This window comes from Pseudomonas sp. Pdm06 (assembly GCF_014851795.1).
Classification (GTDB): domain Bacteria; phylum Pseudomonadota; class Gammaproteobacteria; order Pseudomonadales; family Pseudomonadaceae; genus Aquipseudomonas; species Aquipseudomonas fluorescens_AA.
In genome coordinates, this window is record NZ_JACVAH010000003.1 from 57,672 (window position 1) to 288,357 (window position 230,686).

General features: G+C 61.1%; 175 protein-coding genes and 6 pseudogenes (2 of these 181 only partly in view). 73 read left to right on the forward strand and 108 right to left on the reverse strand.

The genetic code is table 11. The features are described from left to right. Positions 1–195 carry the 5' portion of a hypothetical protein gene (locus tag IB266_RS31070; protein WP_412548292.1) on the reverse strand. The gene continues 138 nt to the left of window position 1, outside the view, so 195 of the gene's 333 nt are visible here — the first part of the coding sequence; the start codon lies at positions 193–195; the stop codon falls past the left edge of the window. A gap of 201 nt (positions 196–396) precedes the next feature. On the opposite strand from IB266_RS31070, the gene IB266_RS05980 reads away from it, so the two are divergent. The 3 genes from IB266_RS05980 (at position 397) to IB266_RS05990 (ending at position 3,584) form a co-directional block, all read left to right on the forward strand. Then, a complete protein-coding gene (locus IB266_RS05980; protein ID WP_192260540.1) occupies positions 397–1,476 on the forward strand; it encodes a catalase family peroxidase in 1,080 nt (359 codons plus the stop codon). Further along, a complete protein-coding gene (locus IB266_RS05985; RefSeq protein ID WP_060742991.1) occupies positions 1,473–2,051 on the forward strand; it encodes a cytochrome b in 579 nt (192 codons plus the stop codon). The genes IB266_RS05980 and IB266_RS05985 overlap by 4 nt, the downstream gene beginning before the upstream one ends. A 414-nt stretch (positions 2,052–2,465) precedes the next feature. Then, positions 2,466–3,584 (forward strand): PQQ-dependent sugar dehydrogenase, encoded by a 1,119-nt coding sequence (locus IB266_RS05990; protein ID WP_192260541.1) that lies wholly within the window; start codon positions 2,466–2,468, stop codon positions 3,582–3,584. Between the two features lie 785 nt (positions 3,585–4,369). On the opposite strand, the gene IB266_RS05995 is transcribed toward IB266_RS05990, so the two are convergent. Together IB266_RS05995 and IB266_RS06000 are read right to left on the reverse strand one after the other, a co-directional pair. Further along, positions 4,370–5,641 carry a hypothetical protein gene (locus IB266_RS05995; RefSeq protein ID WP_192260542.1) on the reverse strand — a complete coding sequence of 424 codons (1,272 nt, stop codon included), beginning with the start codon at positions 5,639–5,641 and terminating at the stop codon, positions 4,370–4,372. 164 nt (positions 5,642–5,805) lie between these two features. Beyond that, positions 5,806–6,507, reverse strand: coding sequence for a hypothetical protein (locus IB266_RS06000; RefSeq protein ID WP_192260809.1), 702 nt, complete (start codon positions 6,505–6,507; stop codon positions 5,806–5,808). A 165-nt stretch (positions 6,508–6,672) separates the two neighbouring features. Here IB266_RS06000 and IB266_RS06005 point away from each other — a divergent pair, with 165 nt between their 5' ends. Both IB266_RS06005 and IB266_RS06010 read left to right on the forward strand, forming a co-directional pair. Next, positions 6,673–9,081 (forward strand): efflux RND transporter permease subunit, encoded by a 2,409-nt coding sequence (locus IB266_RS06005; protein WP_192260543.1) that lies wholly within the window; start codon positions 6,673–6,675, stop codon positions 9,079–9,081. Then, entirely contained in the window at positions 9,082–9,660 is a 579-nt protein-coding gene (locus tag IB266_RS06010; RefSeq protein ID WP_192260544.1) for an NADPH-dependent FMN reductase, read from the forward strand. A gap of 89 nt (positions 9,661–9,749) precedes the next feature. On the opposite strand, the gene IB266_RS06015 is transcribed toward IB266_RS06010, so the two are convergent. From IB266_RS06015 to IB266_RS06030, 4 genes are all read right to left on the reverse strand, one after another. After that, positions 9,750–11,099, reverse strand: coding sequence for an MFS transporter (locus IB266_RS06015; RefSeq protein WP_192260545.1), 1,350 nt, complete (start codon positions 11,097–11,099; stop codon positions 9,750–9,752). After that, a complete protein-coding gene (locus IB266_RS06020; protein ID WP_192260546.1) occupies positions 11,089–28,902 on the reverse strand; it encodes a non-ribosomal peptide synthase/polyketide synthase in 17,814 nt (5,937 codons plus the stop codon). The genes IB266_RS06015 and IB266_RS06020 overlap by 11 nt, the downstream gene beginning before the upstream one ends. Then, on the reverse strand, positions 28,899–38,462 hold the full coding sequence (locus IB266_RS06025) for a non-ribosomal peptide synthetase (protein WP_192260547.1): 9,564 nt from the start codon (positions 38,460–38,462) through the stop codon (positions 28,899–28,901). The genes IB266_RS06020 and IB266_RS06025 overlap by 4 nt, the downstream gene beginning before the upstream one ends. Positions 38,463–39,038: 576 nt before the next feature. Then, complete coding sequence (locus IB266_RS06030) at positions 39,039–39,761, reverse strand: hypothetical protein (protein WP_192260548.1); 723 nt, start codon at positions 39,759–39,761, stop codon at positions 39,039–39,041. A 280-nt stretch (positions 39,762–40,041) separates the two neighbouring features. Here IB266_RS06030 and IB266_RS06035 point away from each other — a divergent pair, with 280 nt between their 5' ends. From IB266_RS06035 to IB266_RS06050, 4 genes are all read left to right on the forward strand, one after another. Further along, the gene (locus tag IB266_RS06035) at positions 40,042–40,497 is read left to right on the forward strand and encodes a hypothetical protein (protein ID WP_318646578.1); all 456 of its coding nucleotides are present in this window, start codon (positions 40,042–40,044) and stop codon (positions 40,495–40,497) included. Positions 40,498–41,108: 611 nt separating this feature from the next. Then, entirely contained in the window at positions 41,109–43,109 is a 2,001-nt protein-coding gene (locus IB266_RS06040; RefSeq protein WP_318646579.1) for an ATP-binding cassette domain-containing protein, read from the forward strand. A 3-nt stretch (positions 43,110–43,112) separates the two neighbouring features. After that, entirely contained in the window at positions 43,113–44,174 is a 1,062-nt protein-coding gene (locus tag IB266_RS06045; protein ID WP_192260550.1) for a glycine betaine ABC transporter substrate-binding protein, read from the forward strand. Next, a complete protein-coding gene (locus tag IB266_RS06050) occupies positions 44,171–45,091 on the forward strand; it encodes a homocysteine S-methyltransferase family protein (protein ID WP_192260551.1) in 921 nt (306 codons plus the stop codon). The genes IB266_RS06045 and IB266_RS06050 overlap by 4 nt, the downstream gene beginning before the upstream one ends. A gap of 228 nt (positions 45,092–45,319) precedes the next feature. Here IB266_RS06050 and IB266_RS06055 read toward each other — a convergent pair whose 3' ends face one another. The 6 genes from IB266_RS06055 to IB266_RS06080 all read right to left on the reverse strand — a co-directional run bounded on the left by IB266_RS06055 (position 45,320) and on the right by IB266_RS06080 (position 51,076). Continuing rightward, a complete protein-coding gene (locus tag IB266_RS06055; protein ID WP_192260552.1) occupies positions 45,320–46,642 on the reverse strand; it encodes a purine-cytosine permease family protein in 1,323 nt (440 codons plus the stop codon). A gap of 111 nt (positions 46,643–46,753) precedes the next feature. Next, positions 46,754–47,728 carry a biotin-dependent carboxyltransferase family protein gene (locus IB266_RS06060; RefSeq protein WP_192260553.1) on the reverse strand — a complete coding sequence of 325 codons (975 nt, stop codon included), beginning with the start codon at positions 47,726–47,728 and terminating at the stop codon, positions 46,754–46,756. After that, positions 47,725–48,597, reverse strand: coding sequence for a 5-oxoprolinase subunit B family protein (locus IB266_RS06065; protein WP_192260554.1), 873 nt, complete (start codon positions 48,595–48,597; stop codon positions 47,725–47,727). The genes IB266_RS06060 and IB266_RS06065 overlap by 4 nt, the downstream gene beginning before the upstream one ends. Further along, complete coding sequence (locus IB266_RS06070) at positions 48,594–49,967, reverse strand: acetyl-CoA carboxylase biotin carboxylase subunit (protein WP_192260555.1); 1,374 nt, start codon at positions 49,965–49,967, stop codon at positions 48,594–48,596. The genes IB266_RS06065 and IB266_RS06070 overlap by 4 nt, the downstream gene beginning before the upstream one ends. 10 nt (positions 49,968–49,977) lie before the next feature. Beyond that, positions 49,978–50,223 carry an acetyl-CoA carboxylase gene (locus IB266_RS06075; protein ID WP_192260556.1) on the reverse strand — a complete coding sequence of 82 codons (246 nt, stop codon included), beginning with the start codon at positions 50,221–50,223 and terminating at the stop codon, positions 49,978–49,980. Between the two features lie 94 nt (positions 50,224–50,317). Then, positions 50,318–51,076: a 5-oxoprolinase subunit PxpA gene (locus tag IB266_RS06080; protein ID WP_192260557.1), complete on the reverse strand. Its 759-nt coding sequence runs from the start codon at positions 51,074–51,076 to the stop codon at positions 50,318–50,320. Positions 51,077–51,201: 125 nt separating this feature from the next. On the opposite strand from IB266_RS06080, the gene IB266_RS06085 reads away from it, so the two are divergent. After that, positions 51,202–52,119 carry a LysR family transcriptional regulator gene (locus IB266_RS06085; RefSeq protein ID WP_123416380.1) on the forward strand — a complete coding sequence of 306 codons (918 nt, stop codon included), beginning with the start codon at positions 51,202–51,204 and terminating at the stop codon, positions 52,117–52,119. Positions 52,120–52,338: 219 nt separating this feature from the next. Here the strand turns inward: IB266_RS06085 and IB266_RS06090 are convergent, their stop codons facing one another. The 12 genes from IB266_RS06090 to IB266_RS06145 form a co-directional block, all read right to left on the reverse strand. Continuing rightward, positions 52,339–53,073, reverse strand: coding sequence for a UTRA domain-containing protein (locus IB266_RS06090; RefSeq protein WP_192260558.1), 735 nt, complete (start codon positions 53,071–53,073; stop codon positions 52,339–52,341). A 186-nt stretch (positions 53,074–53,259) separates the two neighbouring features. Beyond that, entirely contained in the window at positions 53,260–53,838 is a 579-nt protein-coding gene (gene pnuC / locus IB266_RS06095; RefSeq protein ID WP_192260559.1) for a nicotinamide riboside transporter PnuC, read from the reverse strand. 12 nt (positions 53,839–53,850) lie between these two features. Continuing rightward, positions 53,851–54,690: a 5'-nucleotidase, lipoprotein e(P4) family gene (locus IB266_RS06100; protein WP_192260560.1), complete on the reverse strand. Its 840-nt coding sequence runs from the start codon at positions 54,688–54,690 to the stop codon at positions 53,851–53,853. A gap of 12 nt (positions 54,691–54,702) precedes the next feature. Beyond that, on the reverse strand, positions 54,703–56,850 hold the full coding sequence (locus IB266_RS06105; protein ID WP_192260561.1) for a TonB-dependent siderophore receptor: 2,148 nt from the start codon (positions 56,848–56,850) through the stop codon (positions 54,703–54,705). 127 nt (positions 56,851–56,977) lie between these two features. Then, a complete protein-coding gene (locus IB266_RS06110) occupies positions 56,978–57,850 on the reverse strand; it encodes a sulfurtransferase (RefSeq protein ID WP_192260562.1) in 873 nt (290 codons plus the stop codon). Continuing rightward, a complete protein-coding gene (locus IB266_RS06115; protein ID WP_192260563.1) occupies positions 57,847–58,959 on the reverse strand; it encodes a phosphotransferase enzyme family protein in 1,113 nt (370 codons plus the stop codon). The genes IB266_RS06110 and IB266_RS06115 overlap by 4 nt, the downstream gene beginning before the upstream one ends. Next, entirely contained in the window at positions 58,956–59,876 is a 921-nt protein-coding gene (locus IB266_RS06120) for an ABC transporter substrate-binding protein (protein ID WP_192260564.1), read from the reverse strand. The genes IB266_RS06115 and IB266_RS06120 overlap by 4 nt, the downstream gene beginning before the upstream one ends. Before the next feature lie 40 nt (positions 59,877–59,916). Then, positions 59,917–60,099, reverse strand: coding sequence for a hypothetical protein (locus tag IB266_RS06125; protein WP_192260565.1), 183 nt, complete (start codon positions 60,097–60,099; stop codon positions 59,917–59,919). Between the two features lie 182 nt (positions 60,100–60,281). Further along, positions 60,282–61,115, reverse strand: a complete 834-nt coding sequence (locus IB266_RS06130; RefSeq protein ID WP_192260566.1) for a CmcJ/NvfI family oxidoreductase — start codon at positions 61,113–61,115, stop codon at positions 60,282–60,284. Positions 61,116–61,130: 15 nt separating this feature from the next. After that, the gene (locus tag IB266_RS06135) at positions 61,131–61,859 is read right to left on the reverse strand and encodes an SDR family NAD(P)-dependent oxidoreductase (RefSeq protein WP_192260567.1); all 729 of its coding nucleotides are present in this window, start codon (positions 61,857–61,859) and stop codon (positions 61,131–61,133) included. Positions 61,860–62,036: 177 nt separating this feature from the next. Next, entirely contained in the window at positions 62,037–62,738 is a 702-nt protein-coding gene (locus tag IB266_RS06140; RefSeq protein ID WP_192260568.1) for a hypothetical protein, read from the reverse strand. Positions 62,739–62,985: 247 nt separating this feature from the next. Continuing rightward, positions 62,986–64,170 carry an aldo/keto reductase gene (locus IB266_RS06145; RefSeq protein WP_192260569.1) on the reverse strand — a complete coding sequence of 395 codons (1,185 nt, stop codon included), beginning with the start codon at positions 64,168–64,170 and terminating at the stop codon, positions 62,986–62,988. 188 nt (positions 64,171–64,358) lie between these two features. Between IB266_RS06145 and IB266_RS06150 the strand changes: the two genes are divergently transcribed. Continuing rightward, entirely contained in the window at positions 64,359–65,324 is a 966-nt protein-coding gene (locus tag IB266_RS06150) for an AraC family transcriptional regulator (protein ID WP_192260570.1), read from the forward strand. Between the two features lie 234 nt (positions 65,325–65,558). Here IB266_RS06150 and IB266_RS06155 read toward each other — a convergent pair whose 3' ends face one another. From IB266_RS06155 to IB266_RS06205, 11 genes are all read right to left on the reverse strand, one after another. Further along, positions 65,559–66,632, reverse strand: coding sequence for a polyamine ABC transporter substrate-binding protein (locus tag IB266_RS06155; RefSeq protein WP_192260571.1), 1,074 nt, complete (start codon positions 66,630–66,632; stop codon positions 65,559–65,561). Positions 66,633–66,676: 44 nt separating this feature from the next. Continuing rightward, positions 66,677–67,018: a cupin domain-containing protein gene (locus IB266_RS06160; RefSeq protein WP_047738985.1), complete on the reverse strand. Its 342-nt coding sequence runs from the start codon at positions 67,016–67,018 to the stop codon at positions 66,677–66,679. Beyond that, entirely contained in the window at positions 67,015–68,439 is a 1,425-nt protein-coding gene (locus tag IB266_RS06165) for an NAD(P)/FAD-dependent oxidoreductase (protein ID WP_192260572.1), read from the reverse strand. Before IB266_RS06165 ends, IB266_RS06160 begins: the two co-directional genes overlap by 4 nt. A 57-nt stretch (positions 68,440–68,496) precedes the next feature. Then, positions 68,497–69,297 carry an AraC family transcriptional regulator gene (locus tag IB266_RS06170; protein ID WP_192260573.1) on the reverse strand — a complete coding sequence of 267 codons (801 nt, stop codon included), beginning with the start codon at positions 69,295–69,297 and terminating at the stop codon, positions 68,497–68,499. 231 nt (positions 69,298–69,528) lie between these two features. After that, a complete protein-coding gene (locus tag IB266_RS06175; protein WP_192260574.1) occupies positions 69,529–70,335 on the reverse strand; it encodes an ABC transporter ATP-binding protein in 807 nt (268 codons plus the stop codon). A gap of 29 nt (positions 70,336–70,364) precedes the next feature. Beyond that, entirely contained in the window at positions 70,365–71,060 is a 696-nt protein-coding gene (locus tag IB266_RS06180; protein WP_192260575.1) for an ABC transporter permease, read from the reverse strand. Beyond that, on the reverse strand, positions 71,060–71,773 hold the full coding sequence (locus IB266_RS06185; RefSeq protein ID WP_192260576.1) for an ABC transporter permease: 714 nt from the start codon (positions 71,771–71,773) through the stop codon (positions 71,060–71,062). The genes IB266_RS06180 and IB266_RS06185 overlap by 1 nt, the downstream gene beginning before the upstream one ends. Next, positions 71,770–72,936 carry an NAD(P)/FAD-dependent oxidoreductase gene (locus tag IB266_RS06190; RefSeq protein ID WP_192260577.1) on the reverse strand — a complete coding sequence of 389 codons (1,167 nt, stop codon included), beginning with the start codon at positions 72,934–72,936 and terminating at the stop codon, positions 71,770–71,772. The genes IB266_RS06185 and IB266_RS06190 overlap by 4 nt, the downstream gene beginning before the upstream one ends. Then, positions 72,929–74,461, reverse strand: coding sequence for an FAD/NAD(P)-binding oxidoreductase (locus tag IB266_RS06195; RefSeq protein WP_192260578.1), 1,533 nt, complete (start codon positions 74,459–74,461; stop codon positions 72,929–72,931). Before IB266_RS06195 ends, IB266_RS06190 begins: the two co-directional genes overlap by 8 nt. Continuing rightward, positions 74,461–74,760 carry a (2Fe-2S)-binding protein gene (locus IB266_RS06200; protein WP_192260579.1) on the reverse strand — a complete coding sequence of 100 codons (300 nt, stop codon included), beginning with the start codon at positions 74,758–74,760 and terminating at the stop codon, positions 74,461–74,463. The genes IB266_RS06195 and IB266_RS06200 overlap by 1 nt, the downstream gene beginning before the upstream one ends. 90 nt (positions 74,761–74,850) lie before the next feature. Then, complete coding sequence (locus tag IB266_RS06205; protein ID WP_192260580.1) at positions 74,851–75,696, reverse strand: transporter substrate-binding domain-containing protein; 846 nt, start codon at positions 75,694–75,696, stop codon at positions 74,851–74,853. Between the two features lie 157 nt (positions 75,697–75,853). Here IB266_RS06205 and IB266_RS06210 point away from each other — a divergent pair, with 157 nt between their 5' ends. After that, on the forward strand, positions 75,854–76,768 hold the full coding sequence (locus IB266_RS06210; RefSeq protein WP_081015451.1) for a LysR family transcriptional regulator: 915 nt from the start codon (positions 75,854–75,856) through the stop codon (positions 76,766–76,768). Positions 76,769–77,111: 343 nt separating this feature from the next. On the opposite strand, the gene IB266_RS06215 is transcribed toward IB266_RS06210, so the two are convergent. The 4 genes from IB266_RS06215 to IB266_RS06230 all read right to left on the reverse strand — a co-directional run bounded on the left by IB266_RS06215 (position 77,112) and on the right by IB266_RS06230 (position 81,386). Further along, on the reverse strand, positions 77,112–77,684 hold the full coding sequence (locus IB266_RS06215) for an NADAR family protein (RefSeq protein WP_192260581.1): 573 nt from the start codon (positions 77,682–77,684) through the stop codon (positions 77,112–77,114). 222 nt (positions 77,685–77,906) lie between these two features. Further along, positions 77,907–79,598, reverse strand: a complete 1,692-nt coding sequence (locus IB266_RS06220; RefSeq protein ID WP_192260582.1) for a thiamine pyrophosphate-binding protein — start codon at positions 79,596–79,598, stop codon at positions 77,907–77,909. A gap of 120 nt (positions 79,599–79,718) precedes the next feature. After that, complete coding sequence (locus IB266_RS06225) at positions 79,719–80,723, reverse strand: aldo/keto reductase (RefSeq protein ID WP_192260583.1); 1,005 nt, start codon at positions 80,721–80,723, stop codon at positions 79,719–79,721. 102 nt (positions 80,724–80,825) lie between these two features. Further along, a complete protein-coding gene (locus tag IB266_RS06230) occupies positions 80,826–81,386 on the reverse strand; it encodes a PaaI family thioesterase (protein ID WP_192260584.1) in 561 nt (186 codons plus the stop codon). A gap of 59 nt (positions 81,387–81,445) precedes the next feature. Between IB266_RS06230 and IB266_RS06235 the strand changes: the two genes are divergently transcribed. Continuing rightward, the gene (locus tag IB266_RS06235; protein ID WP_060742910.1) at positions 81,446–81,901 is read left to right on the forward strand and encodes a MarR family winged helix-turn-helix transcriptional regulator; all 456 of its coding nucleotides are present in this window, start codon (positions 81,446–81,448) and stop codon (positions 81,899–81,901) included. Between the two features lie 93 nt (positions 81,902–81,994). On the opposite strand, the gene IB266_RS06240 is transcribed toward IB266_RS06235, so the two are convergent. The 12 genes from IB266_RS06240 to argH all read right to left on the reverse strand — a co-directional run bounded on the left by IB266_RS06240 (position 81,995) and on the right by argH (position 95,206). Beyond that, on the reverse strand, positions 81,995–83,503 hold the full coding sequence (locus IB266_RS06240; RefSeq protein WP_192260585.1) for an amino acid ABC transporter permease/ATP-binding protein: 1,509 nt from the start codon (positions 83,501–83,503) through the stop codon (positions 81,995–81,997). Positions 83,504–83,609: 106 nt separating this feature from the next. Then, positions 83,610–84,416, reverse strand: coding sequence for an ABC transporter substrate-binding protein (locus IB266_RS06245; RefSeq protein ID WP_412548290.1), 807 nt, complete (start codon positions 84,414–84,416; stop codon positions 83,610–83,612). Between the two features lie 76 nt (positions 84,417–84,492). Then, complete coding sequence (locus tag IB266_RS06250; RefSeq protein ID WP_192260586.1) at positions 84,493–85,545, reverse strand: isopenicillin N synthase family dioxygenase; 1,053 nt, start codon at positions 85,543–85,545, stop codon at positions 84,493–84,495. A 14-nt stretch (positions 85,546–85,559) separates the two neighbouring features. Next, positions 85,560–86,411: a sugar phosphate isomerase/epimerase family protein gene (locus IB266_RS06255; protein ID WP_092142267.1), complete on the reverse strand. Its 852-nt coding sequence runs from the start codon at positions 86,409–86,411 to the stop codon at positions 85,560–85,562. Between the two features lie 319 nt (positions 86,412–86,730). Beyond that, positions 86,731–87,909, reverse strand: coding sequence for an MFS transporter (locus tag IB266_RS06260; RefSeq protein ID WP_192260587.1), 1,179 nt, complete (start codon positions 87,907–87,909; stop codon positions 86,731–86,733). 69 nt (positions 87,910–87,978) lie between these two features. After that, positions 87,979–89,328: an MmgE/PrpD family protein gene (locus IB266_RS06265; RefSeq protein ID WP_192260588.1), complete on the reverse strand. Its 1,350-nt coding sequence runs from the start codon at positions 89,326–89,328 to the stop codon at positions 87,979–87,981. After that, positions 89,328–90,212, reverse strand: coding sequence for a polysaccharide deacetylase family protein (locus IB266_RS06270; protein ID WP_192260589.1), 885 nt, complete (start codon positions 90,210–90,212; stop codon positions 89,328–89,330). The genes IB266_RS06265 and IB266_RS06270 overlap by 1 nt, the downstream gene beginning before the upstream one ends. Beyond that, the gene (locus tag IB266_RS06275; protein WP_192260590.1) at positions 90,205–91,047 is read right to left on the reverse strand and encodes a polysaccharide deacetylase family protein; all 843 of its coding nucleotides are present in this window, start codon (positions 91,045–91,047) and stop codon (positions 90,205–90,207) included. Before IB266_RS06275 ends, IB266_RS06270 begins: the two co-directional genes overlap by 8 nt. A 141-nt stretch (positions 91,048–91,188) precedes the next feature. Further along, positions 91,189–92,013, reverse strand: a complete 825-nt coding sequence (locus tag IB266_RS06280; protein WP_060742902.1) for an ABC transporter substrate-binding protein — start codon at positions 92,011–92,013, stop codon at positions 91,189–91,191. A 39-nt stretch (positions 92,014–92,052) separates the two neighbouring features. Then, the gene (locus IB266_RS06285; RefSeq protein ID WP_008001408.1) at positions 92,053–92,817 is read right to left on the reverse strand and encodes an amino acid ABC transporter ATP-binding protein; all 765 of its coding nucleotides are present in this window, start codon (positions 92,815–92,817) and stop codon (positions 92,053–92,055) included. Positions 92,818–92,827: 10 nt separating this feature from the next. Further along, the gene (locus IB266_RS06290; protein WP_092325990.1) at positions 92,828–93,706 is read right to left on the reverse strand and encodes an amino acid ABC transporter permease; all 879 of its coding nucleotides are present in this window, start codon (positions 93,704–93,706) and stop codon (positions 92,828–92,830) included. Positions 93,707–93,778: 72 nt separating this feature from the next. Beyond that, positions 93,779–95,206 carry an argininosuccinate lyase gene (argH, locus tag IB266_RS06295; protein ID WP_192260591.1) on the reverse strand — a complete coding sequence of 476 codons (1,428 nt, stop codon included), beginning with the start codon at positions 95,204–95,206 and terminating at the stop codon, positions 93,779–93,781. Positions 95,207–95,500: 294 nt separating this feature from the next. On the opposite strand from argH, the gene IB266_RS06300 reads away from it, so the two are divergent. Beyond that, positions 95,501–96,466, forward strand: coding sequence for a LysR family transcriptional regulator (locus tag IB266_RS06300; RefSeq protein ID WP_192260592.1), 966 nt, complete (start codon positions 95,501–95,503; stop codon positions 96,464–96,466). 252 nt (positions 96,467–96,718) lie between these two features. On the opposite strand, the gene IB266_RS06305 is transcribed toward IB266_RS06300, so the two are convergent. After that, positions 96,719–97,495 carry an IclR family transcriptional regulator gene (locus IB266_RS06305; RefSeq protein ID WP_060742898.1) on the reverse strand — a complete coding sequence of 259 codons (777 nt, stop codon included), beginning with the start codon at positions 97,493–97,495 and terminating at the stop codon, positions 96,719–96,721. Positions 97,496–97,659: 164 nt separating this feature from the next. On the opposite strand from IB266_RS06305, the gene IB266_RS06310 reads away from it, so the two are divergent. From IB266_RS06310 to IB266_RS06330, 5 genes and pseudogenes are all read left to right on the forward strand, one after another. Next, a complete protein-coding gene (locus IB266_RS06310) occupies positions 97,660–98,418 on the forward strand; it encodes an ABC transporter substrate-binding protein (protein WP_092254690.1) in 759 nt (252 codons plus the stop codon). Between the two features lie 61 nt (positions 98,419–98,479). After that, positions 98,480–99,136: an amino acid ABC transporter permease gene (locus tag IB266_RS06315; RefSeq protein WP_192260593.1), complete on the forward strand. Its 657-nt coding sequence runs from the start codon at positions 98,480–98,482 to the stop codon at positions 99,134–99,136. Next, the gene (locus IB266_RS06320; protein WP_060742895.1) at positions 99,133–99,879 is read left to right on the forward strand and encodes an amino acid ABC transporter ATP-binding protein; all 747 of its coding nucleotides are present in this window, start codon (positions 99,133–99,135) and stop codon (positions 99,877–99,879) included. The genes IB266_RS06315 and IB266_RS06320 overlap by 4 nt, the downstream gene beginning before the upstream one ends. Then, positions 99,876–101,165, forward strand: a complete 1,290-nt coding sequence (locus IB266_RS06325; RefSeq protein WP_192260594.1) for an NAD(P)/FAD-dependent oxidoreductase — start codon at positions 99,876–99,878, stop codon at positions 101,163–101,165. The genes IB266_RS06320 and IB266_RS06325 overlap by 4 nt, the downstream gene beginning before the upstream one ends. Before the next feature lie 121 nt (positions 101,166–101,286). Continuing rightward, a pseudogene (locus IB266_RS06330) lies at positions 101,287–101,493 on the forward strand (response regulator); the annotation flags it as partial. A gap of 149 nt (positions 101,494–101,642) precedes the next feature. Here the strand turns inward: IB266_RS06330 and IB266_RS06335 are convergent. Together IB266_RS06335 and IB266_RS06345 are read right to left on the reverse strand one after the other, a co-directional pair. Then, on the reverse strand, positions 101,643–102,635 hold the full coding sequence (locus IB266_RS06335) for a hypothetical protein (protein ID WP_192260595.1): 993 nt from the start codon (positions 102,633–102,635) through the stop codon (positions 101,643–101,645). 221 nt (positions 102,636–102,856) lie between these two features. Then, positions 102,857–103,750 carry a LysR family transcriptional regulator gene (locus IB266_RS06345; protein ID WP_192260596.1) on the reverse strand — a complete coding sequence of 298 codons (894 nt, stop codon included), beginning with the start codon at positions 103,748–103,750 and terminating at the stop codon, positions 102,857–102,859. A 94-nt stretch (positions 103,751–103,844) separates the two neighbouring features. Between IB266_RS06345 and IB266_RS06350 the strand changes: the two genes are divergently transcribed. After that, positions 103,845–105,011 (forward strand): MFS transporter, encoded by a 1,167-nt coding sequence (locus IB266_RS06350; protein WP_192260597.1) that lies wholly within the window; start codon positions 103,845–103,847, stop codon positions 105,009–105,011. 115 nt (positions 105,012–105,126) lie between these two features. On the opposite strand, the gene IB266_RS06355 is transcribed toward IB266_RS06350, so the two are convergent. The 6 genes from IB266_RS06355 to IB266_RS06380 form a co-directional block, all read right to left on the reverse strand. Then, positions 105,127–105,861: an SDR family NAD(P)-dependent oxidoreductase gene (locus IB266_RS06355; protein WP_192260598.1), complete on the reverse strand. Its 735-nt coding sequence runs from the start codon at positions 105,859–105,861 to the stop codon at positions 105,127–105,129. Positions 105,862–105,934: 73 nt separating this feature from the next. Then, positions 105,935–106,753, reverse strand: a complete 819-nt coding sequence (locus tag IB266_RS06360) for an ABC transporter permease (RefSeq protein ID WP_192260599.1) — start codon at positions 106,751–106,753, stop codon at positions 105,935–105,937. A 12-nt stretch (positions 106,754–106,765) separates the two neighbouring features. Then, positions 106,766–107,947 carry an ABC transporter permease gene (locus IB266_RS06365; protein ID WP_318646583.1) on the reverse strand — a complete coding sequence of 394 codons (1,182 nt, stop codon included), beginning with the start codon at positions 107,945–107,947 and terminating at the stop codon, positions 106,766–106,768. Between the two features lie 142 nt (positions 107,948–108,089). Next, a complete protein-coding gene (locus tag IB266_RS06370; protein WP_192260601.1) occupies positions 108,090–109,142 on the reverse strand; it encodes an ABC transporter substrate-binding protein in 1,053 nt (350 codons plus the stop codon). A gap of 151 nt (positions 109,143–109,293) precedes the next feature. Then, a complete protein-coding gene (locus tag IB266_RS06375; protein ID WP_192260602.1) occupies positions 109,294–110,400 on the reverse strand; it encodes an ABC transporter ATP-binding protein in 1,107 nt (368 codons plus the stop codon). Further along, a complete protein-coding gene (locus IB266_RS06380; RefSeq protein ID WP_192260603.1) occupies positions 110,400–111,791 on the reverse strand; it encodes an aminotransferase in 1,392 nt (463 codons plus the stop codon). Before IB266_RS06380 ends, IB266_RS06375 begins: the two co-directional genes overlap by 1 nt. 187 nt (positions 111,792–111,978) lie before the next feature. On the opposite strand from IB266_RS06380, the gene IB266_RS06385 reads away from it, so the two are divergent. From IB266_RS06385 to IB266_RS06400, 4 genes are all read left to right on the forward strand, one after another. Then, positions 111,979–112,863 (forward strand): transketolase, encoded by an 885-nt coding sequence (locus tag IB266_RS06385; protein ID WP_192260604.1) that lies wholly within the window; start codon positions 111,979–111,981, stop codon positions 112,861–112,863. Continuing rightward, the gene (locus IB266_RS06390) at positions 112,860–113,870 is read left to right on the forward strand and encodes a transketolase family protein (RefSeq protein ID WP_192260605.1); all 1,011 of its coding nucleotides are present in this window, start codon (positions 112,860–112,862) and stop codon (positions 113,868–113,870) included. The genes IB266_RS06385 and IB266_RS06390 overlap by 4 nt, the downstream gene beginning before the upstream one ends. Further along, a complete protein-coding gene (locus IB266_RS06395; RefSeq protein WP_192260606.1) occupies positions 113,860–115,143 on the forward strand; it encodes an aspartate aminotransferase family protein in 1,284 nt (427 codons plus the stop codon). The genes IB266_RS06390 and IB266_RS06395 overlap by 11 nt, the downstream gene beginning before the upstream one ends. A 161-nt stretch (positions 115,144–115,304) precedes the next feature. After that, positions 115,305–115,979, forward strand: coding sequence for a GntR family transcriptional regulator (locus tag IB266_RS06400; protein WP_192260607.1), 675 nt, complete (start codon positions 115,305–115,307; stop codon positions 115,977–115,979). 164 nt (positions 115,980–116,143) lie between these two features. Here the strand turns inward: IB266_RS06400 and IB266_RS06405 are convergent, their stop codons facing one another. Next, complete coding sequence (locus IB266_RS06405) at positions 116,144–116,941, reverse strand: AraC family transcriptional regulator (protein ID WP_192260608.1); 798 nt, start codon at positions 116,939–116,941, stop codon at positions 116,144–116,146. A gap of 146 nt (positions 116,942–117,087) precedes the next feature. Here IB266_RS06405 and IB266_RS06410 point away from each other — a divergent pair, with 146 nt between their 5' ends. Genes IB266_RS06410 through IB266_RS06420 form a run of 3 tightly spaced genes read left to right on the forward strand, consistent with a single transcriptional unit; the run spans position 117,088 to position 120,161 of the window. After that, the gene (locus IB266_RS06410) at positions 117,088–117,276 is read left to right on the forward strand and encodes a DUF1656 domain-containing protein (RefSeq protein WP_192260609.1); all 189 of its coding nucleotides are present in this window, start codon (positions 117,088–117,090) and stop codon (positions 117,274–117,276) included. A 12-nt stretch (positions 117,277–117,288) separates the two neighbouring features. After that, a complete protein-coding gene (locus tag IB266_RS06415; RefSeq protein ID WP_192260610.1) occupies positions 117,289–118,197 on the forward strand; it encodes an HlyD family secretion protein in 909 nt (302 codons plus the stop codon). Further along, the gene (locus tag IB266_RS06420; protein ID WP_192260611.1) at positions 118,197–120,161 is read left to right on the forward strand and encodes an FUSC family protein; all 1,965 of its coding nucleotides are present in this window, start codon (positions 118,197–118,199) and stop codon (positions 120,159–120,161) included. Before IB266_RS06415 ends, IB266_RS06420 begins: the two co-directional genes overlap by 1 nt. A 17-nt stretch (positions 120,162–120,178) precedes the next feature. Here IB266_RS06420 and IB266_RS06425 read toward each other — a convergent pair whose 3' ends face one another. Further along, positions 120,179–121,426 carry an MFS transporter gene (locus IB266_RS06425; protein ID WP_192260612.1) on the reverse strand — a complete coding sequence of 416 codons (1,248 nt, stop codon included), beginning with the start codon at positions 121,424–121,426 and terminating at the stop codon, positions 120,179–120,181. A gap of 61 nt (positions 121,427–121,487) precedes the next feature. Here IB266_RS06425 and IB266_RS06430 point away from each other — a divergent pair, with 61 nt between their 5' ends. Beyond that, positions 121,488–122,504, forward strand: coding sequence for an AraC family transcriptional regulator (locus tag IB266_RS06430; RefSeq protein ID WP_192260613.1), 1,017 nt, complete (start codon positions 121,488–121,490; stop codon positions 122,502–122,504). A 57-nt stretch (positions 122,505–122,561) separates the two neighbouring features. Here the strand turns inward: IB266_RS06430 and IB266_RS06435 are convergent, their stop codons facing one another. After that, positions 122,562–124,217 (reverse strand): N,N-dimethylformamidase beta subunit family domain-containing protein, encoded by a 1,656-nt coding sequence (locus IB266_RS06435; RefSeq protein WP_192260614.1) that lies wholly within the window; start codon positions 124,215–124,217, stop codon positions 122,562–122,564. Positions 124,218–124,247: 30 nt separating this feature from the next. Further along, a complete protein-coding gene (locus IB266_RS06440) occupies positions 124,248–125,546 on the reverse strand; it encodes an MFS transporter (RefSeq protein ID WP_103307791.1) in 1,299 nt (432 codons plus the stop codon). A 446-nt stretch (positions 125,547–125,992) separates the two neighbouring features. Here IB266_RS06440 and treS point away from each other — a divergent pair, with 446 nt between their 5' ends. Further along, complete coding sequence (gene treS / locus IB266_RS06445) at positions 125,993–128,059, forward strand: maltose alpha-D-glucosyltransferase (RefSeq protein ID WP_192260615.1); 2,067 nt, start codon at positions 125,993–125,995, stop codon at positions 128,057–128,059. 357 nt (positions 128,060–128,416) lie between these two features. Here the strand turns inward: treS and IB266_RS06450 are convergent, their stop codons facing one another. Beyond that, on the reverse strand, positions 128,417–129,187 hold the full coding sequence (locus IB266_RS06450; RefSeq protein ID WP_192260616.1) for an alpha/beta fold hydrolase: 771 nt from the start codon (positions 129,185–129,187) through the stop codon (positions 128,417–128,419). A gap of 420 nt (positions 129,188–129,607) precedes the next feature. Beyond that, entirely contained in the window at positions 129,608–131,290 is a 1,683-nt protein-coding gene (locus tag IB266_RS06455; protein ID WP_192260617.1) for a diguanylate cyclase, read from the reverse strand. Positions 131,291–131,486: 196 nt separating this feature from the next. Here IB266_RS06455 and IB266_RS06460 point away from each other — a divergent pair, with 196 nt between their 5' ends. Next, positions 131,487–132,269, forward strand: coding sequence for an EAL domain-containing protein (locus IB266_RS06460; RefSeq protein ID WP_192260813.1), 783 nt, complete (start codon positions 131,487–131,489; stop codon positions 132,267–132,269). Positions 132,270–132,539: 270 nt separating this feature from the next. Here IB266_RS06460 and IB266_RS06465 read toward each other — a convergent pair whose 3' ends face one another. Then, positions 132,540–133,436 carry a LysR family transcriptional regulator gene (locus IB266_RS06465; protein ID WP_192260618.1) on the reverse strand — a complete coding sequence of 299 codons (897 nt, stop codon included), beginning with the start codon at positions 133,434–133,436 and terminating at the stop codon, positions 132,540–132,542. Positions 133,437–133,667: 231 nt separating this feature from the next. Between IB266_RS06465 and IB266_RS06470 the strand changes: the two genes are divergently transcribed. Then, a complete protein-coding gene (locus IB266_RS06470) occupies positions 133,668–134,294 on the forward strand; it encodes a hydrolase (RefSeq protein ID WP_092168841.1) in 627 nt (208 codons plus the stop codon). 98 nt (positions 134,295–134,392) lie between these two features. On the opposite strand, the gene IB266_RS06475 is transcribed toward IB266_RS06470, so the two are convergent. Genes IB266_RS06475 through IB266_RS06485 form a run of 3 tightly spaced genes read right to left on the reverse strand, consistent with a single transcriptional unit; the run spans position 134,393 to position 138,437 of the window. Next, entirely contained in the window at positions 134,393–136,003 is a 1,611-nt protein-coding gene (locus IB266_RS06475; RefSeq protein WP_192260619.1) for an arylsulfatase, read from the reverse strand. A gap of 29 nt (positions 136,004–136,032) precedes the next feature. Beyond that, positions 136,033–136,848: an ABC transporter ATP-binding protein gene (locus tag IB266_RS06480; RefSeq protein WP_060742880.1), complete on the reverse strand. Its 816-nt coding sequence runs from the start codon at positions 136,846–136,848 to the stop codon at positions 136,033–136,035. Beyond that, positions 136,845–138,437, reverse strand: coding sequence for an ABC transporter permease (locus tag IB266_RS06485; RefSeq protein WP_192260620.1), 1,593 nt, complete (start codon positions 138,435–138,437; stop codon positions 136,845–136,847). Before IB266_RS06485 ends, IB266_RS06480 begins: the two co-directional genes overlap by 4 nt. Positions 138,438–138,725: 288 nt before the next feature. Here IB266_RS06485 and IB266_RS06490 point away from each other — a divergent pair, with 288 nt between their 5' ends. Continuing rightward, positions 138,726–139,727, forward strand: a complete 1,002-nt coding sequence (locus IB266_RS06490) for an ABC transporter substrate-binding protein (RefSeq protein ID WP_192260621.1) — start codon at positions 138,726–138,728, stop codon at positions 139,725–139,727. A gap of 116 nt (positions 139,728–139,843) precedes the next feature. Here the strand turns inward: IB266_RS06490 and IB266_RS06495 are convergent, their stop codons facing one another. After that, positions 139,844–140,764: a LysR family transcriptional regulator gene (locus tag IB266_RS06495; protein ID WP_060742877.1), complete on the reverse strand. Its 921-nt coding sequence runs from the start codon at positions 140,762–140,764 to the stop codon at positions 139,844–139,846. Between the two features lie 181 nt (positions 140,765–140,945). Between IB266_RS06495 and IB266_RS06500 the strand changes: the two genes are divergently transcribed. Continuing rightward, a complete protein-coding gene (locus IB266_RS06500) occupies positions 140,946–141,851 on the forward strand; it encodes a TauD/TfdA dioxygenase family protein (protein WP_192260622.1) in 906 nt (301 codons plus the stop codon). A 72-nt stretch (positions 141,852–141,923) separates the two neighbouring features. Here the strand turns inward: IB266_RS06500 and IB266_RS06505 are convergent, their stop codons facing one another. Then, positions 141,924–143,531 (reverse strand): alkaline phosphatase family protein, encoded by a 1,608-nt coding sequence (locus IB266_RS06505; RefSeq protein WP_192260623.1) that lies wholly within the window; start codon positions 143,529–143,531, stop codon positions 141,924–141,926. Positions 143,532–143,721: 190 nt separating this feature from the next. Further along, on the reverse strand, positions 143,722–144,666 hold the full coding sequence (locus IB266_RS06510) for a LysR family transcriptional regulator (RefSeq protein ID WP_192260624.1): 945 nt from the start codon (positions 144,664–144,666) through the stop codon (positions 143,722–143,724). Between the two features lie 155 nt (positions 144,667–144,821). Between IB266_RS06510 and IB266_RS06515 the strand changes: the two genes are divergently transcribed. The 6 genes and pseudogenes from IB266_RS06515 to IB266_RS06540 form a co-directional block, all read left to right on the forward strand. Then, positions 144,822–147,161, forward strand: coding sequence for a TonB-dependent receptor (locus IB266_RS06515; RefSeq protein ID WP_192260625.1), 2,340 nt, complete (start codon positions 144,822–144,824; stop codon positions 147,159–147,161). 327 nt (positions 147,162–147,488) lie between these two features. Further along, entirely contained in the window at positions 147,489–148,298 is an 810-nt protein-coding gene (locus IB266_RS06520; RefSeq protein WP_192260626.1) for an energy transducer TonB, read from the forward strand. A gap of 52 nt (positions 148,299–148,350) precedes the next feature. Then, complete coding sequence (locus IB266_RS06525) at positions 148,351–149,070, forward strand: MotA/TolQ/ExbB proton channel family protein (protein ID WP_225613441.1); 720 nt, start codon at positions 148,351–148,353, stop codon at positions 149,068–149,070. A gap of 1 nt (position 149,071) precedes the next feature. Next, a complete protein-coding gene (locus tag IB266_RS06530; protein ID WP_192260627.1) occupies positions 149,072–149,473 on the forward strand; it encodes an ExbD/TolR family protein in 402 nt (133 codons plus the stop codon). Positions 149,474–149,603: 130 nt separating this feature from the next. Then, positions 149,604–150,233: a LysE family translocator gene (locus IB266_RS06535; RefSeq protein ID WP_192260628.1), complete on the forward strand. Its 630-nt coding sequence runs from the start codon at positions 149,604–149,606 to the stop codon at positions 150,231–150,233. Positions 150,234–150,273: 40 nt separating this feature from the next. Then, positions 150,274–150,480 (forward strand): annotated as a pseudogene (locus tag IB266_RS06540) (DUF2867 domain-containing protein); the annotation flags it as partial. 6 nt (positions 150,481–150,486) lie between these two features. Here the strand turns inward: IB266_RS06540 and IB266_RS06545 are convergent. The 3 genes from IB266_RS06545 to IB266_RS06555 form a co-directional block, all read right to left on the reverse strand. Continuing rightward, entirely contained in the window at positions 150,487–151,941 is a 1,455-nt protein-coding gene (locus IB266_RS06545; protein ID WP_192260629.1) for an amino acid permease, read from the reverse strand. Positions 151,942–152,116: 175 nt separating this feature from the next. Beyond that, positions 152,117–153,172 carry an ornithine cyclodeaminase gene (locus IB266_RS06550; RefSeq protein ID WP_192260630.1) on the reverse strand — a complete coding sequence of 352 codons (1,056 nt, stop codon included), beginning with the start codon at positions 153,170–153,172 and terminating at the stop codon, positions 152,117–152,119. 50 nt (positions 153,173–153,222) lie between these two features. Then, positions 153,223–154,257, reverse strand: a complete 1,035-nt coding sequence (locus IB266_RS06555) for a histone deacetylase family protein (RefSeq protein ID WP_060742859.1) — start codon at positions 154,255–154,257, stop codon at positions 153,223–153,225. A gap of 119 nt (positions 154,258–154,376) precedes the next feature. Here IB266_RS06555 and IB266_RS06560 point away from each other — a divergent pair, with 119 nt between their 5' ends. From IB266_RS06560 to IB266_RS31085, 5 genes and pseudogenes are all read left to right on the forward strand, one after another. Next, a complete protein-coding gene (locus IB266_RS06560) occupies positions 154,377–154,877 on the forward strand; it encodes an Lrp/AsnC family transcriptional regulator (RefSeq protein ID WP_092168820.1) in 501 nt (166 codons plus the stop codon). A gap of 488 nt (positions 154,878–155,365) precedes the next feature. Beyond that, the gene (locus IB266_RS06565; protein ID WP_192260631.1) at positions 155,366–156,466 is read left to right on the forward strand and encodes an ABC transporter substrate-binding protein; all 1,101 of its coding nucleotides are present in this window, start codon (positions 155,366–155,368) and stop codon (positions 156,464–156,466) included. Positions 156,467–157,752: 1,286 nt separating this feature from the next. Then, positions 157,753–158,805 (forward strand): annotated as a pseudogene (locus tag IB266_RS31075) (sensor histidine kinase); the annotation flags it as partial. A 210-nt stretch (positions 158,806–159,015) separates the two neighbouring features. Further along, a pseudogene (locus tag IB266_RS31080) lies at positions 159,016–159,351 on the forward strand (response regulator transcription factor); the annotation flags it as partial. 519 nt (positions 159,352–159,870) lie between these two features. Then, positions 159,871–160,212 (forward strand): annotated as a pseudogene (locus IB266_RS31085) (ATP-binding protein); the annotation flags it as partial. Between the two features lie 36 nt (positions 160,213–160,248). On the opposite strand, the gene IB266_RS06575 reads toward IB266_RS31085, so the two are convergent. Further along, a complete protein-coding gene (locus IB266_RS06575; RefSeq protein WP_192260633.1) occupies positions 160,249–160,758 on the reverse strand; it encodes an Lrp/AsnC family transcriptional regulator in 510 nt (169 codons plus the stop codon). 197 nt (positions 160,759–160,955) lie between these two features. On the opposite strand from IB266_RS06575, the gene IB266_RS06580 reads away from it, so the two are divergent. The 4 genes from IB266_RS06580 to mdeB all read left to right on the forward strand — a co-directional run bounded on the left by IB266_RS06580 (position 160,956) and on the right by mdeB (position 165,729). Further along, positions 160,956–161,972 (forward strand): 1-aminocyclopropane-1-carboxylate deaminase, encoded by a 1,017-nt coding sequence (locus IB266_RS06580; protein ID WP_060742854.1) that lies wholly within the window; start codon positions 160,956–160,958, stop codon positions 161,970–161,972. 137 nt (positions 161,973–162,109) lie between these two features. Beyond that, positions 162,110–162,568: a transketolase gene (locus tag IB266_RS06585; protein WP_192260634.1), complete on the forward strand. Its 459-nt coding sequence runs from the start codon at positions 162,110–162,112 to the stop codon at positions 162,566–162,568. Positions 162,569–162,613: 45 nt separating this feature from the next. Continuing rightward, positions 162,614–163,036, forward strand: a complete 423-nt coding sequence (locus IB266_RS06590; protein WP_192260635.1) for a hypothetical protein — start codon at positions 162,614–162,616, stop codon at positions 163,034–163,036. Further along, positions 163,033–165,729, forward strand: coding sequence for an alpha-ketoglutarate dehydrogenase (gene mdeB, locus IB266_RS06595; protein ID WP_192260636.1), 2,697 nt, complete (start codon positions 163,033–163,035; stop codon positions 165,727–165,729). Before IB266_RS06590 ends, mdeB begins: the two co-directional genes overlap by 4 nt. A gap of 386 nt (positions 165,730–166,115) precedes the next feature. Here mdeB and IB266_RS06600 read toward each other — a convergent pair whose 3' ends face one another. From IB266_RS06600 to IB266_RS06630, 7 genes are all read right to left on the reverse strand, one after another. Beyond that, positions 166,116–167,270 (reverse strand): M20 family metallopeptidase, encoded by a 1,155-nt coding sequence (locus tag IB266_RS06600; protein ID WP_192260637.1) that lies wholly within the window; start codon positions 167,268–167,270, stop codon positions 166,116–166,118. Next, complete coding sequence (locus IB266_RS06605; RefSeq protein ID WP_192260638.1) at positions 167,267–168,691, reverse strand: M20 family metallopeptidase; 1,425 nt, start codon at positions 168,689–168,691, stop codon at positions 167,267–167,269. Before IB266_RS06605 ends, IB266_RS06600 begins: the two co-directional genes overlap by 4 nt. Then, positions 168,688–169,677, reverse strand: coding sequence for an ABC transporter ATP-binding protein (locus tag IB266_RS06610; protein WP_192260639.1), 990 nt, complete (start codon positions 169,675–169,677; stop codon positions 168,688–168,690). The genes IB266_RS06605 and IB266_RS06610 overlap by 4 nt, the downstream gene beginning before the upstream one ends. Continuing rightward, on the reverse strand, positions 169,674–170,690 hold the full coding sequence (locus tag IB266_RS06615; protein WP_192260640.1) for an ABC transporter ATP-binding protein: 1,017 nt from the start codon (positions 170,688–170,690) through the stop codon (positions 169,674–169,676). The genes IB266_RS06610 and IB266_RS06615 overlap by 4 nt, the downstream gene beginning before the upstream one ends. Positions 170,691–170,737: 47 nt before the next feature. Next, positions 170,738–171,640, reverse strand: coding sequence for an ABC transporter permease (locus IB266_RS06620; RefSeq protein ID WP_192260641.1), 903 nt, complete (start codon positions 171,638–171,640; stop codon positions 170,738–170,740). 9 nt (positions 171,641–171,649) lie between these two features. Next, positions 171,650–172,567, reverse strand: a complete 918-nt coding sequence (locus tag IB266_RS06625; RefSeq protein WP_092165408.1) for an ABC transporter permease — start codon at positions 172,565–172,567, stop codon at positions 171,650–171,652. Between the two features lie 105 nt (positions 172,568–172,672). Then, positions 172,673–174,193, reverse strand: coding sequence for an ABC transporter substrate-binding protein (locus IB266_RS06630; RefSeq protein WP_192260642.1), 1,521 nt, complete (start codon positions 174,191–174,193; stop codon positions 172,673–172,675). Between the two features lie 186 nt (positions 174,194–174,379). On the opposite strand from IB266_RS06630, the gene IB266_RS06635 reads away from it, so the two are divergent. Then, complete coding sequence (locus IB266_RS06635) at positions 174,380–175,294, forward strand: LysR substrate-binding domain-containing protein (RefSeq protein WP_192260643.1); 915 nt, start codon at positions 174,380–174,382, stop codon at positions 175,292–175,294. Positions 175,295–175,348: 54 nt separating this feature from the next. Here the strand turns inward: IB266_RS06635 and IB266_RS06640 are convergent, their stop codons facing one another. The 5 genes from IB266_RS06640 to IB266_RS06660 all read right to left on the reverse strand — a co-directional run bounded on the left by IB266_RS06640 (position 175,349) and on the right by IB266_RS06660 (position 181,305). Then, on the reverse strand, positions 175,349–178,258 hold the full coding sequence (locus IB266_RS06640; protein WP_192260644.1) for a DUF4132 domain-containing protein: 2,910 nt from the start codon (positions 178,256–178,258) through the stop codon (positions 175,349–175,351). Positions 178,259–178,288: 30 nt separating this feature from the next. Then, positions 178,289–178,729, reverse strand: coding sequence for a hypothetical protein (locus IB266_RS06645; protein ID WP_192260645.1), 441 nt, complete (start codon positions 178,727–178,729; stop codon positions 178,289–178,291). Between the two features lie 170 nt (positions 178,730–178,899). After that, complete coding sequence (locus IB266_RS06650) at positions 178,900–179,175, reverse strand: hypothetical protein (RefSeq protein ID WP_060742842.1); 276 nt, start codon at positions 179,173–179,175, stop codon at positions 178,900–178,902. A gap of 443 nt (positions 179,176–179,618) precedes the next feature. After that, the gene (locus IB266_RS06655) at positions 179,619–180,359 is read right to left on the reverse strand and encodes an NADPH-dependent F420 reductase (RefSeq protein ID WP_318646586.1); all 741 of its coding nucleotides are present in this window, start codon (positions 180,357–180,359) and stop codon (positions 179,619–179,621) included. A gap of 187 nt (positions 180,360–180,546) precedes the next feature. Next, on the reverse strand, positions 180,547–181,305 hold the full coding sequence (locus tag IB266_RS06660; protein ID WP_192260647.1) for an SDR family oxidoreductase: 759 nt from the start codon (positions 181,303–181,305) through the stop codon (positions 180,547–180,549). 122 nt (positions 181,306–181,427) lie between these two features. Between IB266_RS06660 and IB266_RS06665 the strand changes: the two genes are divergently transcribed. The 4 genes from IB266_RS06665 (at position 181,428) to IB266_RS06680 (ending at position 184,672) form a co-directional block, all read left to right on the forward strand. Continuing rightward, positions 181,428–182,000 carry a TetR/AcrR family transcriptional regulator gene (locus IB266_RS06665; RefSeq protein WP_192260648.1) on the forward strand — a complete coding sequence of 191 codons (573 nt, stop codon included), beginning with the start codon at positions 181,428–181,430 and terminating at the stop codon, positions 181,998–182,000. A gap of 75 nt (positions 182,001–182,075) precedes the next feature. Then, entirely contained in the window at positions 182,076–182,981 is a 906-nt protein-coding gene (gene gcvA / locus IB266_RS06670; RefSeq protein WP_192260649.1) for a transcriptional regulator GcvA, read from the forward strand. 68 nt (positions 182,982–183,049) lie between these two features. Further along, the gene (locus tag IB266_RS06675; RefSeq protein WP_192260650.1) at positions 183,050–183,877 is read left to right on the forward strand and encodes a DMT family transporter; all 828 of its coding nucleotides are present in this window, start codon (positions 183,050–183,052) and stop codon (positions 183,875–183,877) included. Positions 183,878–183,910: 33 nt separating this feature from the next. Next, positions 183,911–184,672 carry an SDR family oxidoreductase gene (locus tag IB266_RS06680; RefSeq protein WP_192260651.1) on the forward strand — a complete coding sequence of 254 codons (762 nt, stop codon included), beginning with the start codon at positions 183,911–183,913 and terminating at the stop codon, positions 184,670–184,672. A 105-nt stretch (positions 184,673–184,777) separates the two neighbouring features. On the opposite strand, the gene dctA is transcribed toward IB266_RS06680, so the two are convergent. Then, on the reverse strand, positions 184,778–186,085 hold the full coding sequence (gene dctA, locus IB266_RS06685; RefSeq protein WP_192260652.1) for a C4-dicarboxylate transporter DctA: 1,308 nt from the start codon (positions 186,083–186,085) through the stop codon (positions 184,778–184,780). A gap of 102 nt (positions 186,086–186,187) precedes the next feature. Beyond that, positions 186,188–187,357 carry a mandelate racemase/muconate lactonizing enzyme family protein gene (locus IB266_RS06690; RefSeq protein WP_192260653.1) on the reverse strand — a complete coding sequence of 390 codons (1,170 nt, stop codon included), beginning with the start codon at positions 187,355–187,357 and terminating at the stop codon, positions 186,188–186,190. Between the two features lie 99 nt (positions 187,358–187,456). Between IB266_RS06690 and IB266_RS06695 the strand changes: the two genes are divergently transcribed. Further along, positions 187,457–188,338, forward strand: coding sequence for a LysR family transcriptional regulator (locus IB266_RS06695; RefSeq protein ID WP_192260654.1), 882 nt, complete (start codon positions 187,457–187,459; stop codon positions 188,336–188,338). Positions 188,339–188,412: 74 nt separating this feature from the next. Here the strand turns inward: IB266_RS06695 and IB266_RS06700 are convergent, their stop codons facing one another. From IB266_RS06700 to IB266_RS06740, 9 genes are all read right to left on the reverse strand, one after another. After that, the gene (locus IB266_RS06700; RefSeq protein ID WP_192260655.1) at positions 188,413–189,390 is read right to left on the reverse strand and encodes an aliphatic sulfonate ABC transporter substrate-binding protein; all 978 of its coding nucleotides are present in this window, start codon (positions 189,388–189,390) and stop codon (positions 188,413–188,415) included. Positions 189,391–189,534: 144 nt separating this feature from the next. Further along, positions 189,535–191,667 carry a TonB-dependent receptor gene (locus IB266_RS06705; RefSeq protein ID WP_192260656.1) on the reverse strand — a complete coding sequence of 711 codons (2,133 nt, stop codon included), beginning with the start codon at positions 191,665–191,667 and terminating at the stop codon, positions 189,535–189,537. A gap of 413 nt (positions 191,668–192,080) precedes the next feature. Then, entirely contained in the window at positions 192,081–193,040 is a 960-nt protein-coding gene (locus IB266_RS06710; protein ID WP_192260657.1) for a D-isomer specific 2-hydroxyacid dehydrogenase family protein, read from the reverse strand. Then, the gene (locus tag IB266_RS06715; RefSeq protein WP_192260658.1) at positions 193,037–194,224 is read right to left on the reverse strand and encodes an acyl-CoA dehydrogenase family protein; all 1,188 of its coding nucleotides are present in this window, start codon (positions 194,222–194,224) and stop codon (positions 193,037–193,039) included. Before IB266_RS06715 ends, IB266_RS06710 begins: the two co-directional genes overlap by 4 nt. A gap of 79 nt (positions 194,225–194,303) precedes the next feature. Continuing rightward, positions 194,304–195,314 carry an ABC transporter substrate-binding protein gene (locus IB266_RS06720; protein WP_192260815.1) on the reverse strand — a complete coding sequence of 337 codons (1,011 nt, stop codon included), beginning with the start codon at positions 195,312–195,314 and terminating at the stop codon, positions 194,304–194,306. A gap of 14 nt (positions 195,315–195,328) precedes the next feature. After that, a complete protein-coding gene (locus IB266_RS06725) occupies positions 195,329–196,678 on the reverse strand; it encodes an LLM class flavin-dependent oxidoreductase (RefSeq protein ID WP_192260659.1) in 1,350 nt (449 codons plus the stop codon). 12 nt (positions 196,679–196,690) lie between these two features. Next, positions 196,691–197,644 (reverse strand): ABC transporter substrate-binding protein, encoded by a 954-nt coding sequence (locus IB266_RS06730; protein ID WP_103308119.1) that lies wholly within the window; start codon positions 197,642–197,644, stop codon positions 196,691–196,693. A gap of 95 nt (positions 197,645–197,739) precedes the next feature. Then, the gene (locus IB266_RS06735; RefSeq protein ID WP_192260660.1) at positions 197,740–199,323 is read right to left on the reverse strand and encodes a rhodanese-related sulfurtransferase; all 1,584 of its coding nucleotides are present in this window, start codon (positions 199,321–199,323) and stop codon (positions 197,740–197,742) included. Next, positions 199,320–199,928: a cysteine dioxygenase gene (locus tag IB266_RS06740; RefSeq protein ID WP_103308121.1), complete on the reverse strand. Its 609-nt coding sequence runs from the start codon at positions 199,926–199,928 to the stop codon at positions 199,320–199,322. The genes IB266_RS06735 and IB266_RS06740 overlap by 4 nt, the downstream gene beginning before the upstream one ends. A 240-nt stretch (positions 199,929–200,168) precedes the next feature. Between IB266_RS06740 and IB266_RS06745 the strand changes: the two genes are divergently transcribed. Further along, complete coding sequence (locus tag IB266_RS06745; protein ID WP_192260661.1) at positions 200,169–201,074, forward strand: LysR family transcriptional regulator; 906 nt, start codon at positions 200,169–200,171, stop codon at positions 201,072–201,074. A gap of 127 nt (positions 201,075–201,201) precedes the next feature. Continuing rightward, positions 201,202–201,996: a class II aldolase/adducin family protein gene (locus tag IB266_RS06750; protein WP_103308123.1), complete on the forward strand. Its 795-nt coding sequence runs from the start codon at positions 201,202–201,204 to the stop codon at positions 201,994–201,996. 225 nt (positions 201,997–202,221) lie between these two features. Here the strand turns inward: IB266_RS06750 and IB266_RS06755 are convergent, their stop codons facing one another. After that, positions 202,222–203,310 carry an LLM class flavin-dependent oxidoreductase gene (locus IB266_RS06755; protein ID WP_192260662.1) on the reverse strand — a complete coding sequence of 363 codons (1,089 nt, stop codon included), beginning with the start codon at positions 203,308–203,310 and terminating at the stop codon, positions 202,222–202,224. A 362-nt stretch (positions 203,311–203,672) separates the two neighbouring features. On the opposite strand from IB266_RS06755, the gene IB266_RS06760 reads away from it, so the two are divergent. Genes IB266_RS06760 through IB266_RS06770 form a run of 3 tightly spaced genes read left to right on the forward strand, consistent with a single transcriptional unit; the run spans position 203,673 to position 206,398 of the window. Then, positions 203,673–204,545 carry an ABC transporter permease gene (locus IB266_RS06760; protein WP_192260663.1) on the forward strand — a complete coding sequence of 291 codons (873 nt, stop codon included), beginning with the start codon at positions 203,673–203,675 and terminating at the stop codon, positions 204,543–204,545. 1 nt (position 204,546) lies between these two features. Continuing rightward, a complete protein-coding gene (locus tag IB266_RS06765; RefSeq protein ID WP_192260664.1) occupies positions 204,547–205,335 on the forward strand; it encodes an ABC transporter ATP-binding protein in 789 nt (262 codons plus the stop codon). A gap of 37 nt (positions 205,336–205,372) precedes the next feature. After that, on the forward strand, positions 205,373–206,398 hold the full coding sequence (locus IB266_RS06770; protein ID WP_192260665.1) for an ABC transporter substrate-binding protein: 1,026 nt from the start codon (positions 205,373–205,375) through the stop codon (positions 206,396–206,398). A 119-nt stretch (positions 206,399–206,517) separates the two neighbouring features. On the opposite strand, the gene IB266_RS06775 is transcribed toward IB266_RS06770, so the two are convergent. The 3 genes from IB266_RS06775 to IB266_RS06785 form a co-directional block, all read right to left on the reverse strand. Next, complete coding sequence (locus tag IB266_RS06775; RefSeq protein ID WP_060742818.1) at positions 206,518–207,444, reverse strand: sugar ABC transporter substrate-binding protein; 927 nt, start codon at positions 207,442–207,444, stop codon at positions 206,518–206,520. Positions 207,445–207,524: 80 nt separating this feature from the next. After that, a complete protein-coding gene (locus tag IB266_RS06780; protein WP_192260666.1) occupies positions 207,525–208,316 on the reverse strand; it encodes a TIM barrel protein in 792 nt (263 codons plus the stop codon). Next, positions 208,313–209,335, reverse strand: coding sequence for a Gfo/Idh/MocA family oxidoreductase (locus IB266_RS06785; RefSeq protein ID WP_103308129.1), 1,023 nt, complete (start codon positions 209,333–209,335; stop codon positions 208,313–208,315). Before IB266_RS06785 ends, IB266_RS06780 begins: the two co-directional genes overlap by 4 nt. A 184-nt stretch (positions 209,336–209,519) precedes the next feature. On the opposite strand from IB266_RS06785, the gene IB266_RS06790 reads away from it, so the two are divergent. After that, the gene (locus IB266_RS06790; protein ID WP_192260667.1) at positions 209,520–211,511 is read left to right on the forward strand and encodes a sigma-54-dependent Fis family transcriptional regulator; all 1,992 of its coding nucleotides are present in this window, start codon (positions 209,520–209,522) and stop codon (positions 211,509–211,511) included. A 75-nt stretch (positions 211,512–211,586) separates the two neighbouring features. Here the strand turns inward: IB266_RS06790 and IB266_RS06795 are convergent, their stop codons facing one another. Next, entirely contained in the window at positions 211,587–212,837 is a 1,251-nt protein-coding gene (locus IB266_RS06795; RefSeq protein WP_192260668.1) for an MFS transporter, read from the reverse strand. A 445-nt stretch (positions 212,838–213,282) separates the two neighbouring features. Between IB266_RS06795 and IB266_RS06800 the strand changes: the two genes are divergently transcribed. The 4 genes from IB266_RS06800 to IB266_RS06815 all read left to right on the forward strand — a co-directional run bounded on the left by IB266_RS06800 (position 213,283) and on the right by IB266_RS06815 (position 217,372). Continuing rightward, the gene (locus tag IB266_RS06800) at positions 213,283–214,302 is read left to right on the forward strand and encodes a substrate-binding domain-containing protein (protein ID WP_192260816.1); all 1,020 of its coding nucleotides are present in this window, start codon (positions 213,283–213,285) and stop codon (positions 214,300–214,302) included. Between the two features lie 155 nt (positions 214,303–214,457). Next, complete coding sequence (locus IB266_RS06805) at positions 214,458–214,883, forward strand: YciI family protein (protein WP_092165420.1); 426 nt, start codon at positions 214,458–214,460, stop codon at positions 214,881–214,883. Between the two features lie 23 nt (positions 214,884–214,906). Beyond that, complete coding sequence (locus tag IB266_RS06810; protein WP_192260669.1) at positions 214,907–215,314, forward strand: VOC family protein; 408 nt, start codon at positions 214,907–214,909, stop codon at positions 215,312–215,314. 315 nt (positions 215,315–215,629) lie between these two features. Then, positions 215,630–217,372 carry an OPT family oligopeptide transporter gene (locus IB266_RS06815; protein WP_192260670.1) on the forward strand — a complete coding sequence of 581 codons (1,743 nt, stop codon included), beginning with the start codon at positions 215,630–215,632 and terminating at the stop codon, positions 217,370–217,372. 81 nt (positions 217,373–217,453) lie between these two features. On the opposite strand, the gene IB266_RS06820 is transcribed toward IB266_RS06815, so the two are convergent. Beyond that, positions 217,454–218,611 carry an alpha/beta hydrolase family protein gene (locus IB266_RS06820; RefSeq protein ID WP_060742810.1) on the reverse strand — a complete coding sequence of 386 codons (1,158 nt, stop codon included), beginning with the start codon at positions 218,609–218,611 and terminating at the stop codon, positions 217,454–217,456. A 1,342-nt stretch (positions 218,612–219,953) separates the two neighbouring features. On the opposite strand from IB266_RS06820, the pseudogene IB266_RS31090 reads away from it, so the two are divergent. Both IB266_RS31090 and IB266_RS31095 read left to right on the forward strand, forming a co-directional pair. After that, positions 219,954–220,115 (forward strand): annotated as a pseudogene (locus tag IB266_RS31090) (HAMP domain-containing protein); the annotation flags it as partial. A gap of 57 nt (positions 220,116–220,172) precedes the next feature. Further along, positions 220,173–220,973, forward strand: coding sequence for a methyl-accepting chemotaxis protein (locus IB266_RS31095; RefSeq protein WP_412548293.1), 801 nt, complete (start codon positions 220,173–220,175; stop codon positions 220,971–220,973). Between the two features lie 24 nt (positions 220,974–220,997). On the opposite strand, the gene IB266_RS06830 is transcribed toward IB266_RS31095, so the two are convergent. Further along, positions 220,998–221,909, reverse strand: a complete 912-nt coding sequence (locus IB266_RS06830; protein ID WP_053178948.1) for a LysR family transcriptional regulator — start codon at positions 221,907–221,909, stop codon at positions 220,998–221,000. A 325-nt stretch (positions 221,910–222,234) separates the two neighbouring features. Here IB266_RS06830 and IB266_RS06835 point away from each other — a divergent pair, with 325 nt between their 5' ends. From IB266_RS06835 to IB266_RS06865, 7 genes are all read left to right on the forward strand, one after another. Beyond that, positions 222,235–223,173 (forward strand): VOC family protein, encoded by a 939-nt coding sequence (locus tag IB266_RS06835; protein WP_060742808.1) that lies wholly within the window; start codon positions 222,235–222,237, stop codon positions 223,171–223,173. Positions 223,174–223,188: 15 nt separating this feature from the next. Beyond that, positions 223,189–223,542, forward strand: coding sequence for a Rieske (2Fe-2S) protein (locus IB266_RS06840; RefSeq protein ID WP_103308162.1), 354 nt, complete (start codon positions 223,189–223,191; stop codon positions 223,540–223,542). Between the two features lie 187 nt (positions 223,543–223,729). Then, entirely contained in the window at positions 223,730–224,854 is a 1,125-nt protein-coding gene (locus IB266_RS06845) for an FAD-dependent oxidoreductase (protein ID WP_060742807.1), read from the forward strand. A 129-nt stretch (positions 224,855–224,983) separates the two neighbouring features. Continuing rightward, complete coding sequence (locus IB266_RS06850) at positions 224,984–226,663, forward strand: DUF1302 domain-containing protein (protein WP_192260672.1); 1,680 nt, start codon at positions 224,984–224,986, stop codon at positions 226,661–226,663. A gap of 12 nt (positions 226,664–226,675) precedes the next feature. Continuing rightward, positions 226,676–228,040, forward strand: a complete 1,365-nt coding sequence (locus IB266_RS06855) for a DUF1329 domain-containing protein (protein ID WP_060742805.1) — start codon at positions 226,676–226,678, stop codon at positions 228,038–228,040. 69 nt (positions 228,041–228,109) lie between these two features. Beyond that, on the forward strand, positions 228,110–229,213 hold the full coding sequence (locus IB266_RS06860) for a YCF48-related protein (RefSeq protein ID WP_192260673.1): 1,104 nt from the start codon (positions 228,110–228,112) through the stop codon (positions 229,211–229,213). 4 nt (positions 229,214–229,217) lie between these two features. Further along, a protein-coding gene (locus IB266_RS06865) for an efflux RND transporter permease subunit (protein WP_192260674.1) crosses the window boundary here: on the forward strand, positions 229,218–230,686 show its 5' portion. The gene runs 1,063 nt beyond the window's last position; the window shows 1,469 of its 2,532 coding nt (coding positions 1–1,469); the start codon lies at positions 229,218–229,220; its stop codon lies beyond the right edge, outside the window.

Sequence of the window (230,686 nt, forward strand, 5' to 3'; positions counted from 1 at the left end):
CGCCAGCGCTTGGAAGGCATGACTGACACCCGGCATATGCCGCAGTATATCTTGCCCATTAAGCGCCAAGATTATCTCCGGCCAGCGTACTTCCAGGTCGGCACGGTAGAAATCAAAGAAGCCGGCACCCCGTTGAGGGGGCAGACAAAACGCGTCGCAGAGCATCACTCTGGAGCCCGGATGCAGATTCACCATCACCTCGCTGTGCAGTTTTGCTTGGGGGAATAGGATCGTCGCCACTTGTACTGCTTCTTCGCCGCGCGGCCGGCGGCAACGTAACGTTGCTGGTCGGTGCGTATAGAAGTCTTCAGCGCCGTAGCGACTTCGCACAAGGTTTTGAGTAAAGCGTTAAATTCGTTACAGAACTCTCCACCCCGCACTCCGGAAGAAATTTCGATGAACGAGCGACATCCTCACTCCAATAAGTCTTTTCTAGGGCCGCTCGTACTGATCGCGGCGGTGGTTGTCGCCGTCGGCGCCGCGTTCGCATACACAGCCGGTTGGTTGACACCCGCGCGCCTCACGCCGACCAAGATCGTCGAGGTGCTGGCGCCGCCCGCCGGACCGGCTCTCGGTTTCCGCCGCGCCCATGCCAAGGGTATCTGCTTCACCGGTACCTTCGAGGCCAACGGCGCGGGCAGCGATTTGTCCAAGGCACAGATGTTCGCCGCCGGCACCTATCCCGTGACCGGCCGCTTCAATCTCGCCTCGCCCGACCTCAAAGCGCCCGATGGCACGGCGCGCGTGCGCTCCCTGAGCCTGCGCATCCGAACGCCCGACGGCCAGGAGTGGCGCTCCGCGATGATCAATGCGCCGTTCTTCCCGGTCGCGACGCCGCAGGCTTTCTACGATTTGCAGGTGGCTTCCGCCGACAAGAGCCATCCGGATGCGTTGAAGAACTTCGCCACTGCGCACCCCGAGATCGGCGCGTTTAGCCAGTGGGCTGGCAGCGCGCCGTTCACCAGCTCGTACGCCGAAGACCGCTACAACGGCATCAACAGCTTCGTCTTCACTAACGCGCAGGGCCAAGACCAAGCCGTGCGCTGGTCCTTTAAGCCGGCCGCCATACCTGTGCCGGTCTCGAGCGACGAACTCAAGAAGCGCGAGCCCGATTTCCTGCTGGCCGACATCACCGAGCGCGTCGCGAAGGCTACGCAGCGCTGGGCTATGACGGTCATGGTCGCCGGCCCGGGCGACCCGACCTCCGACCCGAGCAAGGCTTGGCCGGAAGATCGCCGCAGCGTCGGCGTCGGCACCCTGTCGGTGACGAAGATTGAGCCCGAGGCCGATGGCTCATGCCGCGACATCAACTTCGATCCCACCGTGCTGCCGGCTGGCATGCGCACATCCGACGACCCTTTCCCCGCCGCACGTTCGGCCGCTTATTCGGTCTCGTACAACCGCCGGACCGCCGAAGAAAAAGACTATCCGCGCACCCCGTCCATCACCACCACCACCGCCGGAGCCAAGCCATGAGCCAAGTCAACCAGCAATTCGCGCCGTTGCAGCGGGCGCTTCATTGGGGCATGGCGATCTGCATCCTCGCGATGCTGTTCATCGGCGTCGGCATGGTCTCGACGATCACGCCCGCGTACTTGATGCTGGTCTCGATCCACAAGCCGTTGGGTATTGCGATCCTCGTGCTCGCGGTGCTGCGTCTGATCGTCCGCTGGCGCCTTGGTGCGCCGCCGTTGCCGCGTGACATGCCCGAGCCGATGAAGCTCGCCGCCAAACTCTCGCATGTCGCGTTCTATGTGCTGATGCTCGCGATGCCCTTGCTTGGTTGGGCCATGTTGTCGGCGGCGGACTACCCGGTGCTCGTCGCCGGGCTGCATCTGCCCGCCATCGTGTCGCCCGACGCCGGCCTGCACAGCCGGCTGTGGAACGCTCATAAGTTCCTCTCGTTCTGCTTCTTCGCGCTGATCCTGCTGCACCTCGGGGCCGCTCTGTTCCACGCGCTGGTGCGACGCGACGGCGTGTTCGAGGCCATGGCGCCATTCCCGGTACATCCGTCGGTCGACGGCAGGGTCGTGACCAAGTGCGCTGACTGACGCAGGCTCCGTTACCACGGGCGCGGTGGCGCACGCGTTCTCGGTGGGGCGAGATGAAATACCTCAGTAGGCGTGTAGTGTGGGACCACGACCTGCAGTGACCGTCGAGCTGGGAGGCTGGCACGAAGTGACGCTGACCCTCGCCGGATCACCGAGCTTCATAGAGACGTTCGTCGCCAAGTTCAGCGAGCCGCCGACTTGAGGCGCCGTGCCTAAACACCTGGCGTCGAAGCCTCCCGCCATTGGCGTTCGGACGCAGGGGGGCGTCTTCACGATGCAGAAACTTCGGCGCATTAACGGGATCGCAAAAGCAGAGAAATATCTGGATGCACATGCGTAGCGCACAGATTTACTAATTTATATCTTTCTTCGTAGGGTGTGCTAGCGGCTGTCAAATCAACCATTGGAACAGACATGAATCTGAAACTTGAGTGGGTTCTGGTCCCAGCATTTCTTGCCATGGGTTTTGCTGCCAGCGCGCTGGCCGCCGAGGTGCGGGCTGAGCGGGTGGCAACCGGATTAGAGAATCCCTGGGCAGTGGCCTTTCTGCCGGCACATCGCTACTTGGTGACAGAACGGCCGGGACGGCTTCGGGTGGTTGGTGCCGATGGGAGCATCGGCCCGCCGGTTGAGGGGCTGCCGGCGATCGCGGCAGGCGGGCAGGGCGGGCTGCTGGATGTGGTGACCGACAGTGCTTTCGACGTGAATCGCATGGTCTACTTCTGCTTTTCCGAACCGGCTGCTGGTGGCGCGGGCAATAGCACGGCAGTGGCACGCGCGACGCTGTCGAGCAACATGGTGCGTCTCGACAACCTGCAGGTGATTTTCAGTCAGCGACCGAAAGTGAGCAGCTCCGCGCATTTCGGCTGCCGCATCGTCGAGGCGAAGGACGGGACGCTTTTCGTCACGTTGGGGGAGCGTTACAGCCGGAAGGAGGATGCGCAGGAGCTCGATAACCACTTGGGCAAAGTGGTGCGCATCCAGAAGGACGGCGTGGTGCCGACCGACAACCCTTTCGTCGGCCGCCCCGGTGCCTTGCCAGAGATCTGGAGCTATGGCCATCGCAATAGCCAGGGCGCTACGCTCGGTCCGGACGGCCGCCTCTGGATGAACGATCACGGTCCGCAGGGCGGCGACGAGATCAACGTTCCGCTGGCGGGTCGCAACTACGGTTGGCCGGTCATAACCTACGGCGAAAACTATGGCGGCGGGAAGATTGGCGACGGCCTGACCGCCAAGGACGGCATGGAGCAGCCGCTGCATTATTGGGTGCCCTCGATCGCGCCGTCCGGCATGGCCTTCCTGACTAGCGACCGTTATGGGCCGGCATGGAAGGGCAATCTCTTCGTCGGTTCGCTCAAGTTCGGTTACCTCGACCGTATCGAACTGAAAGACGGTAAGGTCGTGGCCGAGCACAAGTTGCTGGAGGACGGGCATGCCCGCGTTCGGGATGTCAGGCAGGGCCCTGACGGCCTGCTCTACGTGCTCACCGACGAACAGGATGGCAAACTGCTGCGTCTTCAGCCGCGCTGAGCCCCATCAGGGTAGGCATTGCGCAGCTGCAGCGTCGGCAAGCCGCGACGCCTGCCCGCAACCTCTTCGACGGCTTGCGCTCGTCGCCTCCCAAGGAGGAGCTCGGCGATACCAAGCTGATCGTCGAGAACGATACCAGCCAGGTCGGTTCTGTGGGGAAATGTGTTTCAGGATCTCGACACCAGCGCTGGAAACAGAAGCGAGAAGCCCATTCAGGGTAACAAAGAGGCCGTCAACTCGACAGTTTCACAGAGAGAAAGTCGTACGTAATGGTCATGCGCCCTGCCAGTATTGCCAATCGGCCCCCGAACTCTATTAAACAACGACGCGGCGACAATACGAGACACCTGACCAAAAACTGAATGCCCCCATAAAAGCCACCGTGTCCTTGACAACATCCGCGTGACTTGTAATCCAAGGGGTTGCTCGGGCCGGAAAACACGCATGTCAGTGCTTTTTCACCGATGCTGCTTTCTCCGGATTTACAAGCGCTACTGAAAAAAGACGAAGATTGGCTCAGAGCACTGACTTTTCATTCATGGTTGGCTCTTGATCCTCCCAAAGAACAAGTCCAGAATTAAGTCTTTTCCTGCTCGGGCAAGAAAAGAAACCCCTTAGATTTCAATGGGTCGGACGCCAGATACGAGTCTCGTTTCCCGCTCCAAGATTCAGAAAAAAGCCACTCAGATGAGTGGCTTTTTTTTTTGCCTGAGAAGTGCCTGCGCTCATGTCGACAGGCTGCTTTCGGCCGAAAGCTGTCTTGGCCGCTACGCGTCGTCTTCGCATCAAGACCGTTTGTGATTGATCAGCGAGAAGACCGCGGCCTGCCAATCCTTGTCGTGCTGTTTGTAGTAGGTCAGTAGCAGCGAGAGGTGCGAGTTGAAGACCTTGTGGAGGCTAGCCTCGCGTAGCTGTTCCGCTGGGGGACGGTGCAGCCAGAATCCACATGGGAAGGTGAAGCGAAAGTCCCAGGCGTGCTCGGGATCTGTGAGACGTAAGCCATCTAGCTTGTAGGCCCGGCTGAATCGCAAGGTATTGACGATGCCCGAGTGAAGGAAGCCTGTCAGGCAGACCACCACGGCATCGATATTGGTCATTAGCGACAGATTGGGGATGACCGAGTTGGGTAGCTGGGGGCTGTTACCCGCAGCCCTGGAAGCTCTGATTAGGCCATAGGGCCCGTGCAGACTTTCCATGACATCAGCGTATTCATCCGGATCGTTGCAGCAAAGTAATACGACGTTCATGTCATTGTCACGGCGCAGCAACTGGCAATTCGCGTCTCCAAGAAAACGACCGATAGTAGGGGCAAGGGTAGCTTTCATTTCGATACCGACGTCGTAGAGCTGCTGTTTGATCGGCTCTGGCAAGAAGTATTTCGCGCCTCCTTCGTCGTCTGTAGAGAAGGCCTTGGAGAACGCTTTCACTTCGACGTTGAAGCGAATGCCCTCGGCTTGGAACGTGAAGTCGAAATTCTTATCCGGGCCGGTGCTCGAACGGCCCGGATTCGGAACATGGTTTGCGAACCCCTCTGGATGGATTTTCCTGAAATACTCCGCTGCTCCCAGTTCCGATATCTGCGCGAGAAACTCCTCAATATTGTCCGCGCGAAGCAGACCTGCTAGGCCATCAGCTATTTCCTGAGATGTCTTGTTTGGGTGCTTTTGATATTCGATGGCTGTGGCTAGGAGCGCACAGTACTGATCGAGGATCTCACCTTGAACGACATCCAGACGTTCCTGCAGAGCAAGGCGAATGACCCAGGCGGCGGCGTCACGACTTCCCGGCGCAGGGTCGACGGCTGGATCGTAGGGGATGAAGTTTTCCTTGTTGAGCTGCCACACCAGATCGGAGACTAGTTGCCTATCGCGCTTGCGATTGGCTGCCGCGTCGCGGAGGAGGGCGCCGAAGCGCAGGGGGGATGTGTCGGGATAGTGCGTGGCACACCAGCGGAGCGCTTCGCTAAGGGAAAATGACTGGATTCCAGATGCTTTCCAATAACTCAGCATTTCCTTGAGGTGATTTTCTGTAGGTGCAACAGCAGATTTACTATCCATTGTATCTCCTCCTTGGATAACACACGCATTGTGTCAGCAGGGGGAATAGTTCAACCAGTGGGCGCGAGCTTTCCTGGAGAGCGGAAGGAGCGCAAAAGGTCCCACGGCCTCGTCCTTGTCTCTGACGCAACCGTCATGCATTGGAGCCAGTAATAGGCGGGGGACTATTTAAGATATTCCATGCGTCGTTTGGCCTTGTAACAGTCATTGGTATCGATAGCCTTCTGGTAATACTCCAAGCGGCGCGCACGATTGCTGTCGCCCTGTAGACGGTAGATTTCAGCTTGATAATCACGACCGTTGCCCCATTGCATGGCGAAGCCCACAGGTTCCTCAGGCTTGCATTCAAGCCGGACAACTGGCTGTGGAAAATACTTTTCGTAGAGTGGAATGCTGGTTTCTATGGCCTGCAAGGCTTTTTGGTACTCGGGCGTATCGGTAAACGCCAAGCACCAGGAGGCAATTTCAAGTGCTGGCGGAGCGAAGCCTTGGGCGAGGCTTCGTTCGAACAAGGGGCAAGCTTTCTCTTTGATCACTTCGCTCGGAGACAGCATCGCGTAAATCAATCCGAGACGATATTGGGCTACGGGATGATCAAGGGCCGCTGCTTGTTCAAGCAAAGTAAAGGCAGGTTTGAGTAGCGCGCCTCCTTCTTCGGCTAGGGTTAGGGAGCGCTGCCTCTCCTCTTCGCTTGTTGTTGGGGTATCAGCTGTCACTGCTTCGAGCTTGTTATTCGCTTGTAGTAGGTACGGGACCGCTTCTTGGTAAAGACTCTCGGCACGAGGATCTATATGCAGTGTGCTGGCCAAGCTTAACTGTGGCAACAGACAAGTTAATAGGGTGTAGCTCCAACGATGTAGGTACACAGATTGGCCTTCTTGCATCAGCTGTTGGGGGATGGTCTAGACAAACTGCCTGGCGTTTTTTGGCCGGCCGCCGGCTAGTATCGGCCGGTTCGGTTTAAAAATTAGCTCCGCTGTCTGACCGACAGCAAGATTTCTGCATAGGCCGGCGGGCGATCGCACGGAGTGATGGGACGGTTATCAAGTACGCACTCTGCCGAACACTCGCCTGCACTTGCATCGCCTGCCTTTGATCCTGCTTCCGGGACCCTGGTCGAGCGATTGTTGTTCAATCATCGCAGCATCGTCTTGGGCATCTGCGTGCTGCTCAGCCTGGTGCTCGGCTATCAGGCGTTGAGTCTGAAGCTCAATGCCGCCTTTGAAAAAATGATCCCGACGGATCACCCCTATGTGCAGAACTATCTGCAAAACCGCAGTCAGTTGGGGGAGGGCGGTAACACATTGCGGATTGCGATCGAGGCCAGACAGGGCAGCATTTTCAGTGCCGAGTACTTGGAAACGGTCAAGAAGATCAACGATGAAGTGTTTTTGCTCCCCGGTGTCGACCGCTCCTACATGAAGTCCTTGTGGACGCCGGCCACGCGCTGGATCGGCGTGACCGAGGAGGGTTTCGATGGCGGTCATGTCATCCCGGACGATTACGATGGGTCAGCCAGCAGCCTGGAACAGGTGCAGCAGAACATCGAACGGTCGGGCGAGGTGGGGCGGCTCGTGGCCTCCAATTTCAAGTCCAGCATCGTGCTCCTGCCGCTTCAGGAAAGCGCCTCGGATGACGGTACCCCACTGGATTACAACGCACTGTCAAACCGACTCGAACAGATTCGGACCAAGTACGAAAACCAGAACATCCAGATTCACATCACCGGTTTCGCCAAGGTCGTGGGGGACTTGATGGACGGCATGCGGCAGATGCAGCTGTTCTTCGCCGCGACCTTGGTGATCTGCGGGCTCGTGTTGTTCTGGTACACCCGTTGTGTGCGTAGCACGGTGCTGGTGCTGCTGTGCTCGATCATCGCGGTGGTCTGGTTGCTGGGTTTGCTGCCGACACTGGGGTTCGACCTGGATCCGTATTCCATCCTGGTTCCGTTCCTGGTGTTTGCCATCGGCTTGAGCCATGGCGCCCAAAAAATGAACGGCATCATGCAAGACATCGGACGCGGTGCCGACAAGCTGGTAGCGGCGCGCTTTACCTTTCGCCGGCTGTTTTTAACCGGGTTGATGGCGCTGGTGGCGGACGCCGTGGGCTTTGCAGTGTTGATGATCATCAAGATCCCGGTGATCCAGGACTTGGCCGTTACCGCGACGGTCGGTGTACTGACGCTGATTTTTACCAACCTGATCCTGCTGCCGATCCTGTTGTCATACACCGGCGTGAGCAACGTGGCGGCGCAACGGGAAGCGGCCAACGACCGGTTTTCCAAGTTGGACGCTCATCACGCCCGGCATCCGCTCTGGGCTTTCCTGGATCGCTTCACCGAACGCAAATGGGCCAGCGGCGCAATCTTCATCGGCGTGGTGCTGGGTGCGCTGGGCTTTGCCATCAGTCTTCACGTCAAGATTGGCGACTTGAATCCTGGAGCACCGGAGTTGCGTCCTGAGTCGCGCTACAACACCGACAACCGCTTCATGGTCAGCAACTTCTCCGCCAGCAGCGACAAGTACGTGGTGATGGTCAAGACCCCGCAGTACTTTTGCGCCAATTACCAGACGTTGGTAACGGTGGATGCACTGGAGGCGCAGTTGCAACAGTTGCCGGGCGTGGTGTCCACCACCTCCCTGGCGGCACTGAGCAAACAGGCCGCGGCCGGGATGAACGAGGGCAGCATGACTTGGTACGAGATACCGCGTAACCAGGGGCTATTGAACGCGATCATCACTCGTGCACCGCGGGAGTTGTTCAACCAGAACTGCGATCTGCTGACCGTGTATGTCTACTTGACGGACCACAAGGCCGATACGCTCACCCGCGTGGTGCAGACGGTCGAACAGTTCGCGGCAAGCCATGACAGCGATCAGATTCAGTTCCTGAACGCGGCGGGTAATGCCGGTATCGAGGCGGCCACCAACATCGTCGTGAAACGTTCGAATGTGCAGATGTTGTTCATGGTGTACGCAGCGGTCATTGCCCTGTGTTTCATCACCTTCAGGTCCTGGCGAGCCGTGGTCTGTACGGTGTTGCCGTTGATGCTCACGTCCGTGCTGTGCGAAGCCTTGATGGTGGGGCTCAACATTGGTGTAAAAGTGGCGACCCTGCCAGTGATCGCCTTGGGGGTGGGAATCGGTGTGGATTACGCGCTCTACATCCTCAGCGTGACGCTTGCCAACCTGCGCAATGGTTCCAGCCTGTCGGATGCCTATTACCTGGCGCTGTTATCCACCGGCAAGGTGGTGGTGATGAGCGGGATTACCTTGGGGGTGGCCGTGACCACTTGGGTACTGTCGCCGATCAAGTTCCAGGCCGACATGGGCATTTTGCTGGGCTTCATGTTCGTCTGGAACATGGTGGGGGCGCTGATCCTGGTGCCTGCGCTCGCGCATTTTCTCCTCAAGCCCAAGCCACAGACCGTGAGTATTTAAATGACCACAACGATAAACCTCCTGGGCTTGTCCGGCAGTTTGCGCCAAGAGTCGGCCCATACGGCGATCCTGCGTACGGTGGCCGAACGATTGCCTGAATATGTGCAGTTGACGCTCCACGAATTGAACAATGTCCCGCCGTATAACGAGGATGACGATGGCGCCCATCCACCACCGGCCGTGATTGCCTTGCGCGCTGCTGTGGCGGCGGCCGATGGGTTAGTGATCGGCTCGCCGGAATACAACCACGGTATGTCCGGCGTGTTGAAAAATGCGCTGGACTGGTTGTCCCGTCCTCATGGGAAATCGGTACTGCAGGGCTGCCCGGTATTGAGTTTCACTGCCTCGCCGGCGTTCACGGGTGGGGTGCGCGCGCATCAACAGCTCAATGAAACGCTCTGGGCGATCCAGGCGCTGCAGGTCGTTTATCCGCAGATCGTGATCGGTAACGTGACCGGCAAAATAGATCAGGGGCAGCTACGGGACGAATCAGCCCGGGCTTTTTTATTGGATGGAGTTGGCGTGTTGATCACGCAGATCGCTAACGCACCTATGAGGGGACGTTCACGTTGCTCTTGATGCCCGCTGGAAGCGAGTCCGGACTTAGGGGGATGGTCAGTGCCCAGACCTCCGAGGGGCTGTGGCGGTGGGAGGGCTCAGGGGGTTAATCAAGGAGCTGGAGCCTGCCCACTGGACATGTCGGCCGCTGCCTTTTTGATTGGCTGAGCAGTGGGTGCCGCGCCCGGCTGCAGGCGCCGCAAGGGGCCGAAGGCCAGCCCCAGGCTGGCCAGCAGCACATACAACAGGCCTGCCGCGGCAAACAGCAGGCTCAGGCCACCCCCCTTGCCCGTTCCCAACAGCGGCGCCAGTCTGGCTTGCCACTCTCCGGTTTTGCTCATCCATGTGATCGCCCAGCCGTCGGCCAATGCGCCGGCGCCCAGGGCACCAATGGGCATTGCCAGCAGGCAAACCATTTGCCGGGCCGACAAGACTCGGCCGAGGGCGTCGGCGGGCAGGCTGCGTTGCCAGAAACTTTGGTCGCTGCTGGTGCTCAGGGAAAAACAGCCGAACGCGACGAAGGCGGCCACATACAGCACCACCGGCGAAGCGCTGGCGCCGATAGTCAGGACGGCGGCGCCGAGCAGCAGGTCGGCCAGCAATACAGTGCGGATCAGCCGCACCGGCGGCCGGGCCACCACCCACAGCGAGCCGCCGAGCATGCCCAGGCCACCGCAGGTCATCAGTGTGCCCAGTACCAGCACCGAGTGGCGCTCCAGTACCAGTGGCGACAACAGCGCCGAGGCCAGGCCGAGCATCAAGTGCTCCAGCCCGAGGTAGGCCAGCAACGCCCACAGCGCCGGACGCCCGCGCAGCACGGCTAGGACCACCGACGATCCGCCTTCGGCGCCGACGCGGACCTGGCCGGTGCCGCGCACGGCGCTGACGAACAGGCCGATCCAGACAAGGACGGTGGCGCATAACAGCACGGCGCCAAGGTCCAGCAACAGCACCCCTGCCACCCCGACGCTGCCGAGCAGCAGCGCCGCCAGGGTGGGGGCGATCAGTTGCGGCAAGCCCACCATCAATTGCATCAGGCCATTGGCCCGGCCGATCGCCTGGGGGCTGCGCAGAAGTCGCGGGATGGCTGCCTGACACACCAGCATGCGCACCACCAGGGTGCTGGAGTTCACCGCGGCGAAAGCGTACACCTGCCAGCGGTCCAGGGCGTTGGATTCGAAAAGCCACCAGAGCGCCAGCGCCGCCGCGCCGCTACAGGCTTCCACGCCCAACAGCAAGGCACGCGCTTCACAGCGGTCCACCAGCCACCCGGCCAGCGGCGCCAGCAGCAGTCCGGGCAAGGCTGACAGGGCGATGACCCAGGCGTAGTCGGTGACGCTGCCGTGTTGCTGCAGCAACCAGATCCCCAGGCTGAATGCCGCCAGGGCCGAGCCCAGGGTGGACGCGACCTGGGCGCCCCAGGCCCACAGCCAGGGGCGTAGCGAAGGTTCAATCGCCATGGTTTGGCAGTGCCTCGATCACGGGCCAATGGTGGCGCAGCAAACCGGCGAGGGCCGGCGCCGCGCGAGACTTGAGAATCGACAAATGATTGCAATCCTCGAGAACGTGCCGCCTGCAATTGGGCGCGAACGCCTCCCAGTGTCGCGCCGGGTCCTCCGGTTCGGCGCTGTGCTGGCCAGCCTCGACCAGTACCACGGGCCCTGGGTAGGGCGGTATTGGCTGGTACTGCGTCGCCAGGTTGGCCTGGAACACCCGCAGTGGCCCGCGCAACGCCTCGGCTCGGGCCTGCGCCGGCATCAGCCCGACCGCTTGCATGCTCGCCAGCAGTTGAGCGCATTGCTCGTCGACTTCGAGGCTGGCGAGGCGGTCGATGTCCAGGCCCAGGTCGCGTCCGGCATCCATTTCCAGCAAGCCGACGTAACGGGCCAGGGCGTGGCGCGCGTCGTTGACCAGACGCGGGCCGGGCGCGCGACTGTCGAGCAACACCACGGGCGCCACCAACGCGCCCTCGGCCAGCAACTGACGGGCCACTTCGAACGCCAGCCAGCCGCCGAACGAATGGCCGAGCAGGTAATACGGGCCATCCGGCTGCTGTCTGCGGATCTCCTTCACATAGGCGCTGGCGGCCGCCGGCACCGTCCCGTGGGGCTCGCAGCGCCCGTCGGAGCCGCGGGCCTGCAGGCCGATCACGTTCAAGCGCCCATCCAACTGCTGGATCAGCGGCACGAAGCTGGCGACGTTGGCCCCGGCACCGGGGATCATGAACAGGCAAGGCGCCTGCGCCGCGCCGGTCTGCAAGACAAAGCCGATACGGCCGCCGCGCGGTTCGTCGACATCCCGTTCGGCCTGGCTCAAGGCCTGCTCCAGCGCTTGGGCCAGGTGTTGCAGCGGCTCGGGGTCACGCATGATCGACCAGTGATCACCCTCGATGCGTTGCTCCACCAGATCGTTGCCCAGCAGAGCCTGCCAATCGGCCCCAAGCCCGTTCGGGCTGGACAACCCCGGCACAGGCGAAGTCGCGCTGAACAAGTGCACCGGCAGGCCCAGGGGCGCCGGCCGGTAGCGGACCATGGCGTTGCGCAGGGTCAGGTTGAGGCGGGCGCGACGGTCCAGTGCCTGGCGGTCAAAGCCGCCGGGCAGCCAGCCGCGTTCCTGGGCCGTGGTGATCAGTGCATCAAGGTCAAGGCCTGCATGCCAGGCGTCCCCCGGTTCCTGGCCGGCCCCATTGCGCCAGTGCTGCGTCAGATAAGCGAGCAGTTGCTGGCGCAGTGCGTCATCGTCCAAGTCCAGGGTCAGCGGCGCGGCGCGCAGTGCGCCCGGCTGGCTGCTGTCGATCAGGCCAACGAACGCCACCGGACAATCCTCGCCTCGCAGTTGACGTGCCATTTCATAGGCCAGCAGGCCGCCCGCCGACCAACCGGCGAGCCAGTATGGGCCCTGGGGTTGGACCTTGCGCAGCAGCGCGATGTAACGGCTGGCGAGTGTCTCGTTGCAGATGCCTTGCTCCAGTTCGGCGGCGGCTTGCACCGCGTATATTCCCAGCGCCGGGTCCAGGTAGCGGGCCAGGCGAGCGTAGGGCAGCGCCTCGCCGGTGCCTTCGTGGATGAAGAACAGCGGGGCCCGTTGGTCCGTGCCGACGCGGATGCACAGTAGCGCCTGCTGGTCGACGGCCTGGGCATCCAGGGGCCGCACTTCACGAGCCAGTGCCGCCAGGTCCGCGGCATTGAACAAGTCGCCCACGGACACGCCCAGGCCTTGTTCGCGCAGGGCGTCGAGCATTTGCACCAGCAGCAGCGAATGCCCGCCGAGGGCAAAGAAATTGTCCTCGCGACCCACCTGCTCGACCCCCAGCAACCGTGCCCAGAGTTGTGCCAGCAGGTTTTCCGTGGCGCCTTGGGGCGCAGCGTAGGGACGCTGTTGCAGGGCTTGCCGGTCAGGGGCGGGCAAGGCGCCGCGGTCGACCTTGCCATTGGCGGTCAACGGCCATCGTTCCAGTTGCACATAGGCGCCGGGCACCATGTGTGCTGGCAACTGTTCGGCCAATGCCAGCCGCAGCGACGCAGGCTCCAACTGGCGGCCCGGTTCGGCGAGCAGATAGGCGACCAGCCGCGGATCACCGGGTTCGTCCTGGCGTGCCAGGACCCGTGCCGAACGCACGTCGTCCAGCGCCGTGAGGCGTGCTTCGATCTCCCCCAACTCGATGCGGAAGCCGCGCACCTTGACCTGCTGGTCGTTGCGTCCCAGGTAGTACAGGGTGCCGTCGCTGCTCCAACGCGCCAAATCGCCGGTTCTGTAGAGATGTTCGCCCTCGCCACCGGCAAAACGCGCCGGCAGGAATCGCTCGGCGTCCAGCGCTGGACGGTTGAGATAGCCGCGGGCCAGGCCCGGCCCGGCGACGTGGAGTTCGCCCACCACGCCGCGGGGCACCAGTTCGCCCCGCTCATCGAGCAGATAGACCCGCAGGTCGGGGATCGGCCGGCCGATGGGGGCCAGCCCGGCGTGGCAGTGGGCGGCATCGATGGGCTGGTAGGTCACATGCACCGTAGTCTCGGTGATGCCGTACATGTTCACCAATTGCGTGCCTTGGCTGTCCGGGCGCTCGAACCAAGGCCGTAGCGCCGCGCCATCGAGGGCCTCGCCGCCGAAGATGATGCAGCGCAGGCGATGGGGTTCGGCGCGGGTCTGCTTCATCCAGGCGTAGAAGGCGCTGGGCGTCTGGTTGAGTACGGTGACGCCGGTTTCCACCAGCAGCCGGTAGAAGTCTTCGGGGCTGCGCGAGGTCAGGTAAGGCACCACCACCAGCCGGCCGCCATGCAGCAGCGCGCCCCAGAGCTCCCAGACCGAGAAGTCGAAGGCGTAGGAGTGGAACAGCGTCCAGACGTCTCGCTCATCGAAGCCGAACCACGCATCGGTGGCGCTGAACAGCCGCAACACCGAGCGGTGCTCGATCATCACGCCCTTAGGCATGCCGGTCGAGCCGGAGGTGTAGATGATGTAGGCCAGATCGCGGTCGCTGGCGTGCGGATCGGCTGCCGGATCGCTGCAGGGCAGGTCGCGCCAGCTGCCGCGATCCGGGTCCAGGGAAAGGACTTCGCAGCCGGCCGGTACGTGCAGTTCAACCGGCAGATCAGCCAGGGTCAACAGCACCCGCGGCTGGCTGTCGTCCAGCATGAAGTTCAGGCGCTGGGCCGGGTAGACCGGATCCAGCGGCACATAAGCGCCGCCGGCCTTGAGGGTCGCGAGAATGGCCATGGGCATGTCGAGGCTGCGTTCGACATGGATTGCCACGCGGCTGTCCGCGCCGACCCCCAGCCCACGCAAGCGATGGGCCAGGCGATTGGCGCGCTCGTTGAGCGCTCGATAACTGAGCCATTGTTCACCGTACTCCACCGCAACGGCGTCCGGACGGCGGACTGCCTGGGCCTCGAAACGCTGGTGCAGACGCTCGCCATTGGTCGTGGGGAGCGCCACGGCGGGGTTGAAGCCATGGAGCAGTTGCTCGCGTTCGGTTTGGCTGAGCAGGTCGATGTCGGCGACCGATTGACGGTCGTCCGCGACCATCGCCCGTAGCACCGAGAGCAGCGCCTGCCAGTGGCGAGCCACGGTATCGGCGTCAAACAACGCGGTGGCGTAGTTGAAGCCGCCTTCGATCATGCCGTCCACCTCGTGCACATCCAGCGCCAGATCGAACTTGGCCGTGGTCACCGGCGCACCGACGCTTTCCAGATGCAAGCCGTTGCCCAGGTCCAGTTCGCCCGCCGGGGCGTTCTGCCAGGCCAGCATCAGTTGGAACACGGCGTTGTAGGCTTGGGAACGTGGCGGATTGAGCGCCTCGATGACTTGTTCGAACGGCAGGTCCTGGTGTTCCTGGGCGGTCAGCGCCAGGTCCTTGACCCGGGCCAGCAGGGTGTCCACCGTCGGGGCGTCGTCCACTTCGATGCACAGCGCCTGGAAGTTCACGAAGAAGCCGATCAGCGGCTCCAACTCGACCCGGTTACGGTTGGCCACCGGCGAGCCGATGACCACCTGGTCCTGGCCCGAGAACCGGCTGACCACCACCGCCCAGGCCGTCAGCACGGTCATGTAGAGCGTGGTGCCGTGGCGCTGGCCGAGGGCCTTGAGGCCGTGGGTCAGCTCAGCGTCGATGCGCACCGGCAGGCTGGCGCCGGCGTAGTCCAGCCGCGCCGGCCGCGGCCGGTCGGTGGGCAGGACGACGCAGGTCGGTGCGTCCTGCAGGTGGCGGGTCCAGTAGGCGCGCTGGCGTTGCAGTTCGTCGCCTTGCAACCATTGGCGCTGCCAGAGGCTGTAATCACCGTATTGGCGGTCCAGGGCCGGCAGTGGATCGACCCGCCCCTGGCTGAACGCTTGATACAGGCGGGAGAACTCGTCGGTGAGGATGCCCATGGACCAGCCGTCCGAAACCAGGTGGTGCAGCGTGACGAGGACGACGTGGTCGTCGTGGTCCAGACGCAGCAGGCTGGCGCGGATCGGCCATTGGCGCGTGAGGTCGAACGGCCGAGCGGCTTCCTCGGCGCAGATCGATTGCCAGTCCGGCGCGCCGGAGGCGCTCAGGTCCAGGGTCGTCAGGGCCAGCGCCCGGGGCAAATCGATCACTTGGCGCGCCTGTCCCGCCACACTGACGAAGCGGGTACGCAGGCTTTCATGGCGCGCGACGATGCGGTCCAGCGACCTGCGCAGCGCGCCGATATCCAAGTGCCCGCGCAAACGCAGGCCCGCGGGCATGTTGAAGGCCGCGGTGGAATCCGGATTGAGCTGCTGGATCAGCCAGAGGTTCTGCTGAGCGAACGACAGCGGCAGCGGCTGGCTGCGGTCACTGACCTGCAGCGGCCCAAGGCGGCTGCGCCCGGCGTTGCCCAGGGCGGCGGCGAGCGCGTGCAGGCGCGGCTGGGCGAAGACCGCCGAGAGCGGCATTTCCAGGCCCAGTCGATGGCGCACCTTGGCCAGCAAGCGCAACGCCAGCAACGAGTGCCCACCCAGGGCGAAAAAATCATCTTCACGACCCACTGCCTCGACCCCGAGCAGTTCGCTCCAGATCGCTGCCAGGGTGGTTTCCAGTTCGCCCTGGGGTGCGCTGTATTGACCCTGGGCGAACGCATCGGCGGGAGGTGCCGGCAAGCGCTGACGGTCGACCTTGCCGTTGGCAGTGATCGGCAGTGCCGGCAGTTGGACGAAGGCACTGGGCAGCATGTACTCGGGCAGGCGCTCGCTCAGTTGGCTACGCAGGGTCAGCGGCGAGAGAGTCTCGCTGGCGCTGTAATAGGCCACCAAGCGCGCCTGACCGCTGTCGCCCGGCAGAACAATCACCACCGATTCGCGCAGGCCGGGCAACTGATCGAGGCGACTTTCCACTTCGGCCAGTTCGACCCGGTAACCGCGGATCTTGACTTGGGAATCGTTGCGCCCCAGGTACTGCAGGGTGCCCTCGGCGGTCCAGCGTGCGAGGTCGCCGGTCTTGTACAGGCGCGCGCCGGGGGTGGTGTCGAAAGGGTGCTCGATGAAGCGCTCGGCGCTCAGCTGCGCCCGGTTCAGGTAACCCTGGGCCAGGGCCACGCCGGCGACATGTAGTTCGCCGGCCGCGCCCTGGGGTACCCATTGGCCGCTGCCGTCCAACAGGCACACCTGGGTATTGGCGATCGGCCGGCCGATCACCGGCAGGTCCGGCCAGAGCGCAGGATCACCGGACAGGGTGTGGGTGCAAATCACGTGGGTTTCGGTGGGGCCATAGTGGTTGTGCAGACGGGCCTGGGGATGAGCTTCGAACAGCGCGCGCAGGGCGCCGTTGATGCGCAGCGCTTCGCCGGCGACGATCACGTCCCGCAGCATCGGCAACGCCAGTGGCGCCTCGGCCCAACCGTCGGCCAGGGTCGCCAGGGCGATGTAGGGCAGGAACAGCCGCTCGATCCGCGCCTGCGCCAGCCATTGGGGCAGGCCGGCGAGGTCCAGGCGCTGGGGCTCGTCCAGCAGCACCAGGGTGCCCCCGGTGCCCAAGGTGGAGAAGATTTCCTGGAACGCCACGTCGAAGCCCTGCGCGGCGAATTGCAGGGTCCGCGCCGGACCGGGCAGCGCCTGGGCGGCCTGCCAGGCCAACAGGTTGCTCAAGGCCAGGTGGCCCATGGCAACGCCCTTGGGCGTTCCGGTGGAGCCGGAGGTGTACATTACGTAGGCTAGGTCATCTGGCCGCGGCGGCGCCAGTTCCGGCAGGACGGACGCCGGACCCACGGTGGCCGCCAGGCGAACCGACAGCGCCGGGCAGCGCTCGCCGAGCTTCAGGGCTTCGACGCGCTGGGCATCCCAGAGCAGCAGGCAGGGTTGGCAATCGTCGACGATAGCCTGCCGGCGGGCGATGGGCTGGCTGGGATCCAGGGGCACATAGGCTGCGCCGGTCTTGAGCGTGGCCAACAGGGCCAAAACCATCTCCAGGCTGCGGGGCAGGTGGATGGCGATCCGTTGGCCCGGGCCTGCGCCCAGTTCTAACAACTGCGCGGCGAGATGATTGGCCTGGCGATCAAGTTCGCCATAGCTCAAACCGCGTCCATGTAGCTCCACGGCAAGGGCCTCGGGCTGCTGCCGTGCTTGCCGTTCGAACGGCCGATGCACCCAGCCTGCTTCGGGGAACGGCGTCGGGACCGGATTGAGCTGGTGCCACAGGCGCTCGCTTTCCCGGTCGTCCACCAGCGACAGCCGCGCCACCGGCTGGCGGTCGTCCAGGCAGAGTTGGCGCAGCACATTGGCCAGGTAGTCCCAATGCCGTTGCACACTGGCGGGATCGAACAATGCGGTGGCGTAGTTCAGTCCTCCGATGATGCGTCCATCGGCTTCGTACAGCTCCAGGGACAGATCGAACGGCGCGGTGATTTGCTCGCCGGCGACACTGGTCAGGCTCAGGCCATCGAGGTCCAAGGCTCCGCGCGGCGCGTTCTGCCAGGCGAACATGAGTTGGAACACGGGGCTGTGGGCCAAGGTGCGCGGCGGATTGAGCGCTTCCACCACGTGCTCGAACGGCACGTCCTGGTGCGCCTGGGCCCCCAAGGCGTGCTCGCGGACCTGGGCCAGCAATTGGCCGACATCCGGTTCCCCGCCCAGGTCGATGCACAGCGCCTGGGTGTTGACGAAAAAGCCGATCAGAGGCTCGACTTCAGCGCGGGTGCGGTTGGCCACGGGTGTCCCGATCACCACCTGCTCCTGGCCGGCCAGGCGCCCGACCACCACGGCCCAGGCGGCCAACAGGGTCATGTACAGCGAGGTGCCGTGGCGCCGGCCCAGTTCCTTGAGCGCGGCGCTGGTGGATTCATCGAGGGCGACCGTCAGGCGCGCGCCACTGAAGTCCTGGCGTGGCGGCCGCGGCCGGTCGCTGGGCAGGTCGATGCGTGCTGGTGCGTCACGCAGGTGCGCGAGCCAGTAGGCCAACTGTTCGGCACCGCGCTCGCCGGCCAGCCACTGGCGTTGCCAGGCGGCATAGTCGGCGTACTGGATCGCCAGGGCCGGCAGCGGGTCCGGCGTGCCCCGGCGAAAGGCCTTATAGAGGGCCGACAGTTCGTCCACCAGCACGCCGATGGACCAGCCGTCGGCGATGATGTGGTGCAACGTCAGGTGCAGCACATGGCGCTGGTCCTGCAGTCGCACCAGTAGAGCCCGCAGCAAGGGCCCTTCGCTCAGGTTGAACGGTTGCGCCGCTTCGGTGGCCAGGGCCGCCCGCAGGCCGGCGTCGTCGTTGGCTTCCAGGGTCAGGCGCGAGGATCCCCAGCGCGACTCTGGCTCGATGACCTGCCGGACTTCGCCGTCCTGTTCAACGAACCGGGTGCGCAGCACCCCATGGCGCTCGACGATCCGGGTCAGGGCCTGGTCCAGGGCGGCTTCGTCGAGTTCGCCATCCAGGGCCAGGGCGCCGCTGATGTGGTAGGCGGCGCTCGCCTGGGCGTCCAGGCGGCTGATGAACCACAGCCGCTGCTGGGCGAACGACAGCGGCCGTTCGGCAGTGTCCGGCAGTACCGGGATCGCCGTCAGGGCAGAGCGCGCCGCACCCGCCATCAGCGGGGCCAGGGCTGCAACGGTCGGGGTCGTGTACAGGGTCGCCAGGGGCAATTCCAGGCCCAGGCGCTGGCGTACCCGCGAGACCCATTGCACCGCCAGCAGTGAATGGCCGCCCAATTCGAAGAAATTGTCGTGCCGGCCGACCCGGGCGACCCCCAGCAGGTCGCGCCAGATGGCGGCCATGAGGGTTTCCTGCTCACCCCGCGGAGCTTCGTAGGCCTGACTGCTCCAGGCCTCCTCGCCGGGCAGTGGCAGGGCACCGCGGTCGAGTTTGCCGTTGGGTGTCAGCGGCAGGGCGTCCAGCGGCATGATGACCGCCGGCACCATATAGCCCGGCAGCCGGTTCGCCAGGGCGTCGCGCAGGGCCGCCGGCGCCAACGGCCCGTGGCCAGGACTGGCCACGGCGTAAGCCACCAGCGCCGGCTCGCGGCCATTGCGCGGGACTGCCAGGACTGTCGCCGCGGCCACTTGCGGCAGGGCCAACAGGGCGCTTTCGATCTCCCCCAGTTCGATGCGGAAGCCGCGGATTTTGACCTGGAAGTCATTGCGCCCCAGGTAGTGGAGCTGGCCGTGGACGTCCCAGAAACCCAAGTCGCCGGTGCGGTACAGCCGCGCCCCGGGCTGGTCGCTGAAGGGGTCGGCGAGGAAGCGTTCACGGGTCAGGTCGGCTCGCCGGTGGTAGCCGCGTCCAACGCCTGCACCGCCGATGTACAGCTCCCCCGGAACGCCTACGGGTAACCGCTGCATGGCGTCATCGAGGACATGCACCTGGGTGTTGTCGATGGGCCGGCCGATGTGCGGGACGAAGCCCACTCCGCGGTCCATCGCAGCCCAGGTCGAGTAGACCGTGGTCTCGGTCGGGCCATAGAGGTTGTTGACCTGATGCACGCGGCTCTGCTCGAACAGGCGCTGCACCAGGATCCGGGGCAGCGCCTCGCCAGCCAGGTTGACGCTTTCCAACGAGTCCCCCAGGGCTTCTGCGCGCAACAGCGCATCGAGGGCCGAGGGCACCGTATTGAGCAGGCTCAGCTCCGGACGCTGGTCGAGCAGGGCGAGGGCATCGTCCACCAGCTCCAGGGTGCCGCCGCAGGACAGCGGCGCGAAGCATTCGAATACCGACAGATCGAAGTTGATCGAGGTGCTGAACAGGCTCTGGCTCAGCACTTGCGGGGTGAAACTGCCCAGGGCCCAGTCGAGGAAATTGCGCGCGTTGCGGTGTTCGATCATTACCCCCTTGGGTTGTCCGGTGGAGCCGGAGGTGTAGATCATGTAGGCCAGATGCTGGCCCTCCAGCCCCAGGGCCAGCGGCGCGTCGCTGGTCGCGGTTTCGCTGCCGCGCAGCACTTCATCGACGTTCACGCGGTGGCAATCGTCGGCCAGCGCCAGTTCCAACGGCGCGTCGGCCAGGGTCAGCACCGCCAGCGGGGCGCTGTCGTCGAGCATGTAGGCCAGGCGCTGCGCCGGATAGGCCGGGTCCAGCGGCACGTAGGCACCGCCGGCCTTGAGTACGGCGAGCAGGGCGACGATCAGTTCCGGAGTGCGGCGCAGATGGATGCCGACCCGCGCGTCAGGTCCGACGCCCAGCGCTTGCAGGCGCCGCGCCAGGTGATTGGCCTGGCGGTCGAGCTCAGCGTAGCTGAGTCGGCGGCCCTTGCAGTGCACTGCCAGGGCCTGCGGGGTCTGCCGGGCCTGGGCTTCGAAGCGCTCGTGGAGCAGGGCACGCTGGGGCTGGGGACGCGCCGTGGCGTTGAACCGGGCCAGTTGCGCGAGTTCCGCTGGCGGCAGCACATCCAGGGTCCGGGCCAGACGATGCGGGCTACTGCCCAGGGCTAGCACCAGGCTGGCGAGGGCTTGTTCCAGAAACCCCAAGGCCCGTTGCGCACCCACCGAGCCGGCAATCTGCGCGGTGATGCCAAAGCCCTGACCGAGGTCGTCCACCGAGAAGGTGAAGGGGTAATTTGTGCGCTCGGCGGTGCCCAGCACCTGCATGCCAGCGACGCTCTGGTGGGGCATGTCTTCCAGGCTGTAGCGAAAATTCAGCAACGCGCAAAACAGCGGCGTCCCTGCCGGCACGCCACTGCAGCGCTGGGCCAGCGTCAACGGCGCGTGCTCATGCTCAAGCAGGTCCAGCAGCGCCTGATGGGTGCGCTGCAGGCTGTCGATTACCGAGGTCTGCGCGAAGCCGATGCGCAGCGGCAGGGTGTTGATGAACACTCCCAAGGCCTGGTCCGCTCCCTCGATCCCCTGCAGACGACCCAGCAACACGGTGCCGAACACCACGTCGGCGCGGCCCGTGGCCTTGCCCAATACCAACGCCATGGCCAGGTGGAACAGGCTGGCGACGTTCACCTGGTGGTGGCGCGCCGTTTGCCGCAGGGCCAGCGCCAGCGTCGGGTCGAGGACGCCCCGGGCTTCGTCCAGGGCACCGGTATTCTGCACGTCCAGCAGGCCGAACGGCGCGGTGGGTTCGCTGACGTCCGCCAGCATGGCTTCGAAAAACCGTTGTTGGCGGGCGCTGTCCTGGTCGTGCCGGGCGTGGGCAACAAAGGCCCGGAACGGCACCGGCTCGCGCAGTTGCGCGGCGCGACCCTGCTGGATCAGCACGATTTCCTCGACCATCCGCTCCAAGGTGGTGTGGTCCAGCACCAGGTGATGGTGCAGCACTTGCAACAGCCAGCGTTGCCCGGCGACGTCGAAGGCCTTGACGACCCGCAGCAGCGGCGCCTGGCGGATATCCAGGCGGCGCTGCCGTGGATTGGTGTGCGCCTGCAACTGGGCGAGGGCGTCGGCCTCGGTGATAGGCAGCACCTCGATGGGCAGCGGCGCGTCACGCCAGACCACCTGCACCGGCTGTTCCAGACCTTCCCAGGCCAGGGCGGTACGCAGGATGTCGTGGCGGGCGATCACCTGTTGCAGCGCCTGGCAAAAACCGTCCAAGCCGGCTTCGTCGTCGAAGGCCAGGGTGGTGTGCAACAGGTAGGTGTCACCTTCTTCCTGCAGCAGGTAGTGGAAGAACAAACCTTCTTGCAAAGGCGCCAGGGGATAGATGTCCTGCACGTTGGCGGCGCCACCTTCGACCTGGGCAACAATGGCGTCGATCTGCGCCTGGGTCAGCTCCACCAAGGGCAGCAGCTCAGGGACGATACGGCTGCAGCCGGGAGGTATCGTCGCCTGCAGCGATGCCAGCTCAAGACTCGGGACCGTCGAGCGCTGTGCCAGGCAGTCGGCCAGCGCGGCGACACTGGGGGCGCCGAACAGCGTGCGTACATCCAGCGGCCAGCCCTGTACCCGCAGCTGTTCCACCAGTTGCACCGCCAGCAACGAATGCCCGCCGAGGGCAAAGAAGTTGTCCTGCCGACCGACCCGCGGCACTCCGAGGACCTCGGCCCACAGTTCGGCGAGGCGGGTTTCCACTGGCCCTTGGGGCGCTTCGTAGCAGTGCAGGGCGAAATGCTGTTCGTCGGGCTCGGGCAGGGCGTGGCGGTCGAGCTTGCCGTTGGCGGTCAGTGCGAAACCTTCCACCTGGATGAAAGCCGCCGGCAGCATGTAGTCCGGCAGCACGGCTGCCAGGCGGGCGCGCAGGGCATTGGGCTCGTGCGACTCGGTGGCGCTGAAGTAGGCCAGCAGGCGCTGCTGGGCATCGGCCAGCACCAGCGCCTCGCCGATCCCCGGCAGGGCCTTGAGCTGGGCTTCGATTTCCCCCAACTCGATGCGAAAGCCACGGATCTTCACCTGGAAATCATTGCGGCCCAGGAACAGCAGCACGCCGTCGGCGCGCCAGCGCACCAGGTCGCCGGTGCGGTACAACCGTGCCCCGGGCGCCTGGCTGAAGGGGTTGGCGACGAAGCGTTCTTCGCTCAGTCGGGGTTGGTTCAGGTACCCCAGGGCCAAGCCATGACCACCGACGTAGAGCTCGCCGGCCACCCCAATCGGCACTGGACGGCGCTGTTCATCCAGCACATAGACCTGGGTGTTGCCCACGGGCCGGCCGATGGGAATGTCACCGGCCAACGCGTCCTCGAGGGTGATGGCGTGGGTGGTGGTGAAGGTGGTGTTTTCCGTCGGCCCGTAGCCGTTGAGCAAGTGCTGGGGTGGCGAATGGCGCAGGACCTTTTCGATGCGCCGCGGATCGAGCACATCGCCGCCGACCATCAGGTAGCGCAGCGCGCCGAAGGCCGGTGCCAGGGCCTCGGCGTACTGATGGAACAGCCCGGCGGTGAGCCAGAGCACGCTGACTTCGTGGTGCAGCAGATGCTCGTTGAAGCGGGCCGCGTCCAGCAGTGTTTCCCTGGGGCAGACCACCAGGCAGCCGCCGTTGAGCAGCGCGCCCCAGATCTCCAGGGTACTGGCGTCGAAGGCCGGATTGGCGGCGAGAGCGAAGCGGTCCTGGGCGGTGAACTCGGCGAAGCCGTTGTTGCGCACCAGCCGGGTAATGGCACGGTGCGGCACTTGCACGCCCTTGGGCGTTCCGGTGGAGCCGGAGGTGTACATGATATAGGCCGGTGCTTCGCTCGACACTGTCACAGGTTGACGCGGCGGGGTGGGGTCGTCCGCGGTCGCAAGGCGATCCCAAGGGCACAAGATCTGGTAGCCGGTACCTTGCACCGGCGCGTCCGGGTTTTCACAGAGCAGCCAGGCGCTGGCACAGTCGTCCAGCAACGCGCGTTGACGCTGCAGCGGGGTGGCGGTGTCGATGGGCACGTAGGTCGCGCCGTTTTTCAGGATCGCCAGGACCGCCGTGACCAAGCGCGAGCCGCGCGCAAGGCTCAGGGCGACCCGGGCGCCCGGGGTGACGCCGTGCTCGGCCAACCAGTGCGCGAGCTGCTCGGCCTGTTGGTCGAGCTGACGGTAACTGAGCAAGTGGTCACCGTCCTGCACCGCGGTGGCGTCGGGCCGGCGCTGGGCCTGGGCCTCGAACAGACGGTGCAGGGGCTCGTCGGCAGGGTAATCGCGGGTGGTTTCATTGAATCCGTGGAGCACCTGTCGACGTTCGTCCGCGCCGAGGATCGACAGCGCCTGGAGCGGCAACTGGTCGTTCTCGGCCATCGCCTGCAACGTGGCGCACAGCGCCTGCCAGTGACGCTCCACGGTGCCGGGGTCGAACAGCGCCGTGGCGTAGGTCAGCCGACCGCCGATCGCACCATCGCGTTCATACAGGTTCAGGGTCAGGTCGAACTTGGCGCTGTCCTCACCGGTGGACAGCGGGGTCACTTCCAGGTCGCCCAGGGCCAGGCTCGGCTGCGGAGCATTCTGCCAGGCCAGCATGACCTGGAAGATCGGACTGTGAGCCAACGAACGCGACGGGTTCAAGGCTTCCACCAACTGCTCGAAAGCCAGCTCCTGATGGGCCTGGGCATCCAGCGCGGTGCGCCGTACCTGGGCCAGCAGCTCGCCGACCTGGCTGACCCGGTCGAGGCGCACCCGCAACGCCTGGGTGTTGACGAAGAAGCCGATCAGCGGCTCGACCTCGGCACGGGTGCGATTCGCCAGCACCGAGCCGATGACCAGGTCATCCTGACCCGACAACCGGCCAAGGACCACCGACCAGGCGGCCAGCACGGTCATGAACAACGTCGTGCCGTGGCGTTCGTTCAAGTGCTTGAGGGACCGCACCAGTGCGGCGTCGATGCTCAGCTCCAGGCTGGCTCCGGTGAAGTCCTGTCGGGCCGGGCGCGGCCGGTCCAGGGCCAGGTTCAACGAAGGGGGCGCGTCGGCCAGTTGGGTGCGCCAGTAGTTCAGTTGCTCAGCGATGCGTTGCGCCTGGCGTGGGGAGCGTTGCCACAGGGCGTAGTCGGCGTACTGGATGGCCAGCGGTGGCAACGGATCGGCTTGCCCCCGGCTGAAAGCCCGGTACAGCTCGCTCAACTCTCGGGTCAGCACGCCCAGGGACCAGGCGTCGCCGACAATGTGGTGCAAGGTCACCAGCAGGACGTGCTCCTGCTCGGCCAGGCGCAACAGGCGGGTGCGAAACAGCGGGCCGCCAGCCAGATCGAAAGGCGCCTGGGCTTCAGCGGTGTAATGGGCCTGCAACTGGGCTGGCGACTGATCCCTCAGGTCGTGGCATGGCATCAGCAGCGAATGCCCAGGATCCACTACCTGACACGGCTCGCCACCGTCGGACACAAAACGGCTGCGCAAGGCTTCGTGCCGCTCGACGATGCGCGCCAGCGCGGCGCCCAGGGCCGCTTCATTCAGCTCGCCGCACAGCCGCAGGCCTCCGGCCATGTGGTAGGCCGCGCTGGCCTGGGCATCCAGGTGGGCGATGAACCACAGGCGTTGTTGGGCAAACGACAACGGCAGCCGCGCCGGCCGTGGACCGGCCGGGATCGGCGCCGCGCCGTGGAGCCCGGCCGCGCCCAGGGCTTCGATGGCCCGTGCCTGGCGTTGCAGCGTCGGGTGATCGAACACACTGGCCAAGGGCAGTTCGACGCGCAATTGCTGACGCAGTTGGGAAACCAATTGCACCGCCAGCAGAGAGTGGCCACCGGCTTGGAAAAAGTGCTCGTCGCGGCCGATCCGTGGCCGGCCCAACAGGCGCCCCCAGATCGTCGCCAGTTGGTTTTCCAGCGGCCCCAGGGGCGCTTCGAAGTGTCCGCTGGCGGCCTGTTCCGGTGCCGGCAGCGCGCTGCGATCGAGCTTGCCGTTGGGCGTCAGTGGCAGGACGGGCAGGGCCACGTAGGCGCTGGGTTGCATGTACTCGGGCAGTACCGCCGCCAGGGCGTCGCGCAGTATCGCCTCGTCAGGCGCCGCTTCCGGCTGGGCCACCCAATACGCCACCAGCCGCGCATCGCCGCTCGGCTCCTGACGAGCCACGACCACCGCGTGCTGCACCCCCGGAACACGCGCCAGGGCGCTTTCGATCTCGCCCAGTTCGATACGATAGCCGCGCACCTTGACCTGGAAGTCGTTGCGCCCCAGGTAGAGCAGTTGCCCATCCCCGGTCCAGCGACCAAGGTCGCCGGTGCGGTACATCCGCGCGCCGGGCTGGGCTGCGAAGGGGTCCGGGAGGAAACGCTCCTCGGTCAGCGCCGGCCGGTTCAGGTAACCCCGAGCGACACCGGCGCCGCCGATGTACAACTCGCCCACCACGCCACGGGGCACCAGTTGCCGGTGCCCATCGAGCAGGTAGACCTGGGTGTTGTCCAGCGGCCGACCGATACCCGGCACAAAGCCTTCGGCGCGGTCCATCGAGACCCAGGTCGAATAGGTGGTGGTTTCCGATGGTCCATACAGGTTGCACAGGCGCTGCACGTCACTGTGGTCGAAGATCCTTTGCACCAGGCCCTGCTTGAGTGGTTCGCCGGCCAGGTTGACCACCCGCGTCGAGGCCGGGATCGCCGCGGCCCCCACCAGCGCATCGAGCGCCGAGGGCACGCTGTTGATCAGGGTGACTGGCACCGGACGGTCGAGCAGGGCCAGGGCATTGGTGGCCAGGTGCAGGGTCGCACCGGCGGCCAAGGGCACGAAATACTCGAAGACCGCCAGGTCGAAGTTGATCGAGGTGGCGAACAGACTGTCTCGCAGGCTTTCGGCATTGAAGGTGCGCAGCGCCCAGTGCAACAGGTTGCAAGCATTGCGGTGCTCGATCATCACGCCCTTGGGCAGGCCGGTGGAACCCGACGTATAGATCACGTAGGCCAGGTGCGCGCCAGTCAGGCCCAGGCGCGCCGGGTCCGGGTTGTCGGCCGGCTGCTCGGCCAGACGGGCCTGGGTCTGCGGATCGTCCAGGCACAGGGCGGTACAACCCGCCGGTGCCGTCACGCTGGCTTGCAGTGCGGTGGTCGTCAGCAACGCCTGGGGCGCGCTGTCTTCGAGCATGTGCGACAGCCGCTCGCGCGGGTACGCCGGGTCCAGCGGCACATAGGCCGCGCCGGCCTTGAGGATGCCGAGCAGGGCGACCAGCAGATGCGGGCCACGCTCCAGGCAGATCGCTACCCGGCTGTCCGGCTGCACGCCGGCGCCCAGCAACAGGTGGGCAAGGCGATTGGCCTGGGCGTTGAGCGCTCCATAGGTCAACGGACTGGCGCCATCGGCCGCGTCGAAACGCGCGGCGATGGCCTGGGGCTGGCGTTCGGCCTGGCGTTCCAGTGCCAGGTGCAACAGGTCCCGTTCGGGCAGCGGCCGGGCAGTCGCGTTGAACGTGTGCAGCAGTTGCTCACGCTCCGCCTCCGGGAGTATCGAAAGATGGCAGGCCAGGCGCTGGGGTGTACCTTCCAGTGCGTCGAGCAGGTTATCCAGGGCCGTTTGCAGCCAGCCAAGCACCGGGGCCGCGCCCACCAGGGGATCGATTTGCAGGCTCAGCGAAAACCCATCGCCCAGGTCGTCGACCGACAGGTTGAAGGGATAGTTGGTGCGTTCCTCACCGCCCAGAACCTGCATGCCATCGAGCACCGGGGCAGGCCCCTGGGCCGTGCTGTGCCGGTAGTTGAGCAGCGCCGAGAACAGCGCCGTGCCGTTGGGCAGCGCGCTGCAGCGTTGGGCCAGGCCCAAGGGCGCGTGCTCATGGGCGATCAACCGGCTGAGTAACCCGTGGGTGTCGCGCAGCGCCTGCCTCACCGGCACCGCCAGGCGCACCCGCAACGGCAACGTATTGATGAACAGGCCCATGGCGGTGGCTGCTTCGGCGGCGCCCAGCAGGCGACCGAACATCACCGTGCCGAACACCACATCGTCACGGCCGCTGGTCTTGCCCAGCACCAGGGCCCAGGCCAGATGGAACAGGCTGGCGCTGCTGACTTCCAGGCGGCGCGACAGTTCGCGGATGCGCCGGCTCAGATCCAGCGCCAGCGGCGCTTCCAGGGTCTGCACCTGGCTGCCGTCGCCGCGCACATCGAGCAGCCCGCAGGGCGCGGTGGGCTCGTCGATATCGCCAAGCAGCTCGGTGAAGAATGCCGCGTGTTGCGCTTCGCTCAGGCCCTGGCGGGCGCGCACCACGAAATCACGGAACGGGCGTGGCGGTTGCAAGTCGGCCAGGCGGCCCTGCTGGATCGCCGCGACCTCGCTCACCAGCCGCTCCAGCGATGTATGGTCCATCACCGCATGGTGGTGCAGCAGTTGCAGCAGCCAGCGACCGTTTGCCGGATCCGCTGCAGCCACCGCGCGCATCAGGGGTGCCTGGCGCAGGTCCAACCGATGCTCCCTGGGATCGGTCCAGGCGCGCAACGCGGTGGCCACGTCGCCCGCGGGCGGGCTGAACAGTTCCAGCGTCAGCGGGGCCTGACGCCACACCACCTGGACCGGCGCATCGAGACCTTCCCAGGCCAGCGCGGTGCGCAGGATGTCGTGGCGGGCGATGGCCTGGTTGAGGGCATCCATGAAGCGACGCAGGCGCGGTTCGTCATCGAAGCCCAGTAGCACGTGCAGCAGGTAGGTATCGCCGCGCTCCTGGAGCAGGTGGTGGAAGAGGATGCCGGCCTGCAGGGGCACCAGCGGGTAGATGTCCTGGATATTGGCGGCACCGCCCGGAACGCTGGCGGCAATGCCCTCGATCTGAGCCGCCTCGAGCTGGCAAAGGTCGAGCAGCGCCGGGGTGATGGCGGTGGTGCCCGCCGGCAGTCCGCTGGCGCCGGCGGGCTGCGCCGCGGGCTGGCGCAGGGCTTCGATCAGCGCCGGCTTGTGGCTGCGCAGGAGGGCGATCAGCTCCTGGTCGGCCAGCACTTCATCGTCGGCCACCACCGAGAGTTGGTCGCCGCGCAACGACAGGGTCACGCCGCGGTGTTTGAGCAGAGCCAGCAATTGATCCGCAGTCACAGGAGCAGTTCCTTCAATGGAGTAGTGGCCGCGGCCAGACCGGCAAGGGTCGGTGCGGTGAACAATTGGCTGATGTCGACCCGCAGGTGGTGCTGGCGCATGCGCTCCACCAGCCCCATGGCAATCAGCGAGTGGCCGCCGAGGGCGAAGAAATTGTCGTGCCGGCTGACCCGCTCGACGTTCAGCAGCTCGCACCAGATGGCCGCCAGGGCTATCTCGATGTCGCCTTGGGGGGCTTCGTAACGGGTTTGCACGTACGCCTGGGCGTCGGGTTCGGGCAGGGCATTGCGGTCGAGCTTGCCGTTGGAAGTCAACGGCAGGCTATCGAGGCGCACATAGGCGCTGGGCAGCATCGACTCGGGCAAGCGTTCGCCCAGGGCCGTCCGCGCCTGTGCCGGCGTCGGTGGCGCGTCGCCCAGCAGGTACGCGATCAGTCGGGCCACGCCATGGCGATCGGGACGACCGACCACCACCGCTTGCCGAACACCGGGCAGCGCCAACAGATGGCTTTCGATTTCCCCCAGCTCGATGCGGTGCCCATGGATCTTCACCTGGAAGTCGGTGCGGCCAAGGTAGCTGAGGCTGCCATCAAGCTCCCAGCGACCGAGGTCGCCGGTGCGGTACAGCCGCGCGCCGGGCTGGGTCGAAAATGGGTCGGCGATGAACCGCTCCCGGGTTAGCGCCTCGCGCTGCCAGTAGCCACGGGCCACGCCTCGGCCGCCAATGTGGATTTCACCCACCACCCCCAGCGGCGCGCGTCGACCGTGATGATCGAGCACGTGCACCTGAGTGTTGGGCAGGGGCTGGCCAAGGCTGGGCAGCGGATGCTGATCCAGCCAGGCGCTGGTGGTGTCGACCGTGCATTCGGTCGGGCCGTAGACGTTCAGCACCCGCACGCCGGGCTCGTCGGCCAGTTGCTGCCAGAGCTCTGCGGGGACGGCCTCGCCGCCGAGCAGCAGGCGGCGGGGCAACGGCTGGGGCAGGGCCAGCGTCTGGCGATGCTTGAGCAGCGCTTGCAACTGGGTCGGGGTGCAGTCGAATAGGGTTACCTGCCGGCTCTGCAGGTAATCGAGCAGGGCCGCCGCGTCCAGGCGCACGCGTTTTGGAATCAACACCAGGCAGTGGCCGCTCAGCCACTGACACAACTGCTGGACCGAGGCGTCGAAGGCCACCGAGGCGTTGAGCGAGCAGCGCGTACCGGCCGGCAGGTCAGCCAGGCGCTGGTGCAACCCGGCCCAGAGGTTGAGCACCGAGTGGTGCTCGACCATGACGCCCTTGGGCTGGCCGGTGGAGCCTGAGGTATAGATCAGATAGGCGAGGTCGCTGGACTGGGTGCCGATGTCCGGATCGTCGGTTGCGGCCTGCTGCCAGGCGGCACCAACGGCATCCAGGCAGATCAGCGGCCCGGCGTCGAATGTCGGCAGCCCCTCGCGCACTCGCTCCTGGGTGAGCAGCGCCGCCGGAGCGCTGTCTTGCAGCATGAAGGCCAGCCGCGGAGCCGGATAATCAGGGTCCAGCGGCACATAGGCGCAGCCGGCTTTCCACACCGCCAGCAAGGCGATCGCCAGGTGCGCTTCGCGGTCCAGGCACACCGCGACCCGTTGCCCGGGCCGTACGCCCTGGTCCAGCAGGTGATGGGCCAGGCGGTTGGCCTGTTCGTCGAGCTGTCGAAAGCTCAGTTGGCGATGCTCGTCGATCAGCGCAAGGGCGTCGGGGCGGCGGGAGGCCTGCTCGGCGAAGCGCCCGTGCAGGGTGCCGTCGGGCGCTGACACGGACAGCACTGGGTTGAGGCGATTCAACCGTGCCTGCTCGGCGGCGGGTAATACGTCCAATGACTGGATGTGCCCATCGTCGGTCTGTTCCAGCGCTTCCACCAGGGCGTGCAGGGCCGTCAGCATGAAGCCCAGCAGCCGTTCCGGCGCATGGTCGGGGTGGGTCTGGGCGGTCAGCGAAAAACCTTCGCCCAGATCGTCCACCGCCAGGTTGAAGGGGTAATGGGTTCGCTCCTCGCTGTGCAGCAGGGTCATGCCGGGCATGGCCTGGTGCACATTGGCCTGGCCGGCATGGCTGTAGCGGTAATTGAACAAGGCACTGAACAATGCCGTCCCCGGCGCTACCGCGCTGCAACGCTGGGCCAGGGCCAGCGGGGTCTGCTCGTGGCAGAGCAGACCGTTGAGGGTGTCCTGGACCTGCCGCAGGATGGCGTGGACGCCGCCGTCCAGGCGCACCCGCAGTGGAAGGGTGTTGATGAACAGGCCCAAGGTCCGGTCGGCGTGGGCGCCGGCCTGCAGGCGGCCGAACAGTACCGTGCCAAAGACCACATCGTCGCGCCCACTCAGGCGCCCCAGCACCAGGGCCCAGGCCAGGTGGCAGACACTCGCCGGGCTCACCCCGTGGGCCTCGGCCTGGCGACGCAGGCGGCGCGCCAGCTCCGGTGCCAGCGGCTGCTGGTGTTCCAGGGCCTGCCAGCGGGGATCGGTTTGCAGGTCAAGGTCGAAGGGCAGGGTGGGTTCATCCAGATCGCCCAACTGCTCGCTGAAAAAAGCGCGGGCGGCGGCCACCGCTTCTGGTCGCCGGGCCTGGGCCACCAAGGCTCGGGTGCCGGTGGGCGGCGGCAGGTCCGCAGGGCGCCCGCCCTCGATCAGGGCGATCTCTTCGATCATCAATTCCAGGGAGGTGTGATCGACCACCACGTGGTGATGCAACAGCAGCAACAGCCAGCGTTCCTGCGCCGGGTCAAAGGCCACCCGGGCCTCGATCAGCGGGGCCTGTCGCAGGTCGAGGCGGTAGTGGCGCGGGTCGGCACTGGCCTGCAACCGCGCCGCGACGTCGTCAGCCTCCAGCGCCAAGCGCCGAGGCGTGAACGCGACCTGCCGCAGCACCACCTGCACGGGTTCCTCCAGGTCCTCCCAGAGCACCAGGGTGCGCAGCGCGTCGTGCCGGCCGATGACCTGGCCCAACGCCGCGCAGAAACGTTGCAGGCGCGCCTCGTCGGTGAAGGCCAGCAGGCTGCGCAGCACATATCGATCGCCCTCGCGCTGGGCGCGGTGGTGATAGAGCATGCCCTCCTGCAAGGGGCCCAATGGATAAATGTCCTGGATATTGCCGGCGCCGCCGGGCACTCGCGCCGCGATCAGGTCGATCTGTGCCTGGGGAAGGGTCACCAGATCCAGCATCTGCGGGGTGATGCGGGCGCACGGGGTCGGGATGGCGCTTACGTTTGGTGCCGGCGCCGGAACGCTGGCCAGGTTTTCCAGGCGCAGGGCCTGGGCGGCCAGTGTCGAGCGTTCGAACACGCTGCGTATGTCCAGGTCCCAGCCATTGCGGCGCAACTGTTCGAGTAATTGCACCGCCAGCAACGAATGCCCGCCAAGGCTGAAGAAGTCGTCGTCACGGCTGATTTCCGAGACGCCCAGCACCTGGGTCCAGATGGCCGCCAGCCGCCGTTCGGTGTCCCCTTGCGGCACCTGTCTGACGGCACTGCTGGCCTGTGCCTCGGGCAGCGGCAGGGCCTGGCGATCAAGTTTGCCGTTGGGTGTCAGTGGCAGCTGCTGCAGGGCGACGCAGGCGCTGGGCAGCATATAGTCCGGCAAGCGGCTTTCCAGATAGGCGCGTACTTCAGCCAAGTCCGGAACGGGCGTGGTCGAGTCCTGCGCTATCAGATAGGCCACCAACCGCGGATCACCGGCAGGGCCGGGCTGCGCCAGCACCACCGCTTCGCGCACCGCCGGCATGCCCAGCAACTGCGTTTCGATCTCCCCGAGTTCGATGCGGAACCCGCGTACCTTGACCTGGAAATCGTTGCGTCCCAGGTAATCCAGCGAACCATCGGCCCGCCAGCGCCCCAGGTCACCGGTGCGGTACATGCGCGCTTGGGGATCGTCGACGAAGGGGTCGGACAAAAAGCGTTCTTGGGTCAGCTCGGCACGATTGAGATAACCCCGCGCCACGCCTGCTCCGCCGATGTAGATCTCACCGGCCACGCCCAACGGCACCGGCTGGCGATGACGGTCGAGCAGGTAGACACGGGTGTTGTCCAGGGGCCGGCCGATGCCGGGCTGGTAGCCCCCGGCACGGTCCATCGACAGCCAGGTGGAATAGGTGGTGGTTTCCGTTGGCCCATAGAGATTGCAGACCCGTTGCGTCGCACTGCGGGCGAACAATTGTTCCACCAGTCGCGGCTTGAGCGGTTCGCCCGCCAGGTTGATCACCCGGGTGCTGTCGGGGACGGCGCCGACCCTGACCAGTTCTTCCACCGCCGAGGGTACGCTGTTGATCAGCGACACCGGGCAGGGGCGGGCCACCAACGCCAGGGCGTTCTCCACCAGGTGCAGGGTCGCGCCGGCGGCGAGAGGGACGAAGCATTCGAAGACCGCCAGGTCGAAGTTGATCGAAGTGGCGAACAGGCTGTGGCGCCATTCCTCGGCGTCGAAGCTGCGTAGCGCCCAATGCAGCAGGTTGCAGGCGTTGCGGTGCTCGATCATCACGCCCTTGGGTAGGCCGGTGGAGCCCGAGGTGTAGATGACGTAGGCCAGGTGCGCTGGGCCCAGGTCCGCAACCCTGGGGTTTTCCGTGGGCAGGGTCGCCAACCGGTCCCGCAACTGCGCTGCATCCAGGCGCCAGCATTCGACCGCCGTGGCCGGTAACCCACTGGCCACGGCCTGGCTGCTCAGGACCAGCAGGGGGGCGCAGTCTTCGAGCATGTGCGCAAGACGCGCCGGCGGGTAGTTGGGGTCCAGCGGTACGTACGCCGCGCCGGCCTTCAAGGTGGCGAGCAGGGCGACCAACAGGTCTGGACCACGTTGCAGGCTGATCGCTACCCGGTCATCGGGGCGCACCCCGGCCATCAGCAGGGCGTGGGCCAACTGGTTCGCCTGCTGGTTAAGCTGGGCATAGCTGAGCTGGGCTCCCGCAGGCGTTTCGAACTGCGCCGCCACGGCGTCGGGATGCAGTGCCGCCTGCCGCTCGAAGGGCTGGTGCAGCAGGGTGTCCCGTGGATGCGCCTGCCGTGTGGCGTTGAACCCTTCCAGCAGTTGCTGGCGTTGCTCCAGAGGTAGGATGTCCAAGGCACAGGCACGGGTGGCCGGTGCGGTTTCCAGGGTCTGTGCAACCACCTCCAGGGCCCGAATCATTTGCGCAAGGACCGCGTCGACGCAGACTGAACGATGGACCTGTCCGGTCAGGGCAAAGCCTTCGCCGAGGTCATCGATGGACAGGCAGAACGGGTAGTTGCTGCGCTCCTCGCTGCCCAGCAGGCGCACCCCGGGCAGGTCGAACTCTGGGCGGGCCGAGCGTTGTGCCTGGCTGTGGCGAAAATTCAGCAGCGCTGAGAACAACGCTGCCTGGGTGGGCAGTGCAGTGCAACGTTGGGCCAGGGCCAGCGGCGCGTGTTCATGGGCGAGCAGTTCGGTCAGTCGTCCATGGGTCTGGCGCAAGGCGCTATACAGGGGCATGTCGAGGTCGATGCGCAGGGGCAGGGTATTGATGAACAGCCCCAGGGCCTGCTCCACCTGCTGGCCGGCACTGAAGCGACCGAACAGCACCGTGCCGAAGACCACGTCGTCGCGGCCGCTGGCCTTGCCCACCACCATGGCCCAGGCCAGGTGGAACAGGCTGGCGACGCCCACCGCCTGGGTCTTGGCCAGTTGCCGCAGGCGGTGGGCCAGGGCGGGGTCGAGTGAGCGTTGGGCCTCGCGGTTGTCGCGGCCGGAGCCCTGGATGTCGTGCAGCGCGTAGGGCAGGGTCGGCTCGTCGAGCGTGCCGAGCAGCCGCTGGAAATAGGCCTCGGCGCTGGCCTGGCGCCGGTGCTCGCGGGCCTGGGCGACGAACCGGCGAAACGCCACGGTCGGAGGCAGCGGATGCCCGGGATCTTGCATCAAGGTGCGGACTTCGCCGAACAACAGCGCCAGGGTGGCGTGGTCGATGGCCAGGTGGTGGTGGACCAACTGCAACTGCCATTGGCCGCTGGGCATGTCGAAGCGCACGTAGGCCTGGGCCAGGGGCGCGCGGCGGATGTCCAGGGGCTGTTCGGCGAAGGCGTCGCATGCCGCCAGCCAGACCACCGGCAGGGGCGCCTCGCGCCAGACCACTTGCACCGGCTCGTCCAGGCCTTCCCAGAGCACGGCGCTGCGCAGGATGTCATGGCGGGCGATCACCTGATCGAAGGCGGCGATGAAGGCGTCCAGCAGTGGGCGGCTGTCGAAAGCCAGTGTCGCGCGTAACAGGTAGGCGTCGTCGGTCGGTTGCAGCAGGTGCTGGAACAGCAAGCCTTCCTGCAGGGGCGCCAGGGGGTAGATGTCCTGCACGTTGGCGGCGCCGCCTTCCACCGCCGTCACGATCAGGTCGATCTGAGGCTGTGGCAGGTTGAGCAACGGCAGCATGGCCGGGGTGATGCGCTTGCAGTCCGGCGCTATGGCGGATGCCTCAGGCAGTGCCTGTGATTTGGCCGGACCCAGCGGCTTCTCCAGCAGCAATGCGAGATTGAGCAGGTTCGCCGCGCTGAACAAGGTCCCTACGTCCAACTGCCAGCCTTCGGCCCGCAACTGCTCGACCATCTGCACCGCCAGCAACGAATGCCCGCCGAGGGCAAAGAAGTTGTCCTGCCGACCGACCCGCGGCACTCCGAGGACCTCGGCCCACAGTTCGGCGAGTCGGGTTTCCACTGGCCCTTGGGGCGCTTCGTAGCAGTGCAGGGCGAAATGCTGTTCGTCGGGCTCGGGCAGGGCGTGGCGGTCGAGCTTGCCGTTGGCGGTCAGCGCGAAACCGTCCACCTGGACGAAAGCCGCCGGCAGCATGTAGTCCGGCAGCACGGCTGCCAGGCGGGCGCGCAGGGCGTTGGGTTCTTGTGCCTCGGTGGCGCTGAAGTAGGCCAGCAGGCGCTGCTGGGCATCGGCCAGCACCAGCGCCTCGCTTATTCCCGGCAGGGCCTTGAGCTGGGCTTCGATTTCCCCCAACTCGATGCGAAAGCCACGGATCTTCACTTGGAAATCATTGCGGCCCAGAAACAGCAGCACGCCGTCGGCGCGCCAGCGCACCAGGTCGCCAGTGCGGTACAAACGTGCCCCGGGTGCCTGGCTGAAGGGGTTGGCGACGAAGCGTTCTTCGCTCAGTCGGGGTTGGTTCAGGTACCCCAGGGCGAGCCCATCACCACCGACGTAGAGCTCGCCGACCACCCCAATCGGCACTGGACGGCGCTGTTCATCCAGCACGTAGACCTGGGTGTTGCCCACGGGCCGGCCGATGGGAATGTCACCGGCCAACGCATCCTCGAGGGTGATGGCGTGAGTGGTGGTGAAGGTGGTGTTTTCCGTCGGCCCGTAGCCGTTGAGCAAGTGCTGGGGTGGCGAATGGCGCAGGACCTTTTCGATACGCCGCGGATCGAGCACGTCGCCGCCGACCATCAGGTAGCGCAGCGCGCCGAAGGCCGGCGCCAGGGCCTCGGCGTACTGATGGAACAGCCCGGCGGTGAGCCAGAGCACGCTGACTTCGTGGTGCAGCAGGTGCTCGTTGAAGCGGGTCGCGTCCAGCAGGGTTTCACTGGGGCAGACCACCAGGCAGCCGCCGTTGAGCAGCGCGCCCCAGATCTCCAAGGTACTGGCGTCGAAGGCCGGATTGGCGGCGAGAGCGAAGCGGTCCTGGGCGGTGAACTCGGCGAAGCCGTTGTTGCGCACCAGCCGGGTGATGGCGCGGTGCGGCACCTGCACACCCTTGGGCGTTCCGGTGGAACCGGAGGTGTACATGACGTAGGCGACATCGCCGGCCTCGCGGGCCGGGTGGGATTCAGCCAATACATGGTCTGGCGCTGCAACGTCAATGAAGCGGACGTTTTCCAGTGCGGGCCGATCGTCACCCGACACCAGCAGCCAGGCGCTGCCACAGTCCACCAGTACCCGCGCCTGATGGGCCGTCGGGGCCTCCCGGTCGATGGGTACGTAGCATGCGCCGCGCTTGAGGATCGCCAGGATCGACACGATCAACGCCGCGCCCCGGGCCAGGCACAGCGCCACCGCATCACCGGCGCCAATCCCATAGGCCGCCAAATGCCCAGCCAGGCGCTCGGCCCGTTGGTCGAGCTGGCGATAGCTCAGGGTCTGCGCGCCGTCCAGCAGCGCACACGCATCGGGGCGCCGTTGCACCTGCCCGGCGAAGAGCGCCGGCAGCGGTTCATCGGCCGGGTAGTCACGGCTGCTGGCATTGAAATCGTCAAGGATCTGCTGCCGTTCGGCTGTGTCCAGCAGCACCCAGTCGCCCAGGGCCCGGGTTGGCTCGGCGAGGACCTGATCGGTCAAGCACTCCAGGCGCCGCAGGTGCGTGGCCATCTGCTCGGCACTGAACAGTCGCGGGTCGTAGTTGAATTCCAGGAAGGGTTCGACCTGGGCTTCGTAATGCCGCAGATAGATCGCCAGCGGATAGCGCTCATAACCGTTGTGCCAGGTACGCAGAGCGCAGCGGGCCGAGGCAAGGTTGACGTCGCCGGGGTACTGTTCGACCGACAGCATCAGCTCGAACAACTGGCCGGGGTGGCCGGCGCGAGCCCGCAACTCACGATGCAGACTTTGCAGGGGGTAGCGCTGGTGACGGTAGCTGCGCAGGGTCTGGCTAGCTACCTTTTGCACGGTCTCGACGAAGCTGGCGGCGGGGTCGACCTCGACCGTCAGCGGCAGCACCGAGGAGAACATGCCCACGGTCCGTTTCTGCAGGGGATTGCTGCGGTTGTGCACCGGAAGGCCGATGACCAGCCGCTCACGCTGGTCGGTCACCCGGCTGAAGTAACCGGCCAGCAATGCGCTCAGACAATGGCTCAACGTCGCGCCCTGGGTTCTTGCCCACTGGGTCATGAGGGCCAGGCGCTGGTGGCCCAGGGTCCAGATCGCCTGGGCACTGGGCTGCGGCTCGCTGGTGCTGGCCGGATCACGGGACGGCGAAGCACTCTGGAACAACGGTTCCGGCAGTGCCGGGAACTGCTCCAGCCAGAAATCCCGCGCCTTGGCATGGCGCGCCGAATCGAGGTAATCGCGGTCGCTGGCGACAAAGCTGCGATAGCCCTGAGCCAACACCGGGTCCAGTTGGAGTGGCTCGCCGACGAGCAGTTGGTTATAGGCGGCGCTGACAGCCTGGCCGACCAGGCCCACCGAAGTGCCGTCGCTGATCAGGTGGTGGTAACGGCTGTTCCACAGCGCATGGGTGTCGGACAGTTGAAACCATTCCATGCCCCACAGAGGTTGCCCGCGGAGCGAGAACGGCGTGCGATTCAATTGCTCGATGGCGGCCATGGCCCGGCCTTCGGACTCACCGCGCCAATCGTGGAAGGTGAACGGCGTCTGCAAGTGCTCGGCAACCTGCTGCTGCACCTGCCCGTCGCGGTCGCTGATTATCAGCCGCAACGCATCGAATTGGGCCACCACGGCTCGCAGCGCCGCGGCGAACAGGGCGTGGTCCACCGTGCCGTGGATTTCCACGGTTACGCCGATGTTGTAGGAGGGCGTGTCGGGCGATAGCAGTTGGTCGAGCCAGACGGATTGTTGCGTGGAACTCAACGAAATGCATCGCGGTTCAATCATGACACCTCCTTGTGCAGGGGTCGTGCCCCTGGGTCGACGCGGCAAGGCTTGTGGCCTTCGCGATACGGACCGGTCCTGTTTAGAAAAACAACGGCAGACAAGCCTCGACGCCGCCCTTCGGCCGGGTATGGCCGCGCTGGAAAGGTTTTCCGGCGCCTTTCGATGGGGTGGGACGGGCTCGGTGCGCATTTAAAATAGCAGCGCTTTTGCAGATGGGAAGCATTTTTTAATAGTTGTACGATGTCATATCGGAATCATTTCCCGCCCCGCCGCGGGCTAGAGCTGCCGCGCAGGCTTGAGCCCGTGCGTTGCCTGCTCGCTCACCGGGGGGCGGTCCCGCCCCTTGCAGGCGGGAGACATGGAGGCATGAGCGTAGGGGCGAGCGATAGGATGGAACGGCGAACGGTGCAGGCGCAGGAGATCGTACATCACTTGCCGAACCAGGCTGTCCCCGCGCAACGTTGCTTGTTTGGTAAGCGTCCGGCCAACATTTGAGTTCAGCTAACTCAAGGTGATAGGCAATGAAAAAACCACACTTGGCCTGACAGCTACATGGATAGTCTGCGCATCATTTAGTCAAACCGTCACGTCGACCTTATTGGCGCCTACGGTCATCTGGGTGACGGTTTCATGCGTCATCCGCTCGCCCTTGCTCCACAACTGGGAGGAGAAGAAGCCGTTCAGGGTCTCAGCGTTTGGGGTTGTCCCTTTTTTAAGGAATAGGGCACCCAGATCGATGGTGTTGGCGAAGTTGTCCTTGTTCAGAATGTACCCACCCGTAAAGTTGCCACCCCACGTAGCGTCGGCGGCCACCAGGGCGATGGAGGCGTCGCGGTAGCTGCTCGCTGCCGATTTCAACTCACTGGAAGCATTCAGCCGCTCGTTCAACCGATCCATGTCGGAAGCGCTGAGCTGGCTTGAACTGTTGAGAACCTTGAGGCTGCCATCCGCTTCGATGGTGAAGCCAAATTTCTTCTTGGCGAGATCCGGATCGGTGTGAGCCAACGCTGATTGGAACTCTTCGAAAGAGAGTTTCAGCGATTGATGGGCGCTTTTGTGCCCCTCGGCAATTTGCGGGTAATCCGGCGACTGGGTGCGCGCGATCATGCTCTCGATCGATGCCGTTTCCGGGCTCGGTTCGGGGGCTTCATTGATTGGATGGTAAATCGCCGCCGGATTGATGTTGACCGTGGTTTTCAGCAAGTCTTCACTGAGGGTTTTGGTGGTCAATGGCTGGCTGGTTTGGCTCAGCTGAGCGGCTGATGGCCGGATAAATACGGAATTGATAGAAAGGGTCATGTCGTCATTCCTTGAACGTCTGAAGTTAGCAGGGTATCGACGGCCTATGAAAAAACATGAGGGTGGGGGGCATTCATAGGGACCTGTCCGATCCCGAGGAAATGGGAACAACCTTAGAGCGATATGATGCTTTCCTGAACATCCAGCGCTAGGGTTATCAATCAGCAAGTGGAACAAACTAATGGCTTGGTAGTCTTCAAGAGTGCCCCTTGGCAACGGACGGTTCTTACATGGGGGCGGTCCGAAACGTTGGAGTATTTTTTTCCATAGGAGGTTTCGCGTGCCCTGGAAGTCAAATCTTGTAGTGCTCGCCTTGTCTGCCGTTGTCTTTTCGGCGCAGGCTCAATCCGATCGTCAAGTGGTCGAGGACATGGTGACTCGCTCGGCCAATGTCTGCCCAGGCCACAGCGCCGAGCGCACCACGCCCACGGTGAAGGCGGTGCCTGTCGGCGCGTTGCGGGTCATGCTTGATCGCGGCTTGGTGATGTGTCCCGATCGTCGTCTCGATGCCAACGCGCCGGCTGTATTCTATGGTCGAGTTGGCGTATTCCAATGGAACCCCGAGGTGCCTGCAAGCTCGGAGGTGATCGCCAAGCAGATCGACGCCATGACCCGCAAGGACGAGTACCCATCGGACACCTTGGTTTGGGATGCCAAGGGGATACCACTTGAGCAGCGCACTGTGCCGGCTTTCGAACCCAAGCCAGGGGCTGCTGTGCTGTACCAGGTACGGTAAGTCCTTTCGACGAGGCGCGTGGAGGTAAGGGGCAGGTTGGTTTTGGATTTCAATAGGTCGGACACTAGATACGAGTCTCGTTTCCCGCTCCAAGATTCAAAAAAGCCACTCAGATGAGTGGCTTTTTTTGTGCCTGAGGAATGCATCTCCGCATAACTTTTCGCGAGTTTGTCAAAGCGCGTAACGATGCGGCCGTTCTCCTTCAGCCAAATCCCAGGTTGCGTCGGGAAGTTCGTACCGTTTGGCCATCGTGGTCTCCTGCCTTTGATTATTTGTGACTCTAGATCAGAGGCAGATAGACCGGGAAAAGCAGGCCTAAGCTAATTCTAAAAAGATATTTATTTTTGTTTTTTAAGATCGATTAGCTTTATTCAGCAAGAGGCGCTGTGCCGCACGCGCAGCGTTTTTTTGCTTCAGGCTAACCGTGTTCGGGTCATGGCCTGGGGCTCAGCCAATTTCCTATTCTGGGGCGAGCACCTTGATCGCCTCCCAGGGTACGCTTGCCCGGAGCTCCTGTGACGCTTATTCAAACCTCTTTGGCAACTGCCTGGATCGATTCATCTCAACGGCCTGCGCAACCCGCCAGCGATCAAGCAAATGAGGGCGATGTTGTGCTCGAACTGCGAGACGTCACCAAAGCCTATTTGCGCAAAGGTTCTCCAGTGCTGCCGGCCGTGAGCGATGTCAGCTTGAAGGTGCGTCGCGGGGAGGTTCTGTGCCTGATGGGGACATCCGGAAGTGGCAAGTCTACGTTGCTGCGGCATATCAATCGCCTGATCGAACCCACGAGTGGCGAGGTCTTGATCGAAGGGCAGGCCATAAGCGGTTTGAGCCACAAGGCATTGCGCGAATTGAGATCGCAGCGCATCGGGATGGTGTTTCAACATTTCGGCCTGTTGCCTCACCGTACGGTGCTGGACAACGTAGCGTTGCCCCTCGAGCTGCGGGGCGAACCCGAGTTGGTTCGTCATTCGGCGGCAACCCTGCAGTTGCAGGCGGTAGGCCTGGAGGGTTGGGGCGAGCATTATCCCCATGAGCTGTCCGGTGGCATGCAGCAACGGGTTGGCCTGGCGCGGGCATTGGTGACAGATCCGGACATTCTGCTGATGGACGAGCCATTCAGTGCGCTGGACCCGACCATCCGACGAGATCTGCAAAGTCATTTTTTGGCCTTGGTGCGTGAGCGCGGCATCAGTACATTGCTGGTCACCCACGACCCGGCGGAAGCCGTACGTCTTGCTGACAGAATTGCGGTTCTGCGTCGCGGCCGCCTGGTGCAGTTGGGCACTCCCAAACAGTTGATCGAGCAGCCGGTTGACGCCGACGTTGGGGACTTTTTCCGGGATTTCACCCCGACCCCTTCACCGTTGCGCAGCGTCGACAGCGTTCCCCTCCAAGCCCCCGAATCTACTCCTCGCGAGCAGTCCGCCAGCCCCGGCTCGCGTGGCTGGCAAGCCCTGCTGCTGGGGCCGGCAGCGCTGGCTGCGCAGGGCAAGGGCGGTCTTTTCTGGCTTGGTTTCGCTGCTGAGCTTGCAGCGCTGGCGGTTGCTGGCCAAGGCATTGTCAGTCAGTCATGGCTAGCGATTCTGGCGGCTGTGAGTGTGTTCGCGGCCAGTCGCTTTACTGCGTTCTCGTTGAGCCGCCAGCCTGTGCGGCGCAACGTATCGGGTTGGGGGCTGCCGTTGGTTGTGCTGCTGGTCAGTCAGGCATTGGTGATCTGGCGGGTGTTTACGCCTGACACTACCCACGTGCTGTTGCAGTTCCCGGCCAATCGCCAGGCGCTGCTGCTGGCGGCACAGAGCATTGATGAATTCATCGGCTGGTCGCAGGTGACGTTCGAGAGCGCCTTCGTTGGCGTGATCGTTGCCGTTCGTACTGTCATTGAAGGTGTCGAGAACCTGTTGGGCTGGTTGCCCTGGCCAGTTTCGGCAGTGGCCCTGGTGTTTCTGGCGTGGCGTTCGGCCGGCTTGGCGCTGGCGCTGAGCAGCAGCGCTGCCTTGTTGTACATCGGGGTGTTCGGTTTTTGGGAGCGAACCATCGCGACGTTGGCGCTGGTCGGCTCGTCGGTGTTGATTGCCCTGGCCATCGGTGTACCAACCGGCATTCTGCTGGCGAAGCGCCCGCTTGTACGGCGCCTGATCACACCCTTGCTGGATGTCATGCAGACCCTGCCGACGTTTGTGTACTTGATTCCTGCCGTAGCGTTCTTCTCTGTCGGCAAGACTCCGGCCGTGATCGCGACCGTGATTTTTGCCCTGGCACCGATGATTCGCCTGACGTCGCTGGGAATCCAGGAAGTCCCGAAGGATGCCGTCGAAGCGGCGGTTGCCCATGGGGCCAGCCCTTGGCAAACCCTGATCAAGGTGCAACTGCCCCTGGCTCGCCGCTCGCTATTGCTGGGGATCAATCAAACCATCGTCATGAGCCTGTCTATGGTCGTGGTCGCCGCCCTGATCGGTGCTGGCGGTCTGGGTTATGACGTCATGACGGCGTTGCGCAACATCAAGGGGGGCGAGGGGGTTCTGGCGGGTGTGGCGATCGTCCTGTGCGCACTGATCCCTGATCGAATCATTCAATCGAGCTTGCGCAAGCAAGATCATTTGCACAACTGAACAATGAGGCTAATCGTGAAGAAACACCTATTCCGCAACCTGGGCGCTGCTGCGCTGCTGGCCTCGGTGATCCTTCCTGCCGCCGTCGTGGCCAAGGACAAGATAGTCATCGGCGAGCAGAACTGGACAGGGGCTATCGCCATTCAGCATATCCTCGGCGAGGTGATTAATACTCGCCTGGATGGCGATGTGTCGTATCTGGCAGGGGATGTCGCAGTACTGTTCAGTGCCGCGGCGAAAGGCGATGGCTCGGTGGATGTGCTGACGGACATCTGGCTGCCCAATCAATCGGCCGCTTGGGCCAAGTACGTGACTGGCGGCACCCGGTCATTGGTGCCGAACACCCATCCGTATGCGGGTGAACAAGGGTTTTACATTCCCGGTTATCTGCAGGATAAGTACGGGGTCAAATCCATCTATGATCTGAAAAAACCGGAAGTGGCCAAGCTCTTCGAACCACTGGGCGGCGGCAAGGCTGAACTGCTGGTAGGGCCGGCGGGCTGGGAGTCGACTTACATCGGCCAGATCAAGGCCAAGGATTACGGGTTTGCCGATAAATTCGAGTCGGTGTCCACCGAAGCCTCGGTGACCTACGCCAAACTCGCCTCGGCTTACAAGGCGCAACGTGGCGTGGTGTTCTATGCCTACACCCCGGACTGGATCTTTTCGGCCTTTGACCTGCGTCGCCTGGAAGAGCCGGCATTCGACGGTTACGCCCAGGACAACAAAAAAGATGACCCGCTTTACAAGGCTGATGGTTGCTGGAAATTCATCAGTCCGACCGTCGACCCGGACTGGCTGAACAAGAGTCAGATCACCTGCGCCTTCCCGGATGCCAAGGTGCATGTCCTGGCGTCCACTGCCTTGCAGAAACGCGCACCTAAAATTGCCGAGTTCCTGCGCAATGTTGCTATCGATCCGGCGCAACTCAATGACCTGATCCTGAAGATCGAAAAGGAAAAACAGCCGGCTGACGTCGCGGCAAAGGCGTGGGTACAGGCGAACAGCGCCATCGTCGATCAATGGCTCGCCGCCTCGGCGCCGAAAGTGAGCGCGATCCAATGAGCCAGGCGTCCTTGCGTTTGCTCGATGGCGGCATGGGCCGCGAATTGCAGCGTATCGGGGCACCGTTTCGCCAGCCGGAATGGTCGGCCCTCGCGTTGATCGAGGCGCCTGACTATGTGCTGCAGGCTCATCAGGCATTTATTGAGGCCGGTGCGCGAATCGTCACCACTAACAGCTACGCGGTGGTGCCGTTTCACATCGGCGATGAGCGCTTTGCCGAGCAGGGCCGTGCGCTGGCCGAACGGGCCGGACGCCTGGCTCGTCAGGCGGCGGCCGGCAGCACCGAGCCGGTCACGGTGGCCGGCTCCCTGCCTCCCGCCCTGGGGTCGTATCGACCTGACTTGTTTGATCATCAACGTTCGGTCGTGATCCATCGCGAGCTCATCGCCGGATTGCAGGCGCACGTTGATGTGTGGCTGGCGGAAACCCAGAGTTCCATCGCTGAAGTCCGGGCAGTCGTCGAGGCGCTTGGCGCAGAATCGAAACCGCTTTGGCTGTCGTTCACGCTGCTTGATGAAGCCGGCGAGCCACCGCGATTGCGTTCCTCGGAGTCAGTCGCCCAGGCGGTACACGTAGCGGTCGAATTGGGGGCGAGGGCGGTGCTGTTCAATTGCAGCCAGCCGGAAGTCATGGCGGCGGCGCTGGCGGTGGCGCGGGATGTCCTTCTGCGCCTCGATCAAAGCATCGAGCTGGGGGTTTACGCAAACGCGTTTCCGCCTGTCAGCACAGGGGCAAAGGCCAACAGCACGCTGCTGGAGATTCGCCGCGACCTGGGCCCTGAATCCTACCTGCACTGGTCCAGAACCTGGGTAGCGGCGGGTGCCAGTATTGTCGGTGGATGCTGCGGTATCGGGCCTGAACATATTGCGCAGTTGCATGAGCATCTGCTGCCAAACGAAGAGGTTGTCGGTGCATGATTTTCGCCAAGACCTGGTGGTTGAAAGCCCGACACCGATGCCCTGGCTGATCGGCGTAGAACAGAATAGAGTCACCGGCAGAGAGCAGAAGCAATCATCGTTGACGCTGATTTCCAGCACGCCCTGCGACACTGTGCGGTGGACCCATCAGCGAATTCGTAATGAGCTTCCCATTGCCTGCTCTACCTTGTGAGAGCAGGCGGGTAAGGGATGAGTGACTGCAAAACTCTACTCTGCCAACCGTATCCGCAACCGGCTTCGATGGGACAAGCCTGCTTGCAAGGCAAACGCAACTATCACGGTAGATGGCGCGGAAAAGCTGCTCAGGCCGCCGCCGGAAAACATCAACGCAAGACCCAATGCGGTGGCGCCAAACCAGGCCGTCAAGCCCACCGGGTTAAACGCGACCACCCGTTCGAGCGCTGCCACGTCACTGCGTCCGTAGACAATCTGCGCCAACGCCACACCCACCCAGGCCACCACGAAAATCCCCTGATAGGCCAACGCCTTGAGGATGTAGGCAAACACGTCCGCGAGCATCAAACCGTAGACGATCACTCCCACTGCCACTGCCCACATCAGGTACGAACCGCGAAGACCAAATCGACCAAAGAACGCCTGCATGTTCAGGGTCGCCAAGTAATAGTTGGCGGTGTTGATCCGGGTTTGCGTGGCCCAGACAAACAGCAATCCCCACAGGCCCATCAACTGCAAAATCGCCATCACCACCGAGACTTCGTTCAGCGCGCCTTCGTGGGGAATGCTGCTGACCAGGTAAATGCCCGCCGCGCCGTTGAGCAGAAACGTCACCGCGTAGAACGGCATGCCGAAGTTCCAGCGACCGTGGTACTCGGCGTCTTCAGGCTTGCCGAAGCGCGCATAGTCGAAGGTGAACAGCATCAACACCCAGACGCCCATGTAGGCGACAAAACAATCCCACCAGCCGAATGCACTAGGCGTTGCCGGGCCGAAATCCAGCCATTGCGGCTGGTAGCCATAACGGCTGATCGATAGCCCCACCGCCACCAGCAAGCCACCGAGGTACACCGGCAGCAATACGCCGTTGAGCTTGTCCAGCCAGTGCTGCACGCTGCCCAGGATCATTGGCACGCTGTAGAGCACTACGGCCAATGCCGCCAGCGGATAGACCAGTTCCGGGTACAGGTGATTGAGCGCGACGGCGATCACCGAACCTTCGAACACCGCGTAATAGATCGCGGTCGAGAAGAAAATCAACGTCGCCAGGCTCGCTCCGGTGCTGCCGAACAACAGCCGTGAAAACAACGCCACCGACAAACCGCTGCGAACCGCAAAGCGGCTTAGCACGCTGTTGACCAGTCCATAACTGATCACCGACAGGACCATGCCGATCAGCGCATTGCGCGCACCGAACGACAACGCCAATGAAGCCCCCACCACGATGTAAAACATTGCACTGCATACCGCCCACCAGGCCATGGTCAGGGACAGTCGACCCATGCGCGCTTCGGTGGGAACAGGATGATGCGCCGGGTCTTGCCCGGTTTGACTCGATTGCGATAAAGCAGCCATATGCGTGAACTCCAAAACCAATCAAAGGTTGAAGCGCGGGCAGCCGTCACCGCACCGAAGTGCGGCGTTGGCGTACCGTTTGGCATGGCCCGCGCTAGACGGCGGGCAGAGTCAGGAAGGGAACAGCTTGCTCAGGTAGCTGAGTTTTTTCTTATAGGAACGTCGCGCTTGCAGCGCCTCTTCGAGGGTTACCGCGACAAAGCGGGCCTTCTGGTTGGGTTGCATCTGGCCGATCAAATCGAGGTCGGCGCTGATCACCGTGCCAATCATCGCGTAGCCGCCACCGGACACCGCATCACGGTGCAGCACGATGGGTTCGAGCCCGGCGGGCACCTGGATCGAGCCGATCGGGTAGCAACTGTCGACGATGTTCGACGGATCGGAACCGGCGCCGAACGGCTGCTCCCGGGGCTGAAAGCTCAGCGCGCTGCCGCCCTTGAAGCGATAGCCGATGCGGTCGGCTTCCGAACCGACCGTCCACGGCTCGGCGAAAAAGCTCTTCGCCGCCGATTCGCTCAAGCGGTGGTAGTACAAACCGGGCACCACCCGCAGGGTGATATCGCCACCCAATGATTGCCGTAACACCATGGGCAAACTGGCCCCGGCGCGGCTCTTGCCACTGGCGATGCCTATCGGCAATTCGTCGCCTGCAATCAGGCGTCGCCCCTGAAAGCCGCCGAGCGCGCCGAGCGTATAGGTGGAGCGACTGCCGAGCACCACCGGCACATCAATGCCGCCGGCTACCGCCACATAAGCGCGGGCACCCGCCTTGGGAAAGTCAAAGCGCAGCACTTGCCCGGCCTTCACGGTGAACGCAGTGTCGTGGTGCATTTCCACGCCATCGACCCGTGGCGTCATGTGCGCGCCGCTGACCGCCACCAATGCATCCTGCTGAAACTCCAACTCAGGCCCGAGCAGCGTGCATTCCAGCGCCGCCAGACCTGCCGGGTTGCCGACCAATTGATTGGCCGCGCTCAAGGCGTATTGATCAAGCGCGCCGGACGGTGGAATGCCCAAGTGGTAATACCCTTCGCGGCCCAGGTCTTGTACCGAAGTGGCGAGGCCGGGTTTGAGGACCTTGATCATGCCAACACCTCCTGCAACGACTTGGGGTAGCCAACGGGATCGGCGAGGAACGCGTCCAGCGAGAACTCCACCGGCCGAATCCGCAGATCAAAGCAACCGGCTTCCACGTCGGCCACCGCGTGGTCGTAGGCTTCACGGTCCATCGGTTTGAACTGCACGATGTCGCCTGGACGGAAAAACACCATGTGTTCTTTCAGGTACGCGAGGTTCTGTTGCGGGTCGTAGATCGGCGCGGGGGTGACGCCAAACATCTGATAACCGCCGGCGCCACGCACCGAGTAAATGCAACCAAAGCAACCGCCGTGACCAAGGGTCAATTTCGGTGTGTCGGTGCGCGGGCGCAGGTACTTGGGCACCTGCAACTGGCGCTCGCGCTCGACCATCTGGAACATGAACGGCAGCCCGGCAACGAAGCCAACCATCGAGACAAACCACGGCGCGCCACTGTGGGCCGCGATGAATGCATCGACGTCGGCCAGACCGTTGATTCGTGCGGCGTATTCCAGGTCGGTGGCGCTCGGATCTTGATGGCGGTCGCGAAAACGCATCAGGGTTTCGTGGGTCCAGGGATCGTTGTAGAGCACCGGAATCTCGATAATCCGCGTCTGCAACGTGCGCTCGGCAACGGCCCCGGCCTCGGCGATTTTTACCGCTTCGAGCAAGGTGTGAGGGGCGATGCGATCCGGGTCGAAACGAATCTGGAATGACGCGTTGGCCAGGCAGATATCGAGCACGCCATCCAGCGCCAGCTGTTCCACGGCGCGGGTGACGGCCAAGCCTTTGAAGAACGCGTCCAGGGACATGCTGTCGCTGACTTCGGCAAACAAATGCTCATCGGCGCCAAAGCTGTAGCGGATGGGAGTACTCATGCTTCACCTCCGCTGCGGCGCTCGGCCAGCCAGGTTTCCAGCGTGCCGGTGTGAAAGTCGGCGCTGTGCAGCCACGGTTGTTCCAGCAATTCACCGTGCAACGCCAAGGTGTTGGCCATGCCGGTGAGCGTGGTGTGCGCCACCGCCATTCGCGCTCGGGCCAGGGCTTCGGTGCGATCCGCACCGTGAATGATCAGTTTGGCCAGCAGCGAGTCATAGTACGGCGGCACACGGTAGCCTTGATACAGGTGCGTATCGACGCGAATGCCCGCGCCGTTCGGCCAGATCAGTTCCTCGACCAGGCCTGGACTCGGGAAGAAATCCCGCGCCGGGTCTTCCGCGTTCAGGCGCATTTGCAGGGCGGCGCCGTTGAGTCGGATGTCACTTTGCTTGAAGCCCAGCGGCTCGCCGCCAGCGATGCGCAACATGGCCTGGACCAGGTCGATGCCGGTGATCAGTTCGCTGACCGGGTGCTCCACCTGAATCCGCGTGTTCATCTCGATAAAGAAGAACTCGCCAGTGGTGTCGTCGTACAGGTATTCCAGGGTGCCGGCGCCCTTGTAGCCCAACGATTCGGTCAGGCGCACGGCGCTTTCGCAGAGGTTTTCCCGTTGCTGTTGGCTGAGGACTGGCGACGGCGCTTCTTCGAAGATTTTCTGCCGGCGCCGTTGCAACGAACACTCGCGCTCAAACAAATGCACCGCGTGCCGACCGTCGCCCAACACCTGCACTTCAATATGCCGAGCCCGGCTGATAAATCGCTCGAGATACACCGCGCCATTACCAAACGCCGCTTGGGCTTCGCGCTGGGAGCGGGGAAATTCTTCGCTCAGTTGCTCGGCGTTTTCCGCCAGTCGAATACCGCGCCCGCCACCACCGGCCGAAGCTTTGATCAACAACGGGAAGCCAACGGATTGAGCAGCCTGCAGCGCCGACTCGACGTCGAACAGTTCACCCGGCGAACCCGGCACCACCGGCACGCCAGCGGCTTGTGCGGTACGCCGTGCCTCGGCTTTATCGCCCATGCGCCGGATCGTCTCCGCGCTCGGGCCGACGAATATGGCGCCGGCAGCCACCACCGCTTCGGCGAAATCGGCGTTCTCCGACAGAAAGCCGTAGCCGGGATGCACCGCGTTGGCGCCCGTGGCTTTCAAGGCGCCGAGCAAGGCCTCGACGTTCAGGTAACTTTTGTCGGCACGGGCCGGGCCAAGAATGTGCACCTCATCGGCCATGCGCGCGGCCTGGGAATCGACGTCCGCCTCGCTGCACGCAGCAACGGTGGGAATGCCCAGTTCTTTGGCGGCGCGAATAATCCGCACGGCGATCTCGCCACGGTTGGCGACCAGCAGTTTATGAATGGCTTGGGTCATGATCGCCCCCTCACTCGTCGTCGAGTGTTGCGACGATTTGACCCGGCTCCACCGGATCACCGTCTTCTACCAAAAAGGCACTGAGGCGACCAGCCGTCCCGGCGGTCAGTTCGGAGAACTGCTTCATGACCTCGATCAGGCCAATGACCGTGTCGGCGCTGACCTGCGCGCCGACCTCGACGAAGTTCGCCGATTCCGGGGTGGCTTTGCGGTAGAAGGTCCCCGGCAATGGGGTGATTACAGTGTGTTCAGCCATGTCTGTTCCTCTTGGAATAATTGTAGAAAGGCAGGCAAAAAGTGAATCGGTGGGCAAACCCTGGCGTCTGTGGGCCAGGTGTTTTCGTTCGGTCTCAGCGCGGTGCTCGGACCTCTATGCCTGCGCCATCAAGTGCATGACGCGTGGCTTCGACCAACGCCAGGGCACCCGGCGTGTCGCTGTGCAAACAGATGGAATCGAATTCAATCGCCAGGTCTTCGCCCTCGACGGTGCGCACCACGCCTTGTTGGCAAGCACGCAGCACCCGCTCGGCGACGTGGGCCGGGTCGTAAGCCCGCACGTTGCGGGTGAAGACGATGGAGCCGCTGAGGTCGTATTCGCGATCGGCGTAGAACTCGCGGATTACCGGTTGGCCGAGTTCCGTGGCAACCCGCCAGATCACCGAATCGGGCATGCAATACAACAGCAACTCCGGCTCCAGGCGCTGGAGGTTTTCCACCAGCAAACGGGCGGCCTCTTCGTCTCGGGCCAGGTGCATGTAGAGCGCGCCGTGGGGTTTGATGTGTTGCAGGGCCACGCCTTGAACCCGGGCGAGTTCACGCAGGGCGCCCAACTGATAGAGCATGTCGTCGACCAGTTCCTGGGCCGGCGCATTGATGTGTCGACGGCCAAAACCAACCAGGTCGCGAAACCCCGGATGCGCGCCGATAGCCACGCCCAGGCGCCTGGCCTGCTCGACGGTGCGGCGCATGGTGCCTGGGTCGCCGGCATGAAAACCGGTGGCGATGTTGGCCGAACTGATAAAGCCCATCAGCTCATTGTCGACGCCATCGCCGATGGTCCAGGGGCCAAAGCCTTCGCCCATGTCCGAGTTGAAGTCTACTGCCTGCATGACGCTTGCTCCCGACGCTTGTGACTTCGTGAGGGCCAAGTTAGATTCCTCCCAACCCCTTGGGAAGATCTATTATCAGATAGGTCATCTTCTGAAAAACAGATACGTCGTCGCCTGGAGTGCTCATGTCCCTGACCCTGCGCCAAGTCCGCTATTTCGTCGCCACCGCCGAGATCGGGCAAATCTCTCAAGCCGCGATTCATCTGAATATTTCCCAGTCGGCGGTGACCACGGCGATCAAGGAACTGGAGGGCATCCTTGGCACGCTGTTGTTCCAGCGCTCGGCCCAGGGCATGAGCCTGACTGACGCCGGGCGGCACTTTTTGAACCGGGCCTACGTGATTTTGCGTAGCGTCGATGACGCGTTGAATAGCCCGTTGCCGGACATCCGCGCCAGCGGCGTGTTGCGCTTGGCGGCGAGCTACACAGTGATCGGTTATTTCCTCCCGCACCATTTGCAGCGCCTGGAACACTGGCATCCGGACGTGGCCATTGAAGTCCATGAACAGGAACGGCAAGCGATTGAGCAAGGCTTGTTGGAAGGTCGGTTTGATATGGCCGTGGTGCTCACCGCCAACCTCACGCACCCGGACATCGTTTCAGAGATTCTCTTCAACTCCGAACGGCGGTTATGGCTGCCCAGCCGCCATCCGTTGTGCGAACGCTCGGCGGTCAGCCTCGCCGACGTCGCGAAAGAACCCTACATCCTGCTGACCGTCGACGAAGCCGAACAAAGCGCCATGCGCTACTGGGAACATGCGCATCAACAGCCAAACGTGCGGGTGCGTACCAGTTCAGTCGAAGCGGTGCGCAGCATGGTCGCCAATGGCAGCGGCGTGGCAATCCTCTCGGACTTGGTGCACCGCCCCTGGTCACTGGAAGGAAAACGCATCGAAACCCTGACAGTCACCGACGAGGTGACGCCGATGAGTGTCGGACTGGCGTGGCATCGCGAGCGCGAATTCAGCCCGGCGATGCAGGCGTTTCGTAACTATTTCCACGATGCATTTTTGGCGCCACAACAGCTGTCTGCGCGACGCTGAAAACGGCGAAAACCATGCCCTCTTTTTGTGGATTTACGATGATGAACAGCTTGCCCTTGTCGTCAATGCTCACTACCAGCGGGTCTTTCTGTTCCGCCGGTGCCCCAACACGCCAATAGACAGGGTTCTCGCGGCTGCCGGGCGCCCGAAGTGATTTCAATAGTCGCTCGCCTCAACGCCATGTACGCGGGACTTGTCGGCGGCGTCTGTGCCGAGGTCTCAGGGAGTTCCCGGATACCGCGTCTCCATCACGATCGACAGCGCATCCGGGCGCCAGAATTCCTGGTCGAACTCCACCGGCTGGTTATCTTCGCCAAAGTTCAAGCGCTCCAGGTATACGCTGGTGGAACCCGGTGACAGTTGTAGCAACTCGGCCTGTTCTTCATTCACCGTGCCGATATGCATCTCCAATTCGCAGCGTGATTGCACGCGCCCAAACCGTTCGCGCAGTAGTTGTGTCAGCGAGGTGTTCAAGTCGACCTCCAGCAGGCCTGGGCACCAACTGGCGAGCAAGGCGTTGAACTCCAGCAGCACCGGGCGACGGTCGATCCAGCGGCGGCGTTGCAGGAAAAACACTGGTTCGTCCGCCGAGGCCAAACCCATGCGCTTGGCCAGCCACGGGCCTGCCGGGCGCAGTTCGGCATGCAGGCATTCGGTGCGGGGTATGCGGCCCTGGGCACGGACGTAATCCATGAAACCGCTGATGCGCGTCGGGTCGTAGCGGATGCGCTGGGGGCTGACAAACCAGCCCCGGCGATTTTCCCGATACACCAGGCCCTCGGCCTCCAGTTGCTGCAGGGCCTGGCGCAAAGTGACGCGAGTGCAGCCGAAGCGCTCGATCATTTCCCGCTCGGAGGGGAATTTTTCGTCGGCCTGGGGGACACCGGCGGCGATGTCGTTGGCGATCTGTTCGCGGATGCGCTGGTAATGCGGGGAAATCGGGTCGAAAGGCATCCTGGGGTTCCGTGTGCAGGCATGACATGAGGGTGACTCTACCGTTCCTGCTGGCGCAGGTCACCTGTCCCAGGCAGGCTTCAGGCAACGCGGGGAATGAGGCGCCATGGGCCGAGCCCGGCCGATGGTCGCCATCGGTCTTGAGGCGCGAGCGCAATGAAAACACGCTTGCAAGCCAACCCTCGGCTATAGGTGATGCTGTTGTTTCTGCAGCAGGAAATCTCGGCGCCAGGCCCGCAAACCATAGGCCGCCAGCAGCACAAAACCGGCGTAGAGGGCGGCGGTCAATTGCAGGTCTTTATACAGGAACAGACCCACGTAGGCCGCGTCCAGCACCATCCATAACCACCAACTGGCCATGTATTTGCGCGCCGCCCACAGGCTGGCCACCAGGCTGAACGCGGTGAGCAGCGAATCCAGCCAGGGCAGGGCGGCATCGGTGAAATGATGCATCACCGCGCCGAGGGCAACGGCGCCGACCGCGCCCGCGAGCAAGTGTCGCCATGCCTCGTTGGGTGGCAGGCGCTCCACCCGCACCTTGCCAGCCTCGACGCGCCCAGTGCTCCAGCGCCACCAGCCATAGCCTTGGAGTACGGCGAAGACCAGTTGCAGGAGCATGTCCGAATACAGCTTCACGTCGAAGAAGATCCAGGCGTACAGCAACACCGCGATCACACTGACCGGCCAGCACCAGCGCACCCGTTGTGCAGTGAGCCAGACCCCGGCGATGTTGAAGAACACGGCGACGATTTCCAGTGGCGACATAGGGTTCTCTTATCACTGATTTTCTAGATGCAGCGCCTGTTGCTTGAGTTGACGCTTGCGTTCAAAGGGCAGTTTTTCCTGGTCGCCATAGGGGGCGCTGTACCAGTTGCCATAGGTCGGGTTGGGCAACAGGAACCAGCGTTGGCCCAGCCACGCCAGGTAGGGGGCGGCGGCCTTGCGTTGGTCGGCCAGGGTGTTGTGCTCGGCCTGCACGAAGTCACCGAAGGAGTCGCCGGCCAGCATCAGCACACGGGCGTGGCTGGCGACCCATTGGCGGCGGCAGTTCTTGCCGTAGCCGGCCTGTTCGCAGTGACCGGTCGGGGTGCTGGCGGCCAGCACCTGTTCGTTGCGCTCTACCGGGAAGCCGCGCAGGCGCAGGTTGTTGACTGTCGCCTGGACCTGGCTGTGTTCACGGTTGGTGATGTAGTAGACGGTGATGCCTTTCTTATCAGCCGCCTGCAGGAACTCCACGGCGCCGGGGAGCGCCTGGGCCTTGGCCTGGTCGACCCAGGTGTTCCAGCGATCGTAGGAGTAGACCTGGTTGTTGAGGATGTCCCGGGCATTGAGCGGTACGTTGTCCAGCACGGTTTCGTCGATATCCACCACCACCGCCGGCGGCAGGCCGGTGAGGTTGCGCGGCGCAAAGGGCAGGGCGTCCCAGGTCGGGTCGGCCAGGGCCGCGTCCAGTTGACGCGTAGCGCTGGCGAATACCTGGCGGTAAATCAGTTCGTGCTCAATGGAGGTCTGGGTCCACAGCACCGCGTCCAGTTGATCGTTGGCGGGCGGTTGCTGCTGGCAGCCCACCAGGGCGGTGGAGAGCAGGCATACAGTGGAAATAATCAAATTACGCATGGACAGTCAGCCTCAAAAATTGACGGTGGCGGACAATCGCGCCGTGCGCGGCGCACCCAGGAACAGGTAGCCGTCGCCTGCGGATTCACCCACATCTCGCCAGTAACGTTTGTCGAACAGGTTGTCGACAGTCAGTCGCAGCACAGTATCGTAATCGCCAACCTTGGTGGTGTAGCGACTGCCCACATCGAACACCGCGTAATCGTCGACTTTCACCGTGGCCTGGCGGTTGGCGTATTTACTCGCGCTGTATTGCACTCCGCCGAGCAAGGCCAGGCCGGGGATGCCGGGAATGCTGTAGTCGCCGTGCAAGCTGGCACGCAGCTTGGGCACGTTGATCGCCTGGTGGCCGTCGTAGTCATCGGTGCCGCTGCCACTGACCCGGGCGCGGATCGCCGCGACGCTCGCCGAGAGTTGCAGGTCGGAGGTCACGTGGCCGTTGGCCGACAGTTCAATCCCTACATTCTTTTGTGTGCCTTGCTGCACGAAAGTGGTGGTGCCGTCGTCGTTCGGTCGGTTGTATTGCAAATCCTGGCTGATCTGGAACAACGCGGCAGTCAGGCTCAGGCGCTGGAAGTCACGCTTGATCCCGACTTCCAACTGGCGTGACGTGGTGGGCGGCAGTACCTCTTCGGCGTTGCTGCTGAACCACGCAGCTTCACCGCCCAGGGACAAACCTTTGCTGTAGCTGGCATACAGCGACGTGTCCGGGCGCGGCTTGTAGATCAGCGCCACCTGGGGCAGGAACACGCTGCGTTGGGTGTGCCGGGTGGTGGCGCCGGCCTGGTTGTAAGTCTCTTCATCGAGGCGTACCTGGCGCCCGCCGAGGATTGTTTGCCACTGCTCGTTGAAGCTGATGCGGTCGCTGGCGAACAGGCCGTACTGGCGGCTGTCGAGGCGCCGGTAGGTATGGCCAAGCGGGCCGTCGTAGGGTTCCAGCACCGGTGACGGCTCATAGATATTGCCCTCGCCGATGTACTCGTTGACCGAGGTGCGCCGGTCCACCAGGCGACGGAACGCAGTGGTGCCGAAGGTCAGGTCATGCTTGAGGAAACCGGTGTCGAACTGGCCATTGAACGCAGCCTGAGCTTCTTCGTTGCGGCGGGTGTCGTCGGGGCTGCGGTAGTCGGCGATGTCATAGTCACCCTCGGCGCTGAAGTGGTTGGGCACAGCGGTATTGGCGCAACTGGCGGCACCATAGCAACCCCAGGCGAAGGTGCTGTAGTCGTCGATCACTACGCGACTGCGGGACGCACTGAAGCTGGCCTTCCAGGCGTCGTTGAAGCGGTATTCGAACAGCCCGTCGAGGTTCAGGGAGCGGATGCCCACCGGGTTCGACCAGCTCTGGTACGCCAGCAGGTCCTTGGGCGAAACGTGATGCGGCACCTCGGTGCCGCCGAGCAATTGATAGCCCGGCACCGAGCGTTGCTCGCGGTCCTGGTACTCGGCGTTGAGTTGCAACAGGGCGTTGGGGCTGATGTTCCAGTCCAGCGCCAAGGAGGCGAAATCGCGCTTGCCGTCGGCGTGGTCGACGTAGGAGCGAATGTCTTCATGGGCCAGGTTGACGCGCACACCCACCTGCTGTTCGGTGCCGAGCCAGCCGCCGACATCGGTGGCCAGGTAGCGCTCGCCCTGTTCGTTGGTAGACACCGTCACCGAGCGCACATTTTCCGGGCGCTTGCTCACGTAGTTGACCAGTCCGCCGGGCTCGGAGACGCCACTCTGCAAGCCAGACAGGCCTTTGAGCACTTCCACCTGTTGCTTGTTTTCCAGCGCCACGTTCTGTTCGCCGGTGATGGTGCGGCCGTTGATCTTGTAGCTGCTGGCCGGATTGAGGGCGAAGCCGCGGATCACGAAATTCTCGTAGTAGCCGACCGGCGCATAGCTGTCGCCGACCGAGGCGTCATTCTTCAGCACCTCACTGAGCAGGCGTGCCTGCTGGTCTTTCAGGCGCGCTTCGGTGATCACCGCGACGGAGGCCGGGGTGTCCAGCAACGGCGCGTTATCGAAACCGGCCACGGCGGCTTTTTTTGCCTGATAGTCATTGGTTTCCTGGCCGACGACGGTGACGGTGTCCAGCGTCGCCTCCTGGGCATGGGCCGCCGCAGCGGCGAGGGTGATGCTCAGGGCGAGCAGCGTGTGACGGTAAGGTGTAGCCATATAAAGAGCGCTCCAGAGGTCTGCCGGCCATTGCCGTACGCTTTTATCGGGCGCAAAGAGGCCCAGCGCTGCGCAACGGACGGGTTGCCAGTTCGTGATGAAAAAGCCGAATTCGCCGAAAGTGGCGTCAGGCCGGAGCTGCTCCGGTAGTCATTGGTAAACGTGCGTCGGCGGCCCATTCCTGCAAGGAACCGTCGTAGATCGCGATGTCCTGGCGACCCAGCAGGGTCAGAGCCAACGCGTTGGCAGCCGCGGAGATACCGCCGCCGCAATACAGGATCAGTGGGCCTTCGCTGTGCAGCAGCGTGGGGCCAATCGCCAGGGCCAGGGCATCCTTGGGCAGGTAGCGGCCGTGAGCGTCGAACAGGTGGCGCGCCGGCAGGTTGCGACTGCCGGGGATATGCCCGCGTCGGGCGTAGCGGGTGGCGGCGGTGCCCTCGAAAAGGGCCGCGCCGAGGGCGCAGATCAGTTGTCCCGGTGCGTTGCCAGCGACGATTGCCTCTACGCCGCTGCGGTCGATCCACAGCTCTGGACGCGGGTTGATTGACCAGTTTTGCACAGGCGTTATCGGCTTGGCAGGGCCACTGTATTCTGGCAGACCGGCTTCACGCCAGGCGTTGAAACCGCCATCCAGCACCCTGGCGTCGATACCTGTCCCACGCAGCATCCACCACAACCGTGCGGCCCAGAAACCGTCGGCGCGGTCATAGATAACCACGGTTTTTCCTTCGCCTGCGCCAAGGTTTGCCAGGGCGTTCACCAGTGCCTCGGGACGCGGCAAGGCAAAGCTGAAACCGGCCTGGGTGTCCGCCAGTTCAGTCAATAGGTCGGCATGCCGCGAGCCCGGGATGTGTGCCTGGAACCATCCGTCGTAACCGCTATCGACGCGGTAGTCGCCATCGAACTCGGGTGACGGCAGCACTACCGTGGCGTCCAGCACCACTAATCCAGGGGCGTCCAGATGCGCCTGCAGCCATTGGCTATCGACCAGAATACTCATACGGCTTTACGCCGGATATGGCCGAGCAGACGTTGCCCTTGCGGTCCGGCGAACCAGCGCAAATGGCCCAGCAGATACGCGTAGTACGCTACGTCTGCACTGGCGGTGGAGCCCACCACATTCTGGTAATACGCCACTTCGGACAGCGCAAAATCTACATGCACCAACGGCAGCAAGGCGCTGAGGGTATGTAAATCTTTCGCGCTCAGCGGGCGCACCTGGTGATAACCGGTGAGCAGGGCATCGACGCTGTCGAGATCGGCGCGAGCCGCACCGCCAGTGTCCAGTTCCAGCCAGGGCACGGCGTTGCGTTCGATGGCAGTTGCCAGGTCGAAGAGGGCGAAGGTGCGGTCGGCCAGGCCGAAATCCAGCACGCTCGAAACGCTGCCATCAGCACTCCATAACAGGTTGGAGGCGTGCCAGTCGTTGTGGGTCCACAGCGGTGGTTGTTCACGTAACAACGGGTGCAACGCGTTGTGCCACGGCAACAACAGTTCGCTGAGTTGGGCTCGCCAATCCTTGCCTGCCAGGTAAGGGCTGGCGATATGGGCGATGGCCTCCAGGGGGGCAGACTGTTCGATCAGCCGCGCGTTTGCCAGAAGCACGTGGGTCCGGCGTTGGGGCGCGTCGTAGTGTTCGGCGGCCTGATGCAAGCGGGCCAACGCCTGGCCGGCGGCGAAGGCATGCTGAAGATTCTGGAACGGCGACCACGACAGCGCATCGCGGTACAGATCCAGGCCCTCGGCGACGTGGTGCACTTCATAGGTCCACTCTCCTTGCACCGTGGCCGTCGCGCCATGTCGATTCGGTACTACCGCCGCCACTGGCGCGTCCTGGCGATGCAAGTGGGCGATCAGTTGGTGTTCTTCTTGCAGCCACGCGGCTTGGCGCACCCGTTGGTGATGTCGTTTGACGAACAGCGTCCCATTGCGGGTGGTGATCAGCCCCGCGGCGGAAAACGGCCTTGGGCTGTGCCAATGCAGGCTATGCAGCGGACCCAGTTGCGGGTACTCCCGCAGCAGGTGTTCGATGTCGGTTTCGTGCAGGGCCGGCCAGTCGGCGACGACCGGCTCCAGCCCCAGGCCGTGAGCGGTGCGTTGGGGGTTCATGCGCTCACCTCGGGCAGATAAGCGTTGCTGGTTGCGCCTTGCCACACCTGCGGATTGTCGAGCACCGCATGCTCGTGCAGCCACTCGGCGTAGGGTGCCAGCAGCGCCTGGCGTTGCTCGCCCCAGCGGCCTTCATGCAGCCAGGTCGGGGCGATTTTATGCAGTGACGCACTCAGCAGTTCGGTCGGGAAGTACGGCGTGGTGTGTTCGTAGGCGGTGAGGGCAATCGACGGATCCTGAGCCACGGCCAGGTAACCGCGGGCGGTGGCCGCGAGGAAGTCACGCACCACTTCAGGTTTGTCGGCCAGGGTGCGTTCATGGGTGCCGAGCAGGTAGCTGTGATAGGCCGGTGCGCCGATGTCGTCCACCCGCAACACCACGCGCCGCGTCGCTTCGATGGGGCTGTGCATCAAAGCTTCCCAGGCCCAGTAACCACCAAAACTGGCGTCGGCGATACCTTCGGCGAGTTGCTCGGGGCGCAGTTCGCGCACACCGCTGTTCACCAGGATCACAGCGTCGAAGTCGCCTCCGTCGCGGCTCACCAAGTGGCGCACCATGGCCAGGCCACGAGGTGTCGGGTTGAGGGCCAGGCGCTTGCCGACCAGATCCCGGGGGCGGCGGATGCCGGAGTCAGTGAGGGTCTGGATCGATTCCAGGCCTGCATGGTTGATCGCCGCGATACCCTGCAACGGCTGGCCCAGCCCCCGACGTACCAGCAGGCGGTTGCTGGGAAATACGCCAAAGTCCGCTGCGCCGGCCAACAGGTGCTGCAAGGTATCGCCGCGGTAGGGGTCGTGCACCACCAATTCCACATCCAGGCCCAGCTCTTCATACCAGCCGCGCTCCCGCGCCAGGTACAAACCCGCCGAATTCGGCCAGGGATGGAAGTACTCGAGCATTACCTTTACCGACACCATCGCTTGCCACTCCCGTCCAACGTCTTTTGATGGAAGCGATTTATAAGGGAGTGATCTGGTATATACCAATATCCTTTATTGCTATGGATATAACCGCGCCGGGCGACCTGAAATTGACTTCACTGACAGTGTTGTTGTCGCCGGCGCTGAAATTTCCCGGCAGGTAGCCCATTTTGGCGGTGGCCCCCGAAGCTTCGGTAATGTGCGGTGCGGTGCGGGCCATGGGCTGTCACACGTCTTCGCGTCGTTCATCGCTGACGGTGCGAATCGAGCCTTCCAGGCGCATTTCGGCGGGGATCGCGTCGTGGCGATCAGCGGCTTGCGTAATCATTTTGTTCACCCAGCACGGATCGCAGGCTTGGTCGGTAGCCAAGCCTGCGATCCGTTGCTGGGTGAAGCCTTGATTTACGTGTCGAAGAACACCAGTGCGCGTAATTCGATACTGCGGCGCGGCGGCGCATCCTCTGGCGTCGTCGGGTCATCAAAGGCGGTGTGGGCGCTCAGCCGGGCCACATCCTGGCGCGAATCATGGATTTTCAGCAGCAAGACTTCATCGGGCCGTAACTGCGAATAGTAATACCAGCGGTGGGCCGGGTTGGCCTTGACCGAAAACGTCTCGCCGACCTTGTCGCGGTACACCAGGTCGCTGGGCAGCAGATCGCTATCGGCCATGCTGCGCGCATCGCACAAGGCAAGGGGCGTGCTCAGCACTGGCGCACCGATGGGGCGCCAGACGTTGATGATCGCAAAGCGCTTGAGCAGGCGCTGTTCGGCTTCCTCTGCCGGCAGGTGGTCGCGGACGCGGCGGATAGCCGAGCGCTCGGTCTGGTCGTTGTGTACGTAGCGCACCGGTTCACGCAGGCCACGGGCTTCCCGGCCGGGGTCATCGACGCGGATCGTATGGTCGAAGATCACCACCTTCACGGCACCGGTCTGCTGTTTGAGCAGGGCTTCGGTTTCCGGGTAGTAATACAGGCGCGCTTGTTCGTCGTCTTCAAGGTTCGCAACGGCGCTGGTGTGATCGACTTTTTCGAAACCCTGGCGGTTGAGATTCGCCGGCTCGTCGAGTAACCGTGCGTTGTGGATGGTCACCTGAGTCGGGTCCAACACGCCGCTGCGTTGGGCCACGCCGTCGGGCGGTGGGTAGGTGTAGTTCACTGGACGCCCTCCGGTGTCCTGCAGGTAATTCAGCACGCTGCGCACGGAGACGGGGGCGAGTTGAGTCTGATCGGTTCCCATAAAAACACCTCCAGGTCAGAACGGTTCCTTGAATGGCCTCAGGTCCAATTCCTGGGTCCAGGCGCTGCGCGGTTGGGTATGCAGGTACCAATAAGCGTCGGCGATATCGTCGAGTTTCAATGAACCGTCTTCACCCAGCTTGGCAAGGTAATCCGGCGCACGGCTCTTGATTCGCTCGCCATCAATGGAGCCGTCGATGACCACATGGGCGACGTGCACGTTCTTCGGGCCGAATTCACGGGCAAAGGACTGCGCCACCGAACGCAGTCCCGCCTTGCCAGCTGCGAATGCGGTATACGGCGGTTTGCCCCGCCACGATGCGGTCGCGCCGGTAAACAGAAGGCTGCCGCCGCCATTGGCGAGCAGCGCCCGGGTCGCCTCGCGAGCGAACAGAAACCCACCCAGGGTGGATGCGCGCCAGGTTTGCTCGAACAGTTCTGCGCTCAACTCAAGCGACGGTGCGGATACCGAATTGCCCACATTGAAAATTGCCGCTTTGAGCGTGCCGAGCTGATTCACCCGCGTAATCGCCTCGAGCACCTGGGTCTCGATTCCTGAGTCGGCCACAACTGCATCCGCTTTGCCCCCGGTTGCTTCGATATCCGCGACCACTGCCTGCAACTTGTCCAGGCTCCTGCCGCTAACCACCACGCGGTAACCCTCGCGGGCGAATCGTCGCGCCAATGCTGCGCCCAATCCCGCGACCGCGCCGACCCCGGCAACCCACACCACTGAGTCAGCCATTCGCAACACCCTCCAAGAGATACGTAGCTAGCAATCTAACCGTCGCCGAGCACGAGGAATAAGAATTTCGACAGCTAAGGTTATGCTCGATAGCAATCGCGCTAGGGCGCTTTACGCAACAACGTTGCAACCAACGGCGTACCAGCATCCCCACCGTTTGCTCGGTCGCCGCAGGTGCTATTTCCAGTCAGCTCTAACTTCTAACAACGACCTCGAGAAGGTATAAAGAAGAATTGCGGCGAGAGAGGCGGCTGCTATCAGCGTAAGCCACATGATGACCAGCAGGGTGAATGTGACGCTGTTGTTTAACTCTCGAAAAATGCCGAAGGCGAAAGCTGTGTACCAAGACACCCCCGAAACTGCACCGGATGCGAGAAACAAGGTAGCTCTCCTGCGGGAGACTCCAAAGAGCAGCGGCCGACTCATGTCGCGTAGTACCTCTGGCAACACAAACGCGTGGATGATTATTCCATTGATGGTCAGGACGCTCACCACAATGACCTTCGCCCAAAGTTTAGGGTTTTCAAACTTTTCCGGCGACTCCATCGCGTAAAGGGCAAGGAAACCAAGGCCTGAGAGCCACAGGAGGCATAGTCCGAGAGTGACTGCGCCGCTGATGAAGTGAAAAGTGCGTCCGATTTCAACGGGGAGGCTACCCTTGCGCATCCAGCGCAAGATCCAGAGATCTAGCATCGTCGCCCCGCCGAGACCGAAGCACATACCAAGCAGGTGTAAGCCTACAAGGAATGTCAGCACTTTTAGCTGTGGGAGTGGATCAGGCAACGGAACGCTAAGGGCAAGTGTGTCCGCGAGTAAGTGACCACTGCTGGAGAATGCAAGTAGGCCGCCGAAAATCAGGAGTGACGTTCGTCTGTTCATTATTACGACCTTAGGCTAGCGTTCTTATTTGAACGCGTGCACAGTTTATTTGCTGAAGAATAAGGTCCTTGAATTCTCAACGTTATGGATACAAGTGGTTGCCGCGATTAGACGTTCAAGCTCGCTTCGGTAAAGTTCTAGTGCTTCGCTGCTGCAACCAAGAGGAGGCGTTTTAAACCCGCCTCGGGTTGAATGAGGCTAGCGACGATAGCGTCACATCAGCAGGTAGCACGGGCGCAGGCCCTGATCAGGAAGGAACCGGTGCCTGAGCATCGATCAAACCCTGGCTCTTCAGCTCCTCCCAAAAGGCTGCTGGGATACCGACCTTCATTGCTTGCACATTGGAAACTATCTGTCCCGGCGAGCGGGCACCTGGAATGATCGCAGACACTTGCGGATGTGCTGCCGCGAACTGCAGGGCGGCAGTATGAATGTCGATGCCATGTTTTCTGGCAACCGCCATGATTCGCGCGCGCTTTTCCACCGCTCCGGTAGGCAGATCCGGGCTGAAGTTATAGCGGCTGCGCCCTCCCAGAAATCCATCGTTCAGTGGTGTTCCAACCACAGCGCTGGTGCCTTTGCTGCTCAACGCCGGAAAGGTGTTGCGCAACGCCTCGCTGTGGTCAAGGAGGGAATACTGGCAGGCCAGCAACACGATGTCGGGAGTCGGGTCATAACCGGCTACTGCCTGAACCACGGCATTTGGCGTATTGACTCCGAAGCCCCATGCCTTGATGAGACCCTCATCACGCATCTTTTCAAGCTCGACCATCGCCCCTGAGCGCGCAATTCGATACGCCGCTTCCCAACCACCTTCCAGTTCGGTGTTATCTGGCGAGATGTCATGGATAAAGACGATATCGATACGCGGCAGCCCCAGCCGCTGCAGGCTGTCTTCCACGGAACGACGCGCGCCTGCCGCGGTGTAGTCATATCGGTAGTTGAAGGGCGCCGGCGACTTCCAGATAGCATGGTCCGCGCGCTGGCCACCAGCGGCCGTCAATACGCGACCGACCTTGGTGGACACCACATAGTCGTCTGGATTCTTGCCGCGCAGGAAGCGGCCTAGACGATATTCACTCAGGCCAAACCCGTAGAACGGCGAGGTGTCGTAAAGCCTTACACCTGCCTCCCAAGCAGCCTGCAGAACCGAGCTCGCCTGCTCGTCGCTGATCGGCGCAAAGATATTGCCGATCTGCGTCCCACCCATACCAAAGCGTTGAGGCGTCATGTATCGCATTGCATGCGAGGGTAAATTGACGGGCAGGTCTGCGCGCACGATCCGTCCTTCGGTACGCATCACGCTTCCTGGCTCCGTCAGCGAAGAGGGCACCGGGGCAGGAGCCAGCGAACTTGCGACACCCGATGCTGGCAGCAAAGCGGCTGCAACAGTACCCACTGCCGAATAAGTAAGAAAATCTCGTCTGTCCATCCAACTTTCCTTTCGCGACCAAGGTTTCACGGGATCATCGAAGCCGGTTCACGGACTAGAAGTTAGAGCAACGAGGGTTGGCCGAGTGACCCTAATTCGCCATATCTTTTGCACAATCCTGCCGATGCTCTTGTGCTGGACACGCACTCTCAGCAGACTCGAACATTCCGTAAATTGGGGGGCATGTGATGACGAGCGGTTCCTTCTCGCAGTTCGGTTTCAGCCGTGTGCATTCCCTGACCTTGCGCGACCCCGTGCAGCCCACCGAACGCTCCCAGGCGCTCAAACGGCTTATCGAAAAAGTCACCCTGCAAATTGGCTTGAACGAGGTTTGCACGACGTCGATTCCAGGCTTGAGCTTTTATCGAGTGGCCGAGCTAGGTACGCCCACGTACTGCATCTATGAACCTTGCGTGGCCATTATCCTGCAGGGCGCGAAGGAGATTTCGTTCGGCGAGCAAGCCTGTGAGTTCGGGCAAGGGACGTTTTTCGTCACATCGGTCGATATCCCCACACTGGCTCGCGTGACCGCGGCTAACGAGCAAACCCCCTATTTATCCGTTGTGTTGAAGCTCGATTTTTCCATGCTCAATGAGGTGATCCTGACCCTCGAGCCGCCAAAGCAGGAAATGGCTGCTGAGGCGCGGGGCTTCGTATCCGGTGTGGCGACGAGCGAGATGCTCGATGCGTTCGTTCGACTGGCCACGCTGATCGAACGGCCACTTGAAGCAGGCTTGATGTCAGGCCTTATCAAGCGGGAGATATACGGCAGGCTGCTGCTCAGTGAAGCGGGGCATTTGTTGCGCAGCGTCACTCGCGATGGTTACCGGGATAGCGGCATCGTGAGAGCCGTTGAATGGCTGAAATATCACTACGATAAACCGTTGCAGGTGGCCGACCTCGCCGAACGATCCGGCATGGCCAGCTCCACGCTGCATCACCGCTTTCGCAAGCTGACAGGCACGAGCCCCATTCAGTATCAAAAATCGCTACGGCTGCAAGCCGCGCGCAGCCTTATGTTGACCGAGCACATAGACGTGAACACCGCCGCGTTGCGAGTAGGCTATGAAAGCGTCGCCCAATTCAGCCGCGAATATGCCCGGCGTTTCGGAGCCCCTCCCTCGAGAGACATCAAGCGCGCACGGGAAAAATGAAAGGAGCCTGGAGGTGACTGCCCTCCGGGCCCTTTGTCTTACAGGTTGATCGGGTACTGAGTGACCATCGCGCAACTGCGTTCTAATTCTGAGAATCTTTATGGCGTTCCTTGAACTCGATGGGCGGACATCGGCGTGTCCGCCGTCGTGAGGAGCCGATCAGGTTGGCTTCAGGGGCAAATGACTAGGATATGTCGCCGATGATCCGGGTGCCTGCTTCATCGGCGACAGGTTTCATTGCCCGCTTTTAATCCGGCTCCAGACCCGCGTGCGCAGCCGGTCGTTCTCTAATGGCATTGCCTCCAGCACAAAGAGTTTTTTCATCACGCTGTCAGGCGGGTACACCATCGGGTCGTTGAGGATGGCCTTGTCGACCAGCCCCTCGGCGGCGGTGTTGCCGTTGGCATAGTGCACATGATTGCTGATGCCAGCCATTACCTTGGGGTCCAGCAGGTAGTTGAGAAATTCGTAGCCGGCGCCTTCATTCGGCGCATCGGCGGGCATGGCGACCATGTCGAACCACATCGGTGAGCCTTCCTTGGGTATGGCGTAAGCAATCTGCTGGCCGTTTCCGGCCTCATTGGCGCGCGCTGCGGCCTGCATCACATCGCCGGAAAATCCTACGACCAGACACACGTCACCCGTCGCAAGGTCACTGGTGTACTTGGAGTTGTGGAAGTAACTCACATAGGGGCGCACCTTGAGTAGCAGGGCCTGCGCCTTCTCGTAGTCGGCCTTGTCCTTGCTGTGATGCGGCAGGCCAAGGTAGTTCAAGGCGATGGGAAGGATCTCGGGACCATTGTCGAGCATCGCCACGCCGCATCGGGCGAGTTTCTTCATGTTTTCCGGCTTGAACACGATGTCCCACGAGTCTATCGGTACATCGCCCAGGACCGCCTTGACCTTGGCCACGTTATAGCCGATGCCGGTGCTGCCCCACAGGTAGGGGAAACCGTAGCGGTTGCCGGGATCATTGGCCTCCAGAACCTTCATCAGCGTCGGGTTGAGGTTGTGCCAGTTCGGGAGTTTGCTGCGGTCCAGCGGTTTGAGTGCGCCGGCCGTGATCTGCCGGGCCATGAAGTGGTTGGACGGAAACACCACGTCATACCCTGAATGGCCGGCCATCAGTTTGGCGTCGAGCACCTCGTTGCTGTCGTACAGGTCATATTGAGTCTGGTGCCCGGTCTGGGTGGTAAAGTTTTGCAGGGTATCTGGAGCGATGTAGCTGCTCCAGTTGTAGATCCTGACGGTGTCTGCTGCCTGAGCGGTAGACGCGATCAACAGTAACGGAACGATCGACTTCAACATGCGAGACCTCAACCTTTGTTCTAGGCGTTATGGATGAAGGCAGTTCAGAAAATCAGCACGTAGCTCTTGCGAACGGTTTCTTGTACATCCCAGATTCCCGTCGTGTTCGCAGGGAACATCAACGCGTCGCCGGCCTGGATATGTAGGGTCTCGCCACCGTCCGGGGTGAAGGTGCAACGCCCCTGAATGAAATGGCAGAACTCCTGTTGCACGATCTGGCGCCGCCAGCGGCCGGGGGTGCATTCCCACACGCCGGCCTCGACGCCGTCGTCGCGTTCGACGCATGCCGTGGCAACCTGTGAAAGCGGCTCGCCCAGCGGTACACCAACAGCGCCAGGCTCACCGAGCGGCAAACGGGCGGTGTCGCGAAAATGATCGATCTTCATGCAAACGGCTCCTTGGACTTCATCAGACGTTCCATGCAACCGGCCAGGCCTTCAGCCATCCGGCGACGCCAGCGTGGCGCATGGCGGTTGGCCAATACCTGATCCTCGTGAACGAAGCTCTGGATAATGGCGTTGTAACCCAGCCAGCGCAGAGGCTCGGGCTCCCATCGTGGCAACGAGGCCAGGGGTCGATCATCCAGCACCCAGGGCTGGCGAGTCAGTTCGTTGTCCTGGCCAAGAATCAACGCCGCCACGGTTCGGCCGCCCAGATTGCTGGCGCCTACACCTTCACCCCCGTAGCCACCCGCCAGCGCGATCCGCTGGCGACGGTCGGCGAGCATGTGCGGGTGAAAGGACCGGGCAACCCCCAGATTGCCGCCCCAGGCATGGGTCAGGCGCACATTGCGCAAGATCGGAAAGAGTTCACTAAACAGGTGTTGCCGCAATGCTCGTTCGGCCTGAGTGAGGTTGAAGTCACTGCGCAGGCGACCGCCAAAGCGATACCCACCGCGGGCGCCAAACACCAGGCGATCGTCTCGGCTGCGCTGACCGTAGGTGACTTGTCGGCTGTTTTCGCTGAAAGCCTGGCCACGGGTCAGGCCGATTTCGGCCCATACATCGGCCGGCAGCGGCTCTGTCGCGACGATCAGGCTTTGCGCGGCCAGTTGATGTTTGTTCAACGGGGGCAGGGTGCTGGCATAACCTTCGACCGCCGGCACCACCCAATCGGCGCTCACCCGACCGTGCTCGGTTCGGACCTGGCCTGGCTTCCAGTCGAGCACCGGGCTTTGCTCGTAAATGCGTACACCCATCCGTTCGACGGCTTCGGCCAGGCCCCGTACCAACCGTGCAGGCTGGATGGTCGCGCAGTGAGGTGAGTACAGGGCGCCGTACGCCTGGGCCACATTTAACTGTTCACGCAAAGCCTGAGGGCTCAACCAGCGGTAGTCGTCTTCACCCAGGCCTTGCGCACGGACAGCATCGAGCTGTTCGCGCAGGCGCCGTTCTTGCTCGGGATAACGCGCCGCGCAGTACAGCACGCCACCTTTGCGCAGCTCGCAATCGATGCCTTCGAGGTGGCACACCCGCGCTACCTCGTCGGGGATTGCATGCAGCAGTTGGTAGCCCGCGTGGCGTTGCGCGGCAGGTAAAGGGCCCAGGAGTCGGTCTTCGCCCAGCAGGTTGCCCATCAACCAGCCGCCATTGCGGCCGGAGGCGCCGAAGCCGGCAATCTGTGCTTCAACGATGACGATGTTCAGGTGCGGTGCTTGCTGTTTAAGGTAATAGGCCGCCCAGAGGCCACTGTAACCGGCGCCGATAATCACAACGTCTGCTTGCAGATCCTGATACAACGCCGGGCGCGGCATCAGCGCCTCGCCGAGTTGCTCCATCCACAAACTCACACCACCCCAGCCAGACATCCCATGCTCCATCGGTTGATTGCCGACAGAGATTAATGCGCTGCGACGGGTGCTGTGTTATCTGCGGGTACGCGCGCAATTGGCTTTCAACCACGCCTTGGGTGTGCTGCCGGTATGACTACGGAAGGCCTTGTAGAACGCCGAGGTGGAATTGAATCCGGCACTCGCCGCAAGGGCATCGATGGGCGCGTTTTCACCGTGATGGATCAGGCGCTCAAGCAGGTAGGCCAACCGTGCTTGGGTCACGTAGCGATAGAAGCTTTGTCCCAGCACTTGATTCAGCAGGTAAGACAGCTGATTGCGACTGTACCCGGTGGCGCTGGCAATCCGTGCAAGGTCCAGATCCGGGTCGAGGAAGGGCTGCTGGCGCGTAAAATAGTCGGCCAAGTCTCGCGCCATGAACGTCAGCTGACGCGCCGAGAGCCCCAGTTTACTGATGGCGGGCGCGTGGCGCCCAGTCTGGGGCTCGCTGTCGCGCACCAGTGAGGCATATTCGTTTATACGAAGGATCAGGCCATCACATACCGTGATGGCTTCACTGGTGCGAAAAACCACCCGCTCGCCACTGCCTTTCAGCGCTGTCTGGTACTGGATGAATGCGGTACAGCCATCTGCACGGATGCGGTCGTTGTGTTCAAGATACTCATCGGGATGACGCGGCAACGTGCTGGTGATGTAAGCGCGCAACTCGGTCAGGCCCATGCTGCGGTTCTGGAAGAAATCGTTGTACTGCACTTGCGGGTGATACATCGCGAGAATCGCCTCCAAGTCGCGGCGTTTCCACGCCATGTGGTAACGCAGCACCACTTCGAGGGTCAACGTTGTCTGTTCGGCGGTATCTGGCGGAAAGAGAGGCATTGGCTGACCGGCGTGACGACTGGGGCTGGCGCCAGTCTAGCCCTGCAGTGGCTCACCGAACAAATACAGTGGCCTCATACCTGAGCTCGCCAACGGTATATCTACTTTCCGAACGTTACTCGTTATGGTGAGCGGATCGTGTGGTGATTTTTGTCATGTTTCCCTCACGCCCCCCGCACACCAGGCAGTCTCGCTGGGCGACTGCCTGGCACGAATACGTCATCTACTTAATCAATGAGCTGCGCTTTCGTTGAAGCGGCGAACAAACTGATCGAACCGTTCACTGACCCCTCCTGCAAAAAGTTGCTGGGGCTGCCCTTGGGCTTCGATGCGCCCTTGGTCAAGGAACAGAATCCGATTAGAAACATCGCGGGCAAAAGCCATCTCGTGCGTGACGATCAACATTGTTCGACCTTCAGTCGCGAGATCGCGCATGACCTTGAGCACCTCACCCACCAGTTCCGGGTCCAAAGCTGACGTCGGTTCATCGAACAGCAGCACGCGAGGCTTCATCACCAGAGCGCGTGCAATGGCCGCTCGTTGCTGCTGCCCACCCGATAGCTGTGCTGGGTATGCATCGGCTCGATGTGTCAGGCCAACGCGCTCCAGAATCGACAGCGCTTCGTCACGGACCTCAGCCTTTTTTCGTCCTTGGACATGAACAGGGGCTTCCATCAGATTTTCCAGAACGGTCATATGACTCCACAAGCAGAAGTTCTGGAAGACCATGGCGACCTGGGTTCTTAAACGGTCCACTTGTTTGCGGTCAGCAATATGGGCGTCCGAAGCGCCTTGTTTCAGCCTTACGCGCTCTCCAAAAACATCAAGTGATCCTGCGGAGGGAAGCTCCAGCAAATTAAGGCAGCGCAGGAACGTCGACTTACCCGATCCAGAGGCTCCAAGAATCGAAACCACTTCGCCTTCGCGAGCAGTAAAATCGATACCTTTCAACACTTCGATTTCACCATAACTTTTACGCAGCCCCTGAGTCGCGATAGCAGTGGCGCGAGCCGATGACTCGTTAACAGCAACAGACATTAAATGCTCCTTCCCAGCGCTCGGCAGGGTTAATTGCGGCGATAGGCAAGATGTTTATTGAGCCGGCTCTCGATGACCGAAAACGCCAGACTGATGAGGAAGGTCAGCGTCAGATAGAGCGCTCCCGTGACGGCGAACACTTCCATGACGCGGTAGGAGGAGGAGATCAGCTTGTAAGCAATCCCGGTCACCTCTGTCAGAGTGATGATGCTCGCGAGCGATGTGGCCTTGAGCATGAGAATCACCTCACTGCCGTAAACCGCAAGCCCTTGGCGAACCGCGATTGGCCATATGACCCTGCGCCGCAGCAACAGCCCGGACATCCCACAGGACCGGCCAGCTTCGATCTCTCCAAGGGGAACAGCCTGCAATGCCCCACGGATGATCTCTGCTGTATATGCCGAAGTGTTGAGCGCCAGCGCCAAAACCGCACACCAATAGGGTTCACGCAAAAAAGGCCAGAGAAACGACTGACGCAAACCAGGAATCTGACCTAACCCGTAATAGATCAAAAAGATCTGCACTAACAACGGGGTTCCTCGGAATAGTTCGATGTGGGCATTGCCTATCCACCGAAACAGCCGAAAGCTGCTCCCTGCCGCAGCCGCCACCAGGATCGACAACGCAAAGCCCACTGCAAGCGCCATTGCCGAAAGCTGAAGAGTCAGCGGTAAGCCTGTCAGTAACTGCTGAAATACATCCGTTAGAAAATTCCAATCCATCATCAACGACTCCACGGTCTGGCAAGACGTTTTTCCGTGCGGCTCAGCAGTGATCCAGTTAAACGGCCAATGATGAAGAACATCGCAGCTGCCACGCCGTAAAACAGCAACGGTTCACGTGTTGACCCAGCAGCAGTAATTGATTGGCGAAGTAACTCGGTCAGACCAATTACGGATAGCAGGGCGGTCTCCTTCAATACCGACTGCCAGACGTTCCCCAATGCAGGCAATGCGAAACGCAAAGCTTGAGGGGCGATGATTCGGCGCAGCAGCAAGAAGTCGGACATACCACACGACAACCCCGCTTCGATCTGTCCGCGATCAAGTCGAAGAAAACCTGCACGATAAGCTTCGGTCTGATAAGCGCCGGATACTATTCCCACCGCCAATACGCCGATGGCAAATGCCGGTAGGGAGAAAAAGCCAGGGAACCCACTCATGTTCATGACTTTGGTGAACGCTACGCTGCCGCCAAAATAAAAGAGGTAAACGATGAGGATCTCCGGGATGCCGCGAAAAACTGTCGTATAAAACGTACCCGCAGCACGCAGAATCCTGTTTCTCGAAAGTTTCAATGCAGCACCGATGACCCCTAGCAAACTGCCGAGGGCGAATCCGCTAACAGCAGCCGCTAGGGTGATGCTAGCGGCAGTCAGTAATGGCAAACCCCACCCATGGGGGCCGAACCCAATCAATTCAAAAATACTCAGCGTCATTGTTTTTGGCCTTGTAGTTGCGCAGAGGGAGAAGAGGTAAATCGTGTCGTGCTGAAAGGTTCGATCAGCGGGTGGACTGAACCGCGGATCAACGAATGAGCTACGGTTTCACCTACAGCCGGTGCTAATTGGAAACCGTGCCCGCAGAAACCAAACACGTGCCATAGCCCTTTGTGCGTGGCACTCGGCCCTATGTAGGGGACGCCGTCCGGCGTTGCTCCTTCGAGCCCTGTCCAGGTGCGAAGCACAGGCACACCTGCCAATACAGGAAAGGCCTCAAGCGTCGCGGCGGCGCTGGATGCCATGCGATCCATGACGGTGAAGGACGTCCCGTCGTCCAGGCAGGGCTTGCCAGATATGCCGCCACCGATGACCAATGACCCCACCGCGCTTTGCTTGAATGACAGTGGTCGATCAATGCCTATCACCACGGGTTCGATAAATGGCTTTACCCGAGCAGTCACCATCATGCTGAGCGCCAACACCCTCATGGGAAGCTCGTCCCCCAATGACGCCGCAACTTGCGAACCCCAAGCCCCTGCGCAGTTGATAACCCAATTGGCCTCAATGAGTCCTCGTTCGGTTCGCGCCGCCCAGCGCCCACTGGAATATTGATCGAGCGCCTTGACTGCACATCTCTCATGGATCACCACCCCGGCTGTTTCCGCCGCTCGCCGGAACGCCTGTGAAGCGCTGGCAGGATTGGCATGACCATCACCCCGGGAAATGAGACCGCCCAATGCGGAGTCGGCTAAGCCAGGAAGCATCTGATGCAGTTCATGAGCGTCTATGAACTCTTCGCTGGTGTAGCCCCGACGCATCATTTTTTGATGCCGGTCACGCACCCATTTCATCTCCGCATCGTCGAGCGCAAGAGCAATCTGGGAAGAGCCGAGTTGCACCTCGCAGGCTAGTGCTTGCTCATGCCCAACGATGCTTCCGAGATCCTTCCACATCTCCATGGCACGAATGGAAAGCGGGTATTCCCGAACATCTCTCATCAAAAGGCGAAGTCCGCCCGCGTTGACACCTGAAGCATGGCGACCCGGTAAGCCCTTATCTATGAGGGTCACTTTCCAACCCGACCGGGCAAGGAACAAACCAATTGAGCACCCTTGCAGTCCACCACCGATGATCAAAACGTCATCTGTTCGCTTATTCATGGGCGTGCACCTCAACTCCGTCGACAGGCTTATCTTCCAAGGAGACGATTTGCGCTAGATCGGGATCCAGACCTGTGAGATTTGCCAGTGCGACAAGGGGCAGAGGGCGCAGAGGGGGACGAGCCCTGAAAGGGCTTGGGGAGGCAGTACCGGAATCTTCAGCCAGGAGGCGGGCGACGGTCACTGCGCAACTACGTCCCTGGCATGGCCCCATCCCACAACGCATGATGCCCCGCAGATGGTTCATGTCAGTAGCACCGTTATGAATCGCTGACCGAATATCACCGGCGGTCAACTCTTCACAGCGGCAGACTATCGTGGAGTCTTCAGGAAGTTGCGCGGCGATACCGCGAGGAAAGGCTTTATCAATGAATGGGCGAGCGGAGAGTGTCCGAGCAACGTGAGAAGCTCCTTTAACCAGCTCACTTCTTAGGCTTACTCCAAGAAGCTCGGCCACGATGCAGGCAGCAACCTGTCGTCCATGGGCGATTGCCGCGTCGGCTCCGCCAATGCGTCGAGCATCACCGGAAATCCAGATGGCACAGGGACGTTCCGTCAGCGAAGGGCCCGCAGCTAACTCTGCTCGACCATCTTCAGTCGTTTTAGGTTTCCAGCTCGTGTCATCGTGTAGCCATTCCATCGCCAGCCCAGCGCAGTGGGCAACGTCGATCGCGGGTACGATGCCGTCGTGTACCACCAAAAGATCACAAGGCAGTTCAATAGTGCGCCCGGCGACAGACAGGCTGACCGATTCAACTTTGTCACGTCCGTAGGCCGTGAGATCAGATACCCCTGTGCGCATGGTGATACCAGCGAGCTTGAGGCGAGAGAGCCATACAAACCCTTTGGTGAGAGGAGCCATGGCACTGAGTTTGATCGAGCCAACCGCAGCGAGCTTGTCGCGTATCGTGTCGGTACGACCAATCAAACTAGGTCTGACGCCAAGCCTGCGCAGTTGCTCGGCCAACAGCAAAATGAGTGGGCCAGTTCCGACCAATACCACTCGGCCATCTGGCTGTAACCGCCCAGCCTTGAGCAATGTTTGTACGGCGCCTGCTGTCATTACGCCTGGCAAGGTCCAACCTGGAAACGGCATCGGGCGTTCCATGGCGCCATTGGCTACGACTACTTGTCGCGCCCGCAGATACCCGGCAGAGTTACCGCGTAGCCATCCTACAGTTGCCTCCGCGCGAAGCTCCCACACCGTTGTTTCGGGACGGTAATCGATGGCAGCTACGGAGCGGAACTCCTCTATCAACGCTTGTCCTGCGAGATAGGTCGGACCCAAGGCATTCAGCAGCTTGTCAGTCGATGGGCGGGCGAGAAGATTGGATTCGAGAGCGCGAAAAATCTGCCCTCCAGGCGTTGGCTGCATGTCGAGCACAATGACCTTCAGGCCAGCTTTAGCGACTCCGATTGCAGCGGACATTCCCGCTGGACCTGAGCCGATAACAATGACATCCGCATCTAGAGCACGAGGGTTGTCTGCTGCTGGAGCACGAGACTCTTGCGATAAATCAGGCATCACACCCCCCACTCAATTGATGCCACACCTTGTTGGGTGGTGACTCTCATGCCGTCTTCAACGATCTGGAGACAGGCCTGCCGGTTGCCAATGCCGTTGACCTCGACCAGACAGTCGAAACAGTGACCGATCATGCAATAGGGCAGTCGAGCTGAACCTGTGACAGGGGTGGTGCGAAATGCCGATATCTCAGCCCTCAACAAACACGCCGCAAGCGTTTCGCCTGTGCGAGCGGTGATCGCCTGGTCATTAAAATAAATGGTGATTGTTGCCTCGACGGCACCCACGGGGATAAACATGCCTGTACCTGCCAGGATGAAATTGTGAAATTGCGTTTGATGGGCAAGCGGCTGAAAACCTCTCCCGTTTGCCGAGAGAGGTTTTCTGGATCAGTCTTTTGTCGAGATGTCCGTGCCGAACCATTTCTCAGTCAGCGCTTTGTTGGTGCCGTCGCTGTTGACTGCGGTGATGGCGGCATCAAATGCCTGACGAAGGGCTTCGTCGCCTTGTCGCAGCGCTATGTTGGTCGTCCCTTGGCCCAAGACGCCGCCAGCGAAGGTCGGCCCGGTAGAAACCAATACGCCTTTGTTCACCTCTATGACGGGCTTAAAGGTCGTGACGTTCGCTACGCCGATATCCAGACGGCCATTAGCCAAATCCAACGCGAGTTGTTCAAATGTTGGGTAATCACGAATGTCCAAACCTTTGAAATACTCTCGTACAAAATTCGACGCAGTCGACCCGGTCTGGACACCGATTACCTTGCCTTTGAATTTGGCTTTTAGCGCATCAATCGCAGCTTGTGCGCTGGCTGGCGAGTCAGTCAGATCGTAGCTATTACCCGCATCTGCCAGGCCTTTCAGCTCATTGTCTGAGGTCGTGAGAAAGCCATTAGGTGCTTTGGCGTACGATTTAGAAAACGCGATGACCTTTTTGCGTTCGGCAGTAACGCCCATCGAAGCGATGATCGCGTCATATTTACCAACTGTCAGGCCAGGAATAATTCCGTTCCATTCTTGGCTGACGATGGTGCACTTGACCTTCATTCGTTCGCATAACACGTGGGTCAGCTCGATCTCGTAACCGGTCAGCGAGCCATCGGCATTCGTATAATTCCAAGGAGGGTAGGCGCCCTCTGTTGCAACTTTGATTTCGCTTGGCAAAGCCTGAGCACTGGCTATACCTACAAACATTGGCATTAGCGCCAAAGCGAGCCACGCACGGTTTTTCAACATTTCCATCTCCCTGCTTTATTCAGGTTATTAAAAGGGCAGATAGCGAAAGGATTTAAATCAATTACTAGTCGTTGTGGATTCACTATACCCACGGATCAGGAGGTGCTACAGACGTCATCTAGTTGACCTGAGCGAAAGCTGAACTTATGCTTGAGTGATGAGCAGATCACTTATTCCTTCACTGAATTGGCTTCGTGTCTTTGAGGCCGCTGCTAGACATCAAAGCTTCTCGAAGGCCGGGCAAGAGTTGAGCATGACGGGGGCTGCGGTAAGCCAGCAGGTTCAGTCATTAGAGGCCAGTCTTGGCCGTCCTTTGTTCGAGCGCTCGGCGAACCGAATTCTGCTCACACCAGAAGGCAGGGATTTTCTTCCCACCGTACAACTCTCCATCAGTGCAATGGAAAGCAAGGCGGCGGCGCTCTTTTCCCCTCAACGTATTCAACGTGTGTCGTTGCAGGCCAGCCATCTGATGTCGATGAGCTGGCTTCCTCAAGTGCTTGCGGACTTTGAGCAGGGTAACCCCGGTATTCGGGTCGAACTCTGGATGGAAGGTGCGCAACAACGGAACATGGAACCTGATCTAGCGATAAAATTCGGTGAGGATCCTGATTTAGTGCGTCATCCTGGCCGTCTGATGGGACTTTCCTACGTAGCCATGTGCCGCAAAGCCGACGTGCCTGGGCTGACATCACTGGAAGCCCTGCTGAAATATCGGCTGCTGGAAATGGTGCCGCATTCAATGGGATGGATGGGGCTGCTCAATCACAATTTTGGCCCAATGCGTGCTCACAGTCTGAAGTTGGAGCCCGTAGATACGACCCCTCTAGCCTTCATGATGGTGAGCCAAGGACTAGGACTCGCTATTGGTCCCGTTCCAGTTTGTCTGCCTTTAGCGGATTCGCTTGGGTTAGAGATATGCCCGCTCATTCCCGTGACTCCCGGACCAGGGAATTACTATCTTGAGCATCCCGCAAATCAACCTCGCAGCGCCGCAGTACTGAGGTTGGAGCAAGCGCTCCATGAAGCAGCCCAGCGCTCGATGAAGATGTTGACCGTCGTAGCAGCAGAGTGAGCATGGCTCACCTGGATGCATGGCCACTGTCCGCTCCTGGCCGGAGGCTGCCAAAGCCCGAGGCGTACGGTTTGGTCCAAAGCCTTCACTGACTTCGACGCAGATAGTTGGATGTGGGCCTGGAACAACCCCATGGTGCCTAATGCGCTTCGTGAAAAAGCACTGCCGCTCAAGTAACTGCAGATTCTCTCGGGCGCTGAATGCTTTGGCGCGGAAGAGGCGATCACCCTCGAAGGTGAGGACACTGCTTGGGAGCTGGCCGCTGTCGCGGTGCACCACCTGAACGCACTGGGCTGCTATCGAGCGCCAACGTCACCTGATGGACCAACTATTTTTCTGGCCATCACTCACCTTGGGGCTGGCATACCAGTCCCGTCCCGTCCCGCACCTGCATCAGCGCAAATCCCAGCAGATTCAAGCCTTTCCACAGATTCGGATTGTTCGCATCCGCGCTGTCCTGTGCGAGCCCTATTCCCCAGATGTTATCAACCGGGCTGGCTTCGACAATAACCCGCGAACCGGTTTGTAGAAGATATTCGTTCAACTGCGGATTCTGAGAGAACTTGGCCTGGTTCGCTCGAACGACGATGTCGTATCGGTGTTGCAGCCAAACCTTATCATTGAATCCGCGCACGTTGCGGCCAAGTGCTTTGGCGGCATTTGGAGTCGGAGCGTGGAGCACCTGCGCACGAATTTCCTGATCGTCGAACAAGGCCGCTTTCTCGGCCATCATGAAGTGTTCGGCTGTCGGGTAATGCTGCCCCTCGACAATGAACCCGGCTTCGAACCATTGGCTGAAGCACGAAGCCGTGACGACAGTTTTACTGCGCTGGTGCCCCCAGAAAAACGTGAAGCTCAGACACTCTCCAGAGTTGAAACGGGCGCACAGTTGTTTCAGATGTTCAGAGTCGTTCAATTACATATCCTCGCTAACTGAAGATCGAAGCTACAGCTATTGTGCTGACCGAGGCAACCACGAAGCTTGGTAGATCGAACGTCCACAGATTGGGGAGTAATTGCATCTCTTCAATCTAATCAAGATCAACCGATGCCAAACACTTTGCGAACTTTGGCTTGCTTACCGATGCTTTGGGCCACATCAGCCAGTGCAACTCAGTATTCGAAAGGCCCGCTAGCTTCAAGCCATGATCGGTAATTCAATGAGGTTGGGGCGGCCTGAGCGAATGCCATCCTCGACCGCTTCAGCAATATCCCTGGCGCGCTCGACCCTGCGAGAAGCAACCCCCAGGGAGGAGGCGAGGGCCTGGAAGTCGATGGCCGGGTCCCGGATGTCCATGCCGATGAACTGGTTCGTACCGGCACTTCGGTAGTGCGCCTGGTTACGCGCGTAGTTTTTCAGGATGTTGTATTCGCCATTGTTCATGACCACAAAGGTGACGGGCAAACGCTCGTGTGCCGCTGTCCAAAGCGCTTGGGGTGAATACATCGCCGAGCCATCGCCGACCAGGCAGACCACCGGGGTGCGGTCCAGGCCAAGGGATGTTCCGACAGCCGCCGGCATGCCCCAGCCGAGGATGGCGCTCCGCGTAAACAGGTACTGGCGGGCCGAATGAGAATCCAGGCACGCACGTACATGAGCGATGGTGACCGGCGCTTCATCGACAATCCACACATCAGGGCCGATTGCCCGGACAGCTTCATGGGCCGCAACGAAAGGCGTGGTCACGGGCGTATTGAATTCGCGCTTCGCGCGCTCGGCCACTTCGATTCGGCGGGTACTGCGCTCGTGCGCAGCGACATTTCGCAGCGTCGCGATTGCCTGGCTGTGTGGGGCCAGTGCCTGATCCAATAACGGCAGCAACAACTGCAAGGACAGCTTGATGTCGCCTATCAATCCCAGTGCCGTTCCATGCACTCTGCCCAGTTGGTGGCCATCGCCGGTCAATTGAATGAGACGGCAATGAGGGGGAATCGCCGGGCCTTGCGAGTATTGGTAACTGATCAGCGAATGGCCGCCGAGAAGCAAGACCGCATCGAAGTCAGCGAGCGTTTCGCGGATATCGGCAGCTTTGGGCGACAAGGCTCCACGCCATTGAGGATGAGCGGTGGGGAAGGGGATATGCCCGGGCCAGGATGGCCCGAAGACCGGCGCGCCGAGTGCTTCGGCGAGTCTCACCGCTTCCACTTGGGCATTCGACTGGAAGACCTCCTCCCCGACGATAATCGCCAGGCGGCCGGGGGTAACCGTCGATAAGGCGTCAGCCAACGGGTCAATCGCCGCGGTCACCGCACCTCGTTCGATTCGCGACGGCTGGCCAGCATCGGCATCGGTGTGCTGCTCCATCACGTTGATCGGCAGCGAAAGGAAAACCGGGCCGGTCGGCCCCGTGCGGCAGTCCTGAAGAGCGCGACGCAGCAGCATCGGGATATGTTCGGGATGGTGGATTTCTTCCGCCCATTTGACGGTCGGTCGGGCCAGGCTGACCAGATCACCATGAAGCAACGGGTCGGTCACGCCATGGCGGGTATCCTGTTGGCCCGCGGTGATCACCAGCGGCGTGTTCGCCATCTTCGCGTTCAGGATGGCGCCCATCGCATTGCCAAGGCCTCCTGCTGTATGGAGGTTGACGAAACCGGGGCGGCCGGATGCCTGGGCATAACCGTCGGCCATCGCCACGACGGAGGCCTCCTGGAGGCCGAGCACGTAGTGAATGTCGCAGACGCCCGAGAGCGCATCGAGCAACGGCAGCTCCGTTGTTCCCGGGTTGCCGAAGACATGGCCAACGCCTTCGCTGCGCAGTACTTCTACGAGCAGGTCCGCGCCGCGTTGCCCACGGATGCTGGACGAGACACAGGGAGTTGAAGGCATGGGGCGAAACCTCACTCAGTTGGAAGAAATACTTTACCCCGCTTTTGTGGCTATCGGATTGCCAAATGTGAGCGAGCAGGCTCGTTCTTCTTATCGCCGGCTTGTATCAGCCTCCCACGTTCAAGCCACGATCTGCGCTGCTGCGCGAGCCCAAGGGGTCGCTGTCCTTGCTGGCATCGAAGCAGACAAGCTGCTGACGGTGTCGAGCCGATGAATCTGCTCGGCTGACAGTTCAACCGACAGGGCGGCGAGGTTGTCGGCCAACTGCTCGACCGAGCGCGGGCCGGTGATGGGCAACGACCCGTGCGTGCCGGACCAGGCGATGGCAATCTGGCCGGGGCTGACGCCCAGTTCGTTGGCGATGGCGATAACCGTGTCGAGGACCTGTGTACGCTGCTCGCTGTTCTCTGCCTGGAACACCTTGCCACCGAGGCCCTCGGCGCGTCCTTTCTCGCCCTTGCGGTATTTACCGGTCAGCATGCCTCCGCCGAGTGGCGACCAAGTGACGATACCCAATCCCAACGCATGCGAAGCCGGGAACAGATCAGCCTCGGGCTCGCGGTGGACCAAACTATGCTCGAATTGCGCCGCAGCGATCGGCACCGAGTGGGTGAGTTCGGCGAGGGTGACGGCACGCGATAACCGCCAAGCAGGGAAATTGGAGAGGCCGGCATAAAGAATCTTGCCCGCGCGGGCGAGATCCTCGAACCCACGGACGATTTCTTCGGTGGGCGTGACATCATCCGGCCAATGCGCCCAGTAGAGATCGATGCGATCGGTTCCGAGGCGCTTCAGGCTTGCCTCTACCGAGGCCACCATGGCTTTACGACTATTGCCGGTGACGAGGCGATCAGCATTGGGCTGTGCGCCTCGGGTGTACTTGGTCGCCAGGACGAAACTCTCGCGTCGGCCCTTCAGAAGGGTCCCGAGCAGTTCCTCGGATTGTCCGAACTGGTAGATATCCGCCCCATCGATGAAGTTGCCGCCGGCCTCCGCGTACGCATTAAAGATTGCCGTGCTGACATCGGGATCCGCGCCGTAGCCCCAGCCTGTGCCAAAGTTGCCTGTCCCGAGCACGACCTGGGACACACTCAGTCCTGTTTTGCCGAAGGATGCATATTTCATGTTTTCACCATTGATCAAGTCGGGAAGATATTGTCAGACAGTGTCGGCGCAAAGGCCTGGGCGTCGCGTGTTTCGCGGGTAACGGGTGCGCCAGGATCGGTCTCAGCCTTGGCCATGAGAGGTCCCCTGTGTGGCTGCGGGATGATCGAAGATCAGGCAGGTGGTCGTCGCATGCGCATACAGTTTGCCGTCGGGGCCAATGATCCGGCCCTCGGCCGTAGCCACTGTACGCCCCGCATGGATGACCTTGCCCTCGGCACGCACCAACGGGACCTGGTCGTTCAGGGGGCGCACCATGTTGACCTTCAGCTCCAGCGTGGTATAGCCCTTGCCGGCGGGCAAGGTCGAGTGCACGGCGCAACCTACTGCCGAGTCGAGCAGCGTAGCGAACCATCCGCCGTGTACGGTGCCCAGTGGGTTGTAGTGCCTGCGCTGTGGGCGACCTTGAAAGACGGCAATGCCGGGCTCCATGTGAATCGGCACGAAATCGAGCGTGTCGCCGATGGGTGGGGGAGGCAGTTCTCCAGCAAAGATCGCTTCGAACACTTCCATGCCTGTTCGACCGGCGATCTGATCCTGCGGCGCGGTATCGGCGACCAGCAAGCGCGCACGAACCGATTTTTCCTCCGCGTTCCAGTGAGCAACGACCTGATCGACTTCCATCGGCATTTCCTTCTCTCCAGACAATTGCATATGCAAATATTGCAGGTACAATATACCCCATGAAAAATACTATCAAGCCACAGGGCTGCACCAATCTGAAGCTCCGCCAGCTCAATCGCATGGTGACGCGTCATTACGACCGCTACGTCGCCGAGTCCGGCCTGAAGAACACGCAGTACGCACTGTTGTCGCATGTCGTCAGGCTGGGGCCTATTCGGCCGAGTGACCTGGCCAGGCAAATGCAGATGGATAATTCGACCCTGACTCGAAACATGCAGTCCCTGACCACTCAGGGGTGGCTGGAGATTGGTGCAGGAGGCGATGCCCGCAGTCGCCTTGTCGAAGCGACCGAGGCAGGACGCGTAAAGCAAGCCGAAGGCCAGCGGGCCTGGAAGGAGGCACAGCGCGCGCTCAATGGTCTACTCGGCGTGGAGCGCGTGGCTGTATTGCACGAATTGCTCGATGCATGCATTGCGAGCCTTGATGACGATCTTGATGAATCCCCATCAGAATGACTCGCCAGCCGCTTCGCAACGCATAACGTGGATGGGAACCAGCGTGCTTGACGGATATCCCACCGCGAGTGTCAGCACCCAGTCACACCGCGTTCAAACCCTCATGAATTTTCTGATTCTCTCGCCGCACTGATCAGCTCGGATCATCCCAGGCGCCGCATCCAGTTTGACCAGGCCGTCCTCCATGAAAACCACCCTGTCGGAAATTGACATGGCGAAGTCCATTTCATGGGTCACGATCAACATGGTCATGCCTTCTTTTGCCAGGTCGCTGATCACCTTGAGCACATCGCCGACCAGTTCCGGGTCAAGGGCTGAAGTAGGCTCATCGAACAGCATGATGTGGGGATCCATTGCCAATGCGCGGGCGATTGCCACGCGTTGTTGCTGACCGCCTGACAACTGATGCGGATACTTTTGCGCGTGGGCCAGCAGCCCGACCTTGTCCAGCAGGGCGTAGGCGCGCTGCTCGCTGATGGACTTGTCGCGGCCGTGATAGCGCGGCGCGAGGGTGACGTTGTCGAGAATGGTGCGATGGGGAAACAGGTTGAAGCTCTGGAACACCATGCCGATGCGCTGCACCCCATGGCGTACTTGTTGCGTGTTGGTGTTGTCACCGGCGTGGATATAACTTTCGCCGAATAGAATGATCTCGCCCTGGTCGATGCTTTCCAAGGCGTTGACGGTGCGAATCAGCGAAGTTTTTCCCGAGCCCGACGGACCGATAATGGAAATCACCTGACCCACGTTGACATCAAGGTTGATGCCCTTGAGTACGGCGTGCTGGCCGTAGCGCTTGTGAATGTTGACCAGTTGCAGGGCGGGTGCCGAGCCAGGTCCCGGCGCTGTACGAGCGTTTGCCGGAGAGGGAGCCGCCGGTGACGCGCGTAGACGCCGCAGGCTGATGTCATCCAGCGTTTGTGGTTTGCGGTTGTTGAGTTCCAGGTGTTGCTCCAGCCAATGAAACAGCCAGCCGAGCACGGTCACGATCAGCACGTAATACACCGCCACAGCCGACAGGGTTTCCATGACCAGGAAGTTTTGCGCGTAAAGGCGCTGGCCCACGGTCAACAGCTCGGTCAAGGAAATCACCGAGACCAGCGAGGTCAGTTTCACCACGGTGATGTATTCGTTGATCAGTGTCGGCAGGGAAATGCGGAACGCCTGTGGGATCACGATCAGGCGCTGTAGACCGATCAGGCCGATGCCCAGTGCACGGCCGGCTTCTTTCTGGCCCTTGGCAACGGATATCAAGCCGCCACGATGAATTTCCGCCATGTACGCCGCCTCGGTGACCACCAGTGCCAGCAGGCCGGAATAGAACGGGTTGGACAGTACGCCACGGGTGACCGGGAACATCTGCGGCAGGTTATAGACGAACACCACCAGCACGAGCAGCGGCACGCTGCGAAAGAACCAGATATAAACCGACGCCGGCACGCTGATCCAACGCGTGGCCGAAAGCTTGGCCGAGGCCAGCAGGAAGCCCAGCAGCATGCCGATGAACCAGGCCAGCGTGCTGAGTTCCACCACCGTAATGCAGGCTTTCCAGAAGTCCGAGACCGAAAACAGAGAAAAAAAGTAGGGCCATTCAAATTGCATGTGTACCTCCAACTGCTGGCGTCGACGGAGGCTTCACCTATGCCAGGCAGTCAAGCGAACGCCGCCGACTGTGGGAGCGGCCTCGCTCCCACAGGGCTGCACTGAGTCAGTTAGTCGGTTCTTCCAGGTTGTATTTCTTCAACAGGGCGGCGTATTCACCCGACGCTTTCGTCGCATCAAAGGCCTTGAGCAGCGCCTGATAGAGCGCGTCGTTGTCCTTTTTGACGTAGATACCCAGTGTCTGTTGATAGATCGAGTGCTCGGTGCTGATCACCACCCGGCCTTTGGTGCGTTCTGCGATCATGCCGGCGGCGCCGTCGATCTCCACCTGAGCCTGCACGTTGCCGGAGAGCAGCGCCTGGGTCACTTCAGGTGCGGACGGGAATTCGCTGACCATGATCGCGCCCTTGTTGTTCGGGACGCAGTAATCGGTCGAGAGTTTGTTGAATTGCGTCACCCAAGTGGTGCCTTTTTCCAGGCCGACTTTCAGGCCGCAGAGGTCTTCCGGTACTTTCGGTTTCAGCGGGCTGTCCTTCAGCACCATGATCGCTGCGCCGGTCTTGGCGTATGCGATGGTTTGCGCTTGAGTCTGCCGTTGGGGCGTGATGTACATGCCCGAGATGATCGCGTCATAGTGACCGGCGTTCAGGCTCAGCAGCAGGTTGGAAAATTTGGTGTCAACGAAGTCAGCCTTGAGGTCCAGATGTTTGGCGAGTAATCGCGCCAGTTCGGGGTCGGAGCCGACGACATTTTTTTGTTCGTCGTATGATTCGAAGGGCGGATAGGTGATTTCCATGCCGACCTTGAGGGCGCCGGGTGTCACCGTCGTGGCTGCATGGGCTCCTGCCGCACCGAGGAGCGCGAAGGCCAGCAGGGACAAGCGGACAGCGATATTCATTGGATTGCGCATCATCGGTGACTCCACGTCGAAAAAGTAGGATTGGACTGGTTTTGAAACAGGGCTGTTTTGGAACGGGTCGGGGGGGGCATCAGGACGCTTCCTGCGTCTGGTTCTTCAAGTGACCGAAGCTCGATGGCTTGCGTGCGCGCTCATACAGCTTGAGTTCGCCCCGTTCGACTTTGCGGCGCAGGTATTGATAGGTTTGCAACGCTTGGCCAAACATATGCTCACCGATGGTGATTTCCTCGTAATCCTTACCGCCCTCAAGAAACTGCGGCAGTGGCTTGATTTGCGTATGGAAGTCGCACGCATAGAAGAGTGGGAACGAGTAGCGCTCTTCGCTGACGGTTCGCACTCGGTGAGCCGTAGCGACGAATGTGCCTGCGGTCATGACCTCCAGCATGTCGCCGATGTTGACCACAAACGTACCGTCCATGGGCGGCGCATCAATCCATTGCCCCTGATCGTTCATCACCTCGAGGCCTGGCTTGTCGGCAAGCAAAATGGTGAAGCATTCGTAGTCGGTATGCGCACCAATGCCGGGCGCGTCTTGAGCCGCCAGGTCAAATGGGTAGTGGATCAGGCGCAGTTTCGACGGTGGGCGAGTCACCATTGCCTCGAAATAGTCCTCCTCCAGGCCCAAAGCGAGCGCGAAACCCTTGAACAAGCGACGACCTAATGCAAACACCGCGGCATAGTAGGCTTCGACGGCGGGACGGAAACCCGGCAGGTCTGGCCACTCGTTGGCCCCGATCAATGGCGTGCCGGCAATGACCAGCGGATCGTCTTCGCTCACTTCGAAACCAATATCGAAAGCCTCCTTGTGATCCGGTTTGCCTTTGGCATAGACCTCTTCACCTTCAGGCACAAAACCCTTGTGGCTGCGTGAAGTCCCGATGTAGTGCTGCATTTTGTACTCAAGCGATTGTGCGAACAGGTCCTTCGCCGCTTGACGCAAGCCGTCGATCAGTGACGACTCGATGCCGTGGTTCTTGATGTACAGGAAACCGACTGCGCGGGCGGCGTTACCCAGTTCTTCGGCCACTGCCTGGCGCTGGGTGATGTCGTCGCTGTACAGCCCGGCGATATCCACCACCGGAATGCGATTGAAGTTGGCGGTCGTGGGCGTTTTATCAGGCATGAGGGGGGCGCTCCTTATCGGGTTGAGGTGCAGGCGAAACGCCGAAAATGCTCGCGCTCGGTGTTTGCCATCCACACGTTCAGCGACCACAGATCAGCCACCGGCACGTTGGTGAAGGGCAGGTGATGCAGATAGCCGTCGGCGCCGAACTCCGGTGTCAGCGTGCTGACCTGATACCCGCGTTTTTCCTGGGATCGCCAGATGGCCTCCCAATGTTGCTGATGGAAGGCAAGCGCTTGGCTGTACTCGGGGGCGGCGGGGTGGGGAACTTGCGGTCCCTGGTCATAGCCGACTCGGGCCTGGATATGGTGAACACGTTCGACGAAGGCACTGAGGTCGTCTTCCGGATCGTTGAGCAGGCGCTCACAGGTGACGACCCAATGACTGATGTCGCTGGTGAAGCGCAGGTCCGGCAGTTGACGAATCAACTCGAGGGTGACCCAGGGGTTGAATAACGAGCGCGCGCGATGGGTCTCGAAGGCGCACACCTGGCCATGCTTGCGCGCGACGTCCATCGCGCGGCCAAAGAAGTCGACTTGCTGTGCCAGTGGCCAGCGGTCGTTGCCAGCCAGCAGGTTGACGAAGCGCGGCGCCAACTCAGCCGCCCAACCGAGTTTCTTGTCGAGGTCCAGAAGGTGTTCGTCGACGGTTGCCGACTGTTCCGGCAGAACGTCGTAGGCGCTGAAGACGGTGCTGATATAGCTGACTTTGTTGATGCGTAGAAAGGCTGCGAACTCGGCACGTTCGCTGGCGGTCATGGGCAGGCGGGCTTCCATGCCATCGAACCCGGCTTCAAGCAACTCATCGAGCGCTTGTGCCTTGCTCGCGGTGTAGCCCCACAACGTTCGGAATATTTCCAGCTTCATCGATCTGCTCCAAAGGTTCCTTCGCATGATTGACACGGCGACGTTGCGGCGCTAACCGAAACGCACAACGAACGGCAGTGACAATCAGAAAAGGCAATCTTCGGGCCGCATCTCTATGGAAAGGCTCCTTTGTTGCCGTCAATAGTAGGGAGGGGTGGTTGGCGGAAAGAATAGGGAAGCGCAAAAAGATAGTTCAGAGATTTCTAAACTATTGATCACTGGCCGCGGCCCTGATCGTCAGTCATGGATCCGGTGCTCCGGACCTGGCGCGTTGATCACGCCGCCGAGCCGTTTTGCAGCAAGGATGCCGCTCCATGAATCACTTTCGCACCACCGCCACCCGGCGCCCGCTCATGAAACACAGTAGCCCACCCACCGCAGTCAAGGCGCTCAAGGCATAGAACATCGTTGGTGCCGGGGTTTGTATCAGCAGGTACCCGCAGATCACCGGGCTCAGGGCGCCGCCGAGGGCGGCCAGGTTTTGGGCGCCGTAGTAGCTGCCGCGCAGTTCTTCCGGGGCCAGGGTATCGACGAAGAGAAATTCGGCCGGGTAGATGATCATTTCACCGAGCGTGAAAATGAACATCGCCACCCACCAACTCAGCATGTCGTCCGCCAGGCTGAAGCCGATCAGGCCAAGAATGAACAGGCTGGTGCCCGCAGCGATCCAGTAGCGCAGCTTCTCGCGATCGAGGAACCGGCCGATCTGGTATTGCAGCAGGATTACAGTGATGGCGTTGCAGGCGAGCAGGGCGGCCATGATCTCCAGTGCACGCTTGGCGTCGTGGGTGACCAGCAGGTATTGCGACAGATACAGCGTGAAGCGTCCGTGCACCACGGTGCTGAGCAGGCAGCCGCAGGTGAACATGATCAGGGTGCGGTCGTTTTTCAGGGTCTTCAGCGTCTTGAGAAAACTGGGCGGCGGACCCATGGCCGCTGTCGGCGTCCCATCGCCGGGGATTCCCATCATCAGAAAGATGCTGAAGAACGCGATGCCTGCTGCGATCAGGAATGGCGCGATCGGGTAGACCCCCGCAATCACCACGCCGAGCATGGGGCCGGTGGCGTAGCCGATGTTGGTCAGGGTGTAGCGCAGGGAAAACGCTTTGGCGCGCTGGCCGATGGGCAGGTTTTCACTGAGGATCGCTTTGGAGCCGATCAGAAACAGGGCCGACGCGGTCTCGGTGATCACCACGGTCAGGGTGGTCAGGTAGAGGTTTTCGGCAAAGGTCAGCAGTACGAAACCCACGGCGCTGGAGAGCATCGCCAGGATCAGCAACCGGCGCTTTTCCAGGCGATCGATGATGTAGCCGCCGTACAGGGCCAGCAGGGTGGCGATGAACACCGCGATGCCCAGCAGTAAGCCGACATCTTGTTGATTGAGGCCCAGCTTGTTGCTCAGGAACAGCGTGAGCAAAGGGCTGGTGATGGCGCGGCTGACCACGATGGTCAGCGAAGCGATCATCAAGCGCCGAATAACGAGCGAGTAAGTGGCCACGGGGGGCAAATGTCCTTATTCAGATTGTTGGCGTACACCGCGATGACGCCCGAGCCGTCAATACCATGATCAACCCAGCCACCGTTCCAGCGTACGTATCGATCCCAGGTCTTCCATGCGTCGCAATTGCTTCAGTAGTTCCGCAGCCCGTTCCTGCGGCATGACCCGCGTCGTCAAACTGAAGAACTTCTCATCCAGGGCCTCATCGGCAAGTGGATTGCCCGGCGCTCCCAAGGGCACTTCTACGCACAGGCTTGCCTGCCGGCCGTCCACGGTCCGCAGCGTCACCACAGGCTCGCCATCCTCATCCAGTCGCGGGTCCACTTCAAGATGGATGCGCGACATGCACTGAATCACCAGCGGATCGTTGCGTTGCCGATCGTCATACGCGTGCAGTCGGCAATGCCCATGCACCCACCGCGCGGCGAGGGCATACGGCAGGCTCATTTGCGCGCCTGCGAGGTGGGTGACATCCCGGCCGCCACACATGCCATGAAGAAAACCGCTCAGCCCGACGTGCACGTTTTCGACCTGGTCGACGGGTACCTTCAACTGCTCCAACAGCTGGCCGAGGGCATCGATGGCCGAATGGGTGCCACGACAGGAGGCATGGGGTTTGATCGAGCAGCGGGCGAGCTTCCAGTTCACGCCGAGCTCTGCATCCAGCGCTTCGGGCCTTGAAGTCGCTGGGGCGAGGGTGTTCAGAAAGCCGCCCCAGACGTCATCGAATAGCTGCGTCGGCCCGCTGATGCCTTGCTGGGTGAACCGCGCAGCCAACAGACCCCCTTCTGCGGCGCGCCCGCTGTGCAGTTTCTTGCTGTGCGAGCCGTCGTGAATGAAGGCCCACAGGCCACCGCTGAAGCTGCCGGCAATGCCCAGTGCCGCCAGGGTTTGCCGCGTATCCAGACCCAGGATGCGCGCACTGGCGGCGGCTGCGCCGAACACCCCACAGGTCGCGGTGGAGTGCCAACCGGCGCCATTGTGGGCGCTATAGCCGCCGCAGGCTTCGAGCACTCGACGGCCAACCTCATAGCCGATCACGACGGCGCTGATGAATTCACGACCACTCACGGGCCGTGCGCGCAGCGAAACCGCCGCCATCGCCGCTGGCAGCACGACGGCCCCGGAGTGATCGCAACCACCGGTATCGTCCAGCTCCAGCGCATGGGCGGCGATGCCGTTCAGCAGCGCTGCCGGGCCCGCGCAGACCTGCAGATCGGTTCCCCAAACCGGTACCTCGCCCGCTTCACTGGCGAACACCTTGTGTGCCTGTTTGGCGATATCGCTCGCGGCGCCGGCCAACGTTGCGCCGAACGTATCGAGAATGTGCCGCTTGGCTTGGGCTACCAACGCAGGCGATAGATCTTCAAACCGCAGATCGACACAGAATTGCGCCAACCGTTGCAAACGTTCGCTCATCAGACGTAATCCCGATAATGGCGCTCGTACACCGATGCGGGATGATCCTCAGCCGCCGGCGCCGCGCTGTTTGCCCACCATTGCGCGACCTCGGCGCCAGTGGCGATCCACACGTCATCGTGCTGTTGAATGCCCTCGATCAGCTCGCGCAACAGGCCTATCCGTCCCGGCGTGGCGATGATTTCCGGGTGCAGGCGAAGCATGTAGCACAGGCCGAATCGGTGAAACCCGGCGAAATCCATTTGCAGATTGCCCAGGGTGTGGCTGTAGGAGGCGATTCGTGATTGTGCCGGTGGCACCGCCGGGCTCAAGTTGAAGGCGAAGTAAGGCTCGTCTTCCAGCTCATAATGCAGCGGCACTTCAATGACCCCGGGTGCAGTCGGGTGAGCGAATGGCAAGTCGTCGCCGCGCCATGACGAGGACCAGCGGATGCCTTGGTCCTTCAATGCGCCGATGAATCCCGGCGCACCATTGCCCGCCGGGATTCGAAAGCCGACTGGGCGCTTGCCGGTCAACCTGGCCAGGGTCTCGCAGCCCCTGGCGACATCTTCGCCCTGGGCGACCAGGTCTAGCGCGTCGTAATCTTGATGACGGTAGCCGGCGCAGGCGATCTCATGACCATCGCCCTGGATCGCCTGGATGAGTGCCGGGTTTTCCTCGGCAACGATGCCGGGAACGAACCAACTGCTGGAGACCCCGAGTTCCTTGAACAGGCCGAGCAAGCGTGCCACGCCGCGTTGGGTACCGTAGCGCCATACCGACAAGGTTTTGTCACGCCCGGCAACTTCCGGGGCTTGCGTGAGGATGCCGTGGATGTCGTTGTAATCGACGGTCAGTACCACAGCGCAGCGATAGCCTTCCGGCCAGATTGGGGAGTCAGCCATGGCGATGCTCCTTTAACCAGAAGTGGGCGACGTCGCGGCAGGTGGCGAACCACACGTCATCGCGCCGACGCATGTGTTCGAAAAGCTTTTCCAGCAGCAGGATGCGCCCCGGCTTACCGATGATTTTCGGGTGAAAGAGGGTGGTCAGGCACAACCCTTCGTCCATCGCGCCATCATATTCGCGGCACCAGTTGTCCAGGGTCAGCGCGTAACTGGCCGTACGGTCCAATCCGGAAGGAAAGTTCGGCGCGCGGGTATAGGCGAGGGACGCGTAATCGTCCATTTCCCATCGGCCTGGGATTTCCACCAGCGGCGTATCGAAACCCGGTACGTCCACCAGGTACGGTCGGTCGTCGCCGCGCATGCTGCTGGAATAGGTCACGCCGGCTTCCACCAGCATGGCCGGGGTTTCGGCGCGCCAGTCGCCGGACGGCGTGCGAAAGCCTTCTGCGCGGATATGCAGGTGTTTCCAGAACACCTCGCGGGAGATCTGCATCACCTCTTTTTGCCGATCCAGTGTCAGGGCATAAAAGGATTCGTGTTTGTAGCCGTGATAAGCGACTTCATGCCCGCGCTCGACAATCGCCTGGCATTGTCTCGGCCAGTTCTCCACGACCCAGGCGGGGACGAAGAATGTCGTCGGGATCCGGAACTCGTCGAGCAGATCGAGCAGGCGTGGCAGTGCCCGGTAAGGGCCATAGCCGCCGAACCCGAAGTACTCGGGTTTGCGCCAGATCGAGCCGTTGAGCATGGCATCACCGGTCGGGCCATCGAGGTCGAAGGCAAGGGCCAGGCAAGCCTTGTGCGGCGCGGGCCAGGTGGGTGAGGAGGGCATCGGTAGTGCTCCATCTTTAGTCGTAGACACCAGACCCTTTGTGGCGGGGCTTGCTCGCGATGGCGTCGAGTGAGGCAACATTGATGTTGGATCACTCACAAGCAAGCCCGCTGCCACATCGGAATCAAATGGCCTGTGGGATCACTTTCCGGCGTTGATGGTCACGGTTTTGATCGCCCCCAGTTCAAGGTCCCATTTCTTCAGGATCGCCTGGTAGCTGCCGTCATCGATCATGCTTTGCAGCGCGACCTTCACCGCTTCACTGAGCTCAGGTTTCTTCTTGCTCACGCCCATGCCGGTGTACTGCTCGGAGATCGGCAGGCCCACGGTCTTGTACATGTCCTTTTCCTGGGTCTTGAGGTAAGGCAGGGTTTCGCTGCCCTGCATGGCTGCATCGATGCGGCTCTGGCGCAGTTGCGCCCGGGCATCGGCGGAGCCTTCGGTGCCGACCACGTTGATCGCCGGCTTGCCGGCGGCCTCACAGTTGGCCTTGCTCCACTCGGCGATTTCCGCCGGAAAGGTGGTGCGGCGGCTGGTGCCGACTTTCTTGCCGCACAGGTCGAGGATCTCGTTGGTGTCCTTGTTTTTCTGCAAGGTGTAGAACTGCGGACCGCTGGTGAAGTAGTCGATGAAGGTTACGCTGGCCTGACGTTCGACGGTGTCGGTCATGCCCGACAGCACCATGTCCACGCGGTCGGTAGTCAGGGCGTTGATCATTTGCTCGAAGCCGGTTTCCTGCCATTTGATCTTCACACCCAGGCGCTCGGCCAGGGCATTGCCCAGGTCATAGTCAAAGCCGGTGAGGGTGTTGGTGGCCGGGTCCTTGAAATCCATCGGCGGGTAGTTCGGCATGATCGCCACGACGATTTCGCCCTTGGCTTTGATGCTGGCCGGCAATTCGGCCGCGAAAGTGAAGCCGGATGCCATGACGCCTGCGAGTACTGCGGGGATAAAGAAGTTCTTCATGGTCGTTCTCTTATGAGTGTTGTGAGCGTCAACGGACGCTTAGGTTCGAACGGCAGAAATGAAGCTTTGGGTGCGAGGGTTTTGCGGACTTATTAGTATTTCTTCGGGGCTTCCAGCCTCCACGATCTGCCCGCCATCCATGAACACCATGCGATTGGAAACTTCGCGAGCGAAGCCCAGCTCATGGGTGACGACGATCATGGTCATGCCGGTCTGCGCAAGATCGCGCATTACCGACAGCACCTCACCGACCAGTTCCGGGTCGAGTGCCGAAGTGGGTTCATCGAACAGCATCAGCTTGGGGCGCATGGCCAATGCACGAGCGATGGCCACGCGTTGCTGCTGGCCGCCGGAAAGCTCGATCGGGTAGCTGTTGCGCTTGTCCGCCAGGCCGACACGGGCGAGCAACTCCAGGGCCTCTTCATTCGCCTCTTTGGGGGAGCGCTTGAGCACCTGGCACGGCCCTTCGATGATGTTCTGCAACACAGTCATGTGCGGGAACAGGTTGAACCGTTGAAACACCATGCCGGTGGACAGCCGCTGGCGGGCGATCTGGGTTTCGTTGAGTTCGTGCAGCTTGTTGCCGACGATCCGGTAGCCCACCAGTTCGCCGTCGACCCACAGGCCGCCCTTGTCGATTTTTTCCAACTGGTTGACGCAGCGCAGCAAGGTGCTTTTTCCCGAGCCGGACGGGCCGATGATGCACAGCACTTCGCCTTGCTCGACTTCGATGTTGATGTCCTTGAGCGCGTGGAACTGGTCGTAATATTTATTCAGGCTCACGGCCTTGACGATGCTTCTCATGTGGAACTCCTCAAGAGCGCTTGCCGGCGCCGCGGGCGAAACGACGCTCCAGGCGACTCTGACCAAAGGACAGGACGGTGACGGTGGCCAGGTACCAGATGCCGGCGACGATCAGCAGCTCCATCACGCGGGCGTTGGCGTAGTAGATGTTCTGGGCGTTGTAGAGCAATTCCGAGTATTGGATGACGCTCGCCAGCGAGGTCATCTTCACCATGCCGATGAACTCGTTGCCTACCGGCGGAATAATGATCCGCATGGCCTGGGGCAGGATGATCCGGCGCAGCGCTTGCAGGCGTGGCATGCCGATCGATTTGGCAGCCTCGTATTGCCCGGTGTCCACCGAGAGCAGGCCGGCGCGCACCACTTCGGCGGTGTAGGCGCCCTGGTTGATGCTCAAGCCCAGCAAGGCCGCCGCGAACGGGGTCATCAGGCTCACGGTGTCCATTTCGAACAGGCCGGGAATGCCGATGGTGGGGAAGATCAGCGCCAGGTTGAACCACAGGAGCAGTTGCAGGATCAGCGGCGTGCCGCGAAACAGCCAGGTATAGGTCACGGCCACATAGCGCAGGATCGGGTTGGCCGACATGCGCATGATCGCAGTGATCACGCCGAACACGATGCCCAACGCCATGGCCAATACGGCCATGACGATGGTGTTGAGCAAGCCCCACATGATCGCTTCGGAGGTCAGGAACTGGCCGATGTACGACCATTCGATCTTGCCTTCGGCGAAGGCGCGCACCAGGCCAATAAGGGCGATGACGATCAGCGTTGCGAAGAAGATCCGCCCGTAGTAGCGCCGGGGCACATGATCGTACTGGGTAATGTCAAACTGGTTTTCCGCCAGCTTGCGCTCCGCCTGGAGTCGTTCTGCCTGTGTCTGGCTCATGTTGTTTCTCCGTACTCGGTTTCGGCGCTATCGCTGTGGGAGCAAGCTCGCTCCCACAGTTCGGTGTGTTGCTCAGAGGCGAAAGCCCTGATAGTCCTCGGTCCATTGCTGCTGGGTGGCGAGGGCGGTTTTCAAGCGTCCGATCTGTTCGCGTACCTGTTGTGGCGCGGTCCCGCCCCAGCCATTGCGTGCAGCGATGGCGGCTTCGAGGGTCAGGCTTTCGCGTACCTCTGGGGTGAGGCGCGGGTCGATTTCCGCCAGCAGAGCGGGGGAGGCCTCCCACAGTTCGATGTCGTGTTTCTCGCACGCCTGGACCAACGCACCGGTGATTTCGTGAGCTTCCTTGAACGGCACGCCGCGCACCGCCAGCCAATCGGCAACTTCGGTGGCGAGGGTGAAGCCCAGCGGTGCCTGGCGGCGCAATTCCTCAACATTGACTTTCATGGTCGCCACCATTCCCGCCATGGCGGGCAGTACCAGTAGCAGCGTGTCGACGCTGTCGAGCACACCGTTCTTGTCTTCGCTCAAGTCACGGTTGTAGGACAGTGGCAAGGATTTAAGCGTGGAGAGCAGGCCGGTCAGGTTGCCGATCAGGCGACCGGCCTTGCCTCGCGCCAGTTCGGCGATGTCCGGATTCTTCTTCTGCGGCATGATCGAGCTGCCGGTGGCGTAGGCATCGTCCAGTGCGACCCAGCGAAATTGCCGCGACGACCACAGGCAGAACTCTTCGGCAAGGCGCGAGATATTGATGCCGAGCATGCTGGCGATGAACAGAAACTCGGCGACGTAATCGCGGCTGGCCACGGCGTCGATGGAGTTTTCGCAAACGCCGCTGTAGCCCATTTCCTTTGCCGACTGCTGAGGTAGGCGAGCGATCGCCGAGCCCGCCATGGCCGCCGCACCGAGTGGTGACAGCGACGTCCGTGCGTCCCAGTCCACCAACCGCTGTACGTCGCGTAGCATCGACTGGGCGTGGGCCAGCAGGTGGTGAGCGAACACGATCGGTTGCGCCTGCTGCAGATGGGTGAAGCCGGGGCAGATGCTTTCGATGTGTTGCTCGGCCTGTTCCACCAGCGCCTGCTGCAGGCCCAACACTTCAACGGCCACGGTGCGTACGTGGTCACGCAGGAACAGCCGCAGGTCATTGGCGGTCTGGTCGTTGCGCGAACGGCCGGCACGCAGCTTGCCACCCAGGGCGCCAAGCCGTTCGGTCAGCAGCCGCTCGATGAACGTGTGGACGTCTTCATCATCCAGGGTCGGGGCGATGCTCCCGGCGCGATAGTCCGCGCCGATGCGTTCCAGGGCGTCGAGCATGGTCTGGGATTCTTGTTCGGTCAGCAGTCCGGCGCGCTGCAATTCCCGGGCATGGGCCTTGGAGCCGGCGAGGTCGTACGGGGTGAGCCGGAAGTAGCGCTCAGGGCAACGGGACAGGGCCGCCAAGGCTTCGGAAGGGCCGCATTTGAAGCGAGCACCCCAGAGTCGGTCGGTGGTTTGAGACATTGTTGTTTTCCTCGTCGGTTACGCGAACTGAAACGGGTACTCCGGGCCACGGCGTCGCTACGAAATCAGCGAGCGAAGTCAGGCCAGAGCAGTTTTCAAGAGGGCAGTTGCATCGGTGAAAGAGCTGATCGAACTGTCAGCTTTTGATGTTTCGCGACCAGCGTTTTGGCGCTGATGTTCGGAATTTATTGTCAGTTGCCAAGCTTGGTTTTCTGTGTTCATTATTATTGGGCCAGCTTGTTTTTGTTGTTGGGCACAGGTTGTTGAATAGAGCGCCAGAGGTAAATAAGCATTATGGAAACCCCACTTTCCAATTCCGGAAACCCGCCGCCAAGACCCCCGCAAAGGGCACCGTTGGCCCTCAGCGGGCTGGATTTCAAATTGCTCAAAGTGTTCAAGGCCGTGGTCGAGGCGGGAGGCTTTAGTGCCGCACAGAATGAGCTGAATGTGGGGCTGGCAGCCATCAGCAAACAGATTTCCGACTTGGAAATCCGTATCGGTATGCGCCTTTGCACACGCGGGCGCGAGGGCTTTCATCTGACGGAAGAAGGGCGTCTGGTGTATCAGGCGTCGATAGACTTATTTGCCTCGGTCGACAACTTTCGAGATCGCCTTAGTTCCGCGCAAAACGAACTTGTTGGTGACCTTGGTGTGGGGGTTATTGATAATACTATCTCGGATGATAATTCCCCGTTAGTTGCTGCGCTCAGAAAGATTAATGAGCAGTCGCCCAAGGTTCGGTTTCAACTTCAGGCTTCGCAACTCGATGAAGTCGAAAGAGGTGTCGTCGAAGGACGGTTGGTGGCAGGGATCGTACCGATTTATCAAAAACGCGAAGAGTTCGATTACTACGAGCTCTATGAAGAACGTTCGCAGGTCTATTGCGCACTCGGCCATCCGCTGTTCTCCATGGCGGACGCGGACATGGGAGAAAATGTGCTCAAGGAGCATGAGTGCGTCAACCATCGCTACGCGATTCATCGCGACAAACTGAAATTTGCACACTACGACAGCTTCTCCGCCTCGGCCACCCAGGTGGAAGCCGTGGCGTTGCTGATCAAGACGGGGCGTTTCCTCGGGTTTCTGCCTCAGCATTACGCCGCGTCGATGGTGGCGCGGGGAGAGTTGCGCGCAGTGTGCCCGGACCTGATCAACATCGTCACGCCGTTCAGTCTGATACTGCGTCACAACACTGTGCGCAGCCCCTTGGTAAAGGCTTTTGCCCAGGCGCTGGGGGTGGATCTGAAGGCTCCGGTTTGATGTTTATGTGGTAGTCACCCACGAACCTTGGCGGCAACCGGAGTGATAGGTAAGTTGCACCATCAAACCGTTGGCGCTGTTCTCGTTCAAACACCGCGACCTGTTCCGGCGTGTTCCGTTGGAAAGGCACCTAGTTGAACTATCCCAGGGTTCAATCACCCCCTCCAGTATGCGCAGTGCCACCCTCTAAGTGACGGTGGTAATAATTGGAGTTGTGCAAGGGAAACGGTGGCTGTCCATGGGGTCAATCTGCTAAAGGGTTCGTATTGACGAGCGAATCGCCCGTGCACATTCGATCACCGCGGGCGCCAGCTTGCGCTCGGCTTCCTCCAGGCTCCAGCGACTCGTTGGCACCACCACATGCACGGCTGCGACCGGCAGGCCCTGGCTGCCAATGATCGGCGCGGCAATGGACATGTCGCCAAGAAACAACTCTTCCTTGTTCGTGGCGTAGCCCCTGCGCCGTGTGGCCTCGATCTGCTCGATGATGTCGTCGATCGCGGTCAGGGTGTACTGGGTATGGCGTTTGCGCTCGCTGGCTTGCAGTGCGGCAACGAGTTCGTCGTCGGGCAGGGCGCTCAGGAAGGCCCGTCCGGAACCGGTGCAGTACATCGGGATCCGGCTGCCGATGGGCATGTGGATAGGGATGAATTTCGGCGCCACGAAGCGTGCCACGTACACCATGTCCAGCCCGTCGGGTTCGGTCAGGTTGGTCGTCTCCCCGGTAGCCTGTGCCAACTCGGCAAGGAACGGGTTGGCCACGTCCACCAGTGTGTCGGCGGCCAAGTAGTTGTAGCCGATCTCCATGACCTTCGGGGTCAACTGGAAGCGCTTGGTCTGCGGGTGCTTGCGCACATAACCCAGCTCTTCGAGGGTATGGATCATGCGTTGGGCCGAGCTTTTGTTGATATCTGCAGCTTGGGCGATATCCGCCAGGTTCATCGTGCGCCGGGCTGCGTTGAACGCCCGCAGCACCGCCAGGCCTTTTTCCAATGACTGATTGAACAGCGGATGGGGGTTATCGCTCATGGAGAGTCCTTATATTCTGCGCTTTGAATATCGATATTCGATACTTATAAATCTCTTTACGATTTTTGTAAATCGCTTTACAGTCATTTTGAGCCTCCTGCCATCCATATGGGGCAACCCTTACCGGACTTAAGACAATAAAAGCGTCCAATGGGAGATACGCCATGCTTACTCGCTTTCGTGCACTCACGTTCGTTGTTGCCCTGGCTGCTGGCATCGCTTCAGCCAACGCCGTCGCCGAGCCCGTCTACAAGGTCGGTGCAACCGCAACGGGGATTCCTTTCACCTTTCTCGACGTCAAGAGCCAGAGTATCCAGGGCATGATGATCGACGCCGCGCAGGCGGTGGCCAAGGCTGGCGGCTTCGAGGTGGAGATCCAGCAGACCACCTTCGCTTCGCTGATCCCATCACTGACTTCAAACAAGATCGACCTGATTTCTGCCGCCATGCTCCGGACGCCGGCGCGGGAAAAGGTGGTGCAGTATTCCGATCCGGTCTTCACCTATGGCGAGGGTCTGATCGTCAAGGCCGACGACCCGACCGCGTACACCCGCATGGAGGATTTTGCCGGCGAGGTTGTCGGCGCCCAGGTCGGCACCGTGTTCATCGATGAGCTGAACAAGCGTGGTGTCTTCAAAGAAGTCCGTGGCTATGACTCGATCCCCGATCTGATGCGCGACCTGGCCCTCGGCCGTATCAAGGCGGGTTTCGCCGATCGCCCGATCGTCGCCTACCAATTGGCCCAGGGCACCCAGAACAAGGTGCACCTGGTACAGAGCTATCAGCCAGTGGTGATGGGGGACGTTTGCCTGATCGTGCGCAAGGGCGACAACGCAACACTGGAGCAGGTCAACAAAGGCATCGCTGCGATCAAGGCTGATGGTTCCCTCGAGCGGATCATCGAGAAGTGGAAACTCAACTGATGGTTTTGTCGACCGCCTGCGGTAGCGGGCGGGTCCACTCATTGTTCCGTGGGTAGCTTTTATGATTTTCCAGAATGCGTTGGACTTCCTCCCTATCTTGCTCAAAGGAGCGGTGGTCACTCTTCAAGTGACGGCCGGGTCGTTTGTACTCAGCTCGCTGATCGGCCTGCTCCTGGCCCTGATGATGGTCTCGAAAATACGTGCGGTCGCGTTGTTCGCCATCAGTGTGGTGAACATCATCCGGGGGCTGCCGATCATTGTGCAGCTGTTTTATATCTATTTCGTCCTGCCGGAATTCGGCATTCAACTGACTGCGATGCAGGCCGGCGTCATTGGCCTGGGAATCGCTTATTCGGCCTATCAGGCGGAGAACTTCCGGGCCGGTATCCAGGCGATCCAGCAAGGGCAGATCGAGGCGGCGGAATCCTTGGGTATGCGCGGTGCGATGGTGATGCGACGCGTGGTGCTGCCCCAGGCATTTCGCATCGCCTTGCCGCCTTACGGCAACACCCTGGTCATGATGCTCAAGGACTCGTCGCTGGTCTCCACCATCACCGTGGCCGAGATGACTCGCGCGGGGCAACTGATCGCCTCTTCGACCTTCGAAAACATGACGGTCTACACCCTGGTGGCATTGCTCTACCTGGCGATGAGCCTGCCGCTGTCCTTTGCGCTGCGCCGTCTGGAAGCACGCTTCAGCACCCGGAGAACGTCATGATCGAGATCAAGGGCATTCACAAGCGTTACGGCAGCGTGCCGGTCCTCGAAGGCATCGATTTGCAGGTCAAGAGCGGTGAAGTGGTGTGCCTGATTGGCCCTTCGGGGTCGGGGAAGTCCACGTTGCTGCGCTGTATCAATGGCTTGGAAAGTTATGACCAGGGCGAGGTCCTGGTCGGCGATGAACGTGTCGACCGCAATGCCAGGAACATCCACGACATTCGCACTCGGGTGGCGATGGTCTTTCAGCGCTTCAATCTGTTCCCGCACCGCACGGCCCTGGAAAATGTTATGGAAGGGCCGATCTACGTAAAGAAGGAGAACCCTCAGGCGGCGCGCAAGAATGCCGAGGCGCTGATGGAAAAGGTCGGCTTGTCCCATCGGATGAATGCCTACCCGGACGAACTGTCCGGGGGGCAGCAGCAACGTGTCGCCATCGCCCGGGCGTTGGCGATGAACCCCCAGGCGATCCTCTTCGACGAACCGACCTCGGCGCTCGATCCGGAGTTGGTCGGCGAAGTGTTGGCGGTGATGCGCAATCTGGCCAATGAGGGCATGACCATGATCGTGGTGACCCACGAAATGGCCTTCGCTCGAGACGTCGCCGACAAGGTCTGTTTTCTTCACAGTGGCAAGATCGTCGAGTCAGGACCTGCCGGGGAAGTACTGAGTACGCCGACGCATCCTCGCACACAGGACTTTCTTCGCCGACTGCTCAATCACAGCGGGGAGGTGCCGGCATGAATGCACCTTTCGCCCCGCAACTGCCGGCCTCGCTCTGGGCCGCGACTGCCACACCGGCGGTGCAAACGCCGGCCTTGGCCGAAGACAAGCAAGTGGATGTGGCCATCGTGGGGGCTGGCTATACCGGTCTGGTGACGGCTTTACGATTGGCCGAAGCGGGTGTCAGCGTCTGTGTGCTGGATACCGGGGAGCCAGGCTGGGGGGCCTCGGGGCGCAACGGCGGGCAGGTGATTCCTGGGCTGAAGTTCGACCCGGATCAATTGCTCGCCAAGTTCGGCCCGGCCCGTGCCGAAGCGATGATCGAGGCGGCCGGGTCAGCCGCTGACGAAGTGTTTGCGCTGATTCGCCAGTACGGGATCGAGTGTGATGCCACCCGCAAAGGCTGGATTCAACCGGCCTGTTCAACGACTGCGATGAAGACCATCGAGCAGCGCGCCGCGCAATGGCAACGCCGGGGCGTCAAGGTGGAGCTGTTGGACCGGGCCGCGGTCAGCCAACGTATCGGTACCGAGAATTACCTGGGGGGGTGGGTCGATCCACGGGCCGGCAGCTTGCACCCATTGAGTTACGCCCGTGGCCTGGCGAAGGCCGCAGTGGGGCAGGGCGCAATGATCCACGGCCACAGCCGCGTCACGGGGCTGCAGCGGCAGCGATCAGGCTGGCTGTTGTCCACTGCGCAAGGATTCAAGGTCAGTGCGCAACGGGTGTTATTGGCCACCGATGGCTATACCGACGACCTGTGGCCCGGGTTGCGCCAGACCGTCGTCGCGGCCAACAGCTTCATCATCGCGACCCGTCCGCTCCCGCCGGCGATCCGCAAGACCATCCTGCCCGGTGGCGAGGTCTGTTCGGACTCACGCCGTTTGCTGCTCTACTTCAAGCAAGATGCCCAGGGGCGTTTGCTTCTGGGAGGGCGGGGGCCGTTTTCGGAGCCTTCCCGGCAGCGTGACTGGGCGCACCTGGAGCGTTCGCTGGGGGCGTTGTTTCCGCAAGTGGCGGAGGTGCCTGTCGAGTACCGCTGGAGTGGTCGGGTCGCCCTGACGCAAAGCTTTCTTCCGCATGTGCATGATCCGGCACCGGGGCTGTCAGTCTTGCTCGGCTACAACGGCCGCGGCATCGCCCTGTCCACGGCGTTAGGCAAGCATCTGGCCGCGAAGCTCTCAGGGGCGACGCAGGACTTCCCATTCCCGGCCATGCCACTGCGGCGAATTCCGTTTCATGCGTTGCAGCGGCTTTATCTTGCTGCCGGGATCAGCTATTACCGGGTATTGGATGCCTTGTTTTGAGCGTTTATTGAAGAAACTGCAGGCACCGGTTGGGCGTTGTCAGTGGAGTCGTATCGGCCCAAGGCGAGCGACTCTCTGGCCAACTTTCCATTCAGTCACGCCTTCAAAGCGGAATCGAAGGATTCGACGCGCTGCTCCAGGGAACTCGGACCTGTCCACTGACACCCTCAGTTTTGCGTTAGAGGACGAGGGCTTCATGGTCGTAAAAGCCAGCAATGGTCAAAAAGGGCTCGAAGTGCTGGAAAGAGAACGTCCAGCCTTGATTATCACTGACTTCATGATGCCGGTCATGGATGGTCTTGAAGAGGCTCCTGGTTGCAGAGTGATACAGCGTCGAGCCGCCTAGCCATAAGACGGCCGACATGCAGCTCATGAAATCGTTTGCGCAGGGATAGGTTGCAGTGGAGTTCACGGTCGTCAGGGGCTTGAGACAGCCCCTGTTGACCATCGGCGCTATGCTGGGGCCCCCTCGAACGTTCAGTCTTCCAAGTCCGCAGCGAGTTCGTCCTCTCCGCGGATTGTCTCCATAAGAGACTTCCAGAGACCGGTGGACGATGACGGGTCAACGATTCCCAACTTGTTGCTGATGGCTTCGAAGGTTTCCATGGTCATGTCGTCGCCCGAGTAATGCTTTTTGAGCCCACGGTTCAACTGACGCCGCATATCCGTCGAGACTTCGGTGTACTCATTGAAGTCTGGTTTGGTGGCCCGTCTTGCGTCCATGGTTCGTGAGTAGATGGTGTCGCCGTTCAGCATGACCCTGAACCAGATGGATTCCGCCAGGTGTTTCCAGCCGTATGCCAGCTTGGCTTCGACTTTCAACATCATTTTCTCCATTCGGTAGTCATGCAGGACGCTTTCGAGAATCAGCTGTTCCGAGTTTTGGTACGTGGTTGCAGCGACGATGTTGCCCGCAATGTCTTTGCCAAGCAGCCCATGACCTACCAGATGGCACCAGTCGTACCGAATCGCTGAATGTCCCTTGTTGAAGGTGAGCACCCCGCCCTTGCGAGCGTACTGCGTTGCGGATAGTTCCTCGCCCACTTCTTCCAATGTCGCAGCTTTCATTTTTTTAGTGTGTATGCGTTTGCCGACGAAGCCATGCATCAGATCGTGCATCTGCGGTTGTTTCTTGCCCTCGTAGGGCACAAGCCAAGCCCAGGAACCTTGCAGCAGCACGAAGTTCATCAGCCCGTGATTGACGGCTCGAATCCTGCGTTTGGTGATTTTTCCGGATGAGGCATTCTTGTAGTTGGAAAAACGTCCGTAGGTCGGGGCGCCGCCCGCCTTGGGGATGACACGCACGATCGACCGGTCATCTTTCAGCAAGATTTCTTCGTACGGATCGATAGGCGAGCCATCGCTAAGCTCCCGGGTTCCGTACCTTGCCTGCACGGTCCAGCGATTACCTTTCAAGTCGCGAATGTAGTAGGTACCGTCTCGGCAATAGACTGAGTACTCGTTGGACATGGGAACCTCTTCCATCTGCCGTGGTGCTATAGCCAGGACTCGACGCCACCATGACGTGAACACGTCCCGCTGTGCCGACTGGAAACCACGAATGCACCGCCTTTGCTTACCTGTAACCAGGTTTCGGTGATCCACGGTCACAATGAGGCTAGCAGACTTTTTTGCGTTGAAATTCCCAAGTTTCCTATTTAGTCATACGTCTCGCCCGGTGACGCCACCGCTCACATCCGGTGATGCTCCAGCAGGAAATCCACGAACACCCGCACCCGCGCCGGCATTGCCGAGCCCCCTACGAACACCACGTGAATCGGTTCTCGGTCGCCTGGGTTCCAGGCTTCCAATAGCGGTATCAGGTCACCGCGCTGCAGGTCCTCGCTCACGCTGAACTCGCCGATACGGGCAATTCCGGCACCCACTCGTGCGAGTTGTGCCAGCGCTTCACCACTGCTGCATTCGATGTTGCCGCTGACCTTCAGGGAAAACTCCCTTGCGTCGCGGATGAACGGCCAGTTGGGTTCGGCACGCCGGAAGTTGAAGCGTAGGCAATTGTGTCGTAGCAGGTCTTCCGGCTCCTGGGGGATGCCGTGGCGCTGCAGGTACTCGGGCGATGCCACCACGACCTGGCCGGTGTCGCCGATCCTGCGCGCGGTCAGCGGGCTGTCCGGCAGATGGCCGAAGCGTACCGCCACGTCGGCCTGGCCGCCGAGAATGTCGACGACTTCATCGCCGAGGGTGAGATCGACGACGATGTTCGGGTAGCGAGCGCTGAATGCTGCCACCAAAGGAACGATGGCCAGCCGCCCATGGCCAAGGGCGGCACTGACCCGCAAACGGCCCCTGGGTACGCCCTGGTCGGCGATCGCTTCTTCGACCTCATCCATGTCGGCCAGGATACGCCGGGCGCCGCGCAGGAAAGCCTCGCCCTCGGCGGTGAAGGTGATCGCTCGGGTGGTGCGTAACAGCAGGCGGGTACCCAGGCGTTGCTCGGCACGCGCGATGATCCGGCTGACCGCCGAGGGTGTCAGCCCCAATGCACGCGCGGCGGCTGACAGGCTGCCTTCCTGCGCCACGGTGGCGAACACGCTCATTTCACCTGATCTGCCGTTGAAGTCCATTTGTGCCTCTTACGCAAAGGTGATTGCCAAAAATGCTATCTACCGCCTGAAAAGACAGGATCGTAGCATTCGCAGCATAGATGAGGAGCCTTCCATGCGTATCAATCCACCACTTGTTGCACTCGCCATCGGTGCCTTTGGCATCGGCGTTACCGAGTTCGCCCCCATGGGCATGTTACCGGGCATCGCTGCGGATCTCGGTGTTTCCATTCCTGCCGCCGGACTGTTGGTCAGTGCTTATGCCCTGGGCGTACTGCTCGGCGCGCCGTTGATGACCCTGACCACCGGCAGGATCCCCCGGCGCTATCTGCTGATCGGGCTCATGGCGATTTTCACCCTGGGTAATCTGATGTCAGCCCTGGCGACCGATTACTACAGCCTCATGGTCGCCAGGGTGGTGACCTCACTGAACCACGGTGCCTTCTTTGGCGTTGGCTCCATCGTCGCCGCCAGCGTGGTTGCCCCGGAGAAACGTGCCGGGGCGGTTGCGGCAATGTTCATGGGCCTGACCCTGGCGACCATCGGCGGAGTGCCGCTGGCCACCTGGTTTGGCGAACTGTTCGGCTGGCGCACGGCATTCTGGGGTATCACCGGCCTCGGCGGGCTGACCATGGCCGCGTTGTGGTTCGCCTTGCCTAACTTGAAAATGCCGCAAGGCGTCGGTGTGCTGGCTGAAATTCGGGTACTGGGCCGTGGCCCGGTGCTGGGGGCGTTGGCCCTGACTGTCGTCGGCTCGGGTGCAATGTTTACCGTCTTCACTTACATCGCACCGATCCTCAGCAACGAGACCCACGGGTCCACCGCTTACATCACCTCCATGCTGGTGTTGTTCGGTGTGGGGTTGACGCTGGGCAACATGTGGGGTGGCAAGGCCGCCGACCGCTCGATAGACCGCACCCTGATCGCTTCGCTGAGCGTGCTGATTCTCGTCTTGCTGGCGTTCACCGTCCTGATGCGTTGGCCACTGCCGGCCGCCGTGGCCATCCTGATATGGGGGATCGCCAGCTTCGCCCTGGTGCCGCCGCTACAGATGCGCGTCATGGAAGCCGCCAAGGACGCGCCCAATCTGGCCTCGGCAGTGAACATCGGTGCCTTCAACCTCGGCAACGCGATAGGTGCGGCGCTGGGCGGAGCGGTGATCAATGCCGGGCTGGGTTATCCGGCGATTTCCCTGGCCGGCGCGGCCATGGCGGGTCTGGGGCTGTTGATGGTGCTGGCTTTTGCCTGGCGTTCCAGAGCGGCTGCAACGGCGGTTGCGTGACGATGATGTGAAGGGGCTGTCAGTCGCCATCGTCTTGCGAGCCTGCTTGGCCATCGTGGGGCCAAACAGCGACGGTCTAACATCGACCGTCACTCAGGATGGACGGTGGAAACGATCAGGATTCAGGCGTGAGCAAGCCGGCTGTTTCACCGCCATCGACCGTGAGGGTCGTACCGTTGACGTAGCTTGCGCCCGGTGAAAGCAACCAGCAGATGGCCTCCGCGACTTCCCTGGCGGACGCCAGGCGTCCTTCTGGAATCCTGGCGGTCAGCGCCGCTAGCCGGGCTTCGTCATTGACGATTTTATCCATCATGCGCGTGGCGATCTGTCCGGGGCAGACAGCGTTGAAACGCACCTGCCCACCGTACTCCAGGGCCAGCGCCTGGGTCAGGCCGAGGAGGGCGGCCTTGCTCGCGCAGTAGGTGGCGAGCCCTTGCTCTCCGGTCTTTCCAGCGATGGAGGAGACGTTCACGACAGCGCCCCGGCCTGCGATCAGACCCGGCAACGCGTGTTTGGTATAGAAAAAGGCCGAGCGGGTATTGACGGCGAACAACGTATCCCACTCCTGTTGGGTGGTTTCGATAAACGCTTTGCGCCCCGACATGCCTGCGTTGTTGACCAGCCCCGCCAGTTTGCCGTTGCCCAATTGCAGCGCTATTGCTACGACGTTGCGGCACTCGTCTTCATTCGATACGTCGCCCGCGACGAAGGTGCAGTTGGGCAGGCTTGCGGCCCGCTGGGTGCCTGCCGACTGGTCGCGCCCGGTGAACACCACCGGATGGCCGAGGCTGACCAGTTTTTCCACGGTTGCGGCGCCGATGCCTTGGGTTCCGCCTGTGACGATGTACATGGATGTTGCTCCTGAAGGTATTGCCGGCTCATGTCATGCCGGCTGCTGTGAAAGCGTTCGTGGCCGCTGGATATCAGGCTACCGATTGATTCAGTGTTCTGCTTGAGCGCATCGAGAGCCAGGTCGTGGTCAGCAGGCCTGCGAGGCCCACGACCAGCAGGAACGATGACATCGCGACAATCGATGGATCGATGGTGTCACGGATGCCGTCGAACATTTGTCGTGGCAGCGTGCGCTGGCCGGGGCCGCCGATGAACAGCACGACGACGATTTCGTCGAACGACGTCATGAATGCAAACAGCGCCCCCGAGATCACCCCTGGTGCAATGATCGGCAGGCCGACATTGATGAACGCGCGCACGGGCGATGCCCCTGACATTGCCGCGGCCCTGAGCAGACTCATGTCCAGGCCTTGCAGGCTGGCGGCAACGTTGATCAGGACGAAGGGGGTCGCCAATACGGTATGGGCCAGGATCATCCCGGTCAGAGTGCCTGTCAGGCCCAACTGTCCAAACAGAAAATACATGCCCAGCCCGGAAATCACCGGTGGAATGATCATTGGCGAAATCAGCAGCGCCAATACGTTGGTGGCGCCGGGTAGGTTGCGTCGGGCGAATGCCAGCGCCGCAAGTGTCCCCAGCAACGTGGCCAGCAGCGTCGCGGCACAACCGACCAACAGACTGTTGCGCAACGCCTGAAGCCAGGGGCCGGCACTGAAGACCTTCTCATACCAGCGCAAGGATAGCCCCGGCAGGGGATAGGACAGGAATGTGCCGCTGCTGAACGATATAGGCACCACGGCCAGTAAAGGCGCGATCATGAATACGATCATGACGATCCCGAACAGGCGCATCAGATTACGGCCAACGAAACACAAGGTGAAATGATTCATAGGTTTCCCCAATTATTTGAGTCCGGCGATCTGGCGGATGCCCACCAACCGTGCAGCGACCAGGTAGATCGCCATGACGCAGAGGATCAGCACCAGGCCCAGTGCCGAGGCCATGCCCCAGTTGACTGTGGTGTTGGTGTAGAAGGCGATGAAATAGCCGAGCATCTGCTCCCGTGCGCTGCCTACCAGAGTAGGCGTGACGTAGTAGCCAGCCGCGACGATGAATGTCAGCAGCGTGCCGGAGCCGATACCTGTGAGCGTCATGGGCAGGTACACGTGCAGGAAGCCGCGAACCGGATGAGCGCCGAGGGATTGCGAGGCGCGCATGTAGTGGACCGGAATGCCTTTCATGACGCTGTACAACGGCAGCACGGTGAAGGGCAGCAGGATATGGACCATGACGATGTAGACCCCCAGGGCATCGAAGATCATTGGCAACGGTTGCTCGATCAGCCCCAGTTTCAGCAGAAGGGTGTTGACGATACCTTTCTCTTGCAGCACCACGATCCAGGCTGTGGTCCGCGCCAGTAGCGACGTCCAGAAGGGCAACATCACCGCCAGGATCAACAGCATCTGAAAGGGGCGGGAAGCTTTTACCAGCAACACGGCGAAGGGAAAGCCCAGCAGCAGGCACAAGACGGAGACGACAAAGGCAATCTTCAACGTCTTGAAGGTAAGGTCCAGATAGACCCGTTTGTCCGGGGCCACGCGCTGGATGCCGTGGGCCGTTCGCTCAAGATCAAGGGCGCTGAGCAGGTAATAGGACGTGTAGGCCGGTGACGCCCGTTCGAACGCCTGCCAAAGCTCTGGCGTGGACCAGCGTGGGTCGATGGCGGTCAGGCGCGCACGCGATGATTCACCGCTGACGGGTTGCTGTTTGGCGGGCCACTGGTAACGGCGGGCAGTGGCTGTGATCAGGAAACGGTAACCACTGTTTTCGTAGTTCATGCGCCGTGCCGCTTCACCCATGACGCCCATATTCTCGACGTGGATAAAGTCCTGCTCGATCGCTTCGAACACCGCATCGCCCGGCAGGCCTTGAGCATCGCTGGGGGTTTGCTGCTCCAGTGCCTGGACCGTGCGAGGGAAGGCCTGGATCAGCTCCGGGTTACTGACGGCGCGATACAGCATCATGCCGATGGGAAGAACGAAGAAGACAGCGGTGTAGATCAACAGGGGTAACAACAGCAGCACAGAGACGAGACGTTTTTGTCTGCTCGACTTCTGATGAGCGCTTGCTAGTGAATCCAGCGCAGGGGCGGACATATCGACTGACCTCGGAATTCATGTCAGCGGCTTCGCGCGAACGAAGCCGCCATTCAGGCAAGGGCTGGACTTACTTCGCCGCCCAGTTGGTAAAGCGCGCCATCAGGTCTTCCTCGTAGTTGACCCAGAACGGTGTGTCGAGCAGAAGGGCGTTTTCCAGGTTGGCGGGGGCCGTGGGCAGGTTGCTCAGCGTCTGCTTGTCCAGTGCGGCCTGGGCCTTGCTGTTGACGATGCCGTAGGGAATGGCTTGGGTGAAGGCGCCCTGGGCTTTGGGGCTGAGCATGTAGTCGAGTAGTGCGTAGCTGCCGGCAAGGTTCGGCGTGCCCTTGATGATGGTCCAGTAATCCATGCTGTAGAGCTGCTGGTTCCAGATCAGTGGAAAATGCGCGCCCTGTTGGTTGGCGATGGCGATGCGACCGTTGTAGGCGGCTGTGACCGCAATGCTGCCTGAGGACAACCACTCAAGGGGTTGAGCGCCGGTTTCCCACCATTGGATGTACGGCTTGATTTCATCCAGCTTGGCGAAGGCCCGATCCTGTCCGGCCTTGGTCGCCAGTACCGTGTAGACATCGGCAGGCTTGACGCCGTCGGCCATGAGGGCGATTTCCAGGGTCATGCGTGCCTGTTTGCGCAGGCCGCGCTTGCCGGGCCATTTCTTCACGTTCCAGAAATCGGCCCAGGTTTTCGGACCCTCGTTGGCGAATTTCTTGTTGTCATAGGTCATGACTTCCGACCAGACGATGGCGCCGACCCCGCACGGAGCGAACTTGTCTGTCGGGATGTCGGCGGCGCTGCTCAGCTTGCTGTGATCGAGGGGCTCCAGCAGGCCTTGCTCGCAGGCCAGGGTCATTTCGTTCTCGTCCATCTGGACCACGTCCCAGGTGGGGTTGCCAGCCTGGACCATGGCTTTCTGCTTGGCGATGCCGCCGTCGTAGGTGTCTTGCACCACCGGCTTGCCGCTGAGTGCGGCGTAGGGCTTGAAGTAGGCCTTGTCGAAGGCTTCCTGGGTGGCGCCCCCAAAGCCGACGACGGTCAGGTCACGGGCCAGGGCCGCGTGGCTGGCAAGTAGGGTGGTGGCGCAAATCGAACAGACCAGTGCGGTGCGACGGAATATCGAGGACATGTTGGTCCCTCCTGCTGTTTGAGGATGTAAAAGGAAGCAAAGGTTCACAAACGGGCAGTGACGAACTAAACGGTGCTAGGGATGGTGTGCATGGTTGCCTCTCGGATCGTTATTGTTGTCGAGACTTATCGTTGTCGGGTGCAGCGGTGGGTCAGCTCAGTTCGAATAGATGGGCGTCGTCGGTACTCCAGTCAAAGCCGGTCGCCTGGCCGGGTCGCAGCTGTTTGAAAAACGCGTTGTTGGCGACTTTCACAATCAGCGCTTGCTGATGGCCAAGGCGCAGATGCACCCGCAGATGGTCTCCGAGGTAGATGCTGTCGATCACCGTGGCCTGCCAGGGCATGCTGGTCACCGGGCCCAGGCGGATGTTCTCCGGACGGATGACCAATTCAACCCGTTCGGGCCGTAGGCCCTTGAGCGCTTTAGCGGAGCCGGTGACGTGCAGGCCGTTTTCAAGGGTCACTTCACAGGTCTGCCCGTCGCGATGTCGGACGGTGCCGACCAGCACGTTGTTCTCGCCGATGAAGTTGGCGACGTAGGCGTTTTCCGGGTGTTCGTACAGCGCAGTCGGCGAGCCGATCTGAGCGATGTCTCCCTCATGGAAGACGGCGACCCGATCCGACATCGTCAGTGCTTCACTCTGGTCGTGCGTCACGTACACGACGGTGACGCCCAGGGATTTGTGCAGTTGCTTGATCTCGTACTGCATGTGTTCGCGCAGGTTCTTGTCCAGCGCGCCCAGAGGCTCGTCCATCAGAATGACTTCCGGTTCGAAGACCATCGCCCTGGCCAGCGCCACGCGTTGCTGCTGGCCTCCGGAAAGCTCGGTGATGCGCCGTTGCTGCATGCCGTGCAATTGCACCATGTCGATGGCTCGCTTGACCTTGGCTTGCAGGGCCGAGCGATTCAGGCCACGCATCTTCAGCGGGTAGGCAAGGTTTTCCTCGACGCTCATGTGGGGGAACAGGGCGTAGTTCTGGAACACCATGCCCATGCCCCGCTGATGGGCCGGTTTTTTCTGGATCGGCGTGCCACCCATGAGTATTTCGCCGCGGGTCGGGGTCTCGAAACCGGCGAGCATCATCAGCGTCGTGGTTTTACCGGAGCCCGAGGCGCCCAGCAGGGTCAGGAATTCGCCACGGCTGATGGCCAGGTTCAAATCCTTGATGACCAGCGTCTTGCCGTCATAGCTTTTCTGAACACCGTTGAACTCGATCAAGGGCAGGGTGGTTTGAGAGAGAGCGGCCTTGGCGTTCATCACAGTGACAACCCGTTGGCCAGGGCGACGGCATCCAGTGCGCGCGTCAGGCGGGCGACCAGCTCGACGATCTCCTCGGCGCTGATGATGAAAGGCGGCGCAAGGGCGATGGAATCACCCATGTTGCGCACAATCAGCCCTTGTTCACGGGCTGCCCGTTCGACCTGTACGCCGATGGCGATTTCGCGGGGGAAGGCGGCACGGGTGTGTTTGTCTACGACCAGTTCCAGGCCTGCCACCAGGCCAATGCCACGAACCTCGCCGATCAGCGGGTGCGCGAGCAGCGGTTCCAGTTGCTGGTGCAGCAGGCGGCCAAGCTCTTCGGTGCGTTGCGGCAGGTGCATTTCCTGATAGATGGTCAGGGTTTCCAGGGCCACGGCGGCTGCCACCGGATGGCCCGAGTAGGTAAAGCCGTGGCCAAAACCACCCAGTTGCTGGCTCTGCTCTTCAATGACCTGGTAGACATTTCCCGCAACCACTACACAGGAAATGGGCTGATAACCCGATGACAGGCTCTTGGCGCAGGCCATCATGTCCGGGGTAAACCCAAGCGTCTGGTGGCCGAACCAGCGACCGGTACGGCCGAACCCACAGATGATCTCGTCGGCGAGGAACAGGATGTCGTGCTTTTTCAGCAGCGCCTGGACGCCGGCGAAGTAACCGGGCGGTGGCACGATCACACCACCGGCCCCCATCACCGGTTCCGAAATGAACGCGGCGATGGTGTCGGCACCTTCCGCTTCGATGCGCTGCTCCAGGTCCCGCAGCAGGCGTTCGGTGAACTGCGCTTCGCTTTCGCCCGCGATGCCATGGCGATAGAAGTGTGGGCATTGCACATGCAGTACGCTGTTTTCCAACGGCAGGCCGAACGCTGCATGCATGTTGGGTAGCCCCGACAGGCTGGCCCCCATCACCGTCGAGCCGTGGAAGCCCTTCTGGTGGGCAATGACCTTGCGCTTGCCGTCATTGCCGCGAGCACGATGGTACGCCCAGGCGAGCTTGACCATCGAGTCGTTGGCTTCCGAGCCCGAGCACGCAAAGAACACCTTCGGCTGTTCGAACGGCACCAGGCTGGCGATGCGCTCGGCCAACTGTGCGACCACGTTCGGCACGCGATGATTGAAGGTGTGGTAGTAGGGCAGCATCGCCATCTGGCGTTGTGCCGTCTGCACCAGCCGGGGATTGGAGAAACCAAGCCCGGCACACCACAGGCCCGACATCCCTTCGATGTAGTCCCGGCCATGTTCGTCCGTCACGTATATCCCTGACCCTCGCTCGATAACCAGCGGGCCGTGTTGTTGGTGCGCCCGCAGATTGGTCTGCGAATGCAGGTGGAAGCGCACGTCCGTGCGGGCCAGTTCGGTTAGGGGAGGGGTGGTTTCCTGCATCATGAAAAGCCTCGTTGAGCGTTACTGATCACTTATAACTTATATGATTGACATCGAAATGGACGTCACGCAAGCCCTCGGCGAGAAAAAATAAAAACCTCGATCGATGCTTGATTCTACAAAATATAACTTATAAGTTGTAAGAAGAAGGCCGCGTCAGGCCTCGATCAACCCACTCAGGAGTGCCCTCATGCCCGCTGCAAATCTTGCGGTTCGTGATCCCGTAACGCCGTTGACGCCCGAGCAGATCGCTCGTCTGAAAGAGCGCGCACTGTTCGTGCGCCTTGAGACGGTGCGGCTGATTTCCATCGCCAAGGTCGGCCACTACACCTCGGTGTTTTCCTGTGCCGAGATTTTTTCCGCGCTGTACTACGACGCCCTGCGCCTCAAGCGCGGTGAGCCGAAGTGGCTCGGGCGCGACCGGTTTCTGATGGGCAAGGGCCACGCCGCTGTGGGGCTCTATCCGTTGCTGGCCGACTGGGATTTCTTCGACAAGGCCTGGCTCGATGACTACACCCGGCTGGGCAGCCCACTGGGGGATCACCCGGACATGCGCAAGGTGCCGGGTGTGGATTTCAGCTCGGGGTCCATCGGTCATGCCCTGTCGGGCGGGTTGGGCATGGCACTGGGCGGGCGCCTGCGGGGCAATGCATTCGACGTCTACGTGCTGCTGGGCGATGGCGAGATGCAAGAGGGCCAGGTCTGGGAAGCGGCATTGGCGGCTGCGCACCACAAGACCGGCAACCTGATCGCCATCGTCGATCGCAATGGCTACCAGCTCGATGGCAAGGTCGATGACGTGGTGGGTATCGAACCTCTGGCCGATAAATGGCGAGCCTTTGGCTGGGATGTCAGGGAGGTGGACGGCCATGACGTAGCCGCTGTCGCGACGTTGTTTCGGGAGTTGAAAGCCGAGCCTGCGCGGGAGCGTCCGGTCTGCGTGATCGCAATCACCGCCAAAGGCAAGGGGGTGGAGTACATGGAAACCGAACCCGGATGGCACCTGGGCTGGCTCGCGCCGGAAGATGAAGTGCTGGCAATCGAAGAAATCAAAGCCAATGGAGGTGTTCAATGAGTGCGCCGGTCAACCCCAAGAGTTGGCAGTACCGCCAACTGAACGCCATCAATCCGGGGCTTGATTATCTTTCGGAAGGGCTGTTGGACCTGGTCGCCGACGGCCACCCGATCGCCGTCGGGACGGCCGACCTGCAATACTCCAACGGCCTGAACCGCTTCGCCGAGAAGCATCCGGAGCTGTTCATCCAGTTTGGCATTGCCGAGCAGAATATGGTGAGTGCCGCGGCCGGCATCGCCACCACCGGGACCATGCCGTTCGTGGCCACCTTTGCGTCATTCCTGGCGCTGTTGTGCTGTGAGCAGATCCGTATGGATGTGGCTTACTCGGCATTGCCGGTGCGTCTGATCGGCCATCACACCGGCATCAGCCTCGGCTTTTACGGCACCTCGCACCATGCCACCGAGGACATCGCGATCATGCGCAGCATCGCCGACCTCACCGTGGTCGCCCCGGCAGACGGCCCGCAACTGGCGGCCGCCATTCGTGCGTCGATTCATCATCCGCAGCCGATCTATTTCCGTATCGGACGCGGCCAGGAGCCCATTGTCTACCCAGACGATGTCACCTTCGCGTTTGGCAAAGCCATCGTGCATTCGGTCGGCCGTGACGTCACCCTGATTGCCACCGGCGGCATGCTGCACCCAACTCTGGAGGCAGCCAAGGCGCTGACTGACAGCGGTATCGCGGTCGGCGTCATCGACATGCACACCCTCAAGCCCATCGACCGCGAGGCGATCTTGAACGCTGCCGGCGGGACGAATCTGCTGATCACCGTTGAGGAACATAACGTCCTTGGCGGTCTGGGCGGTGCCGTGGCCGAAGTGCTGGCCGATGAGGGCGCCGGTGTACGCCTGGTACGCCATGGTATCCATGACGAGTACAGCCTTATCGCTCCGCCGACCCACCTGTACAGGCATTACCGACTGGACGCGGCGGGCATCGAAGCGGTCACCCGCGAAGCGTTGACCAGCCTTTCAGGCAAGGGGCAGCGCCATGTCGGCTAATCAAGCGTGGTATGCCCGCGCGGAAAAAGTGCTGCCAGGCGGTCATCTGAGCCCCAGCCGCAAGCTCGGACAACCCTACGCGTTTGTGCGCGCCGAAGGTGCCTACCTCTTCGATGCCGATGGTCATCGCCACACCGACTTTCACTGCGGGTTCGGCGCTCATGTGTTGGGGCACGGGCATCCGGCCATTCGTGATCGGGTTTTTGAAGTTGCGCAGCGCATGGACCTGATGGGCGCAGGCATTACCGATCTGGAAGTCGAAGTGGCCGAGACGCTGGTCCGGTACATTCCCTGTGCCGAACAGATTGCGTTCTGCAACAGCGGGTCGGAGGCGACCTATCACGCCCTGCGGCTTGCCCGCGCGGCCACAGGGCGCAAACGGATCATCAAGTTCCAGGGCGGATACCATGGCTGGCACGATTACGTCGCCATGAACGGACAGACCGCCAGAGACAGGATCGGTCTGTTCGACCCGATGTCCGACGGTATTCTGCACGCGGCTGCCGAGTACACCGCCGTCCTGCCTTACAACGATGCGGAGGCGGTCGAGCGATACCTCAAGGCTCATCCGGGAGAGGTGGCCGCCATCATCGTCGAGCCCATCGCCCACAACATGGGGGCGGTGGCCGCAACGGATGCTTTCCTCAAGGACCTGCGCAGCCTGACGCTAACCCATGGCGTCGTGCTCATCTTCGACGAGGTGATTACCGGTTTCAGGCATGCATTGGGCGGCTACCAGTCAATCGTGGGCGTGACCCCGGACCTGGCCACCTTTGGCAAGGCCGCCTCGTCCGGCTATCCCGTAGGATTCATTGCGGGCAAACGAGAGCTGATGCACCTGATCGGCATGACCGGCCCCAAGGGCGTGTTCATGGGCGGCACCTGCAATGGCACGCCTTCAACGCTGGCGGCGGTGCAGGCCACCCTTGAAGAACTGGCGCGCCCCGGGACCTACGAGCGCTTGTTCGAACTCGGCGACTATATGCGCGCGCAACTGGATGCCATCGTTCAGCGCCTGGGCATTGCGGCACAGAGTGCAGGTTATGGTTCGGCCTGGCTGCTGTATTTTTTCGAGGGACCGTACTGCCAATACACCGATCTGCTGCGCAATGATGACGCGCTCGATATGGCGTTCCGTCAACGCCTGATCGAGAAGCGTTATATCTTCCAGCCGATGCAACTCAAGCGGCTGTACCTGTCTACCGCGCACACCCGGGAGATACTGGATGAGTCCCTTGGGGTGATTGAGGACGTCTTGAAAACGCTGGTGTAGCCGCGCTATCAGCCACTGACCGAAGGCGGGCTGACACCTGCCTTCGGTACTGGCGATTGTCGGCACCCAAGTGCCTATATGTTATAAGTGGCGTCTTATCGCGTAGGGGGGGCGGAAACCGTCATGCCACTTCTCGGGACCGCCAATATCAGGAGCTAACTGTGCAGATTCAACCCTTGGAGCAAGGCAACCTTTCGGCTCGGGCGTACTTTTCGATTCGCGAAGGACTGATCGCTGGAAACTTCAAACCAGGGGAACGGTTGGTCATGCAAGATCTTGCAGAGCGACTGGGGACCAGTGTCACACCGGTGCGTGAGGCCTGCCTTCGGCTTGTCAGCGAGCGCGGCCTGGAGCTTCGCTCTGGCCGGTTTGCAACGGTGCCGGCATTGACCCGGGCGCGGTATCTGGAGGTTCGTACCATTCGCATTGCGCTGGAAGGTCTGGCCGCCGAAATGGCCACGCACAATGTGACCGATGCCGACTTGGCCAGGCTTCTGGAGCTGCACAAGCTGTTCGAGGAAGCCGATCGAAAGAACGACGGGTTGGCGGCCATGCATCACAACCGCGAGTTTCACTTCACGCTCTACAGGCTGTCGGGCATGGACATGCTCACCGCCCAGATCGAGGGTTTGTGGGTCTCCATGGGGCCTATCCTGAATCTGTTCTACACCTACGGCCACAACTCCTACATTGGTGCCGACGAACACCTGGTGCTGCTGGATGCGCTCAGGGACAAAAAACCATCGAAGGCTCGCAAGGCCATCGCCGACGACATCCTGCGCGGCGGCGTCAGCATCCTGAAATTCATTGACGAAACCGAAGATCGGCCGGCCTGAGGCAAGCAATGTCTGATTCGCGAGCTTGTGAAGGTAAGAAGGTGTAGAGAGCTTGGCCGAGCCTCCGTTGCCGGAACGCGTCTTTGATGTCACTGAATCAGAAGCTCATCGTACGCAGCCATCTCGATTTCCAACTCCACGATGGCGCTGAGGCCCCTCCCGGCTCATTGCCGTAGCGTGGTATTGCGCAGATAACGTGCCGGTGAGGTGCCCAAGGTCTTGCGAAACATGGTGATGAACGAGCTGACTGACTCGTAGCCGAGCGCTTCAGCGGTTCTCTGCACCGACTGCCCCTCGGCCAGGCTTTGCAACGCGACGATGATCTGCCATTGCTTGCGCCATTGACCGAAGGTAAGCCCGGTTTCGCTTTTTATCAGGCGGGCCAGGGAGCGTTCGCTCATGGCCACATGCCGTGCCCAACTGGCCATGGTGGCGCGGTTGGAAGGCTCTTGCGCCAGCGCCCGGGCGATTGTGCGAAGCTGGTTCGAGGCGGGCAAAGGCAGGTAAAGCTGTTCCGTGGGCGCCAGTTCGAGTTCTTCCAGCAGTACGTTGGCCAGCCGTGCAATGCGCGAATGGGCGGGGTAATCCTGGACCTGGCCGCTCAGGTGGAGGATGAGTTCCAGGATCAGTGGCGATAGCGCCAGCGTACAGCAGCGATCGGGAAGCGACGCGGCGCCGGGTTCCACGAATAAAAAACAGACCTGCCCGTTGGCCGTGACGCGGTTGCTGTGGGCGACCCCTCCCGGAATCCAGACGCCGAACCCTGACGGGACCATCCACACGCCATCTTCCACCGTACACACAATGCCTCCGCAATAAGCCACGACCAGTTGCCCCTTGCGATGTTTGTGTTCGGCGGACTCACTGTCGTTGCGCTGGGTTTCCAGCATCAGTGCCACGGCAGGTTGCGACAGGTTGTCGTACTCGAATTGATCGACGTGGAAACGGTGGATTTTGGCCATGGCGTGTCGTCGGCGTTTGTCTGAATTTGATTATATTTTGGCAGTGTACTCAATATCGGCAGCGGTGGTAGTTCCTTAGCATTATCACCAAGCCCCCTTCAGTACGCGGGCGAATCCTGGACCCCCTCCGAATCCCGGTGCTTGCCATGCTTAGCGAAATCTCCATTGCCAACCTCTACGTCCCCCCCTTGTTGATCTACCTGGGTGCATCGGTCCTGGCCTACAAACTCATTGAGCGCCTGGCCCGGCCTTGGTTGGACGAGGCGTGGCACCCGGCGCTGGCGCGTTTTTTTGTCTCGCTTATCGTCGTGTCGGCGATGGTCGTCAATTGCTGAGTGAGGCCGGCCATGTCTATCGTCAAAATCCTCAAACCTGCCGCCACCCTGGGGCTTGGCGTGCTGGCCCTGGTGTTCTGCCTGCAACTTTGGCGGGCTTATGTCTTGGCGCCCTGGACGCGGGACGGACGGGTGAGCGCGCAGGTCATCCGTATCGCACCAGAGGTTAGCGGCCAAATCGATCAGTTGTCGGTCAGTGACAACCAATGGGTCGCCAAGGGCGATTTGCTGTATCGCATCGATGCGCGTGCTTATCGATTGGTCCTGCAACAGCGTGCGGCGGAGTACGCTGAAGCGCGCAGTGTGTTCGAGCAGCGCAGTGCACAATTGAAGCGGCGATCCCAATTGGCCGACGCCATCGCCCGGGAAGAGATTGACAACGCGGCGCGTGACTTGGCTGTGGCCCAAGCGCGCCTGGACGCGGCACGCAGCCAGTTAGCCCAAGCGCAACTCGACCTGGACCGCACGACGATTCGTTCGCCGGTGGACGGCTACGTCACTCAACTGCGGCTGCAGCCTGGTGACTACGCGGAGGCTGGCCATACCAACCTATTCGTGGTCGATGGCCATAGTTTCTGGATCACGGGTTATTTTGAAGAGACCAAGCTGCCCGGTGTGCGCATCGGCGCGCCGGTGTCGATCAAGCTGATGGGGTTTGCCCCGCTGCTGGAAGGGCATGTGGCAAGCATGGGCAGGGGAATCGCCGATGCCAATGAATTGCGCAACGACAGCGGTTTGCCTCAGGTGAGCCCGACCTTCAGTTGGATTCGGTTGGCACAGCGCGTACCCGTGCGCATCGAGTTGGACAGGGTCCCGGACGGGTTGGAGTTGGCGGCGGGCATGACCGCCAGTGTCGAAGTGACGCAGCCGAACGCCGCGCCGCGCTGGCGACTCACCCAATGGCTGCAGGCGTTCATGTGATGACTCGCCTGGCGACACGTCTGTTTGCGCTCATCCCCTTGCCCTGGACACCCGTCAGTTTCTTCTACGTGATGCGCAGTGTCTTGGCGGCGGGGCTGGCGCTGTGGCTCGGCTTCCAACTGCATCTGGAATCGCCGTTCTCGGGGGCATCCACTGTGTTGCTGCTGGTGCAGCCCATTCAAGGGGCGGTGCTGGGAAAAGGCTTCTACCGGATGTTGGGAACCCTGGTAGGCCTGGTCGCGGCTTTGGTGCTGACAGGGCTGTTCGCTCAACAGATGCTGCTGTTCATACTCGGCATCGGTATGTGGCTGGGCCTGTGCGTCAGTGCAATGAGCGTCTTGCGCCATTACCAAGCTACGGCGGCAGTGGTGGCGGGTTATACGGTCTGCCTGGCGTTGGGGCCTGCCATCGTCGCGCCTGAACAGGGCTTCGATCACATCATCACTCGCGGCACGGCGGTAGCGCTCGGGGTGCTGAGCTTGAGCCTGGTGGTAACGCTGTTCAGTTCCAAGACGATGGAGAAGAAGCTTCGAAACTCGCTGGTCGATGTCTGCGTCCGCAGTGCCCGGTTGCTCGCCGCGAGGCTCTCAGGCGAGCAGTCCGCGGAGCTGGCGACGCAACGCCACCAGCTCGTCATGGATATCGGTAAGGTGGACGATCAATTGGGGATAGGGCGGGGTGAATCGTCGCGGATTCGCTCCCGGCAGTTGGCGATTCAGGCGGGCCTGGCGCATCTGCAATCCGCTGTACTCGATGTGCACAGCGACGATCCATACCCCGGGATCGACGCCACGTTGCTCGCGCGGATAAGCACGGCATTGCGGCAACTGGGTGAACGGATGAACGACACCCACTGCGACTTTCTCGCCGCCGCCGATACGGTGGGGCAACTGCGTAGCTTGGTGAGTGATTTCGCTGACTCAAACCACCCCTCGCGGTTGCTCAGCGAACGCTTGGACGAACAACTGACGGATCTGGGCGAGGCCTTGCTGAACTTCTCCAGCCTCGACCACGCTCGCCGCGAGCAGGTACGTACCGTGGTGTATCCGCGCAATTACGCTGATGCGGCGCGAAACGGCATCAGGGCACTGCTCGCCACCTTGGCTGCGGGTGCGGTCTGGTATCTCAGCGGTTGGGATCAAGGGCCCGCGCTACTGGCGGTCCTGGGCCCGTGCTGCACATTGTTGGCGCCGGCCCCCGCGCCTGCCCAAGGCATCGCCAGCTTTATTCGGGGCACGCTCTACGCCATTTTGGCGGCAGCACTGTGCAAATTCCTGCTGATGCCACAGATCAACGGCTTCCCTTTGTTATTCCTGTTACTGGCTGCGTTCTGGTCGTTCGGGATCCATGCGACGAGCCAACCGCGCTACGCCCTGCAAGGGATTGCCTACCTGATCGGGTTCAATACCTTGGTAAGTACCGGCGATACCGCCTCCTACAATTTCGTCGATTTCGCCAACCAAGCGCTGGCCTGGATCGTTGCAATGCTTGTCTGTCTATTAGCGTTCCAGGTCTTGCCGAAGGATCCCGCTAAACATGTTCGGGCATTGACACACTCGCTCCACAAGGACACACGCCAGCTACTTCGCCGTGGAAGCCATATCGATCACCCAAAATGGCAAGCGAAACAACAATCCCGGCTCGTCGCGTTGAAAAGTTTGCTTGGCGCTGATAGCCCGCCGGATTACCAAGCGGGTTATTTGTCGCTGCAACTGAGTAAACAATTGAGCCGGCTACAGCGTAACGCGAGCGGTATCGATCCTGAATCGCCCGTCGCCCAATGCGCACAAACCGGCGCCCGGCGGATCGCTCGATATGCCCATCATCCGGCGATCAGTGCTGCCCAGGCCCGGCGCACATCAAGGTCGATGAGCAGACTCGGGGCACATCATCTAGCGATCTGTTACCAGGACTTGGCTTGGCTGTTGGAGCAATACGCGAACGTTGCGCGTTCCCCTTGTTGACTCGCAGCAATTCGATTTCATAGCGCAAGTCGGGAATGTCCTGATAGTTCGCCTCCAGCAGGCTTCGGCAATTCCACTCGCACACGAAGCGCAATCATCAGAGCGGCCAGCAGCATCACTGCGCCTGCGATGATGAATACGCCCATTACGCCGCCAAAGCCGAAGACCAACCCACCGAGTGCAGCGCCCGCGGCGATTGACGACTGCACCGCAGCGACGACCATCCCACCTGCGGTTTCGGCTTGATCCGGAACCGCGCGTGCCACCCAGTTTGACCAGGCAACCGGCACCCCGCCGAAAGCCAGGCCCCAGAGGGCGACTGCGAGTGCCAGTCCCGGCGCCTGGAGCGGAAGCGAGATCATGGCAAACGCGGCCACGGCCACCAAGGCAGGCATAAGGATCAATGTCAGGCGCAAGCTACGCTCCATCAGCCAACCCGCCACGAGCGTGCCAACGAAATTGGCGGCGCCGAAGCCCAATAGCATTAAAGCCAGGCCATCGGTGTCGATGGGTACAACGCTTTCAAGTGCGGGACGGATGTAGGTGAACAATGCGTATTGACCTGTGTGTGCAAGCACGCATCCGACCATGCCGATGGCAATGCCAGGACGGCGGAGCAATTCCAGTACGGAGGCTGTGCGTGCCATTTTCCGAGGCGCCATGCGGGGTAGGGTGAACCATTGGAAGATCAACGTCAGCACGCCGACCGCCGCTGCCGCGTAAAAGGCACTGCGCCAGCCGAAGAGGCCGCCCAAGTAGCTGCCCAGCGGAACGGAAACCACTGTTCCCACGGCAATGCCGCTGAAGATGATGGACAGCGCCCGGGGCACCCATTTCGCCGGTACCAGTCGCATGGCCACGGCAGCCGCCATGCTCCAGAACCCACCCAACGCAATGCCAAGCAGCACTCGCATCAACAACAGGACCACCAGACTCGATGACATGGCCACCAGCAAGTTGGAGGCAATCATCAGCGCGGAAAAACCGAGCAAGACGGTGCGCCGGTCAAACGTGCGGGTCAGACCTGGTACCAGGAGCCCAGCAAACAACGCAACCACGGCGGTGACGGTCACGGCCTGTCCGGCCAGCGCTTCGGACACGTTCAAATCAGAGGCCATGGGGGTTAGCAAGCTGGCAGGAAGGTATTCGGCCGTCAGCAGGCCGAAGACCCCCATGGTCAGGGAGAAAACCGCCGTCCATGCCGGGGTGGCCGGCTCTACTCCAGTAACGCTGCCAGGTGCAGCGTCAAGAACATCGCTACTCATCTCAAGAATCCTTGGAAAGTGATTGTGAGACACACTCTAGGGCTGAGCGTCAGGATGATCTATGATGCTAAGTCTTAGTCTTTTGATCAAAACACCTAACATGACGGAATCAGGACAATTTGCTCTGTCTTCTGAGCTGATTAGCGAACTGCTCACGGGGATGCGGCTGCGCGGTGTTCAGTACCGCCGTATTCAAACGGGCCCGAGTTTTGGCTTGGGTTTCGAACGCAAATCGGCCCATGCCTACTTTCATTATCTGGCGGTGGGTACGGCCATCCTGCGTACGGGCGATGGCGCGATGCATCACCTCTCGGCAGGTGACGCGGTGTTGGTGCCGCAAGGCCATGGGCACGAACTGCTATCCGCCCTGGATGTCACGGTCCAGCCTATCGACCAACTTGATGCCGCTCCCTTGGGCGAGGCTGTCAGCGGTGTGAACACTTGTCCGAGCACACTTTCCACGCCCAGTACGATCCTGTTCTATGGCTGCATGGAGTTCGACCTGGGGGGCATGCGGGCGTTAGGCAAGCTGATGCCGAATGTCATGGTGGCGGACACCGGTGGTCAACGTTATCCAGGGCTGGGAGCGATACTCGATTCAATCAAGCGTGAGATCTGCGCGGGACGCATCGGGTATGCCGGGATCATGGCTCGGCTTGCGGAAGTCGCTGCCTCCTTGTTCGTACGGGGTTGGGTCGAGCATGGCTCGGAAAGTGCGCAAGGGCTCATGGCTGCGCTGCGAGATCCGCGCCTGGCACGCTCTATCCTTGCGTTGCATCGCCAACCCGGGCGCGAGTGGACGGTGGCCGAGCTGGCGGCCGAATCCCACGTTTCGCGCTCCGTGTTCGCCCAACGGTTCCAAGCCACCATTGGCGTACCTCCATTGCGATACGCCACCGAACTGCGGATGCGGATCGCCAGCCAATGGCTGACGCAGGACAATCTGTCGATCGATGCTGTCGCACAACGTTTGGGCTATACCTCACAAGCGGCATTCAGCCGTGCATTCAAGCGCATCAATGGCCAGCCACCAGGGGCCAGTCGACAGGCACGTCGAAGCAGTGAGCCTGTGGAATGAATGGCGCCAAGTAGGGCCGGCCGAACTGCGGCGGCATTGACGATGAGCCCGCCAAGATCACGCCTTTGCTGGTAAGAAACGATCCAACACATTACGGGTGATGGTCACGGTGGAGTACTCGTCAAGCTTGAGTCCGTTTACCCACTCGCAGGATGCAGCGGTGAACACCTCACCTTTGCCTTTTGGGAAATGCACGAGCATGCCAGTCCCCCGGCTGTGCTGGCTTACGCTGGCATCACTCATGTCGGGCGCCAGCAGTGACGCCCGAAACCTGGCGTCTGCATCGCCCAGCATGAAGGAGTACGCATCCTGCGGCCGGCCGTGCTCGGCGATGGTCGCCCAGCCCATGGCAAGGATCTGTAACCCTGGCGGTGCGCCGTCTGTGCCGAGAGGTTCTGGCAGACCGTCGATGAAGGTGTAGTCCAAGCCATCCACCTCGTAACCGAAGATGTTAGCCGTATCGCCGAACAGATCAGCGTAGCCCAGCCCGGTATCGGCCAGAGCCCAATGCTGTGGCCGGAACACGGTAAAGCCCCTCGGGCCGCGCGGGGCCATGCCCCCAAAGCTACCGTATATCCCGCGCAGTGCATTGACGCCAAAGGTGCTGGCTCCAGGCCGACCCACTCGTGGATCCTCCCAGGCGCTCGTGAGCGTGATGTCATTACTTGCCGCGACGGGATCCAGCTCAGCGGCGTCGTATTTGTAGGCCACTTGGCGTTCACCGCGATTCTCCAGACGAATCTGCCACATGAAGTTACCGGCGAAGCGCGCAACATTTCCCCCTGCTTCAACAAATGCCTCGACGTTGTCGCGCATTTCACGCGTCCAGTACTCATCGTGACCGACAAAGACTGCGCAGGCGTACCCGTCCAAGGCCTCGGGGTCGTGATGCAGATCATCCTGAGTCAGGATGTCGACCGTATAGCCCTGTTCTTCGGCCCACACTACGAACGGACGTTCATAGGATGCCCAGCCGGCCAGGGCGTAGTACTTGCTGAAGCCGTACAGAGAGGCCCACTCGATGAATTCATAGCGCGCCGGCCCCGGTTTGCCCGGCCTCGAAGCATTGATCGAGCGCGGTGCGTCTTCAGGTAGCCAGACTTGCCCGCGCGCCCAAGGGCGTTGTGCTGACAGCAGAGGCGAGCGGCCGCGGGGTGTGCCGGGATGGATGCCGAAGTAATGGTTGGCACCCCCCCAGTCGTTGTAGGCGGCCCATGTGGAGGTCGCAGCGACCAGCACCAGTGCGTCGGGGCATTTGCGCATCGCCCTCACGATGAACAGGTGATGACCGAGTACGGCATCAGCACCGTCCCGCACTTCCACCACATAGGCACCTGGCTTGGCGTCCAAGGGTATTGGCCATAGCGCGAACACTGGCCATTGGCAGCCGACCTCGTAGACGCGTTCGGGCAATGGATGAAAGCTTGCCGCGAGGGGGGCGGTTTGGTGAACGGTATGAGGCAGCGCGCCGTCACGATAGATTTTCAACGTAACCCAGGGGCTGTTCGAGGACAGATGCAGGTTGACTGTTTCGCCTGGGCTGTAGGCGCGGCGGTCGGAATAGCACCATGCGGCTGCCGAGCCTTTCTCACTGGGAACTTCAACCCAGATCTCCCGCGCGCCCTGGCGTGGGCCTGAGGTCACGGCGGCGGTTAAATCCGCACCGGGTCGTTCGCCGCGAGCGGTCGTTCGCTTGGAATCATTGGCGTTCATAAAGTGCCCTTATGCATGGGGTGGGTTCCTCTAGAGCGCCGCTGAGCCGGCGCCAGGTGCCTGGATTTCAGCGAGATCGATCCCTGCGGTTTCTTCGATGAAATAACCCGCCGCGACCGTGACCAGGCCCAGGCTTATCAGGTAGCCGATGTACAGATACTCAAGGTGGGCGCCCACCAGATAGCTGTGCAGATAGGGCGCGGTGCCGCCGAAAATGGCCACCGAAACCGATGAGACAAACCCGACACTTTGTGCACGCGCTTGGGTCGGCACTTGTTCCGAAAGCACGGCGGGAAAGATCGCTGCAATCGAAGCCCAGGCGAGCAGCGCCAGCGCTTGTGCGAGAAACAAGGTGTAAGGTTCGGTGGTGACGATGATGGAGATGGGGTAGGTCAGCACGACCACTCCAATCCCCCAGGCGATCACCATGGGTTTGCGACCCACCCGATCAGAGAGCATTCCGCAAACCGGCAACCAGCACACGCAGATGACTTGGGCGAGCAGGCTGGCGAGGTAGGCGCCGGTCGCATCCATGCCTTGGGCGATGGCCGAGGCAGCACCAAAAGTCACCCAGGCGTAATAGGTCACGTTAGCGGCCGCAGCCAGCATCACGATGTTGCGAGTCATCCGCAGGACTTCGCCCTTGGACAACTTGCGGGGTGGCTGAGCCTGCTGTCGTTGCTGCTCGAATACATGCGACTCCTGGGCGCTGCGGCGCAGGAACAGCGCATAAATACCCAGTACCCCGCCGATGGCGAAACCGATACGCCAGCCATAGTCTCCCATGGCCTGTGTACCCAGTAGCCAGGTCAGGGCGGCGGCGACTGCCGTCGCACCCATGACGCCCAACGTGACGCCTACGTACACCGAACTTGACCACAGACCACGGTGCTTGGCAGGGGCAATCTCCGCGACATAAGTGTAGGAAACGCCCGTTTCGCCCCCGTGGGCAAGGCCTTGTATGAGTCTAAAGACGAGCAGGGCCGACGAAGCGTAGAGGCCAATGTCCTGATAGTTTGGAATGAGGGCGATACCCAGGCTACTGGCCGCCAGCAGCATCATGGTGATGACCATGATGGCCCGGCGTCCAAGGACATCGCTGAGGCGTCCAAAGAAAAAACCGCCCAGAGGCCGGGCTATGAATCCAGCCGCGAACACTGCAAGAGTGGCGAGCATCGCGGAGCGGGGATCGGTCTTGTCGAACAGATTGCGGGCCAGGTAAACAGAGAAAGTTGCATAGAGCGTCCAGTCGAACCACTCAAGGGCATTTCCCACGGCGGCCGCGCGCAAGGATCTAAGGCGTCCTTGATGGGACGTCGAATTATTCATGTCATTCTCCAATGATGGATATCGGGCGCAGAGAGGATGGGCTGCATCAGGGAGACAGCACATCGTCAAATCCCATGTCCTGTAGCGGAACGTCTATCGCACGCTTGACGAGGCGATCAATCCCGCCGACATGGGAGACGTGGCTCCGCATCCGCTGCGCAGGGATAAAAGAGGTTGCAGTGGAATCACACACGACAAAGCATCCCTTGGACGCGTTGTTGTTCAATTCGAACCGGAGTCTATGCGGGTGAATCCTGGCTATCTATGATCCTTCGTCTCGATGTTTTGTCCGAAACCCCGCTGCTGGTTTTGCAGCCGATTGTGCTTCGCAGGCTTTCTCCTGATTCGATGCAACGAATGCCGCGTGGTGGCCTCATATGAAAACGAGCGGCGCTTCGGTTGGAGAGGGGCGACTGCGGTTTTTCATGACAGAGGTGATTGTGTCCATGACGGCAGCTGAGAAAAATCATGTCGACTGGCTGGTCGAACAATCGATGCTCAATGCTGCGAGGAAGCGCGCCAAGCTCTACTCGGGCCAGGGCCGAATGTGGCAGCAGCCCTATGCCCATACTCGGCCTCGCGACGCCTCGGCATTGGCTTCGGTGTGGTTCACCGCGTATCCGGCCTCCATCGTTACCCGCGAAAATGGCACTGTGCTTGAAGCGCTGGGGGATGAAACCTTATGGCATGCGCTGTCGAGAATCGGTATCCAGGGCATCCACAATGGTCCTTTGAAAAGGTCCGGTGGCCTTTCGGGCACCGACTACACACCAACGATCGATGGCAATTTTGACCGCATCAGTTTCGAGCTCGACCCGCAATTGGGCACCGAGGCGCAGCTGCAAGCGTTGACCCGAATGGCCGCCGCGCACAATGCGGTCGTCATCGAGGATGTCATCCCGTCTCATACCGGCAAAGGCGCGGATTTTCGTTTGGCCGAGATGGCGTATGAAGATTATCCGGGGCTCTACCACATGGTGGAAATCCGCGAGGAGGATTGGCCGTTGCTGCCCGACATTGCCGAGGGCCGTGATGCGCAGAACCTCACCCCGCAGCAGGTCGACATTCTGCGGGACAAGCATTACATCGTCGGACAGTTGCAACGAGTGATCTTCTTCGAACCAGGCGTCAAGGAAACCGATTGGAGTGCGACACCGGTGGTGATGGGTGTTGACGGCAAGCCGCGCCGTTGGGTCTATCTGCATTACTTCAAGGAAGGGCAACCTTCGCTGAACTGGCTGGACCCGACCTTTGCCGCCCAGCAGATGATCATCGGGGACGCACTGCATGCCATCGACGTCTCGGGGGCGAAAATCCTGCGTCTGGACGCCAACGGCTTTCTTGGCGTGGAGCGCAAACTCGAGGGGACCGCCTGGTCCGAAAGCCATCCGCTATCGATCACCGGAAACCAGTTGCTCGCTGGAGCGATTCGCAAGGCCGGCGGCTTCAGTTTCCAGGAGCTGAACCTGACCGTAGACGATATCGCCGCCATGTCCCACGGAGGGGCGGATCTCTCCTACGACTTCATCACCCGACCCGCCTACCAACACGCCTTGCTGATGGGCGATGCCGAATTCCTGCGCTTGATGCTGCGGCAGATGCACACCCTCGGCATCGATCCGGGCTCGCTGATTCATGCGTTGCAGAATCATGATGAGTTGACCCTGGAGTTGGTGCACTTCTGGACCCTGCACGCCCACGATACTTACCTCTATCAGGGGCAGACCTTTCCCGGCAGCATCCTGCGCGAGCACATCCGCGAGCAGATGTACGAGCGCCTCACTGGCGAGCATGCGCCCTACAATCTGAAATTCGTCACCAACGGCGTGTCCTGCACCACCGCGAGCATCATCACGGCGGCGTTGGGGATTCGCGATCTCGATGCCATTACGACGGCAGATATCCAGCAGATTCGCCAGGTTCATCTGCTGTTGGTGATGTACAACGCGATGCAACCGGGCGTATTCGCATTGTCTGGCTGGGACCTGGTCGGCGCGTTGCCGTTGCCGGCCGAACAGGTCGAGCATCTGATGGGCGACGGCGACACACGCTGGATTCATCGCGGTGCCTACGATCTGGTGGACCTCAACCCAGATGCGGCATTGTCGGCCGGCCAGATGCCGCGTCCGAAGACCCTGTACGGCAGCTTGCCAAGCCAGTTGAAAGACCCGGATTCGTTCGTCTCGCAGTTGCGCAAGATCCTCGCTGCGCGCCGTGCCTATGACATCGCCGCCAGTCGCCAGATACTGATTCCGGACGTCGAGCATCCGGGGCTGCTGATCATGGTTCACGAATTGCCGGCCGGCAAAGGTACGCAAATCACCGCGCTGAACTTCGGTTCGACGCCGATCACTGAAACCCTGCACCTGCCCAATATCGCGCCCGGGCCGGTGGTCGACATCATCAATGAACGGGTCGAAGGTGATCTCACGCCTGAGGGCGAATTCACCATCACGCTGGATGCGTTCGAGGGGTTGGCGTTGCGGGTGGTGAGTACCTCACCCATGATCTAGGGCTAGGGAAATCGAGGTGGTCGATCGCTCAATCATCCACCCATGCCATAAGTTCTGGTCAGGCTCAGTCAAGGCTTTGTCTATGCTCTGCTCCGTCACCCATGGGGAAGAGCTGGCCTGGATAACCTGCAGCCTTTATTGTCACGTCTCATCAAGGCAGTGAGCAGAACAGGAAGTCACCGGCGCAGGCATTGACAGTGGTCATCACGTCGCTGAAGAGGCGCCGGTCGAGTTGGCGTGCGCACGGGAGGCCTTCTTCTCCGAGCGATGAGCGTTGCGACCAGGCTGGCGAGACCCTCAATTTCACGGACAACGGCAAAAGGCCCGCATGTGCGGGCCCTGTGTTGCCAATTACATTTATTGCGCAGCTTTCTCGATCAGGTTTGCCACCACCTTCGGGTTGGAAACCATCACCACATGGGAGGCGCCTTTAACCACGACGGTTTGCTTGGAGTGCGCACGCTCGGCCATGAACGCCATGGCCTGAGGGGGAATGTTCTTATCCTTGTCGCCGTACACGAACCAGGACGGAATGGTTTTCCAGGCAGGATCCTTGGCGGCTTCGTTCAGCGCGGCGACGGTGATGGGGCGTTGGCCGGCCGCCATCAGGCGAGCTTCAGCCTCGGACACATCGGCTGCGAACTGGTCGTGGAATTTATCTTGCTGGATGTAGAGATCCTTGCCGCCATCGGCCAGTTCGACCGGGGCCGACAAGGCCGAGGCCAGGGTGCCCCCCGGGAATCGTCCAGACAATTCTGCCGCGGTCTCGCCAGTTTCCGGGGTGAACGCCGCGACATACACCAGGCCCTTCACGTTCTGATTGCCATACGCCGCCTCGCTGATCACCGCACCACCATAGGAGTGGCCGACCAGAACCACCGGTGTCTTGATGTTCTTGACGATGCTTGCCACCGATTGTGCATCACTGCTGACGCCACGCAGCGGGTTCGCCGCCGCAATGACCGGATAACCGTCTTTTTCCAGAATCTTGACTACGCCGTTCCAGCTCGACGAGTCGGCGAAAGCACCATGGACCAAGACCACAGTGGGTTTGACGTCAGCCGCGTTGGCAAAACCGGTGGCTGCGAAAGCGGTGGCGAAGGCCAGGCCAGAAAGAATCTTTTTCATGAGTGACTACCTGTAAGAGAAGAAAAGGGCGGGTTATCAAGTGATTATGATGCGCGGTAAATGCTTGCGCGCTAATCAGTTGCAGTAAAGTTATCGTCTAAAATGTTTGCGCGCAAGATATTTTCATAGAATAAACTCAAAACTCATATAAGTGATTGTATTTAAATGGATTAATTGTCGATGGGCGGTGGGCTCGGATCGAACCTATCGAACTGCGAGGGAAAGGGAAGGTGTTTCACCCTGTGGAACACACCGTTGCGGTGACTTCATCGGGTATTTGGGTGCTGACGTTGCTCGCGGATGAGCTGGGAGGGTGTCAGGGGCGCTTTGTCCAAGGTCATACAGGCGTTGCGACGGCGATCGGAGAAAGAGGGCCCGCCGCTTCTGAGGCGGCTTACGTTCTTCCCTCCCTATGACCGGCTACGAGGCTACGCGGTTTTTCCCCCCGTGCTTGGCCTTGTACAGCGCGGCGTCCGCTGCTTGCAGCAATAGGGTTTGATCGGTCCCGTTACGCGTCGTCGAGGCCACGCCAAAGGATGCGGTAACGCTGAACGTCTGCATTCCATCCGTAGGGCTCATGCTTTCCAGCGAATCCCGGATGGATTCGGCTCGCAGGAGAGCGTCTTCAATGGAGCAATCCGGCAATATGATGATCAGCTCTTCTCCACCAAACCGGCAGGCGACGTCGGTGGCTCTGATTGACTTCATGATCAAGGATGCCGTGCTTCGCAACACCGCGTCACCCGCAGAATGACCATGGATATCGTTCAGTTTCTTGAAGTTGTCCAGGTCGAGCATGATGACGCTCAGGTCCACTGCGTCTCGAGTGGCTTTGGAGAGTTCGCGCTTGAGTGTTTCTTCCATGAAGCGACGGTTATACAGGCCAGTCAGCGGGTCTTTGATCGACTGGACTTGCAGGACCTGGCGCATCCTGCCGTTCGCCAGCGCTAGCGCGGTTTGCTCCGCGGCAGCTTCCGCAAACTGGCGGTTGACTTCCTTATCGTCATTTCCGCCAGCATGCTGGATGTGCAAGAGTCCCAGTGTTTCTCCGTAGGCTATCAGCGGCAGGCACCAGTGAATGTCGCCATCGTCGAACTCTGATTTGTCTGAGTAGTGGGCGCAGCGCAGCTCATGACGATGTTCAACCACATGGGGATGGCCTCGACGTATGGCCCAACAGTCTTTGGGGCCGATGAGGGCATCTGATTGAGCCTCGACGTGGCCCCAGCTTGCGGCCGGTTGCAAAGCATCAGCCGAATTGCGGTACAGGTATAGCGTTCCACTACTGCCGTCCAGCAACTGTTGGCAGTAAGTGCTGACCAGCTGGAGCGTTTCCTCTTGGCTCATCTCAGTCTGTAGCAGGCGAGCCATTTCTGCGAGCAAGCCTATTTCTGCATTGCGCCGCTCAAGGTTTTTCAGGCTTTTGCTCAGTTGGGTGCTTGAAGAAAGCGCGCTAGCCGTCGATTCGGCTTGGCGTTTTATGGTCTGACGCATGGACACGTAAATGAAACGGCCCAGCACAAGCGTAAGCAGGAAGCTTGCGATGGAAACGGCGACGGCCCAACGCAGGTTGGCGTTAAGCTGGTTGTCCAGAACAGCCACTTCCTCGATTTCTGCTTGAATCAGCTCGCCTCCCAGGTCGCGGACCTGGTCCATGAGGTGCTTGCCGTTACCCGAAGCGATTTCGGCCACCGTCGCAGCAGCACCTTGGGTGCTGCGCAAATTGATCACCATGTCCAGGTGGTCCAGCTTCAGTGCGGACTTCTCGATGAAGTCCTCCACCTTGGCAATCTCAGCGGACGAATCGTTTCGATAGTTTTCACGAAGCAGCTTGATCGCGTCGGGAAGCTGCGACGTGGCGACGTAATACGGGCGAAGAAATGTCTCCATCCCCGTTAATGCATACCCGCGTTCGCCTGTCTCCGCATCCACGAGCAAACTTTGCACCGTGCGAATGCCGTCCAGCTGCTGTTCCACCACGTTGCGGTCGTTACGCGTTTCGCTCGTCCAGAACAGGGTAAACGGACCTACTGCGGCCGTGACGGACATGACCAATGTGGCAGTAGCTGCTGCGAGGAGAAGTTTGGGTGTGCGATGGGGCATCGTCAGCTCCAATGGGATTCACATCTTTATCGGCGAGTAAGGTTAACGGCGTAGGTGTATCACGCTAAAACCGTTAGACGGTCAAAAGATTGCATATCCGCTGATCAGAAACTCCGGCCCGCGCCGATTCAGGTGGTGTCGGCTACAGTTCCTTGTATCCGCAGGGAAGTATCACGACCGCCACGGAATATTGATCATGACGAAACGCCCTCCGTTCCAATCGCTCGGCTGTGCCGAATGCCGCAACCATGAAGCGTTGGGGTTTGATTTCACCATGGCCTTCCAGCCTATTTTCAACGTCCGGACACGTGCTGCGTTTGCTTATGAGGCGTTGGTCAGAGGCATCAATGGCGAATCGGCTGGCTACATCCTGGGGCTCGTGAACGACAGCAACCGCTACCGATTCGACCAGGCCTGCCGGGTGAAGGCCATCGAAGAAGCCGCAAGGCTGGGGCTGTTGGACATTCCCGATTGCTTGCTGAGCATTAATTTCCTGCCCAACGCCGTCTACCGGCCAGAGACGTGTATCCGGGCCACCCTGGAAGCGGCGCGCCTGACCCATTTCCCGCCAGAAAGGCTTATGTTCGAAGTGACCGAAGGCGAGAAGGTGGTAGACCCTGAGCACCTCAAATCGATTTTCGTGGAGTACGAGCGCCAGGGTTTCATTACCGCCGTCGACGATTTTGGCGCGGGCTATTCGGGCCTTAACCTGCTGGCCATGTTCCAGCCGCAGGTGCTGAAGATTGACATGGCATTGACCCGAAACATTGATCGAGACTCGGTCAAACAAGCAATCGTCGAAGGCATCATCCTGGTCGCCAGGCGCTTGGATATCCTGGTCATTGCCGAAGGTGTCGAGACCCGTGAAGAAAGCTCGATGCTGCTAGGCATGGGTATCGAACTGATGCAGGGATATTTGTATGCAAGGCCCGCGGTCGGGCATCTGCCGGCTGGATGCTTCGATGACGGTGTGCGGTAAAGGTGGGCTCGAAGCCATAGGTTCGCTACGGCAGGAGTGCTTCATGGTCCCATTCAGTTATCCAAGAAATCCGTGAGTATGTCTGTGGATAACCGTGCTGATGCCACGTGGGCAGGGGGTTTTAACGGGCGCTCAAAAAATGTACAGGCAGGTTGGCATCACCTCCCGCCGTAGGCCATTGAGTTCAGGGCCGTCAGCGGGGGCGGGCGACAGGTAGTCCTCAATCGCTTGAGTCACGAAGTGGCCGGCCAGTGGTGATCTTTGCTGCGATCAAATACGAGCAGGCCCCGCAAAGTGCGGAGACTGTCCGAATGACTCGATCAGCAGCTCTGTGAGCATTCGTATCTTCCGAGCCGGATGCTGGCCTGGCGGACGGACCACGTACACACCTGCCGGAGGTGGTGGATACCGGGTCATGATCGGCACGAGCGTCCCTGAGTTCACATGTTCATAAGTCAGGCAATCCGGCAGGTACGCGATTCCGAGTCCTGCGGTTGCGGCCGCCACGAGCGCTATGCCGTTGTCCGCCTTGAAGCGGCCCTGCGGACGAACCGTGATGACCTTGTCACCCTCCATGAATTGCCACGCTTCGGTCCCCTGCAGGAGAGCCTCATGGGCAATGAGCTCGTCCGGTGTCTCTGGTGCCCCATGCGCTTTTATGTAGCCTGGGCTCGCGACCAGTTTCGTGTAGATCGGGCCGATTTTCCTCGCGATCAAATTGGAGTCGGGGAGGTACCCGACGCGTATCGCACAATCGAACCCCTCGGCAATGAGATCAACGAAGCGATCGCTGTAGCAGGTCTGGATATGAAGCTCGGGGTGACGGTGTGCCATTTGCGCGAGCATGGGCGCGAAATGGGTAGGGCCAAAAGACAGCGGTGCCGCGACGCGTAAGCGACCACGAAGGGCGCCTGTCGGCAGGATCGTTTCTCTGGCTGCCTCGATTTCGGCGCAGACCCTGGCCGCGTAATCTCGGAACGTGGCCCCGGCTTCAGTGAGGGCGGCCCCGCGGGTGGTTCGTGCGAGCAACTGGATGCCAAGTTCCGCCTCAAGCCGGGCGAGCCTGCGGCTGACGATCGACTTGGATACGCCAAGCCGGAGCGCCGCAGGCGAAACGCCCCCAGCGTCAGCCACTTCCACGAATGTTTGCAGCTCTTCTATATCCAAGTCAGCGTTCCTCTTTGTGCGACACAGCTAGCCTCGTGTTGCGACTACTGCGTCGAAAATGGGAACAGCATAATCCTTGCTTCCGGGCAATGGCGCCAGTGGCGCAGGTTGCCTGGAAACCCAAATCCACTGACAACATCAGTAGACACTTCGTCAGGGCCATGCCCGTCCATCCGAGTGAGCATTGGCTCTCTGGCACACGTGCATCACAACTGAGAACAGGACCAGACAATGACAAGCGAGACTATTCGCAACCCCCATACCGACCACCTCTTATCGCCTGAGAATTGCGCGCTGATCATCATCGATTATCAGCCGATCCAGGTCTCCTCGATTCGCTCGATGCCCCGTGACGAGCTCGTTTTCAACATCACGAGCGTTGCCAAGGCGGCCGTCAACTACAACCTTCCTATCATCCATTCGACGGTCAACGTCGCGACCGGTCGCAACAAACCGCCGATTCAAGCGTTGCAGGACGTGCTCGGCCATCTGCCGACTTATGACCGCACCTCGATCAATAGCTGGGAGGACACTGAGTTCAAGCAGGCGGTCAAGGGAATCGGCCGTCGCAAGCTCATCATGACCGCGCTCTGGACCGAAGCCTGCCTGACGTTCCCAGTACTGGACGCGATCCAGGAAGGCTATGAGGTGTATGTGCCGGTCGATGCGGTCGGGGGCACGTCAGTCGCCGCGCACGAGGCCGCCCTTCGTCGAATCGAACAGGCGGGCGCGAAACTCATCAGCCGTGTGCAGATGTACTGCGAGCTCCAGCGCGACTGGGCACGGGAGTCGACTGTCCCGGGCTTTATGGGGGTCTTCGAAAACTTCGACGGTTTTAACGCTGAGAAGGCACTCTAGAAACCCCCGGCACAACTCAGGAAGCTGTAAACAGGATGGGGGTGGCGCTTGCGAAAGTCGCCACCTTCAGACTGCGTAGAGTTTTTTAGGTCGGACATTCAATCCGGCTGAAACGGCGATGCGCTGAGCACCACGCCAGTTTCGTCGACGTACTGCTGCCAATGGCCAATCAAAGTGGCCAGTTTGTCCGGCTGACTCAGCGCCAGGTCATGGATTTCGCCCGGGTCCTGGCCCAAGTCATACAGCTGCCAGGTCGCCGGCCCTACGGGGCCGGGGATGTACACGGCTTTCCACTGGCCCTGGCGAATCGCGCGGCGGCCAAACAGCTCCCAGCCGGTGACCGTGTGTTCGTCGTGCACCTCGCAGGTCTCGCCCGACAGGAAGCCCAGCCACGATTTTCCGCGCAATGGCGCCACGGGCTTGCCGCGCCACTGTGTGCCGGGATGGCGTACGCCGGCCAGGTCCAGAATGGTCGGTGTGATGTCCATCACTGTACCGAACCCATGGCTGATGCGTCCCTTGAGCGACAACTGGGGGTAATGCACCAGCGCCGGTACACGAATCCCACCCTCGGTGGTAAATGCCTTGAACAAGCGCGACGGCGCCGTTGCCACCTGCGCCCATGACGGCCCGTACCAGACGTAGGAGTTGGCGCGGCCGATGTTGTCCAGGCTGTTGTCGTAATGCTGGTTGAGGTAGGTCAGCAACTGCGGCCCGAACTTGGGGAAGGCCTCCAGCAGCGCACCTTCGGCACCGTTGTCGGACATGAACACAATGAACGTATTGTCCAATTGCCCTTGCTGGCGCAGGTACTCCACCACCCGACCGATGTTCCAGTCCATGCGCTCGACCATCGCCGCATACACTTCCATGGCACGGGCCGACACCTGGCGCTGCTCGTCGGTCAGGGCGGCCCATTGGGTGTTCAATTCGATCAGAGGGTGGGGCTCGACATCGGTGTCGATCAGCCCCAAGGCCTTGAGTTTTGCCAGGCGCTCCAGGCGCAATACTTCGGGGCCGGCGTCGTAGCGGCCATGGTATTTTTCAACGATGTCGGCGGGTGCCTGTAACGGCCAGTGCGGTGCGGAAAACGGCAGGTAGGCAAAGAATGGTCGGGCCTGGTCGCGCTCCTTGAGGTACTGCAGCAGTTTGTCGCCAAAGGCATCGGAGGAATAGAAGTCCTTGGGCAGTTGCTCGACGAAGGTGTCGTCCTCGATATACAGCGCCGGCGTGGATTTGAGCAGGCCCGGCGTGTGCTCGTCATAGGTCGGTTCGAAACCGTAGTGGTTGGCCGCCCCTGGCAACAACGAGAACGAGCGCTCGAAACCACGAGCGTGAGGCGCCAGTTCGGCGGTCAGGCCCAGGTGCCATTTGCCGCTCATCAGCGTCTGGTAACCGGCTTCGCGCAGCAGCTCCGGCAGCGCCACCACCTTATCGTTCAAGTAGCCTTCGTAGCCGGGCTTGCCGATCAGCTCCGGGGTGAGGGCCTCGGCCATGGTGCCGATGCCGGCGATATGGTGGTCGGTGCCGGTGAGCAGCATCGAGCGCGTTGGCGAACAGGTGGGCGCGGTGTGGAAATCGGTCAGACGCAGGCCATTCAGCGCCAGGGCGTCCAGGTGCGGCGTGGCAATTTCCCCACCAAACGCACCCAGGTCGGAGAAACCCATGTCATCGGCCAGGATCACTAGAAAATTGGGACGTTGCGGCATCAAGGCGCTCCTCGTTAGCAGGCAGTCTTTCAGCAGGCGATAAAGGCCAGGGGCAAATCGCGGATCTGTTCGCGCACCGGTGGCTGGTAATGGTCATCGCTGGTCAATTCGTGCAGCAGCTCTTCACGCAACTGGTGGAATTCGAAGCTGCTGCGTTGGCGTGGATGGGGCAGGGCAACGTCGACGACTTGCTTGATTCGCCCAGGCCTCGGTTCCATCACCACCACGCGGTCGGCGAGAAAAATCGCTTCTTCCACATCGTGGGTCACCAGCACCGTAGTGATCTTGGCGCGGTCACGAATTGCCAGGAGTTCGTCCTGCATCTGTTGGCGGGTCAGGGCGTCGAGGGCGCCGAAGGGTTCGTCCAGCAGCAGGATGCGCGGGCTGGCCACCAGGCCCCGGGCAATCGCCACCCGTTGCGCCATGCCGCCGGATAACTGGTGAGGATAGGCACGGGTGAAGTCGCTGAGGCCCACCAGCTCGATAAAATCGCTGATACGCCGGTTACGTTCAGCCTGGCCGATGGGCTCGTTGACCAGCCCCAGGCCGATATTCTCCGCGACGGTCAGCCAAGGAAACAAACGGTGCTCCTGGAACACGATGCCGCGCTCGCCGCCGATGCCGCTGACCGTTTGGCCGTCGACGCGAATCTCGCCGCTAAACTGGGTGTCGAGCCCCACCAGCAGGCGCAACAGGGTGGATTTGCCGCAGCCGCTGGAGCCGACGATCGCGACGAATTCGCCTTCGGCGATGTCCAGGTTGAATTCACGAATAGCCTCCAACTCGAAGCCGTCGACGTCGAAGGACTTGCCCACATGGTTGAAGCTGACAATCGGTGCGTTCATGCGTGTCTCCAGCGGGTAGCACGGGTTTCGATGCGTTGGCCGATCAAGTTGAGGGCTGCGCCGGTGAGCCCGACCAGGAGCATGCCGCTCATGATCAGGTCCATGCGCAGCAGTTGTTGGGCGCCGATCATCAGGCTGCCAATACCGCCGTTGGACGGCATGAAATATTCCGCACCGATGGTGCCCAGCCAGGCGTAGATCAGGCTCAGGCGCAGGCCGGCGAAAATCCCCGCGGCAGCGCCTGGCAAGATCAGACGGCGCAGCCGCTGGGCCAGACTCAGACGCAGCACCTGAGCGGCCTCGCTGAGCTGTGGCGAGAGGTTCAGCACGCTGCGTTGGGTGGCGATGAGCAGCGGGAAAAACGCCGCGAGGGCGATAAACACCCACTTGGCCAATTCACCCAGACCAAACCAGGCGGTGAGCAGCGGTACCCAGGCGAAAATCGCGATTTGACGCAGGGCTGCCAGGGTCGGTCCCAGCACTCGTTCGCTGCGTCGCGACAGCCCAAGCCACAGGCCCATGGCAAAGCCCAGGCCGCCGCCGAGCAGCAACCCGCCCAGGGTGCGTTTCAGGCTTGTGCCCAAGGCGCCGCTCAGGCTGCCGTCCAGTGCGCCAGCGACGGTGGTGTGCAGCACGAGCCAGGGGCTGACCAGAATGTTTGCGTCTACCCAAGCCTGTTGCGTCGCCACCTGCCACAGACTCAACAGCAGCAGGGGCAGCAGCCATGGTTGCAGGCGCTGCCAGCCTTGATAGCGCGGGCCGCGTCGAATCTGCGCGGTGGCCGGGTGCGGCCAGTGCACCCATTTTTGGTCCAGCCAGCCAATGCCGCGATCCATCACCACGCCGAGTACGCCGATGATCACGATGCACACGAAGACGATATCGAGCATGAACAGTTGGCGCGCCCAGACCATCAGGTAGCCGATGCCTTCGCTGGAGGCCAGCAACTCCACCGCCAGCAATGAGGTCCAGCCGGCCGCCAGGGCCAGGCGTACGCCGGCCATGAATGCAGGCAGTGCGGCGGGCAGGATCAGGCGGCGGATCAACAGGTGGGTGGGCAGGCGCAGTACGCGGGCGGCTTCACGTAAATGGGGTTGGGCGTCGCGTACGCCCACCAGGGTATGCAGGGTCACGGGCACCACGATCGCCTTCACCAGCACCACCAGTTTCAGGGTCTCGCCGATGCCGAAAAACACCATGAACAACGGGATCCAGGCCAGCGTCGGCACTTGCGACAACGCACTGAACGTCGGAAACACCAGGCGCTCGGCGCGCGCACTGAAGCCTAGCAGTGCCCCAAGCAACGCCCCACTGCCAATGCCCGCCAGCAGCCCCCAGGACAGGCGTTGCAAGCTGATTGCCAGATGGTTCCACAGCTCGCCGCCGGCCAGTTCCACCGCGCTGCTCCATACCAGCGACGGCGGTGGCAGAATCTGTTCGCTCATCCAGTGATGGCGGCTGCCCAGCCACCACAGCGCGAAAAGCGCCAAAGGCAGCAGCCATGGCAGCAGGCGTTCATTGATTACCGGCCAGTGCGGCTTGGCGCTGGGGGCCGCGAGCGGTAGGCTCAAAAGTGAGATTCGGGCCATGGAAGACCTCCGTTGTCGCCAATGGCGTTATGTGATTTTGATCTTATAAAGATGCAATCAATATGATTGAGGGATAAGAAAAATCATTTAAAGCCTCTGCCCTGCACGCATCCAATGCATTCGAAGAATATTTTCGATGCTGTTTATGCATAGTCCTCTGGGGCCAGCGTTTTGACTTGTATAGGTCTAAAAGCTATTAAAGTGTGAATTTATAGTATTTAAAGTTTTGCTCTGCGTGTGCCTACTTTCTGCTCCCCAGGCGACCCTCGCCCACAAGGAGCTGCGCTTATGAAATTGCCTTTTAAACGTCTGATCACTCTGTTCGCGGGCACTGCGTTGGCCGGGCTGGTGCATGCTGCCGAACTCAAGGAAATCCGCATTGCCGTGCCCGACCTCAGTGCTGGCAGCCAGCACAGTGGCGGTGGCATAACGGATGTGTTGCGCGAGCAGCAGATCTTCGAGAAAGCCTTTGCCGACCAGGGCATCAAGATTCAGTGGAATTACTTCAAGGGCGCGGGCCCGGTGATCAACGAAGCCTTCGCCAATGGCCAGGTGGACCTGGCCTACCTGGGCGATCTGGCCGCGATCATCGGTCGCTCCAATGGCCTGGATACCCGCCTGCTCAGTGCCACCGCACGGGACATCAAGCAGTACCTCGGCGTGGTGCCGGGCTCGGATATCAAGACCTTGCAGGATCTCAAAGGCAAGCGTGTCGCAGTGTTTCGCGGCACGGCCAGCCAGTTGTCGTTCGACGCCGCGTTGGCCAGCCAGGGCTTGAGTGAAAAGGATCTGAAAATCATCAACCTGGATTACAACGCAGCCGGTGCCGCCTTGGCCGCCAAGCAGATTGACGCCACCTGGGGCGGCTCGAACTTGACCGCATTGCAAGCCAAGGGGCTGGCGGAAATAGCGTTGACCACCAAGGACCTCGGTGGCGCCGGCAGCGTGCAGGCGGTGCTGGTGGGCAGCAAACAGTTCGTCGACGAGCACCCCGACGCGGTGGCCAAGCTGCTCAAGGCCCAGCAGCAAGCGGTGCAATGGCTGACCGATGACAACAACAAGCAGGCCTACATCCAACTGGTGTCGGGGCGGGCCAGTTACCCACCGCTGATCCTGACCAATGACTTGAAAGACCAGACCCTCAGCGAGATCTTCCCGTCGACCCTGGACCCGGTGTTCCTGGGCAAATTACAGGGGGCGGTCGACCTGGCGTCGAAGGAAAAGCTGATTCGCAGGCCGTTCCAGGTGAGTGATTGGGTGGCGCCGAACCTGGCCTCGGCAGGGCTCTGAGTCTGGTGGTGTCCGGGGCATTGCTTTCGCGAGCAAGCTCGCTCCCACATTCGACTACATTCATCCTGACGAAACGCGGTCGGAGGTGGGAGCGAGCTTGCTCGCGAAGAGACCGGTCAGACCGCCACGCCGATGGCCTGCTGATCCACCTCCAGCAACGTCTCGATCATCGCCTTCGCTGCTGGCGACAAGCGTGAACCGGTGCGGCTGACGATGCCGCAGCGGGCGCTCAGGGTGTCCATGTTCTGTGGCAGGTTGCGCCAGTGCAGCAGCACCAGCGTGCCTTGGGCGATGTCGTCGGCGAAGGCTTCCTCGGTGCCCACGCCGATGGCATTGGACTGCAGCACGATCTTGACCAGCGCGGGGAAATGTTCGGTCTGGATGCTCGGTGAGAAATCCATGCGCCCGCTGAGGTTCGCCAGCAGTTTGCGAATGCCCTGGGAGATCAGCGGTGCCGCCAGTGGGTAATCGAACATGTCGTTGGTCGACAGGCTGTCCTTGGCCAACAGCGGGTGCCCAGGCCGGCAGAAGAACACCCCACGCTTGGGCGTCAGCGCGCGGGTCTGGAAATTCGGGTCGGTTTCGAACTGACGAATGTCGGCGATAAAAAATTCGATCTCTTCTCGGCTCAGGGCGCGGCTGAGTTTTTCCCAGTTATCCACCTGGAAACCGGTGCGGATTTTCGGGTGGGCGGTGATAAAGCGCGCCACGGCGTCGGGCACCAGTTTCACGGCGGGTGCCGGGCCACAGCCGAAGCGCAGGTCGCCGGCGTCGAGCTTGGTCATGCGTGTCACTTCACTGCTGAGCAAGGCTGCGCCATGCACCAGGGTCAGTGCGTGTTGTAGCACCACCTGACCCTCGGGGGTAGGGCGCAGATCCTTGTGGCCACGGTCCACCAGGACACAGCCGAACTCTTGCTCCAGCCCCTGGATGCTACGGCTGAACGCCGGCTGGGTGATGCCCATGGCGTCCGCCGCGCGTACGAAACTGCGGTGTTCGTTAAGGGCGATGAAATAGCGCAGTTGGCGAAGATCCATATGCTTTCCCTGCATTCTAAAAATAGGTCGAAGGCATTTGCGACCAAGGGAGCAGAGGTTTTAAATGCAAGCTCTTATTCCGTCAACGATGCATTAATTAATTTGCTAGATCAAAATTGCATATTAATAGAGCGTTGCCGGAAACGTTCCCACCATCAGCAGGCACATGAGGGTCATCACAATGAGCAACGCCGCATTAGCTGTTCAACCCATTGCCCAGGCATTGGACATTCACCCGGTCGCTGGCCGCATCGGTGCCGAGATCCGCGGCATCAGATTGTCCGGTGACTTGGATGCCGCCACCGTCGAAGCCATCCAGCAGGCGCTGGTGCAGCACAAGGTGATCTTCTTCCGCGACCAGACCCACCTCGATGACCAGAGCCAGGAAGCCTTCGCCCATCTGCTCGGCGAGCCTATTGCCCACCCGACGGTACCGGTACGCGACGGTACGCGGTTCCTGATGGAGCTGGACGGTACACGCGGCCAGCGCGCCAATTCCTGGCACACCGACGTGACCTTCGTCGACGCCTACCCAAAAGCCTCGGTGCTGCGTTCGGTGCTGGCGCCCAAGTCCGGTGGTGACACCGTGTGGGCCAACACCTCCAGTGCCTATAACGACCTCAGCGTGGAGTTGCGCGCACTGGCCGATACCCTGTGGGCGGTACACAGCAACGAATACGACTACGCCGCGATCAAGCCGGATGTGTCTGTAGAGCGGCTTGAGGAATACCGCAAGGTGTTCACGTCGACGGTGTACGAAACCGAACACCCGGTGGTACGCGTGCACCCGGTCAGCGGCGAGAAAACCCTGTTGCTGGGGCATTTTGTCAAACGCCTCAAAGGGTATTCGCAGGCGGATTCGACCCAACTGTTCAACCTGTTGCAAAGCCACGTCACGCGCCTGGAAAACACCGTGCGCTGGCGCTGGAGGAGCGGTGACGTGGCGATCTGGGACAACCGCGCCACCCAACATTACGCCGTGGACGACTACGGCACCCAGGAGCGTATCGTGCGCCGGGTCACCCTCAAGGGCGATGTGCCGGTGGGCGTGCAAGGGCAGTCGAGCAAGACCATCAAGGGTCTCTAAGCCGGCGCAGACTCGACTGTGTGGGCAATGTGGCCTTCGCCACAGGAGTCTCACCCCATTGATTCGCGTCGTTTACCAGACGCCGATTTGCACCACTTTCTCCGCCTCCGGCTCACCATAACGAAACCGTTGGCCACGCAGATCGATCTCTGTGTGGCTGATGGTGGTGCGCCGCTTCAGCCCGCGCAGCCACTCGAACAGATACCCCAGATGGGTTTCGCGGACCTCGGCAAAGGCCGGGTCGCTGCCCAGGTCGTGCAGTTCCTGCGGGTCGTTTTCCAGGTCGAACAGCTGTGGACGAAAGCCGTCATAGGCCAGGTACTTCCAGCGTTCGCTGCGCACCATGGTCATGCGGCAGCGGTCGATGGGTTGTGCCAGGCGCTCGCGGGCCGGGGCCTGGAAGGCGTAGTCGTATTCGGCGATGGCGTAGCGGCGCCAAGTGATGTCGTGAGCGTGCAACAGCGGGATCAGCGAACGGCCTTCCAGGCGGTGGTCGGCAGCGGGCAGGCCCAAGGCGTCGAGGAAAGTCGGCAGGGCGTCGATGGTTTCGACCAGGCGTGCGTCCACCGTGCCACGGCTGATATCGGCAGCGGCCCGCGGGTCACGCACGATCAGCGGCACGCCCACCGCAGGCTCCAGCAAAAATTCTTTCTCGCCCAGGAAGTGATCGCCGAGGAAGTCGCCATGGTCGCTGGTGAACACGATCAACGTGTCGTCCCAGCGGCCATTGCTTTGCAGAAAATCGAACAAGCGCCCGAGTTGATCGTCGATCTGTTTGATCAGCCCCATGTAGGTGGGAATCACCGTGAGCCGCACCTCGTCACGGGAAAAATTCAGGCTCTCCTGATGCTGGAGGAACGCTTGATACACCGGGTGATCGCTGGTTTGTCCAGGCTGTATGGGCGCCTGGATATGCTCGGCGCCGTACAACGCGTGATACGGCGCCGGGGCGATGTAGGGCCAGTGCGGCTTGATGTAGGACAGGTGCAGGCACCACGGTCGCTCGGCTTGCTCGTGGATAAAGTCGATGGCGCGGTCGGTGGTGTAGACGGTTTCCGAGTGCTGCTCGGCGACTCGCGCGGGTCGCCCGGCGTTGCGCATGTGCCAACCGCTGAGCACCTCGCCGTTTTCACCTTCTGCCGCGTTCGCCCATTCGTGCCACGGGTTGGTGCCGCTGTAGCCCTGCTCGCGCAGGTAATGGGTATAGGGCGCGGACTCGCGTTTGTCGTCGAACAGCGGGCTGTCGGGGTAGATGCCATCGTGACGAAAGTAGGCGTCGAAACCGACTTCATTCAGCGGCTCGGCCTGCACGCTGTCGGGGTCGATATTCAGCCGCTGCAAGGCCTCCAGGTTGGGCGTGGCGTGGGTCTTGCCCACCAGCGCCGTGCGGATGCCGTGGGGGCGCAGGTAGTCACCGATGGTCAGTTCCTCCAGGGGCAACGGTACCGCGTTCCACGCCACCTGATGGCTGCTGACGTAGCGCCCGGTATAGGCCGACATGCGCGAGGGGCCGCAGATGGTGCCCTGGGTATAGGCGCGGCTGAAACGCACACCGGCGGCGGCCAGGCGGTCGATGTTCGGTGTATGCAGATGGGCGTGACCGTAGCACGACAGGTAATCGCGGCGCAGTTGGTCGCACATGATGTACAGCACGTTGCGGACGGTTTGGGGGGCAGGCATGGTGCTCACCGAGTGGGGGATAGGTGAGGTTTTTTCGCTGTTTGGATGGCTGGCTGGCAAGTGCATTTGGGGACTGGATTTCATGCAGTCAATGCATCGGTGTTGCTGCCAACGCTTTCGCGAGCAAGCTCGCTCCCACATTTGAACGCATTCTGAATGTGAGAGCGAGCTTGCTCGCGAAAGCGCCGGTTCATACAGCGAGGTTCTCCAGTGCGCACACCTCCTCATCCAGCTCATCGATCTGCTTGATCTGCTCAATCATCGCCTCCGCCAACGGCGACAAGCGATACCCCGCACGACTGACGATGCCATAGCGGGTGTAACGCTCCTCCAGGTCTTCGGCCAGGCCATCGATCGTCAGGCACACCAACTCGCCGCGCGCCATGTGCAGCACATCACTGTTGGCGCTGACGATGCCGATGGCATCGGAACGCAGCACCACGCCCATCAGGCTGTAGCCGTTCTCGCATTCGACGTTGGGCAGGTAATCGGGCCGCCCACTGAGGTCGACGATGACCTTGCGCAGGTTCGGCGGCCGAATGGTCACGGCCAGTGGGTAACTCATCAATTGCGCGGCTGTCACGCTGGGTTGCTGTGCCAGCGGGTGGCCGGCGCGGCAGCAGAAATACCACTTGCGCGGCCGCAAGCGGTAGGTGTGGTAGTCCGGGTGGGCTTCGAAGTGGCGGGTGTCGGCGACGAAGAATTCGAATTCTTCGCTGAGCAGGCGTTTGCCCAGGCTTTGCCAGTCATCCACCTGGAACTGCACACGGGCCTTGGGGTAGCGCCCGATAAAACTGCCAATGGCCCGTGGTATCAACCCCGCCGCCGGCGCCGGACCGCAACCGAAGCGCAATTCGCCGGCTTCCAGACCATTGAATTGGCTGATCTCGTTGGCCAGTTGCTGCGCGCCACTGACCAGGCGCCGGGCATGTTCAAGCAATACCTGGCCTTGCTTGGTGGGCGCCAGGTCTTTGCGGCCGCGATCCACCAGTTGGCATCCGGCGCTGTGCTCCAGGGCCTGGATGCTGCGACTGAACGCCGACTGCGACAGGTTCACCGTCAATGCTGCTGCGACAAAACTGCGTTGTTCGGCAAGGGCGATGAAGTGGCGGAGTTGGCGCAGATCGATATGCATTTTTCACATCAAAAATATCGGGGAAATGCATTGGCTATGCATTAGGTCGACTCCTTATAAAGGCTATCTCTTATGCAGTAAATGTTCGTAAAAACATAAATAAATAACCTTATGGAATATCTGATAGTGGATATTTCCGGGTTCCGGAGCCGCTCATGAGTCTGTTGAAGCCCGCTGTACCTTGCTCTCCCTGGAGGCTCAAACGCCTGCCCCTGGCCATGTTGCTGGCGGGCAGTGCCAGTTGGACACCCAGCCACGCGGCCGAACCGGCACCCTCGGGTGAAAGCGCCAGCGGCCAACTGGAAACCGTCACGGTGACTGCCCGGCGGCGTACGGAAAGCGCCCAGGAGGTGCCCACGCCGATGAGCGTGATCGGCGGCCAGGCCCTGGAAAGCCAGCGGGTCTATCGGATTCAGGATTTGCAGCAACTGGTGCCCAGCGTCAACGTGGCCTATATGCATGCGCGCCAGTCCAGCGTGTCGATTCGCGGCCTGGGCAACAACCCGGCCAGCGACGGGCTGGAAGGCAGCGTGGGCTTGTATATCGACAACGTGTACCTCGGCCGGCCGGGGATGGCGGTGTTCGACCTGATGGACATCGAGCAGCTCGAGGTGCTGCGTGGCCCCCAGGGCACGTTGTTCGGCAAGAACACCACGGCCGGCGTGATCAATATCAGCACCCGTGCGCCGAGTTTCACCCCGGAGCGCAGCATCGAAACGTCGCTGGGCGAGGACGGTTACTTCCAGACCAAGGGCACGATCTCCGGCCCGCTGACCGATGAACTGGCGGGGCGTTTCTCGGCCTATCGCACGCGCAGCGACGGCGACATCAAGAACGAATACGACGGCCATGACCTCAACGGTGGCTCGCGCCAGGGTTTTCGCGGGCAACTGCTGTACAAGCCCAGCGAAGCGTTCAACCTGCGCTGGATCGGCGACTACAACGAAGAGGACTCCAGCGCCGGGACCCGCGTACTGTACAGCACCGGGCCGACCATCAATGGCACCAACCTCTACCAGTCGCGGGCGGCCGCTGCGGGGGCAACCCTGGTCGACGGCACCCATCGCAAGGTCAACCTGGACAGTGACCAGCACGTCACCGTGTTCCAGGGCGGCACCTCCCTGGAAGCCAACTGGACGTTGCCCAGCGATTTCACCCTGACTTCGGTCAGTTCCTATCGCTTCTGGAATTTCACCCCGCGCAACGATGATGGCCTTAACGTGCCGGCGTCGTATAACGGCGGCGTGTCGGTGGAAGACAAGCAGTGGTCCCAGGAATTTCGCCTGGCATCGCCCACCGGTGGCTTCTTCGACTACGTGCTGGGTGCCTACTACTTCGGCAACTCGCTGGACAACAAATCCTTTGTCTCTTACGGACCCCAGGCGGATATCTGGAATGGCACGCCCGCAGGCGCATTGGCCAACGTCAGCACCGTGGGTAACGGGCACATCCGCACCGACAGTTTCGCCCTGTTCGCCCAAGGCACCTGGCACCTTACCGAGCGCCTGGATTTCACCGCAGGCTTGCGCGGTACTTATGAAGAAAAAAGCGCCTGGGTGACGCGTAACAGCCCAGTGGGCGGTGCGGCCGTCACGGGCGCTGCCGCGACGGCTCGACGTAACCGCACCGGCGCCTATGACTCCGGCGACCTCACGCAATACAGCGCCAGCCCTTCGGGCTTGCTCAACCTGAGCTACCGCTTGAACGACAACCTGCTGGGCTACGCGACCCTGTCCCACGGCGAGAAGTCTGGTGGGGTCAACCTCGTGGTCGGCTCCGCACCGACTGCCGGGGCGGACTCGCTGCTGGTCGGCACCGAGCGCGCCAACAACGCCGAGCTGGGTTTCAAAAGCACATTGTGGGACCGGCGCCTGCAGCTCAATGCCAACCTGTTCTGGACCCAGGTCAACGGTTACCAGACCAACGCCTATGATCCGGACAATCGCGTGCAGTACCTGACCAACGCAGGTTCCGTGCGCTCGCGCGGTGTGGAAGTGGAAAGTACCTGGCTGCCGATCAAGGGCCTGACGCTGAACCTCAACGGCTCGTTCAACGATGTGCGTTACCTGAGCTACAAGGACGCGCCGTGCCCACCGGAAGTCAGTCTGCGCCCAGGGGCGCCGGCTTCCTGCGACCTGAGCGGGCACCAAGTGGTGGGGGCGTCGAAGTGGATCGCCAATGCCAACGGCGAGTACAAGTGGAACCTGGATAACGGTTTCGAACCCTACGTCACCGGCAGCTATGCCTTCCGCTCCAAGGCCGTGGGCACGGTGGAGGATTCCGACTACGGACAGATTCCTGCCTACGCCGTGGTCAACCTGTCCACCGGTTTGCGCGGCAACTATGAGCAGGGGCAGTGGGACGTGTCGCTGTGGCTGAAAAACGCCTTCGACAAAACCTACTACACCACCCTGTGGACCGGCGGTAACGGCGGTTACGAAGGCCTGCTGGGGAGCCCGCGCACGCTAGGGGTGACCGGACGCTACGACTTCTAGCCCAGGGGATAGGTGGCCGGGTTCAATACCCGCGTCACCCGCAGCCTCGTCAGCGCCGTCACTCGTGGGCGCAAACAGCCCTGTCGAGCCATGCCTTTAATGAATATTTTGCATGCCTGAAAAAGCATCGAAAAACCTTGTTATGGCGCCAGGCCACGCGGGCCGCGGCTTTAGCGTATGCGTGAATTTCAGTTATTCATTTTTGATCTATGTATAACTTTAAAGATTGCTTTAAGAGATAAGCGTCTAGCCCCGATCATTTAGCCCTCGACGGCCTTCCACGCAGGCCTGTCGATTTCTGTTTCAAAAACCGTAGGGAGTGAATCAATGGGCAATGTCCAAGCCGCCGCCAGTGCGCACGAGGCGCAATGGCGCCACGCACCGGGTGGTGAGTTGGTCGACCTTGGCCGGCCGCATCGTGCGCCGTTGGGGCAGCTGCGCTTGCAGCGTACCCCCAAGCGCTTTTCGAGTCGGCGCGAAGGGATTCTGCTGGGGTTGCTGGTATTGGCCCTGCACGGTGCGGTGATTTATTGGGTGAGTCAGAAGCCCACCCCGGTGCTGCCGATTGTGCCGCCGGAAATCCCACCGATGACCATCGAATTTTCCCAGCCCGCGCCGCCGGTGGTCGAACCGCCGCCGCCCGTGCCACCGCCGCCGCCACCACCGGTGGTCGAGCCACCGCCGCCAGTCGTGGATGAGTTGGCCGCCAAGCCGGCGCCGAAAAAGATTCCTAAACCCAAGCCGGTACCCAAGCCTGTGCCTAAGCCGGTCGCCAAACCGGTGGAGCAACCGCCTGCGCCTCCCACGCCTGCGCCACCGGCTCCCGCGCCAGTCGCAGCCCCCGCACCGGCTCCGGTAACGCCCGCTTCGGCCAACGCCGCGTACCTGAAGAACCCGGCGCCCGAATACCCATCATTGGCCCAGCGTCGGGGTTGGGAAGGCACGGTGTTGTTGCGGGTGCAGGTACTGGCCAGCGGCAAACCGGGTGAGATCCAGATCCAGAAAAGCAGCGGTCGCCAGCAACTCGACGACGCTGCGCTGGCCGCCGTGAAGCGTTGGAGCTTTGTGCCGGCCAAGCAGGGCGATGTGGCCCAGAACGGCTGGGTCAGCGTACCTATCGATTTCAAGATTCACTAACTATTGCTGCGGGGTGTTGCACACGCCGCGGTCTGTCCAGAGGGAAAACATCATGGCATTAGCATCTCCACTTGAATCCATCGAAAGCGCGGTGATCTGGCTGCTGGTGGCTTTTTCGGTCGCAACCTGGGGCCTGGCCTTGCTCAAGGGCGTGCAGTTCGGTCGTCTAAAGGTCCAGGATCGCAAGTTCCACAAACAGTTCTGGGCGGCGTCGAGCCTTGACTCGGCCGCTGAACTGGCCGAAACCCAACCCGGCGCCGCTGCCCGCGTGGCCCAGGCCGGTTATGCCGCGATCCAGGTCGGTGATGCCCCCCACGCTGCCGACCTGAGCCAGGCCATCAACCACCAGGACCGCCTCGAACGCGCCCTGCGCCAACAGATCGTACGGGAGCGCCGCTCCCTGGAAACCGGCCTGGCCGTGGTCGCCAGTATCGGCAGCACCTCGCCGTTCATAGGCCTGTTCGGCACCGTTTGGGGGATCATGGAAGCGCTCAAGGGCATCAGCGCTGCCGGTTCCGCCAGTCTGGAAACCGTAGCAGGGCCGATTGGTGCGGCGCTGGTCGCCACGGGCGTGGGTATCGCCGTCGCGGTTCCTGCGGTGTTGGTCTACAACTACTTCCTGCGTCGCCTGAAACTCACGGCTGCCGACCTCGACGACTTTGCCCACGACTTCTACAGCCTCGCGCAGAAAAATTCATTCCGCGTGCTGCTGCACCCAGCGCTGAACAAGGCCCGTGCCGGCAACCCGCAGAAAGTGAAGGAGGCGTCCTGAGATGGCTTTCTCTACACAAGACAACGATGAGGTGCTGAGCGAGATCAACGTCACGCCACTGGTGGACGTGATGCTGGTGCTGCTGGTGGTGTTTATCGTCACCGCGCCGCTGCTGACCAATGCCATTCCCATCAATTTGCCAAAGACCGAGTCAGTGGCGCCCGTGGAACAGAAAGACCCGCTGGTGGTGAGCATTGACGACAAGGGCAAGGTGTTCATCAACAAGGACGAGATCCAGGCGGATTTGCTGGAGTCGAACCTGCAAGTCGCCAAGGCGAAAAACCCGGATGTACGCGTACAGCTGCAGGCGGACAACGGGGTGAACTATGGCGAGGTTGCCCGGGCCATGGCGTCCATCGAGCGTGCGGGGATCAGCAAGTTGTCGGTGATAACGGCGAAATAGGATCGGGCGCTTGTCTTGGGTTCCTGGCGTACATCTCTCGAACGACGGGCTACATAGAACGTTTGACCGAACGCCAAGTGGCTAATTAGAGTGGCTAACCGTACGGCTGCCGACTGCCATGGACATCCAAATGAGCGATTTATCCCTGCTGCTTGCCTTCATCGCTGCTGCGTCAGTGCTCACTGTGACCCCGGGGGTGGACACAGCCATGGTGCTTCGCGCTGCAGCGACCGGCGGTCGACGTTCGGCGGCGATGGCTGCTATCGGTATCGTGCTCGGGTGTCTGGTGTGGGGAGCCGCGGTGTCACTGGGGCTAGGTGCCCTGTTGCAAGCTTCGGAGTGGGCTTACCTTGCGCTGAAAATTGTCGGTGCCGCGTATCTCGTCTGGTTGGGTGTAAAACTGCTGCTGCGGCCTAGGTCGACGCTGCAAGGGCAGGGGAACGAGAACATGGCGGCCTCTGCGCGTGGCGCCTTTATTCGCGGTTTATTAACGAACCTGCTGAACCCCAAGATAGGTGTCTTCTACATCACGTTCCTCCCCCAGTTTGTCCCGAGTGGCGCGAACGTGGCCAGTTACTCCTTCTTCCTTGCGGTGTTACACGTTCTGTTGACGCTGGCCTGGTTCGGCATTCTGGTAGCGGCTACGGTGCCGCTGAGCAATTTCCTGAAGCGCCCGGCGGCCCTGAAGGCGCTTGACCGACTCACGGGCGGTGTTTTTGTCGCGTTTGGGCTCAAGTTGGCTGTTTCCAATCCGGCTTGAGCCCAATACCGCACTTCGGCGCGAGAGACTCTCGGCCAAATCACTTGCTAATCGGGTTGGCGTCTTCAAGGTCTACAGCACCAACCAGACTGAAATCGTGTTGGGAGAGGACGACAAGCACCTCGACTTCCGGTTATCGATCCTGTGTGCTGGAGAGGCCGAGCCAGAAGGCAGTCGCCAACTGGTTTTTGCAACCGTGGTCCAATGCCACAACCGGCCCGGCCGGGCCTACATCTTCGTTTCCGCGATTAGCTTACGAGATGTTCGCGCTCTGCGTGATGTTGCGCGGGGGAGGCGCATTACCGTCGCTGTTGCCAGGCGCGGATTTCGGCTTCCTGGCATCGGTCAGTTGATAAGCGATCGCCAACCAGATGAACCATCCTGGCATGACCAGCAAGGCAACACGAGTGTCAGGTCTCAATGCCAGCAGACAAAGAACAAAGCCCAGAAACGCCAGGGAAAACCAGGCCATTGGCACGCCGCCAGGCATTTTGTAGGCCGATTTGGCGTGCAGCTCAGGTCGCTTTTTGCGGTAGGCGATATACGAGGCAAGGATGGTCGACCAAGTAAAAATCACCAGGATGGCCGATACAGTAGAAACAATGGTGAATGCGGTCATCACTTCAGGAACGATGAAAAGCAACAACACGCCCACCAGCATTAGCAGTGTGGTGAACGCCAGGCTCAGCAGAGGTACGCTATTGCCCGACAGACGTCGGAAAATCCCTGGGGCGTTGTCCTGATTGGCCAGGCCAAACAGCATGCGGCTAGACGAAAATACGCCACTGTTGGCCGAGGACGCGGCAGACGTCAGCACCACAAAGTTGACGATGCCTGCTGCTGCGGGAAACCCGGCCACCAGGAACAGCTCGACGAAAGGACTTTTGTTGGGTGAAACCTGTTGCCAGGAAGTCACTGCAATAATGCAGGCCAGTGCCAGCACATAAAACAGGATGATTCTCAGCGGAATCGAGTTGATGGCTTTCGGCAGGGTCTTCTCAGGGTTGCGGGTTTCGGCGGCTGCGGTACCAATCAGTTCGGTGCCGGCAAAGGAGAAGATTGCCATCTGGAAACCGGCAAAGAAACCGAACAAGCCGTTGGGAAAGGCGGCTTGTTTATCCAGCAGATGGCTCAGAGAGGCAGTGACACCGCTGGGTGAGACAAAGGAGCTGGCAATCAGCACCAGGCTGACGCCAATCAGGGTGACGACGGCAATGATCTTGATGATCGCGAACCAGAACTCTATCTCGCCAAAAAGCCTGACCGTCAGTACATTCAATGCGAACAGCGTCATCAGCATACCGATGGCCGGTATCCAGGCGGGTACATCGGGGAACCAATACTGGAAAAATCCGCCGACAATGACGGCGTCGCCTATCACCGCAACGCTCCAGCTCAACCAATACGACCAGCCAAGAAAGAATGCCGCGCGTGGGCCAAGGTAGGCACCGGCAAAGTCTGCGAAGGTTTTGAAGTTCAAGTTGGAGAGCAGCATTTCGCCCATGGCACGCATGACGAAATAAACAAACAGACCGATGATCATGTAGATGAGGATGATCGACGTGCCAGAGAGGGCGATGATCTTCCCGGAACCCATGAACAGGCCCGTACCGATGGCGCCTCCCATGGCCATTAATTGAATGTGACGGTTGCTGAGCGTGCGCTGCAGCGCGGGCTGTTCAGTCAGCCCCGATGGGATTGATTTCATTACAAAACCTCTTGATTTTATGTTTTTGAGTTTTGGCAGAAAGGTGGATGTCTTGCGTACTTGTTAGGGATGCAACGGCTATTGACGGTGGTGGTTTGCGGACAGCGAGATTTGCCGCGTGCTCGCAGGGGGAGTTGCCCCTGGGCACTTTGCCCAGGGGCATCACCTATGGCTCTTAACTCACTGCGCGCGGGCGTGAGGGGGCGATCGCGGGTTGCCGATCGAGGATTTGGTAGAGGTCTTTTATGTTGGCGGGTGTCGGCACCAGATGGATGCGCTCACCGATTGCATGCTCCTGCGCCAGGTCCAGCACGTAGCGCAGCGACGAAAAATCTTCGAGGGCAAAACCCACGGAATCGAACACGGTGACCTGTGCGTCGTTCTCGCGGCCCTGGATTGCGCCCTGAACAATCCGGAAAAACTCGACGACGGGGAAGTCGGCTTCCAATTGCTGGATATCACCCTCGATCCGGGTCTGAGGTTCAAATTCAACGATGACCCGGGCATTGCGCAAGATCTCGGCGTGCAGTTCGGTTTTCCCCGGACAGTCCCCACCTACGGCATTGATATGCATGCCGGGTTCGATCATCTCGGGCGTCAGAATCGTTGCATAGGCTTTATCGGCGGTGACCGTGGTGACGATGTCTGCGCCCTTGACCGCGTCCTGGGCAGAGCTGGCCAGAATCACCTTGAGATCCGGGAATGCGGACAGGTTGCGCTTGAGCTTGAGCGAGGCGTCACGATCGATATCGAATATCCGCAGTTCCTTGATAGAGAGCATTTCATGGAAGGCGAGGGCCTGGAATTCGCTCTGGGCGCCATTGCCGATGATTGCCATGCTGCTTGCATCTGGACGTGCCAGGGACTTCGCGACCAAGGCCGAGGTCGCTGCAGTGCGCACCGCGGTGGTCAGCGTCAGTTCACTGAGCAGGGTTGGATAACCACTGTGGACATCGGCCAGGACGCCGAAGGCCATGACCGTCAGCAGGTTGCTTCGACCGTTGTCCGGATGACCGTTGACGTATTTGAACGAGTACTGCTGGCCATCGTCGGTGGGCATCAACTCGATCACACCGTTGGCCGAATGATTGGCGGTGCGGGGCGACTTATCAAACTGCGCCCAACGTGAATAGTCAGCTTCGATGTAATCGGCCATTTCGCGGATTGCCCGGCGGATGCCCACCGTGGCGAACAGGCGTGCGGCATGATCGACGTCTATAAAAAGAGTCATGTTTTTATTCTCCGGTTCAGTCATAGAAACGTTGCGGGGCAGGGGACGGTTCAGGTGCGCTTGCTCTCGAAACCATGCAGCACATTGACCGCATTGATTCCGATTTCATCGACCATATAGCCGCCCTCCATCACGAACAGAGTGGGGCAGCCCACACCCGCTATCAGCTCGCCGATGCCGATGAAATCCTCGCTTTCCAGCAGGAAGTGGCTGATGGGGTCGTCCTTGAACGTGTCGACGCCGAGTGAGATGACCAGCACTTCAGGGGCGAATTGCTGGAGTTTCTTGCAGGCGTGGAGCAGGGCATTGCGATAGCTTTCCCAGGTGGTGTTTTTCGGCAACGGGTAGTTGAGGTTGTAACCTTCGCCCTGGCCGGCGCCGACTTCGTGACTGAAGCCTGAGTAGTACGGATAAGACACCGTGGGTTCGCCGTGCAGCGACACGAACATGACGTCGCTGCGCCCGTAGAAGATGTTTTGAGTGCCGTTGCCATGATGGAAGTCGACGTCCAGTACCGCGACACGTTTCGCGCCTTGAGTGATGGCCTGTTGTGCGGCAATGGCAGCGTTGTTGAGGTAGCAATAGCCGCCCATGTATTCACGTGCTGCGTGATGCCCAGGCGGGCGGCACAGGGCGAAGGCACTGTCGTGGCCTTCATCGATCAGCGCCAGGCCGGTGAGGGCGATGTCTGCGCTGGTCTTTACCGCTTGCCATGTGGTCGCGGTAATCGGGGACCCGGCATCCATGGCGAAGAAACCGAGTTTTCCGTCGATGAAAGTCGGGACTTGATCGTTGGACAAATCGCGCACTGGCCATACCAGCGGCAAGGCATCGTGAGTACGTCCGGTCGCACACCATTGTGACCATGCGCTTTCAAGGAAACTGACGTAGCGCTCGCTGTGCGCATTGACGTAGCACGCCCGGTCAAATGCTCGTGGTTCGACGATCTGGCCAAGGCCTACCTGCTTGACCCGATCATGGACAGTGTCGGCCCGGCTGGGTTGTTCGAACGACGGTTTGAGTACGCCGTCTTTCAATTCGGTGCCATGGTGCAAACGATGGGAATCACTGAAAACTGTAAACATTCTGCGCATCCGTCAATTCGAAACAGTGAAAATATTCTGTTCCGCTACGCAGGCGCTTTCTTTGCTTTATATTCGCAGTCTGCTAGATTTTTCGGGTGTTTTTACTCAGGAATTGCGAAATGCAGAAAAAATCATCCAAACGCATCAGTCTCGACGAGACTGACTTGGCGATACTCAAGTTGCTGCAAGATGATGCGAGCATTTCCAACGCCGAGCTCAGTGAGCGCCTGTCGTTAAGCCTCACGCCTTGCTGGCGACGGCGCAAGAGAATGGAGGAGGCGGGCGTGATCAAGGGCTATCAGGCCAACCTTGATCGACGAATGCTGGGGTTGGATATCATGGCGTTCGTGCACATCCGTTTTTCCACCCACGCCGATCACGCACCTGACGCCTTCGAGGCGGTGATTGCGCAATTGCCTGAAGTGTTGTCTTGTCACAAGATCACCGGGGATGCCGATTACGTGCTGCAAGTGCTGGCAGAGGATCTTGATAGCTACAGTGACTTTATCGAGCAGGTGCTACGGCGCCAGGTGGGAATTGCCTCGATCCAGTCCAGCCTGGCCTTGCGCGAGGTCAAGACCAGCAACCGCATAGCGATCCCCAAATCCAGCAGGGACTAAAGCCTGATGCCGCGCTCGCCCAGCCGGGTGTCATAGCCGGTTTGATCGTGTAGGGCGCTCGGTTGGCTGAAATCCTCCACGGCCGCGAGCGAAGCGGGCACGTTGCGACTATGCTCATTGCCACTGCAGGCAATGTATTGGTTTCAATGATCGGCCGCCAAGGGAAGGAGTCTGTATGTGTCTGGTTTTACATGTCCGGTTCTATTTGTTGGAATGACCGAATGAGCAATCTGGCAACAGGTGTCCATCGGCGCATTTTGATCCCTGGGCGACCCATCCTCAATTCGTGAGCATTTGCTTGAGGCTTTTCTGGCCGCTAGAGGCCGCCCGACTACGAGCTCAAGTTGAATGCCTGCTCCAATTTCACAGGGCCGATGATCTCCAATCTGCAGGCCGACTTCTCCAAACCAGATCAAGCAGTCGATCCAGGTTGTCGACAGGTGCAGGTGGATGACTTTTGGTAAATCCCAAGGACGATGGAGAACAACATGAACACCAAACCCATCCACAAAATCTTGTGGCGCTTCGCTGGCTGCGTGACCGGGCTGGCAATGGTTGCCGCCAATCCAGTCCAAGCTGCCGACGGCGGCATCGCCGGCGCTCCTACCGCAAGCCATAGCATTGCTTTCAGCAATTCCTACGCAGGCAGCGATTTCCGCAAGGTGATGGTGCGCAACTGGCAGGAGATTGCGGCCCAGGCGCAAAAGGATGGCTTGATCCGCGAGGCTCCGGTGGTCAGCGCGAACAACTCGGCGTCGGAACAAGCAGCCCATATCCAGGACATGATCGTCAAGGGCGTGAACGCCATCGTCATCCTGGCCGCGTCCGACACGGCCCTCAACGGGGTGATCCGCGACGCCTGCAACGCCGGCATCGTGGTGGTGGTCATGGCCAGTCTCGTCACCGAAAGCTGCGTCTACACCGTGGATTACAACTGGTCCGCCATGGGCCGCGTGGAAATGGATTATATCGCCGAGCGCCTCAAGGGGAATGGAACGCTGCTGGAGATCCGCGGCATTGCCGGCGATGCCACCGATAAAAACATCAGCGACGGCATTCGCAAGGCCGCCAGCGACTATCCGGGCCTGAAGTTCGCCAAGACCGTCTACGGCAACTGGACCGCTTCCGTCGCACGCAAGGAGGTGGCGCTGGCGCTGCCGTCGCTGCCCAGCATCGATGCCGTTGCGACCCAAGGGGGCGACGGCTATGGCGCGGCCATGGCGTTCAAGGCGGCGGGACGCCCTTTGCCGATCATCGTGATGGGAAATCGTCAGGACGAACTGGCCCTGTGGAAACAGGAACGCGATGCCAATGGCTACGAGACCGTCTCGGTCTCCGCCTCCCCAAGCGTCTCCCAGGTGGGGTTCTGGGTGGCCCAGCAGATTCTGGCGGGCAAGCAGGTGCCGAAGTTCGTCGAAGTGCCGTTGGTGCGTATCGATGGGAAAGACCTGGACGCCTGGCTCGCCACCATGCCGGTGGGCGGCGCCGCCAATCCTTCCTATGACCAGGCTTCCGTGGTGGCGATGATCGACGCGGCCATCAACAATACGGCGGCGCCGACGCCGTTGCCGGAGGTGACGAAACAGTAGTGGCGGACGGGGGGCGCGGCGCCATGTCGACATTCAAACCCGCCACGGACAGGCCCATTGCCGTCAGGATTGGCCTGGCGGTCGCCGCGCTGGTGTTCCTGATGCTGGCGGTGTCGCTGGTGAACCTCTACGGCCTGCGCGGGATGGTACGTGCGGTGGATTCCGCCAGCCATTCCGCGGAAATTCTGGCCTCGGTCAACGGGGCCACCGGACGGGTGGAAAACTTCATTGCCACCCGCGACCAGGAAAGCCTGGCCCAGGCCGAAGGCATGGTGGCGACGGCAATCGCCGGCCTCTCCGCCATTGCGGTGGCGGAGGCGCAATCGCTCAAGGGCAGTCTGGAAAGGCTCGCGACGGCGATCGCCGCCTTGCGGGCGGCGAGCCTGGCCATGGATGGCGAAACGGAGAACATGACAGCCCACTACGGCCGGATGCGAGAGGCGACGATCCTCGTCGAACAGGGCATCGCCGATGGGTTGAAGGGGCTTGAGTCCCGCACCGCTGAGCACGAGGCGCGGGTGAGCGACATCGAAAGCGCCCATCGCATCCTGGATATCCTGCGCAACGGCGAACGGATCATCACTGCCAATGTGGCCAGGATGCTGGTGACCGGTGACGGGGCGGCCGCCACTGCGGCGCGGAACGCCAGCGCGGCACTCCGCCCCGTGGTCGAACAATTGCGCGAGTTGATGGGGGCACCGCAGGAGAGAGAGGCCCTGGACCAGTTGGCCGCGGCGCTCGACGCTGCCAGCTTAGCGGTCGAGCATCTTGGCGAGTCGCCCAGGCTCCGGGGAGGCGAGGCCTTGCGGTATCTCGCCGCCGTCGGGGATACGGTCGAGCGCCTCGAGGCCATGTTGGGGGAAGTGGAAGGGCACGTTGTCCATGACGCCAGCGACATTCAGGCAGCAACCGGTTTGCTGCAAAATGCCGCCGCGTTGTCCAAGCGTTTCGCCGAGCGTGTTGCCACCCTGGAGGCGCAGACCTTGTCGTTTCGCCTGTCACCGTCGGCCGAGGTCGCCGGCTCTGTCGGCCACATCCTGGACGAACTCTCCCGACTCTCTCGGGTTCTCCCGGCGTCCGTGGGGCTGCGGGCCAAGGCTATGCCCCTGACGGTCAGCGATCAGATCGCCGGCTACCGGGCGGCATTCGTCAGGTTCCGTCAAGCGAGCGACGCCTTGAGCGACGCGCGCGACCAGGTTCGCAACGAGGCCCGGAGCGCCGGCCTGTTGGTGGCGCGCTTCGCCGGTCAAGCGCGCTCCGACGCCTTGGTCCACAATGATCGCGGCATGCTTGCGACGATCGTTGCTGGGACCGTCGCCATCCTGCTGGCTGGCGCCATCGCCTGGAGCACATCGCGATTTGTCGCGCAGCCCATCGTGGCCCTGGCCTCGGTCATGCGCCGGCTTGCGGCTGGCGACCTGAACGCCGAGATCGCCAGCGCCGGCCGCGGTGACGAGATTGGAATCATGACCCGCGCCGTACGGGTGTTCCAGGAGAATGCCCTGCGCATCCGGGTGTTGGAGGCCGAGGCCGAGGCCGAACGACAGCAAGTCCAGGCCTCTTTGGAAAGAATGGTCGCCGAACGGACCGACGCGCTGCACCACCAGACCGAGGTGCTGGAGGCGCAGGCCATCGAACTCATTCAGGCGCGCAACCAGGCCGAGACGGCTAACCAGGCAAAGAGCGATTTCGTGGCCACGGTCAGCCACGAACTGCGCACCCCCCTGACACTCATTCTCGCCCCGCTGGAGCAGCTCTCGGCGGCGCCCACCCCGCCGGCGGACTGGCATGTGCAAATCGACCGCGCCCAACGCAACGCGTTGCGCTTGATGAACCGGGTGAACGACATCCTCGATTTCTCCAAGGCCGAAGCGGGCAAGTTCGAGTTGTGCCCAACGCCCATTGACTTGAACAAGGTGGTGGGCGTGCTGGCCGAGGACGCCGCCATGGTGGCCGAGGGCAAAGGCTGCACCTTGACCTGCAGCATCGATCCCGCGCTCGGCACGGTGTTCCTGGACCCCCAGCACTTCGAGAAGATTCTTCTCAACCTGGTGAGCAATGCCATCAAGTTCACACCGGCTGGCGGCACCGTGCACCTGGCCGTCACGCCGCTCGATGGCGAGCGATTTGAACTCGCGGTGCAGGACTCGGGGATTGGCATCGCGCCTGACAAACTGCCGCTACTGTTCCAGCGTTTTTCCCAGATCGACAATTCCGCCACGCGTCACTACAGCGGCACAGGCATCGGTCTCGCCCTGGTCAAGGATCTGGTCGAATTGATGGGGGGGGAAGTCGGTGTCAACAGCGAGCCCGGACGGGGTTCGTGCTTCTTTGTTCGACTGCCGCTGGGGACCGAGCCAAACACCGTACCGACCGAAGCCAGCACGATGCACGAGCGATCGTCATCGAGCACGACAAGCACAACCGAGCAGCGTCACCTGCGTTTCGATGACGGTCGCCTTGGTAGTCGCAACGACCGGGCTTCGATCCAAGGCGCAGACGACGAGCAGCCCCTGGAACTTGCCTCGCGATCCAGAGTGCTGGTGGTCGACGACAGCCCGGAAATGCTGGGCTATCTCAGCGAGCTTTTGCGAGACGATTACATCGTCGCTACCGCAACCGATGGAGAGCAGGCCTGGGCGCTGCTGCAGCTTCGACCCATCGATGTCGTGGTTTCGGATGTGATGATGCCGCAGCTCGACGGTTTTGGCCTGACCGCCAGGATCAAAGCCAGCGCCGGTTTTGCTCATTTACCCGTGATCCTGGTGACCGCCCGTGGCGGTAGCGAGGCCTGCGTCTCCGGGTTGGAGAGTGGCGCCGATGACTACATTGCCAAACCCTTTTCGCCGCTGGAACTCAAGGCTCGCGTACGCGCGGCGCTGCGCATGAGCCAGGTGCAAACCGAACTGCATGCAAAATCCCGTCAGGCGGGCATGGCCGAAATCGCTACGACAGTGCTGCACAACGTCGGTAACGTCCTCAACAGCGTGAACGTATCGGCAGAATTGGTCAGCAGCCAGATGCGCACCTCCAAGGCCCAGGGGCTGGGCAAGGTGGCTCAACTGATGAACGAACACGTCCATGACCTGAGCGATTTTCTCACCAACGACCACAAGGGAAAGATGCTGCCCGATTATCTGCTCAAGCTGGCGGGGGTGGTGGCGGCAGAGCAACAGAGCATCATCGAAGAACTCGGGCAACTCACCAAGGGCATTGACCATATCAAAACCATTGTCGCTGCCCAGCAGTCCTATGCCGTTGCCGTCAGTATTGTCGAGACCGTGCCGGTCGCAGAGTTGATCGACGATGCCTTGCGCATGAGTGCTGGATTACTGGCGCGCCAGGAGGTGACGATGGTCAAGGACATTGCCGACTTGCCCCTGCTGCCGTTGGACCGGCACCGGGTTCTGCTGATTCTGGTAAACCTGATCGGCAATGCCAAGCAAGCGTTGGACGGCGTGATCGATCGCAGCCCATGCGTCACGTTCAGCGCGTCCCTCGTTGACGGGGCCGTATTGCGCATCACGGTGGCCGACAACGGCAATGGGATTGCGCCTGAGCACATGAAACGTATTTTTTCCCATGGTTTCACGACGCGCAAAGACGGTCACGGTTTTGGCCTGCACAGCTGTGCGCTGGCGGCGCAGGAAATGGGGGGCAGCTTGTCCGTGCACAGCGACGGGGTTGGACAGGGCGCAACCTTTACCCTTGATATTCCTCTTGGTGCTTCGCTGAGTAAGCGATGAATACCGAACCGATGCCTGCTCGGTCTGATTGAAGCCTCAAAGGGGAATGTGGGTGGTCGACAAGACCTGGCGCAACCCCATGAACGAGCGAATCTGGCGAACCCCGGGCAGGTAAAGCAGTTGCTCCGCGTGGAGCCGGTTGAAGCTGTTGCTGTCCTTGGTTCGTATCAACATGAAGTAGTCGAACTCCCCCGTCACCACATGGCATTCCATGCAGCCGGACACTTTTTGTGCGGCCGCCTCGAATGCGGCGAAGGATTCCGGTGTGGAACGGTCCAGCACCACGCCGATCAAGACCACCATCCCCGCATCCAGCGCTTCATTGTCCAGCAGTGCGACGATGTCCTTGATCAGGCCGACCTGCTTGAGTCGTTCGACACGCCTGAGGCAAGCCGGGGCACTCAGTTTCACCTTCTCTGCGAGCGCCACGTTGGAGATGGAGGCGTCTCGTTGCAGGACCTTGAGAATCGCGCGGTCGGTTCGATCCAGTGGCTGCGGCACCGCGACCGTAGCGCCCGACTTCTTGTGAGTGTTTGTTGCTTTCATGTCGGATTCCACGCATTAAAAATATGTTTTATGTGCTTTCATGGAAATTATGTTTTTCCAATTGGCAGAAACTTGCAACACATATTTTTCGAATTCTTCTTAATATTGAACTCATCGAAGCCCTCCTGAAAGAGCCTGGAATGTGGCCTTTCACTTTCGGTCTGGCGCTTGGATATCCAATATCGAGGAGCAGAGTCATGAACCTGAATCGTTTCAAACGTTATCCGTTGACCTTCGGTCCTTCTCCCATCACGCCCTTGAAGCGTCTCAGTGAACATCTGGGTGGCAAGGTCGAGCTGTATGCCAAGCGTGAAGATTGCAACAGTGGCCTGGCCTTCGGCGGGAACAAGACACGCAAGCTCGAATACCTGATTCCCGAAGCGATCGAGCAAGGCTGCGATACGCTGGTCTCTATCGGTGGCATTCAGTCGAACCAGACCCGCCAGGTCGCTGCAGTCGCTGCCCACTTGGGCATGAAGTGCGTGCTGGTGCAGGAAAACTGGGTGAACTATTCCGACGCGGTGTATGACCGGGTGGGCAACATCGAGATGTCGCGCATCATGGGGGCTGACGTACGACTGGACGCAGCAGGTTTCGATATTGGTATCCGGCCAAGTTGGGAAAAGGCCATGAGCGATGTCGTGGAGCAGGGTGGCAAACCGTTCCCGATCCCGGCGGGTTGTTCCGAGCATCCCTATGGCGGCCTCGGGTTCGTCGGCTTTGCCGAGGAAGTACGGGAGCAGGAAAAACAACTGGGCTTCAAGTTTGACTACATCGTGGTCTGTTCCGTGACCGGCAGTACCCAGGCCGGCATGGTCGTCGGTTTTGCCGCGGACGGCCGTTCGAAGAACGTGATCGGCATTGATGCTTCGGCCAAGCCAGAGAAAACCAAGGCGCAGATTCTGCGTATCGCCCGGCATACCGCAGAACTGGTGGAGTTGGGTCGCGAAATTACCGAAGAGGACGTGGTGCTCGATACGCGGTTTGCCTATCCGGAATACGGTTTGCCTAACGACGGTACGCTGGAAGCCATTCGCCTGTGCGGCAGCCTGGAAGGTGTGCTGACCGATCCGGTGTACGAAGGAAAATCCATGCACGGGATGATTGAAATGGTCCGCCGTGGCGAGTTCCCCGAAGGCTCGAAGGTGCTTTACGCGCACCTGGGCGGGGCGCCGGCGCTGAATGCCTACAGCTTCCTGTTCCGCAACGGCTGATCCACGCCAGTGACCTGTAGGCGAGCGCTTGCTCACGAAGCGGTGGGGCAGTTGGCATTCATGTTGAATGTCACGGCCTCATCGTCGGATCGCCACTCGGAGCGAGCCGCTGCAACCCAACCGTTGGGAGTACCGCCATGCATGCGATATCGCAATCCGCAGTCTGGATCAAGGAACCTTCGGCGGATGCCGGGGTGGTCATCGTGACCAGCGCCGCGCTGCCCAAGTACATGATCGACAAGCTGCACGTGACGATAGATGACTGGGACCAGGTGGCTTATCTGGCCGTCAAGCAATCCGAGGCGTTGCTGGTCGACTGGCTACGGGTCGGCTCCAGCCCGGAGCCGTCTGCCGGGGGCGACACGTGTTATGCCAGCCAACTGTTGCGCTGCGTCCCCCACGGCAGCTTTTTACTGGAAGTCGGCACGGTGCCCGGCCTGACCTGGCTGGGATCCGTCTGCGGCCACCCGCTGCGCGTCGTCGAACTGGGAACGATAGCCTCATCCACTGCGGCGATGGATCGACAGGTGGAAGAGGTGCTATCGGCGACCCGGAGTCTGGCCAAAAGCGTGCTGCAGGCGCGCGGCGTCATTTAACCCAGTCCTCGTCAATCGCCTGTTGAAACCAGAAAGGCAACGCTTATGAGCCGAACCGCCGAGGGGCGTGTCCACGCAATGAGGTGGATGCGCGAGCCGTCCAGTTGTACGCGTATCGTGGTCATCGTGAGCGGACTCGATAGCGACCATATCGATTTGATTCATCAGGGGTTCAGCTGTTTTGACAATGTGGCGCTGATCCATGTCGATACGGTGAACACCGTGAATGGCAAGCTGGTTGGCGTAAAAATGGCCAAGAGTGACTACTGTTTTGTGGTGCTCGGTGAACTGGATGAGTGCTTCTTGCACGACCTTTCCATTGGTCAGCCCTGCCTCTACCCAGTCGCACCAGACGAGGCGGCCGAGCGCTCGGTCATTGCCGCGGTAGAGCAGGTAAAACGCCTCGCCCGAGGCAGTCATTCGCGCCATCTTGAAGTGATACCCGACACCTGCAGGAGTTGCCTATGAACCTGTCCGATCTCCATACCCAATGGCCGGGCCAGGCTGCCGAGGATGAAGAAATGGCCGAGTGGCGTGAGGCTTTGCTCTCCGTCGCGGCCCATGGCGGCACGGGCCGGGCAAGACAGATCCTCGACATGCTGCTGGCCGTGGCAAGCACTTCGGACATCGGCTGGCGGCCCAGCCACGGCACCCCTTACATCAATACCATCAGCGTTGAGCAGCAACCGGTGTTTCCTGGGGATCTGGCCATCGAAGAGCGTCTGGCATCGATCATGCGCTGGAATGCCCTGGCAATGGTTGCCCGGGCCAATCACGCCTATGGCGAACTGGGCGGACACATTGCCAGTTATGCCAGCGCGGCGGATCTGTTTGAAGTGGGCTTCAATCACTTCTTCAAGGCGCGCACTCCAATCGGCGGCGGCGATCTGGTGTTCTACCAACCGCACTCGGCGCCAGGCGTCTATGCCCGGGCGTTCCTCGAGGGACGCCTGGAAGAAAAGGATCTGCAGCACTATCGGCAGGAGATCGGCGCGCACGCCAGTGGCGCCCGGGGGTTGTCGAGTTATCCGCATCCCTGGTTGATGCCGGACTTCTGGCAGTTCCCGACGGGTTCCATGGGGATCGGTCCGATCAGCTCGATCTACCAGGCGCGTTTCATGCGTTACCTGGAGCACCGCGGCCTGCAAAAGACCTCGGGGCGAACCGTCTGGGGGGTGTTTGGCGACGGTGAAATGGATGAGCCGGAAAGCATGTCGGCGCTGACCTTGGCGGCGCGCGAAGGGCTGGATAACCTGGTCTGGGTGGTCAACTGCAACCTCCAGCGCCTGGACGGCCCGGTGCGTGGCAACGGTCGCATCATCGACGAACTCGAGGCGTTGTTCGGCGGTGCGGGCTGGAACGTGATCAAACTGGTCTGGGGTTCCGACTGGGACAGATTGTTTGCCCGGGATAAAGACGGTGCGTTGGTCCGGGCCTTGTCGGCCACGGTCGATGGCCAGTTCCAGACGTTCGCGGCCAAGGATGGGCGCTTCAACCGTGAGCATTTCTTCGGCCAGGACGAAGCCCTGGCGCATTTGGCCGAAGGCCTGACCGACGAGCAGATCGACCGGCTCAAACGCGGTGGTCATGACCTGGTGAAAATCTTTGCCGCATATCAAAGCGCAATGCTCGAGGGCAAGAGACCTACGGTCATCCTGGCCCAGACCAAGAAGGGCTTCGGCATGGGCGACGCCGGGCAGGGCAAGATGACCGTGCACCAGCAGAAGAAGCTCGACAGCGAGGCGTTGATCGCGTTCCGCAACCGTTTCAACCTGCCGTTGACCGATGAGCAGGCTGTCTCCCTGAGCTTCTTCAAGCCGAGCGATGACAGCGCGGAAATGCGCTACCTGCATGCACGCCGCCTGGCGTTGGGCGGTTACATGCCGGCGCGACCTTCGGCCAGCGAGTCATTGGCTGTACCTGATGTAGACAGCTACGCCGGGTTCGCCATCGCCGCCCAAGGCAAGGAAATGTCCACCACCATGGCCTTCGTGCGGATGCTCAGCGGCTTGCTCCGGGACAAGCAACTGGGCCCGCGCATTGTGCCGATCGTGGCGGATGAAGCGCGTACGTTCGGCATGGCCAGCCTGTTCAAGCAGATCGGCATCTACTCCAGCGTGGGGCAGCGTTATGAGCCGGAGGACATTGGTTCGATCCTCAGTTATCGGGAAGCCCTGGACGGGCAGATTCTCGAAGAGGGCATCAGCGAGGCAGGGGCGATCAGTTCCTGGGTTGCAGCGGCGACCAGCTATTCGGTGCATGGTTTGCCGATGCTGCCGTTCTACATCTATTACTCGATGTTCGGCTTCCAGCGCATCGGCGACTTGATCTGGGCGGCGGCGGATCAACGGGCCCGCGGTTTTCTGCTCGGTGCCACCGCAGGCCGCACGACATTGGGTGGCGAAGGCCTGCAGCATCAGGACGGCAACAGTCATCTGATGGCGGCGATGGTCCCCAATTGTCGAGCTTACGATCCGGCATTCGCCGGCGAGTTCGCGGTGATCCTGGATCACGGCATGCGCCAGATGCTGGAGCGCCAGGTCGACGAGTTTTATTACGTCACCTTGATGAACGAGAACTACCCGCAGCCCACCCTTCCTGAAGGTGTCGAACAGGCCATTATCAAGGGCATGTATCTGTTTGCCCGGCATGAAGTCGAGGATGCCCGTGGACGTGTTCAGTTGTTGGGTTCCGGCGCCATCCTGCGCGAAGTGATTGCCGCCGCCGAGTTGCTGGCCAGCGATTGGGGGATCGACAGTCAGGTCTGGAGCGTTACCAGCTTCACCGAGTTGGCACGTGAGGCTCGTGAAGTGGAGCGCTGGAATCGACTGCATCCCGGACAACCTGCCAAATGCAGTCATGTTCGGGAGTGCCTGCGCGACTCGGCGCCCATCATTGCCTGTACCGACTACGTACGCGCCTTGCCCCAGTTGATCGCCAGCTATCTCGATGGCCATTACACGGTGCTCGGCACCGATGGATTTGGCCGCAGCGATACCCGCAGCCAACTGCGCAGGTTCTTCGAAGTGGACCGCCACCAGATTGTCTTGAGTGCGCTGACCTCCCTGGTGCGTGAGGGGCGTCTGGACGCCAGTGTCTGTGCCGAGGCCATTGAACGCTACGCCATTGACGTTGACGCCGTGGCCCCTTGGGACGCTTGAGGCCGCTTCATCCTGTGGGAGCGCGCCTGCTCGCGAAGGCGGTGGTTCAGTCACATGGATGTTGGACTTGCTGGCCTCATCGCGAGCAAGCCCGCTCCCACAGGTTTTTGTGTCGTGTGCAGATGCTGTGAACACCTGCGAATCCATGTGGGAGCGAGCTTGCTCGCGATAGCGGTGGTTCAGTCACATGGATGTTGGACTTGCTGGCCCCATCGCGAGCAAGCCCGCTCCCACAGGTTTTTGTGTCGTGTGCAGATGCTGTGGGCACCCGCAACCCCCTGTGGGAGCGAGCTTGCTCGCGATAGCGGTGGTCCGGCTACATAGAGGCTGGACGTGTGTCCTGCTCTTGTTCTTGCTTTGGACTTTGATCTCGACGCCCCGTTATCTCAACTGCTCTCGCCGACAGCCAGGATGGTCGCCACCAACGCCTGGGCGCGAGGCACCAGCGTGTCCAGTTCCAGGTATTCGCGATCGGTATGGACTTTGCCACCCACCGGCCCGAGGCCACACAGGGTTGGAATGCCCAGGCTGGCGGTGAACCCGGAGTCGGCACAACCGCCGGTGAACTCGCCTTCGACGCTGAAACCCAGTGCCAAGGCTTTTTGTTGGTAGATGTGCAGCAATCGTTCGCTGTGACGGGCCTCCATCGGTAGAAAAGTGGTCGCTTCCTTGAGGATGGCATGGGTGCCGATCAGTTCTTCTTCGGCGACGATGGCCAGGATTGCCGTAAGGATTTGATCCCAGTGCTTGAGTTCGATGAAGCGTACATCCAGCCGGGCCGAGGCGCTCGGTGCGACGGTGTTGCTGGATGTGCCCCCGGATATCAGGCCCACATTAGTCGTGATGCCGGCCGAGTAATCGGTCAAGGCATGGAGCTTGACGATCTTGCGTGCCAGGGCCTCGATGGCGCTGGCGCCGTCGGCATGGTTGACCCCGGCATGCGCCGCGCGCCCGAAGACTTCGATGATCAGCGTGGCGCCGCCTTTGCGCGCGCTGACCACGTTGCCGCTGGCCCGGCCGGGTTCGGTATTGAGCACGGCGCGGGCAGCACGGGCGGTGTGTTCGATATGGGGCCTGGCGCTGCCGGAGCCGATTTCCTCGTCACCGGTGTAGAGGACCTGCACCGGATAGGGCAACTGACCGGCGCGCTTGAGTGCCTTGAGCGCAAAGCAATTGAGCACCAGGCCGCCTTTCATGTCGGCGACGCCGGGGCCATGGGCGAGGTCGCCATCGCGGCTGTAGCCCCGCGTCGCGGTGGTGCCTTTGGGGAACACCGTGTCGCGATGGCCCAGCAGCAACACCGGCTTTCCAGGTTCGCCTGGCACTTCGGCGAGTAGCACGTCGCCAAAACCATCGACCGGCATGCGCTTGAGCAGGATGCCGTCGGCTTCCAGTTCTGCTGCGAGCAGCGCGCCCACCGCGTCGACGCCGGCCTTGTCATAGCTGTTGGAGTCGGTGTCGACGATACGCTGCAGCAACGCTTCCATGGCGGGGCGCTGGTCGGCAAGCCAGTCCAGCGCCTGTTGTGGCGTGGCATTCATTGCGCCTGCTCCCGCAACTGATGTGCCTGGGTCAGGCGTGCCCCGTCGTTGCCCAGGTCCCAGAACAGCCCGGCCATGATTTGCAGGCTTTCCTTGACCACCGGTGCCAGCAAGTGCTCGTTTGGTGCATGTTGCGAGCAGGCCGGGTACGAGTGCGGCACCCACAAGGTTGGCAGGCCGAGCACGTCGGCGAACACATCGTTGGGCAGCGAGCCACCGAGGTTTGGCAGCAGCGCGGGTTTTTTGCCGGTGGTCTGTGCCAAGGAACTGAGCGCCCAATTGACCCATGGGCTTTGCGGGTCCAGCCGAGTGGCATGCATCACCTCGACGTGGCTTTGCTTGACCTCGACATTGTTGAAACCATGAGCATCCAGGTGGGCACGCACCGCCGGGATAAAGGTCGTGTAGTCGCTGTTCACCACGAAACGGATATGGCAGTGGGCATTGGCCTTGCCGGGGATCGCATGCACGGGGGCGTCCGGGTTGCCGGTCTTGAAGGCGATGACGTCGAGGGTGTTCCAGCCGAACACCTTTTCGCTCAGGGAGAGCTCGGGGTTACCCCAGTTGGCGTCGATTTCCGGGTCGCCCGGTCCGCCACCCACCTCAATATCGGCCAGTGCCTGGCGAACCGGTTCAGGCAGTGTCTCGGGCATCAGGCCCGCCACTTTCACCCGACCGTGCTCATCGACCATGCTCGCGATGGCATTGGCCAGAATGATCCCGGGGTTGGCCAGCAACCCACCCCAGTTGCCAGAGTGATGGGCGCCTTCACGCAGATTGACCACCAGCTCGAAGTTGAACACCCCCCGTGAGCCGAGAAAAATCGTCGGTCGTGATGCCGCCAGGCGTGGGCCGTCCGAGGCGATGAAAATATCCGCCGCGAGCTCTTCGCTGTGGGCGGCACAGAACGCGTTCAAGCCCGGCGAGCCTTCTTCTTCGCCCATTTCCAGCAGCAGCTTGACGTTGAACCCCAACTTGCCGTCGCGAGCCTTGAGCGTTTGCTCCAGCGCGGTCAGGTTGATCAGGTGCTGGCCTTTGTTATCCGCCGTGCCGCGGCCGTACCAGCGATCGCCCTCGGCAATGACTTGCCACGGCGACAGGCCTTCACGCCATTGGGCTTCATAGCCGCGCACCACATCACCGTGGCCGTAGCTGAGCACGGTCGGCAGTTCCGGATGCTCGATGCGGGTGGCGATCATGAAAGGACCGCGCTCTGCCACCGGGTTGTCATAGATCTTGACGCTGAAGCCCATCGCCTCGACATGCGGGGTGATGAACTCATGGAGGTAGCGATACAACTCGGGCCGGCTGTCCGTTGCCTGGCTTTCGGTGTGCAAGGCGACGCTGCGTTCGAGCAGATTGAAAAATGCGCCGTTGTCAAATTGCGCTGTGGTGTTGCTGATGGCCAGTGAACGACTCATGAGTGGACAAGCTCCAGTGTTTGGGCGGGACTGTCGTGAAGGTGGCAACGCACGTTGCCGCCGATAATCGGATCATTGGCCGGGTAGGCCGTTTTGCAGGGGGCGAAGCAGCTCGGGCAGCGCGGGTGGAAAGCGCAGCCGGACGGTGGTGACATCGGATTGGGAAAGGTGCCGTGCAGGCCGATTTCGGGAATGCCCAGGCGCGGATCGGGTGTGAGCACCGAATCCAGCAAGGCGCGGGTATACGGGTGGCCGGGCTCAGCGAACAACGATTCGCGAGTCCGTTCTTCGACGATGCGCCCCAGGTACATCACCGCGACCCGGTCGGCGAGGTGTTCGATGACCGCCAGGTTGTGGCTGATCAGCAGATAGGTCAGGCCGAATTCGCGCTTGAGGTCTTGCAGCAGGTTGAGAATCTGCGCCTGCACCGACACGTCCAGCGCCGAGGTGGGTTCGTCGCAGATCAACACGTCAGGGCGCATGATCAACGCCCGGGCAATGGCCACCCGTTGCCGCTGGCCGCCGGACAGTTGGCTCGGATAGCTGTCGATGACCCGCTTGGGCAGACCGACCACATCGAGCATCGCTTCGGTCTTCTTGCGTCGCTCGGCGGGGCTGCCGATGTCATGCACGATCAGCGGCAGGGTAATGATTTCCCGCAGTGTCTTGCGTGGGTTCAGCGAGGAATACGGGTCCTGGAATATCGGCTGGATGTGCCGGGCCATTTCCTTGCGATCTGTCGCCGCCAGATGTTTGCCATTGACCAGCACATCGCCGCTGGTAGGCGCCAACAGACCGAGCAGTAGCTTTGCCAGGGTACTTTTTCCGCAACCGGACTCACCTACCAGGCCGAGGGTCTCGCCACGCATCAGGCGCAGGGAAACACCATCCACGGCTTTCAGGATGGCGGCGGGTTTGAAAAAGCCCTTGTTGATCCGAAACTCGCGACGGATGTCACACAGTTCCAACGTGATGTCTTTTTTCATGACCTTGCGCGCTCCAGAAGGCGAATCGGTGCCGGGGTCGGTGCGGCGAACAGGCAGCGCGCCATGTGTCCGTCCTGCTCGACTTCGCAGATGTCTTGCGCGCAGGCCGGTATCGCCTGGGCGCAACGATTGCGGAACGCGCAACCTTGCTGTTCGCCCACCAGGCTGGGCACCAGGCCTGGAATTGAACCCAGGGCCTCGCCCGGTTTGGTCTGTCCAGGGATTGGAATACTAGCCAGCAGACCACGGGTGTACGGATGCTGCGGGTTCTCGAACAGTTGCAGGGCAGGGGCGGTTTCGACGATTTCCCCGGCGTACATCACCGCGACCCGATCGGCGATCCGTGCCACCAGCCCAAGGTCGTGGGTGATGAAGATCACCGCCAGGCCGAGCTCTTTCTGAATGTCGCGGATCAAGCGCAGGATCTGCGCCTGGATGGTCACGTCCAGGGCCGTGGTGGGCTCATCGGCGATGATCAGGTCCGGTTCGCACATCAACGCCATGGCGATGATCACCCGCTGGCGCAAACCGCCAGACAGTTGATGCGGATACTGACGCAAGCGCTCGGTGGCATTGCTGATACCGACTTTCTCCAGCATCTGCCCGGCGCGAACCAGGGCATCCTTGCGCGACACCTTGCGATGCTGGGTCAGCACTTCGCTGAGCTGATCGCCAATGCTGTAGGCCGGGTTCAGCGAGGTCATCGGTTCCTGGAAGATCATCGCCAGACGGTTTCCGCGCAGGTCGCACATGTGCCGTTCGCTCTGGCCGATCATGTCGATGCCGTCCAGTGTCAGCCGGGACGCGGTGCGTTTGGCCTTGCGTGGCAACAGGTCCATCAGCGCCAGCGACGTCAAGGATTTACCGCAGCCGGATTCGCCGACGATGCACAACATTTCACCGCGTTCGACTTCAAAGCTCAGACCGCGCACTGCATGCAGCATGTCATCCGGCGTCGGGCTGTTGCCCATGGGGATGTCCACGCGCAGGTTTTCAACATGGAGTAGTGCCATGTTCGGTACCCTCTATTAGTAAGGCCGTCTATCAATAAGGCCGTCTATCAGTTGCGACCGTCGGGCAGGATCAGATCGCGCAGACCATCGCCCACCAGGTTGATGCCCAGCACCAGAATCATCAGGGCGACGCCAGGAATGGCGATGACCCACGGGGAAAAGAACATGTAGGGTTTGCCCTCAGCGATCATCAAGCCCCAGGACGGCGTCGGCGGCTGCACGCCAACCCCAAGGAACGACAGGGCCGACTCCAGCAGGATCGCGTGGGCCATTTCCAGCGTCGCGACGACGATCAGTGCGCCGACCAGATTGGGCAGGATTTCACTGACCAGAATGCGCAGGGTCGAGCAGCCCAGTGCCTGGGCCGACGCCACATATTCAGCATCGCGAATCTGTTGCACCGAAGCCCTGACCACCACCGCGAAGCGATCCCATAACAGGCAGCCGAGCAGCACGATCACCACTTTCAGCGAGCCGCCCATCAACGAGGCCGAGGCCAGCGCGACCATCACGACCGGCATCGCCAGCCGAGTGGTGATCAGGTAGCTGATGAACGCATCGACCTTGCCGCCGTAGTAACCCGCCAACAGCCCCATGACAGTGCCGATAAAGCCGGAAATCAACGCCGCCGAAATGCCGATGAACAGTGAGATACGTGCGCCGTAGAGCAATCGCGACAGGTAGTCTCGGCCCAGTTTGTCGGTGCCGAGGACGTATTCCCAGGTGCCGTTGGCCATCCATACCGGCGGTTTCATGCGCAGCATCACGTCTTGTGCATAAGGGTCGTAAGGTGCCAGCCACGGCGCGAACAGTGCACCGGCGAAGATGATCAGTAACAACACCGCGCCGATGGCGAAACCACGATGGCGGAAGCTCTTGCCAAGGACTCGGCTCAGGCTGCTGGGTGGTGGCAGGTAATCATTGATCGCGAGGGTAGTGGGGGTGCTCATATAAGCCTCCTAGCGCACGCGAATGCGCGGGTCGAGCAGTGCGTTGAGCACATCGGCCAGCAAGGTGAGGATGATGTAGATCACCGCAATCAGCAGGACCACGGCCTGTACCACCGGAAAGTCATCGCGGGCGATGGCATCCCAGGCGAGTTGTCCGATGCCTTGCAGGGAGAACACGGTTTCGATCACCACCGAACCGCCGAGCATGAAACCGAACTCCACCGCCGCCAGCGCGACGACCGGAATCAGGGCGTTGCGCAGCGCGTGCTTGAACAACACACGGGCAGGGCGCAGGCCCTTGGCGCGGGCGGTGCGGATGTAATCGGAACTGAGCACATCAAGCATGCCTGCACGGGTCAGGCGCATGATTGCCGGCGTCGCGTAGTAGCCCAAGGCAATGGCCGGCATGACGAAGTGCAGCAGGGTCGAATTGCCGGACACCGGCAGCCACTTGAGCGTCACCGCGAACACCACGATCAACATCAACGCAAACCAGAAACTGGGCATGGCCTGGCCCAGTACCGCAATGCTCAAGGCCAGTCGGTCGACCCAGGTGTCGCGCTTGACCGCGGCCAGCACGCCCAGTGGAATCGCCACCAGCAAGGCGATGCCCAGCGCCAGGGCACCTAACCCGAGGGTGATCGGCAAGCGGCTGGCGACGAGGTTGTAGACCGATTCCTGAAAGAAAAACGAGTTACCCAGGTCCAGCCGCAGCAAATCGCCCAGCCAGTTGAAGTACTGGGTCGGTAGCGGTTTGTTCAAACCGTATTGCACGCGGATCTGTTCGATCTGTTCGCTGGTGGCTTCCGGTCCGCCAATGGCCGTGGCCAGGTCGCCGGACAGGTGCAACAGAGAAAAGCTGATCACCGACACGGTAATGGCCACGCAAATAGCGATGCCCAGCCGGCGCAGAAGGAATCCAAGCATGGCAAGTTTCCTCATATCCAATGGATGGCATGTGTGAGGAGGTATCCGTGGTGCGGGTTGGTCCGCAAGCCACGGCACCTCTCGATCAATCCGCTCGGTTGCGGATTACTTCCAGCTGGACTGAACGAAACGCGGCAGCTCATCCGGGTACGACGTGAACGCCAGTTCGGAGGTGTAGGCGTAGTTCATCGAGTAGTTGAACAGCGGCGCCCAGTACGCCTGTTCGCTGATGCGCTGCAACGCCTTGCGGTAGTTGTCCTTGCGCAATTGCGGGTCGAGGGCGTTGTCAGCGGTCTGCAGCCAGCCCTGGACTTGCGGATCCTTGATGTTGTCGTCCGGGTTGCCCTTGAACCAGGTGCCGGCCGACGCCGAGGTGTCGAGGATCGAGAACGAGCCCCAGGCCTGAAACGACATGGGCACCTTGCCGCCACGTTGCTGATCGCGCAGGGCGGCGTACTTCAAGAAGCGCAGCTTGGCGTTGATGCCCACGGCGCGCAGGTTGCCGATGATGGCTTCGACGTAATCACGGTCGCGATAAGCGAAGATTTCGGTCTCGAAGCCATTGGGGTAACCGGCTTCGGCGAGCAGCGCCTTGGCCTTGGCCGGGTCGTAATTGTAGACCGTGGCCGCGGAGGTATCGCAGCCGAACTGGCCTGGATAACAGGCAACCTGCAGGGGTTTGGCTTCGCCCCCCACCAATTGCGTGGCCAGCGCATTGCGGTTGATCGCATGGTTGATGGCCTGACGCACCTTGAGGTTTTTCATCGGCGAGTTTTCAGTGGAGGTGCCCCGGGCATCAAGAATCAGGAAGCCGATACGCATGGTTTCGCCGCTGGTCACGGTCAGGTTCGGCATGCCTTTGAGGTCGACTGCCTGATCCGAGGTCACGCGCCAGGTCCAGTCGACACCATCGGTCATCAACTCGGCCAGGCGGGTTTCAGCATCCGGGATCACCCGGAACTTGAGGTGGCCGATATGGGGCTTGCCTTGTGGGCTGTCTGGAAAGTAGTCCTTGTTGATCTCCATGGCCACGCCTTCGCCAGCCACCACCGACACGGCTTTATAGGGTCCGGTACCGATTGGCTTGCGGCTGAATTCGGCCAGGCCGACCTTCTCGAAATACTGCTTGGGGAACATCGGAACGGCGTTGGACAGGTATTCCAGTGCCGGAGGGAAGGGCTTCTTCAAATGCAGGCGGACGCTGTAGTCACCGGTTTTTTCGGCGCTCTTGATCCAGTCTACGTTTTGCACGGTAACGACTTTCGCTTCGGGCGACACCACGTAGTTGAGGGTGAACACCACGTCGTCGGCAGTGAAGGTATCGCCGTTGTGAAATTTGACGCCTTTGCGCAGCTCGAAGTCGATGGTGGTGTCATCGACCTGTGTCCAGTGGGTGGCCAACATGGGCTGGTATTCGCCGCTGTTGGGATCGCGGTAGATCAGGTTGTCCCAGATCAGCCGGCCGAGAATCACGCCTTCGCGTAGATCGTTGTGATAGGGACTGATGTTTTCAGGCTCGCTGTCGGAAGCGTAAACCAGGGTGTCGTTGGCTTTACCGGCATGAGCCGGAAAACTGCTGATGAGGCCCATCAGCGCGATAGTGCAGGCGAAACCTTTGATGCCCATGCCGTCGTCTCCGTTGGCGAGAGTGGTTGAATCAAAGGGCAGCGAATCGCAAACGCGGAAAGGAGGGTAAAAAGACCAGGTCATGTTTTTTTTGATCTGGACACGAATGTAGGGAAAGGCTATCAATGCCGCAAGAATAATATTTCGATACTTCCTTTGCCGAAAAGGCAAACCTTGGGGGCGCCGATGCAGCTGTATGGTGTGCAGTCCACGGCACTGCGCTATTTTCTTGAAGTGGCGCGATGCGGATCGATCAGCGAAGCCTCGGTACGGCTGAACGTCGCGGCGTCAGCGGTGAGCCGGCAGATTGCCAAGCTTGAATTGGCCCTGGATGCCAGCCTGTTCGAGCGTCGTGCCCGGGGCATGGTGCTGAGCGAGGCGGGGGCACGACTGGCGGCTTATGCGCGCAAGTCGCAGCTTGAGGCCGAGCAGGTGGTGCTGGAAATTACCGAGCTGCATGGCTTGCAACGAGGTCATGTGCGTGTTGCCTGCTCGGAAGGCTTTGCGCTGGAATACATGCCCAGGACCATCAGCGCGTTCCGGCGTGAGTATCAGGGCATTCATTTCACATTGGAGGTCTGTGCGCCTGCCGAAGCGACCGAGAAGGTTCGCTCCGGCGAAGCCGATCTGGCGATGACCTTCAGCCTGACGCCGCAAAAGGAAATCAAGGTCGAACATGTCCTGAGCGGGGCGATTTTTGCCGTGGTCTCCAACGCCCATCCTTTGGCCGGACGTGAAGCGGTCAGCCTCGCTGAGCTGCAACCCTGGCCCATTGCGTTACCCAAGGCCGACACCACGATACGGCAACTGTTCGACATCTGTTGCGGTGTACAGGGCTTGTTGTTCGACCCGGTGTTGACCACTAATTACGTTGCCTCGCTCTACAGCTTCGTCCGCGAAGAGGGGGGTATCAGCCTGGCCAGCGAAATGACCTTGCACAAGCAGGTGGCGGACAAGGCACTGCAATGCTTGCCGATCCTCGATGAAGGCATGCATGCGCGGCGCATCGAACTGCAAAGCATGGCTGGACGCAATCTACCGGCAGCGGTTTGTGCATTCAGGGATTTTCTGATTGCGGATCTGGCGAAGGCCAAGCTCTGAGCCGGGTGAGTGTGTTTTCAATGCTTGCATGACGTCATTCGATTTTCTTGACCATCAGCCGCCGCGCTGTATTTGCTCCAGGATCAGGCTATCGGTGATGTTCATGTCATCCAGCAACAGAAACATCTTGCTCAGCACCTCGGCCATTTTCTTGTCGGTGTCGGCGAACGGCAGGTAGAACTCCGTGGCGTGGCTGCCCGCGGGCACGATGCACAGGTAATTGCCGGGTTCGATATGGATGGCGGCGCTGCCCAGATGAATGCGGTAGTTCGCACGCTGGCCGGTAATGTGCAGAAAATGCCCTTCGCATTTAACGTTTCGCAACCCTAGCCCTTGAATCAGCTCGCCGACCAGTTCGGCGCGTCGTTGCACGGTTTCGTGGCTGGTGCTGTAGTCGTCTGCGGCGTGGGCCACGGAGACCAGCAGGTCGGCGTCGCGCATGACTTCCGAGAACAGCAGCGGCGGTACTTGTTCAAGAGGGATGGCTTTGTGGTCGCGGTGGAACGCAATCGTGTCGAAGGTAAAGTGTTCTGTTTCCGAGAGGTAATGACCGGTATCCAGAAAGTTGAACAGAGCGTAAATGCCGTGCTCCTTGCTCTCGTAATAGATGTCCTCGACGCTGGAGGTCGACCAGTTGCGGACCTGTAGCAACCGGGCGGCGACTTTGGCTTTCAGGCGGTGGCCGGCAAAGCGGTTGGACCACAGGCCGGTGTCTCGCTCGGCCGGTGTGAGCAGGTACAACTCGCGAAAGGCCTGTTTGAACGGCTGCACGCGGCGATGGGTCACCACGTCTTTCTGCCAGGCCGACAGTTGCCCTGCCGTGAACAGATGAAAAGGGTGAGCGATACGCAGGGTCTTTTCAGCGACGTGTTGGCGGCCTTCTAGGTCCGTCACCGTCAGCGTTGCGACATCGAGCCAGCCCAGCGCAGCCTCGTCGGCCTGCACGATCAGTTGTTCCAGCAGCAGGCGAACGGCGGGCATTTTCAACAGCGGCTTCAGGTCGTCCAGAGCCAGGGTTTCGCCGCTGCTCATCATCGCTTCCAGGGTGCGGCAGAAGCGGCCGATCTGCTCCTTGAGCTGGGTCTGCTGCGTTTTGAGGGCGATGAAGTCTGCGTTCTTGCGAATCGCCGGCGGTGCGGTTTTGAGCGTCTTTGCGGCCTTGCAGATGTGCAACGTGGGTGACAAGCCGTCGATGACGAGGGTGACGTCATAGCCATCGATGGTGGCGGCTGTCAGGGCGGATTCGGCGATCTCCGATTCCATGGCCCATTCCAGGCGAATCGCCGAGGGGTAGCCGGCGACACGCGCCAGGTTTTCCAGGCCTGCCTGCACCGCTGCGTGGGAGTTGGCCTGGCGTTCAGCGCCGTACTTGCGCACCTCTTTGTGCAGTTTCTTGAGCGTCAGATAGCGCTGGCGTACATCGTCAGAATCCGTGACCGGCAGCAAGCCATAGATACGCATCGCCGCCTGTGCATGGCGGGTCAACTTCTTTTCCAGCGCCGCTCGACCGATGCCCTGGTAGGCGTCGAGCAGCACACGGGTCTCGGGAAATGCCCAATGCGAGGGTTCGAGCGCCGCGAGGTACTCGCGCAGGTGGTCTGGGTCGGCCTCGGCCAGCGCCTTGTCCAGCAGGTAGCGGTCCACCACACCCACGGTTTCATCCAGCGTATTGGGCAGGTCGGTGCCCCAGCCGGATCGAGGTGCCAGGGCAATGTTCAGGTATTCACGCTGGAAGGCGTGCAGATCGCTCCAGCCGAGCGCATCGAGCACCACCCGGCTGGCTTGTCCGGCGTAGGGCAGGGCGGTCAGCAGGGTATTTCTTGAAAAGCCGGACAACGCCGCGAGCAGCGCTGCCGATTGGTCTTTGGGCAAATCCTGAAGCAGCAGGAAGCATTGGAGCACCGCGGCCGTATCGCCGAAGCTGTCAAAGTCCGCCGGCGTCATGCCCAGTCGTTCGATGACCGCCAAGGCCTGCAGCAACCAGCGGGTCTGATACACCTCGACCGAGCGGAAGGTGTCAGCCAGCCTCTCGGCGTCATCGGGCAATCCAGCCAGGGCGTCCTCGACGTAACGAGCGGTGAAGTTCGCCAGTTCCGAGGGCACTTCGGTGGGGGCGTCGTCAGGCTGAGATGACTCATCATCGCTGTCTTGCGGGTCATCGTCGTTTGAGTTGTCTTCGTCGAAATCTTCATCGACGTACCGGTTCAGGTCCACATCGTCGCTGTCCAGTCCGGTGTCGTCTGAGTAGAACATCATGGCGCGGCCCCAGGTATTGGCCGCCCGGACGAAGCGCGGGTAATCGAGGCGACCCGCTTCCATCAGGCCCAGGGCGATGCGCCTGATTTCCTTGTGCCCGTAGATGTATGCATCGGCGATTTTCCTTTGCTCACCACCCGGCGTTGAAGGCGGCTGCTCGCGGTTCCAGCTGCCGTCCAACAACCATTCGGCGAAGGTCTGCCAGGCCGAGGTGGACGGGTAATCGCTCAGGCGCTGGATGCAAGCCTGAACATCGGGGAAGGCCCAGGCCTGGTCCGGACTTCTTCGGTAATAGGCAGGGCCATCTTCGTCAGTGGGCAGTGGATAGTCACTGTCCTCGAAGGCAAATTGCAGCATGTGCCGCAGTCGCGCGCAGATCTGCTCCAGCGCATAGGCATCCGGGTGAGCCGTGACCCAGGCATCGCAGAGTCGATATTGCAGACCGTAGCGCTGTTGATCGCGGCGGTCCTCCAGATCGTCCCAAACGGTCGGGAACACAAAACCATCAGCCAGTGCCTTGGGTCCATCCTCGGGATGCTGCCTGACCCAGTCATCGGCCAGGCGCAGCAAGTCGATACCGTCCCAGAAATCGGGCTCGAACTCGTCATGCTGGCTGAGCTCGGGATAGTCATCCAGCGCTCTATCACAGAATGCTCGCAGTGCTGCGAGGCGTGTGGCTTGTTCAGGCACAGGACGGCGTGACGGCATGATGTTGTCCGAAGAAGTGAGTGACGAGGATCAACCGCCAAGCAGCGGTACCAAGCGGATAAACGCGAGGGTGGAAGGGGGACTCAGTTCGATTGTCTCATCGAGTCTTTGCAGCATGACGCCGTTGTGCAGGACGCGGAACGCACGGCTTTCAAAACCCCTCAAGGCTCGTTCGACCTCAACGCCGACATCCAGGTCTGCAGGCGCGCAGGCCTGGGGCATGATCACCGCGCCTTCACTGGCTTGCCGAAGAATGTCCCGCTCGCTCAGGTATTGGCGGTCGAGTACTTCACGCATCGACACGTGTGCCAGCCAGTGCTGGACCGACAGCGCGGCGATCTGTTCGGCAACGGTCAGGCGAATGAGCTCGGCGACCGTCAAGGTCGATGCGGTCGGTGTCAGGGAGACAGGGGGCAGCAAAGGCTCTTGGCGTGCGCCTTTCAGGCAATAGCTATGAACCACGAACTCCATGACGCATTCCTTGCAAACCAGGCCAGCCGGGCGGATGGCACCGTAGCATAGCCCTGTGTGCAGTAAATTTCATCGCGCCGCGGTCTCTTTTCATCTTTACGATATTCGCCGGTCAGCCTCCCTGTGCCGAGCGGCCGATGAACTTCTGTTGTCGGCGAAAAACCGTAATGTTAAGGCTGGACTGTGCTCTTGGTGGAGACGATTTTGCCGTAGCCTTCTATCGGCGACGTCTCGACCACCACCGTACGCTCGCTGCGACATTTGAACTTCACACCTTTGCGCGGCGCCATGACTCTGGCCGTCTCCATGCACATTGCCCTGGTCGCGAAGGTAGGCCCTGGTTTTCGCTCCTCGACACAACCTTCGATGCCACTGCAGATCGTCATCACAACAAAATAAACAGTCATCATCTCGGTATTGCTCCCTTGCGCGATGCGAGTGAACACATCCTGTAGTCCAGGTCGGCTGGCCTAAACGTTTAGCGGGGTTGCCTTCGGATAATGAGCTTCGATTTAAATCGCCAGCAATGGCACGTTGGTACCGCGCGTCGGGAAACTGTCGCTGTATTAATATATTTTTATTTCATCGATTTTTATGCCAATAACTTGGCGTCATCCGCGTGCCGGGGGAGGGTGAACGCGGGGGCCATGAACACCCGAGAACCCTGTGGGAGCCGAGCTTGCTTGCGATAGCGTCGGTACATCCAACATCACTACCAGCTGACCCAGCGCTAGCGCGTTCCACACAGGGAATTTGTAGTGAGCGCCCGATCAGGCCATACCCCAATCGCTGCTCAGCATACGGGTCGCATCCTGACGGATTGGATTCACCGATGGGGTCGATCCATTCACCACTTCGATGCCGTCAACCTCTGCGCGTAATCCGGCAATCAGGCTGTCATTGCACGATTCGTTGCAACAATTTGCTCATGGGTGAACTGACTCCCATAAGCCATGAACTTGGCTAGAAGTGCGTCCCGGTTTTGAGGCGCCTTCGTTTTATCTGCCGCACATAAGGCCGATTTCAGCTCCGGCAACGTCAGTTCGGTGCAATACGCTGGCGTGCCTGGTTGCTGGCGCCATGACTCCTCAAGGCTACCAGCGGCAAGCGCGGTGAAACCGGTATCTTCGACAAGATCCTGCGCGATTGCCTCGGCATTGGCGTCATCCCCGGCGACAGGCAAGGCGATGCGTGTTGAAGACCCGGTGGGTTGGCCTTTGTCGGCAAGCGTCGCTGCGAGGACGGCGTTCCATGCCTTGATGATCGGACGGCCAATCTGCTCGCTTACCCAGACGCTCTCTGGCTTGCCGTCGTCTACTTCTTTGATTGACCCGTCACGTCCTGGATAGTAATTGGATGTGTCAATGACGACGACTTTGTCGGGAACATTACTCAACGTCTGCTTGAGATCAGGGTATTTCGCGAAGGGGATCGAGAGGATAACAACGTCCACCTCGGACACGGCATCTTCCTTGGTCACCGCCTGTACACCGATTTCGTTGGCAAGGTTCTGAATGCTCCGAGGGGCCTTCGAGTTTGCCAGTTTAATCTCATGGCCGCACGCAGCGAGCTTACGGGCAAGGGTAGCCCCGATGTTGCCGGCGCCGATAATTCCGATTTTCATTTCAATGACCTCCTCGTATATCAACAACTATTCAGTGACCCGCTTGGCTGGGTGTGCGAATGAATTAAGCGTGTCGCGAAGATCCAGTAATTCTATGTCTCAACACATCAACCACGCTGAGTAGGAGTCTCCTTCAGGCGCTATTCAAACAAGCGGTGCCCCGTCGAGGCAGGTGCTACCGACACGGTTAACATCATTCTGCCGGTGGTTTGTATCCTGCCAGCATTTTCAATACCTCATCGTGTGCCCCGTTCGCTTCAGCAAGCCGCAATGGCTTGGCACGTTCGACGACAAGTTCGCGTGGGGTCGGGGTGATCTCGAGCAGTTCGAAGATTTCATCCAAGAACTCATCCAAAGGCATGGCGTGTTCGTCATTTTCCTGACCGAGCAAAGTGGTCCGCACACCCGGTGGCGCAAGCTCGATAACCTCGACTGACGAATCCTCCAGCTGCACGCGAAGACTTTGAGTGAACGAATGAACGGCCGCTTTGGTTGCGCTGTAGGTCGGTGTCGCAGGCAGTGGGACAAATGCCAAAGCCGAACTGACATTCACGATCGTTGCACTGGGCTGCTTGATCAGTTGGGGCGTGAAGGCATACACCATGCGAATCGTGCCAAGCAGATTCGTTGTCACGATATCTTCGGCTGTGCTCAGGTATTGGGAATCAGTCAGATCCTCCCAGTGCATGATGCCCGCGTTGTTTATCAGAACGTTCAGATTCGGGTGGCTGATCGCAAGCGCTTCGCGGGTGCGCTGGATGGATTGCGGATCGGCGACGTCCAGTAATACCGATTCAATACCTGGATGTTCCGACACGATCTTGTCGAGCAGAGCCTTGCGACGTCCCGCGATGATGACGTTGTTTCCCGCCTTGTGAAGCCTGAGCGCCAGGCCGAGGCCTATGCCTGAAGTGCTGCCGGTAACCAGGATCGTGTTGCCAGTGCTGTTCATAGTAAACTCCGGTACGGGTAGATAAGCGGACAGATGTCCACTTGCTAAAAAAACTACCGGACAACTGTCCGCTTTGCAATGCAGCGAAGGAAAAAACTTTGCCCAGGAATGACGAGTTGGCGATGCGTTCTGACGCCAAGAAAAACCGAGAACGAATTCTGAAGGTCGCTGTGGCGCAGCTGACACTCGATCCTGCGGTCCCGCTGAGCGCGATTGCGAAGAAAGCAGGAGTGGGACAGGGCACGTTCTATCGCCATTTCGCCAACAGAGAGGAACTGGTATTCGAGGTTTATCAATTCGAAATGCAGCAAGTGGCCTCGTTGGCGGAACAGCTGCTCGCGACAAAACCCCCCAAGGAAGCCCTCCGAGAATGGATGGATTGCCTCGCTGAATATGCAATGACGAAGGCGGGACTTGCGACCGCGATACGACAAGCAGCTTCCACTTACGAGTTTCCAGGGAAGTCGGGGTACGCCCCCGTCCAGGCAGCAGCCGAGTCGCTTTTGAGGGCGAATGAAAAGGCTGGAACGATTCGTAGCGGGGTTACCCACGACGACTTTTTTCTAGCCACTGCCGGAATATGGCAAATAGATTGCCAGGGCGAATGGCGCTCACGTCTTGCCAGATTGATGGACTTGGTCATGGATGGTCTATGCGCTGGCAGCCCTGAAAGCCTGAAGGAGAGAAACCAGTAGCGGTCGGCGAACAGCTGTCTACAACGACAGATGCAAAGACGCTAGCATGAGCGTTTACTCATAGAAGGGAACATCATGCGAAACCTTCCTCCTTCTTCGAGCCTGCGCGCCTTTGAAGCCGCTACGCGGCACGCCACGTTCACCGCGGCAGCAGAGGAGTTGCATGTCACACAGAGCGCAGTGAGCCACCAGCTCAAGCATTTGGAACAGCTCTGGGGATTGCAACTGTTTCATCGCGGTAACTCGCTGCACCTGACTTCGGCAGGCGCAGCGCTTGCGCCCATCGTGCGGGAATTCTTCATGACGCTCGAGGCCACCCTGGCCGATTTGCGCGAGCAAAACGGGCGGCAGCGGCTGAGCGTGAGCACGACCTATTCTTTCGCCTTGAAGTGGTTGCTGCCCAGGCTTCCTGATTTGGCGCAAGCGCATCCGGAAATCCTGCTGACCCTGGACAGTACCGATAGCCCCATTAACTTCTCGACGACAGACCCGGACGTGGCCATCCGCCTGGGCAACGGGCATTTCCCTTCGCTGTTTTCAGAATTCCTGTTCCGCGAGCAGATTTTCCCGGTCGCCAGCCCAGCGTTGCTTGCCCGCTTTGGTACGCCTCAAACGGCCGCCGAATTGCTGCGCTATCCACTGCTTACGCGCGATGGCGCAGCGTTGGTGCCGAAATGGGAGCAGTGGTTTGCCCAGGTGGGCGTCGAGGTCACGACCTTGAAGGAAAGCATTCGCTACGCAGATACCAATATGACCATCGAGGCGGCGCTCCTGGGACAAGGTATCGCGCTGGCACGCAGCGGGCATGTCGAAGCAGAGCTCAATGACGGCCGTCTTGAAAGGCTTTTCGAACTGCCGTGCGCATCGCCCCTGGCGTATTACTTCGTATGCCCCAAAGGGATCGAGGCTCAGCCTCATATCACCGGCTTTCGTCGTTGGCTGGTTACCCAGGCCCTGGACGCTCAGCACGCTTATGCATGAGGTTTTCCTCATGTCGGGATGAAGAGACTTTGCTTTTTTAGCGCGACTCGATCGGTCTAGGATGATGCATGCCTTTACACATCATCTGCCTCGTCTTGTTCGCCGCGCTGCTACACGCCAGTTGGAATGCCATGCTGCGTGGGGGAGCCGACCGTTTGTGGTCCATGACCATCATGTGCATGGCGATAGCCCTGGCGAGCGTCATCGTGGCGGCGCTGCTGGCACCGCCCGCCCGTGCCAGCTGGTTCTGCGCCGGACTCTCCGCGGTATTGCACGTGGGCTACAACCTGTTCCTGGTGCGCAGTTACAAGTCCGGCGACCTGGGCCAGACCTATCCAATCGCCCGCGGTGTATCCCCGATCCTGATTGTCCTGGCCGCTTCGCTGTTCGCGGGCGAACGCGTGGCGCCGAGTGGACTGCTGGGTATTGCGTTGGTGTCGACCGGAATCCTGTCGCTGGCTTATACCGGGCGCCGGCGGGCGTTGCCTGACTTGCCCTACGCACTGGGAACCGGTTTTTTCATTGCCGCTTACAGCGTTGTCGATGGCATAGGTGTTCGCCTCTCCGGGGCGCCAATGGCCTACACCGCCTGGATGTGCCTGTTGTGGGGCGTGATGATGCCCCTGGTTTATATCGGACTGCGAGATGCCAGGAGCCTCTTTGCCTTGCGGCCAGGTATCGCCGTGGCCTTCGCTGGCGGGCTGGTTTCATTGCTGGCCTACGGCGTCGTGATCTATGCCATGGCCCATGCCCCGATGGGGGCGGTGTCCGCCCTGCGCGAAACCAGTGTCATGTTCGCCGCTTTGATCGGGTACGCATTTCTTGGCGAAGCATTGACCTTGCGCAAGCTGTTGGCCTGCGCCGTCATTGCCCTCGGTACGCTGGTGATCGGCTGACGCTGCTTTTTCATTTGGCTGTGAGGATTGACCATGAATGACCGTTCGCAAAAACCCGTGATCCTGATCACCGGAGGCGGGCGCGGGATCGGGGCGGCGACCGCCCTGCTGGCCGCTGAGCAAGGTTACGACGTCGTGCTGACCTACATCGCCGATGAGGCGTCGGCGTTGTCGGTGGCAGCGCAAGTCGAGGCCAAGGGGGGCCGTGCCTTGGCGGTGCGTGCCGATAACGCCGACCCCGCACAGGTCGCCGAACTCTTCGCCACCCTTGACCTGCGCTTCGGACGAATCGATGTGCTGGTCAACAACGCTTCGATATTGGCCCGCCAATCTCGCTTGGAGGATCTTGGCTTCGAGCGCATGCAGCGAATCTTTGCGGTCAACACCTTGGGCCCGATGCTCTGCGCGCAACATGCGACCCGGCGCATGGCCTACCGTTATGGCGGGCGTGGCGGTGCGGTCATCAATATCTCTTCGGCGTCAGCCCGCCTCGGTAGCCCGAATGAATACGTGGACTACGCAGCGTCCAAGGGGGCGGTTGAAACGTTCACGACCGGTTATGCCAAGGAAGTGGCCCGGGAGGGTATTCGTGTCAACTGCGTTCGACCCGGGCATATCTATACCCAGATGCATGCGAGTGGGGGAGAGCCGGGCAGAGTCGACCGGGTGAAGGAGACGATCCCCATGGGCCGTGGCGGCCAGCCGGAGGAGGTCGCGCGGGCCATTCTCTGGTTGGCGGGGCCGCAGGCTTCGTTTGTGACGGGTACCTTTCTGGATGTGACCGGAGGGAAGTAGACCGGCTATCGAGTTCTTCTTTCAAATGACAGCGTCCGATTATTGCCGCTACACCACGACCGGTCATGCCGTGTTCGAAGCGGCATGACCGGAGCGCTTTGTGGATTATTTTTGCGCCAGCAATGCCTTTCTTGCCGCCTTGTCATGTTTCATGGCAGCGATTTCACGCTCGCAGGCCTCGATATCGAACGAGTTGTCCCACTTGGCAATGGCGATGGTGCCGATGCCGTTACCGATCAGGTTGGTCACGGCTCGCGCTTCGTTCAGGAACCGGTCAATGCCCAAGAGCAAAACCAGGCCTACCAGAGGAATGGAGTGGATGGTTGTGAGCGTTGCGGCCAGCGTTACGAAGCCCGCACCCGCCACGCCAGCCGAGCCTTTTGAGGTCAGCAGGAATACGCCCAGCAGAATCATCTGATCCATAAAGGTCAGTGGTGTGTTGGTCGCCTGGGCGATAAAGATGGCGGCCATGGTGAGATAGATGCAGGTGCCGTCCGCATTGAAGGTGTACCCCGTTGGCAACACCATGCCCACTACCGATTTTTTACAGCCAAGCTTTTCGAGCTTCACCATCATTCGCGGCAGTACGGCTTCGGTGGAGCAGGTACCGAGCGTGATGAGAATTTCATCCTTGAAATAACGCAGGAATTGCATGAGTGGCATGCCCGACCATCTAGCCACCGTACCCAGCACTATCACGATGAAAATCAAGGTCGTGGTGTAGAGCGCGACCAGCAACTGGCCGAGTGACAGCAAGGTACCAATACCGTACTTGCCGATGGTGAAAGCCATACCTGCACCGGCACCAATCGGCGCCAAGCGCATCACCATTGCAACAACCTTGAAAAGCCCTTGCAGGAACAGGTCAATGGTGTTGATCAGCGGCTTGCTGGTTTCGCCCATTTGAACCAGGGCAACACCCATCAATACCGACAGCAGGATGACCTGGAGCATGACGCCATTGGAAAATGCGCCAAGGAAGGTCGGCGGGATGATATTGAGAAAGAAATCAATGATGCCGCCTTGCTCACTGGCCGCTTGGCTGTATTTACCAATAGCACTTGCATCAAGTGCGCTAGCGTTGATGTTCATACCCACGCCAGGCTTCACGATGTTGACCACAATGAGGCCAACAACCAAGGCGATGGTTGAAAGGATCTCGAAGTAGACCAGCGCTTTTACGCCAATCCGCCCGACCTCCTTGATACTGCCCATCTTCGCGATACCCACGACGACGGTACCGAAAATAATGGGCGCCAACAGCATTTTGATCAGCTTGATGAAGCCATCGGCGAAGGGTTGGAGCTTGGCTCCGATATCGGGCGCGAAGTAACCGATTGCCGCACCGATCACGATGCCGATCAGCACTTGCACGTACAGCTGGCTGTACCAGCGAGACTTGGAAATTTCCACGGAAGCACCTCATTTTATTTTTGTGATGGGCATGTGGCTTGGCGTCAGTGGAGAACGCCTGCTTCTGCGGTCTTTTTCAGAAAGACCGCAGAACGAGAGGGATCAGCCTTCGCCCAGCTCACGCATGACGGCGTACAAAGCGGACTTGGCTTCGAAGCCAACACCTGGAATATCCGGCAGGCCGACATAACCGTTTTCGACACGGATGCCGTCAGCGAAACCGCCAAAGGGCTGGAACACATCGGGGTACGATTCGTTGCCGCCCAGGTTCAAGCCCGCGGCGATGTTCAGGGACATCTGGTGACCACCGTGAGGCACTACGCGGCGGGAAGACCAACCCATTTCCTCCATCACCTTAAGGGTGCGCATGTACTCCACGAGCCCGTAGGACAGCGCACAGTCGAACTGGAGGTAGTCACGATCAGGGCGCATGCCGCCGTGGCGCAGAAGGTTGCGGGCGTCCTGATGGGAGAACAGGTTTTCGCCGGTCGCCATGGGCAGTTCATAGTGGTTGGCAAGCTCAGCCTGCAAGGCGTAGTCCAGCGGGTCGCCGACCTCTTCGTACCAGAAGAGGTTGTACTGCTTGATGGCCTCCGCGTAAGCAATACCTGTCTGAAGATCGAAGCGACCATTGGCATCGACCGCCAGTCGACGACCGTCTCCAACCACTTCAAGTACCGCCTCGATGCGACGGATATCCTCATCCAGTGGCACTGCACCAATCTTCATCTTGACGACATCGTAGCCACGATCCAGATAGCTCTGCATTTCCGCTTTGAGCTTGGTCTGGTCTTTGCCTGGGTAGTAGTAGCCTCCCGCTGCATAGACCCAAACCTTGTCATCCGCCACGCCGTTACGGTAGCGGTCAGCCAGCAGGCGATACAGCGGTTTGCCCTCAATCTTGGCAACGGCGTCCCATACCGCCATGTCGATGGTGCCAACGGCGACCGAGCGCTCGCCGTGGCCACCCGGTTTTTCGTTGGTCATCAAGGTCTTCCAGATGGCGAACGGATCCAGGTTGTTGTGCTCATGATCGACGAGCGTATCTGGATCCGCTTCCGTGATTCGTGCCAGGAAGCGATCACGCATCAGGGCGCCTTGGCCATAGCGACCATTGGAGTTGAAACCGTAGCCGATGACAGGCTTCCCCTCGCGAATCACGTCCGTGATGACAGCCACGACCGAGCAGGTCATTTTCGAAAAATCGATATAGGCATTGGCGATTGGGGAGGCAATCGAAACGGTTTTTTCACGAATGTCTACGATGCGCATGGCGGGTTCCTCTTGTTGTTGATGGCCCCACGTTATGCGTTGCGATGCCCCCCGCCCAATGCTATTAATGCCGGACCCTATGCACAGGAGGCATGGCCCTTGGAGCTCGTTTGGCTTGAAGATTTCTCGGCGCTTGCGGAGTACGGCAGCTTCGTTCGGGCGGCTGAGGCGCGGCACGTTACCCAGCCCGCATTCAGTCGCAGGGTGCGTTCATTGGAGAGTTGGATGGGGGTGCAGTTGTTCGTTCGAACGCCTCAAGGCGCGACGCTTACTGAAGCAGGCAGGCAAATTTTGCCAAGTGCTCAGGAGGCGGCCAGGCGCTTGTACAGAATGCGCAACGAGGCTCAAGAGATCGCTGGAATGGCCGCCAAGTCGCTTCAGTTTGCGGCCACTCACTCCCTGTCGTTTACATTTTTTCCAAAGTGGCTTCGAAGCTCGGAGAGCGGTGCGCCAATCGAGGCTGTGCAACTGCATTCGGCTAGCATGGCAGCCTGTGAGCAGATGCTCATACACGGCCAGGTTCAGTTTTTGCTTTGCCACCGCCATCCCGACGTTCCTCCTCTGCTAGCCCCTGATCAGTTCATTGGCAAGAAGGTGGGTGAGGACGTTCTCGTTCCCCTTGCGAGTGCTTCCGCTAACTTCGGCACCTCGCCTGCGGCATTGCCATACCTCGCTTACACCCATGAGTCCGGATTGGGGCGTATCGTCGCTCACAGATTGCGTGGCAAAGAGGATTACCTTCACCTCAAACCACTTTTTAGCAGCCACCTTGCAGCGGTACTCATGTCCATGGCCCTGGAAAGCAAAGGTGTGGCTTGGCTGCCCAAGAGCCTTACCGAACAGGAAATACTGGATGGACGCTTAGTCCGGGCGCTCGACGAAAGCTGGGATATACCTCTGGAAATTCATCTGACCCGTCCAACAGCGCCACTCAGTCAATCGGCCGAAGAGTTCTGGGGCAGGGTGGGCAGCCGCGCTTGATTGCTGGTGTTCTTCGCTAAGTAACGGTTCCGTTAGTCGAACGTTTACGGCGTGAGGCGTGGTCTGGCACCGTGTCAAGGTGCCCAGATTCCCACATCGCGGGCATCCACCGACTTGGGTAACAGCCCGGCGGCGAAAAAGGCATCGGCGATTTTCTGCTGTTCATCCAGTTGGTCGGCTTTTACCGGTTGTACCTGGTAACTGCGGTGGGCGTTGGCCGCTTCGACCGTCTCCACATCGAGATTGCCCCACAACGGGCCCAGGACCTGCGCCGCGTCGCGGGGATGGTTCTTTATCCAGTTGCCAGCGTCCTGCAGTTGCTCGTATACCACCTTCAGCACTTCAGGGTGCGCCTTGGCGTAGGGGGTGCTGGTCAGGTAGTAACGCTTGTAGCTGGCCAGCCCGCTGCCGTCAGCCAGGGTTCGCGTTGGTAGCTGCCGCTGCACACCGCTGAGGAACGGTTCCCATGTGACCCAGGCATCGACTTTATGATTCTCGAATGCCGCCCGGCCATCCGCGGGGGACAGGTAGGCCGGCTGGATGTCCGAGAACTTCAGGCCTGCCTTGTTCAGGGCCGCGATCAACAGGTAGTGGGCACCCGCCGCCTTGGTGACCGCGACTTTCTTGCCTTTCAGATCCGCCAGTTGCTGCAAGGGGGAATCCTTGGCCACGACAATGGCCTGGGCCGAGGGCGAGGGCGCTTCCTGTGCGAAGTAAGTCAGCTTGGCCTGCGCGGCCTGAGCGAATATCGGCACGGTATCGGCCACGTCGGCGCTGACGTCGACATTACCGACATTCAATGCTTCTAGCAGTGGCAGGCCGCTGGGAAACTCGTGCCAGCTCACATCGATGTCTGCCTGGGCGAGCGCCTTGTCCAGTTTGCCTTGGGTTTTCAGCAGCGTAATCAGGGTCGATGATTTCTGGTAACCGATGCGCAGGGTTTCCCGAGCCTGGGCCGGGAGCGCAAGAGTGGACAGGACCAGTGCAACGACCAGGCCGGTCAGAGCGGGGTGATGCAATATCGCCCGGGGATGGTTGATGAGTCTTGACATGGCATGCTCGACATTGACTAAGGGGTGGATGAACACCACGGAATCCTATGGTTATAAAAACCAATTTATAAATACTTTTTGTGCATTAGCTTAGGCGTCTTTGCACTCGTCAAAACGGCCACTGCTGGCCAATTGCGTCGGGCCTCAGAGGTCGTAGCGCACCGACAACAAAAGGGTTCGCGGATCGTTGACGGAGTAGTAGCGAGCGCCGCTTGCGGGCACATAACCGACCGCTTGTGGGTAGGCGCGGTCGAGCAGGTTTTTCACCGACAGTGTGGTCGTCCAGTGCCCGTCGCCGGAGATGTAGCGGGTGTTGGCGTTCCAGAAGGTCTGCTGGGGGATTTCCTGGACGTCGTCGTTCAGCGCATTGGCATAGGACTTGGTCTGGAACTGCGCATCGGTGCCAGCCAACCAGGTGCCGGGCAAACCCGCCGGGATGGTGTAGTTGAGGCCGACACTGGTGTTCCAGCGCGGCGAGTACACCAGTTGTTTGCCGTTGGCATCGATCCCGGCGCCGCTGGCGTTTTCGAAGTCGTCGTATTGGCTTTGCAGGTAGCCAAGGTTGAACGTCAGTTGCAGGTCGTTGGTCAGCGCGCTGAGGGTTTCCAATTCGACGCCGTAGGTGTGGGCCTGGCCCACGTTGGTCCGCAGGCTGACGCCCAGCGCCGGGTCATAAGCGTTGGTTTGCAGGTCCTTGTAGTCGTTGTAGAACAGCGCGAGGTTGGCGCGCAGGCGACGGTTGAAGAAGTCGCCCTTGAAGCCGGTTTCCCAAGTGGTGACGTCTTCCGGAGAAAATGCCTGCTCGGCAGCGGCCTGGGTCGGCGCGCGGTTGTCGTAGCCGCCGGCCTTGAAGCCTTTGGCGACGTAGGCGTACTGGTTGAGGTGTGGCGTCCAGGCGTATTCGAAGCCGAGTTTCGGGCTGGTGGATTGCCAGGATTTGCTTGAGTCGGCGCTGAAATTGGTGCCGGTGATCTGCCGGTCGGTGTTGACCACGTAGTTGGTGTAGTCGAAGTTCTTGTGTTCGCGGGTGAACCGTAGGCCGGCGATCAGCGACAGTTGTTGCGTGACTTTGTAACTGCCCTGGCCATACAACGCATAACTTTCGGTATTGGTCGTGCTGTATTGACCCTGGCCGATCACTCGGTTGCGCGCAATCGAGTAAGTCAGGCTGTCTCGCTCGGCATCGAATTTTTCCCGGTACAGGTACAGGCCGGTGCTGAAGCTGAAATCGTCGTAGTCGCCGTTGAGCTGGAACTCCTGGGTGGCATAGTCCTGCTTGTAGGTGATCAGGCTGTTCTGAATGAGGGCCGCCTGCCCGGAATTGTCATAGTCCACCGGTTGGTTGAAGGCTGAGTAGGCGGTCACCGATTTGAAACTCAGATGATCGTCGAGGGTATAGATCGCCCGCAGCACCGAGCTGCCCTGGTCGAGGCGGTTCTTCGGATTGAGGCTGCTGTAACTCTTGAACTTGTCGAAGTGGCCGTCGGCATCGAAGGGGGTATAGCTGGTGGTGTCGCCGCGGTCGAAAGTGCCGGCCAGCGTCAGTTGCACATCCCAGGGCGAATCGATGGGGTTGAAGCGCAACTTGCCGCGGTAGGACTGCAGGTCGACGTTATTCACGTCCTCGCCGCGGGTGGGGTTGGAGACGGTGCCGTCACGGGTCAGGCGAATCGCCGAAAAGCTGCCGAACAGGGCGTTGTCTACCAGTGGGCCGCTGATCAGCAGTCGACCGTTCTGGGCGTTGTAGTTGCCGGCGCCAAGCTCGAAGAAACCACGGGTTTCCTGGGTCGGATCGCGGGTGATCACGCGGATCGCGCCGGCGCTGCTGTTGCGCCCGTAAAGCGTGCCTTGGGGGCCACGCAGGACCTCGACGCGCTCGACGTCGTTGAAGTCGAGCATCGAGGAAATCGCCCGGGGGATGTACAGGTCATCGGCGTAGACCGCCACGGCGGCTTCCTGGATCGGATCGGTCTCGCCGATGCCACGAATCCCGTAAGTCTGCGCGCTGTAGGAGATCGACTGGCGGCTGAGGGTCAGGTTCGGGACCTGCCCGGAAAGGTCGCGGATGCTTTTGATCTGCTTGTCCTCAAGGGCGTTTTCATCGAACGCGGAAATCGCCAGCGGGGCTTTCTGCAAGTCCTCGCTGCGGTGTTCTGCGGTAACGGTGACAACGGGGAGGGCACCCTCCTGGGTGTTTTCTTCGGCGTGGGCCGACAGCCCGAACAAGGCCAGCGATACGGCCAGCGCCAAGCGGTTTGCAGTGAAGGTGTCGTGCATGGTGAACCCCTGGTGTGTAGATGCTGCGTTGGTGTTGCTTTTTTTGGGCAAAGCGTTGCCGTGGTCATGGCTGTGAACGCCATGGCGGCGGTGGCTCGGGCCGGTTTCAGGTTTGGGAGTGCAATTGACCGTGGAGTGGTGTCGGCCGGAAAAACATAGCGTTCCGAGAGCCTCCACCTGGTCAGGGGTCGGTGATGGTTGTAACAGTATTTGTATAATAGGACGCTGTAAAAGTCCGATTTGTTATAAGTTAATTATAAAAAATAGACATTAAGTTTTTGGATTAAATGCGTAAATCTGATGTTTTGTCTTTGGCTGACATGACGCAGTCGCGGGCAAGCCTCGCTCCCACAGGTTATGTACATGACCTGTGGGAGCGAGGCTTGCCCGCGATGACGATGGTTCGGCTGGAATCAATACCCGCGTTGTACGTTCGCCTGATTCTCCAACGCCAACCCGTTCAGGAAGCGCTCAAGATTGGCCAGGAAGCTGTCGGCTATTTCATGGCGGCTGTTGCTGGAGATCGCCGAAGTGTGGGGCGACAGGCGCACCCTGGGGTGGGCGTAGAGCGGATGGCCGTCGGGCAGCGGTTCGGGTTCGGTGACGTCCAGTGAGGCCAGGCCGAGGGTGCCATCGTCCAGGGCCGCGAGCAACGCCCCATGGTCCAGCAGGCCGCCGCGGGCGATGTTGATCAGATGCAAGCCCGGCTTGGCACTGGCGAGCACCGCGCGGTTGACGATATGCCGCGTTGCATCGGTCAGCGGCGCGGCCAGTACCAAGTGATCGGAGCGTGAAAACAGCTGGTGGATGTCCTGCGCGGCTTCGACGCCTTCCACTTCGAACGGCGTCTGGCTTTGCCGCAACGCCAGCACGTGGATGCCCAGGGCACGGGCCTTGGTCGCCAGGCTGCGGCCAATCGCACCAAAGCCGAGAATGCCCAGGGTGCTGCCCTTGAGCGGCGTCAGGGCGCTGAACTGCCATTGCGAGTCGTGCACCCAGATGTCCGGCAGGCGTTTGGCCGCCGCGAAGATCGACGCCAGGGCAAATTCGGCAATGTTGTCGGCGGCGCTGCCCCGGGAGGTGCTCACCGGCGGGCCATCGAACAGCCACTTGGGGTAAAAGTCGATGCCTGAAGACACCACCTGGACCCATTTCAGGCCGTAGGGCCAGCCCGGCGGCGCCGTGTCCGGCGCCAGGTAGCCGCGCACGTTGATGGGCCGGGCCAGCAACACACTGACTTCGGCCGGCAGGTCGCTTGGCACGCCGGCCGGCGCGTCGAGCACTTGCGCGCCGGGGTACGTCTGTTCGAGGCGTTGGCGGATCACATCGTTGAAGTCTTTATCCAGCTGGCTGGCGATCACGAGCGTGCTCATGCAAGGTCCTTTTTCTGGCGTTGGGCAAACACCGCTTTGCCGACGCCTTGCAGCACGGCATCGTTTTGCGGGGTGTGGACGCGACTGCACAGCACGTCGCGGTAATGCCGTTGCAGCGGGCTGTGCCGCGAAAGGCCGGGGTTGCCGGCCGCTTCGATGGCCAGCTCGACAGCGCGGATGGCGTTACCGGTCACCAGGTATTTCAATTGCGCGGCATGGGCCGCCGGGGTGTGCCCTTCGGCGGCGGCATCCAGCAGGCTGCGATTGGCGAACAGCAAGGTGTCGATGTGCCCGACGGTTTCCTGGAAGCGTGGCAGGGTCGCCAATGCGGCGCCGAGGTTGGACGGTTTGCGCTGTTCCAGCCAATCCACGAACCAGTCCCGCGCGGCCTGGGCGACGCCGTCGTAGACCGCCGACAGCAACACCGACATCCACAGGAAGCCATCGCCGTCCAGTTCGGGCTGCGGCGCACTCCAGCGACTGACACTGACCGCGTGATCCAGTGGCACCAGCACGTTGTCGAACCGCACTTCATGGCTGCAGGTGGCACGCATGCCCAGGTGGTCCCAGTCGTCGACGATGCTGATCCCGGGTGTGTCCTTGTGGATCAGCCAGGCACCCACCAGCGGATCTTCATCGGTGCTGCGCGCCCAGACGCTGAACCAGGTCAGGCCGTGACTGCCGGTGGAATAGATCTTGCGCCCGCTGATGCGCCAGCCTTCGGAGGTGCGTCTGGCAATGGTGGCCGGCAGCCCGCCACGGGCCGGGGTGCCCAGATCGGGCTCGACACGCAAGGCATTGATCAGCGCGCCTTCGCGCACGGCATCCTGGGCCACTCGCAAGCGCAATGCCTCGGGCCAGTTCCGATTGTCCTGCAGGCGCGAATGCTGAAGGTACTGCATCACCAGAATCAACGCCGTGGAAGGCTCGCCCTTGGCGACCGCACTGATCGCTTTGCGTGCCTGCACCAGGCTGGCGCCGCCACCGCCCAATGCCTTGGGCACCGTCAGGGCCAACAGGCCATGCTCGTGCAGCAACGTGAAATTGTCCCGGGGAAAGGCGCCGCTCTCGTCATAGACGTGGGCCGTGGCTGCCAGTTGCCTGCCAATGCGTTCGAACAATGTGTCGAAGTCGGCGACATCGACCGATTGCAGCGAGGGTGGGCGTGGAGAAGAAAGACTCATGGTGCATTCACTCGATCAAAAAGGTGAGGCCCGGATGCGGCCCTTGCGGCAAAGGAGCAAGCGCCCTCGCCACAGAAGTTCAAAGCGGCAGCAGGCGGAAGTTCCTGTCCCACAGCGGACTCACGTCGAGTCGTTCGTTCAACACGCCGGCGTTGAAGAACAGGTCGGCGACTTCTTGTTGCGAAGCAATGGCCTGGTCGCTGACTTCGACGACTTTCGACGGCTGGCTGCGGTTGTTGTACATGTCCAGGAACACGGCTTTATCGACGCCCAGCAACTGTGCCGACTTGGTGGCCCAGGGCTCGGGGTTGTTGTTGATCCATTCCAGGGTGCGCGCCTGCCGTTGGATATAGTCCTGGATCGCCTGCTTGCGCAGCGGGTCTTCCAAGGCTGCGGGGCGCGCGGCGACCAGGTAGTTGCCCGACAAGTAGCCCAGGGCGGTTTTCAACACCCGGGCACCGCTGCGGAACTTTGCCAACTGGATGAATACGCCATAGATCACCCAGGCATCGAGCTGACCGCTCTGAAACGCCGTGAAGCCATCCTGGGGCGTGAGCGCCACCGCCGTGATGTCGTTCATGGTCAGGCCCTGTTCCTTCAAGGCCTTGATCAGAAAGTAGTGGGACGTGGTGGAGCGCACATAGCCGACCCGCTTGCCACGCAGTTGTCCGATCGATTCGAGGGAGGAATCCTTGGGAATCAAAATCACCTGGTTGTTTACATCGCCTTGCAGCACCGCGATCAGGCGCGGCTGGCGGTGGCTCTGGATGGAAAAGATCGGCGGGATTTCGCTCATGCTGCCCACGTCCAGGCTGCCCGAGGCCAGCGCTTCGACGATCAGGTTGCCACCGGCGAACTCGGCGTAATCGATCTTGTAGGGTGTATTGCCGGTGCCGGCATCGTCGACGAAATAGGAATCCTGGCCCCGGTAGGTGGCGACACCCAGCGTCAGGTCAGAAAGCCCTTTGCCTTGGGCGCAGGCACGTGGGGCAAACCCCAGGGCGGATAGCCCCATCGCCCCCAGGGCGATGGAACTGGCCGTGAGGAAATCGCGACGATTGAATTGCCCTGGCGTGAGGTTTTTCATCATGGTCGGGCCCTTGCTCATGCTACGGCCTCGCGGGCCGCGTCTGTCGCCACGGGCCGTGCGTATCGGTTGGCGGGCACCGGCAGGCCGAGGTTGTCCCGCAAGGTGTTGCCGCTGTATTCGCTGCGAAACAACCCGCGCCGCTGCAGGACCGGTACCACGAGTTCGGTGAAATATTGCAGGCCGTCCGGCAGCAGTGAATTGATGATGAAGCCATCGGCCGCGCCGTTTTCGAACCAGTGTTCAATGGCATCGGCCACCTGTTCGGGAGTGCCGACAAAGTCCCGCCGTGGCTGGGAGAAACGCAGGGCGACTTCGCGCAACGTCAGGCCTTCGTCCCGGGCCAACTGCTTGATCCGCTCCGAGCCGCCTTTCTGGCTATTGGCGCCCAGGTCGCCCAGTTCGGGGAAGGGCGCGTCCAGTGGGTACTGGCTGAAATCATGGTCATTGAAGGGGCGGCCAAGGGCGACGATGGCATCTTCGATGCTCACCAGTGCCACGGCTTGCTGGTAGCGGTCTTCGACTTCCGCTGCATCGCGCCCGACAATCGGGCGGATGCCGGGCAGGATCGACAGTTCTCGAGCGTCGCGCCCGAAGCCCTGGGCACGTTTTTTCAGGTCCTGATAATAGGCGCGCGCTTCGTCGAAGCCCTCGGCGCCGACGAAAATGGCGTCGGCATTGCCGGCGGCAAAGTTGCGCCCGTCCTCGGACGTGCCGGCCTGGAAAATCACCGGCTGACCCTGGCGGGAGCGAGCGATATTGAGCGGGCCTTTCACCGAGAAGAATTCGCCCTTGTGCTCCAGGGCATGCAGCTTGCCGGGGGTGAAGAACTCGCCCGTTCGCTTGTTGTAGGCGAAGGCGTCGTCTTCCCAGGAATCCCACAGGCCCTGGACCACCGCCACATGCTCCTGGGCGATCCGATAACGCACGGCGTGCGGCGGGTGCTCGGCCTTGCCGAAGTTATCGGCGGTGCCACTGAGCCACGACGTCACCACGTTCCAGCCCGCTCGCCCATCGCTGATATGGTCCAGCGAGGCGAATTGGCGCGCCACCTGGTAGGGCTCGGTGTAGCTGACGGTCACCGTCGCCACCAGGCCGATGTTCGACGTCAGTGCCGCCAGCGCCGAAAGGATGGTCAGTGGCTCGAAGCGGTTGAGGTAATGCGGACTGGATTTTTCGTGAATGTGCAGGCTATCGGCGATGAACACGAAATCGAATTTGGCGCCTTCGGCCAGTTGCGTCTGCTGCTTGTAGAAACCGAAATCGGTGCTGGCATTGGGTCGCGCCTGCGGGTGGCGCCATTCGCCCCAGCCGTGGCCGACGCCATGGACCATTGCACCGAGTTTGAGTTGGCGTTGTCTGCTCATGGTTCTGCTCCTTTAGCGCGAGGCCTGGGTGAAGGGGGCACGCAGGGTGTTGAAGCTCTTGTCGAAACCTTGGGAGACGTCGATGCGGTGGGTCAGCAAGCCTTCTTGCTGATAGATGTCGGCGGTCGCCTGCAAGCCGCTGACAACGGCGTCGTCAATCACCACCGGCTGCATGTGGGTGGCATTGGCCACGCTCAGGTGAACCGCCAGGGGCAGGCCGGTGATCCTGGCCTGGGCGGCGGCGTATTCATTGGGGTGCTCGTTGCTCCAGCGGTAGGCCCGGTCTACGCGGGCGACAAAGTCGTCCAGTTGCTGGCGCTTCTCAGCGATGGCCTGGCTGGTGGCGGCGAGGTAGAGGTGATTGCTCAACAAGCTACTGCCGCTGACCAGGACCCGCGCCTGGCTCTGGGCGGTCACGACCGTGGTGAAGGGATCCCAGGTGGACCAGGCGTCTGCGGTGCCGTTGTCCAGCACCAGCCGGGATTCACTGGGCAGCAGGAACACGAATTGCACGTCCTGGGTGCTCAGGCCTACGCTGCGCAGGGCCTTGATCGCCAGGTAATGCCCGATGGAGCCGCGCGTGGTGACGATGCGCTTGCCCTTGAGGTCGGCGACTTGCTTGATGGGGGAGTCCTTGGGCACCAGGATGGCCGTGGTGTTACGTCCCTCGGCATGAATGATGCTGACCACCTTGAGCGACGCACCCGCGCCCAGGGCGAATACGTAGGGCGCATCGCCCAGGGCGCCGATATCCACGGCGCCGGCATTCAGCGCCTCGCCCAGCGGCGCGGCGGCGGGGAACTCGGAAAACTGGATCTCGTAGGGCACCTCCTTGAGCTCGCCGGAAACTTCCAGCAAGGCCTTGATGGTGGATTTCTGATTGGCGACCCGCAGCGGCTGCAAGTCGGCGGCATGGACCGGGCCAAAGGCGAGGGCGATCAACAGCAGGGGTAGAGTCAGGCGCATCGGAGGCTCCAGGCTGAGTGTTGCGTTCAGCGCCTCCGCCTGGAGAAGGGGTCGGCTGGTGTGGACAGGGGCCGGTCAACCGACCCCTTACGGGTTCAGATCACGAAAAAACCATGGGTGCCGTCGCGGGCCAGTTGGTCCACCAGGCCATACTCCCAATCCAGGTAGGCCTGCATGGCCTCCCGTGGGTTGTCGGTGCCCTCGTACGGTCGGCGATAGCGGTCGATGCGCGGCGAGGCCAGGCGGGTTTCGCCGTGCTCCAGTGGTCGTTGCTCGGCGATCCATGCTGCCGTGCCGCTGCGCAGCAGAAATACGTCCTTGCCGGTCAGCGCCTCGACTTCGGGGACCGCCAGCCGGGCCAATTGGCTGCTGCCACACGTCAGCACATAGCGTTGGGCCGGTGGCACCTTGGCCAAGGCGTCGCTCAACTGAGCGCGCAATACCCACCAGGCGCCGGGGATGTGGCGCTTGACGTAGTTGGCGCTGCCGGTGAAATCCAGCACCACGGTGTCACCTTCGGCCAGCCATTGTTCAAGGGTTCCGGGGCTGATTTCCTCGGCTTGCGGCGGTGCAGGCACCGGCGCTTTCCAGGTGCCCTGTTCACTGAAGTGCGCCGGTTGCAGGTCATCCAGCACGTGCACCTCCCAACCCAGTTGCGCGAGCCAGGAGGCTGACATATTGGCGCGTACGCCGTCGTCATCCACCAGCACCAGGCGCGCGCCGCGCACACTGGCGAAGTGATCGGTTTCCTGCACCAGTTGCCCACCGGGGGTGGAGCGCGAGGCGGGCAGGTGGCCGGCTTCGAATTCTTCCGGAGTACGCACATCGAACAGGTAGGTGCTGCGTGTCGGTTCCTGCTGCCAGCGATGCAGGTCGGCGAGGGTAGCGCGCCCGACCAGTGCCTGGTCGGCGACACGGCGGGCATCGCGAGCGGCGACGTCTCGATGTTCTTCGCCGGTGACGGCAAAGCGGCGTGCCTGGCCGTGCTCCAGGGTTTGACCGGCCAGGGTCCAGCCGATGGTGCCGTTGCGCAGGGCGGCCACCGGGTTGTCGATGCCCGCGTTGATCAGCGACTGGGTGCCGATGATGCTACGGGTACGCCCGGCGCAATTGACGATGATGCGGGTCGTCGGGTCTGGTGCGAGTTCGCGAGCACGCAACACCAGTTCCGCCCCCGGCACGCTGATGCCACCGGGAATGCTCATGGTCTGGTATTCGTCGAACCGCCGGGCGTCGAGCACCACCACGTCGGCTTCGCTGTCGAGCAACGACTGGACCTCTTCCGCCGCCAACGAAGGTGTATGACGCTGGTTTTCCACCAGCTCACCAAAGGCCTTGCTCGGCACATTGACGTCGATGAACAACTCGCCGCCGGCCTTGCGCCAACCCTCGAGGCCGCCCTCGAGCACGCTGACATCGATGTAGCCCAGGTCCTGCAAACGCTGCACCGCGATGCCCGCCAGACCCTCGCCGTTGTCATAGACCGTCACCGAGGTATCGCGCCTCGGGATGCGCGAATACACCTCCAGCTCAAGCTTGGACAGCGAAATATTGGCGGCGAACAACGGATGCCCTTCGGCGAACGGGGCCTCTTCGCGGACATCGACAAGGGCCAGTTCTTCACGGTTCAGCAACGCCTGGCGAATCTCGGCGTAGGAGCGGGTAGGTGCGGTGCTCATAGGGCTTGGCTCTCTTTGGACAGGTCCCAGATATTGGGGAGGAAGGCGTTGGAATAACCGGAAATGAACAACTTCTCGCTGCCGTCGGGCTGATACACCGCACGGCGAACGGCGCCGATGTTGGCGCCGTACACGTGAATGCTGATGGACACCTGGTTATCGAAGGCGTTGCTGACTTGGTGGATGTCGCCGATCTTGGGAGACACCGCTTCGACCTGGCCCGGCACCAGCCGTGTGGGCGTGCCCTCGGGCACCAGGGTGCCATCGGGATGACGGGCGAAGCCTTGGGAATGCTCGGCGCCACGCAGCATGCCAATCAGCCCCCAGACCCGATGATCGTGGATCGGCGTACGTTGCCCCGGTCCCCAGACAAAACTGACCACGCTGAAACGCTGCCGCGAATCAGCATGCAGCAAGTACTGCTGATAGCGCTCGGGGTCTGCCTGGGCAAAATCCTCGGGCAGCCAATCGTCATGGCTGACCAACTGAGCGAGCAGCTTGCCACCGCGATGCAGTAGGTCGCCTTCGCGAGGATTGCCATCGATCAGCTCCGCCAGGGCGCCGATGAATGCTCTGAGTCTCTCCGGGTGTCGGGCCTGGGTCATGGCGATTCCGTCGTTGTGTTGAATATCTGTTGTCATGATTTAAGCATAATGATTTTTCTTAATATGCTATTTTTTAATGATTAGGTTATAGCTGAAAAGAATTTAGAACAGTTGTGAATAGACTTAGAGGTTATCGATCGGTGCGCTGGGCTATCCAGGCATGCGCAATGGCACTATGATTTTTTACAGCGCATTATGCTTTTCAAACATTTTATTGACTGTTCTCTATGTGCGGGCCAAATGAAAATTGACGATATTGACGCCTTTGTCGAAGTGATTCGTTGCCAGTCCATCAGCCATGCCGCCGAGACCTTGCAGCTGACGCAACCGGCTATCACACGACGCGTGCAGAACTTCGAGCAAGCGTTGGGCGTGGAATTGTTCGACCGCAACACCAAGCCGCTCAAGCCCACGTTGATCGGTACGCGGGTCTACGAGCAGTGTCGCCTGATCCTGCGGGAGATGGACGCCCTGCGCGAGCTGGTCGCCACCGATGCGCCGCCTACCGGCCTGTTGCGCCTGGGCGTTCCGCAAACGATCGGGGATGTGGTGCTGCTCGATGCGCTCAAGCATTTGCGCGTGGAGTACCCCGAGCTACGTGCCCAGGTCGTCACCGGCTGGGGCAGCCAGTTGGTCGGCAAGATCGAGCGTGGCGAATTGGATGCAGCGGCGGCGTTGTTTCCCGCAGGCAAGATTTTTCCAGACAACATTGTTGGTGAGTCGATCGGCAAGATGGAACTGGTGGTGGTGTGCGCCAGCGCGCAGTTGCCCAAGCGTCCCTGCAAACTGGCCGACGTCTACCAGAGTGGCTGGATCCTCAATCCGGACGGCTGCGGTTTCCGTGCCGGGTTGCAGCGAACCCTGTCGGACCAGGGCCTGGCTTTGCGGGTCAACCTGGAAACCTTCGGTACCGAATTGCAATTGGGCCTGGTCGCCGATGGCCTGGGCCTCGGCCTGGTGCCGCGTCCGCTGCTGGAACGCAGTGTTCATCGCGAACACCTGGCGGCCATGCCGCTGAAGGATTTCAAGCCGGTGATGGACCTATGGCTGATCTATCCACACTTCCTGGGCAACCTGCAAGGGCCGGTGGATGCCTTCGGCAAACTGGTGTCTGGATCGCTGCAGAAGGTCAAGAATGCCGCATGAGTGGGAGGGAGGCCGGTCTATCATAAAAAATAATAATAATTAGCTTAGATTAAAATGTGCTTTTTATTATTTTTGGCCTTCCCCTAGGCTTCCTGGAGATCCTTAAGGCCATCCAGGAAGTTTTGCCATGAGCAGCGTCAGTCCGTTATCCAGCGTTTCGAAAAATGTTCGCCAGCGTGTCAGTCCCGAGGAATGGGAGGTGCGGGTAAAGCTGGCTGCCGCCTATCGGCTGGCGGCCCTGTTCAAGTGGACCGATCACATCTACACGCACTTTTCCGCGCGGGTGCCGGGGCCTGAGGAGCATTTCCTGATCAATGCCTTCGGGTTGTTGTTCGATGAAATTACCGCGTCCAACCTGGTCAAGGTCGACATTGACGGAACCATCGTCGACGACCCGACCGGCCTGGGCATCAACTACGCCGGGTACGTGATCCACAGCGCTATCCACGGTGCGCGTCCCGACCTGCAAGCGGTCCTGCATACCCATACTCGCGATGGCATCGCGGTATCGGCCCAGCGCGACGGGCTGTTACCGATCTCGCAGCACTCCATCGGCTTTTCCGGGCGGGTGGCCTACCACGGTTACGAAGGTATCGCCCTGGATCTGGACGAGCGTGAACGGTTGGTGGCGGACCTGGGGGACAAAAGTGTGTTGATCCTGCGTAACCACGGCTTGCTGACGGCGGGGATCAGCGTCGAGCACGCATTCCAGCAGCTGCAAGGGCTGGAGCGCGCCTGCAACATCCAGATCGCGGCACAGGCTGGCGGCAATGCCGACTTGATCTTTCCTCCGGCCGAAGTGGTGGCCAAGGTCGAGAAGCAGGCCGAAGTGTTCAAAAGTGGTGACGGGCCGGGTGTTGCGCGGCACTGGGATGCGCTGATCCGGCAGTTGGAACGGACCGACATCGACTACAAGAACTGAGTTTTCAAGCGGTGTGCCAGGCGGCTCTGTCTTTGCCTGACTCACCGCTTTCGCGAGCAAGCTCGCTCCCACAGTGATGAATGGGCGGGGCACGAATCGCCCATCCAACCACAACCCAATGTGGGAGCGAGCTTGCTCGCGATAGGGGACTGAGATTCAACATTGATGCTGACTGTGATGGCCTAATCGCGAGCAGGCTCGCTCCCACATTAGATACTCAGTGCTTTACGCGACTTTTTCCGCCGCTTGCCGTTCGCGTTCGGCGACGAGTTGACGGGTCAGGGGGATCAGACGCTTGCCATAATCGATGGCGTCATCAAGTGGGTCAAAACCGCGGATCAGGAATGTGGTGATGCCCAGGTCGTAATAGTCGAGCAGGGCGTCGGCCACTTGTTCCGGGGTGCCGACCAGCGAGGTCGAATTGCCTTGTGCGCCGAGCAGACCGGCGATCCCGGTCCACAGGCGTTTATCCAGGCGCGAGCCCTGGGCCGCGGCCGCCAGCAAGCGTCGGGACCCTTCGTTCGGCGGTTCGCGACGCACAAAGCCGTTCTGTTCGGCCAACGCTGTGGCCTGTTGCAGGATGCGCTCGGCACGGTCCCAGGCTTGCGTTTCGGTGTCGGCCAGGATCGGTCGCAACGACAGGCTGAAACGAATGCTGCGCCCGTGCTTGGCCGCCTCGGCGCGCACCTGATTCACCACTTCGCGCACCTGTTCGTAGGTTTCACCCCACAATGCGTAAACGTCCGCATGCTTGCCCGCCACAGCGATGGCCGCCGCCGATGAGCCACCAAAATACAGCGGTATGTGTGGCTGTTGCGGCGACTTCACTTGCGAGTGCGCACCCTCTACCTGGTAGTACTTGCCCTGATAGTCGAAGGGCTTTTCGCGGGTCCATTCCTGACGCAGCACATCAAGGTATTCATCGGTACGGGCGTAGCGCTCGTCTTTGCCGATGTAGCTTCCATCGGCGCGCAATTCACGATCATCGCCGCCGGTGATGATGTGCACGGCGGTGCGCCCACCATTGAACACATCGAGGGTGGTGAACTGTCGTGCGGCCAGGGTCGGGGCGGCGAATCCCGGTCGATGGGCAATCAGGAACTTCAACTTTTTCGTCACGCTGGCGGCATGGGAGGCAATCAGCGTGCTGTCCGGGCTGTTGGAGTGGAACGCTACCAGGGCGCGGTCGAAACCGGCTTCCTCATGGGCGCGGGCGACGGTCTCTACATATTCGGGCTGCAACACCGGGCCGCTGCGCGGCTGGGTTTCCGAGGATTGATGGCCACCGATGTAACCGATGAATTCGATGCTCATGCTGGGTTCCTTGTCTTTGGATAGGCGTGATTTCAAGCCTCCACCGGGCAGGGGGTCGGTCTGTGACGTCGAAAGTAGGCGCAGCGGGCAGGGCTGTGAAATGCCGTTTTGTTCTAAGTTAATTATTAATTAAATGAATCATGTGAAATCGTAAATATCAGTAATGCGCATTTTAAGGCGTGGCAGGGATGCATCCGCCGCGGGACGTGGGCTGCGGGCTTTGATTATGCAAATAATTTATCTGGATTATTTTATATCTGATTTTTAATCATATTAGGTTATTCCCAAAAAGAATTTCACTGGCATTTTTTATACGAATAGCATGAATTCGAAGCCGTATTCTTGATGAGGAAGGAAGCCTGATGACCGAAAAGACCTTCGATACGCAGAGCACAAGTAGCTCGTTTTCTGTCAGCAAGGCTGTTGACAGCCGGGGTGCGTCGAAGCTGATTCCCGGTTGGCTACACAACTGGCGAACCCCGGAAGTCCTTCTGCGCCTGCTCAGTCCGGTTGCGTTGCTGCTCTTGTGGGAACTGGCGTCGCAGCTCGGCCTGATCCCCCAACGGATTATCGCCGCCCCCTCGCAAATAGGCGGCACCCTCTGGGCGATGATTGTGTCCGGGGAGCTGGGCAAGCATTTGCTGGTGTCGCTGCAGCGCGCGTTGCTGGGGTTGAGCATCGGGGTCAGCGTCGGCGTCATTGCGGCGCTGATCACTGGTTTGTCCAAGCGTGGTGAGGTCATCCTCGACTCGCCGATGCAGATGTTGCGCACCATTCCTTCCCTGGCGCTGGTGCCGTTGTTCATCCTCTGGTTCGGCATCGGCGAGTTCACCAAGATCGCGCTGATCGTCACCGGTACGACCTTTCCGGTGTACCTGAATCTGTTCGCCGGGATTCGCAACATCGACCCCAAGCTGATCGAGGCCGCCAACACCCTGGGCCTGAATCGTCGCGAGTTGATCTGGCATGTGATCTTGCCAGGTTCCTTGCCTTCGTTTTTTGTCGGCTTGCGCTATTCCCTGGGAATTTCCTGGCTGGCCCTGGTGTTCGTCGAACAGATCAACACCACCGCCGGTATCGGTTTTCTGGCCAGTGATGCGCGGGATTTCATGCGCACCGACGTGATCGTGATCTGCCTGCTTATCTACAGCGTCCTCGGTTTATTGATCGACGGACTGATCCGCACGCTCGAGCGTTTTGCCCTGGCCTGGCGCCCATCTTTTGTGAGGAACTGACATGTCGACTATCGCGGCAAAAAACCTGCAGTCAGAAGCACCGGTGCAACTGCGTAATGTGGTGCGCCAATTCGGCCAGCAACGGGTCATCGATGGCTTGGACCTGGACATCGCACCAGGCGAATTCGTCGCGCTGCTCGGGGCCAGCGGTTCGGGCAAGACCACCTTGCTGCGCAGCCTGGCCGGCCTGGACAGTATCGACAGCGGTCAGTTGCTGGTGCCCAAGGCACGGGCCGCGGTGTTTCAGGAGCCGCGGTTGATGCCGTGGAAGCGCGCCTGGAAGAATGTGGTTCTCGGTCTGCACACCCCGGACGCCAAGGCGCGAGCGGTGCAAGCGCTGACGGAGGTCGGCTTGGCCCATCGTCTGGAGGCCTATCCGGCGACGCTCTCCGGCGGTGAAGCGCAACGCGTGGCGCTGGCCCGTGGCCTGGTGCGCGAACCCAAGCTGTTGCTGCTCGACGAACCCTTCGCCGCACTCGATGCACTGACCCGGATTCGCATGCATCGGCTGATCATCGAGTTGTGGCGCAAGCACACCCCGGCGGTGTTGCTGGTTACCCATGACGTGGATGAAGCCATCCTGCTGGCCGATCGGGTGATCGTGTTGGCCAATGGCAAGATCGCCGAGCAATTGTCGATCGATCTGCCGCGGGCTAGAGATACCGGGCAGGAGGGTTTCCAAGCGATCCGTGCGCGCTTGCTGGGGTTGTTGGGGGTCGAGGTGGAGACCGTTGCCGTGGCTGAACGTCCGCTCACGAACAGCACTGTCCGGCGTTTTGCCCATGGCTGACGCTGCTTTCAATTCATTGATACAGGGATGTGCTGTCATGCCGATACACGTTCGCAAATTTGCGCTGGTGTTGTTGTCCTGCGTCGCGTTGTTACTCAGCGGTTGCGGTGACACGGTCGAGTCCCAATCTCCATCTGCTGCCAAGTCAGACTTGTCCGGCGTCAAGTTGATTTTGGGCGATCAAGCCAAGGGCTTGCGCACTGTGGTCGAGGCGGCAAATGCATTGGAAGGGATCGACTACACAATTGAATGGGCGAACTTCCAGGGGGCCGCGCCCTTGTTCGAAGCCTTGCGCGCTGGTGCCGTCGATTTGGCACCGGCTGGCGATACGCCGGTGCTCGCCGCCGCGACCGGTGGTACGCCACTGCGCATCGTCGCGGTACGACGTAGTCAATCAAGGGGCATTGCGATCCTGGTTCCAGCTGATTCGCAGATCCGCACCGTTGCCGATTTGAAAGGCCGCAACGTCGTGGTGTCTTCGGCTCGCGGCAGCATTTCCCAATACCTGTTGATTCGCGCACTGGCCAATGCCGGTGTCGAGGACAAGGAGGTCAATGTCGGATTTGTCCTGCCGACCGATGCCTTGTCCGCATTCAACGCTGGCAAGATCGAAGCCTGGGCCACCTTCGGGATTTATCAGGCGTTTGCCGAGCAGCAGGGCGCGCGGGTGCTGATCAGCGGCGAGGGCATCAATACTGGCCTGACCTTCATCACCGCCTCCGATGACGTCCTGGCCGATCCCCTCAAGCGCAAGGCACTTAGCGACGTATTGCAACGCTTTGCCAAGGCCTTCGAATGGGCTCGGCAGAATCCTGACGAGTACGCACGGGTCTTCGCCAAGGTCAACGATATTCCCCTGGAAGTCTCGCAACGACTACGCAGTTGGGGGGATGAGGCGCTGTTGCCGCTCGAACCACAGGATGTTCAGGCACTGCAGCAAGTCGATGACTTGTTCGTGGAAAAAAATATTTTCCCCCATCGTGTCGATGTGCAAAAACTGACGGATGACCAGGTGTTTTCCCTGGAGCCTTTGACATTGACGCAATCGGAGACGACACGTTAGTCCGGGGCCAGGCATGTGTTCGTTTCGACTCGACCTTGGCGGATTTTCCGCGAACCCCTTCAACGCCAAACGCCGCTGATCCCTGGAGGGACAGCGGCGTTATTGTTTAACGCCTGAGGCTATTTGTAATGTTGCTCAAACACCGCCAATTGCTCAGGCTTGATCAACTGAAAGGGCACCCAGACGTCCGTTTCCACCGGCTCTCCCTTGATCATCTTGAGTGCTGCCTGTACCGCGCTGGTCGCCTGGGCCTTGGGGTCCTGGAACACCGAGGCGACCAGCATCCCGCGCTTGATCGCCGCCAGGCCATCGGGCAGGCCGTCGATGCCGACAATTGCGACCTCGCCCTTGGCTTTGCCGGCCTGCTGCAAGGCCATGGCCGCACCGATGGCCATCTCGTCGTTGTTGGCGACGATGGCGTCAAACCGACTGCCGGCCAGCAACCAGTTGCTGGTCAGGTCCATCCCTTTGTTGCGCTGCCACTCGGCACTTTGCTGCTCGACGATCTTGATCCCGGGATAGTCCTTGAGCACCTGTTTGACGCCTTCGGTGCGGTCGTGGGTGGCGTTTTGCGCCAGGTCGCCCATGATGATCGCCAGATTGCCCTTGCCTCCGAGCTTTTCGGCCAGGTAGCGCATCTGCAGTTGTCCGGCCTCAATGTCATTGGACGCCACCGTAACGACGCCTTTGGGCAAGGTGCGCTCGTCCGGGTGACGGTTGACGTAGACCAGTGGCGTCTTCGCTTCGACCGCGGCGCGGGTGATGTTGGCCGTGGCGGAGGTGTCCACCGGCAGGACAATGACCGCATCCACTTTCTGGTTGATAAAGCCTTGGACCTGGTTGAGTTGGCGCACCACATCGCCTTGGGCGTCCTCGAACTGGATCTGCACGTTTTCCTTTTTCGCGGCCTCGTCCAGGCCATTACGCACGTAGGTCATGAAGTTGTCGTCGACCCTGGCGATGCTGACGCCGATGCGGTATTCGGCGGCGGCCCATTGGCTGAACAGCAACAGCAGGGTGGCGAAAAGCAGTGTGCAACGACGCATGATGGTTTTCCTTTTGTTGTTATGGGTTGTACGTCACCAAGAGATGAGAATCTGCCGCACGTTTTGAATTCGGCGCGGCTTTATCCATCAAGCGTGAAGGCCTGCCGGAAACGCTCAAGCGCGACCTCGCTGTCACCGCTGGCCCAGCCTTCGAGGCCGACGACACCGCTGTATCCCATGCCGAACAAGGCCCTGGCAATGGCGGGATAGTGGATTTCACCGGTGCCGGGCTCCATGCGCCCCGGGACGTCGGCGACCTGGATTTCGCCGATGGCGTTGCCGGCGCGCTGGATCAGTTCGATCAGGTTTCCTTCGCCGATCTGCGCGTGATAGAGGTCCAGGTTCATCTTCAGGTGCGGGCTGCCCACGGCTTCGATCAGCGCCAGGGTATCGTCAGCGCGGGCGAACGGCGTGCCGGGGTGGTCGACTGCGGTATTGAGGTTTTCCAGCAGGAATACCCGACCCGCGTCTTCGCCCAGGCGGGCGATTTTTTCCAGCGTCTTGCAGGCGCTCAACCACATGCGGCCGGTGGCCTGGGCCACGGGTTTGACCGGCAAGCCCTGAGCATCCAGGCCGGTGCCGTGCAGGTTCAGGCTCGGGCAACCCAATTGAGCGGCGACGGCCAAGGACTCCTGGGCGCTGTCGAGCAGCTGCCGGATCGCCTCGGGATCGGTCAGGTTGCCCGAGAGGTAGCCGGTCATGGAGGTGAAGTCCGCACCGGTCGCGGCGAGGGCTTGGATGTCTTTGCTCGCCCAGTTCCATATCTCGACGCTGAAGCCCAACGCATGGATGCGTTTGACCCGTTCGATGAAGGGCAGGTCGATGAAAACCATCTCGGCGCTGACTGCCAGTTTGAACGGAATGAAACTCATGAAAGCGCTCCCTGCACACGCACCGTCTTGCCCTGTTGGAAGGACTCGATACAGGCGCGGGCGATGGCCAGTGCCGCACGCGCGTCTTCACCGCTGGCCAAGGGTTTTTCTCCGCTGCGAACGCAGTTGGCGAAGTGGTTGAGCTCGGCCACATAGGCATCCCGCAGCAAGTCGGTGTCCATGCGCTGGGTGTCGGCCTGGACCCCATTGGCCAGGTACCGCAGCAAGTCAGAGTCGTTGACGTTGCCCATGGTCAGCATGCCAGCGCTGCCGAACACTTCGCCGCGGACATCGTAGCCATACACGGCCTGGAAGTTGGCCTCGGCCGTGGCGATGGCACCATTGTCGAAACGGATGGTGACCACCGCGGTGTCGAGAAAACCCTTGTCCTTGTAGGCGGGGGCGATCAGGGCGTCGGCCATCACAAAGACCTCAACCGCCTCGGCACCCGGATTCAGGTAGCGCAGGGTATCGAAGTCATGGATCAGGGTTTCCAGGAAGATCACCCATTGCGGCGACGCGGCCGGGTTGTTCAGCGCCGGGTCGCGGGTCAGCGAGCGCAGCAGTTGTGGCGTACCGATCCGGCCGGCAACGACGTCCAGGTGAGCGGTGCGGAAACTTCTGGCAAAACGGCGGTTGAAGCCGACTTGGAGCGTCACTCGTGCATCGGCAGCGGCGGCGATGGCGCGGTCAGCTTCGTCCAGGGTGATGGCCATCGGTTTTTCACAGAACACCCCTTTGCCGGCCCGGGCCGCACTGATCACCAGTTCGGCGTGGCTGCGTGCCGGGGCGGCAATCAGCACGGCGTCGATGTCCGGGTCATCCAGCAATTGCTGTGGATCGGCATAGACCTTCTGCACGTCCAGTTCTGCTGCCAGGCGTGCGGCCTGGCCAGGGGTAGGATCGGCGATGGCGGCGAGGCACGCGCCGGGGATGTGCCGGGCGGCGGTCAGGCCGTGAAAACTGCCCATGCGACCAGCGCCGATAAGGCCCAGGCGGAGGATCTTGGATGTGCTCATGAACATGACTCCCTTTATTGTTTTTACGACTCGGCGATAAGAATGTCCTCGTCTGTTCATCCAGGGAGCAAGCGCTGTGCCAATAGTTATCTTATTGATATTTAATGGTTTTAATTTGAATGACTGTTCATTTTAATGACATGTCTATACTGACATGTCGAAAATATGAACATGTGGCCGGACAATGGATCAGCAACCTGCAGCATTGAGCGCCGAAGACCGCGATTACCTCACCACCCTGGGCCCTGCGTCGTTGAACGAAGGACCCAGCACGGCGCTGGATGAGGCCTGGCGAGCGTGCTTGCGGGGGGAGGTTGATCCTCCTGCCGGGATCCGCCGGGTGATTTGGGCGTCCTGGTTGCGCAGCGTCAATGCCGGCCTCGATCCGGAAGACGGCGAGTACCGTTTTGTCGCGCCTGCCGACCTGACCGCGACACTGGCCGCCAACCGGCTGCTGATCGCCGCGGCGGCGCAAGTCATGCGCGGGTTGCTCGCTTATAACCCCAGGGGCCATATCAACCTGACCGATGCCGAAGGCACGACGTTGTACTTCTGTGGCCTGGACCTCACACCCATAGGCAGCCGACTGCTGGAATCGATACAGGGCACCAATTGCACCGGTCTGGCGATCGTCGAAGACCGTTTGGTGTATGTGCTGGCCGAGGAGAACTTCGGGCTTGGCCTGCGCCAGCGCCGCATGCATTGTGCCGCCGCGCCAATCCGCGATGCCCAGGGCCGGACGCTGGGTATGTTGACCTTGACGGCGGAGCCGGGCTGGTTTCATTTCCATACGCTGGGCACCGTTCAGGCCGCGGCCGAGGCTGTCTCCAGGCAGATGACACTGCAAGCCTTGCTCGAGGAGCAACAAACCGTCCTTGAAGTGCTCAACGAGGGGTTGGTGGTATTGGATGAACGCGGCTGCATCAAGGCGCTCAATCATTACGCCCGACAATTGTTTCGCGTGGGGCATGACCTGCTCGGCAGTCCCTTCAAGAGCCTGGGCAAGAGCGAATTGACCGATGCGGTCCTGTTCGGGGGCGGGGAAGGGGTACGGGATCTGGATTGCACCTTTGAACTGCACGACCGCAGCCATCTGGCCTGCCTGGTATCGGTCTGCCCGCTGGAGCAAGGTGGACGGATTGTTTCGTTGCGCGAGAACCGACGCATCCGGGAAATCACCCGGCGGATCATTGGCACCCAGGCCAGCTACACCTTCGAAACCATCCTGGGCCGCTCACAGGCGATTCAGGATGCACTGCACCTGGCCCGGATTGCCAGTCGCAGTGATTCCACCACGCTGATCCTCGGTGAGAGCGGCACGGGCAAGGAACTGTTCGCCCAGGCCATCCATAATGCCAGCGACCGTAGTGGCGGGCCTTTCGTGGCGGTCAATTGCGGGGCCATTCCCCGTGACTTGGTGCAGAGCGAACTGTTCGGTCATGTCGAAGGCGCCTTCACCGGATCGGCTCGCGGTGGGTCGGCAGGCAAGTTCGAATTGGCCGATGGCGGGACGATCTTCCTCGACGAAATCGGCGACATGTCCTTCGATGCGCAGGTCAGCTTGCTGCGTGTCTTGCAGGAAGGCGAGGTGACACGGGTGGGGGCGAAGAAATCGCTGCGGGTCAACGTTCGCATCATCGCCGCCACCCATCGCAACCTGAGCCAGGCGGTGGCCGAGGGTGCCTTTCGTGAGGACCTTTACTACCGGCTCAACGTGCTGAACCTGACGGTGCCGCCACTGCGGATGCGCCGCGAAGATGTGCCGTTGCTGGCGCGGCATTTTCTCGCGCGGTGTGCCCGGTCGCTACGCAAGACGATGCAGGACCTTTCACCAGGGGCGCTGGAGATGCTTGGCGGCTATCACTGGCCGGGCAATGTCCGTGAGCTGGAAAACGTCATTGAGCGAGCGACCAACCTGGCGCTGACCGAACTGATCGAACCGAGCGACCTTGCGCTGGAAATCAGGCAGCGAGGACGGCCATCGCCGTGGGTAGGTGTGCCTGAGCCGCGGACGGCTCCGGACCTGGGCACTCATGAGATGAATGCCATCATCGCCGCCCTCAAGGACACGCGCGGAAATATCCGCCTGGCTGCTCAACGGTTGAATGTGTCACGTGGCGGGCTGTACAACAAAATGAGTCGATTTGGGCTCAAGGTCGATGCGTTTCGTTCGTAGCGGGTGGCGCAACGCTGACGGTGAAACGGGCGGTCAGTTTGCCGCCCCATCAACGCATTGCCTGGCCAAGTGGGGTCAGAAAACGGTTTTCTTGAAGGGGCTAACGGAGACGCCCCGATAGAACGACAAAATGGCCAGCACCTGCACGAAGACGGCTGCTGTCACGACAGCGACGATGGCGTGATTCGGATCGGTGAAGGCGGCGCGCAACAGGCCAAAAAAGGCCGGGGCGAAGGCGTAGGTGGCCTGGCTGATCGCAACCAACAGGGCGATCACCCTGGCGGTATGTTCACGGCTGAACTCGGCCTGTGCTATCAGCGGCGGCAAGGAGGTGGCATTGCCAATGCCCGAACCGATCAGCACCACGGCTATCCAGGCCACTGTCGGGTGAAGGTCCAGGCCCAGAAGCATCAGCGTGCCCAGCATCTGGACGGTATAACCAAGGCAAGCCAGCTGTCGGCGATTCATACCTTGGGTCATCAAGCGTGCGGCGACGTATCGCCCACCTATCGCACTGGCGGTGGCCAGCCCCATGGCGAATGAGGCGTCATGCGCCCCCATGCGTCCCACCAGGATCGAGTACAGGTGCGCGATCAAGCCGATCTGGGCAAACAGCCCCAAGGACATGCCGGCTGCCAGGGTGCGGAAACTGGCCGACCTGAGCGTCTGCATGACGGTCCACGGCGCGGCGCTGGCGCTGATTGGCACGGGGGCCGGCGGGGCTGCATTGTCGGGATGTTGTCCCTGGCTTTGTGGGGTTTTGTTGAAAACCAGAAAGGCGAAAGCGCCTATGAGCAGCACCGCGATGACGCTGATCAGCGCCGCCGCCGGGGCAAAGCCGAAACGCTCGATCAGCCACACCCACAGCGGCGAAAAGATCACGCCTCCCAGGCTGGCGCCGTTATAGGCCTTGCCCAAGGCCTTGGGTCTTTCCTTGACGTACCACGGCGCGATGAGGGTGTTAACGGCCGCGGCCCCCAATGTCACCCAGCCGATACCCGAGCATACGGCGCCGGCATACAGCACCCAGGGCTGGTTGGCCTGCGCCCAGAGGTTCACGCCGATGCCCAGGACGATGCTGCCAAGCAAGGTGATGGCGGGGATGCCGAAGCGTGCATAAAGGCGTGGCAGGTTGGCGATGACCATCGTGCCGCTGAGAAAGTGCAAGGTCACGGCAGCCGAGACCTGGGCTATTGGCCAACCCGTGCGCTCAATGACCGCCTGCATATAAATCGGCGGGCCATAGAAGCCGATTCCCCAACCGATCATCGCCAGGATGAACGTGCAGGCCAGTACGGTTTTTCCAAAAAAACGGGTGTGTGTCATCGCCATCTCCTCCAGGGTGGCTCACAGACTATGCGCGCGACAGGCTCCTCACTTCGTGGTGCGTCGAACAATGGATGTCGAGCACGATCGCTTGTCCAGATCCAGGCCGGGCGCGACAAGGGTGGGCCTTCAGCGATCCGGAACCGATCAGGGGGCCGGGGCAGAAAGGATGTTACAAACTTGCTATTTCCCTTTCGGGCCGATGACAGCAGAGCCGACTATCCTTGCGGACACTGAACGTAAACGCTGCATCCATAAATAAAGAGACGCCATGTCACATTATGATTGCGCCATCGGCTCCAGACCCGGCATCACGCGCGGTGATCGAACCTGTTTGATCAAGTCCCGGTTGCTCCGGATAGTTTCAATGACGATGCTCTGTCTTTTCACGGCAACGCCTGGGTATGCCCAGGACCTGCCAGCCGCGACGAACACGACGGTGACGGTGACTCAAGCGCAGGAAATGGTGGCCAAGGCCACCCTCGGTGCCGTTCCCTGGAGCGGCCCCGAGTCCGGCCCGCCCGCCCAGCGCGGCAAGAGCATCGCCATTGTCGCAGAAGATATGCGCAACGGCGGCATTGTCGGCGTCGCCCAGGGCGCTCGCGAGGCCGCCAAGGCGATGGGCTGGACGCTGAGGGTATTCGATGGCGCTGGATCCTCGGCCGGGCGTGCAAAGGCCTTTGCCGACGCCCTGGCGGCGAACCCCGATGGGCTCATTCTGTGCGGTGCCGATGCCCTTGAGAACAAGGCGGCGCTGGCCGTCTTCGCCGACAAGGGCGTGCCGGTGGTGGGCTGGCACGCCGGGGAGCGCCCCGGGCCGATTGTTGGCACGCCGATGGCCATGAACGTCACGACCGACCCGCTCGAAGTGGCTCGCATCACGGCCATGGCGGCGGTGGCGCAGTCGAACGGAAAGGCCGGTGTGGTGATCCTGACCGACTCCAGGTACAGCATCGCCATGGCGAAGGCCAAGGCCATGGAAAGCGTCATTCGGGCCTGTCGGGAATGCTCGTTGCTGGAGGTGCGCGATGTGGCGATCTCCGAAAGTCGCGAGAAGATGCCGGCGATCACCACGGAACTGCTTCAGCGCCATGGCAAGCGTTGGACCCACACGCTGGCCATCAACGATATCTATTTCGACTATGCGGTTGCCACCTTGGCCAGCGCCGCGATACCCCGCGACGGCATCAGTCTGTTGTCTGCCGGCGACGGCAGCGCTTCGGCGTTCTTGCGCATCCAGGAAAAGAACTACCAGACCGTCACTGTGGCCGAGCCGCTCAATGTGCATGGCTGGCAAGTGATCGATGAATTGAACCGACTGATGGCAGGCCAGCCGGTGAGCGGCTTCGTGGCACCGGTTCACTTGGTCAATGCCGACAATATCACCTTGGACGGCGGGACGAAGCTGCTGTACGACCCAAGCAATGGTTATCGAGACATCTATCGATTCCAGTGGAATCCCTGAGCGTTGCACATGGTTTCACGGCAGGGGGGCCTGGGGCTTCCAGGCTGCCAACGCTCCGTCGAAAAATAATCGCGTCGACCTGTCGATTTGGACCATTGCCATTCGATTAGTCCGTAGAGCCGCCACAAGGGTGGCCATTCTCAGGAGATACGAGCATGCGATTTATGGTGATCGTCAAGGCCAGTCCGGAATCGGAAGCCGGAGAAATGCCCAGCGAAGAACTGCTGGCCGCCATGGGCGCCTACAACGAAGAGTTGGTCAAGGCCGGGGTGATGCTCGCCGGTGAAGGCCTGCATCCCAGTGCCGAAGGCGTGCGTGTGCAGTTTTCCGGCAAGAACCGGACTGTCGTCGATGGGCCCTTTGCTGAGACCAAGGAGCTGATCGCCGGCTTCTGGATCTTCAAGGTCCAGTCATTGCAGGAGGCCATCGATTGGGTCAAGCGTTGCCCGAATCCGATGGTCAGCGACAGCGAAATCGAAATCCGCCAGATCTTCGAACTCGAGGAGTTCGGCGAGTCCTTTACCCCCGAATTGCGCGAGCAGGAAGAACGCTTGCGGGCGCAGATGGCCGGTCAATCGTGACGCCGACGACAGGAGAACCCAGCATGAGAATCATCCCGTACCTGACCTTCAACGGCCGCTGCAAGGAAGCCTTTGCATTTTACAAGGACGTGCTTGGCGGCGATCTGTTTTCCATGTCCTATGCCGAGGCGCCCGAGGACGTCGGCATGCCTAAGGACGCCAGCCTGATCATGCACGCCTGCCTGACCGTGGGCAATTTCAGCCTGATGGCGTCCGACTGCCCACCGGGCCAGCCGTATAGCAAACCACAAGGCGTATCGATTTCCCTCAATGTCGACAGCGTGAAGGAGGCCGAGCGGCTGTTCGAACGCTTGAGTGAGGACGGTCACGTGCAGATGCCCTTGGACAAGACCTTCTGGGCGGAACGCTTTGCCATGTTCGAAGACCGTTTCGGAATCGCCTGGATGGTCAATTGCGAGGGCCAGCAATAAGTCGAACGCTGCCTGGTCGCGATGCGCCGCCTGGCCCTTGGCAGCGCTCGCGACATGCCTCACTTCCTGCCCATGGATTGACGATTCTGGCGAGCACACTTGCCAGGGTTTCCCTCCGTCATGTGAACCTTGCGCCAATACTGCGTTCACTTATTAAGTTGCCGCTTTACATGACCCTGTGGGAGCGAGCTTGCTCGCGATGGCGGAGCGTCAGTCTCTATCCCTGTAGCTGATCCACTGTCATCGCGAGCAAGCTCGCTCCCACAGGGGGGCAGTCTGAATCTGACGGTGGCCCAGTGCCGATAAGGACTTCGCATGCACCCAACCTCATCCACATTCCCCTTGAACGCCACAGTCGAACGCGAGCTCAGTCCGCGCGCGGTCAGCACGGGGATTGTTCTCGGTATCCTGCTGACACCTTCCAATGTCTACGCCGGGTTGAAGATCGGTTGGTCGTTCAACATGTCGATCATTGCCTTGCTGATCGGTTATGGCATCTGGCAAGGCTTGGCCAGTCGATCCGTGGGGCGACTGCCCTGGACGCTGCACGAAAGCAACATCAACCAGACGGTGGCTTCTGCCGCGGCGTCGATCATTTCCGGTGGGCTGGTCGCGCCCATCCCGGCCTACACCCTGCTGACCGGCCAGCAGTTGGATGCCATTCCCATGGTGGCCTGGGTTTTTTCGGTGAGTTTCCTGGGGATCTGGATCGCCTGGTACCTGCGACCCTCACTGCTCAATGACAAGGCGCTGAAATTTCCTGAAGGCATGGCGACCCTGGAAACGTTGTTGCACATCTACAACCACGGCCACGAAGCCGCGACGCGTTTGAAGGTGTTGCTCAGCGCCGCGTTGCTGTCCGGGCTGGTCAAGGCGGTCGACACCTTCATGTGGGCCATCCCGCGCTGGTCTCCGAGCGCTCAACTGGAGCGCCTGACCTTTACCGCGGACCCTTCGCTGCTGTTGGTGGGGTTCGGCGGGATCATCGGTATTCGCGTGGGCCTGACCCTGCTGCTCGGTGCTGTGCTGGCGTGGGGTTGGCTGGCGCCGTGGCTGTTGGAACAGGGCCTGGTGCAGTTGCCGCACGGCAGCAGCGGCCCGCAGTTCGCGGCGCTGGTGGAGTGGTTGCTCTGGCCGGGAGTGAGCCTGATGGTCTGTTCGACCCTGGCCTCACTGGCGATTCGCTTGTGGGCATTGCACCAGTCCACCAAGGCGGGCGGCGGGGCGATCTGGACGATACCCAAGCTTGGGCCTGCTGCCGGTTTCGCACTGTCGATCCTCCTGGTGGTCAGCCTGCAAGTGCTGTTGTTCGGTATCAACCCGTGGATGGCCTTGTTGACCATTCCCCTGGCGATCTGCCTGGCGGCGGTGGCCGCCCGGGTGGTCGGCGCCACGGGTATTCCGCCAATCGGCGCCATCGGGCAATTGTCCCAACTGAGTTTCGGCATCGTCGCCCCGGGCCAGGTGCCGATCAACCTGATGAGCGCCAACACCGCCGGTGGTTCGGCCGGGCAGTGCACCGATTTGATGAACGACTTCAAGGTCGGTCGGGCGATTGGCGCCACGCCGCGCAAGCAATTGATCGCCCAGACCCTGGGTATTTTCATCGGTAGCATCGTCGGCGTCCTGGCCTATCTGGCCCTGATCCCGGACCCGCAAACCATGCTGCTCACCGAAGAGTGGCCGGCCCCGGCGGTCGCCACCTGGAAGGCCGTGGCGCAAACCCTGACCCTGGGCCTGGATTCATTGTCAGCGAGCATTCGCTGGGCGATTTTCATCGGCGGCCTGGTGGGTTTGTTGTTGGGGATCCTCGACAGCCTGCTGCCGGCGCATCGGGCCCGCTACCTGCCGAGCACGGCGGCCCTGGGCCTGGCTTTCGTCCTGCCGGCCTCGGTGTCCCTGATGATGGCGTTCGGTGCGGTGCTGACGTGGCTGGTGAGCTGTCGCTGGCCGAGCCTCACCGAACGCTTCGCCATTACCGCGGCGGCGGGGTTGATTGCCGGGGAGAGCATTACCGGAGTGGGGGCGTCGTTGTGGCAGATGCTTGGGGATGGGTGAGTAGACACCCATCGCCCAATCGTGCCGTCGCCCCGAAGGTTCAAGCCCTGGCCGCGTACCGGAGCCTGGATTTCACCCCTGTCATGCAGTGCGACCGCCGAGCACTTCAGCCACCCAGTCGGCGATGTACTGGCCGGCATTGATACTGTTGTCGAAACTCGAATGCTGCACGCCACCCTCACGTTCGGTGAAGACTTTCAGCTCGCGCTTCGGACTGTTGACCAACTGCTCGTAGGTGCGGTGTGCCCATTTCAGTGGAATCTGCGAATCCTTTTCACCGTGGGTGACCAGGAAAGGCACCTTGATGCGATCCAGAATACCGTCCAGGTGGACATTCTCGGCAATGGCCATGAACTCGTCCGTGTCCTTGGCGCCCCAGACCCAAGCCACGTGCGACCAGTAATGCGGCACCGGGAAGCTGCCTTCTTTCTCCAGGCGGCGTTTCTGTACATCGCGCCAGTCGTGGTTGGCGCCCCACACCACACCGCACGCGAAGCGTGGCTCGAAGGCGACCGCGCGCGGACAGTAATAGCCGCCAAGCGACACGCCTTCCAGGCCAATGCGTTTGGCGTCGACATCGTCGCGGGTCTCCAGCCAATCCACCACACGACTGGCCCAGTGCTCGCTGTCAAAACGCGCCGTCAGGTGATGCAGGCGCAGCGCCTCACCCGTGCCGGGCTGGTCGATGATCAATGACGACACGCCACGTTTGGCCAGCCAGGCGGGCAGGCCGACGCGGTATTTCATTTCTTTGGTGGAATCCAGTCCATTGACCTGCACCAGAATCGGCGCGGGGCCGCTGACGCCTTCGGCACGGACCAGCAGACCGGATATGTGTTTGCCTTCGTAAGGGATTTCAACGCGCTCGCAGTTTTCTCGTGCCAGCTCGATGCCGCGTTGGAAGGTGTGCAGAAAGCGTTGGTACAGCTGCGTACGGCCAGGGGCACCATGGGCCTGCAGGCGTTCGCAGCTCAGGTAGTAGGTGGCGGCGCGGTTGTATTTTTCACCGGCAGACAACATTCGACCCTTGCCTTCGTCCTCTTCTGCCAGGCCGCACAGCTTGTCGGCCATGTTCGCCCAGGTCTCACGAAAGGCTTTGCTGCCGGCGGCGTCCGGTTGCTTGGCGGCCTCTTGCAGCGGCGCGCACATTTCCTCGATTTCGCCGATGCGGGCGCCCATTTCAATGGCCAGGTCGACGGAAAGATTCCACACGTAGTTGGTCGGGAAGTAGCGAAACATGATGGTGATTGTCCTTGTGCAAGCAAAGGCAGGCGGCCAGGTCCGGGCGGAGATCGCCAGCCCTGCCGGTTCGAAGCAGGCTAAGGGGAGGACCATTGTTTGGCCAATCGCGAGTCGGGATGGGAGGTATTGCGAACGGAGATAGAGCGTATGTGCGCCGTCGACCCAGGAGGTTTTTCCTCTCCGATCAAGCCGCGAATCCGGATACCTACCATCGTACTTTGCGATTGCTCATAACGCAGGATGCGATTGGTGTCATTGGGGGACGACTCACTAGAGTTGGCGCTGCACCGCGCCGTTGGTTGGCGCCTCGGGCGTACAAAACAACAAGAACAAGGTATTGGCAGATGAGTGAGTCCCATTGCGGCACAACGATCAGCCTGGTCGCCAAGGGCAGGCTGTTTTTCCACGACCGTGCGAGGAGTCGGGCATGCTCGTACTGAATCGCGTGCTCGCGAATCTGTCGGTGGGGGCCAAGCTGTCGCTGGGGTTCGGCCTGGTGCTGCTGGTGACTCTGGGGGTAGCGCTCACGGCTTTTCGTTCCCTGGGTGTGCTGCAGCAGCGCGGTGAGCAATCGCGTCAGGAGTCATCGATCCAGGCACTGATCCTGCGTGCGCGTATCGCCGAGAAGGCATTTGCCCTGGATCTCGCTCCGCAGCGCCTGGACCAGGTCCGCGAGACGATCGGCAAACTGAATCAACAACTCGATGATGATCCGGCCAACAGCGCAGCGCGCGCCAGCGTACGCACCGCCGTCAGCGCCTATCTGGAGCAGTTCCTCGGCTATGCCGATTCGTTGCGCCGGGCTCGCGAAGCGCGATTGCGCATGCAGGCACTGGCGCAGACCGCTGGTGACAGTTTTACCCTGCTGTTTCTCGACCAACTGGATGCGCTTAACACTCGGTTGGGGCAGGGGGCGCCACCGAGCAGCGAGCAGATGGTGTTGCTCGAACAGACGGTCGCGTTGCGGGACAAGCTCGCCAAGCTGCGTGACAGCGAGCTGTACTACTCGCTCGATGGCGAGGAGCGTTACCGCAGCGACTGGGAAATGAGCATGAGTGACCTGCTCGCCGCCATGCAGGCGCTGGATCTTGGCGAGCAGCAAAGTGAGTCGCTGCAGGAGGCGAGCAGGGCCTTGGGCGACTATCGCAAGGCCTTCGTCGAGTTCGTCGACAGCCGCAAGCAAAGCGCGCAAAGCAGCGCGGCGATGAACGCACAGACCGACCAGGTGAGCAGGTTGCTGGCCGAGGCCGATGAACAGCAAAGGCAGGCGGTGCTGGACGATAACCGCGATGCCGATCGCCACTTGGGGTTGATCACTGTTTTGGCACTGGCCTTGGGCATGGGTGCCAGTCTGCTGATTCGCCAGTTGATTGTGCAGCCACTGCGCCAGGCCGTGCAGTTGGTCCAACGCGTGGCTGCGGGGGACTTGAGTGATCCGCCGTCAGACAGTGGTCGTCGAGATGAGCTGGGCCAACTGTTGGGCACCGTGGGCAGCATGCTGGGCAGCCTGCGTGGATTGGTCGGGCGCATCGACCTTGGTGTCGGCTCGCTCAACGGCATGGCCGGCAGCCTGGCTGAAGTGACCCTGAGCAACAGTCGCGGTGTCGAACACCAACGCCAGGAAACCGAGTTGGCCGCCACCGCGATGCAACAGATGGCCGCCACGGCGCAGGAGGTCGCCCGCAACGCGGGTGAGGCCAGCGAAGCGGTGGCGCATGCCGATCAACAAGCGCGCGAGGGCGATGAGTTGGTGCGCCAGGCGGGTGGCAAGATCGACCATCTGGCCAGGGAAATGAGTGGCTGCGCGCAAGCCATGCGCAACCTGCTGGTGGAGAGCGCGGCGATTGGCGGCGTGCTCGATGTCATCAAGGCGGTGGCCGAGCAGACCAACCTGCTGGCGCTGAATGCCGCCATCGAGGCCGCGCGGGCGGGCGAGCAGGGGCGTGGCTTCGCGGTGGTTGCCGATGAGGTGCGTGGCCTGGCACGGCGCACTCAGCGTTCGACCACGGAAATCGAAGGGTTGATCGTTCGTTTGAGCGGTGTGGCCCAACAGGCCGCCGAGCGCTTGCAAGGCAGTCATGCGCTAAGCGATGAAACGGTAGTGCTTGCCGCGCAAGCTTCCCAGGCGCTGGCGCGGATCACCCGGGCGGTGTCCCGCATCGAGCAGATGAACCAGCAGATCTCCGCGGCCGCCGAGCAGCAGAGCGTGGTGGCCGAGCAAGTCAGCCAGAGCATGACGCGGGTGCGCGAAGTGGCGGAGGGTAGCGCCAGGGAAAGCCTGCAACTGCAAGTCTCAACGAACGACTTGCAACGGGTTGGCGGCGAGCTCAAGACGGCCGTCGGGCACTTCCGTACCTGACTCGTCTCCAGGCTACGGCAGCAACTACTGCTCCAGCTCGTTGATGATCTGACTGATTTTCGCCCGCAGCCAACGGTGCATCGGATCCCCCTCCATGGTCCGGTGCCAGAGCATGAACTCACGCATCACCGGGATTTTCACCGGTGGTTGCAGGATGCGCAGCGGCAGGTAGTTGGCGTAGAGCCTGGCCATGCGCTGGAGCATGGTGGCGACGCGTTGAGTGCCGACGATCAACTGCGGGAGGGTGTTGAAGTCGTGGGTCACCACTTCCATGCGACGGGTGAAACCGTACTGGCTCATCAGCCATTCTTCGACGCTCAACTGCCGGTTGCGGCCAAAAATCACGGAGACATGGCCCATCTCGATGTATTGATCGAGGGTGATGCTGTCGCCCACTTGGGTGTTGCCGTCCCACACCACGCAAACGTGCTCTTCTTCGAATAGCAGCTGCGATGGATGGCCTTCGATGAGATAGCGCTCAGGCACGATCATCATGTCGGCCTCGCCGCGCATCAGCATTTCGGTAGACGTGTCGCCGGGGCCCAGCAGTTCGAAGGTGATGTGCGGGGCTTCCAGGGAGATCTTCTGGATCACCCGGGCAAACAGGACGCTGATCAGATAGTCCGAAGTGATCAGGCGAAAATGACGCTTGCTGGTGGCGGGGTCGAACACCGGTTTGGCGGTGATCGAGGACTGGATCGTCAGCAGCACCTGGCGCACGGGTGCCGCCAGTTCGCGGGCGTAGGGCGTGGGCTGCATCTTGCGTCCGACCTGCGCCAGCAGTTCGTCTTCGAAGTAGAGGCGCAGCCTGCCCAGCACGCCGCTGGTGGCGGATTGGGTCATGTGCAGGCGTTCGGCGGCGCGGGTGATGTTCTGCTCTTCCAGTAGCACATCCAGCGCCACCAGGAGATTGAGATCCAGGTGGTTAAAGCGCATGGCGGTCTCGATTCTTGTATTTATTTTGTAAATACCTTCCGGCCTTCCTATCGCGGCGTCAAGTCCCGAGCGTGGGTGAATCGAACGATGCCTGTTCGATTTTCCAGACCCTTTGCGCTGTGCAGCCAGGTATCGCATTTGCCGATAGGTCGCATCCCGACAAGCGATTAGTCAGTGGGTTTGTACCCCTTCAGTATCGGCCCACAGTCGGTTGGCGTGACGCTTGATCGACTCCAAGACCAGCCTCGGCAGCGCTGCGCCTGGCACGGCTCCCGTAAGCGGGGTGCCGGCCTGCGCTGAATAATTACAATGGAGTGGTAACTCAATGAACATCATTGGCCTTGATGCCTTGATTTTTGGCGTCGACGACATTCAAGCCTGTACCCATTGCCTGCGTGACTATGGCCTGCATCCTGTCGATGTCGACAGCGAGGGCGGACGTTTTGAAGCGCTCGACGGTACGGCGGTGATCATCCGTCGTGCTGACGACGCCCGTCTGCCGGCAGCCATCGGGCCTGCCCCCTCGATTCGTGAAACCGTTTATGGCGTGGCAAGCGTGGCTGATCTCGAGGCCATCGCCGATGAATTGGGGCACGACCGCCTGGTGACCCGCGGTGCCGATGGCTCCGTGCACAGCGTGGACGATATGGGGTTTGCCATTGGGTTCCAGATCAGTGTGCGGCGTCCCTACAGCGCACCAGCCGACCTGACCAATGCACCCGGCCATGCCCCCCAGCGACCGGTCAACCAGCCGGGTATCAACCCTGATATGCAGGCCTTGCCGCGGACGCTGTCCCACGTGGTGTACTTCGTGCCGGATGCGGCCAAGGCCGAAGCTTTTTACAAGCGCCTGGGCTTCGTGACCACCGACACCTTTGTCGGTGCCGGTCCGTTCATGCGCCCGGCCGGTTCCGATGATCATCACTGCCTGTTCATGATCCAGACGCCACCGCACATGAAGGGTTGCGAGCACTTCACCTTTCACATGGGCAGCGGCACGGAGGTGCTGTTGGCCGGGCGTCGCTTCGAGCAACAAGGCTGGACCAGCTTCTGGGGGCCGGGGCGGCACCTCTTTGGCTCCAACTGGTTCTGGTACTTCAACAGTCCGTTGGGCTGCCACATCGAATACGACGCAGACATGGACAAGCACGATGACGCCTGGCAAGCGCGCCAGGCGCCGTTGTCGGCGGATAACTCGCAGCTGTTCCTGTTCACCTCCCGGGAAAAATGGTTCCCGAGCGGCCCGCCGCCCAAGCAGGCCTGAGTGCGGATGTCGTCCATGAGTCACGATGCTCATGTTCTCTGTCGCCTGGATGAGTTGGTCGAAGGGCACGCACGCGGGTTCGATCCCCTGGGCACGGGGAAGGACAGTGTGTTCGCCCTGCGCCATGGCGGCGAGGTGCGGGTTTATCGCAACAGCTGCCCGCACCTGGAGGTGCGGCTGGAGTATCGAAAGGATCGTTTTCTCAGCGTCGATGGCCGCCAGATCGTCTGTTACGCCCATGGTGCCCGCTTCCTTCCGGACAGTGGCCTGTGTGTCTACGGGCCGTGCCTGGGGGAAAGCCTGAGTGCGCTGCAATGGCATGCAGAGGCCGATTGGCTGGTGCTCGAAGCCGGTCAATTGGAGGCGTGAGCACCTTAGCTAACGTATCGCGGTAGCTGATACATCGTATCCCTACATGCGATTAGTCAAACGCCTGCTTTGCCGAGAAAGTGAACACAACGCGGTAGCGAATGCGTGCAGAAACAGCCGGCAGTGCAGCCTGGGATCGCTCCGGCGGAGCGCTTGCGTGAATAACAAGAATAAGAGTGAGACGAGCATGAACGCAGTGAAAAAGGTGCTTATCGTCGGTGGTGGTATCGGTGGTCTATGCGCCGCAATCGCTCTGCGTCGCCAGGGCATCGAAGTCGATCTTGTCGAGCTCAAGACGCAGTGGACAGTCTACGGCGTTGGCATCATCCAGCAGAGTAATGTCGTCCGTGAGATGGCCAAGTTGGGTGTGCTGGACGGCTACCTGGATGCCGCCTACGCGTTCGAGGATGTGACCATCAATACCACCGCCGGTGAACAGCTGGCGCGAATCCCCGGCCAGCGCCTGGCGGGCCCCGAGTATCCAGCCAACGTCGGCATCTCGCGCCTGGCCCTGCATCAAGTCCTCAGCGAAACCGTGGCTGCCCTTGGCGTCTCGGTTCGTCTGGGCCTGAGCGTCGAATCGCTGGAGCAGGTGGGCGAGGGCGTTGATGTGCTATTCACCGATACCCGTCGTGGTCGCTACGACCTGGTCGTAGGCGCCGATGGGCTGTACTCCCAGATGCGCGGCTTGCTGTTCGGCGAGCAGTACTCGCCGCGTTTCACCGGCCAGGCGGTGTGGCGCTACAACTTTCCACGCGCCGCCGGAATCGATCATCTGGCCACCTTCCAGGGAGCCGCCGGCAATGCCGGGCTGGTACCGCTGGGCCGCGACCAGATGTACCTGTTCGTGACCTCCCATGAGCCTGCCAACCCCAGGATGGAGGCCGCCACGCTGGCGACCCAGATGCGCCAGCGCCTGAGTGGTTTCACCGGGCTGGTCGGCGAACTGCGCGAGCAAATAATCGACAGCGACCGGGTCGTCTACAAGCCGTTGGAAGTGGTGTTCGTCAGCGAGCCCTGGTTCCGCGGCCGTGTCGTGTTGATTGGCGATGCGGTGCACGCCACGACGCCGCACTTGGGCCAGGGCGCCGGCATGGCCATTGAGGATGCCGTCGTGCTTGGCGAAGAGTTGGTCGCCGGCGGCAGCGTCGCACAGCAGCTCGAACGCTTTATGGCGCGCCGTTATGAGCGCTGCAAATTCATCAGCGACAGCTCGGTGCTGGCCGGTGACAAGGAAATGGCCCACGACAGCAGCTTCGACCGGATCGGCCTGGTCAGGCGGATGCTCGACGTCACGGCGGCGCCCATCTGAGGCACCGGCAAAAACTGAATGCGCTCTCCCATGGATGCTTCATGCCTGTACAGGCTTGGCCCGGTTGGACTGCGGGCGCCGTTTCACCAGAAGAGCTGACATACAACAACAATAAAGAGGGTTACTTCGATGGCTACTCGCAAGATCGCTGCGTCACGGCGCGTCCCCTTCACCCTGACCCTTGCGGCCAGCCTGGGGCTTGGCGCCTCGGCTGCCCAGGCTTTTCAGATCGATACCGGCAATCCCGATCTCAGCTTGCGCTGGGACAACACGCTGAAGTACAGCGCCGCCTGGCGCCTGAAGGACCCCAGCAGCAAACTCAGCGAGGGCCAGACGGCGCTGAACCAGAATGACGGCGATCACAACTTCGGCAAGGGGCTGATCTCCAATCGCCTGGATATTCTTTCCGAACTGGATATCGGTTTTCACAACTTCGGGGCCCGTCTCAGCGGTGCGGCCTGGTACGACACCGTCTACCAGGACCGTAACGACAACAACGATGCGGCCAGTGCCAACCAGCGCTCGGTGGGCTTCGACGAATTCACCAGCGACACCCGCCAGCTGCACGGCGGTGACGGTGAACTGCTGGATGCCTTTGTCTACTGGAACGGTGAGCTGGCCGACCGTACCTTGTCGGTTCGCGCGGGGCGCCATGGCCTGATCTGGGGCGAGAGCCTGTTCTTCGGCGGCAACGGCATTGCCGGGGCCATGGCGCCGGTGGACGTGGTCAAGGCGCAATCGGTGCCCAACACCCAATTCAAGGAAATCACCCGGCCGGTCAACCAGCTCTCGACCGCCTACCAACTGACCGATGACGTGTCATTGGGGGCCTTCTACCAGTTGGAGTGGGAAGCCACTCGCTTGCCGGGCGCCGGCAGCTACTTCTCCACCAGCGATACCATCGGCGACGGCAATGAACGGCTGATCACTGGCGGGCCGTTTCCGGATTTTCTTGGCGGTAATGCCAACAGCCCGGCCGCGTTTTTCCATGGCAAGGACAAGAAAGCCAGGAGTTCCGGCCAGGGCGGCCTGCAGCTCAAGTACAACACCGGGACGATGGATTACGGCCTCTACGCGCTGCAATATCACGAGAAAACGCCGACGTTGTATTTGAAACCGAATGCCACCGGGCCGAACTTCAGTACCGGGCAAGTCGGCGAATATTCCTGGGTCTACCCGGAAGATATCCGTGTCCTGGGCGCCAGTTTCGCGACCTCCGTGGACGAGTACAGCTTTGCCGGCGAGGCATCGATGCGCTGGAACATGCCGCTGGTGTCCAACGCCCAGACCGTCCTGACGGGCGTCGAGGCGGACAACAACGATGACGCCCTCTATGCCGTCGGCCGTACGGCCCACGTCAACCTCAACGTCCTGGCATCGCTGGGCCCTTCCTTCGTCGCCAATGAAGCCAGCCTGTTAGGGGAAATCGCCTGGAACCGCCTGCTCGCCGTGACCAGGAACCGCGCCGCCCTGGACCCTAACGCCACCGATGACGGCCTGGGCTTGAAGTTGGTGTACACGCCCACCTATCGCCAGTTCTTCCCGGGCGTGGACATCAGCGTGCCGCTGGGCATCAGCTATTTCCCCATGGGCAAGTCGGCTGTGATCAGCGGGTTCGGCCCCGACAGAGGAGGGGACATGAACATCGGCGTCTCCGCCACCTACCTGGACCAAGTGACCGTGGGGCTGACCTACACCCACTTCTACGGTCCCGAGGACACCAGTCTCAACGCCGCCAACCAGTTCAATTACAAGCAGTCGCTGAAGGACCGGGATTACCTGGCTTTCTCCGTCAAGACCACGTTCTAAGAGGATTTGCGCATGACCATTCAGTTCACTCTAAAGGCCTTGTGCTTAACCCTGCTGGCCGCCGCCGCGCCGATGACCTTGGCCGCCAGCGCTGAACAAGCGGCCGCGCTGGGCAAGACCCTGACACCCTTCGGTGCCGAGAAAGCCGGCAATGCCGATGGCAGCATCCCGGCCTGGGACGGTGGCTACACCAAGGTCGATCCGAGCTACGTCCCGGGTGGTAAGCGTGGTGATCCGTTTGCCGCGGACAAACCCTTGTACAGCATCACCAGCCAGAACCTGGCCAAGTACGCCGACAAGCTCAGTGACGGCACCAAGGAGCTGTTCAAGCGCTTCCCGGAGACCTATCGCATCGACGTCTATCCGACCCGGCGCACGGCGGCCGCGCCGCAGTGGGTCTATGACAACACGCTCAAGAATGCGACCCGCGCCAAACTGGTCAACAGCAGCGCCGGCCTGATCCCCGACGGTGCCTATGGTGGGATCCCGTTTCCGATTCCCCAGAACGGTACCGAAGCCATCTGGAACCACCTGCTGAACTGGCGCGGCACCTCGGTCGCGGCGCATTTTCGCCACTATCTGATGACGGCCGACGGCAACCAGGTGATGACGAGCGACGGCCTGTTGACTCAGGAAATGCCCTACTACTTCGAGGAGGGCGGTCCTGAAAACTACTCGGGTGACTACTGGCTGGTGCACTTTGTCAATCTTGGCCCGGCGATTCGTGCCGGCGAGCAGATCCTGGGGCGCGAGAACATCAATGGCGACAAATCCCAGGCCCATGTCTATCTGAGCGGCCAGCGTCGGGTGCGCACGCTGCCCAACGCCTGCTGCGATACACCGACGCCGTCCACCGCCGGGGTCATGTCCTTCGACGAGCTGAGCGTATGGGGCGGTCGCACGGATCGGTTCGACTGGAAACTGGTGGGCAAGCAGGAGATGTACGTCCCCTACAACACCAACAAGGCGCAGAACGCTGCACAGCCGCAGGACCTGCTAGGCAAGCATCATCTGAACCCGGATTACGTGCGCTGGGAGCTACACCGCGTCTGGGTGGTCGAGTCGACGCTGGCCGCCGGCAAGCGTCACCAGTTGCCCAAGGGCCGTTACTACCTCGACGAGGACACTTGGCAGGCCCTGCTCGGTGACCGTTGGGATGCCAGCGGCCAACTGGCCAAGACCCTCTGGTCGCTGCCTTCCGTATTGCCCGACCTGCCAGGCCTGGTGCAACTGTCCGCCGGTTTTTATGACCTGACCTCCGGCGCGTGGTTTATCCAGAACCTCTACGCCGGCTTGCCGGAACAGTATCACGCGGTTGATCGCTACAAGGCCTCGGAGTTCTCGCCGGCGGCGATGGCGGGGCGCGGCGTGCGTTAACTGAGCTGAGAGTCAAGGACATGCCTGTCGGCGTGTCCTTGGGGTACGAGTGTTTGTCCGAGGTAGGTTATGAACAGAATCAGTCAGGCGGGCGCTTTGCTCTCGGCCCTGTATTTGCCCTTCGCCGCGAGCGTGTGCCTGGCCGGGCCGGTTGCGGTGGGCGTGCCGCTCAATACCCCGGCCATGCGGGTACCGGCTGCGCAGAATGGCGTATTGATCGACCTGGCGCGTGCCGGCACGCGTCTGGTGGCCGTGGGCGAGCGCGGCCTGGTGCTGTTCTCCGACGACAATGGGCAAAGCTGGCATCAGGCTTCGGTACCGGTTTCGGTCAGCCTGACGGCGGTGCGCTTCGTGGATGCGCAAAGGGGGTGGGCTGTCGGCCACGCGGGTGTGGTGCTGGCGACGCTGGATGGTGGTGAACACTGGACGCTGCAGCTCGACGGTGCGCGCGTGGCACAGCTGGAGCTGGACGCCGCCAGGGCGGACCAGGCCACGGCTGCCGACCTGGATGCCGCCCAGGTACGGGTACAAAATGCCGAGCGTCTTGTCGCCGATGGTCCAGACAAACCGTTCCTGGCGCTGGAATTCGTCGATGCGCGCCGCGGGTTGATCGTCGGTGCCTACGGTTTGGCGCTGCTGACCACCGATGGTGGCGCCACCTGGCAGTCGCTGATGGGGCATGTCGCCAACCCGAACGACTTGCACTTGTACGCCATCAGTCGCCAGGGCACACGTTGGTTCCTGGCTGGCGAACAGGGTTACCTGGCGCGCTCGGACGACGACGCGGCGTCGTTCAGCCAGTTGGACAGCCCTTACGAAGGCAGTTTCTTCACCTTGCAGAATCGCGCGGATGGCGCGCTGGTGGTCGCAGGTCTCAAGGGCAATGCCTTTATCTCCCACGACGCTGGTGCCAGTTTCCAGCGTCTGTCGGTACCCGTACCCATCTCTTTCAACGACGCCACCCGCCTGGCCGACGGCCAACTGCTGCTGGTCAACCAGGGCGGCACGTTGTTTCGCAACAGCGAGCAGACCGGGGCGGCGCTTCTGCCACTGGGCAACCCCTTGGGCAAGCCTGTTTCAAGTGTGATCGAGGCCGCCGATGGCAGCCTGATCGTTGCCGGTTTCACCGGGCTGCAGCGTCTTGCGCAGCCAGCCACTGCCGCTTCGGAGTGAGGTTATGACGTCCCCTGGTAATTTTTCCCAGTCCCCTGCGAATGCGTTCGAAGACTTCGATCCGCGTTCCGGTTCGGTGCTCGAGCGAGCCCTGTTCAACCATCGCTTGTGGGTGTTGCTGCTGTGCCTGGCGACCACGCTGGTGCTGGGTTGGCAATCCAGTCGTGTCGAGCTCAATGCCAGTTTCGAAAAAATGATCCCTACCCATCAGCCCTATATCGCCAACTACCTTGAGCACCAAAAGGAACTGAGCGGGCTGGGTAATGCAGTGCGCATCGCGGTGGTCAACAAGCGGGGCGATATCTACGACAGCACCTACCTCAAGACCCTGCAGGCGTTGAGCGACAAGATCTACCTGCTGCCCGGTGTCGACCGTGCATACATGAAATCGCTCTGGACACCGGCCACGCGCTGGGTGGCGGTGACCGAGGCGGGCCTGGAGGGTGGGCCGGTCATTCCGGATAACTACGATGGCGGCGCCGCGAGCCTTGCAGCATTACGGCGCAATGTGCAGCTGTCCAACGAAATCGGCCAGTTGGTGGCGCTCGACCAGACCTCGAGCATCATCCAGGTACCGCTGTTGCAGCGGACCCCCGATGGCCGGCCATTGGACTACACCCAGCTGTCGCAACAACTGGAGTCGTTGCGCAGCCAATACCAGAGCGACAGCATCGACATTCGCATCACCGGTTTCGCCAAGAAAGTCGGTGACCTGATCGCCGGCCTGCAGCAGATCCTGATCTTCTTCGCCGTGGCGATCCTGATCACCACGGTTGTGCTGTATTGGTACACCCGCTGCATACGCAGCACCTTGCTGGTGGTGTTCTGCTCATTGGTGGCGGTGGTCTGGCAGCTCGGCCTGCTGCCGCTCCTGAATTATCAACTGGACCCCTATTCGGTGTTGGTGCCGTTCCTGGTGTTTGCCATTGGCATGAGCCATGGCGCACAGAAGATGAACGGCATCATGCAGGACATCGGGCGCGGCATGCACCGGGTGGTCGCCGCGCGCTTCACTTTCCGTCGCCTGTTCCTTGCCGGTCTCACCGCGCTGCTGTGCGATGCGGTCGGCTTCGCGGTGCTGATGATCATCAAGATCCAGGTGATCCAGGACCTGGCGATGATCGCCAGTATCGGCGTGGCCGTGCTGATCTTCACCAACTTGATCTTGCTACCCATATTGCTTTCCTACGTTGGGGTCAGCGGCCGCGCGGCGCGACTGAGCCTAAAAAGCGAGCACGCCGAACAAGCGGGCCAGCATCGCCATGGGTTCTGGCGTTTCCTGGACCTGTTCACTCAGCGCCGCTGGGCGGCGTTGTGCATCGCCCTGAGCCTGGCGCTGGCGACGCTCGGCTTCGTGGTCAGCCTGCAATTGAAAGTCGGGGATCTGGATGCGGGCGCGCCCGAGCTGCGGGCCGACTCGCGCTACAACCAGGATGATGCATTCCTCACCCGGCATTACGGCGCCAGCAGCGA

Bases quoted from the DNA above. Each gene is read 5' to 3' on its own strand.
- IB266_RS05980 (WP_192260540.1), top strand. From the start codon at position 397: ATGAACGAGCGACATCCTCACTCCAATAAGTCTTTTCTAGGGCCGCTC.
- IB266_RS05985 (WP_060742991.1), top strand. From the start codon at position 1,473: ATGAGCCAAGTCAACCAGCAATTCGCGCCGTTGCAGCGGGCGCTTCAT.
- IB266_RS05990 (WP_192260541.1), top strand. From the start codon at position 2,466: ATGAATCTGAAACTTGAGTGGGTTCTGGTCCCAGCATTTCTTGCCATG.
- IB266_RS05995 (WP_192260542.1), bottom strand. From the start codon at position 5,641: ATGGATAGTAAATCTGCTGTTGCACCTACAGAAAATCACCTCAAGGAA.
- IB266_RS06005 (WP_192260543.1), top strand. From the start codon at position 6,673: ATGGGACGGTTATCAAGTACGCACTCTGCCGAACACTCGCCTGCACTT.
- IB266_RS06010 (WP_192260544.1), top strand. From the start codon at position 9,082: ATGACCACAACGATAAACCTCCTGGGCTTGTCCGGCAGTTTGCGCCAA.
- IB266_RS06015 (WP_192260545.1), bottom strand. From the start codon at position 11,099: ATGGCGATTGAACCTTCGCTACGCCCCTGGCTGTGGGCCTGGGGCGCC.
- IB266_RS06025 (WP_192260547.1), bottom strand. From the start codon at position 38,462: ATGATTGAACCGCGATGCATTTCGTTGAGTTCCACGCAACAATCCGTC.
- IB266_RS06030 (WP_192260548.1), bottom strand. From the start codon at position 39,761: ATGACCCTTTCTATCAATTCCGTATTTATCCGGCCATCAGCCGCTCAG.
- IB266_RS06045 (WP_192260550.1), top strand. From the start codon at position 43,113: ATGAGGCTAATCGTGAAGAAACACCTATTCCGCAACCTGGGCGCTGCT.
- IB266_RS06050 (WP_192260551.1), top strand. From the start codon at position 44,171: ATGAGCCAGGCGTCCTTGCGTTTGCTCGATGGCGGCATGGGCCGCGAA.
- IB266_RS06055 (WP_192260552.1), bottom strand. From the start codon at position 46,642: ATGGCTGCTTTATCGCAATCGAGTCAAACCGGGCAAGACCCGGCGCAT.
- IB266_RS06060 (WP_192260553.1), bottom strand. From the start codon at position 47,728: ATGATCAAGGTCCTCAAACCCGGCCTCGCCACTTCGGTACAAGACCTG.
- IB266_RS06065 (WP_192260554.1), bottom strand. From the start codon at position 48,597: ATGAGTACTCCCATCCGCTACAGCTTTGGCGCCGATGAGCATTTGTTT.
- IB266_RS06070 (WP_192260555.1), bottom strand. From the start codon at position 49,967: ATGACCCAAGCCATTCATAAACTGCTGGTCGCCAACCGTGGCGAGATC.
- IB266_RS06075 (WP_192260556.1), bottom strand. From the start codon at position 50,223: ATGGCTGAACACACTGTAATCACCCCATTGCCGGGGACCTTCTACCGC.
- IB266_RS06080 (WP_192260557.1), bottom strand. From the start codon at position 51,076: ATGCAGGCAGTAGACTTCAACTCGGACATGGGCGAAGGCTTTGGCCCC.
- IB266_RS06085 (WP_123416380.1), top strand. From the start codon at position 51,202: ATGTCCCTGACCCTGCGCCAAGTCCGCTATTTCGTCGCCACCGCCGAG.
- IB266_RS06090 (WP_192260558.1), bottom strand. From the start codon at position 53,073: ATGCCTTTCGACCCGATTTCCCCGCATTACCAGCGCATCCGCGAACAG.
- pnuC (WP_192260559.1), bottom strand. From the start codon at position 53,838: ATGTCGCCACTGGAAATCGTCGCCGTGTTCTTCAACATCGCCGGGGTC.
- IB266_RS06100 (WP_192260560.1), bottom strand. From the start codon at position 54,690: ATGCGTAATTTGATTATTTCCACTGTATGCCTGCTCTCCACCGCCCTG.
- IB266_RS06105 (WP_192260561.1), bottom strand. From the start codon at position 56,850: ATGGCTACACCTTACCGTCACACGCTGCTCGCCCTGAGCATCACCCTC.
- IB266_RS06110 (WP_192260562.1), bottom strand. From the start codon at position 57,850: ATGAGTATTCTGGTCGATAGCCAATGGCTGCAGGCGCATCTGGACGCC.
- IB266_RS06115 (WP_192260563.1), bottom strand. From the start codon at position 58,959: ATGAACCCCCAACGCACCGCTCACGGCCTGGGGCTGGAGCCGGTCGTC.
- IB266_RS06120 (WP_192260564.1), bottom strand. From the start codon at position 59,876: ATGGTGTCGGTAAAGGTAATGCTCGAGTACTTCCATCCCTGGCCGAAT.
- IB266_RS06125 (WP_192260565.1), bottom strand. From the start codon at position 60,099: ATGGCCCGCACCGCACCGCACATTACCGAAGCTTCGGGGGCCACCGCC.
- IB266_RS06130 (WP_192260566.1), bottom strand. From the start codon at position 61,115: ATGGGAACCGATCAGACTCAACTCGCCCCCGTCTCCGTGCGCAGCGTG.
- IB266_RS06135 (WP_192260567.1), bottom strand. From the start codon at position 61,859: ATGGCTGACTCAGTGGTGTGGGTTGCCGGGGTCGGCGCGGTCGCGGGA.
- IB266_RS06140 (WP_192260568.1), bottom strand. From the start codon at position 62,738: ATGAACAGACGAACGTCACTCCTGATTTTCGGCGGCCTACTTGCATTC.
- IB266_RS06145 (WP_192260569.1), bottom strand. From the start codon at position 64,170: ATGGACAGACGAGATTTTCTTACTTATTCGGCAGTGGGTACTGTTGCA.
- IB266_RS06150 (WP_192260570.1), top strand. From the start codon at position 64,359: ATGACGAGCGGTTCCTTCTCGCAGTTCGGTTTCAGCCGTGTGCATTCC.
- IB266_RS06155 (WP_192260571.1), bottom strand. From the start codon at position 66,632: ATGTTGAAGTCGATCGTTCCGTTACTGTTGATCGCGTCTACCGCTCAG.
- IB266_RS06160 (WP_047738985.1), bottom strand. From the start codon at position 67,018: ATGAAGATCGATCATTTTCGCGACACCGCCCGTTTGCCGCTCGGTGAG.
- IB266_RS06165 (WP_192260572.1), bottom strand. From the start codon at position 68,439: ATGTCTGGCTGGGGTGGTGTGAGTTTGTGGATGGAGCAACTCGGCGAG.
- IB266_RS06170 (WP_192260573.1), bottom strand. From the start codon at position 69,297: ATGCCTCTCTTTCCGCCAGATACCGCCGAACAGACAACGTTGACCCTC.
- IB266_RS06175 (WP_192260574.1), bottom strand. From the start codon at position 70,335: ATGTCTGTTGCTGTTAACGAGTCATCGGCTCGCGCCACTGCTATCGCG.
- IB266_RS06180 (WP_192260575.1), bottom strand. From the start codon at position 71,060: ATGATGGATTGGAATTTTCTAACGGATGTATTTCAGCAGTTACTGACA.
- IB266_RS06185 (WP_192260576.1), bottom strand. From the start codon at position 71,773: ATGACGCTGAGTATTTTTGAATTGATTGGGTTCGGCCCCCATGGGTGG.
- IB266_RS06190 (WP_192260577.1), bottom strand. From the start codon at position 72,936: ATGAATAAGCGAACAGATGACGTTTTGATCATCGGTGGTGGACTGCAA.
- IB266_RS06195 (WP_192260578.1), bottom strand. From the start codon at position 74,461: ATGCCTGATTTATCGCAAGAGTCTCGTGCTCCAGCAGCAGACAACCCT.
- IB266_RS06200 (WP_192260579.1), bottom strand. From the start codon at position 74,760: ATGTTTATCCCCGTGGGTGCCGTCGAGGCAACAATCACCATTTATTTT.
- IB266_RS06205 (WP_192260580.1), bottom strand. From the start codon at position 75,696: ATGTTGAAAAACCGTGCGTGGCTCGCTTTGGCGCTAATGCCAATGTTT.
- IB266_RS06210 (WP_081015451.1), top strand. From the start codon at position 75,854: ATGAGCAGATCACTTATTCCTTCACTGAATTGGCTTCGTGTCTTTGAG.
- IB266_RS06220 (WP_192260582.1), bottom strand. From the start codon at position 79,598: ATGCCTTCAACTCCCTGTGTCTCGTCCAGCATCCGTGGGCAACGCGGC.
- IB266_RS06225 (WP_192260583.1), bottom strand. From the start codon at position 80,723: ATGAAATATGCATCCTTCGGCAAAACAGGACTGAGTGTGTCCCAGGTC.
- IB266_RS06230 (WP_192260584.1), bottom strand. From the start codon at position 81,386: ATGGAAGTCGATCAGGTCGTTGCTCACTGGAACGCGGAGGAAAAATCG.
- IB266_RS06235 (WP_060742910.1), top strand. From the start codon at position 81,446: ATGAAAAATACTATCAAGCCACAGGGCTGCACCAATCTGAAGCTCCGC.
- IB266_RS06240 (WP_192260585.1), bottom strand. From the start codon at position 83,503: ATGCAATTTGAATGGCCCTACTTTTTTTCTCTGTTTTCGGTCTCGGAC.
- IB266_RS06245 (WP_412548290.1), bottom strand. From the start codon at position 84,416: ATGATGCGCAATCCAATGAATATCGCTGTCCGCTTGTCCCTGCTGGCC.
- IB266_RS06250 (WP_192260586.1), bottom strand. From the start codon at position 85,545: ATGCCTGATAAAACGCCCACGACCGCCAACTTCAATCGCATTCCGGTG.
- IB266_RS06255 (WP_092142267.1), bottom strand. From the start codon at position 86,411: ATGAAGCTGGAAATATTCCGAACGTTGTGGGGCTACACCGCGAGCAAG.
- IB266_RS06265 (WP_192260588.1), bottom strand. From the start codon at position 89,328: ATGAGCGAACGTTTGCAACGGTTGGCGCAATTCTGTGTCGATCTGCGG.
- IB266_RS06270 (WP_192260589.1), bottom strand. From the start codon at position 90,212: ATGGCTGACTCCCCAATCTGGCCGGAAGGCTATCGCTGCGCTGTGGTA.
- IB266_RS06275 (WP_192260590.1), bottom strand. From the start codon at position 91,047: ATGCCCTCCTCACCCACCTGGCCCGCGCCGCACAAGGCTTGCCTGGCC.
- IB266_RS06280 (WP_060742902.1), bottom strand. From the start codon at position 92,013: ATGAAGAACTTCTTTATCCCCGCAGTACTCGCAGGCGTCATGGCATCC.
- IB266_RS06285 (WP_008001408.1), bottom strand. From the start codon at position 92,817: ATGAGAAGCATCGTCAAGGCCGTGAGCCTGAATAAATATTACGACCAG.
- IB266_RS06290 (WP_092325990.1), bottom strand. From the start codon at position 93,706: ATGAGCCAGACACAGGCAGAACGACTCCAGGCGGAGCGCAAGCTGGCG.
- argH (WP_192260591.1), bottom strand. From the start codon at position 95,206: ATGTCTCAAACCACCGACCGACTCTGGGGTGCTCGCTTCAAATGCGGC.
- IB266_RS06300 (WP_192260592.1), top strand. From the start codon at position 95,501: ATGGAAACCCCACTTTCCAATTCCGGAAACCCGCCGCCAAGACCCCCG.
- IB266_RS06305 (WP_060742898.1), bottom strand. From the start codon at position 97,495: ATGAGCGATAACCCCCATCCGCTGTTCAATCAGTCATTGGAAAAAGGC.
- IB266_RS06310 (WP_092254690.1), top strand. From the start codon at position 97,660: ATGCTTACTCGCTTTCGTGCACTCACGTTCGTTGTTGCCCTGGCTGCT.
- IB266_RS06315 (WP_192260593.1), top strand. From the start codon at position 98,480: ATGATTTTCCAGAATGCGTTGGACTTCCTCCCTATCTTGCTCAAAGGA.
- IB266_RS06320 (WP_060742895.1), top strand. From the start codon at position 99,133: ATGATCGAGATCAAGGGCATTCACAAGCGTTACGGCAGCGTGCCGGTC.
- IB266_RS06325 (WP_192260594.1), top strand. From the start codon at position 99,876: ATGAATGCACCTTTCGCCCCGCAACTGCCGGCCTCGCTCTGGGCCGCG.
- IB266_RS06335 (WP_192260595.1), bottom strand. From the start codon at position 102,635: ATGTCCAACGAGTACTCAGTCTATTGCCGAGACGGTACCTACTACATT.
- IB266_RS06345 (WP_192260596.1), bottom strand. From the start codon at position 103,750: ATGGACTTCAACGGCAGATCAGGTGAAATGAGCGTGTTCGCCACCGTG.
- IB266_RS06350 (WP_192260597.1), top strand. From the start codon at position 103,845: ATGCGTATCAATCCACCACTTGTTGCACTCGCCATCGGTGCCTTTGGC.
- IB266_RS06355 (WP_192260598.1), bottom strand. From the start codon at position 105,861: ATGTACATCGTCACAGGCGGAACCCAAGGCATCGGCGCCGCAACCGTG.
- IB266_RS06360 (WP_192260599.1), bottom strand. From the start codon at position 106,753: ATGAATCATTTCACCTTGTGTTTCGTTGGCCGTAATCTGATGCGCCTG.
- IB266_RS06370 (WP_192260601.1), bottom strand. From the start codon at position 109,142: ATGTCCTCGATATTCCGTCGCACCGCACTGGTCTGTTCGATTTGCGCC.
- IB266_RS06375 (WP_192260602.1), bottom strand. From the start codon at position 110,400: ATGAACGCCAAGGCCGCTCTCTCTCAAACCACCCTGCCCTTGATCGAG.
- IB266_RS06380 (WP_192260603.1), bottom strand. From the start codon at position 111,791: ATGATGCAGGAAACCACCCCTCCCCTAACCGAACTGGCCCGCACGGAC.
- IB266_RS06385 (WP_192260604.1), top strand. From the start codon at position 111,979: ATGCCCGCTGCAAATCTTGCGGTTCGTGATCCCGTAACGCCGTTGACG.
- IB266_RS06390 (WP_192260605.1), top strand. From the start codon at position 112,860: ATGAGTGCGCCGGTCAACCCCAAGAGTTGGCAGTACCGCCAACTGAAC.
- IB266_RS06395 (WP_192260606.1), top strand. From the start codon at position 113,860: ATGTCGGCTAATCAAGCGTGGTATGCCCGCGCGGAAAAAGTGCTGCCA.
- IB266_RS06405 (WP_192260608.1), bottom strand. From the start codon at position 116,941: ATGGCCAAAATCCACCGTTTCCACGTCGATCAATTCGAGTACGACAAC.
- IB266_RS06410 (WP_192260609.1), top strand. From the start codon at position 117,088: ATGCTTAGCGAAATCTCCATTGCCAACCTCTACGTCCCCCCCTTGTTG.
- IB266_RS06415 (WP_192260610.1), top strand. From the start codon at position 117,289: ATGTCTATCGTCAAAATCCTCAAACCTGCCGCCACCCTGGGGCTTGGC.
- IB266_RS06420 (WP_192260611.1), top strand. From the start codon at position 118,197: ATGACTCGCCTGGCGACACGTCTGTTTGCGCTCATCCCCTTGCCCTGG.
- IB266_RS06425 (WP_192260612.1), bottom strand. From the start codon at position 121,426: ATGAGTAGCGATGTTCTTGACGCTGCACCTGGCAGCGTTACTGGAGTA.
- IB266_RS06430 (WP_192260613.1), top strand. From the start codon at position 121,488: ATGATGCTAAGTCTTAGTCTTTTGATCAAAACACCTAACATGACGGAA.
- IB266_RS06435 (WP_192260614.1), bottom strand. From the start codon at position 124,217: ATGAACGCCAATGATTCCAAGCGAACGACCGCTCGCGGCGAACGACCC.
- IB266_RS06440 (WP_103307791.1), bottom strand. From the start codon at position 125,546: ATGAATAATTCGACGTCCCATCAAGGACGCCTTAGATCCTTGCGCGCG.
- treS (WP_192260615.1), top strand. From the start codon at position 125,993: ATGACGGCAGCTGAGAAAAATCATGTCGACTGGCTGGTCGAACAATCG.
- IB266_RS06450 (WP_192260616.1), bottom strand. From the start codon at position 129,187: ATGAAAAAGATTCTTTCTGGCCTGGCCTTCGCCACCGCTTTCGCAGCC.
- IB266_RS06455 (WP_192260617.1), bottom strand. From the start codon at position 131,290: ATGCCCCATCGCACACCCAAACTTCTCCTCGCAGCAGCTACTGCCACA.
- IB266_RS06460 (WP_192260813.1), top strand. From the start codon at position 131,487: ATGACGAAACGCCCTCCGTTCCAATCGCTCGGCTGTGCCGAATGCCGC.
- IB266_RS06470 (WP_092168841.1), top strand. From the start codon at position 133,668: ATGACAAGCGAGACTATTCGCAACCCCCATACCGACCACCTCTTATCG.
- IB266_RS06475 (WP_192260619.1), bottom strand. From the start codon at position 136,003: ATGCCGCAACGTCCCAATTTTCTAGTGATCCTGGCCGATGACATGGGT.
- IB266_RS06480 (WP_060742880.1), bottom strand. From the start codon at position 136,848: ATGAACGCACCGATTGTCAGCTTCAACCATGTGGGCAAGTCCTTCGAC.
- IB266_RS06485 (WP_192260620.1), bottom strand. From the start codon at position 138,437: ATGGCCCGAATCTCACTTTTGAGCCTACCGCTCGCGGCCCCCAGCGCC.
- IB266_RS06490 (WP_192260621.1), top strand. From the start codon at position 138,726: ATGAAATTGCCTTTTAAACGTCTGATCACTCTGTTCGCGGGCACTGCG.
- IB266_RS06495 (WP_060742877.1), bottom strand. From the start codon at position 140,764: ATGGATCTTCGCCAACTGCGCTATTTCATCGCCCTTAACGAACACCGC.
- IB266_RS06500 (WP_192260622.1), top strand. From the start codon at position 140,946: ATGAGCAACGCCGCATTAGCTGTTCAACCCATTGCCCAGGCATTGGAC.
- IB266_RS06505 (WP_192260623.1), bottom strand. From the start codon at position 143,531: ATGCCTGCCCCCCAAACCGTCCGCAACGTGCTGTACATCATGTGCGAC.
- IB266_RS06510 (WP_192260624.1), bottom strand. From the start codon at position 144,666: ATGCATATCGATCTGCGCCAACTCCGCCACTTCATCGCCCTTGCCGAA.
- IB266_RS06515 (WP_192260625.1), top strand. From the start codon at position 144,822: ATGAGTCTGTTGAAGCCCGCTGTACCTTGCTCTCCCTGGAGGCTCAAA.
- IB266_RS06520 (WP_192260626.1), top strand. From the start codon at position 147,489: ATGGGCAATGTCCAAGCCGCCGCCAGTGCGCACGAGGCGCAATGGCGC.
- IB266_RS06525 (WP_225613441.1), top strand. From the start codon at position 148,351: ATGGCATTAGCATCTCCACTTGAATCCATCGAAAGCGCGGTGATCTGG.
- IB266_RS06530 (WP_192260627.1), top strand. From the start codon at position 149,072: ATGGCTTTCTCTACACAAGACAACGATGAGGTGCTGAGCGAGATCAAC.
- IB266_RS06535 (WP_192260628.1), top strand. From the start codon at position 149,604: ATGAGCGATTTATCCCTGCTGCTTGCCTTCATCGCTGCTGCGTCAGTG.
- IB266_RS06545 (WP_192260629.1), bottom strand. From the start codon at position 151,941: ATGAAATCAATCCCATCGGGGCTGACTGAACAGCCCGCGCTGCAGCGC.
- IB266_RS06550 (WP_192260630.1), bottom strand. From the start codon at position 153,172: ATGACTCTTTTTATAGACGTCGATCATGCCGCACGCCTGTTCGCCACG.
- IB266_RS06555 (WP_060742859.1), bottom strand. From the start codon at position 154,257: ATGTTTACAGTTTTCAGTGATTCCCATCGTTTGCACCATGGCACCGAA.
- IB266_RS06560 (WP_092168820.1), top strand. From the start codon at position 154,377: ATGCAGAAAAAATCATCCAAACGCATCAGTCTCGACGAGACTGACTTG.
- IB266_RS06565 (WP_192260631.1), top strand. From the start codon at position 155,366: ATGAACACCAAACCCATCCACAAAATCTTGTGGCGCTTCGCTGGCTGC.
- IB266_RS06575 (WP_192260633.1), bottom strand. From the start codon at position 160,758: ATGAAAGCAACAAACACTCACAAGAAGTCGGGCGCTACGGTCGCGGTG.
- IB266_RS06580 (WP_060742854.1), top strand. From the start codon at position 160,956: ATGAACCTGAATCGTTTCAAACGTTATCCGTTGACCTTCGGTCCTTCT.
- IB266_RS06585 (WP_192260634.1), top strand. From the start codon at position 162,110: ATGCATGCGATATCGCAATCCGCAGTCTGGATCAAGGAACCTTCGGCG.
- IB266_RS06590 (WP_192260635.1), top strand. From the start codon at position 162,614: ATGAGCCGAACCGCCGAGGGGCGTGTCCACGCAATGAGGTGGATGCGC.
- mdeB (WP_192260636.1), top strand. From the start codon at position 163,033: ATGAACCTGTCCGATCTCCATACCCAATGGCCGGGCCAGGCTGCCGAG.
- IB266_RS06600 (WP_192260637.1), bottom strand. From the start codon at position 167,270: ATGAATGCCACGCCACAACAGGCGCTGGACTGGCTTGCCGACCAGCGC.
- IB266_RS06605 (WP_192260638.1), bottom strand. From the start codon at position 168,691: ATGAGTCGTTCACTGGCCATCAGCAACACCACAGCGCAATTTGACAAC.
- IB266_RS06610 (WP_192260639.1), bottom strand. From the start codon at position 169,677: ATGAAAAAAGACATCACGTTGGAACTGTGTGACATCCGTCGCGAGTTT.
- IB266_RS06615 (WP_192260640.1), bottom strand. From the start codon at position 170,690: ATGGCACTACTCCATGTTGAAAACCTGCGCGTGGACATCCCCATGGGC.
- IB266_RS06620 (WP_192260641.1), bottom strand. From the start codon at position 171,640: ATGAGCACCCCCACTACCCTCGCGATCAATGATTACCTGCCACCACCC.
- IB266_RS06625 (WP_092165408.1), bottom strand. From the start codon at position 172,567: ATGCTTGGATTCCTTCTGCGCCGGCTGGGCATCGCTATTTGCGTGGCC.
- IB266_RS06630 (WP_192260642.1), bottom strand. From the start codon at position 174,193: ATGGGCATCAAAGGTTTCGCCTGCACTATCGCGCTGATGGGCCTCATC.
- IB266_RS06635 (WP_192260643.1), top strand. From the start codon at position 174,380: ATGCAGCTGTATGGTGTGCAGTCCACGGCACTGCGCTATTTTCTTGAA.
- IB266_RS06640 (WP_192260644.1), bottom strand. From the start codon at position 178,258: ATGCCGTCACGCCGTCCTGTGCCTGAACAAGCCACACGCCTCGCAGCA.
- IB266_RS06645 (WP_192260645.1), bottom strand. From the start codon at position 178,729: ATGGAGTTCGTGGTTCATAGCTATTGCCTGAAAGGCGCACGCCAAGAG.
- IB266_RS06660 (WP_192260647.1), bottom strand. From the start codon at position 181,305: ATGAACAGCACTGGCAACACGATCCTGGTTACCGGCAGCACTTCAGGC.
- IB266_RS06665 (WP_192260648.1), top strand. From the start codon at position 181,428: ATGCGTTCTGACGCCAAGAAAAACCGAGAACGAATTCTGAAGGTCGCT.
- gcvA (WP_192260649.1), top strand. From the start codon at position 182,076: ATGCGAAACCTTCCTCCTTCTTCGAGCCTGCGCGCCTTTGAAGCCGCT.
- IB266_RS06675 (WP_192260650.1), top strand. From the start codon at position 183,050: ATGCCTTTACACATCATCTGCCTCGTCTTGTTCGCCGCGCTGCTACAC.
- IB266_RS06680 (WP_192260651.1), top strand. From the start codon at position 183,911: ATGAATGACCGTTCGCAAAAACCCGTGATCCTGATCACCGGAGGCGGG.
- IB266_RS06690 (WP_192260653.1), bottom strand. From the start codon at position 187,357: ATGCGCATCGTAGACATTCGTGAAAAAACCGTTTCGATTGCCTCCCCA.
- IB266_RS06700 (WP_192260655.1), bottom strand. From the start codon at position 189,390: ATGTCAAGACTCATCAACCATCCCCGGGCGATATTGCATCACCCCGCT.
- IB266_RS06705 (WP_192260656.1), bottom strand. From the start codon at position 191,667: ATGCACGACACCTTCACTGCAAACCGCTTGGCGCTGGCCGTATCGCTG.
- IB266_RS06710 (WP_192260657.1), bottom strand. From the start codon at position 193,040: ATGAGCACGCTCGTGATCGCCAGCCAGCTGGATAAAGACTTCAACGAT.
- IB266_RS06715 (WP_192260658.1), bottom strand. From the start codon at position 194,224: ATGAGTCTTTCTTCTCCACGCCCACCCTCGCTGCAATCGGTCGATGTC.
- IB266_RS06720 (WP_192260815.1), bottom strand. From the start codon at position 195,314: ATGATGAAAAACCTCACGCCAGGGCAATTCAATCGTCGCGATTTCCTC.
- IB266_RS06725 (WP_192260659.1), bottom strand. From the start codon at position 196,678: ATGAGCAGACAACGCCAACTCAAACTCGGTGCAATGGTCCATGGCGTC.
- IB266_RS06730 (WP_103308119.1), bottom strand. From the start codon at position 197,644: ATGCGCCTGACTCTACCCCTGCTGTTGATCGCCCTCGCCTTTGGCCCG.
- IB266_RS06735 (WP_192260660.1), bottom strand. From the start codon at position 199,323: ATGAGCACCGCACCTACCCGCTCCTACGCCGAGATTCGCCAGGCGTTG.
- IB266_RS06740 (WP_103308121.1), bottom strand. From the start codon at position 199,928: ATGACCCAGGCCCGACACCCGGAGAGACTCAGAGCATTCATCGGCGCC.
- IB266_RS06745 (WP_192260661.1), top strand. From the start codon at position 200,169: ATGAAAATTGACGATATTGACGCCTTTGTCGAAGTGATTCGTTGCCAG.
- IB266_RS06750 (WP_103308123.1), top strand. From the start codon at position 201,202: ATGAGCAGCGTCAGTCCGTTATCCAGCGTTTCGAAAAATGTTCGCCAG.
- IB266_RS06755 (WP_192260662.1), bottom strand. From the start codon at position 203,310: ATGAGCATCGAATTCATCGGTTACATCGGTGGCCATCAATCCTCGGAA.
- IB266_RS06760 (WP_192260663.1), top strand. From the start codon at position 203,673: ATGACCGAAAAGACCTTCGATACGCAGAGCACAAGTAGCTCGTTTTCT.
- IB266_RS06765 (WP_192260664.1), top strand. From the start codon at position 204,547: ATGTCGACTATCGCGGCAAAAAACCTGCAGTCAGAAGCACCGGTGCAA.
- IB266_RS06770 (WP_192260665.1), top strand. From the start codon at position 205,373: ATGCCGATACACGTTCGCAAATTTGCGCTGGTGTTGTTGTCCTGCGTC.
- IB266_RS06775 (WP_060742818.1), bottom strand. From the start codon at position 207,444: ATGCGTCGTTGCACACTGCTTTTCGCCACCCTGCTGTTGCTGTTCAGC.
- IB266_RS06780 (WP_192260666.1), bottom strand. From the start codon at position 208,316: ATGAGTTTCATTCCGTTCAAACTGGCAGTCAGCGCCGAGATGGTTTTC.
- IB266_RS06785 (WP_103308129.1), bottom strand. From the start codon at position 209,335: ATGAGCACATCCAAGATCCTCCGCCTGGGCCTTATCGGCGCTGGTCGC.
- IB266_RS06790 (WP_192260667.1), top strand. From the start codon at position 209,520: ATGGATCAGCAACCTGCAGCATTGAGCGCCGAAGACCGCGATTACCTC.
- IB266_RS06795 (WP_192260668.1), bottom strand. From the start codon at position 212,837: ATGACACACACCCGTTTTTTTGGAAAAACCGTACTGGCCTGCACGTTC.
- IB266_RS06805 (WP_092165420.1), top strand. From the start codon at position 214,458: ATGCGATTTATGGTGATCGTCAAGGCCAGTCCGGAATCGGAAGCCGGA.
- IB266_RS06810 (WP_192260669.1), top strand. From the start codon at position 214,907: ATGAGAATCATCCCGTACCTGACCTTCAACGGCCGCTGCAAGGAAGCC.
- IB266_RS06815 (WP_192260670.1), top strand. From the start codon at position 215,630: ATGCACCCAACCTCATCCACATTCCCCTTGAACGCCACAGTCGAACGC.
- IB266_RS06820 (WP_060742810.1), bottom strand. From the start codon at position 218,611: ATGTTTCGCTACTTCCCGACCAACTACGTGTGGAATCTTTCCGTCGAC.
- IB266_RS31095 (WP_412548293.1), top strand. From the start codon at position 220,173: ATGGCCGGCAGCCTGGCTGAAGTGACCCTGAGCAACAGTCGCGGTGTC.
- IB266_RS06830 (WP_053178948.1), bottom strand. From the start codon at position 221,909: ATGCGCTTTAACCACCTGGATCTCAATCTCCTGGTGGCGCTGGATGTG.
- IB266_RS06835 (WP_060742808.1), top strand. From the start codon at position 222,235: ATGAACATCATTGGCCTTGATGCCTTGATTTTTGGCGTCGACGACATT.
- IB266_RS06840 (WP_103308162.1), top strand. From the start codon at position 223,189: ATGAGTCACGATGCTCATGTTCTCTGTCGCCTGGATGAGTTGGTCGAA.
- IB266_RS06845 (WP_060742807.1), top strand. From the start codon at position 223,730: ATGAACGCAGTGAAAAAGGTGCTTATCGTCGGTGGTGGTATCGGTGGT.
- IB266_RS06850 (WP_192260672.1), top strand. From the start codon at position 224,984: ATGGCTACTCGCAAGATCGCTGCGTCACGGCGCGTCCCCTTCACCCTG.
- IB266_RS06855 (WP_060742805.1), top strand. From the start codon at position 226,676: ATGACCATTCAGTTCACTCTAAAGGCCTTGTGCTTAACCCTGCTGGCC.
- IB266_RS06860 (WP_192260673.1), top strand. From the start codon at position 228,110: ATGAACAGAATCAGTCAGGCGGGCGCTTTGCTCTCGGCCCTGTATTTG.